Origin of the sequence: Shewanella psychropiezotolerans (assembly GCF_007197555.1) — a bacterium.
Taxonomy (GTDB): domain Bacteria; phylum Pseudomonadota; class Gammaproteobacteria; order Enterobacterales; family Shewanellaceae; genus Shewanella; species Shewanella psychropiezotolerans.
Genome location: NZ_CP041614.1, coordinates 173,015 through 403,700, shown reverse-complemented (window position 1 = coordinate 403,700; position 230,686 = coordinate 173,015). Strand labels below are relative to the sequence as shown.

General features: G+C 46.7%; 177 protein-coding genes, 6 rRNA genes, 1 other RNA gene and 10 pseudogenes (2 of these 194 cut by a window edge). 87 read left to right on the top strand and 107 right to left on the bottom strand.

Annotated features, from left to right (window positions below; genetic code table 11):
• From FM037_RS01755 to ampD, 7 genes are all read right to left on the bottom strand, one after another.
• Positions 1-4,269, bottom strand: partial view of a bifunctional diguanylate cyclase/phosphodiesterase gene (locus FM037_RS01755; protein WP_144044581.1) — the 5' portion only. Its footprint begins 210 nt before the window's first position; the window shows 4,269 of its 4,479 coding nt (coding positions 1-4,269); its start codon is at positions 4,267-4,269; its stop codon lies off the left edge, out of view.
• Positions 4,270-4,459: 190 nt separating this feature from the next.
• Positions 4,460-5,890 (bottom strand): dihydrolipoyl dehydrogenase, encoded by a 1,431-nt coding sequence (gene lpdA / locus FM037_RS01750; RefSeq protein ID WP_144044580.1) that lies wholly within the window; start codon positions 5,888-5,890, stop codon positions 4,460-4,462.
• A gap of 423 nt (positions 5,891-6,313) precedes the next feature.
• Positions 6,314-8,191 (bottom strand): pyruvate dehydrogenase complex dihydrolipoyllysine-residue acetyltransferase, encoded by a 1,878-nt coding sequence (gene aceF, locus FM037_RS01745; RefSeq protein ID WP_144044579.1) that lies wholly within the window; start codon positions 8,189-8,191, stop codon positions 6,314-6,316.
• Between the two features lie 13 nt (positions 8,192-8,204).
• A complete protein-coding gene (gene aceE, locus FM037_RS01740) occupies positions 8,205-10,865 on the bottom strand; it encodes a pyruvate dehydrogenase (acetyl-transferring), homodimeric type (protein ID WP_144044578.1) in 2,661 nt (886 codons plus the stop codon).
• A 111-nt stretch (positions 10,866-10,976) separates the two neighbouring features.
• Positions 10,977-11,729 carry a pyruvate dehydrogenase complex transcriptional repressor PdhR gene (gene pdhR / locus FM037_RS01735; RefSeq protein WP_144044577.1) on the bottom strand — a complete coding sequence of 251 codons (753 nt, stop codon included), beginning with the start codon at positions 11,727-11,729 and terminating at the stop codon, positions 10,977-10,979.
• A 216-nt stretch (positions 11,730-11,945) separates the two neighbouring features.
• Positions 11,946-12,797: a beta-lactamase regulator AmpE gene (gene ampE / locus FM037_RS01730; protein WP_144044576.1), complete on the bottom strand. Its 852-nt coding sequence runs from the start codon at positions 12,795-12,797 to the stop codon at positions 11,946-11,948.
• 96 nt (positions 12,798-12,893) lie between these two features.
• The gene (ampD, locus tag FM037_RS01725) at positions 12,894-13,469 is read right to left on the bottom strand and encodes a 1,6-anhydro-N-acetylmuramyl-L-alanine amidase AmpD (RefSeq protein ID WP_407695647.1); all 576 of its coding nucleotides are present in this window, start codon (positions 13,467-13,469) and stop codon (positions 12,894-12,896) included.
• Between the two features lie 328 nt (positions 13,470-13,797).
• Here ampD and nadC point away from each other — a divergent pair, with 328 nt between their 5' ends.
• From nadC to FM037_RS01665, 12 genes are all read left to right on the top strand, one after another.
• Positions 13,798-14,715: a carboxylating nicotinate-nucleotide diphosphorylase gene (nadC, locus tag FM037_RS01720; protein ID WP_144044574.1), complete on the top strand. Its 918-nt coding sequence runs from the start codon at positions 13,798-13,800 to the stop codon at positions 14,713-14,715.
• Between the two features lie 918 nt (positions 14,716-15,633).
• Positions 15,634-16,068: a prepilin-type N-terminal cleavage/methylation domain-containing protein gene (locus FM037_RS01715; RefSeq protein WP_144044573.1), complete on the top strand. Its 435-nt coding sequence runs from the start codon at positions 15,634-15,636 to the stop codon at positions 16,066-16,068.
• 111 nt (positions 16,069-16,179) lie between these two features.
• Positions 16,180-17,889, top strand: coding sequence for a type IV-A pilus assembly ATPase PilB (pilB, locus tag FM037_RS01710; protein ID WP_144044572.1), 1,710 nt, complete (start codon positions 16,180-16,182; stop codon positions 17,887-17,889).
• 79 nt (positions 17,890-17,968) lie between these two features.
• Complete coding sequence (locus FM037_RS01705) at positions 17,969-19,240, top strand: type II secretion system F family protein (protein ID WP_144044571.1); 1,272 nt, start codon at positions 17,969-17,971, stop codon at positions 19,238-19,240.
• 67 nt (positions 19,241-19,307) lie between these two features.
• A complete protein-coding gene (locus FM037_RS01700; RefSeq protein ID WP_144044570.1) occupies positions 19,308-20,219 on the top strand; it encodes a prepilin peptidase in 912 nt (303 codons plus the stop codon).
• Positions 20,220-20,263: 44 nt separating this feature from the next.
• The gene (gene coaE, locus FM037_RS01695; RefSeq protein WP_144044569.1) at positions 20,264-20,869 is read left to right on the top strand and encodes a dephospho-CoA kinase; all 606 of its coding nucleotides are present in this window, start codon (positions 20,264-20,266) and stop codon (positions 20,867-20,869) included.
• Positions 20,870-20,877: 8 nt separating this feature from the next.
• Positions 20,878-21,612 (top strand): cell division protein ZapD, encoded by a 735-nt coding sequence (gene zapD, locus FM037_RS01690; RefSeq protein WP_144044568.1) that lies wholly within the window; start codon positions 20,878-20,880, stop codon positions 21,610-21,612.
• 113 nt (positions 21,613-21,725) lie between these two features.
• Positions 21,726-21,938 (top strand): DNA gyrase inhibitor YacG, encoded by a 213-nt coding sequence (yacG, locus tag FM037_RS01685; RefSeq protein ID WP_144044567.1) that lies wholly within the window; start codon positions 21,726-21,728, stop codon positions 21,936-21,938.
• A 5-nt stretch (positions 21,939-21,943) separates the two neighbouring features.
• Complete coding sequence (gene mutT / locus FM037_RS01680; RefSeq protein WP_144044566.1) at positions 21,944-22,354, top strand: 8-oxo-dGTP diphosphatase MutT; 411 nt, start codon at positions 21,944-21,946, stop codon at positions 22,352-22,354.
• Between the two features lie 487 nt (positions 22,355-22,841).
• On the top strand, positions 22,842-23,846 hold the full coding sequence (locus FM037_RS01675; protein WP_144044565.1) for an ABC transporter substrate-binding protein: 1,005 nt from the start codon (positions 22,842-22,844) through the stop codon (positions 23,844-23,846).
• An 85-nt stretch (positions 23,847-23,931) separates the two neighbouring features.
• Positions 23,932-24,831, top strand: coding sequence for an ABC transporter permease (locus FM037_RS01670; RefSeq protein ID WP_144044564.1), 900 nt, complete (start codon positions 23,932-23,934; stop codon positions 24,829-24,831).
• Positions 24,824-26,086, top strand: coding sequence for a quaternary amine ABC transporter ATP-binding protein (locus FM037_RS01665; RefSeq protein WP_144044563.1), 1,263 nt, complete (start codon positions 24,824-24,826; stop codon positions 26,084-26,086). The genes FM037_RS01670 and FM037_RS01665 overlap by 8 nt, the downstream gene beginning before the upstream one ends.
• Positions 26,087-26,161: 75 nt before the next feature.
• On the opposite strand, the gene rnpB is transcribed toward FM037_RS01665, so the two are convergent.
• Both rnpB and rsmI read right to left on the bottom strand, forming a co-directional pair.
• Positions 26,162-26,521, bottom strand: an RNA gene (gene rnpB / locus FM037_RS01660) — RNase P RNA component class A.
• A gap of 189 nt (positions 26,522-26,710) precedes the next feature.
• Positions 26,711-27,556 carry a 16S rRNA (cytidine(1402)-2'-O)-methyltransferase gene (gene rsmI, locus FM037_RS01655; RefSeq protein ID WP_144044562.1) on the bottom strand — a complete coding sequence of 282 codons (846 nt, stop codon included), beginning with the start codon at positions 27,554-27,556 and terminating at the stop codon, positions 26,711-26,713.
• 87 nt (positions 27,557-27,643) lie between these two features.
• Between rsmI and FM037_RS01650 the strand changes: the two genes are divergently transcribed.
• The 4 genes from FM037_RS01650 (at position 27,644) to FM037_RS01635 (ending at position 31,434) form a co-directional block, all read left to right on the top strand.
• Entirely contained in the window at positions 27,644-29,533 is a 1,890-nt protein-coding gene (locus FM037_RS01650; protein ID WP_144044561.1) for a penicillin-binding protein activator, read from the top strand.
• Between the two features lie 12 nt (positions 29,534-29,545).
• Positions 29,546-29,896: a YraN family protein gene (locus tag FM037_RS01645; RefSeq protein ID WP_144044560.1), complete on the top strand. Its 351-nt coding sequence runs from the start codon at positions 29,546-29,548 to the stop codon at positions 29,894-29,896.
• A gap of 79 nt (positions 29,897-29,975) precedes the next feature.
• The gene (locus FM037_RS01640; protein WP_144044559.1) at positions 29,976-30,566 is read left to right on the top strand and encodes a phosphoheptose isomerase; all 591 of its coding nucleotides are present in this window, start codon (positions 29,976-29,978) and stop codon (positions 30,564-30,566) included.
• 298 nt (positions 30,567-30,864) lie between these two features.
• Entirely contained in the window at positions 30,865-31,434 is a 570-nt protein-coding gene (locus tag FM037_RS01635) for a BON domain-containing protein (protein ID WP_144044558.1), read from the top strand.
• Positions 31,435-31,583: 149 nt separating this feature from the next.
• On the opposite strand, the gene FM037_RS01630 is transcribed toward FM037_RS01635, so the two are convergent.
• A complete protein-coding gene (locus FM037_RS01630) occupies positions 31,584-32,495 on the bottom strand; it encodes a DMT family transporter (RefSeq protein WP_144044557.1) in 912 nt (303 codons plus the stop codon).
• Between the two features lie 125 nt (positions 32,496-32,620).
• Here FM037_RS01630 and FM037_RS01625 point away from each other — a divergent pair, with 125 nt between their 5' ends.
• Positions 32,621-33,502, top strand: a complete 882-nt coding sequence (locus FM037_RS01625) for a LysR substrate-binding domain-containing protein (protein ID WP_144044556.1) — start codon at positions 32,621-32,623, stop codon at positions 33,500-33,502.
• Between the two features lie 271 nt (positions 33,503-33,773).
• Here the strand turns inward: FM037_RS01625 and trpS are convergent, their stop codons facing one another.
• Genes trpS through rpe form a run of 3 tightly spaced genes read right to left on the bottom strand, consistent with a single transcriptional unit; the run spans position 33,774 to position 36,163 of the window.
• Positions 33,774-34,781 carry a tryptophan--tRNA ligase gene (trpS, locus tag FM037_RS01620; RefSeq protein ID WP_144044555.1) on the bottom strand — a complete coding sequence of 336 codons (1,008 nt, stop codon included), beginning with the start codon at positions 34,779-34,781 and terminating at the stop codon, positions 33,774-33,776.
• The gene (locus FM037_RS01615; protein WP_144044554.1) at positions 34,778-35,485 is read right to left on the bottom strand and encodes a phosphoglycolate phosphatase; all 708 of its coding nucleotides are present in this window, start codon (positions 35,483-35,485) and stop codon (positions 34,778-34,780) included. Before FM037_RS01615 ends, trpS begins: the two co-directional genes overlap by 4 nt.
• A 3-nt stretch (positions 35,486-35,488) precedes the next feature.
• A complete protein-coding gene (rpe, locus tag FM037_RS01610; RefSeq protein ID WP_144044553.1) occupies positions 35,489-36,163 on the bottom strand; it encodes a ribulose-phosphate 3-epimerase in 675 nt (224 codons plus the stop codon).
• A gap of 205 nt (positions 36,164-36,368) precedes the next feature.
• Between rpe and FM037_RS01605 the strand changes: the two genes are divergently transcribed.
• Positions 36,369-36,800, top strand: a complete 432-nt coding sequence (locus tag FM037_RS01605; RefSeq protein ID WP_407695623.1) for a hypothetical protein — start codon at positions 36,369-36,371, stop codon at positions 36,798-36,800.
• On the top strand, positions 36,763-36,921 hold the full coding sequence (locus tag FM037_RS01600) for a DUF2970 domain-containing protein (protein ID WP_144044552.1): 159 nt from the start codon (positions 36,763-36,765) through the stop codon (positions 36,919-36,921). The genes FM037_RS01605 and FM037_RS01600 overlap by 38 nt, the downstream gene beginning before the upstream one ends.
• Positions 36,922-36,961: 40 nt before the next feature.
• Here FM037_RS01600 and FM037_RS01595 read toward each other — a convergent pair whose 3' ends face one another.
• The 10 genes and pseudogenes from FM037_RS01595 to FM037_RS01555 form a co-directional block, all read right to left on the bottom strand.
• Complete coding sequence (locus FM037_RS01595) at positions 36,962-37,801, bottom strand: Dam family site-specific DNA-(adenine-N6)-methyltransferase (RefSeq protein WP_144044551.1); 840 nt, start codon at positions 37,799-37,801, stop codon at positions 36,962-36,964.
• 49 nt (positions 37,802-37,850) lie between these two features.
• Positions 37,851-38,225 carry an SPOR domain-containing protein gene (locus FM037_RS28955; RefSeq protein ID WP_229381046.1) on the bottom strand — a complete coding sequence of 125 codons (375 nt, stop codon included), beginning with the start codon at positions 38,223-38,225 and terminating at the stop codon, positions 37,851-37,853.
• Positions 38,204-39,283, bottom strand: coding sequence for an ATP-binding protein (locus tag FM037_RS01590; protein ID WP_229381045.1), 1,080 nt, complete (start codon positions 39,281-39,283; stop codon positions 38,204-38,206). Before FM037_RS01590 ends, FM037_RS28955 begins: the two co-directional genes overlap by 22 nt.
• A gap of 15 nt (positions 39,284-39,298) precedes the next feature.
• Positions 39,299-40,374: pseudogene (aroB, locus tag FM037_RS01585) on the bottom strand (3-dehydroquinate synthase).
• A gap of 8 nt (positions 40,375-40,382) precedes the next feature.
• A complete protein-coding gene (gene aroK / locus FM037_RS01580) occupies positions 40,383-40,898 on the bottom strand; it encodes a shikimate kinase AroK (protein WP_144044550.1) in 516 nt (171 codons plus the stop codon).
• Between the two features lie 218 nt (positions 40,899-41,116).
• Positions 41,117-43,162: a type IV pilus secretin PilQ gene (locus FM037_RS01575; protein ID WP_144044549.1), complete on the bottom strand. Its 2,046-nt coding sequence runs from the start codon at positions 43,160-43,162 to the stop codon at positions 41,117-41,119.
• A gap of 20 nt (positions 43,163-43,182) precedes the next feature.
• A complete protein-coding gene (locus FM037_RS01570; RefSeq protein ID WP_144044548.1) occupies positions 43,183-43,701 on the bottom strand; it encodes a pilus assembly protein PilP in 519 nt (172 codons plus the stop codon).
• Positions 43,702-44,319, bottom strand: coding sequence for a type IV pilus inner membrane component PilO (locus FM037_RS01565; RefSeq protein WP_144044547.1), 618 nt, complete (start codon positions 44,317-44,319; stop codon positions 43,702-43,704).
• Positions 44,316-44,891 carry a PilN domain-containing protein gene (locus FM037_RS01560; protein ID WP_144044546.1) on the bottom strand — a complete coding sequence of 192 codons (576 nt, stop codon included), beginning with the start codon at positions 44,889-44,891 and terminating at the stop codon, positions 44,316-44,318. The genes FM037_RS01565 and FM037_RS01560 overlap by 4 nt, the downstream gene beginning before the upstream one ends.
• Positions 44,879-45,958, bottom strand: a complete 1,080-nt coding sequence (locus FM037_RS01555) for a pilus assembly protein PilM (protein WP_144044545.1) — start codon at positions 45,956-45,958, stop codon at positions 44,879-44,881. Before FM037_RS01555 ends, FM037_RS01560 begins: the two co-directional genes overlap by 13 nt.
• 186 nt (positions 45,959-46,144) lie before the next feature.
• Here FM037_RS01555 and FM037_RS01550 point away from each other — a divergent pair, with 186 nt between their 5' ends.
• Positions 46,145-48,673, top strand: a complete 2,529-nt coding sequence (locus FM037_RS01550) for a penicillin-binding protein 1A (protein ID WP_144044544.1) — start codon at positions 46,145-46,147, stop codon at positions 48,671-48,673.
• 157 nt (positions 48,674-48,830) lie between these two features.
• On the opposite strand, the gene argH is transcribed toward FM037_RS01550, so the two are convergent.
• The 5 genes and pseudogenes from argH to argC form a co-directional block, all read right to left on the bottom strand.
• Positions 48,831-50,195 (bottom strand): argininosuccinate lyase, encoded by a 1,365-nt coding sequence (gene argH / locus FM037_RS01545; RefSeq protein WP_144044543.1) that lies wholly within the window; start codon positions 50,193-50,195, stop codon positions 48,831-48,833.
• A gap of 71 nt (positions 50,196-50,266) precedes the next feature.
• Positions 50,267-51,489: pseudogene (locus FM037_RS01540) on the bottom strand (argininosuccinate synthase).
• 76 nt (positions 51,490-51,565) lie between these two features.
• On the bottom strand, positions 51,566-52,474 hold the full coding sequence (locus FM037_RS01535) for an ornithine carbamoyltransferase (protein ID WP_144044542.1): 909 nt from the start codon (positions 52,472-52,474) through the stop codon (positions 51,566-51,568).
• A gap of 105 nt (positions 52,475-52,579) precedes the next feature.
• On the bottom strand, positions 52,580-53,365 hold the full coding sequence (argB, locus tag FM037_RS01530) for an acetylglutamate kinase (protein WP_144044541.1): 786 nt from the start codon (positions 53,363-53,365) through the stop codon (positions 52,580-52,582).
• 23 nt (positions 53,366-53,388) lie between these two features.
• Positions 53,389-54,369 (bottom strand): N-acetyl-gamma-glutamyl-phosphate reductase, encoded by a 981-nt coding sequence (gene argC / locus FM037_RS01525; RefSeq protein ID WP_144044540.1) that lies wholly within the window; start codon positions 54,367-54,369, stop codon positions 53,389-53,391.
• 264 nt (positions 54,370-54,633) lie between these two features.
• Here argC and argE point away from each other — a divergent pair, with 264 nt between their 5' ends.
• The 3 genes from argE to FM037_RS01510 all read left to right on the top strand — a co-directional run bounded on the left by argE (position 54,634) and on the right by FM037_RS01510 (position 59,117).
• Positions 54,634-55,785 (top strand): acetylornithine deacetylase, encoded by a 1,152-nt coding sequence (gene argE / locus FM037_RS01520; RefSeq protein WP_144044539.1) that lies wholly within the window; start codon positions 54,634-54,636, stop codon positions 55,783-55,785.
• Between the two features lie 156 nt (positions 55,786-55,941).
• A complete protein-coding gene (ppc, locus tag FM037_RS01515) occupies positions 55,942-58,575 on the top strand; it encodes a phosphoenolpyruvate carboxylase (protein WP_144044538.1) in 2,634 nt (877 codons plus the stop codon).
• On the top strand, positions 58,575-59,117 hold the full coding sequence (locus FM037_RS01510) for a DUF1439 domain-containing protein (protein WP_144044537.1): 543 nt from the start codon (positions 58,575-58,577) through the stop codon (positions 59,115-59,117). The genes ppc and FM037_RS01510 overlap by 1 nt, the downstream gene beginning before the upstream one ends.
• 80 nt (positions 59,118-59,197) lie before the next feature.
• Here FM037_RS01510 and FM037_RS01505 read toward each other — a convergent pair whose 3' ends face one another.
• The 9 genes from FM037_RS01505 to FM037_RS01465 all read right to left on the bottom strand — a co-directional run bounded on the left by FM037_RS01505 (position 59,198) and on the right by FM037_RS01465 (position 74,900).
• Complete coding sequence (locus tag FM037_RS01505) at positions 59,198-60,472, bottom strand: CinA family nicotinamide mononucleotide deamidase-related protein (RefSeq protein WP_144044536.1); 1,275 nt, start codon at positions 60,470-60,472, stop codon at positions 59,198-59,200.
• Positions 60,473-60,970: 498 nt separating this feature from the next.
• Positions 60,971-61,086, bottom strand: a 5S ribosomal RNA gene (rrf, locus tag FM037_RS01500).
• Between the two features lie 174 nt (positions 61,087-61,260).
• Positions 61,261-64,163: ribosomal RNA gene (locus FM037_RS01495) — 23S ribosomal RNA — on the bottom strand.
• 460 nt (positions 64,164-64,623) lie between these two features.
• A 16S ribosomal RNA gene (locus FM037_RS01490) occupies positions 64,624-66,168 on the bottom strand.
• A 1,471-nt stretch (positions 66,169-67,639) separates the two neighbouring features.
• Positions 67,640-67,755, bottom strand: a 5S ribosomal RNA gene (gene rrf, locus FM037_RS01485).
• Positions 67,756-67,929: 174 nt separating this feature from the next.
• A 23S ribosomal RNA gene (locus FM037_RS01480) occupies positions 67,930-70,834 on the bottom strand.
• A 478-nt stretch (positions 70,835-71,312) separates the two neighbouring features.
• A 16S ribosomal RNA gene (locus FM037_RS01475) occupies positions 71,313-72,857 on the bottom strand.
• Together the 16S, 23S and 5S rRNA genes form the textbook arrangement of a ribosomal RNA operon.
• A 582-nt stretch (positions 72,858-73,439) precedes the next feature.
• Positions 73,440-74,309, bottom strand: coding sequence for a cation efflux pump FieF (gene fieF, locus FM037_RS01470; RefSeq protein ID WP_144044535.1), 870 nt, complete (start codon positions 74,307-74,309; stop codon positions 73,440-73,442).
• 108 nt (positions 74,310-74,417) lie between these two features.
• Entirely contained in the window at positions 74,418-74,900 is a 483-nt protein-coding gene (locus FM037_RS01465; RefSeq protein ID WP_407695622.1) for a Spy/CpxP family protein refolding chaperone, read from the bottom strand.
• Positions 74,901-75,152: 252 nt separating this feature from the next.
• Between FM037_RS01465 and FM037_RS01460 the strand changes: the two genes are divergently transcribed.
• Both FM037_RS01460 and FM037_RS01455 read left to right on the top strand, forming a co-directional pair.
• On the top strand, positions 75,153-75,836 hold the full coding sequence (locus tag FM037_RS01460; protein WP_144044533.1) for a response regulator: 684 nt from the start codon (positions 75,153-75,155) through the stop codon (positions 75,834-75,836).
• Positions 75,836-77,215, top strand: coding sequence for an ATP-binding protein (locus FM037_RS01455; protein ID WP_144044532.1), 1,380 nt, complete (start codon positions 75,836-75,838; stop codon positions 77,213-77,215). Before FM037_RS01460 ends, FM037_RS01455 begins: the two co-directional genes overlap by 1 nt.
• Positions 77,216-77,317: 102 nt before the next feature.
• Here FM037_RS01455 and FM037_RS01450 read toward each other — a convergent pair whose 3' ends face one another.
• Complete coding sequence (locus tag FM037_RS01450; protein ID WP_144048775.1) at positions 77,318-77,986, bottom strand: TetR/AcrR family transcriptional regulator; 669 nt, start codon at positions 77,984-77,986, stop codon at positions 77,318-77,320.
• A gap of 132 nt (positions 77,987-78,118) precedes the next feature.
• Between FM037_RS01450 and FM037_RS01445 the strand changes: the two genes are divergently transcribed.
• The gene (locus tag FM037_RS01445) at positions 78,119-78,982 is read left to right on the top strand and encodes a LysR family transcriptional regulator (protein WP_144044531.1); all 864 of its coding nucleotides are present in this window, start codon (positions 78,119-78,121) and stop codon (positions 78,980-78,982) included.
• Between the two features lie 115 nt (positions 78,983-79,097).
• On the opposite strand, the gene FM037_RS01440 is transcribed toward FM037_RS01445, so the two are convergent.
• The 3 genes from FM037_RS01440 to FM037_RS01430 all read right to left on the bottom strand — a co-directional run bounded on the left by FM037_RS01440 (position 79,098) and on the right by FM037_RS01430 (position 82,491).
• Positions 79,098-80,273 (bottom strand): DcaP family trimeric outer membrane transporter, encoded by a 1,176-nt coding sequence (locus FM037_RS01440; protein WP_407695621.1) that lies wholly within the window; start codon positions 80,271-80,273, stop codon positions 79,098-79,100.
• A 316-nt stretch (positions 80,274-80,589) separates the two neighbouring features.
• Complete coding sequence (locus FM037_RS01435) at positions 80,590-80,943, bottom strand: cytochrome c3 family protein (RefSeq protein WP_144044530.1); 354 nt, start codon at positions 80,941-80,943, stop codon at positions 80,590-80,592.
• A gap of 27 nt (positions 80,944-80,970) precedes the next feature.
• Positions 80,971-82,491, bottom strand: a complete 1,521-nt coding sequence (locus FM037_RS01430) for a flavocytochrome c (protein ID WP_144044529.1) — start codon at positions 82,489-82,491, stop codon at positions 80,971-80,973.
• A 267-nt stretch (positions 82,492-82,758) separates the two neighbouring features.
• On the opposite strand from FM037_RS01430, the gene FM037_RS01425 reads away from it, so the two are divergent.
• The gene (locus tag FM037_RS01425; protein WP_144044528.1) at positions 82,759-83,676 is read left to right on the top strand and encodes a LysR family transcriptional regulator; all 918 of its coding nucleotides are present in this window, start codon (positions 82,759-82,761) and stop codon (positions 83,674-83,676) included.
• A gap of 62 nt (positions 83,677-83,738) precedes the next feature.
• On the opposite strand, the gene acuI is transcribed toward FM037_RS01425, so the two are convergent.
• From acuI to FM037_RS01395, 6 genes are all read right to left on the bottom strand, one after another.
• On the bottom strand, positions 83,739-84,719 hold the full coding sequence (gene acuI / locus FM037_RS01420; protein ID WP_144044527.1) for an acrylyl-CoA reductase (NADPH): 981 nt from the start codon (positions 84,717-84,719) through the stop codon (positions 83,739-83,741).
• Between the two features lie 208 nt (positions 84,720-84,927).
• Positions 84,928-85,410, bottom strand: a complete 483-nt coding sequence (locus FM037_RS01415) for an ankyrin repeat domain-containing protein (RefSeq protein WP_144044526.1) — start codon at positions 85,408-85,410, stop codon at positions 84,928-84,930.
• A gap of 11 nt (positions 85,411-85,421) precedes the next feature.
• Positions 85,422-86,387, bottom strand: coding sequence for a hypothetical protein (locus FM037_RS01410; protein ID WP_144044525.1), 966 nt, complete (start codon positions 86,385-86,387; stop codon positions 85,422-85,424).
• A gap of 14 nt (positions 86,388-86,401) precedes the next feature.
• Entirely contained in the window at positions 86,402-87,736 is a 1,335-nt protein-coding gene (locus FM037_RS01405; RefSeq protein WP_144044524.1) for a sphingomyelin phosphodiesterase, read from the bottom strand.
• A 405-nt stretch (positions 87,737-88,141) separates the two neighbouring features.
• Positions 88,142-89,650 (bottom strand): catalase, encoded by a 1,509-nt coding sequence (locus FM037_RS01400; RefSeq protein ID WP_144044523.1) that lies wholly within the window; start codon positions 89,648-89,650, stop codon positions 88,142-88,144.
• 123 nt (positions 89,651-89,773) lie between these two features.
• On the bottom strand, positions 89,774-91,564 hold the full coding sequence (locus tag FM037_RS01395) for a sigma-54-dependent Fis family transcriptional regulator (RefSeq protein ID WP_144044522.1): 1,791 nt from the start codon (positions 91,562-91,564) through the stop codon (positions 89,774-89,776).
• A 301-nt stretch (positions 91,565-91,865) separates the two neighbouring features.
• Here FM037_RS01395 and exaC point away from each other — a divergent pair, with 301 nt between their 5' ends.
• From exaC to FM037_RS01380, 3 genes are all read left to right on the top strand, one after another.
• A complete protein-coding gene (exaC, locus tag FM037_RS01390) occupies positions 91,866-93,386 on the top strand; it encodes an acetaldehyde dehydrogenase ExaC (protein ID WP_144044521.1) in 1,521 nt (506 codons plus the stop codon).
• A gap of 158 nt (positions 93,387-93,544) precedes the next feature.
• Positions 93,545-95,077 (top strand): YjjI family glycine radical enzyme, encoded by a 1,533-nt coding sequence (locus tag FM037_RS01385; protein WP_144044520.1) that lies wholly within the window; start codon positions 93,545-93,547, stop codon positions 95,075-95,077.
• Positions 95,078-95,106: 29 nt separating this feature from the next.
• Positions 95,107-95,988 carry a YjjW family glycine radical enzyme activase gene (locus FM037_RS01380; RefSeq protein ID WP_185977041.1) on the top strand — a complete coding sequence of 294 codons (882 nt, stop codon included), beginning with the start codon at positions 95,107-95,109 and terminating at the stop codon, positions 95,986-95,988.
• Between the two features lie 44 nt (positions 95,989-96,032).
• Here the strand turns inward: FM037_RS01380 and FM037_RS01375 are convergent, their stop codons facing one another.
• A complete protein-coding gene (locus tag FM037_RS01375) occupies positions 96,033-96,965 on the bottom strand; it encodes a LysR family transcriptional regulator (RefSeq protein WP_144044518.1) in 933 nt (310 codons plus the stop codon).
• Between the two features lie 184 nt (positions 96,966-97,149).
• Here FM037_RS01375 and FM037_RS01370 point away from each other — a divergent pair, with 184 nt between their 5' ends.
• Positions 97,150-97,614, top strand: coding sequence for a tRNA (cytidine(34)-2'-O)-methyltransferase (locus FM037_RS01370; protein ID WP_144044517.1), 465 nt, complete (start codon positions 97,150-97,152; stop codon positions 97,612-97,614).
• 61 nt (positions 97,615-97,675) lie between these two features.
• On the opposite strand, the gene FM037_RS01365 is transcribed toward FM037_RS01370, so the two are convergent.
• From FM037_RS01365 to FM037_RS01345, 5 genes and pseudogenes are all read right to left on the bottom strand, one after another.
• Positions 97,676-98,155 carry a hypothetical protein gene (locus tag FM037_RS01365; RefSeq protein ID WP_227993415.1) on the bottom strand — a complete coding sequence of 160 codons (480 nt, stop codon included), beginning with the start codon at positions 98,153-98,155 and terminating at the stop codon, positions 97,676-97,678.
• A 40-nt stretch (positions 98,156-98,195) separates the two neighbouring features.
• On the bottom strand, positions 98,196-98,762 hold the full coding sequence (locus FM037_RS01360; RefSeq protein WP_144044515.1) for a hypothetical protein: 567 nt from the start codon (positions 98,760-98,762) through the stop codon (positions 98,196-98,198).
• Between the two features lie 113 nt (positions 98,763-98,875).
• Positions 98,876-100,321 (bottom strand): M16 family metallopeptidase, encoded by a 1,446-nt coding sequence (locus FM037_RS01355; RefSeq protein WP_144044514.1) that lies wholly within the window; start codon positions 100,319-100,321, stop codon positions 98,876-98,878.
• The gene (locus FM037_RS01350; protein WP_144044513.1) at positions 100,318-101,646 is read right to left on the bottom strand and encodes a M16 family metallopeptidase; all 1,329 of its coding nucleotides are present in this window, start codon (positions 101,644-101,646) and stop codon (positions 100,318-100,320) included. Before FM037_RS01350 ends, FM037_RS01355 begins: the two co-directional genes overlap by 4 nt.
• A gap of 206 nt (positions 101,647-101,852) precedes the next feature.
• Positions 101,853-103,164 (bottom strand): annotated as a pseudogene (locus FM037_RS01345) (amidohydrolase).
• Between the two features lie 204 nt (positions 103,165-103,368).
• Between FM037_RS01345 and FM037_RS01340 the strand changes: the two are divergent.
• Complete coding sequence (locus FM037_RS01340; RefSeq protein ID WP_144044512.1) at positions 103,369-104,082, top strand: flagellar brake domain-containing protein; 714 nt, start codon at positions 103,369-103,371, stop codon at positions 104,080-104,082.
• 21 nt (positions 104,083-104,103) lie between these two features.
• Here the strand turns inward: FM037_RS01340 and FM037_RS01335 are convergent, their stop codons facing one another.
• Positions 104,104-104,385 (bottom strand): hypothetical protein, encoded by a 282-nt coding sequence (locus tag FM037_RS01335; RefSeq protein ID WP_227993422.1) that lies wholly within the window; start codon positions 104,383-104,385, stop codon positions 104,104-104,106.
• 634 nt (positions 104,386-105,019) lie between these two features.
• Between FM037_RS01335 and FM037_RS01330 the strand changes: the two genes are divergently transcribed.
• The gene (locus tag FM037_RS01330; protein ID WP_144044510.1) at positions 105,020-107,122 is read left to right on the top strand and encodes a putative bifunctional diguanylate cyclase/phosphodiesterase; all 2,103 of its coding nucleotides are present in this window, start codon (positions 105,020-105,022) and stop codon (positions 107,120-107,122) included.
• 67 nt (positions 107,123-107,189) lie between these two features.
• On the opposite strand, the gene FM037_RS01325 is transcribed toward FM037_RS01330, so the two are convergent.
• Positions 107,190-107,783, bottom strand: a complete 594-nt coding sequence (locus FM037_RS01325; protein ID WP_144044509.1) for a tRNA-uridine aminocarboxypropyltransferase — start codon at positions 107,781-107,783, stop codon at positions 107,190-107,192.
• Positions 107,784-108,021: 238 nt separating this feature from the next.
• Positions 108,022-109,223, bottom strand: a pseudogene (locus tag FM037_RS01320) (multidrug effflux MFS transporter).
• A gap of 107 nt (positions 109,224-109,330) precedes the next feature.
• Here FM037_RS01320 and FM037_RS01315 point away from each other — a divergent pair.
• Both FM037_RS01315 and FM037_RS01310 read left to right on the top strand, forming a co-directional pair.
• On the top strand, positions 109,331-110,305 hold the full coding sequence (locus FM037_RS01315) for a LysR family transcriptional regulator (RefSeq protein WP_144044508.1): 975 nt from the start codon (positions 109,331-109,333) through the stop codon (positions 110,303-110,305).
• 168 nt (positions 110,306-110,473) lie between these two features.
• Positions 110,474-110,842 (top strand): hypothetical protein, encoded by a 369-nt coding sequence (locus FM037_RS01310; RefSeq protein WP_144044507.1) that lies wholly within the window; start codon positions 110,474-110,476, stop codon positions 110,840-110,842.
• A gap of 43 nt (positions 110,843-110,885) precedes the next feature.
• Here FM037_RS01310 and FM037_RS01305 read toward each other — a convergent pair whose 3' ends face one another.
• The 3 genes from FM037_RS01305 to FM037_RS01295 form a co-directional block, all read right to left on the bottom strand.
• Positions 110,886-112,163 (bottom strand): hypothetical protein, encoded by a 1,278-nt coding sequence (locus FM037_RS01305; RefSeq protein WP_227993413.1) that lies wholly within the window; start codon positions 112,161-112,163, stop codon positions 110,886-110,888.
• Positions 112,164-112,314: 151 nt separating this feature from the next.
• A complete protein-coding gene (locus FM037_RS01300) occupies positions 112,315-113,733 on the bottom strand; it encodes a DUF4145 domain-containing protein (RefSeq protein ID WP_144044506.1) in 1,419 nt (472 codons plus the stop codon).
• 56 nt (positions 113,734-113,789) lie between these two features.
• Positions 113,790-114,506, bottom strand: a complete 717-nt coding sequence (locus FM037_RS01295) for a hypothetical protein (protein ID WP_144044505.1) — start codon at positions 114,504-114,506, stop codon at positions 113,790-113,792.
• Positions 114,507-114,687: 181 nt separating this feature from the next.
• Here FM037_RS01295 and FM037_RS01290 point away from each other — a divergent pair, with 181 nt between their 5' ends.
• Positions 114,688-115,206: a DUF2780 domain-containing protein gene (locus tag FM037_RS01290; RefSeq protein ID WP_144044504.1), complete on the top strand. Its 519-nt coding sequence runs from the start codon at positions 114,688-114,690 to the stop codon at positions 115,204-115,206.
• A 131-nt stretch (positions 115,207-115,337) separates the two neighbouring features.
• The gene (locus FM037_RS01285; protein ID WP_144044503.1) at positions 115,338-115,784 is read left to right on the top strand and encodes a tellurite resistance TerB family protein; all 447 of its coding nucleotides are present in this window, start codon (positions 115,338-115,340) and stop codon (positions 115,782-115,784) included.
• Between the two features lie 88 nt (positions 115,785-115,872).
• On the opposite strand, the gene FM037_RS01280 is transcribed toward FM037_RS01285, so the two are convergent.
• Both FM037_RS01280 and yjeH read right to left on the bottom strand, forming a co-directional pair.
• A complete protein-coding gene (locus tag FM037_RS01280) occupies positions 115,873-116,697 on the bottom strand; it encodes an HDOD domain-containing protein (RefSeq protein ID WP_144044502.1) in 825 nt (274 codons plus the stop codon).
• Between the two features lie 130 nt (positions 116,698-116,827).
• A pseudogene (gene yjeH, locus FM037_RS01275) lies at positions 116,828-118,098 on the bottom strand (L-methionine/branched-chain amino acid transporter).
• Positions 118,099-118,399: 301 nt separating this feature from the next.
• Here yjeH and FM037_RS01270 point away from each other — a divergent pair.
• Positions 118,400-118,837, top strand: coding sequence for an Lrp/AsnC family transcriptional regulator (locus tag FM037_RS01270; RefSeq protein WP_144044501.1), 438 nt, complete (start codon positions 118,400-118,402; stop codon positions 118,835-118,837).
• An 83-nt stretch (positions 118,838-118,920) separates the two neighbouring features.
• Here FM037_RS01270 and FM037_RS01265 read toward each other — a convergent pair whose 3' ends face one another.
• The 6 genes and pseudogenes from FM037_RS01265 to FM037_RS01240 form a co-directional block, all read right to left on the bottom strand.
• Positions 118,921-119,370 carry a hypothetical protein gene (locus tag FM037_RS01265; protein WP_144044500.1) on the bottom strand — a complete coding sequence of 150 codons (450 nt, stop codon included), beginning with the start codon at positions 119,368-119,370 and terminating at the stop codon, positions 118,921-118,923.
• 9 nt (positions 119,371-119,379) lie between these two features.
• Positions 119,380-120,039, bottom strand: coding sequence for a TorD/DmsD family molecular chaperone (locus tag FM037_RS01260; RefSeq protein ID WP_144044499.1), 660 nt, complete (start codon positions 120,037-120,039; stop codon positions 119,380-119,382).
• 45 nt (positions 120,040-120,084) lie between these two features.
• Positions 120,085-120,762: a DMSO/selenate family reductase complex B subunit gene (locus FM037_RS01255; RefSeq protein ID WP_144044498.1), complete on the bottom strand. Its 678-nt coding sequence runs from the start codon at positions 120,760-120,762 to the stop codon at positions 120,085-120,087.
• Positions 120,763-120,776: 14 nt separating this feature from the next.
• Complete coding sequence (locus tag FM037_RS01250) at positions 120,777-123,305, bottom strand: DMSO/selenate family reductase complex A subunit (protein ID WP_144044497.1); 2,529 nt, start codon at positions 123,303-123,305, stop codon at positions 120,777-120,779.
• Positions 123,306-123,339: 34 nt separating this feature from the next.
• Positions 123,340-125,349: an MtrB/PioB family decaheme-associated outer membrane protein gene (locus tag FM037_RS01245; protein ID WP_144044496.1), complete on the bottom strand. Its 2,010-nt coding sequence runs from the start codon at positions 125,347-125,349 to the stop codon at positions 123,340-123,342.
• Between the two features lie 14 nt (positions 125,350-125,363).
• Positions 125,364-126,264, bottom strand: a pseudogene (locus tag FM037_RS01240) (DmsE family decaheme c-type cytochrome).
• A gap of 687 nt (positions 126,265-126,951) precedes the next feature.
• Between FM037_RS01240 and menD the strand changes: the two are divergent.
• The 5 genes from menD (at position 126,952) to FM037_RS01215 (ending at position 132,339) form a co-directional block, all read left to right on the top strand.
• Positions 126,952-128,661 (top strand): 2-succinyl-5-enolpyruvyl-6-hydroxy-3-cyclohexene-1-carboxylic-acid synthase, encoded by a 1,710-nt coding sequence (gene menD / locus FM037_RS01235; protein WP_144044495.1) that lies wholly within the window; start codon positions 126,952-126,954, stop codon positions 128,659-128,661.
• On the top strand, positions 128,661-129,440 hold the full coding sequence (menH, locus tag FM037_RS01230; RefSeq protein WP_144044494.1) for a 2-succinyl-6-hydroxy-2,4-cyclohexadiene-1-carboxylate synthase: 780 nt from the start codon (positions 128,661-128,663) through the stop codon (positions 129,438-129,440). The genes menD and menH overlap by 1 nt, the downstream gene beginning before the upstream one ends.
• Positions 129,437-130,504 carry an o-succinylbenzoate synthase gene (gene menC / locus FM037_RS01225; protein ID WP_144044493.1) on the top strand — a complete coding sequence of 356 codons (1,068 nt, stop codon included), beginning with the start codon at positions 129,437-129,439 and terminating at the stop codon, positions 130,502-130,504. Before menH ends, menC begins: the two co-directional genes overlap by 4 nt.
• A 13-nt stretch (positions 130,505-130,517) precedes the next feature.
• Positions 130,518-131,978 (top strand): o-succinylbenzoate--CoA ligase, encoded by a 1,461-nt coding sequence (gene menE, locus FM037_RS01220; protein WP_144044492.1) that lies wholly within the window; start codon positions 130,518-130,520, stop codon positions 131,976-131,978.
• Positions 131,979-132,069: 91 nt separating this feature from the next.
• Positions 132,070-132,339, top strand: a complete 270-nt coding sequence (locus tag FM037_RS01215) for a hypothetical protein (protein ID WP_144044491.1) — start codon at positions 132,070-132,072, stop codon at positions 132,337-132,339.
• A 195-nt stretch (positions 132,340-132,534) separates the two neighbouring features.
• Here FM037_RS01215 and rpoH read toward each other — a convergent pair whose 3' ends face one another.
• The 4 genes from rpoH to ftsY all read right to left on the bottom strand — a co-directional run bounded on the left by rpoH (position 132,535) and on the right by ftsY (position 137,196).
• Positions 132,535-133,395: an RNA polymerase sigma factor RpoH gene (gene rpoH, locus FM037_RS01210; protein ID WP_144044490.1), complete on the bottom strand. Its 861-nt coding sequence runs from the start codon at positions 133,393-133,395 to the stop codon at positions 132,535-132,537.
• 435 nt (positions 133,396-133,830) lie between these two features.
• Positions 133,831-134,796, bottom strand: a complete 966-nt coding sequence (ftsX, locus tag FM037_RS01205; protein ID WP_144044489.1) for a permease-like cell division protein FtsX — start codon at positions 134,794-134,796, stop codon at positions 133,831-133,833.
• 35 nt (positions 134,797-134,831) lie between these two features.
• Positions 134,832-135,527 (bottom strand): cell division ATP-binding protein FtsE, encoded by a 696-nt coding sequence (gene ftsE, locus FM037_RS01200; protein WP_144044488.1) that lies wholly within the window; start codon positions 135,525-135,527, stop codon positions 134,832-134,834.
• Positions 135,528-135,576: 49 nt separating this feature from the next.
• The gene (gene ftsY, locus FM037_RS01195; protein WP_144044487.1) at positions 135,577-137,196 is read right to left on the bottom strand and encodes a signal recognition particle-docking protein FtsY; all 1,620 of its coding nucleotides are present in this window, start codon (positions 137,194-137,196) and stop codon (positions 135,577-135,579) included.
• A gap of 388 nt (positions 137,197-137,584) precedes the next feature.
• On the opposite strand from ftsY, the gene rsmD reads away from it, so the two are divergent.
• Together rsmD and FM037_RS01185 are read left to right on the top strand one after the other, a co-directional pair.
• Positions 137,585-138,166 (top strand): 16S rRNA (guanine(966)-N(2))-methyltransferase RsmD, encoded by a 582-nt coding sequence (gene rsmD / locus FM037_RS01190; RefSeq protein ID WP_185976935.1) that lies wholly within the window; start codon positions 137,585-137,587, stop codon positions 138,164-138,166.
• 112 nt (positions 138,167-138,278) lie between these two features.
• Positions 138,279-138,572 carry a DUF1145 domain-containing protein gene (locus FM037_RS01185; protein WP_144044485.1) on the top strand — a complete coding sequence of 98 codons (294 nt, stop codon included), beginning with the start codon at positions 138,279-138,281 and terminating at the stop codon, positions 138,570-138,572.
• A 59-nt stretch (positions 138,573-138,631) separates the two neighbouring features.
• Here the strand turns inward: FM037_RS01185 and fhuB are convergent, their stop codons facing one another.
• From fhuB to FM037_RS01150, 7 genes are all read right to left on the bottom strand, one after another.
• Positions 138,632-140,635 carry a Fe(3+)-hydroxamate ABC transporter permease FhuB gene (gene fhuB, locus FM037_RS01180; RefSeq protein ID WP_144044484.1) on the bottom strand — a complete coding sequence of 668 codons (2,004 nt, stop codon included), beginning with the start codon at positions 140,633-140,635 and terminating at the stop codon, positions 138,632-138,634.
• Positions 140,635-141,633 carry an ABC transporter substrate-binding protein gene (locus tag FM037_RS01175; protein WP_221937452.1) on the bottom strand — a complete coding sequence of 333 codons (999 nt, stop codon included), beginning with the start codon at positions 141,631-141,633 and terminating at the stop codon, positions 140,635-140,637. The genes fhuB and FM037_RS01175 overlap by 1 nt, the downstream gene beginning before the upstream one ends.
• A complete protein-coding gene (locus FM037_RS01170) occupies positions 141,627-142,394 on the bottom strand; it encodes an ABC transporter ATP-binding protein (RefSeq protein WP_144044483.1) in 768 nt (255 codons plus the stop codon). The genes FM037_RS01175 and FM037_RS01170 overlap by 7 nt, the downstream gene beginning before the upstream one ends.
• The gene (locus FM037_RS01165) at positions 142,387-143,103 is read right to left on the bottom strand and encodes a siderophore ferric iron reductase (protein ID WP_185976934.1); all 717 of its coding nucleotides are present in this window, start codon (positions 143,101-143,103) and stop codon (positions 142,387-142,389) included. Before FM037_RS01165 ends, FM037_RS01170 begins: the two co-directional genes overlap by 8 nt.
• 58 nt (positions 143,104-143,161) lie before the next feature.
• Positions 143,162-145,330: a TonB-dependent siderophore receptor gene (locus tag FM037_RS01160; protein ID WP_144044481.1), complete on the bottom strand. Its 2,169-nt coding sequence runs from the start codon at positions 145,328-145,330 to the stop codon at positions 143,162-143,164.
• 266 nt (positions 145,331-145,596) lie between these two features.
• Positions 145,597-146,499 carry an AraC family transcriptional regulator gene (locus FM037_RS01155; protein ID WP_144044480.1) on the bottom strand — a complete coding sequence of 301 codons (903 nt, stop codon included), beginning with the start codon at positions 146,497-146,499 and terminating at the stop codon, positions 145,597-145,599.
• Positions 146,500-146,741: 242 nt separating this feature from the next.
• Positions 146,742-147,305, bottom strand: coding sequence for a NapC/NirT family cytochrome c (locus FM037_RS01150; protein ID WP_144044479.1), 564 nt, complete (start codon positions 147,303-147,305; stop codon positions 146,742-146,744).
• Between the two features lie 416 nt (positions 147,306-147,721).
• On the opposite strand from FM037_RS01150, the gene FM037_RS01145 reads away from it, so the two are divergent.
• The 6 genes and pseudogenes from FM037_RS01145 (at position 147,722) to FM037_RS01120 (ending at position 154,956) form a co-directional block, all read left to right on the top strand.
• Positions 147,722-148,219, top strand: coding sequence for a hypothetical protein (locus FM037_RS01145; protein ID WP_229381044.1), 498 nt, complete (start codon positions 147,722-147,724; stop codon positions 148,217-148,219).
• Between the two features lie 202 nt (positions 148,220-148,421).
• Complete coding sequence (locus FM037_RS01140; RefSeq protein ID WP_144044478.1) at positions 148,422-148,853, top strand: DUF2057 family protein; 432 nt, start codon at positions 148,422-148,424, stop codon at positions 148,851-148,853.
• A 216-nt stretch (positions 148,854-149,069) separates the two neighbouring features.
• Positions 149,070-149,510, top strand: a complete 441-nt coding sequence (locus FM037_RS01135; RefSeq protein ID WP_144044477.1) for a hypothetical protein — start codon at positions 149,070-149,072, stop codon at positions 149,508-149,510.
• 261 nt (positions 149,511-149,771) lie between these two features.
• Positions 149,772-150,185, top strand: coding sequence for a heavy metal-binding domain-containing protein (locus tag FM037_RS01130; RefSeq protein WP_144044476.1), 414 nt, complete (start codon positions 149,772-149,774; stop codon positions 150,183-150,185).
• A gap of 22 nt (positions 150,186-150,207) precedes the next feature.
• A complete protein-coding gene (locus tag FM037_RS01125; RefSeq protein ID WP_144044475.1) occupies positions 150,208-151,731 on the top strand; it encodes an efflux RND transporter periplasmic adaptor subunit in 1,524 nt (507 codons plus the stop codon).
• Positions 151,732-151,825: 94 nt separating this feature from the next.
• Positions 151,826-154,956: pseudogene (locus FM037_RS01120) on the top strand (efflux RND transporter permease subunit).
• Between the two features lie 85 nt (positions 154,957-155,041).
• Here the strand turns inward: FM037_RS01120 and FM037_RS01115 are convergent.
• Positions 155,042-157,072, bottom strand: coding sequence for a methyl-accepting chemotaxis protein (locus FM037_RS01115; protein ID WP_144044474.1), 2,031 nt, complete (start codon positions 157,070-157,072; stop codon positions 155,042-155,044).
• Positions 157,073-157,243: 171 nt separating this feature from the next.
• Positions 157,244-158,053: a VOC family protein gene (locus FM037_RS01110; RefSeq protein WP_144044473.1), complete on the bottom strand. Its 810-nt coding sequence runs from the start codon at positions 158,051-158,053 to the stop codon at positions 157,244-157,246.
• A gap of 163 nt (positions 158,054-158,216) precedes the next feature.
• Between FM037_RS01110 and FM037_RS01105 the strand changes: the two genes are divergently transcribed.
• On the top strand, positions 158,217-158,630 hold the full coding sequence (locus FM037_RS01105) for a globin family protein (protein WP_144044472.1): 414 nt from the start codon (positions 158,217-158,219) through the stop codon (positions 158,628-158,630).
• 162 nt (positions 158,631-158,792) lie between these two features.
• A complete protein-coding gene (locus FM037_RS01100) occupies positions 158,793-159,998 on the top strand; it encodes a GGDEF domain-containing protein (protein WP_144044471.1) in 1,206 nt (401 codons plus the stop codon).
• 70 nt (positions 159,999-160,068) lie between these two features.
• On the opposite strand, the gene FM037_RS01095 is transcribed toward FM037_RS01100, so the two are convergent.
• Positions 160,069-161,292 (bottom strand): HlyD family secretion protein, encoded by a 1,224-nt coding sequence (locus FM037_RS01095; protein WP_144044470.1) that lies wholly within the window; start codon positions 161,290-161,292, stop codon positions 160,069-160,071.
• Entirely contained in the window at positions 161,285-161,638 is a 354-nt protein-coding gene (locus FM037_RS01090; protein WP_144044469.1) for an MFS transporter, read from the bottom strand. The genes FM037_RS01095 and FM037_RS01090 overlap by 8 nt, the downstream gene beginning before the upstream one ends.
• 214 nt (positions 161,639-161,852) lie before the next feature.
• On the opposite strand from FM037_RS01090, the gene FM037_RS01085 reads away from it, so the two are divergent.
• The gene (locus FM037_RS01085; protein ID WP_227993169.1) at positions 161,853-162,863 is read left to right on the top strand and encodes an AraC family transcriptional regulator; all 1,011 of its coding nucleotides are present in this window, start codon (positions 161,853-161,855) and stop codon (positions 162,861-162,863) included.
• Positions 162,864-162,866: 3 nt separating this feature from the next.
• Here FM037_RS01085 and bluB read toward each other — a convergent pair whose 3' ends face one another.
• The 3 genes from bluB to plsB all read right to left on the bottom strand — a co-directional run bounded on the left by bluB (position 162,867) and on the right by plsB (position 167,292).
• A complete protein-coding gene (bluB, locus tag FM037_RS01080; protein WP_144044468.1) occupies positions 162,867-163,517 on the bottom strand; it encodes a 5,6-dimethylbenzimidazole synthase in 651 nt (216 codons plus the stop codon).
• Between the two features lie 95 nt (positions 163,518-163,612).
• Complete coding sequence (gene mtr / locus FM037_RS01075) at positions 163,613-164,869, bottom strand: tryptophan permease (protein ID WP_144044467.1); 1,257 nt, start codon at positions 164,867-164,869, stop codon at positions 163,613-163,615.
• The gene (gene plsB / locus FM037_RS01070; RefSeq protein WP_144044466.1) at positions 164,869-167,292 is read right to left on the bottom strand and encodes a glycerol-3-phosphate 1-O-acyltransferase PlsB; all 2,424 of its coding nucleotides are present in this window, start codon (positions 167,290-167,292) and stop codon (positions 164,869-164,871) included. Before plsB ends, mtr begins: the two co-directional genes overlap by 1 nt.
• A gap of 481 nt (positions 167,293-167,773) precedes the next feature.
• On the opposite strand from plsB, the gene lexA reads away from it, so the two are divergent.
• The 6 genes and pseudogenes from lexA to FM037_RS01040 all read left to right on the top strand — a co-directional run bounded on the left by lexA (position 167,774) and on the right by FM037_RS01040 (position 173,573).
• Positions 167,774-168,391 (top strand): transcriptional repressor LexA, encoded by a 618-nt coding sequence (lexA, locus tag FM037_RS01065; protein WP_144044465.1) that lies wholly within the window; start codon positions 167,774-167,776, stop codon positions 168,389-168,391.
• A 32-nt stretch (positions 168,392-168,423) separates the two neighbouring features.
• Positions 168,424-168,936: a cell division inhibitor SulA gene (locus tag FM037_RS01060; protein ID WP_144044464.1), complete on the top strand. Its 513-nt coding sequence runs from the start codon at positions 168,424-168,426 to the stop codon at positions 168,934-168,936.
• Between the two features lie 433 nt (positions 168,937-169,369).
• Positions 169,370-170,482 (top strand): annotated as a pseudogene (gene coxB, locus FM037_RS01055) (cytochrome c oxidase subunit II); the annotation flags it as partial.
• A gap of 57 nt (positions 170,483-170,539) precedes the next feature.
• Positions 170,540-172,129 (top strand): cytochrome c oxidase subunit I, encoded by a 1,590-nt coding sequence (gene ctaD / locus FM037_RS01050; RefSeq protein WP_227993194.1) that lies wholly within the window; start codon positions 170,540-170,542, stop codon positions 172,127-172,129.
• A 2-nt stretch (positions 172,130-172,131) separates the two neighbouring features.
• Complete coding sequence (locus FM037_RS01045) at positions 172,132-172,701, top strand: cytochrome c oxidase assembly protein (RefSeq protein ID WP_144044461.1); 570 nt, start codon at positions 172,132-172,134, stop codon at positions 172,699-172,701.
• Positions 172,698-173,573 (top strand): cytochrome c oxidase subunit 3, encoded by an 876-nt coding sequence (locus FM037_RS01040; protein WP_144044460.1) that lies wholly within the window; start codon positions 172,698-172,700, stop codon positions 173,571-173,573. The genes FM037_RS01045 and FM037_RS01040 overlap by 4 nt, the downstream gene beginning before the upstream one ends.
• A 107-nt stretch (positions 173,574-173,680) precedes the next feature.
• Here FM037_RS01040 and FM037_RS01035 read toward each other — a convergent pair whose 3' ends face one another.
• Positions 173,681-173,899, bottom strand: coding sequence for a DUF2909 domain-containing protein (locus FM037_RS01035; RefSeq protein WP_144044459.1), 219 nt, complete (start codon positions 173,897-173,899; stop codon positions 173,681-173,683).
• Positions 173,900-174,031: 132 nt separating this feature from the next.
• Here FM037_RS01035 and FM037_RS29885 point away from each other — a divergent pair, with 132 nt between their 5' ends.
• The 13 genes and pseudogenes from FM037_RS29885 to FM037_RS00975 all read left to right on the top strand — a co-directional run bounded on the left by FM037_RS29885 (position 174,032) and on the right by FM037_RS00975 (position 187,736).
• Positions 174,032-174,346, top strand: a complete 315-nt coding sequence (locus tag FM037_RS29885; RefSeq protein WP_267874854.1) for an SURF1 family cytochrome oxidase biogenesis protein — start codon at positions 174,032-174,034, stop codon at positions 174,344-174,346.
• A complete protein-coding gene (locus FM037_RS01030) occupies positions 174,274-174,867 on the top strand; it encodes an SURF1 family protein (RefSeq protein ID WP_324617103.1) in 594 nt (197 codons plus the stop codon). Before FM037_RS29885 ends, FM037_RS01030 begins: the two co-directional genes overlap by 73 nt.
• A gap of 127 nt (positions 174,868-174,994) precedes the next feature.
• A complete protein-coding gene (locus tag FM037_RS01025; protein ID WP_144044458.1) occupies positions 174,995-175,561 on the top strand; it encodes a hypothetical protein in 567 nt (188 codons plus the stop codon).
• On the top strand, positions 175,561-176,544 hold the full coding sequence (locus tag FM037_RS01020) for a COX15/CtaA family protein (RefSeq protein ID WP_144044457.1): 984 nt from the start codon (positions 175,561-175,563) through the stop codon (positions 176,542-176,544). Before FM037_RS01025 ends, FM037_RS01020 begins: the two co-directional genes overlap by 1 nt.
• A 62-nt stretch (positions 176,545-176,606) precedes the next feature.
• Positions 176,607-177,521 (top strand): heme o synthase, encoded by a 915-nt coding sequence (cyoE, locus tag FM037_RS01015; protein ID WP_144044456.1) that lies wholly within the window; start codon positions 176,607-176,609, stop codon positions 177,519-177,521.
• A 69-nt stretch (positions 177,522-177,590) separates the two neighbouring features.
• Positions 177,591-178,282, top strand: a pseudogene (locus FM037_RS01010) (SCO family protein).
• A 343-nt stretch (positions 178,283-178,625) separates the two neighbouring features.
• Complete coding sequence (locus FM037_RS01005) at positions 178,626-178,991, top strand: STAS domain-containing protein (protein WP_144044455.1); 366 nt, start codon at positions 178,626-178,628, stop codon at positions 178,989-178,991.
• A gap of 2 nt (positions 178,992-178,993) precedes the next feature.
• A complete protein-coding gene (locus tag FM037_RS01000) occupies positions 178,994-179,356 on the top strand; it encodes a response regulator (protein ID WP_144044454.1) in 363 nt (120 codons plus the stop codon).
• Between the two features lie 40 nt (positions 179,357-179,396).
• Positions 179,397-181,496 carry a chemotaxis protein CheA gene (locus FM037_RS00995; RefSeq protein ID WP_144044453.1) on the top strand — a complete coding sequence of 700 codons (2,100 nt, stop codon included), beginning with the start codon at positions 179,397-179,399 and terminating at the stop codon, positions 181,494-181,496.
• Between the two features lie 68 nt (positions 181,497-181,564).
• Complete coding sequence (locus FM037_RS00990) at positions 181,565-182,140, top strand: chemotaxis protein CheW (protein WP_144044452.1); 576 nt, start codon at positions 181,565-181,567, stop codon at positions 182,138-182,140.
• 206 nt (positions 182,141-182,346) lie between these two features.
• A complete protein-coding gene (locus FM037_RS00985; RefSeq protein WP_144048770.1) occupies positions 182,347-185,535 on the top strand; it encodes a methyl-accepting chemotaxis protein in 3,189 nt (1,062 codons plus the stop codon).
• 250 nt (positions 185,536-185,785) lie between these two features.
• Entirely contained in the window at positions 185,786-186,622 is an 837-nt protein-coding gene (locus FM037_RS00980; protein WP_144044451.1) for a CheR family methyltransferase, read from the top strand.
• 73 nt (positions 186,623-186,695) lie between these two features.
• The gene (locus tag FM037_RS00975; RefSeq protein WP_144044450.1) at positions 186,696-187,736 is read left to right on the top strand and encodes a protein-glutamate methylesterase/protein-glutamine glutaminase; all 1,041 of its coding nucleotides are present in this window, start codon (positions 186,696-186,698) and stop codon (positions 187,734-187,736) included.
• A 48-nt stretch (positions 187,737-187,784) separates the two neighbouring features.
• Here FM037_RS00975 and FM037_RS00970 read toward each other — a convergent pair whose 3' ends face one another.
• The gene (locus FM037_RS00970; protein ID WP_144044449.1) at positions 187,785-188,846 is read right to left on the bottom strand and encodes a polysaccharide deacetylase family protein; all 1,062 of its coding nucleotides are present in this window, start codon (positions 188,844-188,846) and stop codon (positions 187,785-187,787) included.
• Between the two features lie 21 nt (positions 188,847-188,867).
• On the opposite strand from FM037_RS00970, the gene FM037_RS00965 reads away from it, so the two are divergent.
• Entirely contained in the window at positions 188,868-190,205 is a 1,338-nt protein-coding gene (locus tag FM037_RS00965; RefSeq protein ID WP_144044448.1) for an MATE family efflux transporter, read from the top strand.
• A 135-nt stretch (positions 190,206-190,340) separates the two neighbouring features.
• Here FM037_RS00965 and nfuA read toward each other — a convergent pair whose 3' ends face one another.
• Positions 190,341-190,919: a Fe-S biogenesis protein NfuA gene (gene nfuA / locus FM037_RS00960; RefSeq protein ID WP_144044447.1), complete on the bottom strand. Its 579-nt coding sequence runs from the start codon at positions 190,917-190,919 to the stop codon at positions 190,341-190,343.
• Positions 190,920-191,170: 251 nt separating this feature from the next.
• On the opposite strand from nfuA, the gene FM037_RS00955 reads away from it, so the two are divergent.
• Positions 191,171-193,717 carry a M14 family zinc carboxypeptidase gene (locus FM037_RS00955; protein ID WP_144044446.1) on the top strand — a complete coding sequence of 849 codons (2,547 nt, stop codon included), beginning with the start codon at positions 191,171-191,173 and terminating at the stop codon, positions 193,715-193,717.
• Between the two features lie 53 nt (positions 193,718-193,770).
• On the opposite strand, the gene FM037_RS00950 is transcribed toward FM037_RS00955, so the two are convergent.
• Positions 193,771-194,547, bottom strand: a complete 777-nt coding sequence (locus FM037_RS00950) for a ComF family protein (RefSeq protein WP_144044445.1) — start codon at positions 194,545-194,547, stop codon at positions 193,771-193,773.
• 85 nt (positions 194,548-194,632) lie between these two features.
• Between FM037_RS00950 and bioH the strand changes: the two genes are divergently transcribed.
• Positions 194,633-195,358 (top strand): pimeloyl-ACP methyl ester esterase BioH, encoded by a 726-nt coding sequence (gene bioH / locus FM037_RS00945; protein WP_185977039.1) that lies wholly within the window; start codon positions 194,633-194,635, stop codon positions 195,356-195,358.
• Between the two features lie 78 nt (positions 195,359-195,436).
• The gene (locus tag FM037_RS00940; protein WP_144044443.1) at positions 195,437-195,946 is read left to right on the top strand and encodes a hypothetical protein; all 510 of its coding nucleotides are present in this window, start codon (positions 195,437-195,439) and stop codon (positions 195,944-195,946) included.
• Here FM037_RS00940 and FM037_RS30070 read toward each other — a convergent pair.
• The 6 genes and pseudogenes from FM037_RS30070 to greB all read right to left on the bottom strand — a co-directional run bounded on the left by FM037_RS30070 (position 195,943) and on the right by greB (position 204,114).
• Positions 195,943-197,264 (bottom strand): annotated as a pseudogene (locus FM037_RS30070) (LTA synthase family protein). The gene FM037_RS00940 and the pseudogene FM037_RS30070 sit on opposite strands and share 4 nt — an antisense overlap.
• Before the next feature lie 299 nt (positions 197,265-197,563).
• Complete coding sequence (locus FM037_RS30065) at positions 197,564-197,995, bottom strand: hypothetical protein (protein WP_324617102.1); 432 nt, start codon at positions 197,993-197,995, stop codon at positions 197,564-197,566.
• 320 nt (positions 197,996-198,315) lie between these two features.
• Positions 198,316-200,700 (bottom strand): Tex family protein, encoded by a 2,385-nt coding sequence (locus FM037_RS00930; protein ID WP_229381043.1) that lies wholly within the window; start codon positions 200,698-200,700, stop codon positions 198,316-198,318.
• A 52-nt stretch (positions 200,701-200,752) separates the two neighbouring features.
• A complete protein-coding gene (locus FM037_RS00925; protein WP_144044442.1) occupies positions 200,753-202,561 on the bottom strand; it encodes a thiamine pyrophosphate-binding protein in 1,809 nt (602 codons plus the stop codon).
• 181 nt (positions 202,562-202,742) lie between these two features.
• Complete coding sequence (locus FM037_RS00920) at positions 202,743-203,636, bottom strand: class I SAM-dependent methyltransferase (RefSeq protein WP_144044441.1); 894 nt, start codon at positions 203,634-203,636, stop codon at positions 202,743-202,745.
• Positions 203,629-204,114, bottom strand: coding sequence for a transcription elongation factor GreB (gene greB / locus FM037_RS00915; protein WP_144044440.1), 486 nt, complete (start codon positions 204,112-204,114; stop codon positions 203,629-203,631). Before greB ends, FM037_RS00920 begins: the two co-directional genes overlap by 8 nt.
• A gap of 518 nt (positions 204,115-204,632) precedes the next feature.
• Between greB and ompR the strand changes: the two genes are divergently transcribed.
• The 4 genes from ompR (at position 204,633) to FM037_RS00895 (ending at position 209,790) form a co-directional block, all read left to right on the top strand.
• Positions 204,633-205,358, top strand: coding sequence for an osmolarity response regulator transcription factor OmpR (ompR, locus tag FM037_RS00910; protein ID WP_144044439.1), 726 nt, complete (start codon positions 204,633-204,635; stop codon positions 205,356-205,358).
• A gap of 64 nt (positions 205,359-205,422) precedes the next feature.
• Complete coding sequence (gene envZ, locus FM037_RS00905; RefSeq protein ID WP_144044438.1) at positions 205,423-206,733, top strand: two-component system sensor histidine kinase EnvZ; 1,311 nt, start codon at positions 205,423-205,425, stop codon at positions 206,731-206,733.
• A 135-nt stretch (positions 206,734-206,868) separates the two neighbouring features.
• On the top strand, positions 206,869-208,833 hold the full coding sequence (locus tag FM037_RS00900; protein WP_144044437.1) for a methyl-accepting chemotaxis protein: 1,965 nt from the start codon (positions 206,869-206,871) through the stop codon (positions 208,831-208,833).
• A gap of 282 nt (positions 208,834-209,115) precedes the next feature.
• Positions 209,116-209,790, top strand: coding sequence for a hypothetical protein (locus FM037_RS00895; RefSeq protein WP_185976933.1), 675 nt, complete (start codon positions 209,116-209,118; stop codon positions 209,788-209,790).
• 71 nt (positions 209,791-209,861) lie between these two features.
• On the opposite strand, the gene FM037_RS00890 is transcribed toward FM037_RS00895, so the two are convergent.
• Positions 209,862-210,338 (bottom strand): peroxiredoxin, encoded by a 477-nt coding sequence (locus FM037_RS00890; RefSeq protein WP_144044436.1) that lies wholly within the window; start codon positions 210,336-210,338, stop codon positions 209,862-209,864.
• A 469-nt stretch (positions 210,339-210,807) separates the two neighbouring features.
• Here FM037_RS00890 and FM037_RS00885 point away from each other — a divergent pair, with 469 nt between their 5' ends.
• Together FM037_RS00885 and FM037_RS00880 are read left to right on the top strand one after the other, a co-directional pair.
• The gene (locus FM037_RS00885) at positions 210,808-211,662 is read left to right on the top strand and encodes an efflux RND transporter periplasmic adaptor subunit (RefSeq protein ID WP_144044435.1); all 855 of its coding nucleotides are present in this window, start codon (positions 210,808-210,810) and stop codon (positions 211,660-211,662) included.
• Between the two features lie 2 nt (positions 211,663-211,664).
• The gene (locus tag FM037_RS00880; RefSeq protein WP_144044434.1) at positions 211,665-213,581 is read left to right on the top strand and encodes an FUSC family protein; all 1,917 of its coding nucleotides are present in this window, start codon (positions 211,665-211,667) and stop codon (positions 213,579-213,581) included.
• Positions 213,582-213,649: 68 nt separating this feature from the next.
• On the opposite strand, the gene FM037_RS00875 is transcribed toward FM037_RS00880, so the two are convergent.
• Positions 213,650-214,426, bottom strand: a complete 777-nt coding sequence (locus tag FM037_RS00875) for a class I SAM-dependent methyltransferase (protein WP_144044433.1) — start codon at positions 214,424-214,426, stop codon at positions 213,650-213,652.
• Between the two features lie 183 nt (positions 214,427-214,609).
• Between FM037_RS00875 and FM037_RS00870 the strand changes: the two genes are divergently transcribed.
• On the top strand, positions 214,610-215,452 hold the full coding sequence (locus tag FM037_RS00870) for a 23S rRNA (adenine(2030)-N(6))-methyltransferase RlmJ (RefSeq protein WP_144044432.1): 843 nt from the start codon (positions 214,610-214,612) through the stop codon (positions 215,450-215,452).
• A 98-nt stretch (positions 215,453-215,550) separates the two neighbouring features.
• Here FM037_RS00870 and FM037_RS00865 read toward each other — a convergent pair whose 3' ends face one another.
• Positions 215,551-215,928 (bottom strand): nuclear transport factor 2 family protein, encoded by a 378-nt coding sequence (locus tag FM037_RS00865; RefSeq protein ID WP_144044431.1) that lies wholly within the window; start codon positions 215,926-215,928, stop codon positions 215,551-215,553.
• A 44-nt stretch (positions 215,929-215,972) separates the two neighbouring features.
• Entirely contained in the window at positions 215,973-216,869 is an 897-nt protein-coding gene (locus FM037_RS00860; RefSeq protein WP_144044430.1) for a LysR family transcriptional regulator, read from the bottom strand.
• A gap of 147 nt (positions 216,870-217,016) precedes the next feature.
• On the opposite strand from FM037_RS00860, the gene FM037_RS00855 reads away from it, so the two are divergent.
• Positions 217,017-218,360, top strand: coding sequence for an MATE family efflux transporter (locus tag FM037_RS00855; protein WP_229381042.1), 1,344 nt, complete (start codon positions 217,017-217,019; stop codon positions 218,358-218,360).
• Between the two features lie 204 nt (positions 218,361-218,564).
• On the opposite strand, the gene FM037_RS00850 is transcribed toward FM037_RS00855, so the two are convergent.
• The 3 genes from FM037_RS00850 to FM037_RS00840 all read right to left on the bottom strand — a co-directional run bounded on the left by FM037_RS00850 (position 218,565) and on the right by FM037_RS00840 (position 221,198).
• Complete coding sequence (locus FM037_RS00850; protein ID WP_144048768.1) at positions 218,565-219,254, bottom strand: lytic transglycosylase domain-containing protein; 690 nt, start codon at positions 219,252-219,254, stop codon at positions 218,565-218,567.
• Positions 219,255-219,560: 306 nt separating this feature from the next.
• Positions 219,561-220,571 carry a DUF3137 domain-containing protein gene (locus tag FM037_RS00845; RefSeq protein WP_144044429.1) on the bottom strand — a complete coding sequence of 337 codons (1,011 nt, stop codon included), beginning with the start codon at positions 220,569-220,571 and terminating at the stop codon, positions 219,561-219,563.
• 57 nt (positions 220,572-220,628) lie between these two features.
• Complete coding sequence (locus tag FM037_RS00840) at positions 220,629-221,198, bottom strand: LemA family protein (RefSeq protein ID WP_144044428.1); 570 nt, start codon at positions 221,196-221,198, stop codon at positions 220,629-220,631.
• 1,084 nt (positions 221,199-222,282) lie between these two features.
• Between FM037_RS00840 and FM037_RS00835 the strand changes: the two genes are divergently transcribed.
• Entirely contained in the window at positions 222,283-223,869 is a 1,587-nt protein-coding gene (locus FM037_RS00835; RefSeq protein WP_185977036.1) for an AbgT family transporter, read from the top strand.
• Positions 223,870-223,954: 85 nt separating this feature from the next.
• On the opposite strand, the gene FM037_RS00830 is transcribed toward FM037_RS00835, so the two are convergent.
• The 5 genes from FM037_RS00830 to FM037_RS00810 form a co-directional block, all read right to left on the bottom strand.
• Positions 223,955-224,326 carry a hypothetical protein gene (locus tag FM037_RS00830; protein WP_144044426.1) on the bottom strand — a complete coding sequence of 124 codons (372 nt, stop codon included), beginning with the start codon at positions 224,324-224,326 and terminating at the stop codon, positions 223,955-223,957.
• 210 nt (positions 224,327-224,536) lie between these two features.
• Positions 224,537-224,935 (bottom strand): esterase/lipase family protein, encoded by a 399-nt coding sequence (locus tag FM037_RS00825; RefSeq protein ID WP_144044425.1) that lies wholly within the window; start codon positions 224,933-224,935, stop codon positions 224,537-224,539.
• Positions 224,936-224,942: 7 nt separating this feature from the next.
• Entirely contained in the window at positions 224,943-225,284 is a 342-nt protein-coding gene (locus tag FM037_RS00820; protein ID WP_229381041.1) for an RDD family protein, read from the bottom strand.
• Between the two features lie 278 nt (positions 225,285-225,562).
• A complete protein-coding gene (locus FM037_RS00815; RefSeq protein WP_144044424.1) occupies positions 225,563-228,706 on the bottom strand; it encodes an efflux RND transporter permease subunit in 3,144 nt (1,047 codons plus the stop codon).
• 15 nt (positions 228,707-228,721) lie between these two features.
• Complete coding sequence (locus FM037_RS00810) at positions 228,722-229,897, bottom strand: efflux RND transporter periplasmic adaptor subunit (RefSeq protein ID WP_144044423.1); 1,176 nt, start codon at positions 229,895-229,897, stop codon at positions 228,722-228,724.
• 443 nt (positions 229,898-230,340) lie between these two features.
• Between FM037_RS00810 and FM037_RS00805 the strand changes: the two genes are divergently transcribed.
• Positions 230,341-230,686, top strand: partial view of a TorF family putative porin gene (locus FM037_RS00805; RefSeq protein WP_185976932.1) — the 5' end (the start) only. 413 nt of this gene lie beyond the right edge of the window; 346 of the gene's 759 nt are visible here — the first part of the coding sequence; its start codon is at positions 230,341-230,343; its stop codon lies off the right edge, out of view.

Below are 230,686 nucleotides of genomic sequence, written 5' to 3'. Positions count from 1 at the left end.
TATGGCTTGGTCAGCTTCATTGGTCGCGATATCGATAAGGAATGAGCGATCAATTTTTAAGGTATCCACATCGAAATGGCGTAAATAGGCTAATGAGGAGTAACCTGTACCGAAATCATCGATAGCCACATCTATCCCAAGCGCTCTGAGCTCTAATAGATGCTCCTTAGCAATATCCAACTCCTTCATCAACACGCCTTCGGTAATTTCAAAACCTAGCAAGTGTGGATCTAGCCCGGTCTCTTCTAAGATTTTTTTAACACCTTCGATAAAATCAGGCTGACGAAAATGGACCGCCGAGATGTTCACAGATAATTTAAAGGGCTCATCATAGGACTGAGACCAGATTGCACCTTGTATGCAGGCCTGATGTAACACCCAACGATCGATATCGACAATCAAGCCACAAGACTCTGCCACCTTGATAAAGATATCGGTGCGGACCAGGCCATCTTTATGGTGACGCCATCTCAATAGCGCCTCCATACCGATCAACTTATCTCCCTTGAGAATATCGACCTGAGGCTGGTAATGAAGCTCAAACTCATCTCTCTCTATTGCCTTACGAAGCTCGGCTTCTAATCTAAGATGATACAAGGCCTCTAAATTACGTTCGGAAGAGAAGTACTGAAAGTTACCACGGCCTTCATCTTTGGCGTGATACATGGCCTGATCGGCATTTTTGATCAGCACCTCAGCTTGTCTGGCATCATCGGGCCATAAGCTCACCCCTATGCTGGTAGATATAAAAAACTCACGACCATAGAGCTCAAAAGGAGTCTCGATCTGCTCGAGTAATTGAGCACAGATATGATTTATCGTATCTAAATTTGAGGCATCTCTTAATAAGATAACAAATTCATCGCCGCCAAAACGACATAAGGTGTGCTCTTCAGTGATACACGACTGTAGACGATTGGCAGCCTCGACCAGCAAGGCATCTCCCATGCTATGACCATATGAGTCATTGACGTGTTTAAATCTATCCAGGTCGAGGAATATCAGTGCTAATTTTTCACCACTGTGCTCTGCACGATGTATCGACTGAGCCAACCGAGTTGAAAATAGAGAGCGGTTTGGAAGACCCGTTAGCACATCATAATTTGCCAGGCGCCTGAGATCTGCCTCGGTGCGTTTACGCTCGGTTATGTCGGAAAATACGGCAACATAGTGGGTGATGTTGCCCTTGCTTCCCAACATCGCCGAGACGTTAAGCCAGACCGGGCATGAGCCGCCTTGTTCACATAGAAACTCTCTCTCACCTGTCCAGGTGACGCCCTGCTGCAAAAGGTAAACAATTTCATCCGTTCTCCCCTCTTTAGCTAAGATTAGCTCAGAGAAAAACTTACCATTTAGCAGCTTATCCGATGCACCCACTATGGTTTGAGCGGCTTTATTAGACACCTTAATTCGCTCAGCCGCATCCATAATCAGCACCCCTTCGGAGGTGTTACCGAATGCCTGAGCCAGCAGTTTTACATCATCTTCGAGCTGACGCTGTAGGGTGATATCTGAATAAATACCCGCAACCCTTAATATCCGGCCCGACTCCGCATCCACTTCGACTGGTCGCCCCCTGACTCTGGTCCACCCCCAGCTCTTATCCTCACGGCGATAGCGATACTCAACATCGAAACGGTCATTCGAGCCTTTAAGCATACTCTCCCATGCATTCACGACCTTGTCTCTATCTTCCCTATGAATGGGAAAATCCTCTAACCTAAGTATTCTATTGCCTCTATCATCTTCTTTCTCTGCCCGCTGATTCTCCAGGCTAAACATCTGGGAATCCTGCCGCCACTCCCAGAGTTCAGAATCACTGCCCTTCAGAGACTGCCTGAGCCTCTCTTCGCTCTCGACCAATGCCGTGTTGATCAGTTTAAATGCCTTAACTTGCCTCTGACGATACAAGATAACTCCGACGCAGATACACAACAGGGTTATTAACAGCAGACTCTTAACCCAGGTCCTCTGCCACCAGTATTGCTTCACTGAAAAACTAAAACTATACGGTTTGGCAGACCAGATCCCATTCTCCTGGCTCAGGATCTCTAAGGTATATTTCCCAGACTCTAAGCCAGTGATATTGAGCTGAGACTGGCCATCGAGAAGTAAATATTTAGCTTGGGTAATGTCTCCTTTTCGTTTCAGGCGATACTGCAGAGTCATGGGCGTACCATCGAGATAATCCAGGCTGGTTATCTGAAAGCTGAGCATTCTTGCACCGGGTTTTATAATTGTTTCATCTTGTGGGATAAGATCAATTTGCACTCCCTCATCATAGAAAACAGATACCGCCTCCAGAAATACACCGTCGCGCTGAATTCGATTAGATAAACTGTCGACATCGAGCAGCATAGCGCCATCAGGCGTGCCGACATAAAGTCCCTCGCCGGGAGCATAGAAGAATGCACCATCATTGAGTTCACCCCCTAACAAGCCATCATCATGACCCAGGACCATGATATCCCGTGTCGATTTGGAATATCTCAGCAGCGACTTTGGGCAGCCAATTAACCTGTGATCGGCAGTATCCTGAATGAAATAGACGGATGAACAATCAATTTCCCATTCTTTATTTAATTCTCTGGCGTCATCCGAACTCAATGAGTATTCGATCAAACCTTTTGGTGATGTTCCCAACCAAAATGTATCCGAGTCAACTTGCTCGATATAGTTGATTTCCGTTTCACTGCTGCCATCACTAAACTTGTCGAGTTTGGAATGGAACTCGCCTTCATGATCCAGATAGCCAAATAGCTCGGTGCCACCTAGCCACAGCTTTCCTGCCTCATCCCTGATAACCGATTTGATATCTACCACTCTCGGGTTGAGACCCCCGATGAAAACTGGCATGGGTTGAGGATTAAAAAGCCCCGGCTCCCAGAAATATAGCCCTGTGGAGGTCATAAACCACCAACGGCCTTGAATTAAGGGGTCATCATAAGTGGCATAAACGATCTTATGTTCCAGTGAATTCTCGCCATGAGTCCACTGTGCAAACCTTTGGGCCGTAAAAGAGGCTTTGTTCACCACAAACAGACCATTGGTGGTCGCTAATAAAAGATGCGCTGCGTCCAGACTCTCAACGCTATAAATACTATCGTTTACCTCTAAACCCTGAGGGAATAAGGTGGAAGATGTTTGAGCTAGCTTATCTATCAATAGCAAGCCATTATCGGTACCAAACCAAACTCGACTCCCCTCCCCATAAGTCCCCCAAATCATCTCATTACTCATGGAGTATGGTGGCTTAGCGGTAAAGGTATCGAGTAAGAAATCAGGCTCGCTTGTGACTATGGCCAGGCCCTCTCCGGCGCCTCCGACCCAAATCAATCCAGACTCATCTATTTCAATATCATAGATATAATCCATGTCTGCATTTTGTTTAAGTTGCTCTTTATATAAAAGGTACTCAGTGTCTCCCGGCTTCCATTTGATCAATCCTACTCTTCCGGATATCCAAAAACTGCCCTCGTTATCTTCGGCAATATTGGTGGCATAAAAGGAGAGAGCCTCGACAGCTTCAATTTTGAGAGTGTCAGCATAGACTCTATATACTCCTTCACTCGAACTCAGCCAAATTCGCCCCTGAGAATCTTTAAATAACTGCTTCATCAAGCCGTTTTCCTCTCCCCAGGGAAAAACAGCAATTCTCAGACCTTGGCTATCTCTCAGCTGTAACTCGTATTCTGTGCCGACTATGATGCGGCCATCATCTAAGGCGACTAAATTACCCCAAGGTATATCTGCATTAGTCGGGAGAAAATTGATCCGTTCGAGTAAGGCCTTTTCGTAGGAATATTGGAGTAATTCACCATCTAAGGTCAGAAAAATAAAATGATCACCTTGCTTCACTTGAGCGATAATCCCACCGCCCTTATAGTCAGGAAAAAGTGACTCGCTACCGAAACGAACAAACGTATTCTGCAACATATCGTACAGGTAAGTATCTGAATAATTACTGACGAGCAGATGCTGCTCGCTCAGCGGCTCAACCATATTGATATATTCACCGGAAAGTCTGAGATCGAACGCCTCTTTATCAATGCGTCTTATCTTAGAGTTACTTAATCGAAATAGCCCTTGCTCTGTAGCCACCCATACGAAGCCATAGGAGTCGAAGCTAATATCGTTTATTGTGCCAGTTTCTAAACCTTCAGTTTCCCCAAAGACACGCATAACAAAATCACTTGCAGCAACGGGAGTCAGGCAAGTGCTGATGAGTAGAAGTAAGAAGGCTATTTTTATAATTTTAGTTAATAGCATTAGCGATTAGCACTATTCATACAAATTGGTATCGGGTCCACTTTATTATAATACTTACTTTGAATGTATCAGTTCATTAAAGCTAATACACCTGCTTAATAGCAATTTATTAACACTAAATTTTAGCTCCTTTTTCAAGGCATAAAAAAAGACGCTCAAATGAGCGCCTTTTCATGACTCGAATAAAATATTATTTTTTCTTCTTTTTTGCCTTAGGATTTGGCAAATCGGTGATCGAACCTTCATAGATCTCAGCCGCCAGACCTACAGACTCATGCAAGGTTGGGTGAGCATGAATCGTCAACGCTAGATCTTCTGCATCACAACCCATCTCGATTGCCAAGCCGATCTCACCTAGAAGCTCACCGCCGTTAACACCGACGATAGCACCACCTATGACTCTGTGAGTCTCTTTATCGAAAATCAGCTTAGTCATACCATCGCTACAATCTGAAGCGATTGCACGGCCACTAGCAGCCCAAGGGAAACTTGCAGTCTCGTAGGCGATACCTTGCTCTTTGGCTTCCTTCTCAGTTAGACCAACCCAAGCAACTTCAGGATCTGTATAGGCAATCGAAGGAATCACTTTAGGATCGAAGAAGTGCTTCAAGCCTGAGATAACTTCTGCAGCCACATGGCCTTCATGCACGCCTTTATGCGCAAGCATAGGCTGACCGACAATATCACCGATAGCATAGATGTTAGGTACATTGGTACGCATCTGCTTATCGACATTGATGAAGCCACGCTCATCGACATTAATTCCGGCTTTCTCGGCATCGAGCGACTTACCATTTGGTGCACGACCGATTGCAACTAGCACTGCATCGTAACGAATAGCTTCAGTCGGTGCCTTCTTGCCTTCCATAGTCACATAGATGCCATCATCTTTGGCTTCTACGGCTGTCACCTTAGTCTGCATCATAAGGTTAAACTTACTCTTAACCTTCTTGGTATAAACGCGAACGATATCTTTGTCTGCTGCCGGGATCAGTTGATCCAGCATCTCGACCACGTCGATTTGGCTACCCAGAGAAGCGTAAACAGTACCCATCTCAAGACCTATGATGCCACCGCCCATGATAAGTAGCTTACCCGGAACTTCTTTAAGCTCTAGCGCATCGGTAGAATCCCAAACACGTGGATCTGAATGTGGAATGAATGGCAATTCGATAGGACGAGAGCCTGCGGCGATAATTGCCTGCTCGAAATGAACCACTTTAACGCCATCTTCACCAACAACTTCGATAGTGTTAGGGCCGGTAAACTTACCGAAACCATTAACCACGTCGACTTTACGCATCTTGGACATTCCGCCCAATCCTGTTGTCAACTGGCTGATAACCGAATTTTTGAAACCACGTAGCTTCTCCAAATCGATCTGTGGCTCGCCAAAAACCACACCGTGATCGGCAACAGCTTTCGCCTCTTCGATCACTTTAGATACGTGTAGAAGTGCCTTCGATGGGATACAACCTACGTTCAGACAAACACCACCTAAGGTACTAAAACGTTCGATGATGACAGTCTCTAGTCCTAAGTCAGCCGCACGGAATGCCGCCGAATAGCCAGCAGGGCCAGAGCCTAATACCACTACCTGAGTTTTGATTTCGTTGCTCATGATTTCCTCTATTCTTTTCATTTTCTTGCACTAACGAGTAGCGCAAAAATAAAATGTTGCCAAATCTTGTAAGGTGGCCGCATTTTAACCTTTGTTTGATACCGATCACAATCATACATTTACTATATATACCCAACCTACCTCAAGGTGCTCGTTTCAGAGCCCCCGTAGGATAGCTGAACAAGGCAGTGATTGAGAGAATGGTTATTCCCTTGTCGATATCACTAACGCAGTGCAGCTATTCTACGGGAGCTCCCGCAGGGCAAGGCGAGAAGCAACATTTTTCTGCGTTATGAAAGTTCGGATTAGAATAACTAGTCCTACTCTTTCATGCCTTGAACTCTGTCACTTCTCGACATGCTGAATCCTGCATTTTGAAGTAGTTTGGGTATAAAAGGCTGCTTGTAATAAGCAGCCCATTTTTTAAAGCACTAAGGTTCGAATATCTGATAAGCAGCTGTTTAAATAGCTAATGAAACGTGCACCTTCGGCGCCATCTACGACCCTATGATCGTAAGACAGTGACAGAGGCAACATCAAGCGAGGCTCGAAATCTTTACCATTCCATACTGGCTTCATTTCAGACTTAGACACCCCGAGAATTGCCACTTCAGGTGCATTAACGATTGGTGTAAATGCCGTTCCACCTATGCCACCCAGACTAGAGATAGTGAAACAACCACCTTGCATGTCTGAAGCCGTTAGCTTACCGCCACGTGCCTTCTTAGATATCAGCTTTAGCTCATCCGATAACTCATGGATGCCCTTCTTGTTCACATCTTTGAAAACAGGGACAACCAGGCCATTTGGCGTGTCGACGGCAATACCGACATTGACGTACTTCTTCATGATCAAACTCTCACCGTCTTGCGACAGAGATGAGTTGAACGTAGGGAAAGCTTCGAGAGCCTTAGCAACCGCCTTCATGATAAACACCAATGGAGTGATCTTCATGCCAGAATCTTTCTTCGCTTCCGCCGCATTTTGTGCCTTACGGAATGATTCGAGTTCTGTGATATCCGCATTATCCCACTGAGTAACATGGGGGATCTTCACCCAGTTTCTGTGTAGGTTAGCACCAGAGATCTTCTGGATGCGAGATAAGGGCTTAACTTCGGTCTCACCAAACTTGCTGAAATCGATCTTTGGCCATGCCAATAAGTTAAGCTCGTTGCCACCAGCGGCAGCTTTAACACTACCCGATTCAACCTGCTTAATCGCAGCCTTTATGTAGCTCTGCACATCTTCTTTAATGACGCGGCTCTTGCGACCCGTACCTTTGACGTTAGCAAGGTTAACACCAAGTTCACGAGCCATGCGGCGGATAACGGGAGATGCATGGGCATAGGCTTCATTGTCAACAAAGTCTGTCTTAGCAGGCTTAGTCGAAGATGCCGATACAGGAGCTGCTGCTTGAGCTGGCGCCGTGGCTACAGGTGCTGCAGCAGGCGCTTGGCCAGCCACTTCGAAGATCATGATTAACGAGCCAGTAGACACCTTGTCACCAATAGCTACTTTGATCTCTTTAATGGTGCCAGCAAAGGGAGCTGGTACTTCCATGGCAGCCTTATCGCCTTCGACGCTGATAAGTGACTGTTCTTCGGTCACTGTATCGCCGACTTTCACCATTATCTCGGTGACTTCGACTTCATCATCACCGATATCAGGAACAGCTACTTCTAATACAGTTGCAACGGCGGCAACCGCAGCTGCTACAGGAATAGGAGTTGCTGGCGCTGCGGCTACAGGCACAGAAGATGAACCTGCAACGTCGAAGACCAGTACTAAACTGCCGGTAGAAACCTTGTCACCAATCTCAACTTTAATCTCTTTTAAGACGCCATTGAAAGGAGCCGGCACTTCCATCGACGCCTTGTCACCTTCGACACTTAAGATTGGCTGATCTTCTGTGATGCTGTCACCTAGGTTGACTAATATTGCAGTCACTTCGACTTCATCGTCACCGATATCAGGCAGATTCACTTCTTTTAGCTCAACAGATGCCGGAGCGACTGTTGCCGCGACTGGCGCAGGAGCGGCCGCAGCTTGGGCTACTGGAGCCGATGCTGCATCGTCTTCGAAGACCATGATCAACGAATCGGTAGCCACCTTATCTCCAACCGCAACTTTAATTTCTTTAACTACACCCGATTGAGATGCTGGTACTTCCATCGCGGCTTTATCGCCTTCGACAGCAATCAGCGATTGATCTTCTTCAACCCTGTCGCCTACGCTAACCAGAATCTCGGTGACTTCAACCTCATCCGCACCAATATCAGGTACATTAATTTCGATTGTCATATTGTATTGCCTCTTACGCGTATAGCGGGTTGATCTTGTCTGCGTCGATATTGAATTTAGCGATGGCCTGAGCCACGACAGATTTTTCAACATCACCACGTTTAGCTAATTCAGTCAGTGCTGCGACGACCACATAGCCAGCGTTCACTTCGAAGTGACGACGCAAGTTATCGCGGCTGTCAGAGCGACCGAAGCCATCGGTACCCAGTACTTTGAATGATTCTGATGGCATGAAGGCGCGAACTTGTTCGGCGTAGTTCTTCATGTAATCTGTAGCTGCAATTGCAGGGGCTGTACCCATTACCTGAGAAATATAGGCTTGCTTCTGCTCAGCTTCAGGATGCAGCATGTTGTAACGCTCGACATCCTGACCTTCACGAGTCAATTCATTGAAAGAAGTGACCGAATAAACATCAGACGCAACATCATATTCTTCACTGAGAATCTTCGCTGCCTTACGCACTTCATTCATGATAGTGCCTGAGCTCATCAGCTGAACCTGCTTACTGCCTTGGTATGACTCAAGCTTATAGATACCCTTACGAATACCGTCTTCAGCACCTTCAGGCATAGCTGGCATGGCGTAATTTTCATTCATCAGCGTCAGGTAATAGAACACATTTTCCTGATCGCCATACATGCGACGCATACCATCTTGGATGATGACTGCTACTTCGTAGGCATATGTAGGATCGTAAGAGATACAGTTTGGAATCGTGTTGGCCTGAACATGGCTATGACCATCTTCGTGTTGCAGACCTTCACCGTTCAAGGTTGTACGACCGGCTGTAGCACCTAACAAGAAGCCACGCGCCTGTTGATCGCCCGCCATCCATGCCATGTCGCCAACACGCTGGAAACCAAACATAGAGTAGTAGATGTAGAATGGGATCATAGGCAGATCGTTAGTGCTATATGATGTTGCCGCAGCAACCCATGAAGACATAGCACCTAGCTCGTTGATACCTTCCTGCAATACTTGACCCGAAGTTGCTTCTTTATAGTAAGAAACAATTTCACGATCTTGTGGGGTGTAGTTCTGCCCCTGAGGATTATAGATACCGATCTGACGGAACAGACCTTCCATACCAAATGTACGCGCCTCATCAGCGATGATAGGGACGATATTCTTGCTCACACCTTTGTGCTTAAGCAATATATTTAGCGAGCGAACAAATGCCATAGTGGTGGAGATGTCACGCTTCTGTTCTTCAAGCAAAGGCTTAAAATCTTCAACTTCAGGTAGCTCTAATGCTTTAGTGAAGTTAGGCAGACGTTGAGGCGTGTAACCATGCAAAGCATCACGACGCGCATGCAGGTACTTGTACTCTTCTGAACCTTCCTCTAAAGATAGGTAAGGCAACTCAGCAACATTCTCATCAGTAAGCAGGTCTTGAAGACCTAGACGGTCACGCAGTTGAAGCACATGGCTCATGTCCATCTTCTTCACTTGGTGCGCTATGTTCTTACCTTCGGCTGCGCCGCCCATGCCATAACCTTTAACGGTCTTAGCCAAGATCACTGTCGGTTTACCCTTAGTATCCTGAGCGTTCTTAAATGCAGCATAAAGCTTAGATGACTCATGACCACCACGCTTAAGTGCGAAGATATCGGCATCTGTCATATCTGAAACAAGCGCCGCTGTTTCAGGGTACTTACCGAAGAAGTGCTCACGTACATAGGCACCGTCTTTTGACTTAAATGTCTGGTAATCACCATCTACAGTCTCATTCATCAGCTGTAGCAACTTGCCAGTAGTATCTTTGGCTAACAGTGAATCCCAGTTGTTACCCCAGATCACCTTGACGACGTTCCAACCGGCACCTCTGAAGAGACCTTCAAGTTCCTGAATGATACTGCCGTTACCCATAACAGGACCATCGAGGCGCTGTAGGTTACAGTTAATCAGGAAGCATAAGTTATCTAGCTTTTCACGAGCCGCAAATGAAATCGCACCACGTGATTCAGGCTCATCCATCTCACCGTCACCCAGGAAGGCATAGACACGCTGAGCCGAGGTATCTTTAAGGCCGCGGCCATCGAGATACTTAAGGAAGCGAGCCTGATAGATAGAAGACATAGGAGCCAGACCCATAGAAACGGTCGGGAACTGCCAGAACTCAGGCATTAGCTTAGGGTGTGGATATGAAGGGATACCTTCACCATCAACTTCTTGGCGGAAGTTATCGAGTTGATCTGCAGTTAAGCGACCCTCAACGAATGCACGCGAATAGATACCCGGAGAGATATGACCTTGGTAATAGACTAGATCACCACCATCAACATCGTTTGGCGCACGGAAGAAGTGGTTAAAACACACTTCATAAAATGCAGCTGAAGACTGGAAAGAAGCCATATGGCCACCTAAGTCCAGATCTTTCTTAGAAGCTCGAAGCACGATCATGATCGCATTCCAGCGAATGATAGAACGAATACGGCGCTCTAGCGTAGTATTACCCGGATATGCAGGTTCTTGGCTGGTTGGTATGGTGTTGATATAGCTGGTATTGATACCAGTCGCCATATCGACGCCATCTAAACGGGCCTTATCGAGAACTTGTTCCAGTAGATATTGAGCACGCTCAACACCTTCTTCACGAACAACCGATTCTAGAGCAGATAACCATTCTTGAGTCTCTAATGGATCCAGATCTTGTAGCATATGTTCAGACATTTCGCAGTCCTTTCCTATATGTAATACCCAAGCACCGAATCTCAGCACTTAGTGATATTAAAAATATTAAAATATGGTTTGGTGCTTGGCTTGCTCTCTCATTGAGAACGCCTAGTCACCACTTTTTAAACGGCGCAGACTGCGCTGCAACCGACTATCTTCTTTCCTAACGGTCAACATCACTTCCTCGATATAGCTTAAATGCTCATTCGAGGCTTCACGAGCTGCGTCAGGATCACGGCGAACGATTGCGGCTAGCAATGCCAGCCTATGTTCGTTTGCCCTTGTGGATGCTTCCTCTCTTCGATTCAGCAGTTCCAGGTTCTGTGCCACATTCTTATGCAGCACAGGAGCTAAACTCAGTACCAGATGCAACATGGCCACGTTATGTGACGCCTCTGCTATGGCACGATAGAAATGTACGATGGCTTCCGCTTGCTGCTCAATCTCTTTAGCCGCTTCTACATCCATGATAGTGCGTTTGATATTCTGCATATCGGCATCGGTACCACGAAGTGCGGCAAAATAAGCCATCATGCCTTCTGTGGCATGACGAAATTCGAGTAGATCATACTGACTCTCAGAGTCACTATGCATCAATTCAACGATGGGATCGGCCAAGCTTCGCCAAAGCTGCTCTTTGACATAGGTACCACCGCCTTGACGACGCAACAGCAAGCCTTTAGCTTCTAATTTTTGAATGGCTTCACGTAACGAGGGACGGGAGACTTCAAATTGGAGTGCCAGCTCACGCTCAGGAGGCAGCTTCTGACCCGGTTGGAGGCTACCTTCCAAAATCATCTGCTCTAACTGACCCATAATGACGTCAGAAATTTTTGGCTGGTTTATTTTGTTATAAGCCATGTGGCCCTCAGCTCCTATTGTAAATTGGTCTTACCAATTTAGTTGACTGAGCGCACTTTAGCAAATCACATTTTGAAAGTCCAGTTTGTGACCTGAGTCAGGGATACTCACGATGTGTGAGCATAGCGGAAATTTAACCGAGAAAGGTCAGACCATTTAACTAACATAGAGTCACTAACAAGAGACTAAGAGAATATAACTCTGGCGAAGCTGTATTTACGCCACCACCCCAAAGATGGTCAAAAGAGAAAGCGTGGTTAACAGTAAAATGAAATTACGTTTACTCAGCTGCAGCAATGCCAATGTAGCCTGGACACAAATGGGTGTTGACGAGGCTTCAGGTCTTGGCTCTGCGGCTAAGGCCACTTGAGTCACTATCTCTCTGGCGCTATGATCCAGACTTAAGCCCAGCTTTCGCCAACTGCTAAAGGCTTGAGAGAATTGACCACTGAGTACATAACCGAACGAAAAAATACGGCTCGGTAACCAATCTAAAAGTGCCAGCACTTTATCCACCAGGGGTAACTCGAGCGACTCCTGATGACTTAGGTCACTGAAATAACGTACGGTACAGTATAAGACTGCCCCCGCAGGACCGAAGAATATGAGATAAAGGGCAACCGCTCCATAAAAACGATAATTGAGCCAAGTGACGCTTTGGCCCACCTTAGCGCCTAGATCACTCTCGCTTACGGCCTCAATAGAACGCTTACAATCTAGCTCTTCGGCAAAATGATAACAAGCTTGAGCATCGCCTCGACAAGCCGCCTGCATGTATCGCTTAAAGGCCGTTCTTTGTTTCTGGTGACTAAAGCACAGAATAGAGATCCCAACCCAAAGTAATAAACTCACCCCTCCCCATAGCATGCCGCTTACAGCCCAAGTGGTCACGAAAACGGTTATTGCCGGTAGAAGAAGCGCCAACGCCATCATGGCTTCTGAGTTGAGCTGCTTCTTACCAAACAAATTGGCAGAATACAGATCTAGAAATGATTCGAGTTGCCATGACTTAGGGAGCAGCTTTAATCGCTCAACCATTATCGCCACTAATAAAGAAAACAGTGCCATTTAGTCCATCCTTTTTACTCAAATTTAAACATCTAGCATTTGGGCTCATTTATCTCGCCAAGCCTAAGATATGCTCAACTATAAACTGTAGAGGTACTACCAGCTCAGACCCAAGGTTAGCTCGTGTTTATACCTGTTCCAATCGAAACAGTCGCCGGGATCGGTTTTCCGGCCCGGCGCTATGTCACAATGACCGACAATAGCATCCAAATTCAACATGGGATATTTTGTCATCAAACCAAGCGTCAGCCTAACCAACTCTTGATATTGTAGCTCGGTATAATCTTGGCTATCTGTGCCTTCGAGCTCAATGCCTACAGCAAAATCATTGCAACCTTGTCGCCCTTGAAAACTTGATACCCCGGCATGCCAGGCGCGTTCATCACAAGAGACATACTGAATGATTCCCCCATCTCTGCGAATAAGGAAATGTGCCGAAACTTCGAGACCTTTAAGAGCTTCAAAGCTAGGATCCGCAGCTATATCTAAGCAACCTTGAAACAGCTGATCTATATAAGGTGTACCAAAGCAGCCGGCTGGCAGGCTAATATTATGAATAACTAACAGACTAACCTCATTATCCGGCCTTGAGTTAAAATGAGGCGACACACACAGCTTCACCCCTTCAGCCCACCCCAGCTCAAAACTAGGAATTAGTTTAGCTTTTATCAACAAGAAGTTAACCTAGAATCCGCCATATCTTATTAGCACTCTATCAGTTAGACCTCTCACTGAAAAGACCCATCGAACTCATACTGGATAACAGGCGATCACATCTAAAACAAGTGTAGCAACTTGAAAAAGTTGTAGCTCAAATAATGAATCGACCACGACCTCTTTAGCTAATGAAACAACAAGCCATAGAGTATGATCGCTAGACTCTACCTTTATAGATCAAATTTGTTATTATTACTCTTACCAAGCATGACAGCCGATTTATAATCTAAATCATTCCCCTGTTGTACCAGCTTATAAATTAAGCTCATCAAGGATCCCGATAATGTTGGAAAATGATATTAGGCTTGCCGTAAAAGCCGCACTCGAAGAAGACTTAGGCTATCAAGCCCCGATTCAAGCTGCGACCAGCCATGATGTTAATAGCCTGGAGGATATCTGTAGCGCTGATAAGGCTAATGCAGATATCACGGCGCAACTCATCCCGGCAGACAAGCATGCACAAGCAAGCTTAATCACTCGTGAAGAGGGTGTATTTTGTGGCAAGGCTTGGGCTGAACAGGTCTTCAACCAACTCGGTGGAGAAGTCGCCCTCCACTGGCATGTAGATGATGGTGATCTGTTAGTCGCCAATCAAGTGCTGTGTGAACTCTCAGGCCCAGCGCGCGCCATACTCACTGGTGAGCGCACCGCGATGAACTTCATTCAGACCTTGTCCGGTGTCGCAACACTCACCAAGCATTATGTGGATAAGATAGCCGGTACCAATACTAAACTACTCGACACACGTAAAACCATTCCTGGCCTGCGTACCGCTCAAAAATATGCAGTTAGCTGCGGCGGCGGGAAAAACCATAGGATCGGCTTGTTCGATGCCTTCCTTATCAAGGAAAACCATATCATGGCCTGTGGCGGCATAGCCCAAGCGATCTCTAAGGCCAGAGAGCTAGACGCAGATAAACTTGTCGAGGTAGAAGTAGAGAGCATCTTAGAGCTACAACAAGCACTGGAAGCGGGATCGGATATCATCATGTTGGATAACTTCGACGTGACCATGATGCTAGAAGCCGTAGAAATCAATAAGCGTCTAGCCGACGATAAGCAAGCCAAACTCGAAGTGTCGGGCAACGTCACTATAGACACTATCGCCGACTTTTCAAAAACTGGCGTCGACTATATTTCTGTTGGCGCGCTAACTAAGCATATCCATGCACTCGACCTGTCTCTTCGCTTGAAACACTAATCGCAAGTCATAGATCTTGCCATCAGATTTTAAGGTGATTCGCAGACGCTGAGTCACCTTTTTTATAAGAACTAAATATAACAACTAAGCTCACCTTGCATTTGTTACCCCTTCGCTCATTCAAACAGAAAGTGCGCAACACCTGTATCCAGCAAGCTATCTATGATTAAAAAACAAACTGCACCTGCCGTTTCAAAAGCGCCCAAAAATTGACACCTCAAGCTAAAGTGACAGTTTTTCATGCACAGCCAAAAAAACGCTAGAACCCAATTAACATAAATTCAACCTTTTTAGACTAAATCATCGTCAAATTAGTACTTTGTTGTAATTTACAGTTCCATTTACATTAACTTTGTACTAACTTTGGACGTAGGCGAGATGGCCACTTCGGCCGACCTCACCTTAGGTTCACTTAGGTTCCTTAAAAAGAGCCACTTGAAAAAGCCGAACAAGCTTTCGAAGCCGCTATTAACGGGTTAAGAGTCGAGCAAAGAGTAGGAGGAGAACATAAGGTGCGGTTTGCCGGAATGCACATAGCTAGCGGTACATAACCAGCAGTAAATAAAAGCAGCAAGAGTAGAATTAACTTACGTTCGAGAATAATCGAAGCTTAAGCTTTCTATACACTAACTTTAATTATTTAGCAAAATGACACGAAAAGTAAGACCCCATTTCTGATCGCAAGATGAGAAATAGTAACAAACACTTAATTTTAACGTTTATCTTAGAGATGCTCTTAGAATTTGTTTTAGAGTTCTTAGAATTAGTCTTAATGGATTAGTAGGGAAAGTTTAGCTAGCGCAGGAGCAATACGGCTAAGACGTCTATAATTAAGTTACTTTGCTGATTCTAGGTTAGATGAGTCTAAGTTAGCATGAGTAAAGTGGGTCGAACGATTTAGGTCAACGGAGAGAGAAAATGAAAGGCATTAACTTGAAAAACAGACTAAACAAGAAGGCTCAGGGTTTCACTCTGATTGAATTAATGATCGTTGTTGCAATTATCGGTATTCTCGCCGCTATTGCTCTGCCAGCATATAAAGATTATGTTACCTCAGCCCAAGGTGGCGCGGCGATGAAAGGCATAACGGCTTTTTCTCAGAAAATTCAGACTTGTATTCAAACGGATATTGGTTGTGCCGACATCGTTGCAGAAGTAAATAAAAACACTAAATTTACTACTTTAACAGCTGGCTCTGTTGCGTTAAACACAGCTGTAGACTTGGTGTGGACAGAGAAAAATTGTGTACTTACGGCAGTGTTTATCGGTACAGGTGGAGTAACAATGACGATGACCGAAGGCGCAACAACTGGTGATTTAGCTTTATGTAAGAAAGGCGCAGGTATTCCTTAAGTCTATTTTACTTAATAACTTAACGTTATCGAGATTTAAGTTAAGTGTGAGTGAGGATACAACGTTGCTTGCTCACTCACACTTTTTACAATCAACTAACATGAGTAAAAAATGCCAACAACAGGCTTGCATTTAGGTCTATCCACGCTTTTCATTCGTAAAAATTTGCTCACCGAAGAGCAGATAGCCACAGCTATAGCCAAATCCCGCCAGAATAAGCAATCTCTCGTCTCTACTATAGTCTCCGAAAAGCTTATTTCTGCTCGTGAAATAGCCGAACTCTGTTACGAGGAATATGGCACGCCACTGCTGGACCTCGATGAATTTGATATTGCCAGCATTCCCGAAGATTTCCTCAACAAGAAGCTGATAGAGAAACATAAGTGCCTGCCGCTGTTTAAGCGCGGTAACCGCCTCTACATAGGCACTTCAGATCCTACCAATATTGCAGCACTGGAAGACTTTCAATTTAGCGCGGGTCTGCATGCCGAAGCCATACTGGTCGAAGATGACAAGCTCACCAAGGCCATAGAGAAGGTACTCGAGGAAGATATATCTGCACTTGATATCAGTGGCATAGATGAATCGGCCCTTGCCGATATCGAGGTCGATGATCCAAGTAGGCGCGAAGAAGAACAAAAAGGTGAGAGCGGCGACGATGCACCTATCGTCATCTATATCAATAAAATTTTGACCGATGCCATACGTAAAGGCGCATCGGATCTGCATTTTGAACCCTATGAGAAACGTTACCGTATACGTTTCCGTATCGATGGTATCTTGCATGAGGTTTCCGAACCTCCGGTAAATCTTTCTGCCCGAATTTCGGCTCGACTCAAGGTGATGTCCAAGCTAGATATCGCAGAACGAAGAGTCCCGCAAGATGGCCGTATCAAGATGAAGCTGTCTCGCACTAAGTCCATAGATTTTCGTGTCAGCACCCTGCCTACTATCTGGGGTGAAAAGATAGTGATGCGTATCCTCGATTCCTCCTCGGCGCAACTGGGCATCGAGAAATTGGGCTATGAAGACGATCAACGCGAGTTGTACGAGGAGATGTTAGAAAAGCCCCAGGGCATGATTCTGGTCACTGGCCCTACCGGCTCGGGCAAAACCGTTTCTCTCTATACTGGCCTTAACATACTCAATACCGAAGCTCGAAATATCTCTACCGCAGAGGATCCAGTGGAAATTAACCTCGAAGGGGTTAACCAGGTCCATATCAATCTCAAGGCGGGCCTGACATTTGCCTCTGCGTTACGCTCATTCCTGCGCCAAGATCCCGATGTAGTTATGGTCGGTGAGATTCGAGACTTAGAGACTGCCGAGATTGCCATCAAGGCGGCACAAACCGGCCACTTAGTACTGTCGACGCTACACACCAACTCTGCCGCCGAAACCTTGACCCGCCTAATCAACATGGGCGTAGCCGGCTATAACATAGCCAGCTCGGTAAATTTGATCATAGCTCAGCGTTTGGCACGTCGCCTCTGTCCGGAATGTAAGCAAGCAGAAGATGTTCCAGAACATGAGCTCCAGAAGCTTGGCTTTAAGCAAGCTAACATAGATGAAGGCATCACCACTTATAAACCTGTGGGCTGCGATCTCTGCTCCGGCGGTTACAAGGGCCGGGTCGGCATCTATGAGGTGATGAAGATATCAGATGAGATAGCGCGCATTATCATGGAAGGTGGTAACTCCTTAGAGATAGCCACTATGGCAAAAGAGCAGGGAATGCGAGACCTGAGAGATTCAGGGCTGCTCAAGATCATCCATGGCGTCACCAGCATCGCCGAAATCAATCGAGTCACCAGTTTTTAGGTTCTAGGTTCTAGGTTCTAGGTTCTAGGTTCTAGGTTCTAGGTTCTAGGTTCTACAAATTTTATCTTAAGGAACGGCCATGGCTACCGCAAGTATAATTAAAAAAAGACAGGCAAGAGCTAAAAAAGCCAATGTTAACAGCCAACCTAAGGTCTACACCTTCGAGTGGAAAGGTGTCAATAAAGCCGGTCAAAAAACCTCAGGTGAGCTTAAAGGTGCCACGGCAGCCGAGGTTCGCAGCCAACTAAAAACTCAGGGGGTCAGCCCTAAATCGGTCAAGAAACAATCGGCGAGTCTATTCCAACTGGGTGCTCCCAAGATAAATGCCATGGATATCGCCATGATCACTCGCCAGATAGCGACCATGCTCTCTGCTGGGGTGCCTCTGGTGACAACCATAGAGATGTTAGGCCGAGGCCATGAGAAAGCCAAGATGCGTGAGCTCTTAGGCACCATACTCAATGATGTCCAAGCTGGTATCCCACTTTCAGATGCCTTAAGGCCCCATAGGCAATATTTCGACGACCTGTATGTGGATTTGGTAGCCGCCGGTGAACACTCGGGCTCTCTAGATGCGGTGTTTGATCGCGTCGCAACCTACAGAGAGAAAGCGGAGGCACTTAAATCTAAAATCAAGAAGGCCATGTTCTACCCCGCTGCCGTGGTTGTAGTTGCCATAGGTGTCACAACGCTACTATTACTCTTCGTCGTGCCTCAATTTCAGGAAATTTTTTCCGGTTTTGGTGCCGAATTACCAGCCTTTACCCAGTTCGTCATAGCTATTTCTGAAGCCCTTCAAGCTTCCTGGTATATATTTGCCGTGATAATCATAGTTAGCGTTTTTCTATTTAGGCGTGCACATAGAAACTCCCAATTATTCAGAGATAAAGTCGATGTTTTAGTCCTTAAAATTCCGATTATTGGCCCCATACTCCATAAGGCCGCCATGGCGCGTTTCGCTCGCACACTAGCAACAACATTTGCTGCAGGTGTCCCCCTTATCGATGGTCTGGAGTCTGCTGCTGGTGCTTCGGGAAATGCAGTTTATCGAATAGCAGTACTAAAGGTCCGCTCCGAAGTCATGGCTGGAATGCAGATGAATGTTGCCATGCGTACCACCAAGCTGTTTCCCGATATGCTGATCCAGATGGTGATGATAGGTGAAGAGTCCGGTGGACTCGATGATATGCTCAACAAGGTCGCCAATATTTACGAGATGCAGGTCGATGACGCCGTAGATGGACTCTCTAGCCTGATTGAACCTATCATGATGGTGGTGATCGGTACCTTAGTCGGTGGTTTAATCGTCGCCATGTATCTTCCCATCTTCGAAATGGGTAAGATTATTTAGCAAGGGCTCCGTTTTTTGCAAAACGTTTCAAGATCAATAACAGACTCCTAATAGAAGAACAAAATAGATGTCAGAATTAATAACAATATTAAGCCACAATTTGTGGCTCTTCAGCGCTATCGCCTTTATCTTTGCTGCCGTCATAGGCAGCTTCCTCAATGTCGTCATTCATCGTTTCCCAGTGATGATGAAACGTGAGTGGCAGCAAGAATGTAATCAATATCTCAACGAGTATCATAAAGAGCTCATAGCTCCCATCTCAAAAAAGCTCGAGCGAGCCATAGATGGCTATCCAGAAAAATATAACCTGATCGTTCCGGGCTCAGCCTGCCCGAAATGCAAAAGCGATATCAAGCCCTGGCATAACCTGCCTGTTATTGGCTGGCTCATGCTAAGAGGTAAATGTGCCTCATGCAGCACAGCTATATCGGCGCGCTACCCAATAATAGAGTTATTGACAGGCTTAACCGTGGCTTTCCTCGCTCTTCATTTCGGCCCTACCTGGGAATTTGCCTTCGCAACATTACTCACCTTCGTGCTGATAGCGCTAACAGGCATAGATCTCGATGAGATGCTACTTCCCGACCAACTCACCCTACCTCTGCTATGGCTAGGCTTACTGATAAACCTAAACAGCACTTTTACCAGCCCAACCGACGCACTAATCGGAGCTGCCGCGGGTTATATGAGCCTCTGGAGTGTCTTCTGGGCATTTAAACTGTTAACGGGTAAGGAAGGTATGGGATATGGAGATTTTAAACTGTTAGCCGTATTTGGGGCCTGGTTTGGTTGGCAGCTACTGCCACTCATAATACTTCTATCATCTGTAGTCGGCGCGATAGTTGGCATCATGCTGATCATCAGTAAAAAACTTAATCAAGGTAATCCAATTCCTTTTGGCCCTTATATCGCGCTAGCGGGCTGGATAGCCATGATCTGGGGCAGTGATATCAATACTTGGTATCTATCCACCCTATAAGTATAAGCTAGTGTTCTTCATAGAATGGTGTAAGAAGTAGGATTATGTCTAAATATTTAATTGGCTTAACTGGCGGCATAGGTAGCGGTAAAACCACTGTCGCCAATCTATTTGCAGAATTAGGCATCGAATTAGTCGATGCCGATGTAGTCGCACGAGATGTAGTAGAAATAGGCACTAGCGGCTTAACTCAAATAGCGGCCCATTTCGGTAAACAGATATTGAACCAAGATGGCAGATTAGATCGAGTCGCTCTAAGAGAAATTATCTTCAGCGAGCCGAAAGAGCGAAGCTGGATCAACGGCTTACTACACCCTATGATACGAACCGAGATGCTAAATCAATTAGCATCCACGTCATCACCCTACACAATTCTCGTCGCTCCCTTGCTATTTGAGAATGAATTAGATAGGTTAGTGAACCGTACACTTTTGATTGATATTTCACCTGAACAACAACGAAAGCGTACCATTAACAGGGATTCGGTAACTAACGAGCAAGTTGAAAAAATTATAAGTAGCCAGGCCCCAAGAGTCGAGAAACTACTTAAAGCTGATGATGTCATAGACAATCATGGAAAGATATCGGCGCTAAAAAGCAAAGTAATTGCACTACATAATAATTATTTAAAATTGTCCAATAACGCTTAATAAACGCCATGACTGAATTGATCTATGAACAGCCTCTAAACGAGAAGACTCGAAGCTACCTTAGACTTGAGTATCTTGAACAACAACTGCAAATGAACTTGGATCAAGATCATCAACATCGTTGTTTCTACCCCCTTTTCTCATTATGTGAGCTAGCTGAGCGATGCGACTACCGCGGCGAGGTACTCAAAGACCTAGATAAGCAGATTTCATTACTGTCCAATTGGAAAAGCCTGCCCCACATAGATAAACAGCAAGTCGATAAATACTTATCCCTCCTATCTAACGCTCGAGACACACTTCAAATAAGCGAAAGACCCGGTAGCCAACTAAAACAGAATCGTTTCTTAATGGCTCTACGCCAAAGATTCAATATGCCTGGAGCATGTTGTAATTTTGACCTGCCACAACTTCATTATTGGTTAGCCAAGCCTTGGGATGTTCGAAGACAAGAGTACTCGCAGTGGCTAGATACATTTAGAGCGTTACTGACCCCCATCAGCCTGCTTCTTGAACTAACCAGATTAACGACTGAATATACTGCAGCCGTGGCGAAAGCTGGGTTCTATCAAGGTAATAGTAATCAGGCACTGTCATTAATTAGAGTGCAACTAGACTCACATCAAGGCTGTTACCCTACCATTAGTGGGCATAAAAATAGATACGCGATTCACTTCGTACAATTCGACCAACAAAAACACTCGGATAAAGCGATTGAGTTTAAGTTAGCAACCTGTATCTAAAGACAGTATTATAGGTTTCATATCAAACATCATGCTTAAACAGCTAAACTTAAGCTAGGCCCTGAGCCCAAAGTTAAGCCAAGTTTGCACGCGTACCTTGTAGAGACCGAACAATGACAACCCGAGTAAAGTGTCCCACCTGCCAAACAGAAGTGATCTGGAATTCAGAGTCCAAGTTTAAACCTTTCTGCAGTGATCGCTGTAAGCTAATCGACCTAGGCGACTGGGCATCTGAAAAACATGCAATCCCAGTCAAGCCAGAATTTGATCACGAGACTCTGGATGCCCAGGGATATGATGAATCAGGTTTCTTCAAAGAGGATTAATCCAATTGTCAGTCTCGATAGCTACAACTAAAAGAGTACATGTTGCTGTAGGCGTGATCATGAATGCTGATGAGCAGATCCTGCTGGCCAAACGCCTCACCCATCTACATCAAGGTGGAAAGTGGGAGTTCCCCGGCGGTAAAGTCGAAAAGGGCGAATCTGTGACTCAAGCATTAGCGCGAGAGCTGAAAGAGGAAGTTGATTTAACCATCACAGATACAAGCTCCCTAATGAGCATCAGTCACGACTACCCGGATAAGCAAGTGCTCTTGGATATCCATTGGGTAACTTGCTTCACAGGAGAGGCTCACGGGCTTGAAGGGCAAGAAGTTAAGTGGGTCGCTAAGTCAGATTTACAAAACTACGACTTCCCTGAAGCCAACAAGCCTATAATCGACAAGATTTTAGAGAGTTAATTGCAACTCTAGCAATAACTAAGATATAAGATTCAGTATTGAGGGGATATTTAATTTCACTAGAAATCGAATAGCTCCTGAATTTTAGTTTGCTATTTAAGCTCAAAAAACGATTTTCTACTTCTATTCCCCACGAATACCAATCCTTACATTTAGAATATTAATCATAATTTTTATTGATTAGACTGCAGATTAATTGACCCTTTGGCGAACAGGCATACTGAGCCAGATAGGGGACAAAAGTGTGGCTGGAATGATGCCAGCAAGATGATTAAACTCGATGGCCATACCCTACAAGACTGTTAACAATGCGTTTACCATGCTAACTTAACCACATCGAATTGTTTACCATCGGACTACTTTTGGTAAGGAGTTTGTAATCACGCCGTTGCCTGCAACACCTAAGTACGACCCCAAGTTTGAACTCTAACAATTGTTAGTGAAAGGCACGAGCACCAAAACTTCTAACCTCGAGCACTGAGTTCTTATGAAAAGTATAATTTTAATTGCTGGATTACTCCTAAGTAGCGCTACACATCAAGCCTTTGCCGAAGAACAATGCGGTAAGGTCACTATCGCAGATATGAATTGGAGCTCGGCTTCATTAATCGCTAATGTTGATCGCTTTATTCTAGAACATGGTTATGGCTGTGAAGCCGAGTTGATCCCTGGCGATACTATGCCGACCAGTACTTCAATGGTTGAAAAAGGTGAGCCAGACATCGCGCCGGAGATCTGGAGCAACAATGTCAAAGAGCTTATCCAACGTGGTGTCAGTGACAAGCGGCTGACTATCGCAGGTAATTCACTCTCCGATGGCGGTGAAGAAGGCTTTTGGGTTCCCCAATATATGGTCGACAAAGACCCCAGCCTAAAAACCATTGAAGGTATTATCGCCAAAGTAAAAAGCTTTAAACACCCGGAAGATCCCGAACGTGGCGCATTTTATGGCTGCCCTGCGGGTTGGGGCTGTCAAATCTCGGCCGAAAATCTATATCGAGCGCTAAAGCTCGATGCAGCAGGGTTTGATCTTATCGATCCCGGCTCAGGAGCGGGCCTGTCTGGATCCATCGCCCGTGCCTATGAACGCAAAAAGCCTTGGTTTGGTTACTACTGGGCACCCACAGCGATATTAGGTAAATACAAAATGGCCAAGGTGGATTTTGGTACCGGCATCGATGCAGAGCATTTTCGCGACTGTATTTCACAAGTTGAGTGCGCCGAGCCTAAGGTCACCATGTACCCATCGGCACTGGTACAAACTGTCACCACCACAGCTTTCGCTGAAAAATCACCCCAGGGATTTGAGTATCTTGGTAAACGCTCTCTGACCAATGCCCAAATGAACGGCTTGCTCGCTTGGATGGAAGATAATCAGGCAGACGGTAATATCGCAGCCGAGTACTTCCTAATGAATCATGAAGATATCTGGCTTAAATGGGTTCCCGCCGATGTCGCCGCAAAGGTGAAATCGGCAATAGAAGCACTATAACCCCAAACAAAAATGCGAAGCCTACAGAGCCTCGCATTTTTGCTCCCATCTAGATTATCCCGTGTAAAAAACGATAGAGGTAGTAATGGCTGACTTTTCTTGGTTCAGCAAGTTTCCGAAAATGGACCGTGCCACTTTGGTGGAAATACGTAAATATTTGGACAGCAGCTTTCGGGACTTTTCCCGAGAGTATGGCGATGTCATCGAGTCTTTCTTCGATCCACTGCTCGGCTTTCTTATCTGGTTTGAAAAGCTGTTGGTGCAATCCCCCTGGTGGGCAGTATTGCTCTCTATTACCGCTTTGGTTTACTTCACCAGTCGTTCATGGAAATTGTCCTTGGGCGTCGTCGTTTCATTTCTGCTTATCGGCTATTTCGGCATGTGGGAAGATACCATGCGCACCCTTAGTATCATTACCGTATGTACGCTAATGGCCATCGTACTGGGCGTCCCCATTGGTATCTTAATGGCCCGCAACAATCGCACCCAAGCGGTAGTGACACCAATTCTGGACGTGATGCAAACCATGCCCGCCTTCGTTTACCTGATCCCTGTGGTCATGTTACTTGGCATTGGCAAGGTGCCAGGGGTAATAGCCGTTGTCATCTATGCTATCCCGCCAGTCATTCGATTGACTAACTTGGGGATCCGTTTGGTAGACAAAGAAGTGTTGGAGGCAGCCACTGCCTATGGCGCCAATTCGATGCAACGTCTGATGGGGGTTCAGTTACCACTAGCCTCTCCCACTATCATGGCAGGTATCAACCAGACCATTATGATGGCACTGGGGATGGTCGTGATTGCGTCTATGATTGGCGTCAAGGGCCTGGGTCAGCCTGTCCTCAAGTCTATCACCAACCAGTATTTCACCTTGGGGCTCTTTAACGGTTTAGCCATCGTCGCTCTGGCCATTATTTTTGATCGCACCTCTCAAGCCTACGCAAAGCGATCTCAGCAACATATGCAGGGTGGACAGCATGACTAACGGATCACAAATTCAGCCACTTATTCAGATAAAGGATCTTTACAAAATCTTTGGTAAAAAACCAACCAAGGTCATGCCTATGGTTAGAGAAGGTTTATCCAAGGATGACATCCTGGCGAAAACTGGCCATACAGTGGGCCTTAAAGCCATCAACCTCGACATTCACAAGGGAGAGATCTTTGTGATTATGGGGTTATCAGGTTCGGGGAAATCGACCTTGATCCGTCACTTCAATCGGCTTATCGATCCTACTGAAGGGCAAATCCTAGTTGAAGGCGTGGATGTAATGAAGCTCAACACCAAGGAACTCGAGCAATTTCGTCGCAAGAAAATGGCAATGGTATTCCAACGCTTTGGTTTAATGCCCCACAGAAGCGTACTGGAAAATGTGGCCTATGGACTCAGCGTACAAGGGATAGATAAAGTCACGAGAAATGCCAAAGCTAAACAATGGCTTGAGACTGTCGGTCTGACCGGATATGAGCAGCAATTCCCCGCTCAGCTTTCCGGTGGTCAGCAGCAACGCGTCGGCTTGGCGAGGGCCCTGTGTACCGATGCTGAGATCCTCTTGATGGATGAAGCCTTCTCGGCACTGGATCCTTTGATACGCAGTGAAATGCAGGACCAACTGATTGAACTGCAAAAAGAACTGCATAAGACCATCATTTTCATTACCCACGATCTCGATGAAGCGCTGCGAATTGGCGACCGGATCGCGATCCTCAAAGATGGCAATCTGATCCAAGTAGGTGAGCCAGTGGACATCTTGCTCAACCCTGCCGACGACTATGTCGAAGCCTTCGTAAAGGATGTAAATCGACCACGAGCGCTAACAGTCGAAACAGTCATGAAGCCGCCTGCATATCGCCTAACCGCCGACACTATAGGTGAAGCGCTCAAACAGATGAAACGTATCCCGGCTAACTATGCCTATTACGTTACCGATGAGGGTTTTCAGGGCGTCGTGTGTCAGGTAGCACTGGAAGATGCCGTCAAGACAGATAAAGAAGCGCCGATGGATGAGTTTAAGGTAGAAGAGTTGGAGCCGATATCGCCGGATGCACTGCTCGAAAGCATCATACCAGCAACCATGGAATCAGACTTTCCTCTGCCTGTTGTCGATTCCGATGGAGACTTACAAGGTGAGCTTTCCCGTGCTCATCTGGCAGACGTGCTAGCGGATTTCTACACCGGAGATGATGCTGACGACAACGCAGACGCAAAAAAGCCAAGCTCAACCTCCAAGGATAAATGATTAAAAAGCGACACTAGAGCTTATAACCAAACAGCAAAAAGCCCGCTTATCTTTCGATAGGCGGGCTTTTCTAAAAGGTTGAGTTGGCCGATAAGCCGGGTCTTGTCGTGGACAGTTATTCATCTAGGCCTGCAATCGCTCACAGGCTCAAGCGACCTACCCGGTTCCAACGCGAGCCGCGCATTAACTATTAAAAGTACTGGAACCCTATTTGGTCTTGCTTCGGGTAGAGTTTACCTTGCCACAGACTATTACTAGCCGTGCGGTGCGCTCTTACCGCACCCTTTCACCCTTACCAATCCGAAGATTGGCGGTCTCCTCTCTGCTGCACTTGTCGTCGGTTCACACCGCCCAGGCGTTACCTGGTACCCTGCTCTATGAAGCCCGGACTTTCCTCCCCGCTCTTGCGAACGCGGCAACTGTCTGGCCAACTCGGCGCGGATTATAGCGAGTGTTGGCGATTACGGCAAGTTGTTAAATGCCCAGTGTTAATAACCTGGGCCGTCACAAGCTCACTTCGAAGGGACTTTTTGTCATATAAGAAAAAATAACAGCAACATTGTCTTTCTCTCGAAGCGACACAGTCGTGCCCTCGAAGGCCTTAGGCCGCGCTCGCAACCGCTTTTACAAACCTATCTCTAAACCATATTTGTAGAGTGCGTTTTTCTTTAGCCCGTAGATCTGTCCAGCGATTGCCGCCGCTTTTTTCAAGGGGAGCTCTTCTACAAGTAACTTAAGGGTATTAATCACTTCAGTTGGAATATCTGCATCATCTTTCGCGCTACGATGACCGTGACACATCAGCACTATTTCACCACGCTGCTGGTTAGAATCACTTTTAACAATCTCAAGCACTTCAGCCACTGTCCCCGAAAGAAAGGTTTCGAAGGTCTTAGTGATTTCACGGCCCATCACAATCTGTCGATCCTCACCCAGAGCCGCCAAAAATGACTCGAGACTCTGAACAATGCGATGAGGTGACTCATAGAAGATCAAAGTTCTTGGATCTTCTTTTAGGGCCGTCAACTTATCAAATCGACCTTTCTCTTTTGATGGTAGGAAGCCTTCGAAAGAGAAGCGATCCGATGGCAAGCCTGAAGCACTCAACGCGGTAATAGCGGCACATGGCCCTGGTAAAGGAGTGACATCGTATCCCGCCGCTCTCACTGCAGAAACCAGATGATAACCGGGATCTGAGATCAAGGGAGTGCCGGCATCTGAGATCAGCGCAACAGGCTCACCATTACTAAGCTTTTGAATGATCCAATCGGCTCTGTCTCGCTCATTATGATCATGCAGCGACGTTTTTCTGGTTTCTATGCCGAAGTGACTCAGAAGTTTACCGCTGTGACGCGTGTCTTCACAGGCGATTAATTTGACACTATTAAGCACATCTATGGCGCGAGAACTAATATCGGCAAGATTGCCGATTGGGGTTGGAACTATGTAAAGAGCGACCGCCAGATCCATATCTACCTCAGTTTGACTATTACAAGACTTTCGTCAAGCGTAAGAGAAGGTTAAACTATTGGCTGCATCTTACCAGAGTGAAGACCTGTGTTGAAAAGACTGAATACAACTAAATTTATTTCTATTGCGGTTTTAGCCACTATTTTGATCGGTTGTGGGTCAACGCCAAGTCAAATAAAACCAAAGGACACTCAGGTATCTTTGGTTAGTGCACCTCTGCAGCCCGCAGATTACCTGACAAAGGCCTCGAGTGCCGATAACGCAGAAATACAAAATCGATACGCACTCCTTGCCGCCCACGCCTTTATCAATCAAGGTGATGGAAATGCCGCGAATAAGACATTAGCCTCAATTAAATCGAATCTGGTACAAAAAACAGAGCTAGTTGCCGAGCATAAATATTTAACCGCAAGGGCACTCGAGCTCACATCGACCTATGATGATGCCCTGCGTGAACTGAATTATCCGACTAAATGGCAACTTGCCGATTGGCAGATGGTGGCCTACTACCAGTTTAAAGCCCGTTTATACCAGCTGACGAAACAGCCCATAGAGCAAGCCAGACAGTTGAGTCTCTTGAGCACTCTTTTGCCAACGGCTCAAGCTGGTGAAGTCAATAACAGTATCTGGCGCATCTTACAGCCATTGCATGAACAAACTTTACTGAGTTTTAGCCAGGATTCTTCAGATCCGGTTTTTTCTGGTTGGTTACAGCTGGCATATATAGCCAAACATTATGCTATCAACCCCAATGAACTAGTGAAGCACCTAGGTAATTGGCAACATACCAACCCAACACACCCAGCCTCGATCAAATTGCCAACGGATCTCGAGAAAGCCTTAACGACTAAACCTTATAATCCACATAACATCGCCGTATTGCTGCCATTGACAGGCCCTAGAGCCCGGGTCGCTAGCACAGTCAAGCATGGCATAATGTCACGTTACTTGGCCAACCCGGATGATAAGGTCTCGATTAATTTTTACGATACCGCCAATGGCGCTCAACTCGCCTATCAACAAGCCGTTGCTGCAGGCGCCGAATTTATCATAGGCCCCTTGCTACAATCTGAGGTCGAAGAGTTGCAACAGCCAATTCCTGCCGTCGTTGTCACGCCTGCCAGCGATAGCGAGCAGACAAGTAAATTAGCAACACCAGCGCCAGTCATGTTAAAGCGAGTACCCCAGCTATATTTAAACCATGTAGATGACTTTACGCCTGACGATGACCAGTTCTATTTCGCCTTATCCCCAGCCCATGAGGCAAGCGATGCAGCCGAGAAGTTATTTGCCGATGGCATCACCACCCCTCTGGTGTTAGCCAGTAACAATTCGGTTGGCCATAGAATGGCTGACAGCTTCAGCGAGGCATGGGCAGAGTTAACCCAGAAACCTGCCGAGGTCCATTATTACGATCCCGGCGATAAGATGAAAGTCACGGTACAAAAATCACTTGGCGTTATCGACAGCAAGGAGCGAATCGCACGGATCAAGGCATTATTGGGCAGCAAGGTCAAAGCCGATTTTCGGTCACGCCGTGATATAGATGCCATCTACATGATCTCCGGCAATAAAGATCTACCTCTGTTAAAGCCTTTTATCGACGTCAACTTCAGTGTGTTCGCCGAGCCGGTGCCACTTTACACCACCAGCCGCAGTCGGGTAGAAAATACTTCGAGAGAAGTATCTCAAGAACTCAACAACCTGATCATCAGCGATATTCCCTGGTTGATCAGCAGCAATAACGAGACTCAATTAGTGGAGCAGCTTTGGCCAACCTGGAGTTTTGGTCAGAAACGACTCTACATCATGGGTTATGATGCGCTGGAATTAGTTGGGAAACTTGCCCAGATGCGTGCACTACCCGGTTACCAATTCTCGGGTCGAAGCGGCATGCTATCTGTGGCTCCAGATGGCACGGTTAACCGCAAGCTCAGCTGGGGTCGTTACCAGAGAGGCAGTCTACGCCCGCAATAAAGGCTCTTTATCATGGACGATAAAAATCATATTCCACATGAGCATGGTCAGCTAGGCGAAAGCCAGGCGAGAAAATACTTAGAACAACAGGGGCTGACCTTCGTCGAACAAAATGTCAGATACAAATTTGGCGAAATCGATCTCGTTATGCGCCAAGGTAAAGCGTTAATTTTTGTCGAAGTAAAATATCGCACTAAGAGTCAATTTGGTGGTCCGTTACATGCGCTGAGCGCGAAGCAAATAAAGAGATTGAGGCGGGCAGCCGAGCATTATATGCAGCTCAAACATCTCGATGTGATCTGTCGATTCGATCTCATCGGGATAGAGCCAGCACAAATATATTGGCTCAAGAACGCTTTTTAAAAAAATTTAATCATTGATGTCAAAGCAGCTAATGACTTATGGCATGATAGCAAACAGATATATAGTTAAGGATTTCCCCATGTTAGAACGTATTAAAGATAGCTTCACTCATTCGATCCAAACCAAAATCGATGCTTCTGAGGCTCTGCCTGAGTCCATCGAGAAAGCGGCACAGATGATGGTTCAATGCCTGCTGGCTGGCAATAAGATCCTCGCCTGTGGTAATGGCGGTAGCGCTGGAGATGCACAACACTTCTCTGCCGAGCTATTAAATCGTTTCGAAGTGGAGCGTCCGCCACTACCTGCAATTGCACTGACAACCGATACGTCTACTATTACAGCCATAGCTAACGACTACAGCTATGACGAGATCTTCTCCAAGCAGATCTTAGCATTGGGACAATCTGGCGATATTTTGCTGGCGATCTCAACCAGTGGTAACTCAGGCAACGTAATAAAAGCGATAGAAGCCGCATTAAGCCGAGACATGACTATCGTAGCATTGACGGGTAAAGATGGCGGCCCTATGGCTGGCCTGCTTAGTATCAACGATGTAGAGATACGCGTACCTTCAAACAGCACGGCACGTATCCAAGAAGTTCACCTGCTTGTCATTCACTGCTTGTGTGACAACATAGATCGCACTCTTTTCCCACAGGATGAGCAGTAATGCAAAACCTGCCAATTCAAGGATTAATACCATTCCATATAAGTATCTGGTCAGTTCAGAGACTCTCATTTTTTTCAATTCAAGGCGCATTGATGAGGAAATGGTTATTCCCTTTTAAGTCAATGCAACACCGAAGTGGAAACACTGAGAGCCTCACGCAGTACGGGTTTCAAAGCCCTTTATGCTGCGTTACATGTTCTCGATATAGAATAACTATTAGCTTCAAACATCCGCCTTGCCTACAGCGCTTTGAACTCCCGCTGAATGATCAGATACTTACTCGGAATGGTATAATAGCATGAGACGATTACTACCGTTAATGGCAGTTATCCTCATGCTACAAGGCTGCGCCGGCGCCGTAATGCTCGGTGCGGTCGGCGGCGCTATGATGGTCAACGATGAACGGAGTTTTCAGACCCAGATCGATGATACCAATGCAGACTTCCAGATCTCCAGTGAATTGGCCAAGCTTGAAGATGTAAAAAACCAGGCCAACATTACTGGTGTAGTGATGAACGGTAACACATTGATGATCGGCCAGGCGCCAAATTCCATGTTGAGGGATAAGGCGATCCGTGCCGTACAGGAGTTAAAGCTAGGCGGTAAGATCCACAATCAGATCCGCATAGGCAATCCAACTTCCTTCACCACCAGAAGTAATGATACTTGGATAACTACTAAGGTCAAAAGCCGGATGTTAAATACCGACAATTTGGATGTGACACGCATCAAGGTGATCACGGAAAACGGCGAAGTCTTCCTGCTCGGTGTTGTAGCCAGAAATCAAGTTGACCTAGCGGTCGACGTGGCCAGAAATACCGCCGGTGTCCGCAAGGTCGTCAAGGTCTTTGAGTCTCCCGGCTCCTAACCACTCTCAGTAGCCGCTATCTTTTTGGTCATTCGATGGCTCGGATAAAACTAACCGATGCGAGCCGTCAGTTGACGCTTGCTGACGCCAGAAAACAGCAAACAGATTTGAATCTACAGGTTGCTAGCCATTCTTAACCCTCTACTTTTCTAGCTTCGCCTCTTAGTCATTCTCTGGCTCGGATAAAACTGACCGATGCGAGCCATCAGTTGACGCTTGCTGACGCCAGAAAATATCCAAGGCAACAACAGGGATGGCAAGACAATAAATCCCGCGCCAAGCCAGCTCAGCCCATCTAACCACTCACCAAACCACAACCAACCGAAGAAGACACAGAATACTAGACCCGTGTACTCGGCAATGGCGACTTCACTCGCCTTAGCCCGTCTATAGGCTAAAACACTCAGCCATTGGTACAGGAGTAAGAATAGATTACTAGCGACAGCAATACCCACCAGAGTCCAACTGAGTCCCGATATTCCTTGATAAAACACCAGAGCCAACACAGGGGGGACACTGAATAGGTTATACAAGATAAGCGTCACCACAGGCGACTCACTCCCCGATAGCTTTTTCAACAATAACTGATTTATCGCAAATGTTAGCGCCGCGGCCAGAACCAAGATGCCGAATAAGTTCATCTCACTCGGTCTTAGTATGATGAGTATACCGATAAACCCCAGTGCGCTAGAGATACTCGATATCGGCCCTATTCTCTCCTTTAAAAACAAGGCGCCCATCAAGACTATCATCAGCGGGGCCGTGTAAAATAGTGAGCTTACCGTAGCGAGTGGCAGCGACATAAGCCCCATAATCAGCAACAAAGCCCCAATAGCCCCAATATTCGCCCTAACCAGATGCAGCTTTATATGACTGGATTTAGGCTTACCCAGAATAAACCATAAGGGCAATAGCATCATGATCGATGTCACTTGTCTGACTAACAAAAAAGTCGCGGCACTTGCCTCATCGGGAAGCCATTTTATGGACACATCATAGAGTGCGCTAAACACATTGCCCCCGATGAGTAAGCCTAGTGCCAGCATGACAGTTGGTTTCATGTTAATTCTCAAATTATCTATGTGTAATGGGGGCATGTTAACCAGACAAAAACTTAAGCTGAAATGATGCTTTCTCATCTTATATGAATTAGATTCATACTAAGGCCAGTATACCGGACTCACATATGCGAAAAATCCCACCTTTACGTGCACTTCAAGTGTTCGAAGCCGCCGCCAGACAGGAACACTTTTCCCGTGCCGCCGATGAATTGTTTATCACTCAGAGCGCCGTATCACATCAGGTACGAGTCCTCGAAGAGCATTTTTCTGAGAAGCTATTTATCCGGAAGGGAAGGCAGCTGCAACTAACATCGAAAGGCAAGTTACTTTATCAGGAATTGAGCCATATTCTCGACAGCATAAGCAGATTAAATCAGAAAATATCCGGTGGTTACAGCCAAGATCTCAGGCTCGCAGTCTATAGCTCATTCGCCGTAAAGTGGTTAATCCCACGCCTTAGCGATTTTAGGCGACAGCACCCTGACATCAACATCAGACTCAATATGATCACCGATGATCCTGAGCTATCCGATAGCGTCGCCGATATGTTTATCAGCGGTCAGAGTGGCCACCCAGGTTTTTGGCATCAACGGCTTCACCAAGAACGGCTCATTCCTGTGTGTAGTCCTGAACTTTTCGAAAGAAGTGAATCAATTGAAGTCACATCTTTATTTAAACAGCCTCTACTTACCGTAGATGAGGGGCCGCTTGGACTCGACTGGCAACGCTGGGGATTGGAAAATAAGGTGTCGTTTCCAGACTCGCAGCAAGAACATATATTCAGCCACGTTCTGCTTGCTATAGAGGCTGCGATTGCTGGACAGGGAGTTGCGCTAGCCTCAGATTTTATGGTGATGAAAGATATTGCCGATGGCCGGCTTATCAGCCCAAAACTACCGGATATCTATACCGGGTTTGAATTTAACTTTAGCTGTAAAAAAAACAGGGTAAGAGAACCCGCTATTGCCGCTTTCATCAACTGGCTAAGCCAGCAGAGCCAGAATTAGAGTTAGATAAAGGTCACTTTGACAAGGGAAAAGGCTACACTAAAATTGTAATGGGTCACCATACACGCACGCTATCGTGACATGACTAACACAATAAATAAGATGAGCTTCATACTCGGTAAGCTGAAGTGATTACAGTAGTTAAAGCGTCGCTGAGACTGGATTAATCTAACTGTAAGTTTTGTATAAAAAACCAGTAGTGGTGACTACTGGTTTTACTCATTTGATAAAGTCAGGCTAGACAAGCTTAACTTCTCTGAAAATAGGCTGACTAAACAATAAGGCCTATTTTCTCGTAAACCTTCTTCACGGTAACTTCGGCGCGAGCCTGTGCCTTCTCAGCCCCTTCACGCATCACTTGATGCAAGAATGTAGTGTCTTCTCTAAATTCACGATAACGCACCTGAAGTGGCTCTAACATCTCCACTACCGCTTCGCCCGTTGCAGTTTTTAGATGGCCGTACATCTTGCCTTCAAATTCGGCTTCGAGACCGGCAATACTCTTACCCGTAACACCTGACATCAAACTGAGTAAGTTAGATACACCTGGCTTGTTCTCGATATCGAAACGAACCACAGGTGGCTCATCGCTATCTGTCATCGCCTTCTTAATCTTCTTCATGATCTTCTTAGGATCTTCCAGTAGGCCAATAACGTTATTACGGTTATCGTCAGACTTAGACATCTTCTTAAGCGGATCTTGCAGCGACATAACCTTAGCACCAAGCTCAGGAATGAATGGCTCAGGAATGGTAAAAGTCTCACCGTAGGCATTATTGAAACGAGTCGCGATATCACGTGTCAGTTCTAGGTGTTGCTTCTGATCTTGACCGACAGGGATCTCATTGGCTTGATACAGAAGAATATCGGCGGCCATCAGTACCGGATAGGCAAACAGACCCACATTGATATTGCTAGCATGCTTCTGCGACTTATCTTTAAACTGAGTCATGCGGTTCAGCTCGCCCATCTGGGTATAGCAATTCAGCGCCCAACCTAATTGAGTGTGCTGGGGAACCTGAGACTGGATGAATACCGTACTCTTCTTAGGATCGACGCCACAGGCAAGATATAAGGCCAAGGTGTCCAAGCAGGCTTCCCTGAGCGCTTTAGGATCTTGTCTCACTGTGATGGCATGCAGATCGACAACGCAGTAGAGACAGTCATGACTGTCTTGCAGAGCAACCCACTGTTTCAATGCACCCATGTAGTTACCTATGGTTAGCTCTCCAGACGGCTGTGCGCCGCTGAGTACTATGGGCTTTGCGGGGTTAGTCATAGGTTTTCTTGCTCCGTTACTTTGAGGCTACCGTTTACCAGCGCCATGATTTCACTAAATTGTTCACAGACCGCATCTGGGTCACTTAGCCCAATATCTTCACCGTAATTGTACCCATAGGTCAAGCCTATCGAGGCAATACCAGCGGCTTTTGCGGCTAAAATGTCATTTTTTGAATCCCCAACCATCAAGAGCTCATCGGGCTCGAGCTGCCAATGAGATAAAAGGTGAGTTAATGGCATGGGATCCGGCTTCATTCTTTCCAGAGAGTCACCACCTAGAACATGAGAGAAGTGTTGACTGATGTCGAACGCTTCCAGCAGTGGCAGGGTAAACCTATGGGGCTTATTGGTGACAATCGCCAGAGGAAAACCAAGAGCCGTTAATTGCGCTAAGATCTCTTTCACATAGGGGTAGAGCTGGCTATGCTGTTGCAAATTATCTTGATAATGATGCATAAACTTGGGCATGGAATTTTCTAACTCATCCAGCAGGACTTCTCGCTCCAGAGCATGAGTTAGCGCCCGGCTCATTAACATCTGAGCACCATTCCCCACCCAGCCGCGCACTTGGTCTTCAGTACAAGCTGGTAAGTCGAGCTCAGACAGAGTCGCCTGAGTGGCGGCGGCAAGATCCGGAACACTGTCGATGAGTGTACCATCGAGATCGAATGCGATCGCCTTAAGGTTTTTCCAACATGTCATAAATTAAGACTCAAGTTTAGCGAGTTCACTGCGCATCTCATCGATAACGGCTTTATAATCCGGCTTATTGAAAATAGCAGATCCAGCGACGAACATGTCTGCGCCCGCTGCGGCAATTTCGCCAATATTATCTACCTTGACGCCACCATCGACTTGAAGACGAATATCGAAGCCGCTAGCATCGATCAGCTTCTTCACTTGGCGTAATTTATCTAAAGTTGAGGGGATAAAAGATTGCCCACCGAAACCCGGATTAACCGACATCAATAGGATGACATCGAGTTTATCCATCACATGATCCAGATAATGTAATGGTGTACCTGGATTGAATACCAGACCAGCCTTACAGCCTGACTCTTTGATCAACTGCAGACTTCTGTCTAAATGCTCTGTCGCTTCTGGATGGAATGTGATGATCGATGCTCCTGCTCTGGCAAAATCGCCAATCATACGATCCACAGGCTTAACCATCAGATGCACGTCAATATCGGCGGTGACACCATAATCGCGCAATGCCTTACATACCATAGGACCAATTGTCAGGTTAGGAACATAATGATTATCCATAACATCAAAATGAACAACATCGGCACCGGCATTGAGAACAGCATCTACATCTTCGCCTAAACGGGCAAAATCGGCAGATAAAATAGAGGGAGCGATAAGAAAAGGGCGCATAGCAAACTCATACAGTGTCTAAGAAGTACGCTATTCTACCTTCTACGGACATAAGCCTCTAGAGCCGATGTCAAATTAAACAAGATCATGTACAAAAAAGTCATACCTTTATATGATATTATGAATCAGCTTAAAAATATGTTCAAAATACAATCTACTTTGTTATAATTACGCGACCTGCGAGGGCTGTTGAATAAAGGGAAATATGATGGAAAAGGGAAAGAAGCTCACAGCGAGTATAAAATCTGCTAGTGTTCTTGCCGTTACTGCATGTGCGATTGCAATCACAGCGATGAGTGTCCAGAGCCTATCGGCTTCCGAGTCGGCCTCAGCTTGCGTCTGCAGCAGCTCCACTTCCAGCTATAACTCCTCTTTACCAGCCAGCCATCCTAATAACCGCTGTGCACGTCAGACAGAAGATCTGAGCTGGACCACTTGGTTTGCGGGCAAGAGTCGTTCTAACCAGCTACATTTTGTCGATCTATTGGAACTGCTGTACGGTCATAGTGAGAGCCCACTCGACGATGTCCCCCGACAAACAATACACAACATAGCTTCTAGACTACTCGGTCGTGCTAACGAATCTCTTTCGACTTTTTATGAGTACCTTAGCGGCTTTTCTGGGTGTTCAGAGTGAGCAGAACAGACAAAGAGACTTTCAAAGCAGCTCCCCTTTGCCTTTCATTATTATGGGAATTATCTTAGCGATTGGGCTGGTACTATCACTTATCTTCATTGTTAAGCTAGTACTGAGCTAGTACTTCACAACCAGCTTCAGCACAAAGTATATAGCCCAAGCTAGTCATTCTCGCCGTGGTAGCGTTGGTCATACAAGGCCATCAACTCATCAACTTTCTTTCTGGCACTGCCTTTCTGGCTGATGTTTCTCTGTACCTTAATCGTATCTAAACTCGCTCCATGATATAGCTCTCTGGTTAGAGGTGTATCATGATTGCTGATCAATACGGGAATACCTCGGTCAATAGCAGTATGTCTCGACTTTCTGGCTAACAAGGCCTGATCATCCAGGGAAAAACCTGCACCGACATAGGTAGTAAAACTCGCTTTAGACGGCAATGGCGCATATGGGGGATCGCAGTACACCACGTCTCCTTGAACCGTGAGTTCGAATGCTTCCTCATAACCTACGCACTTAAACTCGGCAGCTTGTGCTTTCTCTGAAAAAGCCCGCAGCTCTTTCTCGGGAAAGTATGGCTTCTTATAGGAACCGAAAGGTACATTGAAACCGCCCTTTCGATTATAGCGACACAAGCCATTGAAACCGTGACGGTTCATATAGAGGAAGTAAACTGAGCGAATGAAAGGATCTTTGGTGAGATTAAACTCAGTCCTCACCTTGTAATAAGCTTCTTTATCATTCATCTCAGGTACAAACATGGCCTTAGCTGCGGCTATATATTTATCAGGTTCGGTCTGAACTATCTTATAAAGATTAATAAGATCTTGATTAATATCACATAGTAGATAAGTAGTATAATCAGTATTAAGAAATACCGATCCTGCACCTACGAAAGGCTCTACCAGACGATCTCCCTCGGGAAGATGCTTTGAGAGTGCTTCAATCAGTTTAAATTTTCCACCAGCCCATTTGAGAAAGGCTCTCTGTTTTTTACTCATCTAAATTGATTGATTGCTAAGAAAAAAGAAGGTGACGATTGTACTCTGTTTAGTGGGGAATATCATTAGCATCAAGCCCTTCTTCTAGCTGATATTCGACTAAATTTTTCCATTCTCGGGTCCAGAGAGAGTTCAAACGATACTTTTGCATTAACGCCCGGGATTTTTCATTCGCAGCAGCGAAAGTTTGAAAGTGACCAAGGAGTATTATCCAGCGTTCTCCATGACGTGCAAGCTGAATATCCTGCTCTCCTTCTATCTCGGCTAAAATATTGTTGAGGGATTTAATCTTTCTAACACTTGCAAGTTGAAGTGTATAGCCGGTAAGAGTACGCTTTTCATGGACCTCTTCGATGGGGAAATTATCTTCCTCTTTCTCAAGCTCTATTGCCTCAAACTCCTCTAACCCTTTAAAGGTTTCCATCTTGAAGCTTTCTGGGCCACCGCCACCAGTTGCTTGAATATCGGCCGCTGATTGCGATTGTTCTTCTGAGCTTTTAACTTGAGCCTCATGGCTATCCCCTCCAGTGATCCAGTAATAAGCTCGGTTAGCTCCTCAGGCTCAGGAACCTGAGAATCTTCTCTTCCCTCTGCTAGCCTGTGATGTAGAACAAAATAACCCGCTAAGACCCGCTCCCCGTATAGAGACAAAGGGGAAGACGCACTATCAGGTTCAATGACTGTTAGAGCGACGCTCGATGTGCCATTTACCTCGGAAGGGGAAAACAGATAATAACTCGCGAGTAACAAGGAAAAGAGTATTGATACTCCTGCTATCACAGGCTTAGACCATTTGTTTGCAACCACCTTCTCCGTAAGCCCATTGAGAGAAAGTTCTAATAAATTCACTACCTCTTGAGGCGTCCCTGTCTGTTTCTCCAGCTGATTTCTGACTATTTCTCGCGGAGTAAAAGGATCTTGTTCGCTACGACTCAGCAAAGTGTAGTACAGAGCTTCACGCTCCTGTATCAGGAGTGGATCGATATTTATCGACAGCAATGATTCTTTCAGGGTTTCAGGTAGCTGACTCTCCAACTCATCGAAAAAATCCAGCTCACAGGTTAACGTCAAGGAGATGGTTTTCCCTGGTAGCCTTAGTTGGCTCAACACGATGCATTCAGCAACGAGTTCCATCGGAAGGTAATGAGCATCGTCCAAGACAATAAAAGACGCCTGTGGCATAGATGATACGAGTCTGAGGATCGTTTCAGACAGAGAAATTTCATCATCAAAGACTGGCTCTGAAAATAATTGAATTAAAATTTTTCGACGAATTTCACTGCTATCACAGTGTTTGGGGCAAGTTACCAACGCGGAGCTAAACTCTTCCAGCTCATTAACCAGCGAGGTAATTAATCTTGTCTTACCTGAACCTCGCCCGCCAGTCACAACAATCAGCTGTTGACCATAGAGGCTAACATGTTGCAACCTCTGTACTAAGGTCTCTTGGCTAGGTAGTAAAATCGAGTCGTTTAAAATCACTCACACACCTAAAATCTAAGGGCGGCGAAGAACCTGTTCCAGTATCTCATCGGTCACGTCGCTGTATATTCCTGACTTACCGATAGCTTCAGGAAGAATGAGCCTCAGTTGACCTTTAAGTACCTTCTTATCACGCCGCATATGCTTGATGAATTGTTCAAAATCCATCGACTCCGGAGGGGCCACAGGTAGATCAAAAGCCTGGAACAATTTAATGATTCGACAAACAATTGACTCATCGATCAATCCCATCCGACTTGCAGTATTAGCAGCAAGTACTGTGCCAGCAGAGACTGCTTCACCGTGTAACCAGACACCGTAACCCATCTCAGCTTCGATGGCATGACCAAAGGTATGACCCAAATTAAGCAGTGCACGCACTCCTCTCTCAGTTTCATCTTGGGCAACCACATCAGCTTTTATGTCACAGCATCGACCTATGGCATACTCTAGTGACTCTTTATCCAATGACTTTAACTGAGAAACATTATTCTCTAGCCATTGAAAAAACTCACCATCCCAGATAATCCCATACTTGATGACCTCAGCCATACCAGCAGCAAATTCTCGGGGGGTAGTGTGTCTAAGCAGTTGGTATCGATCAACACGAGTTTAGGCTGATGGAAAGCACCTATCATATTCTTACCTAAAATATGATTCACCGCCGTCTTACCGCCAACAGATGAATCAACCTGGGCGAGAAGTGTGGTGGGTACTTGAATAAAATCTATGCCTCTTTGATAGCTCGCGGCGGCAAAGCCGGTCATATCACCGATCACACCACCACCTAAGGCAACAAGAACTGTGTCTCTGCCTAGGTTTTGCTGCAATAAAGAGGTAAAAATATCATCCATCTGAATTAATGTCTTGTATTGCTCGCCATCGGGTAAGATGACAGGTTCAACACAGTCAAAATCAGATAAGAGAGACTGTAGCGACTCTAAATAAAGAGGCGCTACAGTGTCATTCGTAACAATTAGAATCTTTCTATCTTGGAGGTAACGGGCAAGATGCTCGCCACCAGTCAGCAAATTCTGGCCAATAACGATAGAGTAACTTCTTACACCTAGTTCAACCTGAATCTGCTTCATTTTTCCGCCTAGAAACCTAACTGTTCGATGATTTGGTTTGCCACAACCTTCGCACTCTGTTCATCGGTTTTAACGATGACATCTGCAATCTCTTCATACAAAGGATTACGAGTAACAGCCAGATTTTCAAGGACTTCTCTTGGATCGTCAACCTGTAACAGTGGACGACGCTTATCTCGCTGTGTGCGAGCAACTTGCTTATCAATTGTGGTCTCTAGATAGACAACGATTCCACGAGCAGAGAGGTTATTACGTATCTCTTTACTCTGAATAGAACCACCGCCAGTCGCTAAAACAATACCCTGTTTCTCAGTTAAGTCAGCGACGACCTGTGTTTCACGAACGCGAAAACCTTCTTCACCTTCGACATCAAAAACCCACGCGATATCAGCACCAGTACGCTTCTCAATTTCGTGATCTGAATCGTGGAACTCTAAGTGCAGCATCTGTGCTAGATGACGGCCTATTGTGCTTTTACCAGCCCCCATAGGGCCTACTAGAAAAATATTACGTTTCTCAGCCATTGCTATTACGTCTGAATCTTATATGAAGTTTGCCGATGTCGATTCGAAAAATAAAATCGACCTAAAATGTTACCTTGCTCTAATGAGACTTGACCGCAGATTATCTCAGTTAAACACCACATAAGGCAAGTCATGTACGCACATATTGTAAAATTAGTCTTAACCCAACAAAATAGCCAGCACCAAAGTACTGACTAACCACTTGTTATAATTTAATATTATAGGTCTTCAGAGATAATTTTTGGCGTAACAAAAATTAAGAGCTCTTGCCTTTCATTCTTGTCTGTAGTGCTCCTGAAAAGAAAACCAAGGAAGGGAATATCACCCAGTATCGGTACTTTACTCACACGGCTGATCAAGTTTTGTTGATAAATACCACCTAAGACTATGGTTTCACCATGGTTCACCAGTACCTGAGTACCGATTCTCTGGGTATCGATAGAAACAGCTTCACCCAGAGGGGTAGAAACCACCTTGCCTTGAGAATCTTGAGTGATCTCTAAATCCAATATAACCCTATTATCAGGAGTGATTTGTGGTGTCACCCGCAGTGACAACACTGCTTTTTTAAAGCTAATCGTTGCAGCACCGCTGGAACTGGCCTCTAAATAGGGAATCTCAACACCCTGCTCGATATAAGCTGCTTTTTGATTAGAGGTCATGATGCGTGGACTCGCGATGATCTCTCCCTTATCTTCCTTCTCCAAGGCGCTCAACTCCATATCGAGTATGGTGCCATCGGCAAGCTTGGCGACATGAAACGCGATACTTGCAGACCCCGCTCCGGCGGGTAATGCTACGTTTAGCCGGTCAGCGAGAGCGGGGATGATGCCATTTGCTATACTCTGGGCCCCCTCCAGACTTCCCGAAGTACCTCTGTCACCTTGTTGATCTGTGATGCCCCACTGAATACCAAGCTCTTCCGAAACATCATCTTTCACCGTCACCATTCTAGCCTCGATGAGAACCTGACGAATAGGTATATCCAGTACCTCGATTAACCTGTGTACATTCTCTAACGTCTCTTCGGTGTCTCTAACTAAAAGAGTATTGGTACGTTCATCGACGGCAGCACTTCCCCGTGAAGTCAGCAGGCTCGAATCCTCACTCTTCAACAATTCAGCGATATCAGATGCTTTAGCATAATTTATCTGCAAGTATTCAGAATATAATGGCGCTAATTCTTTTACTTCAAGCTGATTCTTTAGCTGCTGACTCTCTCGAATTGCCAACTCTTCACTTGGCGCTATCATAAGAATATTACCTTCGATGCGCTTATCCAGTCCTTTAGTCTGCAAAATAAGGTCCAGAGCCTGATCCCAGGGAACATCATCCAGACGCAGGGTAATATCACCTTCGACGGTATCACTGGTGACTAAATTAAAGTCGTTATAATCCGCGATAATCTGTAGCACGGTTCTCACCGAGATACTTTGAAAATTTAGAGACAGTGAGCGTCCATCATATTTTTTCTCCTCTTTAACTACCGCCAGCTTATCAGCCTTCTTAACGCTGAGGCGAAACAGACTGCCTTCTTGTTTGTAGTTATATTCATATTGGCCTGAGATATCTATGAGTATTCGCGTCGTTAATTCTTCTTTAAAAGTTTCAAAGCTACGCACTGGAGTTGCAAAATCTTGTACATCCATCACATACAAGAGATCTGAACCAATATCGGTATTATAAAGCTGCAGCTCTAGCTTAGAACCAACCTGCTTCACGTTAGCCGCCACCGAACTATTATTTAACTTAACTAATAATTCTCCGCCGCCTTCAGAAGTTCGTCTGAAGTCGATATTTGTAATCCCGTTAATAAATGGATTTTCTGCCGTGGCATTACGATCGGCAACCTCATCATTTATCGTTAGATTATAGGTATTGCCCTTAAGCTTGCCTTTATAGGCTTTGACCTTATTCAGCGTAACTATCACCCGCATCATGCCATCGACTTGACGTACATTGATATTCTCAACTCCGACAGTATTTACTGGCATTGTCTGTTTCTCTAACCCAGAGATACTGCCGCTAAAACCTAAGATAATTTCAGCGGGTGATGCATTGAGATCGATTTCAGGTGCCATCACTTCATGTTCGAAGATTAATTGCAGCTCCAGTTGATGATCGACAACTGAGTGGAATTTAACATCCACCAGGCGGTTTTCGGCCGCAGCGTATGAGGCACTCACAATCAGCACAAAAGCGCCAAAAACTCTAAAAAGAGAAGATTTATTAAAAACGTTTTTTATCGCGGCAGAAGATTCCATTATTCCCTCATCCTTCGCTGTTATTCGCCAGTAAGTTCCATGTTGCTTAACCTTTCAGTCCAGCAACCAGAACCGTCTGGTATTAATTCAATTATTTCGACCATTTGCTGAGTAACTTTAGCAATACGACCATTATAGAGTCCTAAAAACTCACCAATACCTAAGCGGTAAACACTACCATCATTGGTCTCAACTAAGGCCCAAATGATGTCTGTTTCACTCAAGGTTCCACGCATCTTTAAGTTGTCCAGCGCATAGGTTTCCAGTCGCCCCTTTCGCCTCTTAAGATCCGGTTGAAGACAATCTTTAGTCGTATCTATCAGCTCTTCCGTCAACTCACGCGAAGGAGGAACAAATGGGCTACGCATCAGATTGGCGTGATACACAAAATGTTCAAACTTAGGCGTCTCTTTCAGTTGTGGGATATGAGCAACATGCTGTGCCTTAGTCGAAGTGACGAATAGTTCAAGATCACTGCGATCGCCAACACAACCAGATAAAAAAAGTATTAAAATACTTAAAGAAAGGAGTCTCATCATCTATTTAGCCCCCTTCTTATCTTCTGGTGGCAAATCAGCCCCCTCCTTGAAGCGGTATGTTTTGGCGAGTATCTCCATGCCTAAGGTGCCGTCGTCTGTTTTCTTGATAACAAAGTCATGTAAACTCACAATACGCGGCAATTTAGCCACACCACTGACAAACTGACCTAACTCATGATACTCGCCACTTACCGACATGCTGATAGGAAACTCAATATAGAAGTCTCTTTGTATCTCTTCACGCCAATCTAGGCTGTCGATCCTCAAACCTGAGTCTGTTGCCACAAAGGTAATATCATCGACCAATCCAGGCATCTCATTCTGAGAAGGTAACATTTTAAGAAGTTCTGCAAATTGCACTTCCATTTTGGCAAGCTGTTCTCGATAGAGTTTCAAGTTTGCTGCCAGCTGGTACTTAGATTTGAAGTCATTTTTTAAGGTCGTTTCAGCTCTCTGCTCTGTATCGAGTTGATCGATCGCATCCGAGATAAACAGAAAATAGCTCGCAACAAAAATACAGACGGCAAGTAAGGCTGCGAATACAAGTTTAACCAGTGACGGCCAGCCACCTATATTCTCAAAGTCAATATCATTAAACTGCTCCAGATCGAGGTTCATTTACTCGCTCCTTGTACCGCTTCAGCTTGATCACTTTCTTTGATAGTCACTTTCAGGCTAAAGCGTTGTAACTGCCTCAGTTCTATATTTTGAGCCACAATAGACTGCATATTTGGATTGTGTAGCCACATTGAAGTTTTTACTTTTCTCATCATATTGGCGACATTGTTATTCGATTCACTGCGCCCCTCAATCCACAACAAGCTTCCCTTCTTCTCGATACTGGAAAGATAGATCCCCGGCGGAATAATCCTGACTAACTCATCCAGAACATGGGTCGGCAAATTTCTTGATTGTTGCAAGTTCAAAATAATCTCGGTGCGCCGCTCAATATCTTTCTTTCGGGTTTTAATCTCTTTAATTTCGGCGATTTGTTTCTCTAGCAAGCTAATCTCAGATTGTAAGTAAGCATTCCTGGATTTTTGGTTATCTGTCATCATGTCGACGAAACCCAGTGCCAGATAAACCACTAGAGAAGACACCAAAAAAACCAAAGCTAAAATGCCAATATAATCTTTTTTCTGCTTCTCTCGCGCTTCTTCACGCCAAGGTAGTAAGTTTATGTTCGCCATTGAGAATAGCTCCTCAGTGCTAACCCACAAGCCACCATGTATTTACTGATATGGGGCTGTAATCTATTTTTCACATCATCCTCGGCATGCAAACACCCCTGAAACGGATCCGCTATGATGGTATGAACACCCAATTCATTGGTTAACAGGTTGGCCATCCCCTCAAGTTTAGAAGTACCGCCACATAACACTATGTGATCAACTTTATCTTTCCCGCTTGAAGTACAGTAAATCTGTAATGTCCGCTTTATCTGCTGCAATAATTGCGTTTGGAACGGGGATAAGACTTCGAACATGTAATTTCGGGGAAGATCTCCCTCTATCTTGGCTTTTTCGGCTTGCTCATGAGACATGCCATAAAAAGAGAGTATCGACTGAGTAAATAGTTCTCCACCGAATGCTTGCTCCCGAATAAAACTTGTCTCGCCATTTTCAACTACCGCGAAGGTCGTGATATTGGCGCCTATATCGACAAGTGCAACCACCTTATTCTCGGCCTTACCAGGCAGTTGAGCTGCAACAAGCTCAAATGATCGCCCTAACGCATAACCTTCGATGTCGACCACTTTAGTTTCTATATTGATATTATCTAGGGCATCGACACGAGCATCGATATTTTCCGTACGACACGCACTTAACAAGACATCAACTTTCGTAGGGTCCGTGCTATTCACACTCAAGGTCTCAAAATCGATACTCACTTCATCCAAAGAATATGGAATCAGGTTATCTGCCTCGATATCAATTTGAGCTTCCATCTCCTCTTCACTCAAGGTCGCATCCATATAAATGACTTTCGTCATTACTGCAGATCCAGATACCGCTACCGCAGCAAATTTAGCATTTTTAGGCAGGCTACGTTTTACTTGCCTCAATGACTCGGTAATTGCATCATTATCTCTGATCTCATGATCATTAACGGCACCCTTTTTAACAGGTACAGCTGCATGACTTACAATTTTATACCCGTCGGCCGTCTTGCTCAGCAGTATCGCCTTAATTTCGTGGGAACCAACATCGATCCCAACCATCTGCGGAGCCTGACGCTTCCATAATTTCGAAAGCATAATCAATTGTCACTTTTTTGTTATTGTTCAGGAATTAGATTAGCACAAAATCAACTCGTTATAGATATTTGTACAGAATGTTTCTTGATTTTACAATTGCCATTTTTTTGACAACTATTTTTAACTTCACCATTGGGCTATCCCCTTATATACTGTTGTCCCTGCTATAAATATTGGAATTATCTGGTGAAGTGGTTTAAACGTATTGTCATCGCTATTTTTAGTTTAATCCTATTAGGAATAGGCGCCATTGCTGCAGCATATTTCTATGTATTACCCGATCTACCTGACGTAAATACACTGAAAACAGTTAAGCTACAGACTCCTTTGCGCATCTATAGCAGTGACGGAAAACTGATCTCACAATTTGGTGAGAAAAGGCGTATCCCCGTTGCCTTTGAGGATGTTCCACCATTACTTATCGATGCAGTTTTAGACACAGAAGATGCCCGTTTCTTCCAACATCATGGCATAGACCCTATCGGTATAACTCGCGCAGCTATCATATTGATCACCACAGGAAAAAAGAGCCAGGGAGCCAGTACGATCACCCAACAGGTGGCACGCGGATTCTTCCTCTCTCGAGAAAAGACATACATACGCAAAGTTAAAGAGATTTTTCTAGCGATAAAAATTGAAAAAGCACTGTCGAAAGAGCAGATATTAGAGCTTTATCTAAACCGTTCTTTCTTAGGAAACCGTGCATATGGCGTAGGGGCTGCGGCACAAGTTTATTATGGTAAAGAGCTCGAAGAGCTCAACTTACCAGAGATGGCCATGATTGCCGGTCTTCCTCAAGCACCATCGGCAGCAAATCCAATCCGAAACCCTAGCAGGGCAACCAATCGGCGCAATTGGGTATTAAGCCGTATGTTGGAGAAAAAGAATATTACTCAGTCACAATATACTGAAGCTATTCAGGCTCCCATAACGGCAAAATACCATGGAGCAGAAATCAGCTTATATGCCCCCTATATTTCTGAGATGGCCAGAGATTATCTGGTTGATAAATTTGGTGAAGAGGAGGCCTATACCGGAGGTTATAATGTTTACACCAGCATAGACTCCAAGCTACAGCTAGACGCCCAACATGCACTTAGAAATAACGTTTATTCCTACGATCAAAGACACGGCTATCGTGGTGCTACCGCTGTTTTATGGACAGATACTCCACTCGAAACCTCTCATTTACTCACGCGACTCAAACAGACTCAGGCTTTCCAAGGCTTGGTGCCCGCCGCCGTAATGGGTATCGAAGAGCAGAGTGCATCCTTGCTCACCTCTTCAGGGGAAACAATCCAGATAGATTGGCAAGGTTTGAAATGGGCACGAAAATTCATTAGCAACAAACGACAAGGAAGAGCGCCTAAAACGGCAGGTCAAGTACTAAAAGTTGGCGAACAGGTCTGGTTACGCAATAATGGTGATTTCTGGCAGCTATCCCAGATCCCAGTCGTATCCAGTGCAATCGTGTCGCTCGACCCACAGAATGGTGCGATAGAGGCGTTAGTAGGTGGTTTTAGTTTTCACACCAGCCAATATAATCGTGTCACCCAAGCCAAGCGGCAGTTAGGCTCGAATATTAAGCCATTCATCTATACCGCTGCAATTGAGAAAGGTTATACCCTAGCGACGCTCATCAACAATGCACCCATCAATAATGCAGATACCAGACAAGGTACCGCATGGCGTCCTAAGAACTCCCCAGATCGCTACACGGGACCGACTCGATTACGTGTAGGACTCGCTCAATCCATCAACGTCATGTCGGTGAGGACCATGCGTTATGCTGGCCTGGATAAGGCTATCGATACCTTAGTCAAATTTGGTTTCACCCGTGACGATATCCCCAGAAACGAATCTATCGCGCTAGGTTCGAACTCTGTAACACCGCTGCAGGTCGTCACCGCTTTCTCCACCTTCGCTAACGGTGGCTACAAGGTCGAACCTTACTTTATCGAACTCATTGAAGACTCCTACGGCACTGTGATTGAGCAATCTAGCCCGACATTAGCCTGTACCCCTAATGCCGAGCCACTGCCTATCAGTGATGATCCCTTTGCCGCTATGGCTGAAGAATTTAAACAGGCTGAACAGGTTACAGATGCAGATAGTTGCGGTGGTCCCGATGCTCGCTATGCAAAAAGGATCATCTCGGAGCAAACCGCATTCTTGGTCACGGAAGCGTTAAAGAGTGTAATTTGGGGCGGCGGTAACTGGAGCAAGGGTACTGGCTGGAATGGTACAGCTTGGCGAGCCTCACGCGTGGTTAAACGCCGTGATATTGCGGGAAAAACAGGTACTACCAACGAATCTAGGGATACCTGGTTCAGTGGCTTCAACCCTAAGCTTGCCACAACCGTATGGGTTGGTTTTGATGATCACAGCAAGGAACTTGGCAGAACCAGCTGGGATGCCAATGGGGCTAAAGATCAGATCTCGGCTGCCGAAGCAGGAGCAAAAACCGCAGGACCGGGTTGGAATGAGTTTATGAAGGATGCACTCGCTGGCACGCCCGAGATCCCAACGACTCCTCCCAAGGGCATCATTTCTGTCAGAATAGATTTGGCCACGGGTAAATTAACCAGAAAAACGGATTACACTAGCTCATTCGAGTATTTTGTCTCCGGAACTGAGCCAAAAGAATTTGCCACAGGGACCAATGAGTCAAACGATATATTCATCGAAGATTCGGCCGATGAACTATTCCAATAAAGGTCTCTCGCTCACAAAACCAGTATAAAACACTAAATAAAAAGCACTATAGAGTGATTAACTCAATAGTGCTTTTTTAGTTATATATGTTTAAAATTAGTGACTTAATTTTGACATAGACTAAGAATATTTTTATTTTGGTCTATTTATTCAGTTTTCAAGTCAACTTACTGGTCAGTGCCGCTTTCACTTGAGGCAGCGAAGTACCTCCAAGGGCTTCTCTTTTTGCCAGACAAGACTCTATGGTCAGACAGGCATACACATCATCGGCTATAATATTTGAAAAGGCTTGTAGCTCCGCTAATTCAAAATCCTCTAGGGGTTTCTTCAGCGCTATGGCTTTAACCACCACTTCACCCACTACATGATGCGCTTCTCTGAAAGGCATCCCCTTAGCCACTAAGTAATCGGCTAGTTCGGTCGAATTTGCATAACCTTGTTGGGCGGCTCTTAAGGTATTCTCACGATTAACCTTGAGGCCACTCAAGACGAGTGCCGCCATCTCGAGACAGATAGCCCAGCTATCCATAACATCAAACAGTCCCTCCTTGTCTTCCTGCATATCCTTGTTATATGCCAGAGGAAGCGCCTTCATCGTCGTAAGAATGCCAATCAGACTACCGTACACTCGTCCTGTCTTGCCCCTAATAAGCTCCAGAGCATCGGGATTTTTCTTCTGTGGCATCAGAGATGAGCCCGAAGTCACTTCATCATCTAAGTCGATGAAGCCCGCTTCACCACTGTTGAAGAAGATGAGATCTTCTGCCATACGACTAAGGTGCATCATGCTGATTGAGGCATCGCTACAGATCTCAATCACATGATCTCTGTCGGATACCGAATCTAAACTGTTAAGGGTCGGAGAGGCAAATCCTAATGCTTCGGCTAACTTGTATCTATCCATGGGATAAGCCGTACCAGCAAGTGCCCCGGTCCCTAGAGGACAGGTATCGGCCCGCTTGAGGGCATCTTCTAAGCGGCTAATATCACGCTCAAACATCTCTACATAGGCTAGACACCAATGACCAAATGCAATGGGCTGAGCACGCTGCAGATGGGTATAACCTGGCATAACAGCATCGAGCTCTCTTTGGGCAAGTTCGAGAAGTGCTTGTTTCAAGCCCTTTAGCAATACGAGCTGCTGTTGACCCTCCTTCTTGCACCATAGCTTAAGATCGGTAGCCACCTGGTCGTTACGGGAGCGACCTGTATGTAGCTTCTTACCCAGATCACCTACTTTAGCGATAAGTGATTGCTCGACGAAGCTATGAATATCTTCGGCGCCCGATGCCAAGATCAACTCTGGCTTATCTTCAACCTCGGCTAATAGGTCTTTCAACGCCTGCTGTAACTGAGTGCACTCTTGCTCAGTCAAGACACCGACCTGAGTAATGGCTTCGGCCCAGGCTATCGAACCGACAATATCCTGCTCAATCAAACGGTAATCCACAGGCAGTGAATCATTGAATAATTTAAACAGTGCACTGCTTTCCTGACTAAATCTTCCGCCCCATAATGCCATGCTGGTATCCTCATTTTTTACAAAAAAGGACGCTTAGCGCCCTTTATTTAAATTAAATAATCTGCCGCGATTTACAGAGCTTTCAGTGCTCTGATGCGACTAGAGAGCGAGTAGAGACGAATAAAGCCTTCAGCATCTTTCTGGTTATACACATCATCTTCACCAAAAGTCGCAAATTCTTCAGAATACAGGCTGTTAGGTGAGCGCTTCTTAACCGCTTGAGCCTGACCCTTGTAGAGCTTAATAACGACTTCACCATTAACTAACTTAGCTAAGGGCCCGGAAGCTGCTAGTAAGGACTCACAAAGAGGAGTGAACCAACGTCCGTCATAGACCAGCTGAGCCATCTGCGCGCCAACTTGCTCACGCCACTCACGGCTCGTCTTGTCGAGTACCAACTCTTCGATGGCACGTAGCGCCGCAAACATCACAGTGCCACCTGGAGTCTCATAACAACCACGAGACTTCATGCCTACCAGCCTGTTCTCTGTGATATCTATTCTGCCTACACCATGGGCTCCTGCCACTTCGTTTAGCACCATGAGTGCCGCGTAAGGAGACAGGGCCTCACCGTTAACCTTAGTGATCTTGCCCTGCTCTAATTCCAGCGTCACATATTCCGGGGCATCCGGTGCATCTTCAGGTGCAACTGTCATGGTCCAAACACCTTTAGACGGTTCGTTCCACGGATCTTCCAACTCGCCACCTTCGTGTGAAATATGCCAGGCATTGGCATCACGACTGTAAATTTTGGTTATCGAAGAGCTTGTCTCGATATTACGCTCGGCCAAGTAGTCGAGCAGATCCTCACGACTCACCATCTCCCATTCACGCCATGGAGCGATCACTTTGAGCTCCGGAGCCAGTGCGGCGAAACAGCCTTCGAAACGAACCTGATCGTTGCCTTTACCGGTACAGCCATGACAGACGGCATCGGCGCCGACCTTACGTGCGATTTCTACCTGAGCCTTAGCAATAATAGGTCTGGCCATAGAAGTGCCGAGTAAGTAAGTACCTTCATAGATGGCGCCAGTGGCTATGGTTGGGTAGATATAATCGGCAACCAGTTCTTCTTTAAGGTCGACGATATAGCACTCGGAGGCACCCGAAGCAATCGCCTTGGCATGGAGGCCTTCGAGCTCGGCATCTCCCTGACCCACATCGGCACAGAAGGCAATAATTTCACAATTATCATAGGTCTCTTTTAGCCAGGGGATAATGGCCGACGTATCCAGTCCCCCGAATATGCCAGAACAACTTTTTTCACATCTGTTTTCTTTACTTGATTCGACATCTTTGTTTCCTAATTCCTGATACTTGCTCACCGAAACTTCGATGAGAGATAAATATGTTTACGTCTAGAGCTTGTCTTACTGACCCAGCAAGGTCACGAGTACGGCGTTTTGTGCATGCATTCGATTTTCAGCTTGCTGCAAGATAAGTGAACCCTCACCATCGACCACCTCAGCTGTAGCCTCGACTTCACGATATGCTGGCAAGCAGTGCATGAAAAAGTTAGCGCCCGCTTTTTCCATCAGAGCAGCATTGACCTGATATGGACCGAACTTAGTTTTGATATCGGCCATATCAGTCTCGTCACCCATAGAGATCCAGGTATCTGTGTAAATAGCATCTTGCTCACCCATCGCCTCAATATCTGAGGTCAGAAACAGGGAGCCACCATGCTTAGCCGCTAGCGCTTGCGCCTGTACCACAACTTCTCCATCGGGAAAGTGCCCAGGAGGGCAAACAACCGTCATCTTAGCGCCGAGAATTGCGGCGCCGAACATCAATGAGTGGGTCACATTATTACCATCACCGATATAAGCGAGTTTAACTTGACTAACATCGTCAAACTTCTCAGATAAAGTGAGGAAGTCTGCTAAGCCCTGGCAAGGGTGGTAGAGATCCGATAGCGCATTAATCACAGGCACACTGCCATGCTCAGCCAGGCCTTCTATGGTCGAATGTAGATAGGTTCTCGCCACGATAGCGTCGGCCCAACATGATATATTGGCAGCAAAATCGGATACCGGCTCACGTTTACCTAAGGCACCATTTTGCTGATCCAGGTAGAGACAATGGCCACCAAGTTTATTGATGCCGATATCGAAACTAACACGAGTTCTCAATGAAGGCTTCTCAAATAACATCACCACACTCTTACCGTCCAAGGCATGACGATACTCGGCTGGATTAGCCTTAATTTTTTTCGCCAGGGACAATAGGTCTTTCAGTTGCTCTTGAGTTAGATCTTTTATCGATAACAGGTGGTTCATAGTTACTCTCCTCTGATTGGCAGCATAATCCAACCCTTATTCTGGTATTCAGTTAGCTGCGTCGCGGCTAGCTCAAATTTAATGATAATGATTTTAAAGTGAAAACTAGTTAGGTTGAATCTGTGTTCCCACCGACTGACCATTTGACAGGGCTAACAATTGCTCTGCACTTCTCCACGAAGCCACTTGTACTGGCTGGCCCATAAGTTCGGCGACGTCCAGTGCAGCCTCGACCTTCACTTTCATACCTTTCTCTATAACGCCTATATGAGTGAGCTCTGCTACCTGCGCCCTATTGAGACTCTTAATTAATTGGCCCTTGCCATCGAGCACACCCGAGACATCGGATAACAGCACTAGCTGACCATCGACAAGTTTTGCCAACACGGTCGCGGCTTGATCGGCATTAACGTTGAGTTGCTGGCCACTTGCGTCGATTGCAATCGAGCTAACAATCGGTAACCAAGCCTGAGAGAGAATAAATTCAAGATAAGTCGCATTCTTAGGTGAAACTTCACCGACAAATCCTAGCCTTTCATCTTTAATCTGAGCCGTTACAATATCGCCATCACCCAAGCTCATGCCGATGGCCGAAATACCGGACTTTATCGCCGCGGCTTGCAACAATTTATTCGCGGTTCCGGCTAGTGCACCCACTATGACAGGCACTTGTGCCGCAGGAGTGACCCTTAGTCCGTCTAATTTCTCAGTTTCCATACCATTGGCAGTGAGCTGTTCATCGACGATGCAGCCGCCCCCATGTACCAAGATAATCTTCTGCCCCTTGGCAATCATCTTAGCCACAGTATCCATCAATCTGTTCATGCCCATCTCACACTGCAGTAAGGCACCACCAACTTTAATCACTAATGTTTTGTTACTCGTTGACATAGTTATCTACTCGCCTAATGAAATTAGTATTTAAAATGAATCTTTATGCACTGATGAGCCTGACTAGCTGCGCCTTTCATCAAATTATCAATTGCACTCGCAACCACCAGATAACCCGTCTGGAGATCGAACTTCCATCCCAGATGACAATTGGGTGTATTGACCACATCATCCACCTTAGGAAATTGGTTGTGCTTCACCGTAACAAGAGGCGCGTTATCATAAAATGAGTATGCCTTGGCAATATCAGCTTCAGTGGTTCCCGCAGCGAGCTGTGTGGTAATTGTCGCGAGTATGCCACGTTTAAAATTACCTAAGTGTGGAGTAAAAATCACTTCCTGACCTAGCTGAGTGGCAATTTCAGGCTGATGCCTGTGGCCCAATACTCCGTAGGGCGTTAAACTCACTTCACAAAAACTGGTTTGAAGTTGTGCCTTTCTACCGGCTCCTGTGACACCGCTCACGGCGTTGATCACAGGCAGCGTACTGGTTAACAAAGATGCTAATGGCTTTAATGCGGTGAGCGATGCAGTTGGATAACACCCTGGGACGGCGATCATCTTACTGTCGGCAATCTCGGCACTATTCCACTCGGCCAGGCCATAAACGGCATTAGATAATACTTCAGGATAGTCATGCTCGAAGCCATACCATTTGGGGTACAGAGCCTTATCGGCAAACCGATAGGCACCGCTTAAATCGAATACTGCCAGACCTTGTTCATAAAACCAGGCCGCCAGATGTAAACTGACATTATGATCGGTCGCTAATACTACTGCATCGGCTTGTTCAACAATTAAAGTCTTAGCTTCTTGCGATAATGGAGAGAGGCATAATGAGATATGACTATATACGGGATAGAGCTCAGATAATGGCTTACCTTTGTCTAAGCTATTCTCAGAAACATACAGACCTTGAATCTTCAAGTTTGCATCGGCATAAATAAGAGAGGTGATCTGTGCGCCCGTGTAACCACTAGCGCCGATAATGGCAATGCTTTTCATAATCTATGACTTCTTAATTTTTGAACGAGATAAAAGGAAAAAGAGGGGGCACAACTTAAGCCCTGGTAGAAACACCAATGTTGACAAGTTTATCGTCGCAGGAAGTCTGTTAATGTGACCTTTTTGTTAATTTTAGTGTATGAAATTATCATTTTTACTCTCAGTAATTAGCACTGTATTCTGGTACTCGCCTTAGCTGTTTGCTAGACTATCACAGCTAACTATTTATGCAATATATTTGAATATATATTTTAAAGGTGAAATATGACCCAAATTCCAGATCTGAAAACGAGTTTTACTCAGCTCATAGCGACACCTTCAATTAGCGCTCTCGAAGTCGAGCAAGATATGAGTAACCAAGGCGTGATAGATCTATTGCATACCTGGTTCAATGATCTAGGCTTTCAATGTAAGATTCAAGCCGTACCGAATTCCCGTAATAAACATAACTTCATCGCCTCCTTTGGCGCTGGTAGTGGTGGTCTTCTACTCGCCGGCCACACAGACACAGTACCATTCGATGAGGGTCGTTGGAGCCAAGACCCATTCACTCTAACGGAAAAAGATAACCGCTGGTACGGCCTTGGCACATGCGATATGAAGGGATTCTTTGCCCTCATATTAGAAGCGCTAAAAGATATGCCACTGAAGAATTTCAAACGTCCTCTACACATATTAGCCAGCGCCGATGAAGAAACCACCATGAATGGAGCTAAAGCCTTTGCCGAGGAAAAATCTATCTCACCCGATTACGCCATCATCGGCGAACCAACCAGCTTAAAACCCGTTTATATGCATAAAGGCCATCTGACTCAAGGCATAAGAGTCACGGGTCGAAGTGGCCACTCTTCTGACCCTGCAAAAGGGCTAAATGCCATCGAAATAATGCATCAAGTGATGGGACAACTGCTGAAACTCAAGCAACATCTAGCCGACAACTATCATGAAGACGCATTTAGCGTACCTTATCCAACGATGAATTTCGGTCATGTACATGGCGGCGATGCAGCCAACCGAATCTGTGGCTGCTGTGATCTGCATATCGATATTCGCCCACTACCTGGCCTGGCATTAGAAGAGCTCGAGCAGTTAGTCCTTAATTACCTTGCACCTATCAGTGCTCAGTTTCCCGGCAGTATTCAAGTTGCACCGCTTTATCCAGGATCCGAGCCTTTCGCCGGCAACGCACAAAGCAGCTGGAGTAAACTGGTGGCAGAGTTATCTTCGAGCAGACCAGAGGTCGTTAACTACGCGACCGAAGCCCCCTATATTGCTAAACTGGGTTGCCAAACCTTAGTATTAGGCCCAGGCAGTATCGAACAGGCTCATCAGCCCGATGAGTTTCTCGACACCGCCTATTTGAAACAAACCGTCGAGCTGCTCAAACAGCTCATCTATCACGCCTGTATTAAATAGGCTCTCTTGCACTAAATGCCACTCGAGACTAAATTGTTATTCCAGTCTAAAGTGATATGGCACGCATAAGCTCACAATATCTGGGTTGTCTATATTGACCTAAGCCGTTAACCCTAGGTATTGTGGTCGATTAGCGAAATTCTTTATGGAGTAAGTATGGCTGATATGTATGCGTCTTTAAGGTCTAACGTTGGTACCTTAGGACAGATTTTAGGTGACACAATACGCACCAATTTAGACGATGCTTTTCTCGATAAGATAGAGCAGATCCGTCAATTAGCGAAAAGCTCCAGACAAGGGGATGAGACCTCACGAGATGAGATGCTCAAGTTACTCACCGCACTACCGGATAAAGAATTAGTGCCCTTTGCGAAAGCATTCAACCAATTTCTAAACTTGGCCAATATCGCCGAGCAATTCCATACCATCAGCCGCAATTGCGACGAGTTAGTATGTGTTCCCGATCCAGTAGAGCAGTTATTGGGTAGAGTGTTGAGCAGCAATATCGATCAAGAGAAGATGCTCGATTGCCTGCAGAACCTAGATATCGATCTGGTATTGACCGCTCATCCGACAGAGATATCCCGCCGAACCCTGATCCAAAAATATTCATCGGTTATCGATAGTCTCGCCGCACTTGAAAACCCACAACTTAGCCAGCGAGAGAAGAAACAACAGCATCTTCGCCTAAGGCAACTCATCGCTCAGATCTGGCATACTAATGAGATACGCCACGAGCGACCAACTCCGGTAGATGAAGCCAGATGGGGCCTTAGCACCATAGAAGTCTCTCTCTGGCAAGCTATACCGGATTTTCTCAGACAGCTCAATGAGCAAGTAGAAGAACGTACCGGCAAGCAGCTACCTATCGACATTTCACCAGTGCGATTCTCCAGCTGGATGGGTGGAGATCGTGATGGCAACCCGTTTGTCACGGCCCTAGTCACACAAGAAGTACTAGACAGAAACCGTCACACCGCGGCGCGTTTATATCTGAAAGATATCGTTTTACTGGTCAATGACCTCTCTATGGAAGAGGCTAACGATGAACTATCCGCGTTAACTAACAATAGCCACGAGCCCTATAGAGATGTGCTCCGCGAACTCAGAGTTAAACTGCGTAACACCATAGATTACCTCAATGAGCGCCTCGAAGGCCATAATCCTGAAGTGGATCACAGCTCCATCATCTGGCATGAGAGTGATCTCAAAGAGCCACTGATGATGCTATACAAGAGCCTGTCCGATACGGGTATGAGCCTGATTGCCAACGGCCTCTTGTTAGATATGTTACGTCGCATAGCCTGTTTTGGCATACATATGCTCAGACTCGATATCCGCCAGGACGCCGAACGCCACAGTGATGTTATTGCCGAGTTGACCCGCTATCTGGGTATGGGAGACTTCAACCACTGGGATGAAAATGAGAAGCAAGCATTCCTCTTAAGGGAGCTCACCAGTAAACGTCCGTTAATCCCCACGAATTGGCAACCGAGTGCCGATGTCGCCGAAGTCATAAGCACCTGTCGACTGATAGCGACCCAACCTGCAAGGGCTCTTGGTTCCTATGTGATATCTATGGCAAGCAAGCCATCGGACGTGCTGACTGTATTACTTCTACTCAAAGAAACAGGCTGCCCTCATCCAATGCGAGTGGTGCCACTGTTTGAGACTCTGGACGACCTCAATAATGCTGCAACTTGTATGTCGGCACTCTTCGCCATCGATTGGTACCGTGGATATACCAAAGGCCATCAAGAGATAATGATCGGCTATTCAGATTCAGCCAAAGACGCCGGCGTTATGGCGGCGGCGTGGGCTCAATATCATGCTCAGGAGCAACTGGTTGAGATAAGCCGACAAGCCGATGTGAAGCTCACCCTGTTTCATGGACGAGGTGGTACCATTGGCCGTGGGGGCGGGCCCGCTCATGAAGCAATTCTGTCTCAACCTCCTGGATCTGTCGATGGGCGCATCCGCGTGACCGAGCAAGGTGAGATGATCCGTTTCAAGTTTGGTTTACCCAAATTAGCCGTTCAGAGCTTAGCCTTATATACCTCGGCAGTAATGGAAGCGACCTTACTTCCACCACCAGAGCCTAAGCCAGAATGGCGTGCCTGTATGCAACAGCTAGCCGAAGAATCGGTGAAGGCCTATCGTGCAATCGTCAGAGAAGAGCCAGATTTTGTGGCATATTTTCGCGCCGCGACTCCCGAAGTCGAGCTAGGGAAATTACCTCTGGGTAGTCGTCCGGCAAAACGTAAGGTCGACGGCGGTATTGAAAGCTTACGTGCTATTCCATGGATCTTTGCCTGGTCGCAAAATCGCTTGATGTTACCTGCCTGGCTAGGTGCTGGTGAGGCACTTCAGGCTGCAATAGACAGAGGTGATATGGCTTTACTACAAGAGATGGAGCAAGAATGGCCCTTCTTTAAGACCCGTATATCTATGCTAGAGATGGTTTATGCCAAGGCCGAACCTAATTTGGCTAAATACTACGAGACCTGTCTGGTACCGGAGAACCTTCATCACCTGGGCGAAGCATTACGTGAAAGATTGGCCACGGGTGTTAAGGCCGTATTAGAATTGACTCAATCTGACACCTTGATGTCCCATACTCCATGGAACAAGGAGTCGATTACCTTACGTAACCCGTATATCGATCCACTGAACTTCATGCAGGCCGAATTATTAGCCAGAACACGCAAGGAAGATTCATCGACTAATGTTGAACTCGCCTTAATGCTCACCATTGCCGGTGTTGCTGCTGGCATGAGAAACACAGGTTGATGAAAATACTCAGCCTTACAGTTGGCTTTATCTTGCTGCTTTTGACTGGCTGCGTCAGTCAATACAGCATCACAGAGAGCGAGTTAGAAGATTATCTATCGGATGAGATTCATTTCGAAATTAAAGAGGGTAATCAACTCTTTGGAATCGATATGCGCATCAATAATATCGAAGTCAAATTGGGACATAAAGCAGATATTATGGCGGTCTCGGCTTTGAGTATCATCAAGGTACGTAACCCCTTGATGCCATTCAAAGCCGAACTGGAAACGACCTTTGAGGCAAAGCCTTGGTATGACGCTGCGAACCATAGCGTCTATCTCAAAGATCTTAAGCTAGTCGAGATAAAATCTAGCCCAAAAGACTTCGATAAGGCCATCCAACAGTTTTCTCCCCAACTGATGCTCTTCTTAACTCAGTTTCTGGAAACTCAGCCTGTCTATGTGCTCGATACCAATGAATCTAATCAGGCACTCATTGCTGAGATGACTAAACGCATCCAGGTACAACCAGGAAAACTTCAGTTAATCTTTGACGAATGAGTTCAATTATCTAAGCAGATTGCAATCAAGACTCGCTTGATTGCAATCTGCTATCTTTTAGGCTATTTCCTGTTCCAACCTTACTTACTGAATCTGCTAAAAGACGAGTAATCCACGATAACAGCCTCACCTAAGAGCTCACGCCTTAGCATGTCATAAGCCACTGCAGTACTTAATGCTCTCACTAATGCACGGGAACGACTCGGCAGTTTCAGCATCTGACTATGTACACCATATTTAGTTGCCAATGCTATCGCTACAGTCCCAACTGGCTTATCTGCCGATCCGCCTTCCGGACCAGCAATGCCACTGGTCGCAAGTGCGTAATTACTACCTAATATATTACGGGCTCCCTTGGCCATCTCTTCCACAGTTGCAATAGATACTGCGCCGTAATCATCCAGAGTCTGAGGATTAACCCCGAGAACTTTGACCTTAGCTTCATTGCTATAAGTGACTAAACCATGATCTAAGTATGAGGAGCTACCAGGGAATGCAACCAAGCCACTGGTGATCATGCCACCAGTACATGACTCGGCAACGCTGAGACTAAGTCCTGAGTTTACTAATTTATTATGGATCTCTTGATCCAGTGTAGTGACATTTTCCGCCACAACCGCATTACCCAATAAAGCCTTGATCTCAGATTCAATTCTAGGCAAAGAAGTGATTGCAGTTGCACCTCGTGCAAACAGCTTAATCTCGATATAAGGCATATAAGAGCGATAACCTAAGATGATTCCTTCGGGTAAAGGAATAGCCTCCAATCGATCTGCGAGTGCAGACTCACCGTTACCCAGAGTGAGCAGCTTCTTCACAGCAACCGAAGTCGAAGCCGCAAACCTATCCTCAACGAAGGGAATAAACTGCTCAGTGACCATGCGCTTAAATTCAAATGGTACCCCAGGGGTAAAGAACAACCAGGCACGATTGAACTTTACGGCGAAGCCACAAGCTGTGCCAACCGGGTTATCAATCATCAGAGCTGACTCAGGTAGGAATGCCTGCTTAAGATTACTCTCGGCCATAACTCGGCCATTACGGGCGTACCAATCTTCAAGCTTAGTACGCCACTCGGTATTCTCGACTAAAGGAACCCCCATAGCCAAGGCCATAGCCTCAGTAGAAAGATCATCACTCGTCGGGCCTAAGCCACCATTAACCAGTATGATATCCGCTTCTAAGCTACGCTCTTTAAACACCGCAATCAGATCTTCCAGGCGATCACCGACAGTCACCCGTCGCTGACACTCAATTCCCTTGTCCATAAGCGTATTAGCAAACCAGGCGGCATTGGTATCCACTATCTGTCCCGCTAACACCTCTTCGCCCGTACATATCATCTCTAGCTTCATCGATACACCATAAACCAGCAATCCATTAATAGCAGCTAAAGTAACAAGCCCACTATCAATAGCAATACCTGCTAAGGATTTAATTGAGAATACGTTCATTTAAAATGACAGAGAGATTTAATAGATCAGCAAGGCTGGTCAAAAGTAAAAATGACGAACATACAGTCGTAGCGCGTAGCAGGTTTGCTGCAGCTGGGGAGCAAGCCACATGGGTGTCTGGAAATGGCCCGGCTTGGAATCGTCATGATACTTGCCGAAGGCCGAACCACATGGGGGCGGAGAAGTAGCGCTTTGGATGCGGAAACAAAGAGCGGAGGCGCCTTCCAATGGCCCGGCTTCGGGCAAGAGCTTCCCCCTACTAGCATATAAAAGGATGCATGCTGCGCATGCGCTATCTATATTCCCCATGTGAGAAGCTCATTTCAAAAGCTGTTAAACGAAAAAATCCCCAACACTAGGTGCTGGGGATTTATCGACTCTCTTTACGAGAAATTAGGCGCCTGGAAATGACCTACTCTCACATGGGGAGACCCCACACTACCATCGGCGCGATTGCGTTTCACTTCTGAGTTCGAGATGGATTCAGGTGGGGCCACAATGCTATGGTTTCCAGACTAATTTGACGATTACTTTCAGCTTTTTAAAAAAGCTAAAGGTAAAAGAATTTAGAAAGCTGTATCTAGATTTCTCTAAATAATAAATAATTAGGTTCGACTTAAATCAAGTTCGTATTCTTTTGTGCTTATGAAGTAACACACACACTAACTACACAAACCCATCTGGGTTGTATGGTTAAGCCTCACGAGTCATTAGTACAGGTTAGCTCAACGCCTCACAACGCTTACACACCCTGCCTATCAACGTCCTAGTCTCGAACGGCTCTTTAGAGGAATTAAATTCCTAGGGATGACTCATCTTAGGACTCGCTTCCCGCTTAGATGCTTTCAGCGGTTATCGATTCCGAACGTAGCTACCGGGCAATGCTATTGGCATAACAACCCGAACACCAGCGGTTCGTCCACTCCGGTCCTCTCGTACTAGGAGCAGCTTCCTTCAATCATCCAACGCCCACGGCAGATAGGGACCGAACTGTCTCACGACGTTCTGAACCCAGCTCGCGTACCACTTTAAATGGCGAACAGCCATACCCTTGGGACCGACTTCAGCCCCAGGATGTGATGAGCCGACATCGAGGTGCCAAACACCGCCGTCGATATGAACTCTTGGGCGGTATCAGCCTGTTATCCCCGGCGTACCTTTTATCCGTTGAGCGATGGCCCTTCCATACAGAACCACCGGATCACTATGACCTACTTTCGTACCTGCTCGACGTGTATGTCTCGCAGTTAAGCTGGCTTATGCCATTGCACTAACCGTACGATGTCCGACCGTACTTAGCCAACCTTCGTGCTCCTCCGTTACTCTTTGGGAGGAGACCGCCCCAGTCAAACTACCCACCAGGCACTGTCCTCAACCCCGATTCAGGGGCCTGAGTTAGAACATCAAAACTACAAGGGTGGTATTTCAAGGTTGACTCCATCAGAACTAGCGTCCCAACTTCAAAGTCTCCCACCTATCCTACACATGTAGGTTCAATGTTCAGTGCCAAGCTATAGTAAAGGTGCACGGGGTCTTTCCGTCTAGCCGCGGGTATACGGCATCTTCACCGCAATTTCAACTTCACTGAGTCTCGGCTGGAGACAGCGTGGCCATCATTACGCCATTCGTGCAGGTCGGAACTTACCCGACAAGGAATTTCGCTACCTTAGGACCGTTATAGTTACGGCCGCCGTTTACCGGGGCTTCGATCATGAGCTTCTCCGAAGATAACCCAATCAATTAACCTTCCGGCACCGGGCAGGCGTCATACCGTATACTTCCTCTTGCGAGTTTGCACAGTACTGTGTTTTTGATAAACAGTTGCAGCCACCTGGTATCTGCGACTGCCAGCAGCTTAAGGAGCAAGTCCATCACCGCCGGCAGCGTACCTTCTCCCGAAGTTACGGTACCATTTTGCCTAGTTCCTTCAGCCGAGTTCTCTCAAGCGCCTTGGTATTCTCTACCCAACCACCTGTGTCGGTTTGGGGTACGATTCCTACTAACCTGAAGCTTAGAAGATTTTCCTGGAAGCATGGCATCAACTACTTCAACCCCTTGGGTCTCGTCATCAGTCCTCAGTCTTGCAATTTAATGCGTATTCCCGGATTTGCCTAAGAATACAACCTACAACCTTAAACGCGGACAACCAACGCCGCGCTAGTCTAGCCTTCTCCGTCTCTCCATCGCAGTTAGCAGAAGTACAGGAATATTAACCTGTTTCCCATCGATTACGCCTTTCGGCCTCACCTTAGGGGTCGACTTACCCTGCCCTGATTAACATTGGACAGGAAACCTTGGTCTTTCGGCGAGGGAGTTTTTCACTCCCTTTATCGTTACTCATGTCAGCATTCGCACTTCTGATACCTCCAGGATGGGTTACCCCTTTCCCTTCAACGGCTTACAGAACGCTCCTCTACCGCACCAGTGCAAGCACTAGTACCCATAGCTTCGGTGTATTGCTTAGCCCCGTTAAATCTTCCGCGCAGGCCGACTCGACTAGTGAGCTATTACGCTTTCTTTAAAAGATGGCTGCTTCTAAGCCAACTTCCTAGCTGTCTAAGCCTTCCCACATCGTTTCCCACTTAGCAATAACTTTGGGACCTTAGCTGATGGTCTGGGTTGTTTCCCTTTCCACGACGGACGTTAGCACCCGCCGTGTGTCTCCCGAGTAGTACTCATTGGTATTCGGAGTTTGCAAAGGGTTGGTAAGTCGGGATGACCCCCTAGCCTTAACAGTGCTCTACCCCCAATGGTATTCGCTCGAGGCGCTACCTAAATAGCTTTCGAGGAGAACCAGATATCTCCCGGTTTGATTGGCCTTTCACCCCCATCCACAAGTCATCCGCTCATTTTTCAACATAAGTCGGTTCGGTCCTCCAGTTGATGTTACTCAACCTTCAACCTGCCCATGGATAGATCACCGGGTTTCGGGTCTACACCTTGCAACTAAACGCGCAGTTAACACTCGGTTTCCCTACGGCTCCGCTATTCGCTTAACCTCGCTACAAAATGTAAGTCGCTGACCCATTATACAAAAGGTACGCAGTCACGGTCTCAAGAACCGCTCCCACTGCTTGTACGTATACGGTTTCAGGTTCTATTTCACTCCCCTCACAGGGGTTCTTTTCGCCTTTCCCTCACGGTACTGGTTCACTATCGGTCAGTCAGGAGTATTTAGCCTTGGAGGATGGTCCCCCCATGTTCAGACAAGATGTCACGTGTCCCGTCCTACTCGTTTTCATCTATAGTTAGTTTTCATGTACGGGGCTATCACCCTGTGCCGCTGAGCTTTCCAACTCATTCCACTAACACCCCATAGACTTAAGGGCTAATCCCCGTTCGCTCGCCGCTACTAGGGGAATCTCGGTTGATTTCTGTTCCTCCGGGTACTTAGATGTTTCAGTTCCCCGGGTTTGCCTCACTACACTATGTATTCATGTAGTGATACTCACTTATGTGAGTGGGTTTCCCCATTCGGACATCGTTAGCTCAAATGCTTGTTACTAGCTCGCCAACGCTTTTCGCAAGTTACTACGTCCTTCATCGCCTCTGACTGCCAAGGCATCCACCGTATACGCTTAGTCACTTAACCATACAACCCACATGGGTCTTTATCCGCTTGCCACTGTACTGTTATGCAGCGTTACTCAAACTCACTTGTCGGTTATGTAGTGAACTACACGCCCTCCTCGTTCGCTTTCGCGTCTTGCCTAACAACACATTGACTGCGCTAACAGACTCAATATTCTCTACGGATAGTAGAAAACAAATTGTATCGCAACTAATGGTGTTTACTTTCGCCAAAAGAATACTCTTGAATTGCATCGCTGCAATTCGGCACTTGATTTAAGTGTTTGAGAACTCAATTATTTATTTTTCGCGCTAATGCTATTAATAACAACTTACAAGTAAGTCGCTATCCCTTTCACATTAACACTATCAGCTTTCCAAATTTTTAAAGAACGCTAACTCTCGCTTGGAGAATTAGTTTGCTCTAACAAGAACAAGTTATCTGTGTGAACACTCAGCAAATATTGAGTTAGTCGTATAGGTAAGGAGGTGATCCAGCCCCAGGTTCCCCTAGGGCTACCTTGTTACGACTTCACCCCAGTCATGAACCACACCGTGGTAAACGCCCTCCCCGAAGGGTTAAGCTATCTACTTCTGGTGCAGCCCACTCCCATGGTGTGACGGGCGGTGTGTACAAGGCCCGGGAACGTATTCACCGTGACATTCTGATTCACGATTACTAGCGATTCCGACTTCACGGAGTCGAGTTGCAGACTCCGATCCGGACTACGACCGGCTTTGTGGGATTAGCTTGACCTCGCGGCTTTGCGACCCTCTGTACCGACCATTGTAGCACGTGTGTAGCCCTACTCGTAAGGGCCATGATGACTTGACGTCGTCCCCACCTTCCTCCGGTTTATCACCGGCAGTCTCCCTAAAGTTCCCACCATTACGTGCTGGCAAATAAGGATAAGGGTTGCGCTCGTTGCGGGACTTAACCCAACATTTCACAACACGAGCTGACGACAGCCATGCAGCACCTGTCTCACGGTTCCCGAAGGCACTAATTCATCTCTGAAAAATTCCGTGGATGTCAAGAGTAGGTAAGGTTCTTCGCGTTGCATCGAATTAAACCACATGCTCCACCGCTTGTGCGGGCCCCCGTCAATTCATTTGAGTTTTAACCTTGCGGCCGTACTCCCCAGGCGGTCTACTTAATGCGTTAGCTTGGGAACCCAGTGTTCAAGACACCAAATTCCGAGTAGACATCGTTTACGGCGTGGACTACCAGGGTATCTAATCCTGTTTGCTCCCCACGCTTTCGTACCTGAGCGTCAGTCTTTGTCCAGGGGGCCGCCTTCGCCACCGGTATTCCTTCAGATCTCTACGCATTTCACCGCTACACCTGAAATTCTACCCCCCTCTACAAGACTCTAGTTTGCCAGTTCAAAATGCAATTCCCAGGTTGAGCCCGGGGCTTTCACATCTTGCTTAACAAACCGCCTGCGTACGCTTTACGCCCAGTAATTCCGATTAACGCTTGCACCCCTCGTATTACCGCGGCTGCTGGCACGAAGTTAGCCGGTGCTTCTTCTGCGAGTAACGTCACAGCTGTAGTTTATTAAACTACAACCTTTCCTCCTCGCTGAAAGTGCTTTACAACCCGAAGGCCTTCTTCACACACGCGGCATGGCTGCATCAGGCTTTCGCCCATTGTGCAATATTCCCCACTGCTGCCTCCCGTAGGAGTCTGGACCGTGTCTCAGTTCCAGTGTGGCTGATCATCCTCTCAGACCAGCTAGGGATCGTCGCCTTGGTAAGCCATTACCTTACCAACTAGCTAATCCCACCTAGGTACATCCAATCGCGAAAGGCCCGAAGGTCCCCTCCTTTCCCCCGTAGGGCGTATGCGGTATTAGCAGTCGTTTCCAACTGTTATCCCCCTCGACTGGGCAGTTCCCTAGGCATTACTCACCCGTCCGCCGCTCGACAGCAAAGGTGCAAGCACCTTTCTGTTTCCGCTCGACTTGCATGTGTTAGGCCTGCCGCCAGCGTTCAATCTGAGCCATGATCAAACTCTTCAATTAAAGTTCTTTTGATGCATCCTCTTTCGAAGATGACATCGGCTCAATGAATTATACTGTTTATATAAGTGATCCGAACTAGGTTCGAATCTATGAACACTCATTCATTGAGTAATATTTTGATTGCCGACATTCCGAAGAACAGAAGGCAATTTCGAATAACTCAATACCTGTGAGTGTCCACACAGATTTCTTGTTTTGAATTGTTAAAGAGCGTTGCTAACATGAAGAGCGAATCTTTCAGGTAGCAGCCTTAGACGCTAGGTCGTTGGCTTGAGGAGGCGTATTCTACACTCTCCGTGATTGGCGTCAAGGGCTTTTTTAAGAAGATTTTTAAGCGGTTAAATAACCACCAACAAAACATTCATAACCAAACTCATTTAACTCCCTGACTCGTCTCATTATCGCTATGGCTACTGCCTTAATGACGCTGTTTACCGTGTCAGTGGATGCGCATTATAGGGGTATCAGCCCAGAGCACAAGCGCTTTTTTAAAGAAAATGATGATATAAAGACTGAGTGAACACTTATCATTCAATACGTTTATATAAGATACAGAGCAGCCTTACAAACACAGGGATAAATCATGAAACAAAAGATGCAAGGCCCATTTAATCCCTTCTTCCCGGTTAAAGCCGGCCCTACACAATAGAACAATGCTCATCCCCAACGTAGGAGCGTGCTTTAGCCGCGAAGTTTGCATCATCCTTGGCAACTTTAGAGCAAGGCAGTTGGTAGTCCTAAACATCAGATGTATGGATCGCGTAATGAAGTAGTCATGAAACTGGGGACCAAGCCACATGTATGTGGTGAATGTCAGAAATGCATGAATGCATGAATGCAATTTCTGACCAAGCTCAGCGGCGGACCGTCATGGATGGCGGAAGTGTCGATATTGAACGACTATATGGATATAGGAGGTACGAGACCAAGGATGGACGAAGGTAGAATAATGCAGCAGCTGTTACCGAGGAGAATTTATCGACCAACATCGACTCTTTATAAACCAAAGTGGCATTGCACGTGCGTGCTTAAGTGGATAAGCCACCTGATATCTGTACCGGTAAGTTCGAGCTATTCAGCCAAACTTTATTAAATCCCAGACGCAAACCCTTTCCTACGCCACCCTTGGCGTTCAAGGATAAGTACTTCCTGTACAAAAAAGCCACCTTAATAAGGTGGCTTAGTCACTGTTAAGTCAGGAGTGCGCCTGGAAATGACAAATTGCAGACGCAAAAAGCGGAGGCGCCTTCCAATAGCCCAGCTTCGGATAAATCCTCCGCGTTCTACCGCAGCATCAAACTTCGTTTGCTGAACGCAGCGATATCACCCTACTATCACATAAAAGGATGCATGCTGCGCATGCGCTATCTATATTCCCCATGTGAGAAGCTCATTTCAAAAGCTGTTAAACGAAAAAATCCCCAACACTAGGTGCTGGGGATTTATCGACTCTCTTTACGAGAAATTAGGCGCCTGGAAATGACCTACTCTCACATGGGGAGACCCCACACTACCATCGGCGCGATTGCGTTTCACTTCTGAGTTCGAGATGGATTCAGGTGGGGCCACAATGCTATGGTTTCCAGACTAATTTGACGATTACTTTCAGCTTTTTAAAAAAGCTAAAGGTAAAAGAATTTAGAAAGCTGTATCTAGATTTCTCTAAATAATAAATAATTAGGTTCGACTTAAATCAAGTTCGTATTCTTTTGTGCTTATGAAGTAATACACACACTAACTACACAAACCCATCTGGGTTGTATGGTTAAGCCTCACGAGTCATTAGTACAGGTTAGCTCAACGCCTCACAACGCTTACACACCCTGCCTATCAACGTCCTAGTCTCGAACGGCTCTTTAGAGGAATTAAATTCCTAGGGATGACTCATCTTAGGACTCGCTTCCCGCTTAGATGCTTTCAGCGGTTATCGATTCCGAACGTAGCTACCGGGCAATGCTATTGGCATAACAACCCGAACACCAGCGGTTCGTCCACTCCGGTCCTCTCGTACTAGGAGCAGCTTCCTTCAATCATCCAACGCCCACGGCAGATAGGGACCGAACTGTCTCACGACGTTCTGAACCCAGCTCGCGTACCACTTTAAATGGCGAACAGCCATACCCTTGGGACCGACTTCAGCCCCAGGATGTGATGAGCCGACATCGAGGTGCCAAACACCGCCGTCGATATGAACTCTTGGGCGGTATCAGCCTGTTATCCCCGGCGTACCTTTTATCCGTTGAGCGATGGCCCTTCCATACAGAACCACCGGATCACTATGACCTACTTTCGTACCTGCTCGACGTGTATGTCTCGCAGTTAAGCTGGCTTATGCCATTGCACTAACCGTACGATGTCCGACCGTACTTAGCCAACCTTCGTGCTCCTCCGTTACTCTTTGGGAGGAGACCGCCCCAGTCAAACTACCCACCAGGCACTGTCCTCAACCCCGATTCAGGGGCCTGAGTTAGAACATCAAAACTACAAGGGTGGTATTTCAAGGTTGACTCCATCAGAACTAGCGTCCCAACTTCAAAGTCTCCCACCTATCCTACACATGTAGGTTCAATGTTCAGTGCCAAGCTATAGTAAAGGTGCACGGGGTCTTTCCGTCTAGCCGCGGGTATACGGCATCTTCACCGCAATTTCAACTTCACTGAGTCTCGGCTGGAGACAGCGTGGCCATCATTACGCCATTCGTGCAGGTCGGAACTTACCCGACAAGGAATTTCGCTACCTTAGGACCGTTATAGTTACGGCCGCCGTTTACCGGGGCTTCGATCATGAGCTTCTCCGAAGATAACCCAATCAATTAACCTTCCGGCACCGGGCAGGCGTCATACCGTATACTTCCTCTTGCGAGTTTGCACAGTACTGTGTTTTTGATAAACAGTTGCAGCCACCTGGTATCTGCGACTCCCAACAGCTTAGAGAGCAAGTCTCATCACCGTCGGGAGCGTACCTTCTCCCGAAGTTACGGTACCATTTTGCCTAGTTCCTTCAGCCGAGTTCTCTCAAGCGCCTTGGTATTCTCTACCCAACCACCTGTGTCGGTTTGGGGTACGATTCCTACTAACCTGAAGCTTAGAAGATTTTCCTGGAAGCATGGCATCAACTACTTCAACCCCTTAGGGTCTCGTCATCAGTCCTCAGTCTTGCAATTTAATGCGTATTCCCGGATTTGCCTAAGAATACAACCTACAACCTTAAACGCGGACAACCAACGCCGCGCTAGTCTAGCCTTCTCCGTCTCTCCATCGCAGTTAGCAGAAGTACAGGAATATTAACCTGTTTCCCATCGATTACGCCTTTCGGCCTCACCTTAGGGGTCGACTTACCCTGCCCTGATTAACATTGGACAGGAAACCTTGGTCTTTCGGCGAGGGAGTTTTTCACTCCCTTTATCGTTACTCATGTCAGCATTCGCACTTCTGATACCTCCAGGATGGGTTACCCCTTTCCCTTCAACGGCTTACAGAACGCTCCTCTACCGCACCAGTGCAAGCACTAGTACCCATAGCTTCGGTGTATTGCTTAGCCCCGTTAAATCTTCCGCGCAGGCCGACTCGACTAGTGAGCTATTACGCTTTCTTTAAAAGATGGCTGCTTCTAAGCCAACTTCCTAGCTGTCTAAGCCTTCCCACATCGTTTCCCACTTAGCAATAACTTTGGGACCTTAGCTGATGGTCTGGGTTGTTTCCCTTTCCACGACGGACGTTAGCACCCGCCGTGTGTCTCCCGAGTAGTACTCATTGGTATTCGGAGTTTGCAAAGGGTTGGTAAGTCGGGATGACCCCCTAGCCTTAACAGTGCTCTACCCCCAATGGTATTCGCTCGAGGCGCTACCTAAATAGCTTTCGAGGAGAACCAGATATCTCCCGGTTTGATTGGCCTTTCACCCCCATCCACAAGTCATCCGCTCATTTTTCAACATAAGTCGGTTCGGTCCTCCAGTTGATGTTACTCAACCTTCAACCTGCCCATGGATAGATCACCGGGTTTCGGGTCTACACCTTGCAACTAAACGCGCAGTTAACACTCGGTTTCCCTACGGCTCCGCTATTCGCTTAACCTCGCTACAAAATGTAAGTCGCTGACCCATTATACAAAAGGTACGCAGTCACGGTCTCAAGAACCGCTCCCACTGCTTGTACGTATACGGTTTCAGGTTCTATTTCACTCCCCTCACAGGGGTTCTTTTCGCCTTTCCCTCACGGTACTGGTTCACTATCGGTCAGTCAGGAGTATTTAGCCTTGGAGGATGGTCCCCCCATGTTCAGACAAGATGTCACGTGTCCCGTCCTACTCGTTTTCATCTATGGTTAGTTTTCATGTACGGGGCTATCACCCTGTGCCGCTGAGCTTTCCAACTCATTCCACTAACACCCCATAGACTTAAGGGCTAATCCCCGTTCGCTCGCCGCTACTAGGGGAATCTCGGTTGATTTCTGTTCCTCCGGGTACTTAGATGTTTCAGTTCCCCGGGTTTGCCTCACTACACTATGTATTCATGTAGTGATACTCACTTATGTGAGTGGGTTTCCCCATTCGGACATCGTTAGCTCAAATGCTTGTTACTAGCTCGCCAACGCTTTTCGCAAGTTACTACGTCCTTCATCGCCTCTGACTGCCAAGGCATCCACCGTATACGCTTAGTCACTTAACCATACAACCCACATGGGTCTTTATCCGCTTGCCACTGTACTGTTATGCAGCGTTACTCAAGCTCACTTGTCGGTTATGTAGTGAACTACACGCCCTCCTCGTTCGCTTTCGCGTCTTGCCTAACAACACATTGACTGCGCTAACAGACTCAATATTCTCTACGGATAGTAGAAAACAAATTGTATCGCAACTAATGGTGTTTACTTTCGCCAAAAGAATACTCTTGAATTGCATCGCTGCAATTCGGCACTTGATTTAAGTGTTTGAGAACTCAATTATTTATTTTTCGCGCTAATGCTATTAACCACTGTAATCCTTACCTCTTACGAAGTAGCTTTCACAATAGTCCCTTTCACATTAACACTATCAGCTTTCCAAATTTTTAAAGAACGCTAACTCTCGCTTGGAGAATTAGTTTGCTCTAACAAGAACAAGTTATCTGTGTGAACACTCAGCAAATATTGAGTTAGTCGTATAGGTAAGGAGGTGATCCAGCCCCAGGTTCCCCTAGGGCTACCTTGTTACGACTTCACCCCAGTCATGAACCACACCGTGGTAAACGCCCTCCCCGAAGGGTTAAGCTATCTACTTCTGGTGCAGCCCACTCCCATGGTGTGACGGGCGGTGTGTACAAGGCCCGGGAACGTATTCACCGTGACATTCTGATTCACGATTACTAGCGATTCCGACTTCACGGAGTCGAGTTGCAGACTCCGATCCGGACTACGACCGGCTTTGTGGGATTAGCTTGACCTCGCGGCTTTGCGACCCTCTGTACCGACCATTGTAGCACGTGTGTAGCCCTACTCGTAAGGGCCATGATGACTTGACGTCGTCCCCACCTTCCTCCGGTTTATCACCGGCAGTCTCCCTAAAGTTCCCACCATTACGTGCTGGCAAATAAGGATAAGGGTTGCGCTCGTTGCGGGACTTAACCCAACATTTCACAACACGAGCTGACGACAGCCATGCAGCACCTGTCTCACGGTTCCCGAAGGCACTAATTCATCTCTGAAAAATTCCGTGGATGTCAAGAGTAGGTAAGGTTCTTCGCGTTGCATCGAATTAAACCACATGCTCCACCGCTTGTGCGGGCCCCCGTCAATTCATTTGAGTTTTAACCTTGCGGCCGTACTCCCCAGGCGGTCTACTTAATGCGTTAGCTTGGGAACCCAGTGTTCAAGACACCAAATTCCGAGTAGACATCGTTTACGGCGTGGACTACCAGGGTATCTAATCCTGTTTGCTCCCCACGCTTTCGTACCTGAGCGTCAGTCTTTGTCCAGGGGGCCGCCTTCGCCACCGGTATTCCTTCAGATCTCTACGCATTTCACCGCTACACCTGAAATTCTACCCCCCTCTACAAGACTCTAGTTTGCCAGTTCAAAATGCAATTCCCAGGTTGAGCCCGGGGCTTTCACATCTTGCTTAACAAACCGCCTGCGTACGCTTTACGCCCAGTAATTCCGATTAACGCTTGCACCCCTCGTATTACCGCGGCTGCTGGCACGAAGTTAGCCGGTGCTTCTTCTGCGAGTAACGTCACAGCTGCAGTTTATTAAACTACAACCTTTCCTCCTCGCTGAAAGTGCTTTACAACCCGAAGGCCTTCTTCACACACGCGGCATGGCTGCATCAGGCTTTCGCCCATTGTGCAATATTCCCCACTGCTGCCTCCCGTAGGAGTCTGGACCGTGTCTCAGTTCCAGTGTGGCTGATCATCCTCTCAGACCAGCTAGGGATCGTCGCCTTGGTAAGCCATTACCTTACCAACTAGCTAATCCCACCTAGGTACATCCAATCGCGAAAGGCCCGAAGGTCCCCTCCTTTCCCCCGTAGGGCGTATGCGGTATTAGCAGTCGTTTCCAACTGTTATCCCCCTCGACTGGGCAGTTCCCTAGGCATTACTCACCCGTCCGCCGCTCGACAGCAAAGTAGCAAGCTACTTTCTGTTTCCGCTCGACTTGCATGTGTTAGGCCTGCCGCCAGCGTTCAATCTGAGCCATGATCAAACTCTTCAATTAAAGTTCTTTTGATGCATCCTCTTTCGAAGATGACATCGGCTCAATGAATTATACTGTTTATATAAGTGATCCGAACTAGGTTCGAATCTATGAACACTCATTCATTGAGTAATATTTTGATTGCCGACATTCCGAGGAACAGAAGGCAATTTCGAATAACTCAATACCTGTGAGTGTCCACACAGATTTCTTGTTTTGAATTGTTAAAGAGCTGGTGCTTGGTAGCACCGCCGTTAGACGCTAGGTCGCTGGCTTTTACTTACTTCCCAAGGCGTTCCGCCTTGGCTAGGGATGCGTATTCTACACTTCCCGTTGTTGGCGTCAAGGGCTTTTAAAAATTTAACTTTTAACCGCTTACTTATTGCCCTGACTGGGTTTCAGCTTCGTTTAAGAAGACTGGTTTGCCGTGTCAGTGGATGCGCATTATAGGGATGTCAGCCCAGAGCGCAAGGGCTATTTCGAGAAAAAGTGATGTTTTTGGAACCTTATAGCTTAGCCACACAATACCCACGAGTTACCCCCAGACTTACCCACAATTTAGAAGGGTTTTGTCCAAAATACAGGCTCAGCTCAAGTTATTAGCTATACAGGGTCTTGATGTATGATGACCTCAGCATCAGAAAATGCCTCTCTTATTCTCGCTTCGGTCTTATCAGCGATAACATGCGCCTCTCTTAAGCTAAGAGAACCATCCAGTTCTAAATGGCATTGAATAAATGTAGTCTTGCCTGATTCACGAGTTCTTAAATCATGGATGCCTTTAACTTGTGGGTCTTGTTGGGCCAACTTGACTATCTTTAACCGGGTGTCGTCGTCTAGCTCTCTATCGAGTAGGGACTGAATTGAGCGATAGCCTAAACCCAAAGCTTGTTGGCCAATGAAGATTGCAATAAGGATTGCAAACAAGCCATCAGCCCACCACCAGCCATATTGTGAGAGCACTAGCGCCACTAATACGGCTGCATTCAGAAATAGATCTGATTTATAGTGAAGTGCGTCGGCCTCTACAATAGTACTAGATGTAGCGGCTAACGCTTTCTTCTGCAGAACAACTAAAGCAAAGGTTAGGATAATAGCCACTATAGATACCACGACACCCAACATGGCATGATGAACTGGTGTAGGGTTAATTAAACGATCTCCACCATGAAATAATAGTAAGAAGGCGGAACCTAAAATAAATGCAGACTGAGCTAATGCCGCTAATGGCTCAGCTTTACCATGCCCATATCTATGATCTTGGTCTGCCGGGACTATGGCATATCGAATGGCGATGAAGTTAACTATAGATGCGAGCGCATCCGCAAAGGAGTCTGTCAATGACGCTAGCATGCTAGCAGATCCTGAGTACATCCAGGCTGCCATCTTAATAATAATAAGGGTCAAAGCTGTAGCCACTGCAGCGCGGCTAGCTAACTTGACCCAAAAGTCGTATTGGGAATCTTGATTCATGAGATCATATTTCTACTATATATAGCTATTAACTTTCTTGTTAAGAATAGCAAGCAGGGGAAGCCTATGACCTCAAGTGTATATCAATACACCTTTAAAAACTGATGACTAGTGCCAACCTTTACGTTCGCTTTTACGTGAATGGCCTTTTTCAAAGTTATCTTTGAACTGTTCTTGTTGCTCAGGCGTAAGAAGCTTATATATCTTATTCTGAACTTTCATCATCTCTAGCTTCTTATATTTAGCCTTATCTTGTCTCACTTGCATCAGCTCTTGCGCTTTTGTCTCATCGAAGCTATCGGCTGTGATCAAACTTAAGAACTCGGCTTTCTTGGCTTTACGCTCTTCCTTGGTAGGACGATTCTCTTTCATTGCCGACTTTTGCTCTTTCATTAGTGACTTAATTTCTGACTTCTGCTCGTCGGTCAAATCTAAACCTCTAAACATTTGACGCATACCACCATGGTGAGCCATACGATCGCTCTTCATATGATGCTGACCGTCATGTTGTCCATCTTCCGCGTATACAGCCGATGTCATAAGAGCCGTGCTTGCTACAATTGCGAGTAAACCTGCTTTAAATGTATTCATTTTCATTTCACTGACCTCTATCTGTGGGTGAGTTATCTCACGTCATTCAACACAACCTAGTTTAACGAGTTCAATGTAAGTCAGGGTTTATGCAAGGTAAATCACTGTAAATTTACTGAGTAATTATATTTCAATCTCGACTCAATCGACCTCTAATGCGATCTTTACTTAGACTTACATTGATAAACTGCAATTGACATCTAAAAAGGTATACTCCTCTTGTTAGCATATTGATTTAAGGTAAAGACACATATGAACCATCTGTTACTGATAGACGATGACTTGGGCTTGTCGGAGTTATTAGCACAACTTCTGGAATTGGAAGGCTTCGAGCTAACACTTGCCCATGATGGACAATCAGGCTTAGAACTTGCTCTGGATAAAGATTACGACCTGATTCTTCTCGATGTCATGTTGCCAAAGCTAAATGGTTTCGAGGTGTTGAAATCTCTCCGAGCTAACAAGCAGACACCTGTGCTAATGCTCACCGCTCGCGGTGACGAGATTGATAGAGTTGTTGGACTCGAGATAGGAGCCGACGACTATTTGCCTAAACCTTTCAATGATAGAGAGCTAGTCGCACGAATCAAGGCGATTATTCGTCGTAGCCATATTTTACCCAACGACAAGCAACCCAGTGTTTATGAATATGGCGATATCACGCTAGACCCGAGCCGTCAGGAAGTTTATTGTCAGGAGCAGCTACTCATACTTACCGGAACTGAGTTTGGTTTATTATTTGAAATGGTACAAAATGCAGGTGACTTGATAAGTAAAGATAGCTTGAGTGAGAAAGTACTCAATAAGAAGCTGATGCCATTCGACAGAAGCTTAGATATGCACCTTTCTAATCTACGTAAGAAGCTACCAGAACGTATGGATGGTAGACCCAGAGTCAAGACTATTCGCGGCAAAGGTTACATCTGGCTACCCTAATGACAGTGAGTAGACTCCCAAACCGCATATTTATTAAATTATTACTCGGCTTCTGGCTCTGCAGCTCCTTGATCATAGCCATTGTGGGTCTGCTACCTCTATTACAGCAAAACCATGACAGGGCACCGCTTCCCCCTCATCTTGCAAAGATGCTCGTCAGGGTTGCCGAACGGGTCAGTATACGTTTGGAAGACGGTCCCCAATCGATTAACAGCAGTCGATTTAAACGGCTCACTCATATCAGAGATAGAAACGACAAGCCTGTCCGTTTTTATATTGTCGATCATCAGGGCAGAGTCATTAACTCACACAAGGTATCTCGGGGTTTACGCCGCTTCATGCTGATGGCAGATGAGGCCGAACGGCCTATGACACATCAATTTAAGAGAGAATTGATTTTTGGCCCCTATGAGTTCGATGTCAAAGGAGAAAAATACTCAATTTATGGCAGACTAGCCGATCATCATCCACGCCCTTGGTTTTTCTTCTTCGCCGAAAATAAACTACTGACATTAAGTCTAGCCATCATACTCTCCGGCCTCTTATGTGGCCTGCTCGCCTGGCACCTGGGAAAACCGCTGCGAACATTGAGATTAAGCGCCGATGCACTTGCGGCCGGAGATTTAACCAGCCGTGTAGATAAGGCAACCACTAATCGCAAAGATGAGATTGGTCAGCTAGCTCTGGCATTTAACGGTATGGCAAATTCAGTTGAGAATATGGTTAAAAGCCAACAAAGGCTCATTAGTGATATCTCCCATGAGCTAAGAACACCACTGACCCGGTTACAATTAGCCTTAGCCTTGGCCCGTAAGAAGGGACAGGAATCAGCCGAAACGGAACGTATCGGCTATGAAGCAGAACAGCTAGAACAGATGATCGCTGAGTTGCTTGAGCTTTCTCGAGTAAAGCTCAACATTCACGATACTAAGCATCTAGTGTCGCTCAATGAAACCTTGAGTCAGGTACTCGATGATGCAGATTTTGAAGCTTCTCAGCAGGGCAAGCAACTCTTGATAGATATTGATGACGCTATCTCTATGCCAACAAGCCCTAGACCACTGGCTAGAGCAATTGAAAACTTGCTCAGAAATGCGATTCGCTATGCCGAGCAGCAGATCAATATCACGGCTCAAGCATCCGACACAGAAGTCACAATTATTATCTGCGACGACGGACCTGGCATCGAGAATGAACAAGATCTACATGCTATCTTCGACCCATTCTATCGACCTCAAACGGCTCGGGAGAGAGAGTCTGGCGGCTGGGGGCTAGGGCTGGCAATTACTAAGGCTGCTATTGATGCTCACCAGGGAGAAATAGTTGCAGATAACCTTACTCCCCATGGTCTTAGAGTCACTATCAAACTACCCAGCTAGCCATATTGAGTACATAAATAGTGAGACTAAGGATCATAATGGATGCTCACCAAGGAAAGGTAACCGCTGAGAACATTTTTCCCAGCGGCCTCAAAGTCAGCATTAAGCTACCGACATAAACATTTTTTGTTGATCATGCACTCGGTTATTGGCTGACAGCCAAGCTGAAAATTCAAGTTTAGTGGGGATACGTTTATCTGAGTGTCCCATCAGATGGGTTAGTGCGTAACTGAATTGATAGTACATCTGCACATCACCACTATGCTTATTAGCATCGTCGCTATTTATCATGGCGCCGCGTAAATAGTTGACCACGAGTTCAGCCCTGTCGAAACCGGCAACATCACCAACTTGGCTAATCAGGGCTTTATTCCACTGCTCATACTGAGAGTGAAGCTTCTCGAAGCGATGGCGGTAATACTCAGTCGCTTGCACTAAAATCTCAGCATTTGGCATCACACGCTCGATGACAAAACGTTGATTAAATAAAGTATCTCGCAGGCGCCAGCAGTGGTGAAATAAGATTCGCTTTAAAGGCTCGTTATAATTTAACTCATCTTCTTTAGCTTGAGTCAGCCAGCGGCTGTAATCGGCACACGCTACCGCGGCAATAAGATCGGCTTCTGAGGGGAAGTGGTTATAGATGGTTCCTTTAGAGATCTGGCTTGCCTTCACCAGATGTGAGCGACACAGATCGAATGTCTTATGCCCTTGCAGGCACCGTTGAGCGACCTCTATCAAGTAATTGCCACGCTGCTCCCAGTTACTCATCATCAACCTCATCACACTTCCAGTAAACAATCTAATTTCAACTTCACAATCATAAGGTAACAAGCTTCAATACAATTCGATATTGAGTAATACTGGTAGCACCATTTACTATTTCGATATCAACACACGGCCATGCTTAAGATTGAATTATTAGAAGGTTTTATCGCTGTCGCCGAGTGCGGAAATTTATCCAAGGCGGCGGAGAAGATCTGTCGGACTCAATCAACCCTGAGCCTGCAAATTAAAAAGCTGGAGGAGAGTGTGGGCCGGCCATTATTACTGAGGGATAATAAAGGTGTCACGCTGACAGAGTCAGGGGAAACCCTGCTTAACTACGCGTATAAGATGATGCAGCTAAATTCTCAAGCGCTCAATGAACTCAAAGATTGTCAAAACAAGGAAGTTATTCGCTTCGGTGTTCCTACCGATTACATTAATCGTTACCTCGATAGCTGCCTACTTGAGTTTATTCGCGAATTCACCTGCATCGAATTAGTCATAGATACCGATGTGAGTGGCAATCTCTATAACCGTCTGCATCAGGGCGAGTTCGATGTTATCGTCGCGACTCACTGGCAAGCGCCAGCAGCAGGACATGGTGAACTACTGTTTGAACGCCGCTTTCACTGGGCAGCGGCCAAAGGCGGCAATGCCCACAAGCGCGATACCGTACCTATGGCACTCTACCCTGAAAACTGCCCTATTCGAGCCCAGGTCTTTGCCAACCACCAGATATCGATGCGTCCAATTAATGTTCTGCTTTCCACTCCCTCGCCAACGGCTCTGTGCATGGCAGTTGAGAACGATTTAGCCATTGCACCTATCGCAGAGTTTCGCATCAACGATAAGATGGAGATCCTCGATCCTATCGAACACAACCTGCCACCTTTGCCGGTATTTAATGAGTCCCTGTATCTCAATCCAGATACACAAACTAAAGCGACTAACCAGTTAATCACCTTGATTAAGGCAAACACTGAAAAGTACCAGAAATAACTCGTTCTTCAATTCTCACCCACAAAAAAGGAGGCTTTAAGCCTCCTTGAGTTTCTCTTGAGAATCGTTGCTTCAGCAATAAATCACTTAACCCCAACATTCTAATTTTATATAGTTAAAGTGTATATTTAACCGAGAACGTCACTCGATTTAACTCACCGTCATCACCATTTTGCTTCGTGTTTTCAGCGTACATATACTCAACACCGACGGTCAAAGGCTTAACCGGTGAGTAGAGTAAATTCACATAACCAGAATACGATTCTTCATTCACTTCGCCACCCGTTAACGCGACATCATTATCGGCTTTAAAACCTGAAATAGTTAAACTTGAGCGCCACTTATCATTCCACCAATGACGATATGAAGCAAAACCACCGTAGGAACTAATGGCTTCAATATCACCCTCACTATTTAATACACCGGCATTGGCATAATTGAGCGCCATATAGCGGCCCATACCTTCACCCAGCGTAGCTGAAAGTTTGATATCGTCACTACCAACCGGAATGACACCGGTAAAACTGACACCGTAACCCATCTCCTGAGTATCCAGATCACCCAGCTCAATGTTTAGCTGTCTAGCTAAACCGGCAACGGTGAACTTAGCACCACCTTCCGTTTTAAAATTATAACGCGCAACGAAATCTGGCACCATGCCACTGCCGCTGGTAATACGAGGACCACCACCATATGGAGTCACAGTAGTCTCAGGATTCTCTAGTGCAAACTGGAAGCCTCCATTGGTATAACGAACCATAGATTGACGAACAAACGGCGTGCCTTCAGCCGCGCCGACAAAATCTAAGTTCTCAGGAAGCGCGCCAGGGTTTTGGAACGTACTCCAGGTCTGGCCCAGGGTCCAATTATCAAAACTGACGATGGCATGACGAATACGAGGAGAGTAACTATTTGAAATACGCTCATTACCATCTGCATGGGTCATGAAATCAAGTTCGATAAATCCACTTAACTTATGACCATCAAGATTTGTACTGGTTTTGAAGTTAAAACGTGACTCGCGAGCCTGAAAGTCGACAACTTGCTCGCCATTACCCTCTGCGCCATAAATAGCACCTGGCACATAAAACTGTCTGGAAATGGCCCCTGAACCCGGGGCACCATTGCTGTAATCACTGAACATGACGTCCGTTTTTACATACCCACCAAATTTGAATTCTGTATCTCCAGTTTGTGCAGTCGCACATGGAGTACTTAAGGCAACAACTACAGCTGTTCCAATTAAACTAAGTCTTCTTTTTTTTTGATTAATGAGAGTTTTCATCGACATATTTCTTCCTGAAAATATACTATTTTTCATCACATCACCGTTATATTCTTATTGTTAAAATGACCTTCCCTGAAAAGAAGTTAATTAAGGGAAGCTGTTTCACATGAGTGCCGCTCAACACTAATAACCGCATGAAGTCAGCTCTTAGGTTTATTGGCAAATCTAATTACCTAAGCCAAAGTCATTTCTTGCAAGGAACAAGCGACCAAGCGCTTGTCATTGTGAAAAAGCCAACCATATTCAGAAAACACAAACTAAATATGGCTGGTCGCTTCGGTTCAGACCGAAGGTGGGAAACTAACTAAACTTCAGCACACTACTCTTTATGCTTATCAAACTTAAAAGTATGACAATTGCTGCACATAGGCTTCTTAGGCTTATGTTCGCCATGACATTCCTGACAAGGAAGATCCTTACCATAGTGCAGATTATTATGTGGATTCTGCCACCGATCCTCTTCGCTACGTGCAGTCTGCTCGGCTAGGTCATCAATATCATGACACTGCAGGCAGGCTTGATCTGATGGAAATTGCTTGATGCCATTGTCATGACATGTCTTACAATCCTTACCAATCACCTCTTTATGATGGTCACGCATCTCTACCGCTTGAGCCGATAAACTCACTAAGCCAGTTAAGACCAGTGCGAGTACAATATTTAGTTTTTTCATTATTGATTCCTCTTATTACAGGTCTAATTAGGCTTTCATCATGCTGCGTGCAGCTGTCATACCCATCACCATACACTCTGGAATTGAGCAGCTACCGAGACGGCTTACCCCATGGATCCCGCCACAAACTTCACCCGCAGCATATAGACCTGAGATAGGTTTTCCCGTGAAGCTATCTTTAACCTCAGCTTCAGTATTCACCTGTACACCACCTTGGCAGTAATGCACTTTCGGCCATAAACGAACCACGGTAAATGGTGCTTGGATATACTTGTCCTTCGCCTTAGTCATGTTCTTACCGAACTGCGTATCTTCGCCGGACTTAACGTAGCTGTTGTACTCTTCGATCTGCGCCTTAAGCGGCTTCAGTGGTACTTCGAAGTGCTTGGCTAATTCTTCAATCGTGTCAAACTTCCAACCTACATTGTACTTAATCACTTTCTTGGTATTAGGATGCTTCTTTGAATCCTTATAGCTGGTGATCAAGATAGGAGGTAGCGCCTCACCTTTCTCATCTCGACAGCCCAACTCGGCATCGGCGCGAGTCTTACGGTCAGCAATTTCATTCATGAAACGCTTACCGGTCAGACGGTTGATCGCCATTGAATGAGGGAAATTATAGATAGAGTAGTTAGACACATAACCGAACCCACCTTCATCTGGTGATGCCCAAGGGCCTGATTGGATATGAGCCAAATGCACTGGGATTGCACCTAAACGGAACATCTCATACATACCTTCACCAGTCGCACCTGGTGCGTTAGTGCAACCCACTTCAGAAGTTAATGTCGGGTCTTGCGCCATACGCAGATCAATATTCTGAGCGAAACCACCAGTCGCCATGATCACACCGCGCTTTGCTCGGATCTTAATGACTTTACCTGGCTGATCTTCACCGAAATGGTAGTTTTCACGCATTTTAACGCCAAGAATTTCGCCTTTCTCCCCCACTAAGAAACCTTCGAACTTAGAGCGATTATGGGTCTTAACACCGATCTTTTTACACTCTTTATAGAGAGGTTGGGTGATACCGGCGCCACAGCTCACAGTAGTCTGGTAAGTACGGGCAACCGAATGACCACCTAACTGCTGTAAGTATGGATGAAACTCGGAGCCCGCATCCATAGTCATCTGTAGCGCTTCAACTGCATGCTCAGCCACATGTCTTAGTAGCGCCTCATCGGCAACACCACGGCCCGACTTCATCTGATCAGCAACCATTCTTTCTACTGAGTCCTGCACACCTTCTTTCTTCTGCATAGGCGTACCTGGAGCTGCAAAAAGGCCACCATTGATAGCTGAGTTACCACCGAAATATGACATCTTCTCGAAGATATGAACGTCTTTTGCACCTTTACGTGTGGCTTCGATTGCTGCAGCTAAGCCAGCAAAACCAGAACCAATAATTAGCACCTCAACTTCTTTATCCCATTTAACTCCGTCCGCTTTTTCAGAAATGGCCATTGCTGGTGCTGCTATTGCCACGCCGGCAGCAGCTCCCATTCCTTTTATGAAATTACGGCGTCCAAGCAGATTGTTATTGCTCATCTGTCATCACCCTTTATAGTTTTTTTCGACAAGATGATCATAAAGGTGGAATCAGTTCCAAAACGGGAGTTACAAAACAGTGTGCCAAAACATTTTGATAACATTGTGAAAGTTCAGACTAGGTTCAAATTCACGTAAAATTACAACTTTAGAGGTATTTTGGAATCGATTCCAAAGTCAGATAAAGAGCTCGAAAGGTAAGGAAAACCAAGCGTGGGTCACACCATGGTGTTAGTGTTATGAGAAGAAATACCTAAATAAGTGTGTATGGAACTAGAAGATATCTACCGGCAGGATCTAAGTTTGCTAATCGCATTACAGATCTTGGTTGAAGAGTGTAGTGTTACTCAAGCCGCTAAGCGCTTACATCTGAGCCAATCTGCCACCAGCAGAATTTTAGCTCGTCTGCGAGAAATGCTTAATGACCCTCTCTTTACCCGTGTAGGACAAAAATTAGTACCCACTCAATTCGCCCTAGATTGTTATTCACAGTTACAACAACCTACAGGGCAATTGATTGAGCTACTGACTCCCAAAGAATTTAACCCAAGTGAATGTCAGCAAAAATTCACCATCGCCGCCACAGACTATGCGATGCAGGCCCTAGTGCCTTTCGTACTACCAGAAATCTACAGTAAAGCCCCCAATATCAAACTCGAGGTCATACCGGTTCAACATAGGGAATTACAATCACAATTAAGCCAGCAAGGAGCTGACCTGGCTATCTGTCGGGCAATCGGTCAAACCCTCCAGCTCAGTCAAGAATTTCTCGGTAAAGTCGGCGTAAGCTGCCTATTATCGCCCGAGCATCCTTTGGCTGATTCAACCCTCACATTAGCAGATTACCTGCACTTCCCCCACGCGACCATAGCCATCAGCGATGGTGTGAAGGCCCTGGTTGATTCGGCTATTGTGGCACATCCCGATCGTAATGAGCTACTAAGAACCTCTCATCTAGACAGCGCGCTAGCTTTATTAAAATTTCATCCTTTGATCATCACCTTACCTGAGGGTATGGCTGAGCTTGCAGCATCGAAGCATAGACTCAGGCTTAAACCACTTCCTTTTGAGATCCCAGCATTAGACTACAACCTATTTTGGCATTCCAAATCTGAGCGGGATAAAGCCCACAAGTGGTTAAGGCAAGAGATAACGGTTTTAATTCGTCAGTTGCTTAAGCAATAATCCAGACAATAAAAAGCCCAGCAAAATCTGGGCTTAGATAGAAAAGCGACGGAGCAATAACGTTAAACTTTAACCAGTACTCGGCCAGTGACTTGGCCTTTAACTATCTTATCGGCATAGGTTGCGACCTCATCGAGTTCAATGGTCTGAGCCGCTTGCTGATAGTAACTTTCCGGTAATAGCTCTATGACTCGCTCCCAAGCTGCTTGGCGTTTTTCCAAGGGACATGAAACCGAATCGATACCGAGTAGGCTTACACCACGTAAAATAAACGGCATCACGGTTGTTGGCAGTGCAAAACCGCCTGCAAGACCACAAATAGCCGCGGCGCCGCCGTAGTTCATCTGGGCCAGCGCCGTTGCCAGCACTTTATTGCCTACGGTATCGACGATACCAGCCCAGCGCTGCTTCTCTAATGGCCTAGAATCTTGCTCTAGCTCGCTACGTTCGATCACTTCACTGGCTCCGAGTGAAATCAACAACTCGCTGTTTTGCTCGACTCGTCCAGAGCTCGCCACAACCTTATAGCCCAGTCTCGCAAGTAAAGATATAGCTACTGAGCCCACGCCACCGCTAGCACCTGTCACAAGAATCTCACCAGATTCAGGTGTGATCTTGGCATCTTGTAATGCCTGCACACATAACATGGCGGTTAAACCCGCCGTGCCGATCATCATGGCCTTCTTGGCATTACAAGCTTGTGGCATAGGGACTAACCAGTCGCCTTTAACACGAGCCTTTTCTGCCATGCCGCCCCAGTGATTCTCACCAACTCCCCAGCCAGTCAAGATAACCTCATCACCCTTTTTATAACGCGGATCGGCTGATTCACTCACCACACCGGCAAAGTCGATACCAGGGACCATAGGGAAATTACGAATAATACGGCCAATTCCAGTTACAGCCAGTCCATCTTTATAGTTCAACGATGAATAAGCGACATCGACTAACACCTCACCTTCGGGGAGATCAGACTCTTGGAGCTGAGTGATGTTTGCTAGAGTACTTTTGCCTTCCTGAGTTAAAACCAGTGCTTTGAACATGATGAACTCCTCTGAAATAATACTGCTAGCATAAAGCAAAAGTCATCATGCTTAAATTGCATTATTTGCATATGTTACATGCATGGAAGACATAGATATCAATTCCAAACCTTACCAAACAGAGTGCAACCGAGTGACAAACCAGAAGAGCGATTTGTCACTCTGATTCAAACTCCAACTTAGTTGTTTAAACTTATATTCAATAGCATTAAACAGAGTCTTTGATCGCTTTGAGTTTGTCGGCTTGGCCCCAGTAACGGGCAAACTCTTCCAGACTCATACCCGACTTATTGATTAGGCTCTCATCACATTCGTAAGAATAAAGCAGACTGACAATACGAAACTCAGCCTTAATCAAGGCCCCCATGATCGCTGTATTACCCCGTTTGTCTTGCACGCAAGCATTGGCCCCTCGCTGTAACAGCAAGTCGGTTACCGAATATTGTCCGGCATATGCGGCGACCATCAGAGCGGTGTAGCTCTTCTGATTAGCTTGATCTATGGGGAATCCAGCATCGATAAAGGTACTCAATACTTCAATATCTCCCACTCTGGCCGCGGCGAAGAAGTAGTCGCTCAGCTGCTCAGGACTCGCCAGAGTCTCGGCGCCAGTGCCGACAGGTTTAGCATATATAGGCGTAGAAATGACAGCCCACAGAAACACAGATGATATGAAGCTATAGATATTCATGACGGTCCTTATTAATTTTTAGCAAAGAAATTTAAACGGTATTCATACTGACGTTGAGCCAGATATCTCTCCCATTGTGCCGGGCTAAAATGTGCCCTATCGGTTTGCCTCGAGCTCATGAGCTCACGATTCAGCGCATCGAGTCCCTGCCTGTAGCTCTGTACTTCCATAACCTGATGAGCTACTTGTTCTTGCCTGTGCAGGATAGATGTCTGTTGAATCTGGGTCAGGAACTTATCTCCCAGAGCCCGGGTCACAGACTCTCTGTCATAGGCCGAATAAGAATCGGGGATCAGAGTCAAGCCATGCCCATACTTAGCCAGATCAGACTCAAGGGCCATGCTGGCTAAATCATCATGCTGTTCCCTTAATAACTGCTCGTATGCGTCGATGAAGCCGGATGCATCTTCCTGCTCGCTTAATTGCTGACTCTTTAAAGTGAATTGGTATTGTGCATATTCATCCTTAAACACCAGCTCGGCATCGTCACCCCAGACTTGCCGATCGATATATTTGACCTTGGCTATTTTTTGCTCCAAGGAGATATCCTGGGACACTAGCTCCAGCCCCAATAGCTCCTCTCTGGCCTGCTCATTCTGTAAAAAGTGCTCCAGCAGCACATAACGTTCTTGGCTCAGATATCGCTTCTGCTCAAGCAAGTCCTGATCACAGTTATCTTTTGCCACACAATCCCGCCAGAATCGGGCTAAAAGAGTCACTAGATCCCTGCCGGCACTTTTCTCGATCTCCCTGCTGCCCTGCTTGTCCAACTGCAGTCCACTCGCAGACAAGAACTCTGATCCCATGGCTGCAGGGAACTCCTGTACTTGAGTCGAGGTTAACTTTGTATCTGTAATGCTTGAGTCTGTGGCAACTGGAACGAGTGGCAGCCCAACCTCCCCTGCAACAATCAGATAAACCGCGCCGCCCCCCAGAGTGGCGATGAGTAAGATTCCGATATATTTAGTGTTCAACATATTCAGTTAGCCTGCTAATACAAGACTGTGGTCACAGGAAAATGGTCCGACAAGTTCCAATGCTTCCACAATCGGGGATCTGTGGTTCTCGGCACTAATACCCGATTAGTATTATTCGGCTTGGTTAGATATTCATTGCTGACCACTATGTAATCCAGATATTCGACATTTTCACCACCCGAAGCTGGCGCACCGGCGAATTTATTGACTCTTGGATCGAAGGTCGACTCAGTATATCCAGCATACTCCGGCGCCGAAGCGTCTAAGTTGGCCAGCATATTGGCGTAGTCATCCTCAAACTTCCGCTTATTGACATTAAAATCACCACCATAGACAACCATTTCATTGGCAGGAATATTCATCGAAGAAGCAAACTCGCGTATCTGCCTGAACTGACGTTGGCGATAATCACGGGCCGTATCTGTATCGAATGAGGCTGTATGAGTGGCGAACAAGTGATAGGCCTTACCTCCCTTTATCACCTCGGCGTAATTGACCCCCTTATCGGTAAAGCAATCAGTGCCGGTGCAATCGGGGAACACGTACTGACTCTGGTTGACTATGGGGAAGCGACTGACTAAGACCACTCCACCATCATAGATGTTAACCCCGGGCTTATTGAGCATCTCGGTCTGGAAGGGATATTCCTCGGCCAACTGACGCAAGAAGTCTCCCCGCCCAGATGCAAACACCTCCTGTAGCATCAAGACATCATAGCCTCGCATATACTCGGGTAATATGGCTAAGCGGTCTTGGATATGAGAAGCAATAACAGGTAAGGCCCAGATGTTATAGGTCATCACCTTGAGCAAGTCTTCATTGTCATCCTTTTGCTCGTCTATTTTCCCCGGGGTGAGAGCATAATAAATATCATCATATCGTGCGGTGTTGTCCGCCTTGAATGACAACTCTGAAAGTCCTGAATATGGACTGAATGTCTGATACCGATAAATATCGCGATTGTCTTGCCATTGCAGATCTAAATCGTCAGCGCTGGCACCATGCTTCATGGTCGAATTATACCAGTGACCCTCGACTCTCTGATGCAAGGAAACAGACTCCCCCAGCTGATTAGTGAGCCGGGTTTCAAAATTGTAGTCTTGCCCCGACTCAACCCCTTCCCAACGATTAAAACTCAGCACTACTTTGGTCTCCCAAGGGCCTAAACTGTCCGTGTGTTGTTGCCATTCATTGCCTTTCTCCAGTCTACCCGAGCCGGTATGGATAACATCCACTGAAATTATCTGATCTGAATTATTGGTAACATAAATGTCACTGTCGGCAAGCGCTGGTAAAACCCATAAAACGGATATGCCAAGGGCCAGAATGGATTTTTCTAATGGGTTCATATCATTTCCTTCGATTAGAATGCATTAAATCAAATTCCCCCGAAACAAGGCGATATCGCCTAACGCTAACTCCGAAGGCTTGATGCAGAGATCTCGATATTATGTTGCTATTTTCCGGCACTATTTCGCCATAAGATCATGACTGAATAATTACACTAATATGAAACCTCGCACGGTTTCCGCTAATTTACACCTACCCATTAGAGTTAAATAGCAAAAGCCACCACCTAAACAGATAAATAATCTAAGAGCGTGAGCTCGGTTATATCGAGTCCCCCACCAAATACATACGGGTAAAATTCGGGAAATGCCCGCAAGACGCACTCTCTAAACAGGGCAGAAAAGAGCTTAATATACGTCTTGCGGGACTTAATGGATCACAGCTTGGTACGAGTTAAGTCATGGCTACATCTTGGCGCTTTGCTTCACGTCACTAAGGTTACCGTCTACCGCTTTAGTTAACCTTTGACCAAAGTCTTTGTCGGCGCGATAAAAATGACTCAGCATCTGTGTCTTCACGTTAATGTCACTGACCTTACCTAAGTCACCAGCTAGGTTAGTGATCAAATCGGTTTTATCCTGCCTGCTTAAGCTACGGTAGAGCACCCCAGCCTGAGAGAAATTATCCTGTTTAGTGATGGCATTCTGCTGCACATACCCAGTAAGTTGAGTGTTTACCGCCTTATACTGTTTATCTTCGGCTAGATCTAAGTGTGCACTCGGTTGATAATTGATATCGGAACGAGTATTAGCGTAGTTTGCAGCGCCTTCCTGATTGTGATTTATCACCTTCACTTTTGCTCTGTTGATAGGCAGCATGGAATGATTCGCCCCTAGACGATACATCTGAGTATCGGCATAAGAGAATATTCGCCCCTGAAGCAGGCGATCTTCCGATGGCTCGATTCCGGCAATCAAGTTTGCAGGTGAAAATGCCGCTTGCTCAGTTTCCTGAAAGAAATTATCCGGCATTCTATTCAACGTCATGGTACCCACCTTAGTCTCGGGAATATCCAACCACATCTTAGTCGCATCTAATGGGTTATAATCAAAGTCACCTAACTGCTTTGACGATAGCACTTTCACATAGAGATCCCACTTAGGGAAATTGCCTTGACCTATCTCTCGATAGAGGTCATCAGTCATATGGTTAAAGTTTTTACCTTGTACTTCAGCGACTTCATTAGGACGAAGTCCTTTTACACCTTGCTGACTCTGCCAATGAAACTTGACGTAATTAACTTTATTGTCTTCAGTCACCCATTTATAGGCATGAACACCCCATCCATCCATTTCACGATAGCTTTTTGGCGTGCCTAAATTGGTATAAACCCAGGTCAACATGTGAGTCGAGCCCGCTTCGTGACTAAAGAAATCGAAGAATCGATTGGGATCTTGAATATTGGTCACTGGAGATGGCTTAAGAGAGTGCACCATATCTGGGAACTTAATCGCGTCTCGAATGAAGAACACAGGCAGATTATTCCCTACCAGATCCCAGTTGCCCTCATCGGTATAAAATTTTGTCGCAAAACCGCGAGGATCTCTTAAGGTTTCAGGAGACCCTTTCGAATGAATGACCGAAGAGAAACGCACGAAAACAGGCGTCACCTTGCCTTTCTCCGCGAAGGGAGTCGCACGAGTCAGTTCACTGAAATCGCCACTGGCAACAAATTCGCCATGTGCTCCGGCGCCACGTGGGTGTACCACACGCTCTGGGATTCGCTCTCGGGCAAACCTTTGTAGTTTCTGTATTAGCTGAACATCTTGCAACAACACACTGCCATTGCTACCGGCTGTAATAGAATTTTGATTATCACCAACACCTGCGCCGTTATCTCGAGTGATAGTCTCGGCCTGAACGCTTAGCGTCAAACCCATAGATATAAATAAAAGGCTTTTGGAAATATGCATATCAGTTCCTCCATATGCATTATCTAAAGCTCTTTTCTGCCTACAAACAGTATATTCAAAAAATGAATTAAAAGAAGAGATCTAAATCGATTAAGGTAATCACTAAATTCTATTAGCAATTATTTAACTCTTAATACCCAATAGTTTTAACTTGCGATAAAGAGTATTACGACTGATCCCCAGATGCTTAGCACACAGGCTGACATTGCCCTGAGACAGAGCATAGGAGGCAATAATGTTGCTATTAACCACGCTTGCTAATTCATTATTCTGGGGCACTGTGACCAGTCCTGTACTCACCTTTTCCTTAGCTAGAGTTTGCTGTAAGTTATCCGGCAGATGCCCCCAGTTAAGCTCCTGCTCGCCTTCTGACATCAGACACACGACCTGCATCAAGTTATCCAGCTCACGCAAATTTCCCGGCCAGTGATAGCCAAGCAACTTTGCCAATAGTGATACCTCTATTAGCTGAAGTGACACACGATATTTTCTGTGGAGTTTATGAATGATGCGCTCGATATCACTGCGCTGCCGCAGTGATGGTAAGGTCACCTGCAAACCATTGAGCCTGTAGAAGAGATCTTGCCTAAACCGACCATCTTTCACCAACTGTTCGAGATCTGTGTGGGTAGCCGCCACGACCTGAATATCCACCTTGTAGCTGCGGTTGCTACCGACTGGGGTGACCTCCCTCTCCTGTAATACCCGCAATAACCGGCTTTGGGTCGCCAGCGGCATCTCACCTATTTCGTCCAAAAATAGGAAACCACCATCGGCTTGACGAATTTTACCTAAGTATCCGCTCCTACTGGCGCCGGTAAAAGCCCCGGCTTGATAACCAAATAGCTCAGACTCGACTAAATCTGCGGGTAAGGAGGCGCAGTTGACTGCAACAAATGCATGGCCGCAACGCTTACTTTGGCTATGTAACTTAGTCACGAACTGCTCTTTTCCCACACCCGTTTCACCTAATACCAGCAGGGGAATGCACTTGCCTACGACCTTATTGGCTTGCTGCCAGGCACGCTCTAATTTAGGGTCTTTAAATCGCACCGCGACTTTATGACCTAGTACCTGAGTCTGATTGGGTTTTATGGCCTGAGTTTTAAGATGCAGGTCTCTATGTTGAGATATGGCTTCACTTTGGGGCCACTGGCTACCAATATAACGCTCGATGTCCTCACCTACACCCGGCGTATTCAACAATTTCTTCGCCATGGCATTAGTGCCTAAGATCTTACCTTCGCTATCGGCGATGACGATACCTTGCCAGCCCGAGTCGAGCAGCGTTGCTTGCTCGGCCAAGTCGATTCGATAGTGACTATGTGGCAGATGACAGAGTAAAGCCGTTTCAACTTGTTGAGCCAGACTGGACACTAATAGTAGGGTTTGCTGAGTATGTCGCTGCTGCTCCGTGGTGATATCTATGGCAGCGATCATCTCACCGGCAGGAGAAAATATCGGACTGGCGGTGCAGCTCATAAATCTATGCTGCTTAATAAAGTGCTGCTCACCAATGACAGATATGGTTTGTTTCGCCTTTAGTGCAGTACCAATTGCATTAGTGCCTTTATGCTGCTCCAGCCAATTAACCCCGACATCCAGTGCAATATTAGCTAGCTTATCTGAATACTTGCTCACTCCCCAATGACACAGCACATAGCCTTCGCAATCAGACAAAATCAGCCGGCTCGAAGTGTGTGACATGAGTTGACTAAATAACGGCAGCGCATGGTTTTCTACCAGCTCTATAAGCTGTTTATGATGAAAATTCCGATCTTCCAGTGCGCCTCTATCTAGTCTCATCTCCTCAGGAAGACAGGCTTCAGTAAGCCCTGCACCTTGGCTGCGTAGCCAGGAATCTGATAGCCAATGCTGCATGTTCTCTTGCTGAGCGCCGAGTTTTAGTGTCATAGCAGTGTTCCATTTTGGCACACTCATGGTGTGCACTTATGCCACAGTGCGGCCGCTATACCAGTGCAACTTCTTGCTGGTTTTCGCACATAAAGACATCAAAAATTAGTTTTTCATCATACTGTTACCTCACAGATATCACAACTCCGGCCAGCTTGGCCCAATGATTGCGATATCCCCCAGGAAAGTAGCACTTAGGTAGAGAAAACTCTTTGCACTTAAAAACAATAAGATACAACAGATGTATCGGCTAATGACTCAGTAAGAGTTAACTAACAAGACAAATTAAAGGACAAATAGCATGAACTACGCACAACCAGGAAGCGACGGCGCCAAGATCAATTTCAAAGACAAGTATGACAACTATATCGGCGGCCAATGGGTAGCCCCGGTCGGCGGCGAATACTTCCAGAACAGCTCACCCGTTAATGGCAAGGTGTTCTGTCAGGTCGCTCGCTCGGACGAGAGAGATATCGAACTCGCACTGGACGCTGCACACCAAGCCAGAGAGTCCTGGGGGAAGACCTCAGTCACAGACAGATCCAATCTGCTACTCAAGATTGCCGACCGTATCGAGCAGAACATCGAATATCTGGCTATCGCCGAAACCTGGGAAAATGGTAAGGCGGTGCGTGAGACTCTCGCCGCAGATCTCCCCTTAGTTGTCGATCACTTTCGTTATTTCGCTGGCTGCATCCGCGCCCAGGAGGGTAGTGCTGCCGATATCGATGCCAATACGGTCAGCTATCACTTCCCTGAGCCATTAGGTGTCGTCGGTCAGATCATCCCCTGGAATTTCCCCATGTTAATGGCGGCCTGGAAAGTCGCCCCGGCACTAGCGGCGGGTAACTGTATCGTCCTCAAGCCTGCGGAGCAGACGCCGGTATCTATCCTGGTACTGGTCGAGCTTATCGAAGATCTGCTACCTGCTGGCATACTCAATATCGTCAATGGTTTTGGCACAGAGGCTGGACAGGCATTGGCCACCAGCAAGCGTATTGCCAAGCTGGCCTTCACAGGTTCGACAAATATTGGTCAACATATTCTTAAGTGCGCCGCCGACTCACTGATCCCCTCGACGGTAGAGCTGGGCGGTAAGTCACCCAATGTCTTCTTCGCCGATGTGATGGATCATGAAGATGAGTATCTAGACAAGGCAATCGAAGGCATGTTGCTGGCCTTCTTCAATCAGGGCGAAGTCTGTACCTGCCCATCTAGGGTACTCATCGATGAGTCTATCTACGACAAGTTTATGACCAAGGTTATCGAACGCGCTAAGACCATCAAGCAAGGCGATCCTCTGGATACCGAGACTCAAGTCGGCGCACAGGCATCCCAAGAGCAATTCGATAAGATCTTGAGTTACTTAGCCATAGGTAAAGAGGAAGGGGCCGAGCTATTGTTAGGCGGCGATATCTGCAAACTCGAAGGCGGCCAGAGTGGCGGTTTTTACATCAAGCCGACTATCCTCAAGGGCACCAACGATATGCGCATCTTCCAGGAGGAGATATTCGGCCCGGTGATCTCAGTGACCACCTTTAAAGATGAAGCCGAGGCACTGGCCATCGCCAACGATACCGAATACGGTCTCGGCGCCGGAGTCTGGACTCGTGATATGAACAAGGCACAGCGTATGGGACGGGGGATCCAAGCGGGGCGCGTGTGGATTAACTGCTATCACGCCTATCCGGCACATGCCGCATTCGGGGGCTATAAACGCTCGGGGATCGGACGTGAGACCCATAAGATGATGTTAGATCATTATCAAAACACCAAGAACTTGCTTATCAGCTACGACATCAATCCTTTGGGATTCTTCTAAGGGGAGTCGACTCCCCTGAGGCAGACTGTCTCAGGGGAAAACTGTGACTTGAGGCATCGATTTTCCATTTTGGAAACAGACGCTGCAGGGTTTTTCACTGTTGGCCAATGAGCTTAGGGAGTAATTTAGTCAGTATCATTCATATATGGATAATGCAGATGACTTCCCAAGACACATTCAGTCGTATAGTGACCGACACCAGCCTAACGCCAAAACAGAAATCGAATTATCTGGCCCTGGAGGCCGAAGCCAGCCTGCCATATCCTCAAGTCTCGAGCGCCGTCAGACAGGCGATGGACTCGGGGATCATCTGCGACATGTTCGAGGGCCATGCCCCCTTTAAGCCTCGCTATGTACTGCCCGACTACGCTAAGTACCTGGCTCAAGGCTCAAAATACCTGGAGCTGGAGCCGGCACGTAATCTTGATGAGGCCATCAATGCCTTAACCATCATCTATCACCATGTGCCTTCGGTGACCAACATCCCAGTCTACTTGGGTCAATTAGATGAGTTGCTGATGCCCTATGTGGCCAAGCTGGATGATGAAACTATCTATAACAAGCTGAGGCTATTCTGGATCATGCTGGATCGCACCTTGCCCGATGCTTTTATGCATGTGAACATAGGCCCGTCAGATAACATCATCTGCCGCACTATCTTGCGTGTTGACGCCGAACTGAAGCAGGTCGCTCCCAACCTCACCTTTATGTACGATCCAGACACCACACCCGATAAGCTGCTGCAGCAGGCAACCGACAACATCTGCGAGTGCAGCAAGCCCCATATCGCCAATTACCCGATACATGCTCAGACTTTTGACGACTCAGGTTTCGGCATAGTCAGCTGCTACAACTCACTGCCGCTGACGGGTGGGGCCAACACTCTGGTTCGTCTCAACCTCAAGCAAGTGGCAATGCTCGCCATAGACACTCAGGACTTCTTCAGCAATACCTTGCCCTATTATAGCCAACTCATGTATGAATTGATCCAGGCCAGAAGTCGCTATCTCCATGAAGAGTCACACTTCTTCACCAGCTTCCTGGTCGAAGAGGGCCTGATCCTGGAGACGAGATTTGCTCCCATGTTCGGTATCTATGGCATGGCGGAGGCAGTGAACTGCCTGCTGGGTGAGACCAAGGCATCATCTAAATCATACGGTCACTGTGAGACCGCCAATGAACTTGGCTATCGCATATCTGCGGCACTGGACAAAATAGTAAAATCGACACCTGTAACCTACGGATACCGTGGCCGAGCGCTGCTGCACGCTCAGGGCGGTATCAGTCTGGATAAGGACGTCACCCCAGGAGTGCGCATACCCTATGGCACCGAGCCGGACCCTGTTACCCATATTCAGGCCTTGGCCGAGCATCACCAGTATTACTCATCCGGGATCAGCGAGATACTGACTATCGATGAGACGGTGAAATCGAATCCACAAGCCATGTACCAGCTATGCAAGGGAGCCTTGAGTCTGGGACTGCGTGAGTTCACCGCTAATGTGGCCTCTAATGATTTGGTCAGGGTAACAGGCTACATGATCAAGCTGTCAGATATCGCCGCCTTTAAGCAAGGAGGTTCGCGTACCAATACCACGGGCCTAGGTGCAGAAGCAGCGGCCAATACCGGCATCTTAGATCGTAAGCCCAGAGTCACCAGTCATGAGCAAGCGCCTTGCTACGAATCTTAGAGCAAGCCTGTGGGGATCCTGTCCAGCAGATGAAAAATGAGAGAAGCGCAACCGTCTCTAAGATATTGAACTTCTCCTGCGTCGACGGCCCCGGCAATAGACTGGTCATCTTCCTTCAGGGGTGTAATTTTGACTGCAAGTCCTGCCACAACCCTCACACCATAGGTCAGTGTGATAGTTGTGGCCTATGCATCCCCTCCTGTCCGGCTCAGGCCCTTTCACTAAGTGAGCCCTATGGATCTGGCGTCATTCATTGGGACACAGACCTGTGCATCAAATGCGATGCATGTCTGGAGGCCTGTCCGAAACAGGCAAGCCCTAAGACCCGGCAATATACAGTGACTCAGCTCTTGGCTGTTATTCGAAAAAATAGCCCCTTTATCACAGGAGTCACAGTCTCCGGCGGCGAAGCCAGTCTGCAACTCATGTTCATTGTAGACCTATTCTCTGCCTTAAAATCCAGCCCGGATCTTCAGCACCTTAGCTGTATGTTGGACACCAATGGCAGCCTGAGTGAGTCGGGTTGGCACAAGCTATTACCTTATTTGGATGGTGCCATGGTCGATCTTAAAGCCTGGCAGACAGAAACCCATAAATGGCTGACGGGCCGGGATAACCACAGGGTGTTTCGCTCTATTGAGCTTCTGGCCAGTCGGGGTAAGTTATATGAAGTCAGGCTACTACACATTCCGGGGAAATCTGACTTCGACTCAGAAATAACGGCCCTGGCTGGGTATCTGCAGCGCCTGCCGAGTTCGACTAAGATCAGACTCAATGCCTTTAGGCATCATGGTGTTAAGGGGGAGGCACTAGAATGGCAAACCTGCAGTGAAGCGGATATGACGGCTCTGGCCGAGGGACTCACTAAACTCGGGATAACCTCTTTAGTCTTACCTTCCGCCTATCTATGAGTTTTTTCTTTAGCTATCCCTAGTCATTCCTTAGTCTAAATTTGTTATGCCGTCTCGCTGCACGCCAATATCTGCTCATAGAGCCAACGTTGGGCAGGATCTTTCATGGCCGCACTATGCCACACCAGGCTATAGGCCACTTCGCCATAATCGAAGGGCAGGGCTCGGTTAACTAGCCCCTTGGCCTGTAGCGCCATCTCGGCCCAGCGACGGGAACAGGTGAAGAGCAGTGCTGAATGGTGACACATCAAGGCTGCGCTACCAAAGTCTGGCAGTGAGATACTGACTTTTCTGCGGCATTGCAGCTGTGCCAGCTGCATCTCAAAGAAGGGAATATTCAGATCGCCGTCGGTGATGCCGATATGACCGTAACTGAGATAGTCATCCAGACTCAACTCTCCTCGCCCCCTCTCTGCTAGGAAATGATCTGGATTCATCAGACATACCATCTCATCCTGAAACAAGGTTTTCCACACCAGCTCATGCCTTGGGACTGGCGGCTGACTGAGATCGTGGGGCAAGATGATAAAATCCAGCGAGCCTGCGATCAGACCATCGAAACCGACACTGTCCTTGGTACTGATATCCAGCCTGATATTGGGTGCCAAGGCAAGCACATGGGCACTCAATTTAGCCGCCAGCAGTTCGAAGGTACTCTCACGCATGGCCAGTGAAAAGCGCGTCTCACAGCTGGAAGGATCGAATTGGTCTTGGCTCAACAGCTGCTCCATATCATAGATCATCTGCTGTACACTCGGTCCCAACCTACGCGCCAGAGGTGTCGCCACCAGCTTGTTACCATGGCGATAGAAAAGATCGTCCCCCAAATTACCGCGCAGCTGACTTAAGGTTTTACTGACGGATGAAGGGCTTAGACAGAGTCGCTCCGCGGCAGCTGTGACACTCAAGGTATCTAACATCACATGTAAAGTAATCAGATGTTTCATGCTGATACGGGATAATTTGACCAGATCCATACACTTCCTCACACCCACGATGCATTGTTTTAATGCTGATTTTTCACTCCAGAATATAAACAGAAACCAAGCCTGGCGTATACTCTAGCGACCGAGAAACAAGACGGAGCTCACCCACTGCGGGTATTTTTTCTTGCCTGCTTTATGTCATAATCTCACTTCATTATTATTTAGGCAGATCAGCATGTTTCATATCGCACTCTATGAGCCCGAAATCGCTCCCAATACAGGTAACATCATACGCCTGTGCGCCAACAATGGTTGCCAGCTACATTTAATTGAACCATTAGGATTCGATCTCGAAGAGAAGAAACTACGCCGTGCGGGATTAGATTATGCCGATCTCACCTGCGTCACCCGCTATAAAGACTATGCAAGCTTCCTCGTAGCAATGAAAGGAAGGCGCATCATGGCCTGCACGACTAAAGGGAGTCGCCCTCATAGCGAACTCAGCTTCGAGAAGGAAGATGTACTCTTATTTGGGCCGGAAACACGCGGACTTCCCATAGAAATCATCGAATCTTTGCCAACGAGCCAGAGACTCAAGATCCCCATGGCGGGAACAAGCAGAAGCCTTAACCTCTCCAATGCCGTCGCCATCATCAGCTATGAAGCCTGGCGTCAAATCGGCTTCGAAGGGGCGTTATAAGCCTTGTGACAAAGTATGCGAGTTCCAGCTAATAGAAATTATCTAGCTCGTAACATAGAGTCTAATTTTCTTCTTGCAGGGATACTCGCACCATCTCGATGCCTCGATAGAAGAGATAACGATCGGTATCGTCATCCAGATATTGAACATTCTGCAACCAGAGCCAGCCATTATCTTTAGGCTCAAACCTGAGTTGGATCAATGCGGGGCGTTTATTCAACTCCCCCTCTCCCAACAAGGTATAGCTGCCATATTGGCGGTATAGGCTAAAGCTTTGAGACTTGTCCTCATTGACTCCATCGAAGTAAATGAGAAAAGTAGACTCACCTCTGCGCCTGAACCACCAGGTTTCACTGAAATTATGATTTGCATTACGACTGACTGAGACTAATAACTGTTGTTGATCTGCAGAACAGATAGCCTGAACTGAAGTCTGCATAGGCTGTTGCTTCAGTTTCGCTGCACTGCCCTGCCAATGACCCGCAAGTGCCGTACAAAAATCACCGAAATGAGCCTTCTCTGCCCAGGATGAAATAGGCATAAATACCCACAAGGCTATCGCACATGAAACGATACTCTTTCTAAAATAACTCGATATCATCTTTGAGGGTAACTTGATGCTGATCCTTATAAAGCTTCAAGGCTTCGTGTACCGGGACTCCTTGCAGTACAAGATTGAACATTTTTCTCTCACAATCAAGTGAATAACTCCCCTCTATCTCTTCTTGGAGCTTTTTCCACGACTCGGGGGAAATCCTTTGCTTCTGGCTGCTAAGCACCTCTTCCATCAATGCCAGCCCCATGATCACGTGTTGCAAACGTTGGGAAACACGATCGTAGAACTGGAACGCGACGACCCCTTCGTTAACGGCTGTTGCTAGGTTTTCACCATGAGATAATACTTCAAACGGCGTGCCTTCGACTTGAGTCAGGTAGCTATTCATCCCTTCCAGATGCATGGCCATATCGGTGAACAAGGCACCTAATGAGGTCACATTATGCTCGCCATCGCTCAAAGATAGTTCTATCTGCGCCATAGCCAACAACAGCACCTTGGTGGTCTCTTGAATATGACACCAATCGACATCGGCATCACTTAAAGGCAGTTCCATCTTAAGCTTGCTAGTCCCTGCATTACTTATTGCCATCTCGACCCTCCTGGTCTTAATACCTTATAAGCATCAAGTGTAGGACAGAGCAAACAAAGCTGCAGCAAGAAACGCTTTAGGACTCTAGCCCTAAAGCTTATTAGACTAACTTGCTATCCTCCAAAACCAACGGCTTTGATGTCTAAGCTGGTAACTTCGCCATACTCGGCCGCAATAAGCGCTATCTTCTCGGCATTACCTATGATGACAAACTGCAGATTCTGCTGCGGGAAGTAAGTGCTGACCAATCTCTGAGTCTCGGCCAAAGTTAAACCGTCCACTTTAGCTTGAAAATCATTGATAAAGCCATCATCGAAGCCATAGAGGTACATATCGGATAGCAAACCTGCAAGCTGGCCACTGGTTTCAAACTTAGGCGGAAATTGGCCTTTGACATAGGCCTTGGCAGAATCTAGCGTTAGTTGGTCTATGCCCGTTTCCCACAGCCTGGCATAAGTTTTCAATGCCAGATCGATAGTCTCTTTGGTCGTAGAAGTCTTGGTAAAGGTACTAATTCTAAATACACCGCCCTGAGAGTAAGCAACAAATCCAGAGCGAGCGCCATAGGTCAGTCCGGCATTAACCCTTAACTCATCATTGAGCCAAGAGGTAAAACGGCCACCTAAGATAGTATTGACCACTTTCAAGCCCACATAGTCTGGGTTATCCCGTGAGATACCCTTACCGCCAATCAGAAAGGTGGTTTCTATGGCATCACTCTTATCGACTAATAAGACGTTCGCAGACGAAAGCTCAGGCTGGTGCGCCTTCAGATTTAGTGCCACGACTTTTTCGCCATTCTGCCACTGACCGAACAGCTGACTAAGTTCGGCTTTCATCTGTTCAGCATCGAAGTCACCAACCACACTGATGGCCGTGTTCCTCGGCTGGTAATAGCTCTTATGAAATGCTCTCAGCTGTGAAATATTTAGCTCGGCTAAAGACTCGCTGGTGCCAGAGGTAGCATTACCGTATGGGTGTGCACCGAAGACGAGTTTGTCGAAATAGCGACTGATCACAGATCGGGGGCTCTCTTTAGCCTGAGACAATCCGGCAATCTCACGTTGACGCAATTTATCGAATTCGTTGGCATCAAAGTTTGGTGATAAAAGCAGACTCTTGATGAGAGGCAACATAGTATCGCTATCTTTAGCCATGAAGTCGGCACCGATATAGCTACCCTCTTTGCCCGCATCGGCATAGATAGAGGCACCAAGGAAATCTACCATCTGCTCTATCTCGGCCTTAGATTTTCCAGCGGCGCCCAGTAACAGGCTTTGAGCCGTCATTGCAGCCACACCTGAAGTCGTATCATTTACCGAACCAGCCCGCACCACAGCACTGACAGTCACCAAAGGCACTTCTCTTTGAGGCATCAGATATATAGTCAGACCATTATCCAGGACCAAGTATTCATAGGCTGGCATGCTGAAACTGCCAGTATCGACGCTGGTACTGGTCTGAGTTGAAGCACAAGCCGAAAGTGCTAATACACTGCCCAGAGTGATAGCTGTTATCAGCTTATTTGAACGCTTAGTGAGATGAGTTAACGTATTCATTCATCTGTCTCCTCTGTTGCTGCCAGCACGGCGACACTACGGTTTGCACGACGTAGATAAGTTTGTGCCACACGCTGAAGATCTGCAGGTGTAACCTTGTTGTAAGCTTCAGGAGCATTAAACAGTTTGTCGAAACTACCAAAATACAGCTCGTAGGTACCAACCGTGTTGGCCTTACCATTGATAGTCTCCATGGAGCGATAGAAATTCATCAACTTGATATTTTTGACCTTCTCCAACTCCTTCTCGGTCACACCTTCACGGGCAATGCGATTGATCTCGCTAATCATGCCTTTCTCAAGTTCGACGGCAGTGATTCCTGGGTTAGCGACACCCATCACATAAAAGAGATTTGGATCGATTGTCATCGGCAGGTAAGTTTCAACTTCGATGGCAACTTGCTTCTCCACCAAGGATTGATACAGACGAGAGCTATTACCCTCACTAAGCACTGAGGAGAGCAAGTCCAGCGCATAGTAGTCTTCATGTGATGTCGAAGGCACATGGTAGGCAAGCATGACATTAGGTGTGCTTACCGAAGCCTTTTGAATATAAGTTCGACGCTCACCTTTTTGCAGAGGCTCAACCGTTTTCACTTCTCTTGGAGACGCCTGCGCCGGAATAGGAGCGAAATATTTATTGGCTAACGCTTTTACTTCGTTGAACTTCACATCTCCAGCAATGACAACCACAGCATTATTGGGCGCATAATAGGTCTTGTGATACTGCACCAAATCGTCCAAGGTCCAGGCTGTAATGTCTGACTCATGACCAATCACAGACCAGCTGTATGGATGAGCCCTAAATGCAATGCCTTTTAGCTCTTCCTGCAGAGTACGCCAGTTTGAATTTTCCAAACCAGTTGTACGCTCAGAGGCCACAACACCACGCTCGCTCTCCACCATTTTGGCATCGATATCCAGATGCCCGATACGATCGGCTTCCAGATCGAAGATGGTCTCTAATGCATTGGCAGGAAACCAATCTGTGTAGACAGTCAGATTTTCTGTGGTATAGGCGTTGTTAGCTCCACCAGCCGCTTCCATTGTACGGTCAAACATCTTAGGGCCGTACTTCTTAGCACCATTAAACATCATATGCTCGAAGAAATGAGAGATCCCTGTGATACCCGGCACTTCATTACGAGACCCTACTTTCCAAAACAGATACATGTTGGCATTTGGAATCGATGAATCTTCCAACACCATAATTTTCATGCCGTTATCCAGAGTAAAACTCTTAATATCTTCGGCTTGGGTCGCTTGCACTGTTGTTGAGACCAAGGCCCCTAACATCAGTACCAGCCCTAAGATTTTGCGAATCATTTTTCGCTCCCTTTTTTTATGTTTAATCGAACAGTTCGACTCTCTGATGCATCCCATAAAGCCAGTTATTTATCCCGACTCGATATGAATGACACGTTTGGTCGAACATATAATGCTAAAAATCGTTAAAATTCAACTGTGACCGAGTAAATAAACAGAAACAAATTGTAAATAACATACTACAAAAAATAACAATGACCTGAATCTTATCTAAGTGATGTCACTGCTAACTGAGTCAATGCTTCCACACCTATGACAAACGCACTCTCGTCGACATAAAAACGCGGAGAATGATTACTTGGAGCAATCTTATAATCTGTCCCTGCAGGTGTTACCCGAGGAAAAAGAACATGCCAGGTGTTTCTAACGCATAATAGGAAAAGTCTTCAGCCCCAGTGATCAAACCCGGTTCTATCAACATTTTCTCCCCGACCACGCCAAGTAAAACAGGCTCCATCTTCTGCACTAGCTCAGGGTCATTGACTGTGACGGGATAGCCTTGCTGTATCACTGTCCTAGCGCTAGCCCCCATACTCTCGGCTATCAATGAGGCAGTATTTGCTAAACGCTTCTTTATATCGGCTCTCATATCTTGATCGAAGGTTCTTATGGTACCGATGAGCTCCACCTTATCGGGGATGATATTCGAACGAATGCCACCATTTATTGCACCAAAGCTCACGACAGCTGGTGCAGCTGTCACATCCACTTGTCGACTTATGATAGTCTGTACACCATTAATGATCTGCGCCGCTGCCACAATTGGATCTACTCCATTCCAGGGACGGGAGCCGTGAGTTTGCTTGCCGCTAACGGTGATAGTAAAAGAATCTTCACTAGCCATTGCTGGCCCGGATCGCAAACCTATCATGCCAGTAGGCATGCTGGAGGTGACATGTAGACCGAATATCTGTTCAGGCTTCCTCTCTGAAAATAATCCTTCTTTCAGCATAAGTTCGGCCCCCCCTCTTCACCGCTTGGTGCTCCTTCCTCAGCAGGCTGAAAGATGAACATCACATCACCATGTAAGTGCTCTTTGACCTTAACCAGACTCTGAGCCACCCCCATTAAGATAGCGACGTGAGTGTCATGGCCACAGGCATGCATCACCCCTACTTTCTGTCCGCGATAGGTATCTATCGCCTTAGATGCAAAAGAAAGATCTACCTCCTCTTTCACAGGCAGAGCATCCATATCTGCGCGAAGCGCAATCAGAGGACCTGAGTTACCTCCTTTAAGAATGCCAACAACGCCTGTATGAGCGATATCGGTTCTAACATCTAATCCTAAGGAGATTAAGTGCTTCTCAATTATCTTACTGGTTCGAAACTCCCGATTTGAGAGCTCTGGGTACTGATGAAGATCTCGTCGCCAAGATATCACTTCACTCTCAACCTCTTGAGCCAAACTCTTGGTATCTATCAGCTCCTTTGCATGAACAACTGATAAAACCGAGCACGTAAAAAATGCAGCTAATGAAAACCTAACGAACAAAATAAAATTTTTAATTCTTAGCATATTATTCCCCTATCTACGCCTTATTTTTCTTCCTGAAATCTCCCTGTATAAGAAACTAAAAACGCTGTAATTTCAAGCGAACAGGCGTGACCACACCCTTACACTTCTAATTTTTATTGGTTCTAAAAATGGTTTTATAGCCAAAAAAAAACATCAATTCAAAGTTATACGCTATGGTTTAAATAGAAAAATGGAGAGTAACAAGTGCCTCAATCACAAGCTTACGAATTTTCTTATCTAGATAATATTGCCTGTAATACTGAGGTGCATATTCAGATCCTAACCCCAACTCAGCCTATACGATTACGAACTAGGCTTGTCGGTGTAGATCCACATGTATCCATAATATTGGCCCTTGGCTCTGACAAGCTTTGGCAACAGGCTAGTGACTTTATTGTTCAAGATCAGGGAGTCATCATACGCATTGTCAAAACTGATGAACCCGATGCTAATGTGATTGCCTTTAAAACCTGTATCCAAAAACTCATCAACGGTTCAGGACGATGGTTGCTTGTAGACTATCCTAAGGAGATACAAAAAGTAGCGCTTAGACAACACTCTAGAATCTCTATAAATGTTGAATCGTTACTCAGGCCTGCATCTAGTGAAGCAAGCGGAAATAGCGCTGAGGCTAAGCCTCTGGCACATGGAAATTTAAGCGATATATCAATCAAGGGTGGGGCCTTTGTCTGCAAAAATAATGACACAATAGAAAAGGAAGGCAACTACCTGCTTCAGGTTAAAATCATGCCAGACATGGAAACTTTATCCATGTCGATCACAGTTAAGAATGCAATTGGAATCGAACATGACAAAGAACAGCTCCAATATGGGTTTATCATAAACAGCCCCCAGAGTGAGGCTGAGATTTTTGTACAAAAAGTGATTCTCAATCACTTGCTAAAACAGTCTGAATAAGTACATTTTACTCAGCTAGCTTTAAAAAGGTTTTGGTATTTTCCGTTCTTTTGAGGCCGCTTCCCTCGCCTCTCTAAGGTATTTTCCCTCGCGAGACTCGCGCTCAACAAATTGCTTTTTCGCCTTAACTCTCTGTTCGGCTTCCCAGTCATTTGGTTGCATTTTTTTGTAGATTTTTTTCTCTCGCGCTTGTGTTTCGCCCGCTGCATCCCTGGCTTTTTGTAACTGTTCGAGCTCCAATTTTTGGGACTGTTCACGTGCCGCATCGGCTTTTTGAGACAAACTTTGAGTGTCTGATGCCATGGAGAAAGTTGAGGGAAATAAACAAGCCGCCCCAAATACACAGGCTTTCAGACTGAAACGGTAACTTCTATTAGATATCATTCACTCCTCCTTGAGAGCATATAAATCAGGCATATCGGTATTATCATTTTGCTGAACATAAGCTTGATGGCTTTCATACCAAAACGCAATAAATTACCCCCTAGATAGAGGCTTGGAAAACAGATAGCCCGGTTGAAAGCGAACTCCTTATCAACATTTATTCTGGCTTGGCGCAGGTTTTTAAGGGGAAGTCTCTCGGTTACCTCTATTGTAGGCAGCTCACAACAGAGCAATGGATCTAGGGCGTCGAATCTTTATGCCGAATAAGAAATAAACTAGCCCCTAAATGATCGAAAATAAACTCCTCTAAGCTCTCCCCCAAGAGCAGAGTACGATTTAAACTGTATCTTAACCTTAAGTCCTAGCAAAAAATGCAGGGGGAAATCATCTAAATATCGGTTATATATTATAAAAATGCATTTCAAGTTTGAGTAACTGAGGAAATAAGGTTATTTTTAATCCTGCTGTAATCTTGTGCTAATAGATACAATGCATTTTTAACTGAATTAACACCTAAACGATAAACAGGGATATGGGACAAGGGAGTAAAGGAATGGACCAATGGCCTCATCTATTATCTAAGCTAACTTCAGATAGGCCAAGCTTATCCGTGAAGCTTGAGTCTTGGCTACAGCAAGCTGATTCATCTCCATTAGCCATAATCAAAGGTTATCGCTTTATCGCGGCTAATCTGGCCACGCTTAAGTATTTTCAAACTCAAGCTGACAACTTCGTCAATGCTACTCCTTATGACTTTTCGCCTCGAATTCAATCTTCCGGACGAAATAGTGTCGAATATTCTCAGGAGATGATCCGCCAAGCCATCGCAGGTGATGTCATCGAATTTGACTGGCTTCATCTGAGCCAACAAGGAACAGAGCTGCCAACCAGAGTCGCTCTCTTCCCATTTGACTTAGGGGGCGAAACAGTTGTCTTGGCACAGTTCATTGCAACCAACAGACGTAACAGAGCCAGGACAATTACAGGAAATGGCTTCGACGCCTTACCCAAAGAGCTGATGTCTATCACCTTGGAAGACAGCGCCGAAGCTGTTTATATCACCAATGAAAAACACCAAATCATTGCCGTTAATAAAGCCATGTGTCGCATCTGTGGCTATAGCGCAGATCAACTGCTACTGAAGAATACAGAACTCATCGTTATGCGGAAACATACGCCAGCCGAAGAGGAGAAATACAACAACACCTTAGAAGAGCGTGGCAGCTGGCAGGGGGAAGTCTGGAAACAAAGATCCGATGGTTCAGAGTTTCCGGCATGGAAGAGTTGCCGGAAAATATCCGCAGATGGAAACATCTATTATGTCACCATCTTCAGTGACATCAGTGCCAAGAAAAAATTGGAAGCTAAGCTAACCGAGCAAGCTATGTATGATGCACTCACAGGCTTACCCAATCGATTTCACTTAAAATTATTGCTCAATCAAGCCCTGCAAGAGATCAAAGACAATCCAAATGAAATCGGCGCCTTGATGTTTCTCGACCTCAACGGTTTCAAGAACATCAATGATTGTTTTGGTCATGCCACCGGAGACAAAGTATTACAACTGGTCTCGGCCAGGTTAGAGGCAAGCTGTATAGATAAGGCCGAAATAGCTCGTCTGGGCGGTGATGAATTCACCTTAGTCATACAGGGTTGTCAAGATAGAGGTGAGATTGAAGCATTTTCAAAGCAGATAATGACGCTGTTCGATGCCCCGTTCGAAATTAACGATCAGAAGTTTTATCTGGGCACCAGCATAGGCATAGCCCTGTTTCCAGAGCACAGCAATCAAGCCTCCAAGCTACTCAGTCTAGCCGATACAGCTATGTACAGTGCCAAGAAAAGCCCACAACACGTGCTGTTTTATGATGCTTGGATGCATGAAGAAGCAGAGAAAAAACTCATCCTACTCAGCGAACTACGGCATGCTCACAGCCTAAAACAGTTTAAGTTAGCCTATCAGGTGATCGTTAATTTAGAGTGCAATACCGTTATCGGTGCCGAAGCACTACTGCGCTGGCAAAAGAGTAATGGTGAAGTTATCAAAGCCTGCGACTTTGTGCCATTACTGGAAGAAACCGGCCTACTGGTCACCATAGGCCAATGGGTACTCAAGCAAGCTTGTCAGCAAATAGCAGAGTGGCGTAAACAGCACGCTCCCGACCTCAAGGTCTGTGTCAATGTCTCACCCATGCAACTGGAACACCCAGACTTTGTCGAGCACGTCAGCCAAGCCTTAACAATAAGCTCGCTGCCCGCAGAGGCTCTGGTACTAGAGATCACTGAATCGGCACTTTTGAGACAACCAGAGAGAGTTCAGAACACTCTCTGCCTATTAAAAAATCTAGGTGTTAGCATTGCAATCGATGACTTTGGTGCAGGTCTATCCTCCCTCAGCAAACTCGGCAGCCTACCGATCGACAGCTTGAAAATAGATGCAGGATTTGCACGTAGGCTCAGTGAACCACAAGGGAAACAGCTTTGTCAGGCGATGATCCAGCTAGCTCAAGCCCTAGATATCAGTTTTGTGGTGGAAGGCATAGAAACCAAGCAACAGAAAGAGATATTGGAACAGATGGGAAAAGGCTTCGGTCAGGGATATTTTTTTGGTCACCCTAAGACAGCTGATACCTTTACCTCTGATAATTTTTCATAGGCCAAGACTGTTATAAAAAGATGCTGTCGGCCCTAACAAATAAAGAAGCTTATTATATCAATCGGTATTACTCGTAACGCTTTCGCACACTCGCAGGCATAGAGTTAAGGCGTTGATTCACCATGGCACTCAATGCACGCGTTAAAGGAGTCACACTTAATTTGGGCTCTATGGCCTTGAGCACCATGGCCGTCGCCTCCAATGTCGAGAGGCTATCACTGCGGCTCGCCTTACGAATGGTATAATTCGATCCTGACTGCAGATCCAGATGCAAGGAAGGGTACTTAAGTAACCAAGGATTAAGCTGCAATAACTTATAGGCCTTCCTCCAAGTGCCATCGAGCAGCAGCAAGATAACCTCATCATCGAATCTCTCCTCCTCGGCATTCTTGCTCTTATCGGAGGGGTAAACAAGATAGACAGGCTTAGTACAGGCATCGAGATATTGGCGCAGTTGCGAAAAATCATCAGGCCCCTCACCAACTAAGACTTGCGTCTCCGGGATAACCAGAGATAACAAGCGCACGCTATTCTTGGCATGACCCACTTCACTTGGATCTTGCAACACAACCAACTCAGTCGAGGCATGCATCGGCTCGATACTCTCGCAGAGACAAGCCTTCAAGGGGTAATGACATTTAGGGCAAATAGGGCGGGCCACTGGGCTCTCTTATTTCAATTAATATATAGAAACACTAGTGTAACCGACATGAGATATAAACTGTATCTTGAACCCGATACAAATCCCCTCCTATGCCATCCATGGCATGCTTGGATAACAGTTTTAAAGAAAGGTCCATGTACAAAAAAAAGCCCGTCTCCTGTGGTTAGCAGTCGGCGGGCAAAGGGTGTTGCTTGATACAAGTTCGTTCCTAATTCCTAGAACCTAGACACTTCTCCTAGTGCGCATGCTGCTCCTGATGCCAATGATCTAAACGCGGTATGGCCAACATAACTAATAACATAATAGCTAACCCCCCATCACCAGCGCAACTGCATAGGGAGCCGTCAGATCCGTTTGTTGTACAAGTCCGGCCAATAGAGAGGCGCCACTCATCTGAATGAATCCAAGCATGGCCGTTGCTGTTCCGGCTCGCTCGCCGAATGCCGACAGAGCCATGCTCGTTGCAGGGCCAAGCAGTAGGGCAAAACCGATACAGAGCAGCATCATAGGCAGCATAAAGCTAAATGCCGCTGCCAGCCCTGCTTGTGGCCCCCAGATCTGAACCAGAACCTGCGACACTGCCGATAGCAACATGATTCTCAGTGCCAGGATAACAGTAGGACGATTGCCTAACTTATTTATCACCATAGGAGCCAGGAAACAGGCAGCTATATTGACGGCAGCATTGAGACCAAACAGCCCGCTGAAGGCCAGCTCTGACATGCCCAAGTGCTCGATTAACCAAACTGGCGCATAGGAAACATAACTCAAAATCGCCGCCATTCCAGCCATGCAACATAATGCATAGAACATGAAATGGGGCTCACTCAGTACAGGCTTGTAACGTGACCAACGGTAAAGAGGGCCTGTGGTAACAGTATTAGCTGGTCGGGTTTCCGGTAGACGGTATCCTACGACTAACATCATCACTATGGCGTAGAGCGTCATAAAGATGAAGGTCGAGCGCCAGCCAAACTGCAACGCCAACAAACCACCCAGAGTCGGAGCCAATGCAGGGATCACGCAGATAACACCATTGAGATAGCTATAATATCGCGCACCTTCTTTAGGGGTGAAGCAATCTCGCACCGCACTGAAGACCACGATCGATGTTGAACAGGCCGCTAGCCCCTGTAGTACTCTGGCCAACTGCAACCAATGAAACTCCATGGCCATGGCCGCAAATATGCTGCTAGCTATGTAGAGTAAAATACCGAAGATAGCTATAGGACGACGTCCATAACGATCCGCTAGTGGGCCAATGAGAATTTGCCCCACCCCCATAGCGAATAGGAACAGCACTAAGGTCGATTGAATTTCACTCGATGAAACAGAAAACTCGGCAGCCATCGCCGGCATAGAGGGTAGATAGATATCTATGGCTAATGGACTTAGTACCACCATAGACATGAGTATGGGTAACAGATTTCGACGCATTATTTTTCTCAAGATGTAGCATTATTCTATGGCCAAATTTTAGCTCAGTGATGTTATGAACAGAAATGGTATAATTTCAGAACTGAATTTCCTTTAAGGAATAACTAATGAATCTGGATAACCTGGCGAGAATCGATCTCAATCTGCTGGTCATATTGCAGGTACTGCTGGAAGAACAAAGTGTCACCCGCGCAGCCAGTCGTCTGCACTTGAGTCAATCGGCGCTCAGTAAGAGCCTTAATCGCCTACGCGATACTCTAGGAGATCCCCTGTTTCATCGCACCGCCCATGGATTAAAGCCCACGGCCCATGCCTTACAGTTGGGCCAGAAATTACCAGATATGCTTCAGGGTCTATACCAGCTGACACAACCTCCTAGTTTCACTCCAGCAAGCAGCAATCGTCAATTCTCTTTCGCTATGGTTGAGAGTGCCTATGAAACCTTATTACCCTATTTTATCGGCCCATTACTCAATAATGCGCCAAACCTGAAACTCGATACCTATGTATGGATGGAGCAATCCATGCAGGCCTTACAGAAGGGACAGATCGATTTCGGCATATCAGGCAGAGACCTACATCCACAATCAGATTTTCAAATTGACAGGCTTCCCCACGGAATATCTCACCAGACCCTGTTTACCGATAAGCAGATCTGTTTGGTCAGAGAAAATCATCCAATAATTTCTGCGGTAAAAACAGGCCAATGGGATATACACATCTATCTGGAAATGTCACATGTACAGGTGCGCTGTGAAGGCAATGACTGGTGGGCCCTTGACTATCATCTGGCAAACTTAGGCCATAGACGTAAACTTAGTACTACGGTACCGGACTTTTATGGTGCGGCAAGTGTGTGCGCTCATAGCGATCTGATATTCACCTTGCCATCTAGCTTTGCCCGCCATGCCGGAAAGCTGTATCCATTGGTCGAGCTGCCACTGCCATTCGAATTTATTCCATTGGCCTATGTTCTGCTTTGGAATTCTCGAAATAACGAGGAACCCGGTCATAAATGGATAAGGGAAACCATATGTAAGAGTGTCGCCGAAGCTTTCGATAACGAAACTTGTGATAATTAGCCCGCTATTCAGCTTAGATTAATCCAAACTGGTTTATCATTGTGACTCTTGAGGTGTTATCGCCTTTACAGACAATCTGTTACATATTCACAGCCAGATTAACTGAATTTAACGTGATCTTAGGTTATTAAATATGCAAACTGGACACAGTTAATTTTTGGAGTTTTTATGATCTATAGTCAATTTCAGCAATCACCTTTCCAGACAAGATTCTCCGGAGCCAAAGGTTGGATGGCGTTTGCTATCGGTATTGCAGTCATCACCCTAGCGCTCATCGCTCTGCCATTCCTGCTATTGTTCGGCGCTATTAGCTTTATCTTGTTAAGCCTGTTTGGTCGTCTATTTCTTAAGAGACAGCTAGCTAAGTTTAAACAGCAGCAAGCCCAGGGAGCTTATACAGATAAGCAGCAACAAAGTAATTTCTCTACCGCTAGCGAACAGCAGAACCAGCAAATATTTACCGATAAGGCCTTTGCGGATAAACGTCATCAAGCTGAGCCGCACCAAGGACGTACCTACGAGCACGACCCAAGCTAGCAGGCGTCACCTTTCAGGCGCTGACACAGGAAAGCGCTAAGCGTTATACTTTAAATTGTGAAGCTGTCAGAGGCCGCTTTAACAGCGCCTCGAAACGCTTCCAATGCTCATGTTTTCTCGTCTCGCCATCTTTTTCTACCCATCGGGCTACACTCTCCTCTCCATGATTATAATTAATCACATAGGCTCGATTAGAGAGATAGAACTTCACCCTTTGCTTAGCTCTTGACTGAGTATACAAACCATATTTTATCAAGAGGTTTTGAGCATCCTCTTCCAAGATATGACCATCGGTCAACTGCTCACAGACCAAATTATCCAAATAGGCGAGTTTCTTATAACACGCCAACACCTTGTGGTATTTCTCAATATCCCCCTCGATACCTGCTAATGGCATCAAGGTCTCATATTCAAAATCGATCACCTCTTGCTTAGACATGATAAGGCTCAGGCCATAATTAGCACTGCCTTCCGAAAGAAAAGAGATAGGACTATAGAGAGGATAAACTGCATATTCGATCCATTGCTCGGTTCTGACCAGATCTCTCTCCTGCAACAGGTTGAATACATGGTGACCAGGATAGCCTTCATGGCTGGCAAGCTCCAGACACCGCTCAATATAAAGAGGCTGATCTTGGTTAAGCTGAATGAGACTCTTATAGTTACCTTGATACCAGTTATAGGCGGTCCAGATCTTATCGGTGACAAACTCGATACTGAAATTTTCATCATGGGGCAGCTCTATATGCACCCCAGTGAGCGCTCTGGCTTTATCTACCGCAGCCTCGAATACCGCAGGGATCTTGCTCTGAGGCACTATAAATTCCGCTCTAAACTGCTCGAAACGCTCGGCTAACTCTCCTTCGCCCGGTAACAGCTTATCGATCTCATCTTGTATCGACTCGAATGAACATAAGCCAAATTTTTGCGACTGAGTATCGTATAAACCTTCAGACTCAACATCGAAGCTACCTCTATCCCCTTGCAGATGGCTCAAGTAGTAAACCACAGATGATACTTGCTTGTTTAAGAAGCTATGCCTGGAGATGAGTTTAGCGTCAATATCCGATAGACTGAGAGAGTTCAGGCACTTTAGCTGTGCTTTTGCCATTTTCTGCAGCTCTGTCAGATTGAGTTTTTTACACTCCAATCGCCAAATTTCTGGGCCGTAGAAGGCATCGACATAGAAGGGATCATGCAGGCCGATAGCGAGTACCAACTTGACATAACACTCGGCAATATCATTGAGCTTCCGGTTCAATTGTTGATCATCCATAAGATCACCTTCCCAGTCTTGTCTTTCGTCCGCACGTGTCAGCAATTAAGTATCCTCTCAGCCTGAATAACATAAATGTAACACATTGCATATTGTATGCAAATATTGAGTGCGCAGAATTTCAATTTTAGTTTTCTAAATAGTAGAATAAGAGGGGTTGACCAGATGGACTTATATCTACCGCTATAGATAGGTATTAATCAGAAAGCAGTTCTTTTGCTCTCTCTAGGGCAGCTAACTCTTCTGTCTTAGTTGCAACACAGAGCACATTTTCAACCTGCTGCAGCAGAGAGTGCCATAATGGCTCTATGACGGAGAGTTCCTCGTTACTTGCCCGCTCTTTGGCTAACTTGAGCAGAGCCGCAGAGCCTACTACATCAATTTTATCAAGCATGCCGTCGGCTAAGGCTATGCTGAGTTCAATCATGGCGGGGACACTATGACCGTACTTGATCACTTCTCTGAGATAAGACTCGGCCAAAGCCAGCTCAACACTTGTAGAACCATCATCATTGAGCAAGGCCTGGGCACGAGAGAACATGGCATCGAGCTGCCCTTGTTCTGCCGCCTCTTTCATCCAGTGCTCACTGGCCAATAGATCGATTTCTGTGCCTTCCCCTTTTGCCAACATCAAGGCAAGATTGTATTGAGCATGGGGAAAGCCAGCCTTAGCGGCTTGGGAGATAAAGTCATTAGCCTGGACAAGATCACCTTGCTGATAAAACAACACACCTAAGTTCGCCATCGCCTCCGCTTGCTCCAGCTCGGCAGCACCCTGCAGATGTTCTTGAGCTTTATCGAGATCGATAGTGACGGTTTCACTACCTACCAGATAGAAGTAACCTAACAAGGCCATAGCATTGGCAACACCAGCCTGGGCAGACAAAGCAATAGCCCTCTCCCCTGCAACGACGTCGGACTCACCTTTGTAACCGTGAATTAAGGCGACGCCATGCTCGTGCATAGCATTCATATTCCGATCGGCAGCCAGAGAAAACCAATATTGGGCCTTGGCTAAAGTGTCTCTGGAAAGGTTTGATTGGGCAGCCTCTTCATCATCGAGAGCCTCGAGTGCCAGCTCTTGTTCTTGCTGCATAAGAGCACGAGTTTTGAGTGACATTCCTACAAGATATTGGGCTTCTGCTTCGCCTTGCATCACGGCTCTATAACAGAGATCCCGCCCCACCAATAAATCGAATGGCTCAAATTTATACTTAGGCAGTGACTTACCCGTGACTTGCTTAAACAAAGATTCGATGAGTTTTAATAGCTTCTCTATCGATTTTTCACTGAGCTGCTGTAATTGTTCGGCAGTCAGGTGATATTTTTCCGGATGGGCTCCACGATTACCATCCCCTCGTAAACGATGCAGGGCTCTGGTAATACGTACATCGATGACACGCTGATTATTAAGAGTTTCTATTCTGTCGTATAGATTTGGACCCGCGAACTTGACTCCTTTGGACTCAGCCAGCAAATCCGTTAATTTATGGGTAAGACTACGAAGCAGCAGTAATGCCTGGGTAGGCACATCTTTTACATAGCTCTTAGCGATGCAGTAGTCATGACCTAATTCGGCAGAAAATTGAGTAACTAAGTCCACATCAGTAAGCACAACAGATACTCCGTATTTCCCATTCCTAAATGCTAAGCACTAAATTTTCCTATGACTTAAGCTTCTTCATCTACCTTGTTAGGGCGTGAAACCATGTACAAACGGAAAAGTGCCACATTGACGAATAAGCCGATAAACGCGACAAACACTTCGACGATCAGCTGGACTGGGAAACCTAATGATTGCACCAGAGCAGAAATTGAACCACCCACGAGAGACAAAGGAATGTACAACATGAGTACCATCAGAGTCTTGAATGCTATCGGGCTACTAAATTTAAAACTAGCCTTAATCGCTTCGAATGGCGTTAACCGCTCGACGACAACCATAAAGTTCACATAGGCGAGTCTGGCAAAGATATAAATACTCATGGTGAGTCCGATTAGCCATAAAGGGCCGAAGGCTGCAAAAATCATCACAGGAGCGAGAATCGCTAAGCCTGAAAATACACCGGCGAGTAACAGGCCTGGAACGAAGTTCAAACTGGTCTTCAATATCAGCGCAGTACTGGCTTCATGGCCTTGTGAGCGGATCTCTAAGAAGAGAGTCAAGGCCGCAATCAATAAAGAAAACACCAGTAACAGGGCCATCATGGCCGCCATGTGAGAGGCACCAAACTGAGGGTTCTCTAGATCGGCACCTCTGATCTCCATGCCCAGCCACAGCTGAATACCAACCTGAATAAATAAAATAGGCACAGTCAATGCGGCTAACTGGCTAATATGGTTACGAAAGAAGTTGTAGGCTTCAGTTAATATCGCAGACAATGACATGGGTGTTTCCAATAGATAATTAAAAAAGCAGAGTAAGGTCGCTAGGATACCGAAAATTGATAGTTATTGCACCGATGAAATATCACAATACAAAGCTGAAACAGTAAAATAGATGCAATAATATTGTTAAAAAAGATAGAATGGTCACAACAATCTAATTAATTCACCATTGGAATAAAAAATGAAACTATCAGCTGTGATCGGCCTAGTACTCGCTAGCACGACTTTAAGCGCACCAGCGGCTGCAGGTTGGTTTGATGACCTCTTTGCAGCAGAAGAAGCAAAACCACAGGTCGTACAAACGCAAAACAGCGACCTAGTGGGCAGTGTCATGTCTCAGCTCGGACTCAATCAGTCTCAGGCTGAAGGCGGATTAGGCAGCCTACTTTCTCTGGCAAAATCCACACTCGGTGGTGATGACTTTGGCTCTATTGCCAATGCTATTCCTGGTATAGAAAGCCTATTATCAGCGGCTCCAGCCCTAGATAACGAATCAGGTATGTCAGGTTTACTGGCAAAAGCGGGTGATCTGGGTAGCTCGCTTCAAGGCGGTGCTCAAGTTTACGATGCCTTCGAAAAACTTGGGATTTCAAAAGAACTCGCGGCCCCTATGGTCGATATCGTTAAAGGCTACCTAGATAGCAATGCCGGAGAGGGTACAACAGATATGCTTATGAAAGGCCTAGGTGCCATTCTTTAAGTTTACCTCTTAGAGCTGAAAAGATAGATGAAGTAATATTCATTATTGTATCTGGTTTACAAGTGAACTCTTATTTCATCTTCTACTCTAACCCTTTATGCTGAACTCACTTCAAATCGACAGGGTCTTTCATGTTAGCCAAATTAAAACAATTTCTAACGTCGCACTCACAAGCCGTCACACCGGAAGAGAAAGCCCGCCAATTAAATTTAGCCGCCGTGAGCTTACTGCTCGAAGTCATCTATGCCGATGAGACCTTGAGTGAAGAGGAAGCACAACTGCTGCCACAACTCATGACTAAGGCCCTATCTCTGACTCAGGCAGAGACTGAAGCGCTAATCGATGAAGCTAAGAAGATACAAGGCGACTCGATCTCCCTCTATGAGTTTACCAAGGAGATAAATGAGCAGTGCGACGTAGAGCAAAAACAAAAGTTGATATTGGCCATGTGGAAATTAGCCTATGCCGATGGTCAACTGTGCCAATACGAAGATCAGATAATTCGTAGGACAGCTGACCTGCTCTACCTTAAACACAGCGAACTTATACAGATGCGCAATTTAGCGATGGACAGTTAGGCTTTATCTTAGAAAAGCAAAGAAGCTCGCTCTTGGGGAGCTGAGCCCCAGAGCTGACAGTCAAATCGATTCATTACAGATGAGATTATTAGGTTAATTGCTTGGCAATATCGAAGCCCTTACCTCTCAAGCCAAGTATCTTATCCTGTAGCCCTCCCACCTCCATTTTCAAACCTACAGCCGTTGCTTGCTGAGATAACCAACTGGTTCTCTCATTTTCATCGACCCGATCCCACTCATCTAAGATTGTATGAGAAAGTGCTAATAACGCTGCCTGCTTAGAGAAGGGCTCGGCTTTATAGGGGTGATTTTGATACTTTATTCCTTCGACAAGTTCGGGAGAAAATTTCCAGTTCTTTGCCAATAATGCAGCCACTTCTGCCGACTCGTACCCCAAAATATCTTGCTCAATGAGTGATTTTTTGTCCCCATTAGTGGCAAGTTCACGAATTTTCGCCGATTTATCAGGCTCAATGGTGGCAATGAGCAGTTCGCCAATATCGTGTAATATGCCACAGGTAAATGCCATATCCGGGGCAGCACCACATCGCTTGGCCATCTCCTGTCCATACAGAGAAACTTCAAAGGTTTGCCCCCAAAACTCCCCCAGCTCGATACCGGCGATAGTGGGTACCGCGCCAATTACCGCCGAAGCTATCACTAAAGTTCTTAGGGTTTGCATCCCCAAACGAACCACAGCTTCATCGATCGAACCAACCTCCCTGCTACGACCATAGTGGGCCGAATTGACTAAACGTAAGATTCGGGCACTGACCAGAGGATCATGAGAGATTTTCTCTGTTATTTCCGCCACCGAAGCAGCATCATTATTAACCAGGTCGAGCAGTTCACTGACCGCCTTAGGTAAGCGTGGTAGCTCATCGATATGACTTAGTAATGCAGCTGAATCCATTCTGTTCCTCCACAAATTCTTTAACTTAGAGTTAAAAATATAGGACAGAAAATCCAAATATGCTCAGGTTTATCTCTCACCGAATCCCGTTTACTTATCGCTAGCCCGGAGCCTTATACAATAAGCTAGCCTAAGCAGTTTGCAGCAGTTGTTTACGTGAAAGATGTTTCTTCTGCCACCATAATATAGGTGCGACCACTAAGATCATGATCACCGCATATAACATGCTCGAGCCCAAGGCAAAAGCAAGCATGATACAGAACAGACTCCCTACCGCCACTAAGGGTAAGTAACGCTTGCTCAGAAGCTTAGCCGCAGCAAGCATAGACATCAGATAGATGATAACAAACACCCCATTGCTCCATGCGATCAGATGTTCAAGTTCCTGATCCAAAACATAAGTTAAGACAATGACCAACGCCATGGTGAGCAACACGGCGGACAGCGCCCTAACCGGAACCTGATGGCGGTTGATTGAAGCAAAATAACCAGGAAGTATCCCCTCCCGGCTAAAGCTCCACAACAAGCGCGAAACACTGGCGGTATACACATTTACAGTCGCTAAACCACCGGCGATTCCTAAGACACCAATCACTTGAGCACCATAACCACCAAGCAAGCTATCGAAACTTGTTACCATGGCTAAGCCTGCCCCTGCGCCGGTATCAACTTGAGTCATTAGCAAGAGTCCGGTACACGCGAGATAAACGACTCCCACTAAGACAGTGCCTATCATCATGGCTGGGATCATGTCTTTCTTGGGATCTTTAAAGTCATTGGCCAAATGAGTCATGGCCTCCACCCCTAAAAAGCTCCAGAAAGCGATACCCGCAGCCGCCATGATTAAGCCGGCATCACTCGATGTTCCAGCAGATATAGACTCCAGCTTATGCAGATTCAATCCCCCGCGCCAAACATCAAGACCACGACACTGACAATGGCGATTGTCAGTACAAATTGCAGCTTAGCAGAAACATGTATGCCTCTGAAATTAAGCAAAAACAGCACAACTAGCAAGCCCAACTGCATCGCGACCTCACTCCAGCCAGATACGGGCACCATGGTCTCGACAAATTGAAATGTCATTAAGATAGCTGCGGCGGCACCGAGTGGCACCACCAAGAGAAAAATAAGTCCTATGGTTCGACCCGCCGTTCGACCGAATGCCTTCTCGACAAAATATGCAGGTCCGGCTGCATGGGGAAAAGCCCCGGCTAATCGACCAAAAACCAGTGTGACGGGGATAATTGCAAGGGTTAGCAAAAGCCATGCGATTAAGGCGTCATTACCTGCCGTCGCTATCGTCATCTGAGGTAAGACAAATACTCCTGTCCCCAATAACGTGGTTGCCATCAAACCCGCCCCCTGCCAACGGCCAATTGTTCCCTTTATCTGATCCATCTACCCTGCCCTTATACTGCTATAGCCGCCCTATACCCAAGAATGTAATATCACTTAGATAACCATCAAAACGTTGGCATAGGGCTCATATTATTATGGAGTTAAATTTAGCTTAAATACCTTACAGGCTCCCATTAGTATGGGAATCTTCACCATTAGTATAAACTTAACTCTCGATACAAACTGTCGTATTCAATAAGCGGATCTGACTCATACACCGTCATAATGTCGGTAATAGTCAGGATTTCAGACAAATAGTTGGCAACAAGTAACATTGAACATAGGTAATCAGGAGTATTAGGTGGATCAATTAGACAAATTCGACAAAGCTATCATCGCCGCGCTAAGGTTAAACGCCAGACAGAGCATTTCCTACATCTCCGAGGCGGTGAATTTGTCTCGTTCGGCCGTCTCCGAGCGAATCAAGAAGCTCGAGAGCACAGGTATCATACGTGGCTATCAGGTGCTACTTAGCGAGTCTCAAAAAGAGGGAGTATCAGCTTACTTCGAGATCCAGCACAAATGTCCGCGTTGTGCCGATGTGGTTCATGTTTTCCAGGCTATTCCTGAGGTCGTTACCTGCCGAGGCATCACAGGAGATATGGATCTCTTGGTCTATGTTCAGGCTGCTTCGATGAAACGTCTCCATGAAATCAGAGAACATATCGATGCCCAGACCGATATCATCAAAATAAAAACCCATGTGGTCATGAGTGAATGGATCGATAACCGGAGGTAATGGATTTGTAGACCACAATATTGGCTCACTGTTTGATTGAGGTATAGCTATCCCAATAGCAAAGTAATATAGCCATGATTAACCTAAATTGTAGCCCCCATATTTCTTTGATCACCTCTTCTATCAAGATACAGAGAATCTAGCTGTTTAGCTGACAGCAACAATCTTTCCGCCATAATACAAACAATTGAATTACAAATGTTTTTTTTAGCTGATTCAGCATATCGTCTGCTTATCTGAGTAATAAGGTGCTCTGCCTGAGAAAGCCCACCGTGCTCCAGCTCCTTTATAAACAACAGCAAATAACAATCAAAGAGAATTAAGAAGACAGATTCAGCATTTAGGTTATTTTTTACTGCCTGAATTTTTTCTCTGTCATCAATCAGAGCAGCCATAACATGGGTCAGCGTCTCTATATTCGTCGCCCCGCTAAACATGTCTCTTAGCTGATTATCTTTAACAAAATACTCTCTAAGCTGTTTTGCAAACTCGGCCTTTTCCCATTGCGCACCTACTGCATATATAACCCCCATAAAGACTCCTTACTTAAATAAGCGAGCAGATACAGGGATAATATTTAGCTCTGTACTCAATACCGATTGAAAATCTAGCGCCAATAATGCAATGGCTTGGTAATAATCTGTTTCTGCGTGCTCAAGAGCTAACTCTAAACAGCGTCCGGACCAAAGCAACATATGTTGCTGCATCAAGATCACCATAGTTTCATACACAGCTTTATTATTTGAATCTGCGACTAGCTGACCTAACAGCTGATCAAGTACTGCATAAAACAGTCCAATATGATCCAGTGGCTGGTTTTGCGCTAGATCAAAGCTAATCCCATTGTGTTTATAAAACGCCATCAAGGCGACCGTTGATTTATCATTCAGTAACTGCTCTTCGCCCAGATATACTGAGCCCCATGGCATAGCTGTCGGCTCTCCTGGACCAAAAAACAGCTGACCATAATCAAGCTTTAACTCATTTATCTGTTCTGAGTTCCACTTTGCCAAAAAGCTATCAAGCAGCACTTTGCCTTGCTGATTTTCTGCCGAGTTAGTTAGGCTAGGCCAGGTGTCACCAAGTTCATTTTCAGCAAAACCGTCAATCGAAACTTCACAGGGGTAATCCAACAGAACATTATGCAGCACTCGTGCTATAGCCTGCAGATCTGAATAAGTATTTACGCTATCTGATATCACAATTACATCTCATTAAAAATGGCGCCACATGGGCGCCATAAACAATTAAACTTCCGATAAATTTAATATTTGCCCTTCACCGCTGCCAGCCGGGCGGCCATTGACGTTTGCCTTGATAATCAAGTTAGGTGAAGTGATTGAAGGTGAGGGTAGCGGTGCAATATGGCCGTCTCCATCGCCATACTTAGCCCGAAGGTTATCCATAGTATCGAAGTCCAAAGCTCGTAGCGGACAAGACTCGACACATACGGGCTTACGACCGTCGGCGATTCGCTCAAAGCAACCATCACACTTAGTCATCACCTTGCGATCGCGATCAATTTGCGGTGCATCGTACGGGCAAGCACGCGCACAGCTCTCACAACCGATACACAGCTCAGACGCCACGTGAACCAGACCATCTTCACGACGTTTATGCATAGCACCGGTAGGACAAGCTTTAACACATACTGGCTCGGAGCAGTGGTTACAGCCAATAGACATATAATAAGCAAATACATTTTGCTCAAAACAGCCATTGTTACCCTTAGTCCATTCTCCGCCACCGTACTCATACACGCGGCGCCAGGTTACGCCCTCGAGTGCAGGTAAGGTATTACCCTCTGGGTTACTATTATTACGAATTTCGTTACTTTGGCGGTCTTTGCAAGACACGTGACATGCCTTACAGCCAGTACACTTAGTGCTGTCTACATAAAAACCATATTGAGTTGGTTGAGTCATAATTAACGAGTCTCTTAAATCTTTCTAATTGCAACACGGTTAGTGTGCTGTGGATTGCCTTTAGCAACAGGGCTTGGCTGATAGCGGGTTAGCGTATTGATCGCACCGCCTTCATCTATGATGTGACCCGTGCTACCAACCGTATTACCAGGCTTAAACCAAGCACCTTGACCTAGCGCGAACACACCAGGTGCGACACGTGGAGTGATGCGAACCTTAACGGCAATCGAACCACGCTCGTTATACATCTCAATCTTGTCGCCAGCGCTTAAACCGTTCTCTGCTGCATCCATCGGGTTCACCCAAACCGCATCTTCAACCGCTTCACGTAACCAAGGCACGTTGTGGTAGCTAGAGTGGGTGCGGCCCTTAGTGTGGTAACCCGCTAACTGAATTGGGTAATCGATGTTAGTGTCTTCATCTTCATACCCATCCCAAGTCACCGTGTACTGAGGAATTGCTGTGATAGTGTCCCCCTTAACTTGGGTCGGGTTGTCGACACTATTTTCTTGATCCCAGTTAGCCGCCCGCCATGCGAGCTCGGCTGAGTAGATCTCAATCTTGCCACTTGGCGTCGACAGTGCTTTACCGCCCTTGATATAACCTTCCAAGGCAACATGCTTGTCGTTCATGTTTTTACGGAAGAAACCGACCTTTTGCGCGTCTTTATAAGTCGCCGGGAAGGCTGGCACGACGCCAAGGTTTTTACTGCTGTCTTTGGTCTTCTGATATAACTCTTCGAGCCATTGCTCTTCAGTTTTACCTTCGGTGAATTCAGCCTCACAACCCATGTACTTAGCGATGAGCGCTGCCGCTTCATACATAGACTTACAGTCCCACATAGGCTCAATCGCCGACTTCATCGCTGTGATGTAACCCAGCGCACCTGAGGCGTAGCTGTCGTTAACTAGGTCATTTGACTCTAACCAGCTGGTATCGGGCAGAATGATATCGGCAAACTTAGCCCCAGGAGTCATCCAACAATCACAGCTGACAATCAGCTCAACACCCGTTTCATCTTCTAAAATCTTAGCGGTGTTGTTGATCTCGGCGTGCTGGTTCAGCAGCGAGCTGTCTGAGGCTGAGATAATGACCTTGATATTGGTGCCAAGTGGCGTATCCAGGCCGTCAGTTCCGCGAACGCCGTGGCTGCGCGCAGTCATGGTTTCGCCGTTATGAATCGCTTCAGACCAGGTAAAGAATGAGATACTCTCTTTAACCGGGTTGCTACCCGTTGGAATACCGGCACGGTACATACCACTCATGTATGGCAGCTCACCGTTCGATGCGCCTAAGGTGCCCAACTTACCCGTTAATACAGACAGCATGTACAGAGCGCGCATGCTTTGCTCACCATTGGCCTGACGGTTAACACCGGCGCCCACGACTATGTATGGCGCCTTAGCGTTTTGTAGATCGGTGGCAATTTGCTCAAGCTGCGCAGCCGGAATACCAGTGATTTTTTCGGCCCACTCGGGCGTCTTCAACGGCTGTTCGGCGTAAATACCTTGGCTTAAGATATAATCACGGTAGTTTTCTTCAGGCTTCATCACCTTCGCGTATTCTTGCTTGGTGGCATCACCACTCGTAGCAAAAAGTTCTTGTTGCGCAGTGATAGAAGCAGCGTCGAAACCGACGGCATATTGGTTAATAAAGCTGAGTGAGTTCTGATCGACCCAACCCGAGCTAATCATTTGATAAGCAATGGCTTCAGCAAAAGCTGCGTCGGTACCCGGACGGATGGGCAACCACTTAGACTCCTTACCTAACATAGAGTCGGTGTAGCGAGGGTCAATCATCACCACTTTCAGACCGTTACTTTTTTGCAGCGCTTTTAAGTAGTCATAGCCTTCGCCACTGCCGCTTTGGCGGACCTCGCTTGGGTTATAAGCCACACCTAACAGAAGGTCACTGTTTGCCAGAGTCACCGTCGATGAACCTGAAGTACTACCGGTACCGAAGGTATGCTTAGCCGCTTCCATCTGCTGCGCCCAGGAGTAGTTACCATAGGCATTCAGGCAGCCACCGCTTAAGTTAAATAAACGGTTAAAACAGGCATTAGAAGCGAAGCCATAGTAAGCCCCCGAGCCATAGCTACGGAAGATGGCTTTATTGCCATGCTCAGCAATCACCGACGTTAGCTTAGTGCCTATGGTTTTTGCCGCTTCATCCCAGCTGATAGGCACAAATTTACCTTCACCACGCTTACCAACACGCTTCATCGGTGTTTTTAAGCGATCGACGGCATAGGTGCGCTGGCGCAGTGAACGACCACGGGCACAGGCGCGCACTTGATAAATATCATCGCCATCGACCACATCGTGATCGGTTTCAACGCGAGTAATAACACCATCACGGCTAAACACTTTAACCGGGCAGTTAGAGCCACAGTTAACCAGACAGGCTGACCAGGTAATTTGCTCGTCGCCTACTGGTGGCTTTGGCGGCACAACATTGGCATCGTCTGAACTGGTTTTACAACCCGTTACGCTTGCTGCACAGCCCATGGCTGCACTCATTTTTAAGAAACTTCTACGTTCCATTAATATTTCCTCTTGCGATTTTCCGCACTGCGCCTTAGCGCAACAAATAGCTAAACGACAACATCACTTGGTGTGCGTTATAGTCATGGTTAAGCTCACCTAACGTGGTTAGCCCCGGCACAGCATTCGTCGCGACTTGAGCCGCATCTGTGTCGTAATATCGTTCGTATTGATAACTCAGCTTCAATGCCATCTGTTTGCTCAAGGCATAATCGGCATACATGCGCACGCTGTGGTTATAAGAAAAGTAATCACCATATGGCTGGCTACTATTGGCCGTGACTAGGGTGCCCCCGACCGAGGTGTCACTGATTGAATTACTAAACAAGTAATCACCACCTAAGGTGAGCTTGTCCTGCATCAAGCCGCCATAGCTAAAACCGGCACCGATATTGATAAACTCATCTTCTATATCGGCGTTCCAGTCCGGGCTCGAAAAGCTCTGACTACCAGCTTGTTCCGAGTTGATCCACTGCTGACCGGCAAAACCGTAAGCCGACAGATGCTTGCTAAACTGCAGACTCAGATTGACGTCATAGCCAAAGTCTTCCGATTCAGTCAGACCGATCTCGGTAGCGTCATAATCGTCTTTAGCGTAACGCCCTGTAACCTCGATGCTCACCCAGGATAAAGGTGAGTGATTAATCTTAAGCTCAACGGCATTACGCTTTCGGTCTGCAAGATAGTACTTGCGCATCAAGGCGTTCTCTTCGGATGAGGTGATCTGGTTAACTTCATAATCCGAGCCACCGCGATTACCATGGCTGGCTTTCAGGTTGATGTTAAACTGGTCGAAGGCGCTGACATTAAATTTGGCCCACAGGCTATCTTCATTGGTCTGTTCACGCTCGCTATAGCTACGCTCGACCTCTTTTCTGTCATAACCCGCTTGTAGACGGTAACCACTGGCTAAACGATAGCTGGCATTGATCTTATAGGTGTTGCGTTCGATGTCCTGAGGCACATTTTGTTTAAACGCGCCGCTTAAGCCGTTGTAACTGTACTGAGTAAACTCCCACACTGAGCTCTTGTTATCGCGTTTGCTGTAATCGACGCGAGCGCCTAATCGCAAGCGATTGCTCAACATAGAGGTCACCGTAAAACGACCATCCAAGGTATCAATCTGCCCATCCCAACTTTGCAGTGGATTACCACTCACCTGGATAAGCGCATCATCCTGGATCATCCGTCCTGTCACCAAACGACCACTCATCACAGTGCGATTAAGCTGATACTGGCCTGAGAGTGAAACCTGATGAGCCTGATTATCCGGGGTTGTCGAATAGACATCATTCATATGAGGCAGACTGAGATCTGTGATGTTATTGCTGTAATAACTACCGAAATAGCTCAACTCAGTTAACCAGTTATCACCGGCTAACGATGCTCCTGCATCGAGCTGCTTAGTGGTGGCATCGACAGGCAAACCAAAATTGACCGGACTCGGGGCTACCAAGCTGCTCGATTGATGACCCGTTTTATCTTCCTGACTATAGCGGATGAAGGTGTTATAAATTCCCTCTCCATAATTGAAGCCTATCGTCGACTTCTCGCGCTTTAGCGCTAGATCAAATTCATTGGTATAGGCGCTGGGTGTTAACATCCCATCGTTATGCCAAAGCTGACTCTGTGCATCGCCCGCCTGATAACTCTTAAGCGATTGATAATCCAACTCCAGTTCATAGAGACCTGATTTACCCACCTTGATATTGACAAAGCCATTGTCCATGCCTAACTGATGCGCTTGCATTTGAGCCTGATACCCGGTCTCATTTTGGTAGCGAATGTCACCACTTACCGCAGCGATGGCACCATCTTCAGCGGTTCCCAGAGCATTGCCGGCATGGATATCGTCTACTGAGTTATAACCCGCAGAGACCGTGACTTCACCGCGGTAGCCATTGGTTGAGACGCAGCGTTTGCACTGGTACTTATCCATATTGATCGAGTCAATATTGGCGTTACCAACACCGAAGTTTGTGGCCATCGCCGAGCTTGAGACGGCCAAGAGCGACACAGTGATGATATTGAGTTTAAATCTCATAATATTGCTCCCTATTAGCGCTGCAGCAAGCTGCCTGACGGATGGTTAGAACCATGGATCTTGCTGTGACAATTCAAGCAACTCTTACCACCACCGAAGGCATCCATTCCTGGTTCCTGCACAACTCGACTGGCATGACCATCGGGGCATGACACTGTTGACAGAGTTGAGGCGCACGACTCTTCAGCATGCCTTCATTAACGCTGCCATGAGGGTTGTGACAGGTGACACAGTTCTCGGTAACCGGTGCGTGCTCCCACAACACAGGGCCACGCTTTTCACTGTGACATGAATAGCAGGTGTCATTAATCGTCGGTTTATTCAGGGCGCTTTCACTCATAGAACCATGAGGTGAATGGCAATCGATACAGGTCATCTGGTCCCATTTCATCGGGTGAGATGAGCGCTTATTCATATCGGCTTTCTCTTTGGTATGGCACGAAGTGCAAGTGTCATTAACACTGAGCTTATCTAAAGCAGGGTCTTTGGCGCTGTGCAGAGTATGGCAGTCGGAACATGCCACTTCTTCGAGGTTATGGGTACTGCTGTGCCAGGCCATCTGTTTAGGATCGTTATGGCACCCCTGACAAACACTGTTTTGAGCAGAGGCCGACAGTTTACTGTCTTTACCGAAGGCGATCATCGGCTCCTTGCCACCTTTGTTATGCTTTCCTTGAGGACCATGACAGGCTTCACATTGTAAGCCAGCCATTGGTGACTGCTTATTGTTCATCATGCCGTGGGTACCATCGAAAATCGCCATTACGGCTTCATTTTTTCGGTGACACATCAAGCAGGAATCGGCGCCTTTCGATGAATATTCACCAGCCGAGAATTTTTCTGCTAATTTGTGCTCAAGTTGTTCACTAGGGAGATGATTCCAGGGGTGGCATTTGCACTAAGAGATAAGCACATAAGTGTGACTATCCCAATTAATACCTTATTCAAGAGATGAGAGATCATTAATCGAACCTTACATAATTAACACAATGATTAACTCACCATTTGAACAGGAGTTAACCAGTTAAGATTGTCAATATTCTAAGGTAAACAAGTACTAATTCTTGATTGTTAAACAGGTCAGAAACAAATTTGAGATAGGCTCAATGAATAAACGAAAAATGTGAACTCGAACAAGATTCAATTAATAATGAATCTTATTCACCACATAGTACAATTATACGTAAACCAATGAATATTAAGGTTATGAATAAAATTCAAACGAGACAGTACCTAGCTAATGTTAATACTTGAGGTTCAAGATGTTAAACCTAAATTACCACTTAAGGGATACCAAATGATGAAGTTCAAATTTTTAATAATTAGTTATAAATTAAGATTTTTATAACTATACATGTGATTAGGCACCCGAGGTCTTAATAGCTTCATCAACTATGATAATAAGCACACCAGCAGGAAAACTTATTTTGACCTAGCTCTAAACCCCAAGAGTTTAGAGCTAATTAAATACATAATCTCAACATCTCTGACGTAGAAAAAATTGAGAGGGTAATGCACCTGTTAAGCTGTTATCAGGGCTAATTATTTTCCTTTAAAGTGAATAGGGGTACACTATGGGTACTAAATTCCAGGTAATTATCCATGCAGATCGAAAAGACAGCTGAACTGAACTTGTTATGGGGCACTCTTATACTTGAGGAGCTTGCGCGCCTTGGCGTGCAACATGTGTGCATGGCGCCGGGCTCACGCTCGACGCCGTTAACCTTGGCCGCCGCTAAACAGACAAAGTTGAAACAACATCTGCATTTTGACGAGCGCGGCCTGGGATTTTTGGCTTTAGGTTTAGCGAAAGCGAGTCTAGCCCCCGTCGCTATCATCACCACATCGGGCACGGCTGTTGCTAACCTTTACCCTGCGATAATTGAAGCCTGGTTGACCCATGTCCCTCTCATTGTTCTGTCCGGGGATAGGCCACCGGAACTCATCGACTGCGGCGCCAACCAAGCCATAGTACAGCTGGCTATTTTTTCTCAATACGCTAAACAGGTAAACCTACCCACACCGGGTCTCGCTATTCGCCCCGAATCCCTGCTGGCAACATTAGATGAAGCCATTAGTAATCAGACTCAACCTGTACACATCAACTGCATGTATCGAGAACCCTTGTACCCTTCCACCATGAGTGCCAACTTCACCGAATATCTGAGCACCTTAGGCACCTGGCAACATACCAGTCAGCCCTATGTTCAATATGGCAAGGCAAAACTGCAGAGCATACCAAGCCAGGACTCACTGGCACGCTTCGTTCATGGCAAGGGAGTGATCATTGCCGGAACCTTGTCTCCCAAAGAGTCCCCGGAAGCCTTGATCTTGTTATCACAAAAGCTCGGCTGGCCGTTACTCACTGATGCTCAATCTCAACTCAGACAACACCCAGGTGTTATTGGCAATATAGATCAACTCCTACATCAGCCCAAGGCCAGAGCACTCCTGCAACAGGCCGAGCGAGTCTTAGTCTTCGGTGGTCGTCTTATATCGAAGCGATTAATCAGTTATCTTGCCGAGCAAAAATGGAAGAGTTACTGGCAAGTGCTGCCGACACAAATAAGGCTAGATCCCAGCCATAGCGCAAAACAGGTTTGGCTGTGTGATCTGCAAACATTTGCCTCACTAGCCTGGCCCAGATCTTCACAGGTCAATTGGGCTCTGCAGCTGACTCAAGTCAATGACTACCTGGAAACCCTGTTCCAACACCAGATAGACAATGGTGAATTCGGCGAGGCCATGGTGGTTCGTACCATCGCCAGGTCGCAGAAACCATCACAGCAACTATTTATTGGCAACAGCTTACCCGTGCGCCTCTATGATATGTTTGCCCCTATGACCCCTGAGTACGGCTCTACTTACACTAACCGCGGTGCATCGGGCATAGATGGGCTATTAGCGACGGCTTGTGGTATTGCCAAGCATAGCAAGACACCAACCACCTTAGTCATTGGGGATATATCCCAGCTACACGATCTAAACTCCCTTGCCATAGCACGCACCATGAAAGCACCTTTTGTCGTGGTGATCTTAAACAACGATGGCGGCAACATCTTTAACTTATTACCCGTCCCTGACGAGAAGTTAAGAAACGATTATTACCGCCTCTCCCACGGGTTGGAGTTTGGTTATGCTGCCGCCATGTTTGGCATCGCCTACAACCAGGTGGATGATATAGAGGGCTTCAATGCAGCCTATCAGGATGCCATTGAATTCGATGGTCCCTCTGTTATCGAAGTGACCGTGGAACAAGAGCAGGCCAGCGAACAGATAACTACAATCGCTTCCTGGGTAAAGCAGAGCTAATGTTAACCTTAACGTGCAATGGTGATAACGTTAAACCGGCTCTGGTCATGATCCATGGCTTCTTGGGAAATAGAGTCGATTGGACACCTCTGCTACCTGAGCTGAGCAAACATTTTTATTGCATCTGCATCGACTTACCAGGACACGGAGACAGCCCAGAACTATCACTCGACACACCCGGATTGTATCAGGTGGCCACAGCAGTTCATCAATCTATTTCGGCTCTGCACATAGACAAATACCATCTACTGGGCTACTCACTCGGCGGCCGTATCTCCTTGCATATCGCCCGGCTATACAGAGATCAGGTCCTTAGCTTACATATCGAGTCCGCTCACCCGGGACTCAACAGCAGCGATAGAGAGGCCAGACTCACAAACGATAAAATGTGGAACTCCAGACTCGCCAGCCTGAATTTGAATGAGTTCCTTAATGCCTGGTACCAGCAGGGGGTGTTTTCCGAGCTGTCTGTGGTAGCACGACAAGCCTTGGTCAAAAAGCGCAGCAATAATAGTGCTCAGGCGCTGCAGTCGATCTACCTAGCGACATCACTCGCCGCTCAGGAAGATCTAACTCAGTTACCCAATCAGATTTCGGCTCCCTGCCATTACTACGTCGGCAAGGATGACAGTAAGTTTTTGGCCCTGGCACTGCACTGGCAAAGTCAGTCAAGGTTAACCGTGCATCAATTCGAGCGAGCCGGACACAATGTTCACTTGGCTGCTGCGGATAAATTTTGTCAGCAATTGATATTACAACTCATAGAGACCCCTCAATGATCATCTCCTCTGCTCAACTATATTCTTACCAAATCCCCCTGGATAAACTGCTTCCTGTCGGGAAACAACGTATCGAACTGCGCAGCGGACTGGTTCTCAGACTCCAAGTGAATGAGAACTCAGAAGCCGAGGGAACATCTGGAGTACGCACCGAATTGGTTGAGATAAGCCCTTTGTCGGGTCTGGATATCGATAGCCGTCCCTTAATGGGTTTCAGCCAGGAAAGCTCGCAAGAGGTCAGCCAACTGCTGGAAGAACGTCTCGAGTCGCTCATAGGTAAACCAGTCATCCAGCTGTTAGACCTCGCCGAAGAGACTCAATACCCATCAGTCGCGTTCGGCTTGAGCCTGCTCTATTGCAAGCTTATCGGCCAGCTCGATGACACTGAGCAGTCACTTCTGGAGACTAGAGTCGTTCCGCTTATCTATCGCGGGCAAGATGAGTCCGTTAGCACTTTACACGACCGAGTACGCGCCCTACCTAGGGACACGCATTCGGTTAAGATAAAAGTCGCCCAGACCTCACTGGAAGAGGAGATTCAATTAGTGCATCAGGTACTCGCCATAAGACCCGATCTAAAACTTAGACTCGATGCCAACCGAGGCTTCAGCTTAGAGCAGGCCATCGAGTTTGCCGCTTGTCTGCCTATCGACGCCGTCGAGTACATAGAAGAGCCTTGCATCGATCATAATGACAACCCAAACTTCTATCGAGCCGTCGCTATGCCCTGGGCATTAGATGAAACCCTTAACGATCCTAAATTCAAGTTTGTGATGCAAGCGGGCCTCACGGCCTTAGTCATCAAGCCTATGCTCATCGGCACCTTAGAGAAGATACAAAATTTACAACATGAAGCCGACCAGTATGGCGTGCGCACCATATTAAGCTCCAGTCTGGAGGCCAGCCTAGGTATTGAAGCTTTAGCGAGATTAAACCAGATAATGTCGCCGGATGAGATCCCCGGGCTAGATACCTTAGGTGCATTTAGCGCCGATCTGATCTTCGACTCGGGCAAGGCTAAATGCCTGAGCTGTGATGAACTCACCTTGATCAAATCAGTCTAGGAAAGGAGGTCCCTTGCAACGAGTCCCTGTTATCTCTCCCCTACATCAGACGGCGAAAACTCATCCACATTCGATAGCGATAAGCTGGCGCAGCAAGGGAGTCAACACGGCGCTCAGCTATTCAGATCTGAGCCTGAGGGTCATGGTCCTGGGAGAGCAACTGCTATCCTCAGGCTTAACAAGAGGAGACCGGCTCGCCTGCATTGACCGTAATTCCCCCGAATTAGTCATGCTCTATTGGGCCTGTATCGACCAAGGGATACTCTTCTGTCCACTCTCACCACGGTTTCCCCCGGCACAGATAACCGAGCTAGTCGAGAGGTTCGCATTGAGCCATATCTGGGCGGGAGAGCAGCACCGTGACTCGCTGACTCAGGCCTTAAGCCATAAAGCCATCTCCCTAAACTTTAGCCTGACAAGCCAATTCCATCCGATCCCATCTCAACCGGTCAGGGTCGATACCAAGCTAGCTGCCAACATCATTCTCACATCTGGCAGCAGTGGTACACCTAAGGCCGCGTTGCACAGTCTCAATAACCATATTGCAAACGCAGAGGGTTCCCGCAGCTTCATCCCTCTCGAGCCCGTCGATAGCTGGCTACTCACCTTGCCAGTGTTTCATATTGGTGGTCTGGCAATCATCAACCGCTGCGCCTTAGCCGGCGCGGCGGTCGTATTGCAAGATAGAGACTCCAGACTAGCGGAGCAATTAACCAGAGATAAGATCACTCACCTTTCATTGGTGGCGACTCAGCTGGTTAGGCTGTTGAATCAAGATGCCAGCAGCCTTCAACAAGTGAAGGTGCTGCTGCTCGGCGGCGGGGCAATATCTCCAGCTCTCTTAGCCCAATTGGAAACGCTAAAAATACGCAGCTTCACCAGTTATGGTATGACAGAGATGGGCTCGCAGATCACCACAGGTATTGCCAATGAAGACGGCAGTTGTGGCCGTCTATTACCGGGCCGAGAGCTTAAGATCCAAGACAACAAGATCTATGTCCGGGGCGAAACACTCTTCCTGGGCTATCTCAAGCCTCAATCTCTTACCCATTCTCTTACAGAAAGTGAGAAACAGATAACATTGACAGTGGACCCAGATGGCTGGTTCTTTACCAAGGACAGGGGCTATTGGAACGAGGACGGAAATCTGTGCATCTTAGGTCGCTGCGACAACATGTTTATCTGTGGTGGTGAGAATATCCAACCCGAAGAGATAGAGACGATACTCAAGCAACACCCAGAGATTGAAGAGGCTATCGTATTTCCCCTGTTTGATGACGAGTTTGGCAACTTGCCCGCAGCGATAATCAAGGGAGATATCCCACAGCAAAGTGAACTAGATGCCTTAGTCTGCAGCCAAGCCGCACGCTTTAAACGCCCTCGAAATTACTATCCTTGGCCTGAGGTAGAGCAGACCAGTTTAAAGGTATCGCGCAAGCAGATAATTGAGGCGGTTTTAGGAGCTAAAATCTAAGATGCTTCTAACAGCTAAGATGACGGCCTGTGGCCTATCGCTTCGCGGACGGCTGTGCCTCTCAGCCCTTTCCTGTAGGAGGGTCTTCATCATGATGTGTTCTCTCCCGGCTAAAGCCGGTCCTACAACGAACACAAGCGGCCCGATCCCTACAGCTCAGCCCTATCTGACCGCCATGAATGGCGGAAATGCCGGTTATGCAGGGAGCAATAACTGGCGCAGTCCCACCAGCGAAGCGTCATCTAAGCTCCACCAGCGCAGCGTCATCTCAGCTCCACCAGCGCAGCGTCATCTCAGCACCACCAGCGTAGCGTCATCTCAGCACCACCAGCGAAGCGTCATCTCAGCACCACCAGCGTAGCGTCATCTCAGCACCACCAGCGTAGCGTCATCTCAGCACCACCAGCGAAGCGTCATCTCAGCACCACCAGCGAAGCGTCATCTCAGCACCACCAGCGAAGCGTCATCTCGGCTATGGGCTATCGGCATAAATGTTCCAGACATAAAAAAACCTGCCGCGGCAGGTTTTCGTTGACTCTATTTAGGCTAGCAAGCTTTACACTTCCATTCGGCCCTTGAGCTTGTTCATGGCATTCTTCTCAAGTTGCCTGATACGTTCGGCAGAAACCTGATAAGTTGCGGCTAGCTCTTGCAACGTCGTCTTATCTTCATTCAACCAACGAGCCTGAAGAATATGTTGGCTACGCTCATCGAGGGTCTTGATGGCAGCCAGAAGGCGAGTTTGATTGCTGGCCTCTAAGTTATCAGTTTCGACTTGGCTCGCAAGATCTGAAGAGTGATCTTCAAGATACAGGGCAGGAGCATAGTCCTGAATGTCATCGTCGCTATCGCTGGCAAGGTCGAACGCAGGGTCTTGAGCGGCCATGCGTGACTCCATTTCGGTCACATCGGCCTTAGATACACCCAGGTTCTCGGCAACCATACCAACTTCTGCATCGCTAAACCAACCAAGACGCTTCTTCGCCTTACGAAGGTTAAAGAACAGCTTGCGCTGTGCCTTAGTGGTAGCAACTTTCACTATGCGCCAGTTTTTAAGCACATACTCATGAATTTCGGCTTTAATCCAATGAACGGCAAAAGAGACCAAGCGAACCCCAACATTAGGATCGAAACGCTTAACCGCCTTCATCAGACCAATATTGCCTTCCTGAATAAGATCAGCCTGAGGCAAGCCGTAACCGGCATAACCCTTAGCAACATGAACAACAAAACGAAGATGCGACATAATCAGCTGCTTCGCTGCCTGTATATCACCAGTTTCCTGTAAACGCTTAGCCAACTCGTATTCCTGCTCGGCTTCCAACATAGAAATGTTGTGTGCCGAATGGACATAAGCTTCCAGGCTACCGCTTCCATGAGGAACCACAAGTGCCATTAATTGCGTTTGATCAGTCATTCACGCTCCTATTCTTTCTCAACTTACTCGTCTAACAAATACTGCTAACAATACATTCATCGATATACAAGACAGAGTGTAGCACCGACTTATTTCAACAAGATGAAAGTATTTGTTGCGGTTTGCCCTCTGTTAAATACCGAGGTAAAAGGGCAGGGTGAAGAACTATCGGTGATCTGACAACTTATGTCAACACACCTAAGATGAAATAATTGCGACTAACTTATCTCTTTTTCCGGCTTTTTCCGAATTACTTTTTCAAACTAGCTTCAAAGTGAGTCTTCAGAATTTTTAAGGACCACTTTAAAAGAAGTTTTACTTCTCGATAGTGTCGCCTCTAGTGAATAGACAAGGCAAGTGAAGATTAGTTCATAAAGCTTCATTGTTCTTATAGGAAGCTATAATGCTGGAAGGTTACAAACCCTCCAGCATTATTTATGAAGGCTCGATCGCCCTCAGATGATGACGAACGGAGAGATATGACCCCAACCAACCTAAGAAAGAGGCAAGCCCCACAAGCTGGCCAAGCTCCGCCAGAGACAGAGATTGCATCTGCAGCTGGCTACCGTATAAGCCCAATAATTCAGCCAATGCACTGTCGAGATACCAGACCAGAAGATTGATGATAATCCAAGCTAAGATGCCACCTATGATGCCGTACCAGATCCCCGTATACAGGAAGGGTCTCTGAATAAAGGCCTCCGTCGCGCCTACTAGCTTCATGACTTCAATCTCGGTACGACGATTCATGATGGCTAAACGTATGGTATTACCTATCACGAGTACAACGGCTAACACTAATAAGGCGGCAATGGCTAACACAGTACGCTCGAGTAACTTCACCACGGCCTGTAGTCTTTCCAGCCACTCAATATCGAGTCGGCCAAAGCTCACTTCGGGCTCCAGTTCTAACTTCTTGAGCAACTCACGTGCGCCGGTAGGGCTCGAGTATCTGAGACTCGGCGTCACTGTTACTACTGCCGGCAGTGGGTTAGTATCTAAATAAGAAAGGGCTTCACCGAATCCTGACAGAGACTGGAACTCTTCGAGTGCCTGTTCACGATTGATATAATTCACTTCGCTGACTTCAGGGTAAACCTTAATCCGGGTAATTAAGCTTTGAATTGTTCTCTCGCTACGAGCATCGTCGACAAATAGCGATATCTCGGCGGCGCTGTTCCAGGATTGAGTTATCGTCTCGGCATTTTTAACTAAGACTTGTAGTGCGGCCGGCAGGCTTAGACTCACCCCCAACACAGCCATAGTCATGATAGAGGAGACAGGATTACGCCAGAGCTCGCCCATACTTCCCATGGCATGTTGTATATGGCGAATGAAGAACATCACAATACGACCTGAGATGGGTAACTTGCTTCTGGTTAGCTGAGGCTTCTTGCTCATGTCATTCCCTGTGTGCCATTAGACATCATATTGATTTAAAAGGTAAATTGGCTTGCCGGAGCAGAAGTAAGCTCCTCCCCTCCTAACACTCGCCCCTGCTTTAGGGTCAAGGTGCGATATTTCATTCTAGCGATAAGTCCTAAGTCGTGTGTAGCTATCAGTACCGTAGTGCCTGAGTCATTAAATGTCTCGAATAAGCGCAAAATATCCATAGATAATTTAGGATCTAAGTTCCCCGTTGGCTCATCGGCCAACAGCAGAGGTGGCTTATTTACAATCGCCCGGGCGATACCCACACGTTGTTGCTCGCCACCAGAGAGCATGATGGGGTGGTGGCGCTCTTTGCCATAGAGTCCAACCATATCCAGCGCCGCTAACACGCGCTTTTTTATCTCGCCATGGGAAAAGCCTTCGATCACTAGTGGCAGGGCGACATTATCGAAAACACTCTTCTCCATCAACAAGTGATGGTTCTGAAAAATCATGCCGATATCTCGTCGAAGAAACGGCACATCTTTTCGAGACAAGTTGGCAAGATTGTGTCCATTAATGGACACCCGGCCAGCATTAGCACGCTCAATCACAGTAATTAACTTAAGCAAGGTACTCTTACCGGCACCCGAATGACCGGTTAAGAATGCCATCTCACCTCGTTTAAGATGAAAGTTAACATCAGTTAAGGCTTTCTGCCCACCCGGATAAACTTTACTTACCTGCTCAAATTGAATCATCTGTTCTCATTTCCCTCTGAAAAGAGTCCTGGCCTAGGCGCTAAATAAATTACTTTTGTTCTTCGTTGTCTTGGGTAAAAAGCGCATCGATAAAGTCTTTTGCATCGAAGGTGCGTAGATCATCTATCTGCTCACCGACACCGATATGACGTATAGGGATACCGAACTTATCGGCAATGGCAAAGATCACTCCGCCTTTCGCCGTGCCATCCAGCTTACTGATCGTAATACCCGTCACACCAACGGCTTTCTTGAACAGATCAGCCTGACTAATTGCATTTTGCCCTGTGCCCGCATCTAAGGTCAACATCACCTCATGGGGAGCATTCTCATCCAACTTTTTCATCACCCGAACGATTTTCTTTAGCTCGTCCATCAGATGCGCTTTATTCTGTAAACGGCCTGCAGTATCGGCTATCAAGACATCGATATTTCGGGCGCGTGCCGCCTGAAGTGCATCGAACAGCACAGAAGCACTGTCGGCTCCAGTATGCTGCGCCACAACCGGAATATCATTCCTCTGTCCCCAGACCTGTAACTGCTCGACGGCCGCTGCACGGAAAGTATCACCCGCTGCTAACATAACCGATTTACCCTCGGCCTGGTATTGTTTGGCAAGCTTACCTATGGTCGTTGTCTTACCGACACCATTGACACCCACCATCAAGATCACGAAGGGACCATCGGCATTATCCGGAACCAAAGGAATAGATACAGGCTCTAAGGTCTTCTGCATCTCTTCTCGCAGTAGTTCATATAGGGCCTCACCATCTTTAAGCTGCTTACGGCTCGCTTGCTCGGTTAAACTCTCGATCAGGCGAGTGGTCGTCTCGACACCTACATCGGCGATAAGTAATTGTTCTTCGAGCTCTTCGAAAAGATCATCATCGATCTTCTTGCCCTTGAACAGCCCTATAAAACCACTACCAATATTCTCACTGGTACGCTTCAAGCCACGCTTCAACCGGGCAAAGAACCCCTCTTTAACCGGCTTTGCCTGTGGTTCAGGCTGCTTTTCCGCCTCTTGTGTCACCGAAGCATCTTCAAGATCTGCAGCTTCTTGTGCTGCAAGAGCTTCTGCTTCTTTTAAAGCAAGAGCCTCAGCTTCCTGTCTCGCTTGCGCTTCTATCTCAGCTTGAGCCTGTGCAGCAAGACGTTCTTGTTCTACCGCTTCTCTCTCTGCAAGCGCGGCGGCCTCTTTCTCTGCTAGAGCTTCTGCTTCTCTTAAAACTAGAGCCTCAGCCTCTTTTAAAGCAAGAGCTTCAGCAGCAAGACGCTCTTGTTCAACTGCTTCTCTCTCTGCAAGCGCTGCCGCCTCTTTCTCTGCTAGAGCTTCTGCTTCTCTTAAAACTAGAGCCTCAGCTTCCTGTCTCGCTTTCACGGCAAGAGCCTCCGCAGCAAGACGAGCCTGTTCAGCCGCTTCTATCTCAGCTTGAGCTTGTGCAGCAAGACGTTCTTGTTCAGCAGCTTCTCTCTCTGCAAGCGCTGCGGCCTCACCCTCTGTCAGAGCTTCAGCTTCTCTTAAAACTAGAGCTTCTTTTAAAACAAGAGCCTCGGCTTCTTTTGTCGCCAGCTCTGCAGCGTTATCCGCAACCTCTACCTCTGGAGCCTCAACTTCATCTTTTGACTTATCTTTGCGAAACCAGGAGAAAAAACCTTTCTTTGCCATGTGTAATACCAATGCTCAACTAACGGACTTAACTTTTAAACTGGATGAACTACTGATTCTGTTGCTATAAAAGCTCAATGAAACCATCCAATCATGTATTTGTTTATCTACTTTTATCTGATGTTATCTGCTACTTATCCATTGCTCGCCAGTAAATAATCATTCAAACAATTATTTTTGCGATGCAATACAAGTAAACTAATTTTGGGCCACATTATAACCACAAGAAAGGGGTAAATATGCAGAGAAACAAGCCTTTTCCAGCAATAACCTCAGGTTTTCACCATTTCCACTAGCTTTGGGGTAAAATAATCGACTTTCATTGGGCGAAATAGTCTATCACTTTCTCCCTTAAGACCAAAAATCAGCTAAACAGATGGGTAAAGAGATGGCAAAAAATAGACCTTCCAGTGGCCAAGTTAGAATCATCGCGGGCCAGTGGCGCTCGAGACGTCTACCTATTCACGATCTCGAAGGCTTAAGGCCCACAACCGATAGAGTCAGAGAGACACTGTTCAACTGGCTTGCTGGTGACCTCAGCGGCGCTCGAATATTGGATTGCTTCGGCGGTAGTGGCGCACTCTGTTTCGAGTCTCTCTCCCGCTACGCAAGCTATGCCAAGATTTTTGAGCTCCAAGCCAGTGCGGCAGAGCAACTCAAACTGAACCTAAAAACCCTCAAGTGTGACTCATCGATGGCCGATGTCATCAAAGGCGATACCCTTAAGTTATTAACGGTTGAGCCCTTGGAAGGCTTCGATATCGTCTATATTGACCCCCCATTTAGAAAAGATCTCGCTGAAAAAAGTATTCAATTAATCGCTGAACATAATTGGCTCAAAGAAAATGCTCAGATCTATGTGGAGACTGAAAGCGAGCTGGACCAACTAAGCGTACCGTCTGACTGGGTGCAGTTAAAAGAGAAGAAGGCGGGTCAAGTCATCTACCGTCTGTATCAATATCAGCCTTAAAGGCTCTTAGCTACGAGCTACGAGCTACGAGCTACGAGCTACGAGCTACGAGCTACGAGCTACGCAGATTAGCGCCGCTATTTGAAACTAAAAAAGCATTTTAAGAGAAAAAATGAAGTTTAATAACGTTTTTATAATGACGGGTAAGGCTATCACCCTGCTTGCCTGGTTGATGATGACCTACAATCTAGTTCAGCCCTTCGAAGGTAACACCACCGTTATCCTGAATATCTTATTTGCCGTGACCCTTTTTATGCACAGCTTTCAAGTCGTCATCTTACATACTCGATTCAAATCTCGGCTTACTCTGCACAAAAGTGATTACCTAAACGTGTTCGCCTTCGGCATATTTAGCCTATTAAGTTATCGACGCAAGGTGATACACAATATAGAGAAGAGCAGTTAAATTAAGAGTGTAGGCTAAGTTCCTAGGCTCTAGAACCTAGGAAGGTTTTTAATCACCTTCTAAGTCGCCCTTCTTCCTTGGATTAGCAAAGCAATAAAATAGAGTCCGCCAACGATCGCGACTAAAGTGCCAGCCGCTATCTGGGATGGGTATACCAAATTTTGGCCTAACCAGTCTGAAAACACCATCAAGCTGGCACCGAGCAAAGCAGCAGTCGGGATCTGTAACTCAGCCTTCTTCGCGCCTAAAATCACCGCCATGTGAGGTGCAAGCAGGCCGACGAAAGCCACCGGCCCCATGGTAGCTGTGACTATGGCGCACAGGAGTGCCACACAAGAGAGTAACGAGATAAAGGCTCCAGGTACGTTTAGGCCTCTGGCCTTGGCAAACTCTCGCCCCGCCGAGATCAGCGTCAACCAGCGCGACGTTAACAAAGCAAAGCAAATTAATAGCGCCACGGCAGCGGTGAGCACCAGTGCCGATACGGGGGTGACTCTATAAGTTGAGCCAGCGAGCCAACTTAAGATGGTATAAGAGGTCTCATCGCCTCGTGCAAGAGCGAACTGCACCATGGCCTCGATAAGCGCGGTCAAAGCTATGCCAGTTAACACCAGCATGGAGGGCGCGTATTGATGTCGTTTCCCCAAAATCAGCAGCAGACCCAAGACAGACATGCTTCCGATAAACGCAATGGCCGGAGTACCGTCGAAGATATTCAATCCCAGGAAGATAGTCCCACCCACTAAGGCCAATGTTGCCCCGGCCGAGATCCCCAATATGTCCGGGCTCGCTAACGGGTTGTAGATCAATCTCTGTAGCAAGACGCCCGCAACCGCAAGGCCTGCACCCGATGCTATCGAGGTCAACAATCTCGGCCAACGTATTTGCCAACCGAAGGCATCAGGGAAAGAGAACAGCCAGACAATCTCCTGCTCCACGGTTGCCTTAGAGATAAACAGCGAGATGACAGCCAGAGCCAGTAAGCATAATGCCATCAAGGGCAGGGCCTTGGGGCTCATCTGATAACGACTCTTAGGTAAAGAAAGAGACAGTTGATCTTGCGCTCCCATCTTGCGCCGGGTGAACCAGATAAGTGCCGGCGCACCAATCAGAGCGGCGGCCGTCCCCGACGGCACCAGATCGAAGGTATAGGTACTCAGCAACATGGCCAGGGCATCGGTAGCCACCAGCACCAGAGCACCGAGCAACATGCTGAAAAATAATTCATCTTTCGGAGTTCTGGCCCCGAGTTGCCTGGCGATATTTGGCGCAAGCAGGCCGATAAAACTGATCACCCCTACGGCAGTGATAGATGAAGCCACCAGCCACAACCCCAAGGCAAAGAGCCCAAGAAAAGCAGGAACAATATTAAGGCCTCTTGCTGCTGCGCCAATTTGCCCCATACGCAGTAATGATAAAATCCGTGGTGCAAAGATAAAAATAAGCACAGCAACAGAGAGCTTTGGCGCTAGCCACTGAACTTGCAGCCAGCCATTTTGCGCCAGATCTCCGGCACCCCAGATAAACAAGTTTTTTGCGTATTGATCATTGAGCAAAATAATCGCCGTCGCTATGGCCCCGAGTAAGATATTTACCGCCATGCCAGCAAGTACCACAGGCAATCCTGACATGTTACGAATACCTGTGATCAAGATCACCAGACCCAAGGTCAAGATGGCGCCAATCATGGCAGCCAGTGAAGCGTATTCACCGACAAAGCCGGGAAACCATACATTGAGTACAACTAAGGCTAGCCAGGCTCCCGAAGCGGTACCTAAGGTAAGTGGAGAAACCAGGGGGTTTTGGGTTAACTGCTGCATCAAACTACCCACTAAGCCTAAAGTAGCTCCCACCATGATGGCCATCACAATACGGGGCAATTGAGACTCGACAAACATGATCTCATCGAAGCTGTTCGCCAATAGGTGACGCTGGGAAAAATCCACCAGCAGATGCCATTGGCTAGATAGTGATATTTGAGTATCGACCTGGGCGGACATGGCAGTCATGAGCAGTAAAAATAACAGAGTCGTGCTATAGCGGAAAAATTGATATTTGTGCATTACTGGTTTAACTCACCCTGTTGTTTTGATATTGAGACTCGGGTCAATTCCGGTTTAACGGGCGCAATCTCAAGCAAGCTATTGGTCAGCGCCTGAGCCATATATTCGATAGAGATGGCACCGCCGTAGTTCCAGGCCGACTCGACACAGTTCATTCTCTTAGCCCGAACGAAAGGCATTGCATGCCACATCACGCTAGCATCCAGCTGAGACTCTTGAGCAAAGGGGCGAAAATATAAGGCGATACCATCATCCACATGACGCAACTCTTTCAATCTTTTCTGTCTCGCGCCCCATTGAGTTCGGCCCTGAGCAATCGCGGGCTCGATACCCAGTAAAGAGAGAGCATATTGCGAGGTAGAGTTATCACCATATTGGTAGATGGAGGTCATGCTGGCAAAACGGAAAGTGGTCACTTTAGGTAAGCTGTCTGGATATGCCGCCTCTAATCTGGCCTTCATCTGTTCTATATTGGCGTACATCTTCGCTAATCTCAGAGCAGCGATATCCTCTCGCCCTAGCGCCTTAGCGATCTGTTTGAAATTGTCGATGGCGGCCTTGGCATTATCGTGATGTTCACTGTAGGTTTGGAAAAACAGCACTGGCGCTATCAGCTCAAGCTTAGGTAAGAGGTCGAGCTGAGGCGATGCTATAATGATCACATCGGGCTTCAAGGCAGCCAAACGCTGAAAGTTAGGCTCGACTCGGGTGCCGATATCCAGCACGGATTCGGGGACTTGCGGTTCCATTACCCACTCACGATATCCGGCAATATCCGGCATGGCGATAGGAGTGATACCCAGCTCCAGCACTTGCTCGGCCACATCCCAATTCAATACGGCGACACGACTTGGCACCTGAGCTAACATCTGCAGTCCTCGACTATCCTGGACCTGAACAGGCACTTGAATCTCTGCCTGACTCCCCCAAGACACCAATATTATTGCTGTAATCAACATCGTTCTGGCTAATATTGCGCTTAACTGAGCCGCTAGCATACGACCGCGACCTTATGATTTAGCTCCGGATGATCGATAAGCCTGACGGGGGTCGAGTAGAGAGCTGATAGCAGCTGCTCATCGAGCAAAACATCCACCTCCCCTTTAAAGGCTATCTTGCCCGCTTTAAGCGCCACTATCTGAGTCGCGAAGCGCAAAGCTAGGTTGAGATCGTGCAGGATGACGATCACGCCCTTGCCTGTATTCTTGTTTAACTCACTCAATAGCTCCATCAATTGATATTGGTGATGAATGTCTAGGGCCGAAGTTGGCTCATCCAGTATCAACAAATCAGCCTGTTGTGCCAGCAACATGGCGACCCAAGTTCGTTGACGCTCACCACCGGAAAGTTGATCGGCTAAGGTATCTTTAAACGCCTCGACTCCGGTTTCCGCCATGGCCTGAGCGATGATCTCATCATCCTCTTTACGCCAGCGTCCTAAAGCACCGCGCCAAGGGAAGCGCCCCAAGCGTACTAATTCTGCCACATTCAGCCCTGCCACTTCAGGCAATTTTTGTGGCAAGTAAGCCACGATTTGTGCTAACCGCTTGGGGCTATAACTGATGAGTGGCTTACCCGCTAATGTTACCTCGCCTTCTTCTGGGGGAAACTGATTAGCGAGCAGGTTGACCAAGGTCGACTTGCCGGAACCATTGTGGCCCAGCACCACAGTGAGGGCATGGGGATCTATCTGTAGGGCATCTATATCCAAAATGGTACGTTCACCACGTATCACTTTGACATCGGTTAATTCATACATCTTTGTTTCTTCTTAAACGCGGGCAATTGTCACACAGGACACCCGATTTAGTCTTATATACGGAGCAACAGCTGGTGCGGCTTAATCTGAGCTTATTATCTAATTTAGACAGATACAGAGATGCCAAATGCTTGTCTGAGATATTAAATGCCGCTAACCAAAGTTTTGCGTGGTGCAAGATAAAGCCATCGGTCATCTCCCTATGTCGCTGCTGTACTTGGATTAGCTTAGCCAGCAAGGCGTCGGCTAGCAGATGCTGCACAAACCCTGGACGACAACGTATCCATAAATCGAGTTCGCTTCTGTAGTGCTCAAACATCTGCGACAATTGTTGACCCGCTCGGCTTATCAGCCCCTCATAATCACCTTGAATACACTCAGTGTTATCGAACCTGAATCCGGCGATGAGATCGCCTCTATGATACTGGGCCATATTACCCAGGTTTGGCAGCGACTTCATATTATAGATGGCGACAAATGCCAGATAGAGAGGCTGCCAGGTCAACAGATCCCAGCTGCGTGTCAGCCAATATACCTTTTCGGCCTCGGGAGTACTGATTTGTAACTCACGATAGAGAGATTTAATCTGCGGCAGGTTTGAGCCATGCTGGGAAATCATCCCCTTGAACGAACGACCAAGCTCCCCCTTCAGATAAGGCGTCACTCGCTTACATTGCTCAAAGAGCAGTTCAAAATCCGCTTGGCTCACATTTTTCTCCAAAATAGGGCTGACGGAGCTCCCTTTCTCCGCCAACCTAGATAGCAGGTTAGAAGTTATATTTAACGTTCAACTCGACGGTACGCTCTGCACCATACCAACAGTTCATCGAGTCGTAGCAGGTATAATACTCCTCATTGAATAGGTTATTAGCGATAAGCGTCATGCTGGCACCGGCTAAGTTGCTACTCAATGTACTCAAGTCATAGCCAAGGGAGAGATCAACTAAGGTGTATGAAGAGACCTTGTCTGTATTATTGGCATCCATCTGCATCTCACCAACATAACGTACACCACCACCGATACGCGTGCCGCTGAGGACGCCAGAATCTATGTAATAATTAGTCCATAATGTCGCCGTATGCTCGGGTACATAGATGGGCGTCTTCCCTTGAAGATCGTTACCACTGTCTTTAGTGATCTCCATATCTATATAGGTGTAGCTGGCTAAAATATCGAAACTGTCCGTCAGGTACCACTGCCCCTCGAGCTCAAGTCCTTGGGATTGCACCTCACCGACCTGGAGTTTATTTCCCCAGGGATCGCTCGGATCAGCCATCAGGGCGTCGCTCTTCACTATGTTGAAATAGGAGACGCTGGCCGTCATATCCTGAGCCGGCGAGATATACTTGAGCCCCGCTTCAAACTGCTCACCGAGTTCAGGCTTATAAGTGCTGCCATCGGACTTAGTGCCGGCCGCAGGCTCGAAACTCGTGGCGTAGCTCATAAAGGGAGAGACGCCATTATCGAACTCATACATGGCACCGACACGGTAAGAGAACTGATTATGATTGGCTTCAGTCTTGGCATCACTATCGGTGTACTGACTCGAAGCGCTAAAGTCATCAAAACGGCCACCGGCGATCAGGATAAGCTTGTCTATACGTAGCTGGTCCTGAAAGTAGAAGCCTAACTGCTCAAGTTTTACATTGTCTCTGGCTTCATAGGTAGAGGTCAGTTTGCTCGGATCTATCATGTCATTATTTGGATTAAAGATATTGAAATCACCAAACTGGCTAGTGGTACCAAACTCAGAGTATGCAGACGTTCCACTCATCCTCTGGTAATCGACCCCGATCAACACATTGTGTTCTAGATTACCGGTATAGAAGTTGCCCGATAGCTGGTTATCGACCGTATAACCGCTAGAGTCTTCATCGGTACTGTAGATATTTCTGTCTAAGTTGCCCGTGACCGGGTCGAAGTTATCCGCCACATGATAGGTATTTTCCTGATACAGCTGAGCATCCAGATAACGGAAACTCTGTAGGAAAGACCAATTATCGTTGAAGTCATGATTTAGCTTATAACCTGCCATCCAGAACTCACGCTCGAAGGTACTCCAATTCTTATCACCGGCGAAGGTAGACGGGCTGGTACTACCCGCAGCATTATCATAGATCATCCCAGAAGATGGTAATGAAGAGTTCATTCCCATGGCTGGATCGTTCTGATAATAGAGATTAAAGTTAATATAGGTGCTATCTGAGATATTCCAGTCCAAAGAAGGCGCAAAAACGTAGCGTTCCTCTTCGGTATGATCCACTTGGCCATCTTTCTTACGCGCTAACGCAACGATGCGATATGAGAAGTTACTGTCTCCAATCTGGCCCGTGGTATCGATCGAAGCTTCCATCAAATTATCTGAACCTGTGGCTGCCGTGATCTCTGTGCTAGGCATAGTTTGTGGCGTCTTAGCTATCATGTTGACCATGCCACCCGGCGGCATAGAACCATACAGCACAGAGGTCGGCCCCTTAAATACCTCCACCTGCTCGATAGCAATAGGATCGATCTGAGGTTGCAGGTTCCAGCCCGTCAGCGACTGCAGCACCAGGCCGTCATAGTAGCTCTGGTTAACATCGAAACCACGAATATTAAAGGTGTCATACATGGTCACCGCGCCACCTTTTTGCTCGGTAGTCACGCCAGGAACATATCTTAGGGCCTGATTTAAAGACTTAACACCGCGCTCTTTCAACAGCTCACTGTCGATAACTGTGATCCCCTGGGGGGTGTCCTCCGGGCGTAGCGAAGTCTTAGTCGCCGTGTTTCGATATGCTTGACCGAGTACGGTAATGGTCTCCATCTGAGGAGTTTCAACCACAGATTCATCAGACTCCTCCGCGTTGACGAACTGCGTGAATGACAGTGAAGCCATAATTGCTGTGGCCAGAACGGTGCGATGAAATACCAGATTACGCTTACTTGAGACCATGGAGCCCTCTACTAAATTCAGGTTAGCTTTCTCAACAGCACACCAAGTTGCTTATGAGAATATAAATGAGAATGATTATCAGAAATGAATGATATAGTCTTTAACGGAGATAAAATTAACAATTTGGTGCATGGGAATGTAAATATTAAACTTGTTGGTCATTTCGAGAGGAAAATCACAATATCTATAGGGACAGGGAGAAGCAGTCGAGCCAGCTAAACTTTAGTTACACAGTATTAAAGTTTTACTGTTCAGGCAAAGCAGGCTTAAGCTTTCTTATCTACAGGCAGCCAGTATTCCATCTCGGTACAGGCCTCATTACCACGATCTTCTATGGCACCATAGGTCTCGAGCTCGAAGCCTTCGACTCCCGAGTATCCGGACTCGGGTAACCAGGTACAGATCAACCACTCAACCACATGAGAAAAACCACTGATGGCACCGATATAGGAGACAACCGCATACTCTTGGGCTGGTATCTCTAACAAACCCAATGTCTGGTGATTTTTTTGACCACCAAGTTTGATAGCCTGACTTTCAACTCCAGCCCAATAGCTGATAAGCGGTTCGCCAATCATACGGGTATCGACGACACCTATTAGCCCGCTGGCAGGAATAGAGCCTGCATCCAGAGCACTATGTAACTTACACCAAGTTTCCGGGACTATAGTAGAGAAATCAGGAGAATCTGAGAGCACCCCCTTGATGGGCGAAGATACTCCAAGGATGCTGAATGCGGGTCTGTATTCGATACGGGTCTGCAGAAAAGCGCTGTCTACCACACTGCCTGAGGCCAAATCTGTTAGCTTGGTCAGTGGGTTTCTCAAGCCCACTCTCAAACCTCTGAGCTTATATTCCCGCGGGCTAGCACCGAAAAACTGTTTAAAAGCACGACTAAAACTCACCTCAGAGTTAAATCCCAACTCGTAGGCGATATCTAGCATACGCTCGCCGCCGGTGAGCATGCGCTCAGCCGCCAGGCTCAGCTTCAATTCTCTGACATATTGAGCAACACTCAAACCAGTTTGCCCCTGAAAAACCCTCTGCAGCTGCCATCTGGACCAGCAACTCTGCTCGGCTAGCTCCTCTAACGACAGGCTCTTATGCAAATTATCGTGAATATACGCCAATACTCCCTCGATACGAATGAGAGGTGAACGGTTTGACATAGACCTCCCCTGTAGAAGTAAGTTGAATACCTATCCATTTAACTGAAAAAAGCAGGAACATTAGAGATAAGTAATTACCTTCTGAGTATATTAACTCATAATGATACAAGCTGGTACAGACTCATACGGACCTAATAAAAGTCGCTTGTTTATGCCTATAGATGAACAAGCATAAAAAAAGTCCCATAGTGCTAACTATGGGACTTTCAAGGTTACTCTGTATCGGCACTAAGCTTTAAGGCTTATCCCTTAGGATAAACGTGTGCAACACCCTTGTGACAGTCTACACAAGTCTTGCGCTTATCGGCTTCTTTCTTGAAGTTGCGCTCATGCATTCTCTTCGCCATCTTCTTCATAGTATCTGGCTGGTTCTCGTAGATACGAGTATGACAATGCTGACAGTTAGCTGAATCGGTAGCACGGAAGTATTTAAGCGCGTGTTCGGCTTGTTCCTTGCGGTTTTCATCTAACCACTCTTGAGTGTTAAAGCCATCGATAGTCAGGAACCCATATAGATCTTTAGATACGATGATCTTCTTAATCATGTACTCAATAGGATTATGAGGTAAGTGACAATCCTGACACTGAACAGTCACGCCCGCACGACCTCCGCCATGTGCTGAAGCCAACACTTCATCTTTCAAAGAGTGATTGCTGTGACAAGACATACAAAATTCATCTGAGCTTGTCGCGTGTAAAGTTTGTTGTGTAGCAAAGTAGCCAACAACACCGACTACAACACCAACCACTAATAGGGCTAATATTGAGTATTTCACGCTTGGTTTAAATAGGGCACGCCAGTTCATCACTCTTCTCCGTAAAATATGATTTTTATTTAGTACTTAATACTTATGTTTAGTACTTATTTTTACTTCATCTCTATGGCAAAAATTATAAACCAGATCTTACCGTCTGATCTGAGAGAAATAGTACAAATGAGATCTAGCTCTAACTCTATATTGCGAAATGGAGAAAATAGCACTTAGCTCAATTTATATTCACTCTAGCTAAAGTTAAGCCAAACCCATGTATTTAGCAAGGTAATGACCTCAATCCACTGATAAAGCAGAGCTTTTACATTTCTTCAAATATCAAAACTTTATATTCCCCCCTTTATTGACCTCGATCAAAAAAATATTTTCAAAGTTTGAAACTTTTTATATAATTGCTGGGTCTATTAGAACGACACACTATTCATTTAACGAATTAAGAGCGAGAAATCTTGAAGCAAATTACACATCTTGTATTAATCATCTCTTTAGTGGGGCAATTTATGCTTACACCAGTGATGGCTATGCCAAGATTTTTGCACGCATTTACTCATGCTCATATGTCAGAGATGGACAGTTCAAATATACCGATGAAGATGTCCATGGGCCAAGCCCTACAGAGTTCAACGATCGAATCACAAGTTACATATTTCTCTGATTCAGACACAGGCTCGAAAGCTGAGATGGTTATGACCCATGGGGAGAAAGAATGTGACATGATGGTCGCTAGTATGTCGACGAGTGATAGCGACATTCTTATCGACTGTGATGCCCTATGCGAGATGATGGGCGCAGGAGGATGTATCTCTCACTGTGCCAGCGCTAGTGGCATCTTAATTCAAGCTCAATTTTCTCTGTCATCACCAGAATCCAGTGGTAAAGTTCAGACTCTATCATGGTCGACGCAGACCGCAGACCTCGCAACGTTTAACCCCCTCCAATTTGGATAAGCTTAACTTAACAGTTATCAGCTCGGCGCTCTGGCATATTGCTAGAGGCACACCCAAAACAATTTATTATATTTTTTGCCTCAAGACAGAGCCAAATTCCTGTGTCTATGAAGGTGCTCTTCACTATTATCTTAGAGCCCACATAGTCTACAGCCTTCTGGATCTTATTTCTGTCTCGGCATAGTTCCAATTGGAGTCTATTATGAAAACATTAATCACAATCGCAGCCCTGAGTTTTGCCAGTCTAGTTAGCTTCTCATCTTCAGCCGCTAGTGTCTCTTTCCCCGATTCGCTCTCGGTTACCGGCATCAATGGTGAAACCAAGTTTGGCACCCACGAGATTCAACTTGCCGAGGGTAAGAATCTCATCGAGCTTAAGTATCACGACATCTTCGAAGTCAATGCCGATGACTCGGGCGCCTGGGTAAAATCGGCGCCTCTCTACCTCATCTTGAGTTCGAACGAGCAGGTACAGTATCAGGCCATAACACCTGTGATATATACCGAAGAAGAAGCCCATGACTTTATCGATAATCCAGTGATCACCCTAAAAGAAACCCAAGGAGAGAGTAAAGATGTCACCTTGCTTACTCACCACCAACTGATGGCTCAGCTTCTACTGGCTAGAGAATAACTCTTGATAAAATCTAAGCCAATTCAATATCAAGACCTATTGAATTGGCTAGATGACGATTGTCCGAATACAGTTAATGAAGCAAAATTGAATGAGTAATATTCATCAGCAGATATATCGAAGAGTCCAACTAGCCAAAGTCGATAAATGTGAATTCTGTCAATGCACTATTACTTACTCATGTTAGACTAGCCACAACTCATTATTGGAAACTTTATGTTTACGTTTTTTCGTCGTCACACATTAATAGCCTTTACCCTGCTCGCGATGCTGAGCCAAGGGCTGCTATCTAATGGGTCTATGATGATAGGAAAAGCACAAGCACATGAAGCCATGATGTCTGGTTCACACCATTCACAAATGATGAGTATGAAAGATGGAGCTGCTTGCCACTCGGAACAGACAGATAACATCCCCCATTGCTGCGACTCAGAGCGACTCGACGATGTGCTTCCCGACGAAGCTCAGAGCTGCTGTGACGGCAACGGATACTGCCAGGGTGATTGTAATCATTGTCTCGTTATCTCGATGACAGGCACTCTTTTCGATACTAAATCTTGGCCAGGATTTAGTCCCTCAGAGTTAGCATTGGCCACTCAAATGCCTCATTTCCATTCAATCTCAATCTCTAAAGATATCAGACCTCCCATAGCTTAAATATAGGACTTAAGATGCTTTAATCTTAAATCCAGTAGTCCTATCGACTGCTTGCAAAGCTATATCTTTAAAACAATTATTTGTATCGATCCGATTGATAATTAAATTCTTAACAGCACGATTTGTTCTGTCTGTCAGACTATCGACTTATTATGCTTAATTAAGACTGTTATTCATTGTGATTAGTTTTATATTAGCCGTTACTTATTTTCGATCTATTAGATCAAATCTAGACGGCCGTCTATATGATGGAATTTATAAATGAAAACCCTTATTAGCCTTATTTTATCAGCCTTTATCTTGATTTCAGTTGCGCCAACCGTATCTGCACACGATCATTCTCAGCAGCAAGAACATGCTCAACACCATGAAATGAAAGCCGATCATGCCTGCCCTATGCATCCTGAGGTAACAGGAAAAAAAGGTGATACTTGTCCTAAATGCGGTATGAACTTAACTGCTGTCAAAAGCGCCTCTAATGGTCAAAGTTGTGATAATTGCCCGCACCATAAGACATCGGCTCATGAACACAGTGCATCTGCTGACACCCATGCCTGCCCTATGAACGCAGATATAACAGGGAAAGAGGGTGATACATGCCCGAAATGTGGAATGAACCTAGAGCCTATGCAAGCGAAGGCTGACACTAAACCAGCAGTTCACCACAAACACTAATTTTGAGTGGAGATGAGGCATCATGAGTCAATTTGAAATGAACAATAAACGTAAAAAACTAGCCTACCTGCTCAGCCTATTTATGGTTGTGACACCCCAGTTAGTCCATTCTCAGTCACTGATTGCCCAGAGTCCGGCGACAGAGCATGCTCAGCATAGCCAGACACAAGGTCATGAAGCGATAACCTATTCATGTCCTATGCATCCCGAAGAAACCAGCCATGAGCCGGGTAGCCGTTGCTCAATCTGTAACATGTTCCTCGTGGAAGAGGAGGAGGAAGAGAAAGGGAGTATGGATCACTCGGCCCATAATATGAGCGAATCAATCCCGGAAGACCAATCGGGGCACGAGCATACGGCTCAGTCGGCACTCACTCCTGCTGATACAGTATTTAACAGTGCTAAGCCTGCTTCACTCGATGAAGGTGCCACGATCAAGTTTGTCTGTCCGATGCACGCACACATTATCAGTGACGTTCCGGGCACCTGTCCTATCTGTGGCATGAACCTGGAGAAGGTCGAGGTAGGTGGCAGCGGTACAGAGATCCAGATAGATGTCTCTGGTGGCATGCAACAAGCCCTGGCCCTAAAAGTCGCTAAAGTAGAAAAAGATACCCTATGGAAGTTTGTTCAAACCGTAGGCCAGATAGATTATGACGAGAGTAAGATCAATCATATCCACGCTAGAGTTACCGGCTGGATCGAGAAGCTGACTATCAAATCTGTCGGCGACAAGATCACTAAGGGCCAACTCTTGTATGAAATCTACTCACCTGATCTGATCAATGCACAGGATGACTTCCTGCTCGCCCAAGACACCTTGAGACGTACTGGTAAGAATGCCAGTTACGAAGATTTACTCAGAAAAGCAGGCTTAAGATTAGAATTACTAGGCTTGAAAAAGAGCCAAATAAAAGCATTGGCAAAATCGAAACAGACTCAATATCGAGTCCCCTTCTATGCCGAAAGTGACGGCATAGTAAAAGAGCTTACTATCAGAGATGGTATGTATATTCAGCCTGCTACCGAGGTGATGTCCGTCGTCGACCTCTCTAATGTATGGGTGATCGCCGATGTATTTGAAAACGAGCAAAGCTGGCTCGCAGTGGGCCAAAAAGCCGAAGTTTCTGTACCTGCCATGGGGATCAAGGGCATCGAAGGTAAGATAGATTATATCTATCCGGAACTCGATCCTGTGACCCGTAGCTTACGGGTCAGAATTGTGGTTCAAAATCACAACACAAAGCTAAGACCAAACACTTTAGCCAAGATAGACATCTTCGGGGGCCCCAACGAAGATGTTCTGGTGATCCCTCAAGAGGCTTTGATCCAAACGGGCAAAGAAAACCGCGTCATAGTGAAGCTTGAAAATAACAGTTTTACTGCACGTAAGGTCACTGTAGGTATGCTAAGCCAAGGCAAGGCCGAGATTCTCGATGGGCTGAGCGAAGGCGAACTCGTGATCACTTCGGGTCAATTCTTACTCGATTCAGAAGCCAGTCTCAAGGGCAGTTTAATGCGCCTGAGTAGCGGTCATCAGCACTAGGAGGTTTTGCTCATGCTTAAAAATATTAATTACGAAGCCTCTATTAGTAACAGAACTATCCCTAACTACGGCTTGATACCGGGAGGCTCTACTCATGCTTAAAAAAATCATTGAAGCTTCTATAAGACAGAGATTAATGGTGTTGATTGTCACCATAATGATCACCGTCTGGGGTGTGCAGGAGCTAAGAAATACACCCTTGGATGCCTTACCGGATCTCTCGGATGTACAGGTAATTATTAAGACTCCTTTCCCGGGTCAGGCACCTAAATTGGTCGAGGATCAGATCACCTATCCGCTCTCTACGGCCATGTTGGCTGTTCCGGGAGCCAAGACGGTTCGCGGTTACTCCTTCTTCGGCGACTCATATGTCTATGTCATCTTCGAAGATGGCACAGATATCTACTGGGCCCGCTCTCGAGTGTTGGAGTATCTGAATCAAGTGGGTAGTAGCCTCCCCCAAGGGGTGCAGCCATCGCTGGGGCCAGATGCTTCCGGAGTCGGTTGGATCTTCGAATATGCTCTGGTGGACAGAACGGGGAATTTAGATCTTTCTCAGCTAAAGAGTTTGCAGGATTGGTATCTGAAACTTGAACTTCAGAGCGTTCCCGGTATTTCTGAAGTCGCCACTGTTGGCGGCATGGAACTTAGCTATCAGATAGTCATAGAACCCGATAAGTTGGCCATTTATAAGCTAGATATCGCTGCGATAAAAGATGCCATCTCTAAGTCGAATTCTGAAGCCGGCGGCTCGGTTATCGAGATGGCAGAAGCCGAATACATGGTGCGCGCCAAAGGATATCGTCAAACTTTGGATGACTTTAGGGAGATCCCTCTCGGAATAACCAGTCCTTCGGGAACCCCCTTGTTACTCAAAGACGTGGCCACCGTACGTAAAGGGCCCTCATCACGCCGTGGTATCGCCGAGCTAGATGGTGAAGGTGAAGTCGTCGGCGGCATCATAGTCATGCGTTACGGCGAAAATGCCTTAGCCACCATAGAAGCCGTTAAAGAGAAGCTAGAACAGCTCAAAGCTGGTCTGCCCGAAGGCGTAGAGATCATCCCTACCTATGACAGATCTCAATTGATCGAAAGCTCGGTGGAAAACCTGTTCCACAAGGTGATCGAAGAGATGTTTGTCGTTGGCTTGGTCTGCATGTTGTTCCTTATGCACGCACGTTCGACCTTAGTCGCCGTGATCACCCTGCCCTTGGCAATACTCATTGCATTCATCATCATGAATAAGATGGGCGTCAACGCGAACATCATGAGCTTAGGAGGCATCGCCATTGCCATCGGCGCAGTGGTCGATGGCGCGATCGTCATGATCGAAAATATGCATAAGCACTTGGAGCATTTCGAACAGGAAAATAATCGTCGACCGGATATGAAGGAGCACTGGAAGCTGGTCACAGAAGCCTCGGTCGAAGTCGGTCCTGCGCTTTTCTTCTCCTTGCTTATCATTACCCTGAGTTTCATGCCGGTATTTGCCTTGGAAGCGCAGGAGGGCAGACTATTTAGTCCACTGGCTTACACAAAGACCTTCGCTATGGCTGCGGCAGCCGTGCTGTCCATTACCCTAGTGCCTGTCCTTATGGGCTTCTTTATCCGAGGAAAAATCCCTAAGGAAACCAGCAACCCGATCAGTCGGTTCCTGATCGCCCTGTACAAGCCTTCTTTGACTCTGGTACTTAAGTTCCCAAAGATGACACTGGTAGTCGCATTAATCACCCTGATGAGCGCCTGGTACCCAATGAGCAACTTAGGCAGCGAGTTTATGCCCGAGCTGGATGAAGGCGATCTACTCTATATGCCTACAGCCTTGCCAGGTATCAGTGCCAGTAAGGCCGCCGAAATACTGCAACAGACCGACAGGTTGATTAAGACAGTCCCCGAGGTGAAGCGGGTATTCGGTAAGGTCGGCCGTGCAGAAACGGCGACGGATCCGGCGCCACTGACCATGCTGGAAACCACCATAATGCTCAAGCCCAGAGATGAGTGGCGTGAAGGATACACCCTAAAGGACGTCATAGATCAGCTGCAGAAAACCGTTAAAATACCTGGGCTGACGAATGCTTGGGTTCAACCCATTAAGACGCGTATCGACATGCTCTCCACCGGGATCAAGACTCCGGTGGGTATCAAGATCACCGGCGCCGACGTAAATGAACTGCAGCAGATAGGTACAGATATCGAAGCCATACTCAGTAAACTGCCTAACACTAAATCGGCCTATGCCGAGCGTGTAGGTGGTGGCCGCTATATCGATATCACACCTAAGCTAGATGTGGCCTCTCGCTATGACATGACCCTGACCGATATCCAAGATGTTGTCCGATACGCCATCGGCGGTATGGATATTGGTGAGTCTGTTCAAGGAGCGGAACGTTACCCTATCAATCTCAGATACCCGAGGGAACTCAGAGACAATATCGAGAAACTCAGAGAACTGCCGGTGATCACTAAGACGGGGCATTATCTGCCGCTGCGTAACTTAGCCGATATAGAGATAACCGACGGCCCCCTATGCTCAAGAGTGAGAATGGTCGTTTAATCTCTTGGGTGTTTGTCGATATAGAAGGAACCTCTATTGGTGAATATATCGATCAAGCTAAGTCAGCTTTAGAAAACGAGTTAGTAGTGCCGCCAAGATACAGCTACGACTTTGCAGGCCAGTATGAATATATGCAGCGTGTCGATGAAAAGCTGAAAAAAGTGATCCCTATGGCTTTGGGTGTCATCTTCATCTTGTTGATGATGACATTCGGTTCGACAATTCAAGCCAGCATGATCATGTTCAGCTTACCATTCGCACTCGTTGGCAGTACCTGGCTCTTATATGCTCTGGACTTCAATATGTCAGTTGCCGTTGCCGTGGGTATGATAGCCTTAGCAGGGGTAGCAGCAGAGTTTGGCGTGGTGATGTTGGTTTACCTCAACAACGCCATCAAGCATAGAAAAGAGAAAGGTAAATATGAAGCGGTAAGCGATCTGAAAGAGGCCTTGATAGAAGGTGCTGTGATGCGAATTCGACCCAAGGCGATGACGGTTGCTACCATCTTCTTCGGCCTACTGCCCATCATGTGGGGCGCCGGGGCCGGCAATGACGTGATGCAGAAGATCGCCGCACCTATGGTCGGTGGCATGGTAACTGCACCTCTGTTATCACTGTTCGTACTACCAGCCCTCTATCTCTTGGTTTATTCACGTAAGCTGAGCAAGTAGAAACTAAGCGCTCTGTAATACTAAACACCCAGCAATGCTGGGTGTTTTTTTATGCACGCTTTTCTGAAGGTATAAAGTGATAAAATTAAAGCTGGAATCGCTCCACTGAACTCGTCAAAGATTGAGCCAGCTCATTCATCTCTGTACTGCCTTTCGACATTTCGGTGGACTCATCAGCATTTTTCTCCGCGGCCTCGGCGGCTTCATTCATCCCAGAGACTATGCTCTCACTATCGGATAACTGTTCTTGCGCAACCTGGGCAATATTCTTGCTCATCTGCTCTATTACGCTCAAGGATCTATCCATCAGCTCTATTGCCCGAGTTAATTCCTGGCTTTGATCTACACACTCGGAGGCCTGCGACTGTGCCATACCTATCTCTTCCTCGGCGCTGGCCGTCTCCTGCTGCAAGGCGCTAATCGTTACCTGAATCTCCGCGGTAGATTCCTGAGTTCGCATGGCTAAGGTCCTGACTTCATCGGCCACCACGGCAAACCCACGCCCATGCTCACCGGCTCTGGCAGATTCTATGGCGGCATTGAGGGCTAACAAGTTAGTCTGCTCGGCGATCGACACTATGGTGTCTAAGATGCCACCAATATTTTTACTATGACTACTCAACCTGGTCATTATTTCAACGGCCCCGAGTAACCGCTGAGACAGCTGTGTAACCCTGGCATTATTAGCATCGGCTATGTCCTTAATTTCATGACTATGCTTGGTGGCTTCGGACACATTTGTTGCCGAGGTATCGGCTACATCCCTAACCGTATTTGAGCTAGCTGACATCTGTTCGGCGCTTCTCTTTACCTCATCTATTCGCTCAATTTGAACACTCGCCACAGCAGCGATCCTTTTACTCTGATCACTATAGGATATCGCCGACTCATCTAATCTATGTGCATTTTGCCCAATGTTATTGAGTAACTGAGTGAGATCTTCCGAAAGCTTATTGATGCTATCGATAAGAGTACCGAATTCATCATCATTCACCTTAGTGACTCTTCGACTCAAATCACCGCTAGCTATTCGCGCTAGCGCCCTGTTGACGGAATTCAGCGGCCGTAACATGGCACGAGTCGTCATCAGGGAGATCAGACTGGCCATGATGACAAAAATTACGGCTAGCACTATGGCTAATGTCTTTCCCGTCGCGATTTCATCTTTAGCCGTTTGCTGCAAAACCATAAATCTCTCATCTGCCAACGTCACTAACCGCTCTAGTTCGCTTAAACTCGAAGAAAAATATTGCTGCACTTGGCCATATGCAGCTTGCCCATCTCGATCTTGAGCTATCACCTCTCGCTGTAACCGATACAATTCCCCTGGTTGCTCGAGATAATAAAAGACAAGGTTAAGCTTTTCATTGGCTTCATCGAGCAGATATTGACTATCCAGAGGCTCAGCCTGTCTCTTAAGGTAATCGAAATTACTCTTAAGGTTACTAAGTAGAAATGCCATATCCTCTTGGTGAGCAAGCAATAAATCGAGTTCCTCGACACGCATTAAACTCGCCATGGTGTTGCCCATGGTAAATAGCATGTCATCAATGCGTGTTCCTGTACCAACGACCTCCTCTAACAGCCTTTGTTGCTCTTCTGGCGCAGAGACTAGTTCAAGATCTAACATGGCATTACTGGCACCAAGACGAGCATCATTAAACTTCTCGAAATCTTGCTTAAACGCCTCATTAGCGGCCAAACTTTCAAGATTCGCGCGAATCATTGCATCACTCGCTTCGATAAAACCATTGAAGAGATCACTTGAGTGTTCCAGAGCGCTCTGCATCTGTGTTTGATCTGAGATCTTACTTTCCAGTGCATTGGATGCTTGAGAATAACTAAGCTTGAGTTGATTGAATTCTTGCTGGCTGTTCAAGATCTTTGCCTTGGTCTTTTGAGTATTGGCCACGGCTACCAGCTTTACCATCTGTAGCAGCTTAAGCTGTAATGCATTGCTTTGCTTCTGCACGGGAACGGCTATTGTTTCGATGTCGAGATTAGCTCGGCTGATCAGTCTCAAAGACTGATAAAAAAAGCTACTCGCCGTAATCAGGAGTACACCTATGGCACCAAAGCCCAATATTATTTTTTGCCGAATAGAAAGCTGCTTCATAACAAGAAATCCATCTGTTGAGTACAGACTGGTTTAACTCATTAAAGTTTAGCAGGGAATTGTATTGGCACATTGGGGACAGGTAAGGCCAAGGGCTGCATCAGAATATGGTGGAAAGAAAATTTCCACCATATTCTTCCGGCAAACAACTTTACTTATTTCAGCCGATAACTAGTCGCTTTCATCTAGATTAAGGGTGATTACAGAGAAGAAACCACCCTGTGGATCATTGATCACGGCAAATCGGCCAACCTTGGCGATATCGGTCGGTGGCACACATATCTCGCCTCCCAATGCATTGGCCTTAGCTACCGTTTCATCACAGTTATCCACCGCGAAATAAAGCATCCAGTGTGGAGGTATCTCTCCCCACTCTTCATTCATCTGTAACATGCCTCCCATGGGTTTATCACCTACTAGCCATTCCGTATATTCGAACTCTGGCATATCCCCAGTCTGGCTAGTCCACTGTAGAACATTGGGGTAAAACCTCTTGGCGGACTCTGGATTTCTGCTGGCAAGCTCGACCCAGCATAGGGTGCCGTGCTCACCCTGGCGCCGAGCGCCGATATGATCCCCCGCCTGCCACACGGCAAATCTGGCACCTTCGGGATCACTGAACATGGCCATCCTACCCGCAGTACCGACATCACATGGACCCATAGACAAGCTGCCACCCTCAGCTTTCACCTTCTCTATTGTTTCATCGACACTATCGACGGAAAAATAAACTAACCAAGTCGTCGGCACTCCCTGGTCAGACATATCTTTTGGCATCTGATAGGCGGCACCAATATCATCTTGCCCCTCGCTATCAGGCTCAGGCGATAGACCGAACATGGTATATAGGCCATCCGGAATCGGCATATCTTGAGTCTTCCAGCCAAAAAGTTCCGCATAAAACTGCTTTCCAGCCAATGCATCATGACTCGCCAGCTCGACCCAGCAGGGTAAGCCCTGAATATATTGATTCACTCTCATAGACAACATCCTTGGTAAATAAAGAGAAAGACGCATTTAGTTAAGCTTGTTTTCTATTTTCTGTCTATGCTGAATGTGATAGAAATTTTTAACTCAGATCCCCTGAATGATATTTTGATGTCATAGAGATCAGGATGAACAGAGCCTAATTAAGGATGACACAATGGCATTGACACAGAAACAGATCCATCTAGTACAACACTCCTTTAGTCTGGTTGAACCCATCGCAGAGAAAGCCGCCGAAATATTCTATGATGCCCTGTTTAGCATAGATCCCTCACTGAAACCTCTATTTCGCAATGACATGAAAGTACAGGGGCGTAAGCTGATAACCATGCTAAAGGCGGCCGTAGATGGCCTAGACAATCTCGAGGCACTAGTCCCGGCTTTGCAACAGCTTGCTCAGCGACATAATGCCTATGGCACCAAGAGAAGCCATTTTACTCCGGTCGGAAATGCGCTGATTCACACATTAAAAACTGGCCTGGGCGATGCCTTTACCGAAGAAGTCAGACAGGCTTGGGTATCTGTCATACATATCATTGCCGATACCATGAAACCAGAGATTAAAGAGTGATCATTAAACAAGTGTTATTCACTAAATAAACTTCATATACTGCTTTACTAATAGAAGAAAAATGTCGACTTATATTGTTAAGCTCAATCTTCTGCACGTTTGAGTATTCGGGAACTCGTGTTCCTTGTTATCCCAGATATAAGATCACTGCTGAGGTTTGTTTTGTCATCTTTTTTACATGGATGTCGTTATTTCATCCTGCCACTACTTATTACTCTTATGGCGCTCACTGTTATTCAAGTGACAGAGGCCAGTTGGCAGATCTGGGATGAAATAATCAGACAACTGCCTTATTGGCTGCTATCTATAGCCGCGGCGATGGCATTACAATTTAATCGCAGTCGCTTGGCCTACCTAGCTCTTCTGCTACTGGTATTTTATGTGAGTAAACAGAGCTCGGCTCAAGTGTTTACCACGCTAAATAACTACTCAGATGAGCTATTTATCGGCGGGTCCATCCTTATCAGCTGGTTTGCCTTCATTAAAGACAGGGGGTTAGTCTCATCCCATGGGATCTTGAGAGCCTTAGGCATTATAATCGGCTTGGGGCTGGGATTTATCTGGCTCGAAGCTGTAGAGCACTTTCAAGCCGCAATTATCGCAAACTCTCCTGTCAGTATGACATATCAAGCCCTCACACTCGTTCCCATTATGTTCTGCTTCGTCTTCGTTCTTTTCCGCGCAATCTGGCGAGCAAACTTGGTCAATACCTCCATATTAACGACCTTAGGGATATGGATATTTTACTATTTGCAACCTGACACGTTTCCCCTAGCCGTCCTCCTGTCATCTCTGGCCGTGATCTACCTGTTTACCATCTTGATTGACTCCTATTTTCTGGCCTACCGAGACGAGCTGACTGGGCTCGCATCCCGACGCGCCCTCTACAATCTGGTACTCTCCCTAGGAAGGAAATACAGCGTGGCCATGCTGGATATCGATCATTTTAAGAAGTTCAATGACACTTATGGCCATGACGTTGGCGATCAGGTGCTTAGACTCGTAGCGGCAAAGATGGCCCGCGTTTCCGGAGGCGGTAAAGTATTCAGGTACGGAGGTGAGGAATTCACTATCGTCTTCCCTCGTAAAGATGCGCAAACGATTCTTGATGACTTAGAAGATGTCAGAGAGTCGATAGAAGATTATCGTATCGTCTTGAGGGAGGATAAACGTCAGAATAAGAGTAATACCCAGGCCAAGGCCAAACGAAGCAAGTCGAGAAATGCGAAAACGAAGACGGTCAGTGTAACTATATCTATCGGAGTTGCCGAACGCCTCGGCGGTGAAAGCTTCGATCAGGCCATGAAACGAGCCGACCTGGCCCTCTATCGAGCCAAGAAGAAAGGTCGTAACCAGATCTGCCTCTGACTCAGTCACTCTATCAGATAGAAAAGACTCCACCATGATTTAGAGGTGGAGTCGACTATTTCAATTTAGGCTACATAGAATAGAAGTAGTAAATTTGCGACTTCATGCGGATCACTATTCCCCTGATCACATCTAAGAAGGCAAGGAAAGCGATAGGTTTCTCACCCGATATCCAAGCCAGTCCAACCGCCCCTACAGGAATATCATAATCACCTGTTTCATAGAGTTTGAGACGCACGAAGTGGTGTTTATTATTCACATTCGCGCCCGTCAGTTGACGTACATTGTCATCTCTGGCGATAAGGCTGCCCTGGGACTCCCCAGTTGCCTCTATGATCCCCTCTACCTCAGCGTTGAACACCTTGCCGGGGTAAACCGCTGATGTAAATTCCGCCCTCTGACCGACTTTAACATTACGTATGGCCTGATGATTGACTCGCATCAACACATATTTCTCTTCCGTATACATCTGCATACGTGGAATCTGGCCGACAAATTGCCCCTCTCGCATGATGAAGTTAGTCACATAACCGTTAGCCGGAGCATAAACCTTAGTACTATCCAGATCCCACTGAGCCTTAGCAAGGTTTTCAACTTCGGCTTTCAGATCTGAACCTCGACTCTGAACGCTCAGCTTAGCCTTACCGATGTCCAACTCTGTCCTATTAGCCGCAAGGTTAGCCTTATCGACCTGAGAGGCATAGGCGTTCACCTTAGCTTGAGCGATATCCACATCATTATTCTGCTCATCGAGCTGACTCTTAGTGATGGTGTCCGGCACCACTCTATTTTGCTCCATAAAGCGCGCCAGAGTTTTCTGTTTCCACTTGAGATCTTTTATCCCCGCCTGCAACTGATTTTCACTTATTTCGATATCGGTCAGTGCAGCCTGGTGAGCCTTCTTAGCTAAGTTAACATCCTCTTTAGACAGGGCTAGATCGAGCTCGGCCGACTCCTGAGCCACCACAGACTTGTTCAAGGTTATTTGATAAGGCTTATCATCGAGTTCATAGATCAGCTGACCCGCTTCGACAGTCTGATTTGGCACCACATAGATATGCTTAACCAGCCCCTTTACCTGACTCGATGCTGGCCTGAGCTGAATATGAGGTGACTGGACTATGGAGCCCCCTGAGATATCCATAGGCGTATAGTTAATCAAGCCTATCCATACGAATAACAACCAAGCACCGCCGCCAAGATAGGCGAAGCTTTTACTGTATTTATTCCATGGCATCCCCACCATTCTAAGCAGATAGATAAACAGGGCCCAAACCGCTAAACCTTCAAGCATTGTTAGCCTCCTCGCCCTTAACCTGATACTGCTTGGATTCGGGCTCAGGCAGCTTATCCTCATGCCAAACGTCTCTGATCCTCCGCAGGGCCTTTTCGCCATCGACAAATGCCACCAATACGGCCAATACCCAAACCCAATGCCATAGGAAACCTATCCAGGTCAGTGCGGTGATCAAGCCAATCTGATGGTGATCCTCCTTATGCGCCTTGTTGATTGGCAGCTCATGGATTTTCCAGAAGCCGATAGCCATGGCGGCCACAGTCGTGATCATCACCACTGCCGCCACAACATGTAGCGTAATATCCAGACCCGAGTCCACAAACGGCATACTAATTAAACTCATAAATAAAGTGATCCCATGTAAGCAAAATGGATTAACGAGAAAATGATTCAAACGAGGTAAGTCATTGTTCTGCTACTCGAGCCGGAACTTACATTGAAGTGTTAAATCTTGTATCCAGTCTGCCTCTTATGAAATAAGGAGCAAGATAGTGAGTCTATTAGTATCAAAAAATCACCGTAAATGATTTAATTAGACCTAACTAAAGTCTTGAGCCATGACCATGAAATTCAATACCTCATTCATCCGAGCCTGCTACATAAGCACAGTTTTCACCGGGGTGGAGCGAGTGTATGGCATTAGCACGAAAGAGCTGAATATCCCCCAGGCCTTGATGGATGAACCCATGGCACTGATTCCTTTTGGTCAAATATGTCACTGGTTAGAGCGGCTAGAACAAGTCACTCAAGATTCGGCTTACATGTTGAGATTAGCTCAATACCTGGATTTTTCTCGTTTGAATATTCCCGGGATCAGTTTTCTGGCAACCACAGACTTAGCCATGAGTGTAAGGCGTATAAATTATGGCATCGCCAGTTTCCACTCGGGAGCCAGTTACTACATCATCCAGTCTGGGAAAATCATTAAGTGGTGTTACCGTAACCCCTATGCGTTTAATCAACACAAGACCCATGACTCGCTGCGAGTCGCCATCATGTTGTTCAATACATTGAAGCACTTTCTGGGTGGTGACTACCGACCGCTGCAGATCCACATCAGTGGACCGGCTGTCGGTAGACAGGAAGCTGAATCTCTGTTTAATTGTCCAGTCATCTGGAACGCCCCTCAGACAGAGATCTGGATAGGCACGGACGCCTTGGTACAACAAGCAAACTTGCTGACAGCGGAAAACAGTACGGTTTCTATGCCCCGTTCCCTATTCGAACAGTATCTGGATATGCCCCAACCCCATGATACTCCAAAGGTGTTGTTTGAGATGGTCAACTACGCCAGATACTATGGCCTACCCACGGTAGATAGTGTCGCAGCCCTGTTTAATATTTCCAGGCAGCAACTACAGCGCAGATTGCAGCTTCATGGTTTTAATTTTACTAGCATCTGTGGCTATATTCTCAGTAATCAAGCGATCAAATATATGCTAGATGATAGATCTATCGAGGAAATTACTCAGTTACTTGGCTATGCCAATAAGCAGAGTTTTAGTAAGGCATTCAAACGATTCAGAAACTGTACGCCACAACAATATCTGGAAAGGATAAAACCATAACTGCTATAACTTAGCTTGCCATTGTTCTTCATGGATGAGAGAGTCCAGGTTTTGACGTTTGAGCCAATCGCGTCTCTCCAGATCAGGCTGGTCATAGAACTGACTCACATAACCCAGACAGAGATAGGCAATGGGTACGATATGTTTCGGGATACCTAAGGTCTGATGCAATACATCATCATGTATGATACTCACCCAACCGACGCCTATGTTCTCGGCGCGAGCGGCAAGCCACAAATTCTGTACGGCACAAACGGAACTATAGAGGTCCATATCTAAATTAGTAGTGCGACCTAAGACCAGAGGGCCGCTTCTTGTCCTATCGCAGGTGACACAGATACCGATCGGCGCCTCCAGAATCCCCTCAAGCTTGAGGGTACTATACTGTTCTTTGCGATCCCCCTCAAAAAGCGCTTCAGCCTCTGCATTAGCCTGAGTAAAACCCTGTTTCAATTTCAGCTTAGTCTGATCGCTTCTGACAATCACAAAATCCCAGGGCTGCATGAAACCCACGCTAGGAGCGTGATGAGCCGCGGTAAGGATCCGCTTGAGTACATCATCCGGGATAGGATCTGACTTAAATTCGGCTCTGACATCACGACGATTGAAAATAGTTTTATAGACGGCATCTCGCTCAGCTTGGGTTATTTTCAATGCAGGGATCTTCTTTTAATTATTTTGATATACAGTAAAAAAACAGAGCCCATATAATACCGATTGGTATAAGGGCTCTGCTATTGCTGATCAGTTTAGCCAAACACGGGTAACAGATCTGCCATAGCCAGAAGATGGCAGGCTCCGGTGATGATGCCAAACAAGATCACTATGGCGATCACGGGTGTCCCACCTGGCACTCTGAAACCTTCATGTTGCGGATACATTTTTCTCACTCTATGGGCCATCATGGCAGGTACAATGGCCGCCCATATCGTAGCCGCAAGCGCAGCGAAGCCGATAGCAATCAGAAACCCATCAGGAAAGAGCAGACCCAATACGGTCGGCGGTAAAAAAGTAACCGTAGCTGTCTTCAAACGCCCCGAACGAGACTCGTCGAAACCAAACAGATCCGCAAGATAATCGAACAGACCCAGAGTCACCCCAAGAAAAGAAGAGGCAACGGCTAAGTTGGCAAACAGGGTCAACATGCTGGTTAGCCAATCGCTGGCAATCACCCCAGATAAGGCTCCGACTAAGACCCCCATGTTACCGCCCTGAGCTATGATGTCGACAAACTCGCTTCTTGCGATATTGCCCATGGTCGCGACTAACCAACAGACATAGATAACGAATGCTATCAGGGTACCTAAGACGATCGCCTTGATAATCGTGGCGGGATCTTTTCCGTAATATTTAACCAAGCTAGGTACATTACCGTGATAACCGAAGCTCACCAGACCGAAAGGTAGCGCGGCCAACAGATATGGCAGATATGTCTCCTCACCATCTGGCTTAAACAGCTTCACGGTATCGATATCTATCAGTAAGTTACCCACGGCGAGGAAGAAGGTGATGATCATGCCACCCAGCATGATAGTGGTGATCCTATCTACCGCTTTGGTGCTGATAAATACGACGAATGCCAAACCTAAGGCGAAAACCAGACCAGCCACGCTCTGAGGCAGCTCGATTCCGGCCGCCTCGAGACTATGATTAACGATAGACCCGCCACCACTGATATATGCGTAGGCTAAGATGTAGAGCACGAAGGCGATGGAGAGACCATTCACAATTCGCCAAAAGTTACCTAAGGTCTCACGAGTCAAGGTATCGAAACTGGCTCCAGGCTCAAAATGTAAGTTAGTTTCCAGCAGTAGAAGACCCGAAACTAACATACAGAACCAGACGCCGATCAGCATGGCTATCGAATAGCTAAACCACATTCCTGCACCGACGACTGGCAAAGAAAACATGCCAGCCCCGACTGCGGTTCCGGCAATGATCATGGCTCCACCCAGCAGGGAACGACGCTCAGTCCCACTCTTAGCCGCATTCATATGATTAGCCATTACGCTTTGTGCTCCGCAGCGACGCTATCTTCAATGGTTTGTCTGACAGATGAACGCAGCAGGCCATTGGCTCGCAGTCTAATCCGTTCGACTTCCCCTCTCTTGTCGCTATCTAATATATAACCTAGCTCTTTTAGCTTGACACTCAGGGTGCCGTAGAGCTTCTTATCATAAAATTCAGGCGCCGTGATGCCGTGGAGCGCACCCAGTCTCTGTGCCAATCTATGACTCTCGCGCTCAAGTTCAGAGCGCTCCATCTTAGGGCAGACTGCCAGCAGATTAAATATAATGGCATAGCGTTGCATAGTCTCACTCACGGTACCCGCAAGCAGTAACAGCTGGTTGATCTGACTCTCGACAGGTGAGAGACATCCGGATTCGGTCACTAAACCTTGAGCAATAAATAGATCCAAAACTTGGGTAACATGAGTTTCTATGTCCTCAATACCCATAAACAACTCCGCTTTCAGCAAGGGGTAGAAATCTTTTACCGTAGCGACAATCTCGTCTCTGGTGACATGATCATGCTGAGTCAAACAGCTTGCAATCAGCGAGGGAACAATCAATAGGTGAATGATATTGTTACGGTAATAGGTCATAGCTACAGCAAGGCTATCCTCTATTGAGATGATATCACCAAGCGGATCGCTATCTAGCTGAAACTTCTTTAGCTCTAAACCTTGCTGTACCAGTAACTTGCCATCACCTTCGGGTACCGAGGTGAACTCGGTATAGGGCAGATCTTTGAGCAATTTTAAATAGAGATCTAGCTGCTTCTCAAGCTGTGAACGCTCCAGAGCATGTTGCTCAGAGGCGAGTAAAACCAAGCTGGTCAGAGTCACCGAACTCACCGCCGCCGCATCGTTAATACTTGTCATAACCCGATTAGCTAAGGAATTCACCACAGGAGTCAGCCACTTCGGCTTCTGCTCAGGATCTTTGGCTATCTCCTGCTTCCAATCGGGTCTTTGCTCGTCCAGATAGATGTCTAAGGTGATGGGTTGACCAAAATTCACATAGCCTTGACCGAAGTTACCTAGCTTACGCAGCGCTCCAAACAGTTGCCAAACAGACTCTTTCTTTTTCTTCTTGCCGCTAAGTTCTTTATGATAGGTGGCGACCTCCATCACATGATCATAACCTAAGTACACAGGCACTAAAGTTACCGGTCTTTCCATGCCTCGCAGCACACTATTGAGCGTCATGGCAATCATGCCAGTCTTAGGTGCGAGCAGACGCCCGGTGCGTGAACGCCCACCTTCGGTGAAGTATTCTACCGCATAACCTTTGGTGAACAGCTGATCCAAATATTCACGAAAAACCGCTGTATAGAGCTTATTACCCCTGAAGCTACGGCGAATGAAAAAGGCTCCACCACGGCGGAACATAGGCCCAGCGGGCCAGAAATTGAGGTTGATACCCGCAGCGATGTGCGGTGGCACCATGCCTTCATAATAAAGAATATAAGACAGTAGTAGGTAGTCCATATGACTACGATGACAAGGTACATAGATGATCTCATGACCATCATGATGTAGCTGCCTTACCTGCTCGGCACCTTTAATATTGATACCCTTGTACAACTTGTTCCACAGCCAGGCCAAGAAACGCTCGGCGATGCGCACAAAGCTCTCGGAGTAATCCGCCGCAACTTCATCGAGATACTCCATCGCCTTTGCTCTGGCCTCGACTTCGGAGATCTTCTTGCTCGCCGCTTCCTCCAGAATCGCCTTCTTCAGGGACTCTGAATTTAACAGGTCTTGAAATAGCACCTGACGTTTAGGCAAAACAGGTCCGGTCATGACCTTACGTTGACGGCTGAAGTGGACTCGAGCAACACGAGCTAACTTATGAGCAATTCGCTTGTCGGTGCCGTGTTCGTCGGCCATATAACGAATTGAGACGGCATTAGAAAATTGAACGAAATTATGTCGACCCAGGAAGAGGATCATCAGGCATTTTCGCAGCCAGGTAGGATTTTGACGCTCAAATACCGCCGCCTTCATGGTATCGTCTTCTTTACCTGGAGTACGCCCCCAGTAAAGGCTAACCGGCACTAGCTGTATATCCAGTTCAGGCTTCTGCCTATGTACCTTGAGCAGATCCATAAAGCTATTTAAGAAAAACTCGTTACTTTCTCTTTGGCCAAATAGCGGCTTGGCACCTTCCAGACACACCACCCTCGGCGTGTGCTCACCATCGACAACCAACTCATCATAAGGGCTTGGAAGCCCATACTTATTAGTGATTTCACTTAAGGAAGCGATGTCGCTGAGAGATTCAGTCTTCATCACATAAACCATAGGCTTATCTGGATCTAAGTTGAGATCGGCGAAGGGGTCATGGGGTACAACTATTGTTTGTACCAGCTTTTTCTGAATCCAACGTAAGGATTTATACCAAAGAGAGTCTTTTTTTGACATTTTTCTTATACAATGTGAGTCTTCTTAATAACGGCATAGAATACCAGATAAAAGAGAGATCTCCCTAATAGTAGTCAGCAAAATCCCCCGCATGCCTGATTCGACACTCAAAGCACTTGAGATTGAATATAATTTTCAAAAAAATTAATATTAGATAGCTTTACGGGTGTTCACATTTATAAGGCAACATAAGTTAATAATATTAGGTATAGGTACAATTCATCTCGATAGCCTAGAACATAAAATAAGCCAGTTTAGAGAGATAACCACCAGCACAAAAGATATATAATTCAAGGAGGCCATGCCCACCACCTATTTTTAACGTTATATAAGCACCGAGTAGTCACACCAAAATAATAAATATAAACCATGGGCTTGCGATTGAGAGTTTTTTTGCATACTCACTAATCTTGGTTAATCCTTGCACTGACTAAAATACTGTATATACTAACAGTAACTGTATAGAAAGACAGGATTCATCATGAGACCTTTGACACCAAGACAAGCCGAGATTCTAGAACTCATTAAGCGTAATATTTCCGATACAGGAATGCCTCCGACTCGAGCCGAAATAGCTAAGCGACTAGGTTTCAAGAGCGCCAACGCTGCCGAAGAACATCTTAAGGCACTGGCTAAGAAAGGTCGCATAGAGATCATTCCCGGTACGTCCCGCGGCATCCGACTCACACAAGCTGCGGAGCCAGAAGATTTAGGCTTGCCATTGATCGGCCAGGTTGCCGCAGGCGAACCCATCCTTGCCCAGGAACATATAGAACAACATTATCAGGTCGACCCAAGCATGTTTCGTCCCTGTGCCGACTTTCTACTTAGGGTGCGCGGCGACAGCATGAAAGATATCGGCATTCTCGAGGGTGATCTGCTCGCAGTGCATAAGATTTCACAAGCCAAGAATGGCCAAATTGTCGTGGCTAGAGTGGAAGAGGATGTCACAGTAAAACGCTTCGAGAAAAAGGGCAGCATGGTTTATCTCCATGCTGAAAATGAAGACTATGCACCGATAGTGGTCGATCTCACCAGTCAGAGCCTGAGCATTGAGGGGCTGGCAGTCGGTGTGATCCGTAACGGCAACTGGCAATAGATGAAATCGCACATTGGCGAAGGAGCTTGGTAATGAAAAATTTAATCGGAAATAGCCCTAGACACCCAGGTTTATGGACGAATCCCCTTGACCAAGCGTCCATCACCCAAGAGTGTGGAAGTATCACTACAGTAAGTACCCACACTCAGGGCCGGGTGGAACTGAAAAAGGTGAGTAATCGGCTCGCCACATTGAGCCATCAGGGGCAATGGATCGTATTGATCAGTCCTCCCAACATAGGTTACAAGCAGATGTTAGCCGAAGCCGGTGTTAGGATGGACCGAGTATTGTTGGTTCATGCTAAAGACGAAATCGAAACCTTATGGGCCATGGAAAAAGCACTCATAAGTGGTACATCCAGTGCCGTCATCTGCTGGACTCAGGTCCTAGATTCCCGTGACAACCGACGACTCAGACTCGTAGAAAAGAGCGCTCGCGCCCTTGGCATTGTCATCGAAGATGCGAATAGTCACTTACATGCTAAAGCCCATGAACAAACAGATGCTCACTTCAATCAAGCCTGTTTATTTGGATCTCTGCACTAATCTCCAGTCAATGTAGCCAATAGAAAAATGATTATTTAAGTCCCGCAAGGGACTTTTTTGTATTTGATTTTTATTCGAAATTTTTAAAAAATTCATTAAAAGTGATCTTGATCAATAATTCAACACCAAGTAAGTTAGGGATATAACAACGATAATTTGTTATATCCAAACGATTTAGTAGTCGGCGTAGTAAAGCCCTGCCATCTGTGTAAGGCCAGATATTTACCTCGCTGAAGTCGGTACTGATATATTCAGCCGTAGGTGCGAGCGTGGTTAACTCTGGTAGTAAGTGACTGCCAAACTAAAATAACAAGTGAACCGCCACTGCACTTTGAAGTCATCGTTGCTTTTTTGGGAACTGAAGAGTTTGCATAGAGCAGAGACTTACTGTGTGACTCTTCTTTGTCTTAATTTTTGACAGAGGAGAAGTCTAGTGAAGCGAGTGTTGTATATTTTTCTGGCGTTGCTATTTACGCCATACGTTTTGGCATCAGAAATGCCCCTTAATATGACCAAGGGTGTCACGGATATCAGTGGACAGGTATACAACCTGCACATGATCATCCTGTATATCTGTTGCGCCATCGGTGTTGTGGTTTTCGGAGTAATGATCTATTCCATGATCAATCACCGAAAGTCTAAGGGTGCCGTAGCAGCCAATTTCCACGAAAGTACTAAGGTCGAGATAGCCTGGACCATTACACCTTTCATCATACTCATTATTATGGCAATTCCAGCGACTAAAACCTTAATCGCCATGGAAGATTCTAGTGATGCCGACATCACCATCAAGATCACAGGCTCTCAATGGAAATGGCATTACAGCTATTTCGATCAAGATATAGAATTCTATAGCTTACTCTCAACCCCGAGAGCACAAATAGAAGGAACCGAGGAGAAGGGAGAGAACTATCTCCTCGAGGTCGATAAGCCCTTAGTGCTGCCCATCAATAAAAAAGTTCGCTTCCTGATGACATCTGAAGATGTGATCCATTCCTGGTGGGTTCCCGCATTCGCCGTCAAGAAAGATGCTAACCCGGGTTTCATCAATGAAGCATGGACTCGTATCGATATCCCAGGTACCTATCGCGGCCAGTGTGCCGAGCTCTGTGGTAAAGATCATGGCTTCATGCCAATCGTGGTTGAAGCCCTGAGCCAAGCCGACTTCGACATCTGGGTAGCCGAACAAAAAAATCAGGCCAGCACTGCCGCAGCTGAGGCTGAGGCTTCCTTGAGTAAATCCCTCTCCATGAATGAGCTTATGGCCCAAGGTGAACAAGTATACATGTCCCGATGTGCAGCATGTCATCAGCCTAACGGCATGGGTCTACCCGGTGTATTCCCTCCAATGAAAGGCAGCCCAATCACCACAGGACCATTAACTGATCACTTAGAGATGGTTATCAATGGGAAGGCGGGCACTGCGATGCAGGCTTTTGGAAAGCAATTAACCGCGCAAGAAATTGCCGCTGTAATTACTTATGAACGTAACGCATGGGACAACAACACAGGCGATACGGTTCAGGCAGCTGATGTCAGTCAGCATGGCCAATAGGGAGTAAATATGAATACTTTAACCCGCGAAGCGGAACCTAATATGGAAATGGTCCAGGTTGAAGAAGCCAGCGACCACCATGATGAACATCAAGAACTGTACCCTTCGGGCATTAAACGTTGGCTGTTCACCACCAATCACAAAGACATAGGCACACTTTACCTCTGGTTCAGTTTTATCATGTTCCTCACCGGTGGCGCTATGGCTATGGTGATACGTGCAGAGCTATTTCAACCAGGGCTGCAGCTGATAGAGCCTAATTTCTTCAATCAGATGACCACAGTCCATGGACTTATCATGGTATTTGGTGCCGTCATGCCAGCCTTCACTGGCCTGGCAAACTGGTTGATACCTATGATGATAGGCGCGCCGGACATGGCGCTGCCAAGGATGAACAACTGGAGTTTTTGGATCTTACCCTTTGCCTTCGCCATCCTGCTGAGCTCTCTATTTATGGAAGGGGGCGGACCTAACTTTGGCTGGACCTTCTACGCACCACTGTCGACCACTTACAGTCCTGACAGCACGGCACTTTTTGTCTTCTCTATCCATATCATGGGAATCAGCTCCATCATGGGGGCGATTAATGTGGTCGTGACCATAGTGAATATGCGCGCCCCGGGTATGACCTGGATGAAGTTGCCACTTTTTGTCTGGACCTGGTTGATCACCGCCTTCCTCTTGATTGCCGTGATGCCAGTACTCGCTGGCACTGTGACCATGGTGCTAACGGACAAGTACTTCGGCACCAGCTTCTTCGATGCCGCAGGTGGTGGCGATCCTGTGATGTTCCAGCATATCTTCTGGTTCTTCGGCCATCCCGAAGTTTACATCATGATCTTACCCTCCTTCGGTATCATCTCGGCCATAGTGCCTACCTTCAGCCGTAAGAGGCTGTTTGGCTACTCCTCAATGGTTTACGCCACTTCGAGCATAGCAATACTCTCATTCCTTGTCTGGGCACACCACATGTTCACCACAGGTATGCCGGTATTCGCCGAGCTTTTCTTCATGTATTGCACCATGTTGATTGCGGTCCCCACCGGGGTGAAAGTGTTTAACTGGGTGGCGACCATGTGGCGAGGTTCTCTCACCTTCGAGACGCCCATGCTGTTCGCAGTCGCCTTCATCATACTCTTCACCATAGGGGGTTTCTCGGGCCTGATGCTGGCCATCACCCCGGCAGACTTCCAATACCATGATACTTATTTCGTGGTGGCACATTTCCACTATGTGCTGGTAACGGGTGCCATCTTCTCCATCATGGCCGCCGCTTATTACTGGCTGCCGAAGTGGACAGGTCACATGTATGACGAGAGGTTAGGCAAGATACATTTTTGGTGTTCAGTAATATCGGTCAATGTGCTCTTCTTCCCTATGCATTTCTTAGGCTTAGCGGGCATGCCAAGACGTATCCCCGATTATGCGGTGCAATTTGCCGATGTTAACCAGATAGTCTCCATAGGCGGCTTCGCCTTCGGACTGTCTCAGTTTATCTTCCTCGCGCTGGTCATCAAGTGTATACGCGGTGGCGAGAAGGCAGCGGCAAAACCTTGGGAAGGCGCTGAAGGCTTAGAGTGGACACTGCCTAGCCCGGCACCCTATCACTCATTCACTACACCACCCGAGATAAAGTAGATATGAGCAATAACCAGGGCAAGTCTAATCGAAGACTCATCGGCATGCTGATTGCTGGTGCCGTGGGCATGTTCGGCTTCGGCTTCGCCTTGGTGCCCTTATACGATGTGCTTTGCGAACAATTGGGCATCAATGGCAAAACCCAGAACAGTGCCAGCACTTACAAGCCGATCACAATCGATGAGAGTCGCACCATTACCATAGAATTTATGGCGCAGATCCAGAGTGATATGCCTTGGGAATTTAAGCCCGAGGTCAAACGTATGCAGGTGCATCCCGGAGAGCTGATTCGCACTAACTTCAATGCGAAAAATCTGTCTCTAAAGGATACCATTGGCCAGGCCATCCCCTCGGTCTCACCTGGGCAGGGAGCCGCTTACTTCAATAAAACCGAGTGTTTCTGCTTCAACCAGCAGAGACTAACGGCCAAAGAAAGCGCCGAACTGCCACTTATTTTCTTCGTGGATCCGGATCTTCCCGATTCCATAACCACATTAACTCTCTCTTATACCCTCTACAACATCACCGACCGTGGTTATGTCGGCTCAGTTGAGCAAGGAGCAGCAAGATGACAACTAAGCACGAACCCTATTACGTTCCCGCACAGAGTGCATGGCCCATCATAGGGGCAGTAGGATTATTCCTCATCGCATTTGGCGCCGGAAGTTATGTACAACAACTCAAATCCGATGGCGGCAGTGGCGGAATAATCTTACTCACTGGCATAGCCGTTATTATATTTATGATCTTTGGCTGGTTTAGAACCGTTATCGCCGAATCGATGAGCGGCCTATATTCCAAGCAGATGGACAGATCTTTTCGCCAAGGAATGAGCTGGTTTATCTTCTCCGAGGTGATGTTCTTCGGTGCATTTTTTGGTGCCTTACTTTACGCCAGAATGATTGCTGTGCCTTGGTTGGGTGGCGATTCCAATAACGCCATGACCAATGAGGTGCTCTGGCCTGGATTTGAAGCCGTTTGGCCATTATTAACCACACCCGATGGCACAAAAACTGAGGCAATGCCTTGGACTGGCTTGCCGCTGTATAACACCATCATCCTACTCACATCATCTGTGACTCTGCATATGGCTCACGTGAGTCTGGAGAAAGGTAAACGCTCGGCAATCACAGTCTGGCTGGGTATCACCATCTTGCTGGGCATGAGTTTCCTGACGTTACAAGTCGAAGAGTATATTCACGCCTATCAGGAGATGGGCTTAACCTTGGCCTCTGGCGTTTACGGTAATACCTTCTTCCTCTTGACCGGTTTCCACGGCATGCACGTCACCCTAGGAACGGTATTCCTTATAGTGTTGTTTTTGCGAGTCTTGAAGGGTCACTTTACCCCGGATAAGCATTTCGCCTTCCAGGCGGGCAGCTGGTATTGGCACTTTGTTGACGTAGTTTGGTTGTGTCTGTTTATCTTCGTCTACGTCCTCTAATAGAGCCGCTGCGCTTCTCTATGTATGTCACTACGTGAAGTTCAGTATAAAAAATTTCATCGAGTAAGTAGGAGCCATCACCATGGCTCCTTCACATTGTTCCTAGATTAATAAGGTCTTGGGTTCTGGGTGATAACACCTGTGCCTAGTGCCACTAGGATAAATAAGACCACCAGCACAGAGAAGATAACCCTACGCCCCAGGAAATGACTCACAGGCGTCTCACTCTCACCTTTAACCAAGATAAACAGGGCTCGGGCCAGATTAAACATAATGAATAGCAGTAGTAGTACTAAGACGATTTTAAAGATAATTAATAGATTCATCGGTTCTCCTCGCATTGAGTCATGGAGCGCTAGGGACTTGTTCGCTATAGCTACTCTGGAGCTGTTTATCCATTTGGTCAAGTTAGGTTTTTTGCAACTTAGGTGTCTTCTGAAAACACGGGAGAAAATATAATGACTAGCCTCTCTCGACACAGCAGTCAGTATTTATGGGCGACTAGAACAGCAGTGGCTATGTGCTCGATAACTATGTTTCTCATCTTAGTGAAACTAGGGTTTTGGCAACTCGATCGCGCCGAGATGAAGGAGCGCTGGCAAGCTGAATTGACCCATCGCCAATTATCTGCGCCACTGACATATGCACAGTTGGTTTCATTCCCCCCGCAGAGCAAGTCACAGGTTACCGTCTCTCGGTCTTGGCATCTCCTGCATCGAGTCAAATATTCCTATTGGATAACCAGGTCTTTAGAGGAAGGGTTGGCTATTTAGCACTACAGCCCATGCAAATAACCCCCGATGGACCTTGGATGCTAGTAGAACTCGGCTTCATTGCTGCTGGTTTAGATAGACGAATACTGCCCGGTGTTGATGTCATCGAGGAAGAGGTCAGCTTGAATGGTCGCTTGTATCAGAAACAAGCGAACCCTATGAGCTCGGCATTAATGCCTGAATCAGGCTGGCCCAAGCGTATCCAAAACCTTAACCTTGCTGAGATTAGCGAACTACTAGGTCAACCTTTAGCTCCTGCCGTGTTGCAGCCGGATCATCTCGATGGAATTAACTTACCCCATCCCTGGACACCGATACCGCTTTCTTCACAGAAACATAGAGGCTATGCCTTACAGTGGTTTTCCATGGCACTGGCTTTTGCCCTGCTTATTTTATATTTCATCTATAGCAGAAGAGTTAAAACTCCAAAAAAACAACAAGATGAATCTAGAAAGAATAATAATCCTGATCGGACCAATATCGATGAAATGACAGTTGCCAATGTAAACAAGACCAAGTAGGTTAGAGATTAAGCAGTAAAAACTTCGACCCATAAGAAGTGACTATCAAATATGCGTTTCCTAGCCGTCTCGGGAAACTGAATGAGTATGACTCATATGAATTTTATTAGCCTGCACAGGCGTTCATATGAGCTTTCTTAGGAGAGAGTATGAACTCCCCAAAAAGAGCGGCGCTAAACCTTTAATTTTACTTTTCTTAGTCTTCGTCCTACCTGTGGCCGCGGCCAAAATCGTGCTCAGCTTAGATCTCTATCAAGGCGGTGCAACTAATAAGGGAGTGCTACTCCCTATTGGCACTAGCTACCAGAGCCTTAAGATGGACAACCCTAAGCCTAGAGAGTGGCAACTCCTCTACCTGCTACCAAACAAGTGTGATCAGCAATGTCAGGATCATCTCTACATCCTACAACAGAGCCATATCGCCTTAGGCCGAGATCAAGACAGAGTTCACACCTTGATATTACTGAGCAAAGATAGCGATCTCCATGCCCTGGCTTCATACAAATTCGAAACGGCGAAGGCCAATGACGCCATCATAAAAATGCTGGATCGCCAGCAGATGATAGTGGTCGACCCACTGGGCAGTTTGGTCATGCGATATCCCGCGGTGAATGGCATCGACAAGCAGATCATGCAGGGGAAATCACTCATTGTTGACTTAAGAAAGATGCTAAAACTATCGAGAGTTGGCTAATGGGGATCCAAAATCTACTCAGAATCACCCTTGTCTTCACTCTTTGCGTCATTTTAATGGGAGCATATACCCGATTATCCGATGCAGGCTTGGGCTGTCCCGATTGGCCTGGTTGTTATGGCATGATGAAAGTCCCCAGCCAACACAGTGAGCTTATGCAGGCACAAGATGCCTTCCCTGGTCAGAAAATTGAGCCAAAGAAAGCCTGGCTAGAGATGATCCACAGATATATAGCCGGAGCTCTGGGATTACTCGTATTGGTAATCTTCATCCTCTGTTTAAAAAAACTAGATGCCCCTAAGAAGCTACCTACATTGATTGCCATCTTGATCCTGTTTCAAGCCGCGTTGGGAATGTGGACCGTTACCATGAAACTCATGCCCGTTGTGGTCATGTCTCACCTCATTGGCGGCTTCACCTTAATCTCTCTGCTACTCCTGCTCTATCTCAGGACTAAGCCACTGAGGATCCCTGGAGGGGATTTTGTCGCTAGAAAACTCGCTCCATTAGCCTTGGCTGGCATGGGAGTCTTAATCTTACAGATCATACTCGGTGGCTGGACCTCATCAAACTATGCAGCCCTAGCCTGCACTTCACTGCCTATCTGCGAAGGGGACTGGTATAAGAATTTACAGCTCACTCAGGCTTTTAATCCGTTTCAAGGCGAGCACGAAACCTACGAGTTTGGCGTACTCGACTACTCTTCACGTATGACCATACATGTCGCCCATAGATTTGGCGCAATATTAACCACAGGAATTTTGCTCTGGCTTGCCTATCAACTTTTTACTCGCTCCCAATCGGCACTGTTGAAGCGAGCATCACTGGTCTTGACCGGTTTAGTCATACTGCAAGTAGGCCTCGGGATCAGCAATGTTGTGTTGCACCTGCCCTTGGGCATAGCCGTTTCTCATAATGCCGGAGCGGCCATGTTGCTACTGACATTAGTCTTTATCAACTACGCCCTATGGCGAAAAGCTTGAGATAAGAAGCTATCGACAAGAATAATAATTTAAAGGGCGTAAAGCCTAGCGAGGGAAAAGCCATGGCAAAACCACTTTCAATATCAGTAACTGAGCCTAAGACCAACGGCGAACCACTTCAGTGGCGCGCATATTATGAGATGACCAAGCCTAAGGTGGTTGCACTTATGCTGCTCACGGTTTTAGTCGGTATGTGTCTGGCGGTACCTGGGTCTGTGCCTCTACAGCCCTTAATTATTGGCATGATGGGTATAGGTATGATGGCTGGTGCGGCCGCGGCCTTTAATCACATCATCGATCGACGCATAGATGGTCTGATGGCCCGCACCTATAATCGCCCTCTGCCTAAGGGGCGCATCTCTATCACTAAGGCTCTCATCTTCTCCGTTAGCCTGGCGCTATTGGGCTTCGCCTTACTCTACACCTTAGTCAATGAGCTTACCGCCTGGCTCACCTTTGCCAGTCTTGTGGGCTATGCCATCATCTATACCGCTTACCTCAAGCGGGCCACCCCACAAAATATCGTCGTCGGCGGACTCGCCGGAGCTATGCCGCCACTCCTTGGCTGGACGGCCATAACCGGAGAGTTTCATGGTCATGCGCTGCTATTAGTGATCATCATCTTCACCTGGACCCCACCACACTTCTGGGCTCTTGCCATTCACAGGAAAGCGGAATACGCCAAGGTAGATATTCCAATGCTGCCAGTGACACATGGCGTCGAGTTCACTAAGACCTGCATCTTGCTCTATACCTTGCTGCTTGCTATCGCCTGCTTGCTACCTGTTATCGTGGGAATGTGCGGCCCCATCTATCTGGTGGGTTCGACAATATTGAGTTGCGCTTTCATCTATAAGGCATGGGAACTTAAATATGATGACAAGCCAGGATTGGCAATGCAGGTGTTTCGCTTCTCCATCTATCATCTGATGATCTTATTTATCCTGCTCTTGGTCGATCATTACCTCTGGGTATAAACCTGAAGTTCTAAATGATTAGCTCATTAGTGCTATATAGATTCAAAGTAGAAAATGGAGCCTTCCAATATGGCAAAGAAGCTTAGGATAATCGCCGTGGCGCTATTAGGCTTAGTCTTACTCGGCCTCGGCGGTGTGACCGCTGTTCAGCTGCAGAAGAATAAGCAGACCAATGCCATCATCAATTCCCTACAGGACACAGAGCTGGATCTTGCCACCAGCTTCGTGTTTCCAATGGCTAAGCCATTGGCACCTTTCTCCCTCACGGATCAACATGGCAATGCGTTTACCAATAACCAGTTAAGCAATAAATGGAGCCTGTTCTTCATCGGCTACACCTCTTGCCCTGATGTCTGCCCTACGACTATGGGCAAACTCACCGCGGCTTACCCTAAATTGCTAGAAAATGCGGATCTACAAGTGGTTTTCCTCTCCGTAGATCCTCAGAGGGACACTCAAGCTAAACTTTTAAGCTATATGAACTTCTTCAACCCTGAATTTGTCGCCATCACAGGGGGCATGCCCAACTATTCCCGCTCACTCGAGACTTAGGCTTCGTCTATGCCATGGTCGGCGAAGGAGAAGACTATCAAGTCGACCACAGTGCATCTATGGCACTAATATCACCCGATGGAAATAAGGTGGCCATAATAAAACCTAAGTCTTTGGCTCCTGGAAAATTACCACAGATCTCCAATAAAAATCTGATTACTGATATTCAAACCATAATAGCCAATTATAAGGCGGCCCCTAGAAGCTAGAGAGCCAAGTTCCCAGGACCGATAACCTAGGAGCTATCAACTAACTGTGCCAATTTGTAACTAAAAATGTCGACCTTACAAGCATACTAATCTCGGTCACCCCACCTCGTAAAACCCTCGATATAAATATAAAAACCTTTTAATACAATGTGATGACAAAATAGTTGACAGGGCGTATACCTACGACTACCTAACCTGAATGGCATTTTATTTCCCCGTTACCCACTATTTTATTTCTCGGCTAAATAATCAAAAAAACACCAACAAAAGAGGAAATACTCAAGTTTGCCGACTATCTTTTGATCTTGCAGGGATGAAGTAAAGCTATCCAAAGGAAAATTAAATGTCGGAACAAACAATTAAATTGGACTCTGAATTAACTATTCGAAATATTCAGCCCATTTTCGCACAGCTTTCAGAGCTATTAACCCATGACGAAGAACTGCATATAGATGCAAGTCAATTGACCAGGGTCGATACTGCTGGGGCCCAGCTCCTCTACTTATTTTCCCAAACATGTGCTTCCCGCTCCCTAAGAGTCAACTGGTTAGACTGCCAGCCAGAGCTTCAAATCAATTTAGAAAACCTGGGTATTAACATTCCAGAAATAGCCATCCCAGAGTTACAAGCCGAACTGGAAAATCTGAGTATAAACATTTCAGAAATAACTATTCCAGAGTTACAAGCCGAACTGGATGAGGAAAAGTAACGATGAAAAAAATACTCGCTGTAGATGACTCGGCTTCCATGCGTCAGATGGTCTGTTTCACCCTAAAAACGGCTGGATTTGACGTCACAGAAGCCTGTAATGGAGACGAGGCCTTAAAAGTCGCCCAACAAGGCGAATACGACCTGGTCATTTCGGATGTGAATATGCCCATCATGGATGGTCTCACTTTAATTCGTAATCTACGCACCTTACCAAACTATAAATTTACCCCCTTGCTGATGCTGACAACTGAGTCAGGTACAGACAAGAAGCAAGAGGGTCGCTCCGCAGGTGCTACCGGCTGGATAGTGAAGCCCTTCAACCCAGATCAGCTATTAGCAACCGTGCGTAAGGTGCTTGGTTAAAAAACTCCAAATCATCAGATGGATCTAACGGACATTTAATATGGAAATCGATCTCAGTCAATTCAGTCAGGTATTCTTCGAGGAAAGTCTAGAAGGCTTAGACGCCATGGAGTCTGAACTGCTTAACCTCGACGTTAATAAACCCGACGAGGAAGCTATCAACACCATTTTCCGTGCAGCGCACTCCATCAAGGGAGGCAGTGCTACTTTCGGTTTCAGCCAGGTCGCTAATTACACTCATCTGCTGGAAACCCTACTCGATGAGATCCGTGATGGCCGCAGACAGATGACCAGCGAGCATCAAGACATGCTACTGCTCTCCGTCGATCTGCTGCGAAATATGTTCGATGCCTTGATGCGAAAAATCGACTTCGACGACCCCCTCCTCGCTCAGCTAGAGAAGCAATTTACTATCGAAATAGACAAAGGCACTAAGGGCTCAGTCTCTGAAGAGCTGGATTCTAGTAGCGATACATTGGCAGAACAAGAAACGCCCGGTCTCCTACGTTGGGTCATTGATTTTCAGGCGGGTATCGACATACTGCGATGTGGCAATGATCCTTACCTCATGTTCAACGAACTCAGGCAGTTGGGAGAACTCAGTGTCTGCTTGGCCGGACATTCGTCACCTGAATTTAATGATATAGATCCCGAGGCTTGTTATCTCAATTGGCAACTCGAACTCATTACAGACCAGCCCTTAGAGCGACTAAAAGAGGTATTCGAATGGGTCGAAGATGAGTGCACCATCAATTATTCCTCTAGCCCTGTCATTAATGATAATACCGAGCAAGATGATGAACTCTCAAATAGAGACCCCGCCGAAGCGGCTAGTTCTCAGGAACAGCAAGGAAGCGAAGCAGTCCAGAGAGAGTTAGAGAGTAATAAAGTCGATGAGGCCCAAGGGCCCAAACCTAAGGCGGTCTCTCAGGCTAAAACTCCTGAGACCAGCTCGATTCGAGTCAGCATAGACAAGATAGATCTGCTGATAAACATGGTAGGTGAACTGGTTATCACCCAAGCCATGCTTGGCCAGATAGGCCAGCAGGATAAGATAGACGAAGAGTCACTCATATCACTCAAACAGGGACTGGAGCAACTCGCCACCCATACCCGGGATCTGCAAGAGAGCGTCATGCAAATCCGAATGCTCCCCATCAGCTTCGCCTTCAACCGCTTCCCCAGGCTCGTCCGCGATATCGGTCAGCAATTAGGGAAGAAAGTGAATCTAGTGCTGAAAGGGGAAGATACCGAGCTAGACAAGACTGTGATGGAGAAAATCGTCGACCCTATGGTACACCTGGTGCGTAACTCATTGGATCATGGCCTGGAAACACCGGAAGAACGCCTCGCCAAGGGCAAATCAGAAGCTGGCACTATCACCCTCAACGCCTTTCATCAGGGCGGAAGTATCATCATAGAGATCATAGACGATGGAGCTGGCCTGGATACCGACAGAATTCTTCGCAAGGCCAGAGAGAAAGGGCTCGTCGGTCAGGAGGAAGAACTCAGCACAGAGGCAATCCACAAGTTAATTTTCAAGCCGGGGTTTTCCACCGCCGATGCGGTCTCAGATCTCTCGGGACGCGGTGTGGGCATGGATGTGGTCAGACGAAACATCAATGAACTCAATGGCAGCATAGAACTTAAATCCAGCCAAGATAAAGGCAGCCGTTTCACCATCAGGTTACCTCTGACACTCGCCATACTCGATGGCCAGCTAGTCAGGGTGGGCAAGCATATTTATGTGGTGCCTCTGGTTTCCATTCATGAATCATTACAGGTTGAACCTAGCAAAATAAACCGTCTCAGCGACGGCCATGAACTGATACAACTCAGAAACGAATACCTGCCGGTGATCAAGGTGTACCAAGAGTTTTGCCACACCTCTGATGCCAAAGAGATCAAAGACGGCCTGGTCATGGTAGTCGACTCCAATAACGAGAAGATAGGTCTACTGGTGGATGAACTCTTGTCACAGCAACAGGTGGTCATCAAGAGTCTGGAAGATAACTACAACCGGGTTCCAGGCGTATCGGGCGCCACGATTCTCGGTGATGGCACGGTCGCACTCATCATAGATGTTACCGGATTAGTGAGTATGGCCGGTATTGCCAGTATGAAAGAAGACGCAGCCTAACAAGGCTCAGAATTAACACGCTAGATAGCGCTAAAGATATCAAATTAAGGAAGATGGAGCCTGGAGCAATGACAGAGCAAACTCAAAGTATGCAGCCCCAATATGAGCAGGGGATAAAGCAAGATAACGATGAAGACAGCCAGCAGTACCTGACCTTCATCATGGCCAACGAAGAGTACGGAGTCGAAATACTATCGGTACAGGAGATCCGGGGCTGGGAGTCCACCACAGTGATCCCCAATGCACCCAGTCATGTGAAGGGGGTGATTAATCTGCGGGGCACCATAGTTCCCATCATAGACCTCCGCCAACGCTTCGGCATCGAGGTCTTAGATTATGGTGCTACTACTGTCGTTATCGTGGTCAAAGTTGCCATGGCTAACGAACATAAGGTCATAGGCATAGTCGTCGATGCGGTTTCCGATGTATTCAGCGTCAATAATGACGATGTACGTGACGCACCCAATTTCGGTGAAGACACAGATCTATCTTTCATCAAGGGCTTGACCAATGCCGGTGAGAAGATGGTTATTTTACTTGATATCAATAGATTACTCGGTAGTGAAATCTTACCCGAGGCAGAACAACTCTCTAACTTAATCAATACGCTTGATGCTCGCCAGCAGCAAGCGGTTAATGCGTAAACTGGTATAACGAGGATAAACGAATGGAAGCACAAAACTCCAACCTATCAAATGTAAACAGCTTACCAGTTGCCGGATTGGTGGTCAGCGTCGTTGCATTAGGGTTATCATTTGCAGGACAAGCAGGAAGCTGGGTTGCAGCAACCCAAATTATTGCAATCGTACTCATAGCCGCCGGCGTCATCAAGTTTAACCGCTGGCATAAGATGTTTGAACAGGCGTTAACCGAGGTCAGTAACGCCTTGATCAGCAATGAAGCACCTAAATTTTCAGACTTATCCCTGCCTGGTTGGGAACTTCTCACCAGCCGAATAGACGAGTTATATCAGAAACGTCAGCGGGACGAGACTAGTCTGAAGGCATTAGACATCTGTAACGCCAACGTCATGATGGCCGATGCAGATCACAACATCACCTACCTCAATGACGCGGTCAACGTCATGATGACCAAGAATGAGAAGACGCTACAGACCGAACTAGCTAGCTTCGATGTGAAAAAGTTAGTCGGACAGAATATCGATATTTTCCATAAGAACCCTGCTCACCAGAGACGCATGCTCGACAGTTTAACTACCACCTATGAAACCACCATCCAGGTCGCTGGACTTAACTTTAACCTGATCGCCAACCCTATCTTCAACGATGGTGTTCGCACTGGAACCGTGGTTGAGTGGCAGGACATCACGGCTAAACTCGCCCGTGAGGTCGAAGAGAAACAACAGGCCGCCGATACCAATCGCATCAAGCAGGCACTGGACGTATGTAAAGCCAACGTCATGATGGCCGATGCCGACTACAACATCATCTATTTCAACGAATCACTCAACGAGATGCTCAGCGACAATGAACGCACCCTGCAGCAGAGTCTTGCCAAGTTCGATATGAAGACCCTGATGGGCACTAATATAGATATATTCCATAAGAATCCGGCACATCAGAGAGGCATGCTAGACAGGCTCACCAGTACTTACGCCACCAGCATACAAGTTTCTGGACTCACCTTCGAGCTTATCGCCACCCCGGTATTCGATGATGGTGAAAGAACAGGAACCGTAGTCGAATGGCAAGATGTCACGGCTAAACTAGCCAAAGAGAAAGAGGAGGCGCAACAGGCCGCCGAGACAGGACGCATCAAGCAGGCACTGGACGTATGTAAAGCCAACGTCATGATGGCCGACGCAGACTACAACATCATCTACTTCAATGATTCCCTCAACGAGATGCTCGGCGAGAATGAGAAAACGTTACAACAGAGCCTGAAGAAGTTTGATATGAAAACCCTCATGGGCAGCAATATCGATATTTTCCATAAAAACCCGGCTCACCAGAGAGGCATGTTAGATAAACTCACGGAAACCTATGCAACCAGCATACAAGTCTCCGGACTCACCTTCGAGCTCATCGCCACCCCGGTATTCGATAACGGTGTCCGAACAGGTACTGTGGTGGAGTGGCAAGATGTCACCGCTAAGTTGGCGAAAGAGAAAGAGGAGCAGCTGCAGGCCGCAGAGACAGGCCGTATCAAGCAGGCACTGGATGTATGTAAGGCAAATGTCATGATGGCCGATGCGGACTACAACATCATCTACTTCAACGAATCACTCAACGAGATGCTCAGCGAGAATGAGAAGAACTTGAAGAAGAGCCTGAATCGCTTCGATATGCGCACTCTGATGGGCAGTAATATCGATATCTTCCATAAGAACCCGGCTCATCAACGCGGCATGTTAGATAGACTCACTGAAACCTTCGAGACTAATATAGAGGTATCAGGCCTCACCTTCGGTCTCATCGCCACCCCAGTGTTCGATAATGGCGAGCGCACCGGCACAGTTGTCGAATGGCAAGATTTGACCGTCAAGCTAGCCAGAGAAGCCGAAGAGCAGCAGCTCGCAGCAGAAAATGCCCGTATCAAGCAGGCACTGGACAATGTCTCCGCCAATACCATGGTGGCAGATGCCGATCTTAACATCATCTATATGAACAATGCCGTGGGTAACATGTTCAGAAATGCACAATCTGACATAGTCAAAGATCTGCCTAACTTCGATGCCAATAATCTTATGGGGGTCAATATCGATGACTTCCATAAAAACCCGGCCCATCAACGAGGCCTGCTAGGTGGACTCACATCCACCTACTCGAGCCAGCTATTAGTCGGAGGGCGTACCTTCAAGGTGGTGGCTAACCCCATCAAGGATGACAATGGCGAACGCATAGGCACAGTGGTCGAATGGACCGATCGCACCGCAGAAGTTGCCATCGAACATGAGATAGATACCATCATCTCATCGGCAGCGGCTGGTGACTTGAGTCATAGGGTCTCCACCGAAGGCAAGGACGGCTTCTTCCTCAACCTCTCTAACGGCCTAAACCGCTTAGTGGGTATCGCAGATAACGTCATCTCGGATGTGGTCAACATGTTCGACGGCTTAGCTAAGGGGGATCTTACCCGTCAGATAAACGGTGAATACGAAGGCCAGTTCGGTAAGCTACAAACAGATGCCAACGCGACCGTATCCAGACTCACCGAAGTCTTAGGCGGCATCAATGAGTCGGCCAACACAGTAACCTCAGGGGCCGAAGAGATAGCTCAGGGCAACGCAGACTTGAGTCAACGAACCGAGGAGCAGGCCGCATCTCTGGAAGAGACAGCGTCCAGCATGGAAGAGATGACGGCGACAGTCACCCAAAGCGCCCAGAATGCCACCCTGGCTAATGAGTTGGCCCAGGAAGCTAACTCTAAGGCCGAACATGGCGGCAAGGTGGTTGAACAAGCCGTCTCAGCCATGGAAGCCATTAACGACTCTAGTAAGCGGATATCCGATATTATCGGGGTTATCGACGAGATAGCCTTCCAGACCAACCTACTCGCGCTTAACGCCGCCGTCGAGGCTGCACGAGCGGGCGAGCAGGGACGCGGCTTTGCGGTAGTGGCTGGCGAGGTGCGTAATCTTGCTCAACGAAGTGCCGGCGCTGCCAAGGAGATCAAGGAGCTTATCCGTGACAGTGTGGGCAAGGTTACCGACGGTACCCAGTTAGTGAACCAGTCTGGTGAAACCCTGGAAGATATCGTGCAGGCGGTCACTAAAGTCGCCGACATGATAAGCCAAATAAGTATCGCCTCGGATCAGCAGTCTGCTGGTATTCAAGAAGTTAACAAGGCCATCTCCCAAATGGATGAGATGACCCAACAGAACGCCGCACTGGTGGAGCAGGTCTCGGCAGCGGGTGAAGCCATGGCCGACCAAGCCAGGAACATGAAAACCCAGCTTGGCTTCTTCCAGACTAGTGGCAATACGAGCTCAGGTATGGCATCTGCGCCACTGGCCCTGGTCTCTGGAGACACCCACGGCAACCTCAGCATCAGTAAAGAGGAGTGGAACGAGTTTTAACACTTAGTTCATAACAGGTAGGGTTTGATCCATAGACAGACCTTGTTTTCATGCAGGGTTTGTCTATCTTCTGTGACTGCAGGTGATTTATTTCAGATATCACAAAAAGTAGATATCGACATTAAACTGAAGACCATAGACGAAAAAAATCTTCTATTTATCAAGGTCTACCTATTCCCTGTAACGGCAGCAGGTTATTACAAAAAAGGAGGTATCGACATTGGAGATCATAGACGAAAAGGAATTTTCTATGACACAGCAAGACTTCGATTTTATTCAGAGTCTTGCTTACCAAGAGACTGGGATAGTTCTTCCTGAAAGAAAGAAACATATGGTCTATTCCAGACTCAGTAGACGCCTCCGCCATTTAGGTTTGAAAAATTTTAATCAATATTGTGACCATGTACAGAGCGAACCTGGCGAGTTAATGAATTTTGTTAATGCGCTGACCACGAACCTAACCGCTTTCTTCAGAGAGGAGCACCATTTCGACTACCTGGATAAAGAGATAGCACCATTATGGAGAAGACGACGCAACAAGCGTTTACGGGTCTGGTCTTCAGCCTGCTCAACCGGCGAAGAGCCTTATAGCATCGCCATGACACTGGCAGATCATTTTTCCGGAGCCGAATGGGATCTAAAAATACTGGCCACAGATCTCGATACTAATGTGCTAAGCAAGGCAGCTAAAGGCTGTTATGCCGAGGACAGTATCACAGGTCTACCAGAGCGATATCGTGAAAAGTATATAAAAACGACCCCAAATGGTATCCTGATGAAACAGAGTATCCAAAAGAAGATCCACTTCAAACAACTCAATCTGCTGCAAAAGTGGCCCATGACTGGTCCCTTCGATGTGATTTTTTGCCGTAATGTGCTCATCTACTTCGATAATGAAACCAAGGCCAAGATCATCGCTAAATTTAGAAAACTGCTCGCCCCGGACGGACTGCTCTTCATCGGACATTCAGAAACTCTGACAAATATATCAGATGAATTCGAGCTTATTGGCCAAACCATGTATCAGCCACTACGAGGCGGTCACGCCAAGATTCATGGAGAGAGAAAAAAAGCCCTTACGGGTTAAAAACAACAAGCAAGCTTATGACTATGACCGTTGGCCAAAGCCAGGATGCAGATTAGACCACAAGGATGAAACTATGATTAGCGTGTTAGTGATCGATGACTCTCCACTAGTAAGGCAATTGCTCAGTCATCTGTTAAACGATGCCGACGATATAAAGGTTGTCGCCACCGCAGAAGATCCCTATGAGGCGCGCAATTTGATCAAGAAGTTCAACCCAGATGTGCTGACCTTAGATATCGAGATGCCCAAAATGGACGGCATCGCCTTTTTAAGAAATATCATGAAACTCAGGCCTATGCCTGTGATCATGGTATCGACCCTAACGGCCAAGGGGGCAGCAGTTACCTTAGAGGCGCTCTCGATAGGTGCTGTCGACTTTATCTCAAAACCTAAGTCAGATCTCACCAATCAACTTATGGGTTATAAGCAAGAACTCATAGACAAGGTTCGCCTCGCCTATAAGAGTAACGCGCGCCCCAAGTCCCTATCTGCTCCAACGATTAAGCCGCTTAATGGTGAAATGTTCAGTAACAGACTCATAGCCATAGGTGCCTCCACTGGCGGCACCGAAGCGATCCAGAGTGTGCTCATGCGAATGCCATCGAACACACCACCTGTGGTGATAGCTCAACATATTCCGGCAGCATTTAGCACCTCGTTTGCCAAGCGTCTGAACAACAATTGCGCAATGAAAGTGATAGAGGCTCAGGGGGGAGAACAGCTCAAGCCTGGAACCGCCTACCTGGCCCCCGGCAGCAAGCACATGATAATCGAACGTAAAGGCGGCTTACTCTTCACCAAACTCGTCGACAGTGACCCCGTTAACCGCCATAAACCTTCCGTTGACGTGCTGTTTAATAGTGTCGCCGAGTCCGCCGCTAAATCCACCATAGGCATAATTCTGACCGGAATGGGCAAAGATGGTGCCAAAGGATTACTGAACCTGAAAAACAAGGGCTCTTACACTATCGCCCAAGATGAGGCTAGTTCGGTGGTATGGGGGATGCCTGGAGCAGCGGTAGATCTGGACGCTCATCACGAGCAGATGCATCTGGATAAGATCCCGCAAAAACTACTATTCCTGCTGAAAACGGAAAACAGTAAGGCGAGTTAAAACATGAGTTCCTAGGCTCTAGAATCTAGGAACTAGGACCTCTCTCCCCTATTCCTTTCTCCATGACCCATCGTCCTCGGGACGCACCCAAGCCTGAGAAAACCAGTAATACCCAGACTTGCTCTTGCTCGGCACAGTGCAATTATATCTGGATCTTCCCGGTGGCAGATCAAACTCAGCACGAATGGAAAATTCGTTTTCACTCAACCAGAGTGGCTTCTTAGCGCCTTGACCCTGAATGAAACACATCATCTGATGGGGATAGATATCACTCATATCCAAACTGATCTTGAGCTCAGGTCGCCAATTTCCATCTTTAAGTTCAGGGTCATTAGGTGTTATCGATAAGACAGGCATATTCAGGCTGTGCATCTTCACCTTGAGACTCGCGAGATCGGCATAGACACCTGCAACAGGGAAACGCGGCAGGGCCGTCAGAGACGAATACGCCCCGGCTGCACCAGACTGCTGACCTAAGCCAACAAAGCCATTGCGACTGAGCATATCCTCGAGAGCCTGATTATATTCACCATAGGGATAAGCCAACATCTTGTGATCTTGTCCTGTGGCCTTGCTAATTTCGGCTTCGGTCTCGAGAATATTAGTCTCGATACGCGACATCCACTGAGCTTCTGATTCTCCTGCCGACTTACGAATAAGATGCTCGTGCCCCCAGCTATGATTGGCTATCTCGGCCCCCTCTTTCGAGAGTTCAATCAACTCCTCCCAGCTCATCATCTCACTGTATTTAGCCTTGATAGGCTCAATCGAGACAAATAGCGTGTAGGGAAAACCGTATTCCTTTAAGATAGGATGCGCCGTCTCGGCAATGCTCTTATAGCCATCATCGAAGGTGATCACTACAGTGTTTTCCGCTATCGCCTTCTGGTTTCTAATCGCGTCCACAACCTGAGACAATGGCGTCACGATAAAACCATTATCGGCCAGGTACTGCATCTGCTCCTTGAACTGAGCTGGTGTCACGCTGGTGATGGCCGGAGTTTCCTCCGACACATGGTGATACTGTAAGATCACCGCAGCCTGAGCCGTGAAGGCCTGAAACGATAAACTGAATAACACCAGAAGCGTTATCATGACATTCTTAAACATAATTAAAACCTCTGAGATGATATGACCCCTGTCGAACTGATCCGTAACAAACAGAAAAATAGACAGCTACTGGCACTCGCCCTGCCCATGATATTGTCCAATATCACTGTGCCCCTGCTAGGCCTGGTAGACACGGCAGTCGTGGGCCACCTAAGCAATGCTTATTACCTGGGTGGGGTCGCTGTTGGGTCAACGATTATCACCTTAATTCTTTGGATGCTGGGCTTTCTTCGTATGGCAACCACAGGGCTAGTCGCCCAATCTTATGGCGCCGGAGACACACAAGCCCAATATAAATTACTGCTACAAGCTGGCAGTTTAGCGCTTATTCTAGGGCTAAGCGCCGTACTTCTGCAACTCCCCATTCTCAATACCGCCCTGATGCTCACCGATGCAAGTCTCGAAGTGCAGAGGTATACCCGGGAATATTTTGAGATAAGGATCTGGTCGACTCCCTTCGCCCTGCTCAATCTGGTGCTATTGGGCTGGCTACTTGGCAGGCAGCAACCTAAGGCCGCCATGTGGCAGTTAATCGTCGCCAATCTGGCCAATATAATCCTGGATTTGCTGTTTGTCCTCGGCCTGGGCTGGGGTGTTCAAGGGGCTGCACTGGCCTCTGTGTTTGCCGATATGTCCGGCTTCCTGGTTGCCTTAACCATGGTCTATAAACAAGTTCAGAAAACGGGTGGTTTCGACTTTTTCAAGCTGTGTAAGAGCCTCAGCTTAACCAGCTACCATAAACTACTCAGCCTCAATGCCGACATATTCGTTCGCAGTCTCTGCTTGCAGATCGCCTTTGCCTTTATGACATTTCATGGTGCCAGCTTAGGGGACAACACCGTCGCCGCTAATGCCGTACTGCTCAACCTCTTGCTGCTAATAAGCTATGCCCTGGACGGTATAGCTTATTACGCCGAGGCCGAGGTGGGTAAGGCCTATGGCCAGAGAAATAAGACGAAGATGCGAGAAGCTGTCACTCTGGCCTGGTTCTGGTCGGCCATTTCGGCAATCTTATTCACCTTAGTATTCGCCTTCGGCGGAGAAAGTATCATCAAGATGCTGACCAACATTGAAGAGGTGCGCTCGGTCGCCGATGAATATCTATTTTGGATTGTTTTACTCCCAATCCTCTCCTTCGGCTCTTATCTCTTCGACGGCGTCTACATAGGGGCAGCCAAGGGCAAGGTGATGCGAAATAGCATGATCATCTCGACATTTGGCGTATTTTTCCCGGTATGGTTTTTCCTGCAAGACAATGGTAATCATGCACTATGGGCCGCCATGAGCTGCTTTATGCTAGCCAGAAGCATAACCCTGACACTGCATTATCGATATAAATTGAGAGATGCAGAGTTTTAGGTTTTAGGTTTTAGGTTTTAGGTTTTAGGTTTTAGCAGACAATAAAAAAGCGAGTAGGCTAATAGCCGACTCGCTTTTTTGTTACTCTTTATAATCTGGAACAAGGGCTTATGCCCTCGAATCTAGAAGCTTCCTTTACTGATACGAGTGCTCGCCAGCCTGGTGCTCGGTAATGTCTTTAACGCCTGTTAGTTCGCCTGGGAACATATCGAGTAACTGCTTTTCGATACCATCCTTCAGGGTCACATCGACCATAGAACAACCGTTACAACCACCACCGAACTGCAGAATAGCCACGCCTTCTTCAGACACTTCCATTAGCATGATGTTGCCGCCATGGCTTGCGAGTTGTGGGTTGATCTCAGACTGGATCACATATTCGATGCGCTCGTTAAGTGAGGCATCGCTACTAACTTTACGCATCTTGGCATTAGGTGCCTTGAGGGTAAGTTGTGAACCCAATTGGTCGGTAACGAAATCTATGCTGGCATCTTCAAGGAAAGGTACACTCTTCTCGTCGACCATAGCATTGAAGCCTGTAAACTCTAGCTCAGTATCATCGGCTTCAACGGCATCTGGTGGGCAATATGAGACGCCACATTCAGCAGTAGCAGTACCAGGACTGATTACAAATACACGAATATGAGTTCCTTCGGGCTGATCTGCTAACAAGGTAACAAAATGAGCCTGAGCTGCATCGGAAATGGTGATCATTAAGACATGCTCCGTCTGGTAAAACTTGACTGTTTTAGTAAGATATAGAGGTATGATACTCCGACTCAGGGCAGCTTTGTAGTCCCTTTGTAAATTGCTTTGACCTTTTAAAAGAGACAATGGAAGAATTTTTCAGCTAGATGTCAGTTTTTATTCGGCATTATCTCAGATATAACCTAGCTTTAACTGTGGCAATAATCTACGCCAACTGATAATTTAACCTTATATTACAAGTATAAAGAACACCATATATGTTTAAAACTGGCCTTTTCCTGCTGACCTTACTCTGCTCACTGAGCCTGGCTTCTCCTGTCATAGCGGCAGATTTACAGAAGGTGATCCCGCTCTCAAATTCGAATTTAGATCCTGTGATCACCTCGCCGGACTCCTTTTTAGGCTACCCGCTGGGGCAATGGCACCTGCGTCATGACCAAGTCAACTATTACCTGAAGCAACTTGCCAGCGATAGTGACAAGGTATCCATAGAGCATACGGGTCAAAGCCATGAAGCCAGGCAACAACTCACGGCCGTTATCACTTCGAGTAAGAATCAGGCAAAGTTAGACGAGATTTTGACACAGCGTCGAGCCGTTAAATCCGGGGCGACACAGGATGGTCCCTTAGTCATCTGGCTGGCATATTCCATTCATGGGGATGAGGCCAGTGGTGCCCATGCCGCCTTGGCCCTCAGTTATTTTCTAGCCTCCAGCAGAGATGAATGGGTTGAAGACTTGCTCGATGAAGCCATTGTATTGATCACCCCGAGTCAGAACCCGGATGGCATGGACAGGTTTTCAACCTGGACCAATAACTACCGCGGCCAGACCGATGTCAGTGATAGCAACCATAAGGAACACAGACAAAATTGGCCCAATGGCAGAACCAACCACTACTTTGCCGATCTTAATCGTGATCTCTTGTTCCTCAGACACCCAGAAACCCGAGGTAGAGTCGCTCTATTCCATAAATGGCAACCTCACTATGTAGGAGATTTTCATGAGATGGGTCGGGATAGGAATTACTTCTTCCAACCCGGGGTTCCATCGCGCACCAACCCTGCGACCCCGAAGACTAATCAGGCTCTGACGGAGAAGCTGGCTCATTTCCATAGAGCAGCCCTAGATGAGTTAAAGCAGAGCTATTTCAGTCGTGAGGCGTTTGACGACTTTTACTATGGTAAGGGCTCAACTTATCCGGATATCAACGGCTCTGTTGGCATCTTATTCGAACAAGCTAGCCCCAGAGGACAGGTACAAATTACTCAAAACGGCGAGCTAAGACTCAGCCAAGCCATCAATAATCAAGTCGCCACCTCTATATCGAGTCTAAAAGGCAGTCTGGAATTAAAAGATGAGCTGATTGAATACCAGAGTGAGTTTTATCAGGGGCGAGACAAGGTCCTACAGCGAGGTCGTCAAACAGGCTTCCTTCTTGGTGCTCCCGCTAACCGAGAACGTATTGAAGATCTCACCCAAGTGTTGACCCAACACAAGATCAAATTTTACTATCTGACTGAAACAGTTCGCCAAGGAAGTCAGGACTTTGCAGCCAATAGCAGCGTGTTTATCCCTATCAATCAGCCCCAAAAGAGCCTACTTTTAGCCCTGTTTGATAACAGCACAGAGTTCGAAGACCCAACTTTTTACGATGTCTCAAGCTGGAATCTGGAACACGCCTATCATCTACAAATGGTACGCAACAGCAAATTAGATATAGATGTACTTTCCAGACAAGCTCCTGCTAAGTTCAATTTTCAGGTGAATGAACAAGCCGTAGCAGTACTCGTCAATTGGCAGCAAGATTTGGCAGCCCCCATGCTGCAGGCCTTGTTACAAGATAATGTGACCGTCAAATTTGCTAAGAAACCCTTTATTATAGAGGTAGCTGGAAAGGCTCATAAATTTCCTGCTGGCACCTTGCAAATACCACTAAAACAGCCCGGAATTTCTCTGGATGAGATCAATAACAAGCTAGTTAAGTTGAGCAAACAATATCCACTGACCTTGTATTCGGTTACGACTAGCGCCGCCATATCCGGCATCGACTTGGGCAGCCCTAACTTCAAGGTAATAAAACCCATAAAACCTTTGTTAATCACGGGTCGGGGCACAGATGCCTCCGAAGTGGGTGAACTGTGGTATTACTTGGACCGCAAACTTGCAGTCCCCGTGACCTTAATCGATGCGGGTCATATTTCCAAAATAAAGTTAAACCGATACACACATGTGATCATGGCAGGTGGAACCTACTCCTCTTTAGATGAGAAATTTTCCAGAAAATTAGGTCAGTTCACCTCAGATGGTGGCACAGTGATCGCTCAGAAAGGCGCGTTAACTTGGTTGAATAAAAATAACCTGCTCAAGAGTGCTATCAAAGGAAAACGTTTCTATAAACAATTATTCGACACCAGAGGTTTAAGCTATGGAGATAAGGAAAAACTCGCTGCACGGCAATCCATAGGCGGCGCCATAGTGGAACTCGCACTCGACCCCAGTAGTCCAATAAACTTTGGCATACGGGGCAATAGACTTCCCATATTAAAGAATAAGGCTATAGGATTAACCACCAGCTCGACCCCCTTCACTGTCGCGGCTAAATACGCCGATGAACCTCTGCTCAGCGGCTATCTTGCCAAAGAATATCAGGCCAGTTTCTCTAATAACCCAGCCATAGTCCTGGAGACTCGAGGCAAAGGTGCCATAGTCGGCCTCGCCGATAACCTGATGTTCCGCAACATCTGGCTAGGCTCAGAAAAAATATACGCCAATGCTCTCTATTTCGTCCCCGCATTGAATTAATAGCAGATCCTAGTTCCTAGAATCTAGAAACTGACCTATTTATAATTATTTACCTAATCTAAGAGTCCTGGTGCTTCTGCTCTCGCCAAACACCATACCTGCACATGAATATGCCGCCTCTCGAACAGGGAGGCAATCTCTTTTGCCGTGGTGCCCGTCGTCACCACATCATCTATTAAGGCGATGCGCTGATAGGGAAAATTATCATCAAGATGAAAGGCACTTTTAAGGTTTTTACGTCTCTGCTTACCGGTTAAACCAGCCTGAGACTGAGTATCTAACCTTCTCACTAGACCATGAGTCTCGATGGGAATATTGAGCTGCTTACTAAGAGTATCGGCAATTATCCAGGCCTGATTGAAACTACGGGCCTTTAGCCTCTTCTCATGTAGCGGCACAGGCACCAGAACCTGAGGACGTTGAATTAACCCTGCCGCTTCTAATTTATGAATACGCGCAATTAGTGCACCGGATAAAGCGGGCAGTCCCGCGAACTGGGCTCGATACTTGATTAGACCTACCCATCGGCCTAAACCTTGGTGATAACTACAAGGGGAGATAACCAGCAGGGGCTCAGTTGACAAGCACACACCACAATAGCGCGATTGGATCTGTAAACCACGTCCACAACCTAAGCACACTGGCTGTTGGTAGAGGCCAGAATTTAAACAGATAGTACAGATCCCGGTATCTGGAAGAGTCACACTTTGATGGCACATAAGACAACGATTGGGTAAACTTGCCGCCAGCCACTGCTTCACGCATTCTAGCCCCCTCTGTAGGGCTTTCTCTCCATAAGGCTTTAGTCTGGTGAGCTTAGCTGTTTTCATCAATTTCCCACTAAGAGGTAGATAAGTGAGTCAAGCACAACTGCATATAGAATCTATAGGCCCGGTATATGCTCCGCAAATTGTCATGCTTCATGGCTGGGGAATGAACAGCGCTGTCTTTACGCCACTTCACCTGTCTCTGTCTGAGTATAGGGTACACTATGTGGATCTGCCCGGCTTTGGCCATAGCTCAGCCATAGAAGGCGACATCTATGATTGGCTGGAGGCACTGATTACACACCTCCCAGATAAGGCTATCTGGGTAGGTTGGTCTCTGGGAGGACTCCTGGCTACATTAGCGGCACTAAACTACCCTGGCAGAGTCAGAGGACTCGTGACCATAGCTTCATCCCCCTGCTTTATGGCCCGGAAAGAGGAGAAATGGCCTGGGATCCCACCCCAAGTCCTGACTGAATTTGGAGAATCCTTGTATAAAGATCTTGGTAAGACAATCGAACGATTCCTGGCGATTCAGGCAATTGGCAGCGCAACGGCGAAAGAAGATATCAAGCAACTTAAAAACTTGGTGCTCTCAAGGCCACTTCCAGACTCCCGAGCCCTGGTTCAGGGATTAAAAATGCTGGAGTGTGTCGATCTCAGACCTAAGCTAGATCAGATTAATCAGCCTTGGCTGAGGATCTGGGGTCGGTTAGATGGACTAGTCCCCAGACGCGTACCTCCTCTCATGCCGGTGAATGACACGCTTTACCAAGATCTCATACTGCCGAAGGCTTCTCACGCGCCCTTTTTCTCTCACAAAGATGAATTTTTAGCCGGTTTTGTGACCTGGATAGAAGAAATTTCAAATTAAGCCCTCAACGAACTCACATAGCTTTATCTTTAACCTAATGAAGGTTATTATTTAACCACAAGAGTTAAGGGATTATCTATGTTAGTGGTCACAAACTATCCTCAGGTACCAATAGCGACAACAAACCCCGCTACCGATGCCGCGCGCGTGGATAGCCAGCAAAGACCGCCTATCGTTCCTACACCTGAACTAGTCAAGAGCCACGAAGAACGCCCCTTCACTCCGCAACACGAGCGCACAGCCGAACAGCCAGAGATTCAAGCTAGACTCAATGAACGAACACTGGGAAAACACCAAGGTGGTGGGCAGAAACAGGAAGAAAAGCAGCAGAAAGAAGCAGAAAAGCCGACTCAAGTAGCCAACATAGCCAGAGATCCCCTCAGAGGAAGACCCGCGCTAAACAGGCGTGATATTCGCATTGCCCAGCAGCCGAACTCTGCACGTGACCACAAACAAACCCAGCCTCAGAAGAGCGAGCTAGTAGCTCAGCCCAAAGATTTTTATCAGGCGGTTTCCCTGCATATAACTAACTTCTATCAAGAGCAGGCTCTTCCAAAAACAGAGCCTGCTATCTCATCTTTTGTTTAACGCAGTAACACTTCACTCGCTTGGCTATTCGTATTATCTTTCTCATCTTCCAAGGCCAGCTGCAGCTTAGCATCATCCTCAGCCTGCTTAAACGCTAGCCTTTCTTCTTGGGAAGCAGTCCTATACAGGCCTTGCTGATAAGCCATACTGCCCCACAATGCCCAAGATAGAGCTGCTTGCTTCATCTCATCGGATTGAGCTTGTGCATTGAGCGTCCCAGTATCGAAGTCGTACTTGAAGCCAGCGGCTTCACGCTCTGGCTGCAATATCACCACATCATCGCCTCGCATATATGCCATGTTCTTGTCATATTGCATCAAGGCGCGTCCAGGCCAATCATCCCTGACTCGAGTCAAGTCTTGTCCTAACATGGGATAGCTGTCGGATATGCCTATCATAGACAATAGAGTCGGTGCCATATCGATCTGACTCACCACTCGCTGGTCTTTCTTAGGCTCGATGCCATCACCTAGAATAATTCCAGGGATCCTGAAGCGAGAAATAGGGACTAAACTCGCACCCCCTACACGACTATCGTGATCGGCCACGACCAAAAATAGCGTATCTTTCCAGTAATCAGACTTCTTAGCTAATTTAAAAAACTCTCCTAGAGCGTAATCCGCATATTTAACCGCATTATTCACCGTCTGTTTAGGCTGCTCATAGAGTTCAATTTTACCATCGGGAAACTCGAAGGGATCGTGGTTGCTCGAGCTAAATACTAAGCTGAAAAACGGTTTACCCTCTTTGTGGAATTGCTTAAACTCCTGGTCAGCCCGGCGCAGAAGATCTTCATCCGATACCCCCAAGAAGCCACAAAAGAGGGATCTTCATAATCATCTTCATCGACAATATTACTGAAGCCATTTCCGAGGAAGAAGCTCTTCATGTTATCGAAATGACTCTCTCCACCATAAATAAACTGAGTCTCATAGCCATGACTTTTCAAGAGTTCGGCGATAGAGAAGAAACCTTGTTGGCTCTTACCTAACTTAACCACAGAGCGTGCCGGCGTAGGTGTAAAACCAGTAGTGATGGCTTCGATACCACGAACCGAACGCGTTCCTGTGGCGTAGAGATTCTCAAATGACCAGCCTTCCTTAGAGAGCACATCTATGTTTGGCGTCAAAGGAAGACCGCCCAGATTCCCCACGAAGCGAGCTCCCAGACTTTCTTGTAAGATGATCACTAAGTTCTTAGGTTTGCCCTGATAACTGGCAGGATTAAAAGAAACACTAGGCACTGCGGCTAACGGGAATTCACTGGGATCTCGACCACTTTCTCGCCTGATTGTGTCGATAATTTTCTGCTCATCCATGCGACCATAAATTTTAGCGGCATTAGCTTCATTGCCCATTTGATTGATGGCGAAAAAGAGGGAATATGCAGAGTTAACCACGAGAGAGTTAACCAGAGGATCATCGGCAAAAGCAACAAGTGCTGGGTTAAGCGGTCTATGGCCTAAACTCGAACGGGCACCGATCAAAGTCAGCACAATCACAGCAACAGCGATAACCGGACGCCAGTACCAGCGAGAATAGGTGAGATCTCGCAGCAAGTAACCACTGAGCTTCCAGCCACTAAAAAGAGTTGCACCGCTGATAAGGAAACCTAAGATCACCTCAAGCTTACGTCCCCCCAGAGCATGGACATCACCTCTTTAGGATAGATGAGGTATTCGATATAGAGACGATTTGGGCGAATGCCATATTCCTGGATAAACGAAGGAGATGAGACTTCCAAGAATAGAATCAACCAGAGTCCTAGAGTCAGCCAGATACGTAATATCTTGTTCCAACCACGGCCAATAGCGTGATCACCGGAAAAAATGGCTGTGCCAAGGGCTGCAATGCCCCACAACCAGCATAAGGTAGCCAGATCCACCCTTAGGCCCTGCAGCAAGAGATGTGACCAGCCATCCACGGCCGAAACACGCTCGATTTGCCAGAGTCCTAAGCCTATACGACTCAGGGTGACGATAATTAATGCAATTAAGCAGAAACTTAAAATGGATCTAAAGGGACCCAAAAAAGAAAGACGAGAGGCCATAGAGCACCCAAAATGTACTTAGTGTAAAAATCCAAAAGTTCTGCATCCAGAACTATGGAGTGGTCCTTGCGCGATTTACTCTAGATTAGAGTGTCCATGATGGTTTTCACCCTCTTCGGAGTAATAGCCAAATATTATGACAGAACTCAGCCACAAAAGTTCACCTTAAATTAATAATCATGAAACACTAAGGACACACAAAACGAACAAGCGTGCCAACCCAAACATAGATTGGCGGAAGGAGTGTAAAAAAAATGTCGAAAGAGAAAACTCTTCCGACATTGATGTCATAGCATTTGGTATAAGAACTCGCTTACATGTTATTTTTTCAGTTTAGCAAAAGCATCGGCAAACGCATTCCCCATGGCCGCATTAGCTTGCTTAGGCTGAGACTTGTTCTGTGACTTACCTTGTTGCTTCGGCTTATTACCAGTTGAATTCGGCCTTTGAGCGGCTCTCGGCGCTGGTTTATCACCGGCCTTTTCATCCAGACGCATGGTGAGAGCGATACGCTTACGCTCCACATCGATTTCCATCACTTTCACTTTCACCACATCCCCGGCCTTGACTACGCTATGGGGATCGCTGACAAACTTATCGGTCAAAGATGAGATGTGTACCAAGCCATCCTGATGAACACCGACATCGACAAAGGCACCGAAGTTAGTCACATTGGTCACCACACCTTCGAGGATCATATCAGGCTTAAGATCGTTAACTTTTTCCACGCCTTCCTTAAATATGGCCGTCTTAAACTCACCACGAGGATCCCGTCCCGGCTTATCCAGCTCGACTAAAATATCCGTCACAGTGGGCAGGCCAAATTTATCTGTAATGAACTCTGCCGCCGACAAGCTACGCAATAATTCAGTGTTACCGACTAGTGCCTCAACCCCTTGTCCCTTCGCCTTAGCTATCGTTTCAACCAGAGAATAGGCTTCAGGGTGAACCGAAGAGGCATCCAAGGGGTTATCACCGTCGAAAATACGCAGGAAGCCTGCGGCTTGCTCATAGGCTTTAGGCCCGAGCCTGGCCACCTTCAGTAGCTGCTTACGCTGAGTAAACTGACCATTTTCATCTCGATAGTTGACGATATTACGGGCTAATGTCTTATTAAGACCAGCCACCTGAGCCAATAGCGGCGCAGATGCCATATTCAGATCGACCCCAACACCATTCACACAATCTTCCACCACGCCTTCCAGTGACAAGGAAAGCTGACTCTGGCTCACATCATGCTGATACTGGCCTACACCGATAGACTTAGGTTCGATCTTGACTAATTCGGCGAGAGGGTCCTGCAGTCTACGAGCGATTGAAACGGCGCCACGAATAGACACATCGAGATCGGGGAATTCATTGGCCGCGAGCTCGGAAGCCGAATAGACAGATGCTCCGGCCTCACTCACCATGATTTTAGTCAGTCTTGGCAGCTCAGATTGGACACTGGCAATCAATTCAGCTGCCAGCTTATCCGTCTCTCTCGAAGCGGTTCCGTTGCCCACGGCAATCAGTTCCACCTTATGCATCTTGGCAAGGTTGGCTAAGGTGCGTACCGACTTATCCCATTGCTTCTGTGGCGCATGGGGGAAGATGGTCGTGTGTGCAACGAGTTTGCCTGTATTGTTAACGATAGCCACCTTAACGCCAGATCTCAGTCCAGGATCTAGTCCTAAGGTTGCCTTGGCTCCCGCCGGCGCTGCCATCAGGAGATCTCCAAGGTTGCGGGCAAATACATTTATCGCCTCAGACTCTGCATGCTCACGCATCTTAGCGATAAACTCAGTTTCCATCTGCAGCGAAATCTTGATTCGCCAGGTAGCCGTGACTACGGTTTTCAACCATGTGTCGACACCACCGATGCCCAAGTTTAGTTTAAAGTGCTCGGCGATAATCACCTCACAATAACTGCCTTGCTTAGACTCATTGCCTGGATCTGCGTTCATGCTGAGGCTCAGCATGCCTTCATTGCGCCCACGCAGCATGGCCAAGGCGCGATGAGAAGGTATCTTGCTTAATTTTTCCGTGTGTTCGAAATAATCGCGGAACTTAGCCCCTTCCTTCTCTTTCCCCTTAGCCATGCGGCTTTCGAGAACAGAGTTTTGGCTGAGGTGTTGTCTCACTTTCTGCAACAGGGCAGCATCTTCGGCGAAGCGCTCCATCAAGATGAAACGAGCGCCATCGAGCACGAGTTTACTGTCTGAAAAACCTGCTTCCGCCTTAATATATTTAGCGACTTCTAGTTCGATATCGGCATTGCGGTTATTCAGCAAGTGCTCGGCTAAGGGCTCGATACCTGCTTCTATGGCGATCTGGCCCTTAGTGCGACGTTTTGGCTTATAGGGCAGATATAGATCTTCCAGACGCGTCTTACTATCAGCCTCGAATAATGCGTGTTTTAGCTCAGGAGTCAGCTTACCTTGTGTATCGATACTCGAGATGATCACATCGCGTCTGTCATTCAAGTCACGCAGATAACTCAACCTGCTATTTAGTGTACGCAGCTGAGTGTCATCTAAGCCTCCGGTCGCCTCTTTACGATAACGAGCGACGAAAGGCACAGTGGCACCATCATCGAGTAGGGAGATTGTCGAACTGACTTGTTGCTCACGAACATTGAGTTCCTGAGCAATGATCTGGGCAATATTTTGCGTCATTTGCATAAAAGTATGGTCGTGCCTGGAGTAAAAGATTCTGATGAGCATCAAGATACCACAGGCTAAGGTGTGCTTGCATGTGAAAGCTACACACTTTGAATTAGTGACAGCTTTCTCTGCGACCACACAAGTTATTCCAGGCAGATATCGCCTCGGCGACACCATTTCTAAACCCTATGTAGGTATTGAGCTTCTTAGTGATCTCACTCTGATACTCGGAGTCGATTGAAGTCGGCACTTCGATCAGATGCAGCCCGCCTCTAACTGCACTTTGGGCAAGGCTATCCATCAGCTGCCCTGTGGTCACACATAAATGACCATAACCGCCATAGGCTTTTATCAACAACCTAGGATCGAACTCTTTATGATTACAGGCATACACAGGCGCATCTCCCGCCTTACCTAAATGAAAGATATTGTTACGCATATAGATAATCGTAACGTTTGCGCCCTGTTTCTGCAGACTGATCAACTCGTTAGCCTGAAAATTAAAGCCACCATCTCCTGTCAATACCAAGATAGGTTGTGAGCTACCAGTTTCGGCTAACTGATCGGCAATGGCTCTGACATAGGGCAAACTGGTTCCCATTGCAGCATACCAAGGGTTAGCCAGATAACTTCGCCCAATATCACAGCCAAGAGAATCCAACTCGAAGCTGGCAAACAGAGCGCTCCCCACCTCGGGCACGAAAATATAGGGCTTAGCGAGCTCTCTCTGAGCAAGATTAATCGTCGAGGCCAGATTATGATACCCGAGCATCTCACTCTTTGGCTTTGGTGACTCCACACCAGCTTTAGGCTCACTGAAAAGTTTGTGGGGCGTTAGCCTAGAAGACTGCAGTATATCCATAACCACAGAGATATCTTGCTCCCACCTCGAGGTTCCCTTCAGCATAGTCTTATTAGGGTGGCTATCCACGGCATGGGTTTGACTACCAAAGGCATTGTTGGTGTCACTCGGTGATATGGCAGTCCCAAGTTCAAGCACATAATCGGCCACAGACTCGATGTAACCCTGGCCATCTAGCTCACTGAATACCCCGTTATAACTTCCTAAACAGAGTGGATCGCTCTCATCCAACATGCCCTTACCAAACCAGCTGGTGGCATAAGGCAGACCTTGCTTACGGCAGAATGTGATTATTTTCGCGAGTAGGTCTGTGTTCAACCTGAGTTTCTCTCCCAGAAACACTAAAGGTGAATCAGCCTTATTGAGCTTAGTCACTATCTCTTGGGCTATCAGCTCTGCACCACTTAAATTCAGTTGCTGAACCTTAGCTAACTGAGTTAAATGACCCGGTAGGCACAAAGACTGAGTCGGCTGAAAGATCAAATCTCTGGGGATCTCAATAAACACAGGTTGGCGGTTTAAATAAGCATAAGTTAACAGCTTCAAACATTGCTCGGCGGCAATATTGGGCTGGCCACTCTGCCTTTGACCCTGAAGGCGTTCTGCGCGGATCCCAAGAGCCTGGAAAGCATTTAGTGCTGCGTCAAGATCGGTATTCCAAGCAGTATGCGGGTGAACGCTATGATGCAATACATGACTATTTACCTCATTCTCCCCAGGAGCACCAGAGATAAACACCACGGGTAATCCTTCGGTTCTCGCCAACGCCGCAGCGCTAACACAAGGTAAGCTGCCTACTGTATAAGTGGTCATGCAAACACCTAGTGGGTTTAACTCAGCCTGGGCGCAGGCACTGAAGCCTGCATGCATCTCATTGCTCGACGGTAATACATCGATATGGGGTTCTAGGGCATTAATCAAATTAGCAACGAAATCACCACCGACACCATAGGTGCGCTTGACCCCGAAAAATGTTAACAGTTCACCTAAGCTATCGCCAAACTGGGGTAATTGACGAAAATATTCATCGCCAAAATTTTTCTCAATTGATGTCGCCATGATCCGATCCTTCTTGATTGGTATTATCGGCAGGCTAGTAGTTATAGGAATGACGCGAGTTGATCGAGATCATATTAGAAAAAATGAGTGAAGATGACTAAGTGGCAAGCTAAGATTACAAACTAGCTTACTTCCCTCTGAGCATTGAGCTCTACTGGCAATTAAAGATGTAGACTAAGCTTTACAGCTTAGAAATGCACTTTCTCGCCAGCACGGTATGTTCAGGCATGCCTCTTCGGTTGATCAGTACCTCGAACCCATGGCGTTGCAATAGTTGTTCGATATCTTGCTTATGCCAGGCAGGCACAAAAGGCTCATACACATGACCGGCCAACCACTTAAAATAAAGTCCAGTAAAGCCAAACCCCTTAAACATCTTCCACCAACCAGACTTGAACTGAATCGATGAGGGCTCACAGATCGCCAGTAAGCCCCCCTCATCTAACACCCGGCGACACTCATCTAGTGCCAAATCGATATACTTAGGCGGCATCTCATGAAACAAAAAACTCGCAGTAATGCCATCGAAACGCTTATCGGAAAACTTAAGCTCTTCCGCTAGCCCTTGAACAAATTTCACTTCTGGATAGGCTTTGGCCGCATGTTTTAACAGATAAGGCGAAGGATCTAACCCCCAAACATCTGTGATATCTTCATCCTTGAGGGCCGCGGCCATCTGACCTCCGGCGCAGCCGAGATCTAAGACACGTTTGCAGCCGTTTAACCAAGTGGCTATATCTCGTCTCACCGGCTTCATCTTACCCAGCATACTTGCATCGAAAGCACTGATATAGCCGCGGGTAATGTTATTGGAATAGTTACCGTTAGGTATGCCGTGAAACTCCTGCTGTAGATATTTAGGCAGGCTCTGTTTACCCAATATTCCATCGGGGAAACTGTCCGGGATTTCCGCGCGACCATTGCCTTTCTTAAAAAGACTGCGAAATAGCCTGCCCACATTGGTCCGGGTCTTAAAATTGATCTCATCGGCCCAAGTGCGAGGCAACTCGATGTTCTGCCAATCTAAAATGACAGGATCGAGAATTGCATCACTTATACCGACCCGCTCATTCATCCTTAAATGCCTTATATTGGATCTTGTTCACGTACCACTCCTTGGCACCCGAAGGGGTTTGTACCACGATTTCATCATCGACCTGTTTGCCGATAAGCGCACGGGACATCGGCGAGTCTATGGTGATATAACCTAGCTTAGTATCCAGCTCATCCTTACCTACGATGCGATACTGCACCACATCACCGGCCTCATTTTCCAGCTCTACCCAGGCACCGAAGAACACCTTACCTTCCTGTTGAGGCGAATAATCGACGATTTTCAGCTCTTCGACCCGCTTCACCAGATAGCGAACACGACCGTCTATCTGCCGCAGCAGACGTTTGTTATAGGTGTAATCTGCATTCTCGGATCTATCCCCTTGAGCCGCAGCTTCCTGTACCTTCTTAGTGATCTCCGGACGATATTCTTTCCAAAGGTACTTAAGCTCCCTGTCCAGAGCCTGCCAGCCTTTACGGGTGATTAACAACGCTTTCATTTTCGATCTCTTTTAAATCTATCGGACAACATCATGGGATGTTGCAGCGCCCAATTATCACTTATTCGATGGAAAAAGACTACTCGGGCCACGAACCCAAATAAGATAGTTTTTCCATCAAATTATAACTTCCCATTTATATACATCTAGCGCCATATCGCGACAAGTTAATCCCTCATTGACCGACACACACCATCAGCTCCTCTAGGCTAAACACGTCCTTGGTTACCAATCGAATACTGTCAAGAATACCTCATCATGATCGAGAAAATCCCTAAACTCCAATTGTTACAATTTTACAGCTATACTGAAAAAGTATTAATAGCCATTTATTTTCAATGGATTACGCCATTTCTTTCGCCACTAGAACAAGATAATATCTGTATCCGTGTAAAGAGTCGCTGGTAAGAGGGATTAAAAAGCGGCTATATTAGCGGCTAAATGTACGTTTAATTATATTCAATATCAGCCAGTTGGCTACCGATCACCATCGGGTTCCAAGAAAAAGGATAATAAGCATGGGACAGGAAACCTCTAAAATTCTCGTCGTCGATGATGATATGAGACTAAGAGCCTTACTCGAGCGTTATCTTATGGAGCAAGGTTACCAGGTTCGCAGCGCTGCCAATTCCGAGCAGATGGATAGGTTACTCGAGCGTGAGAATTTCCACCTACTCGTGCTGGATTTAATGCTACCCGGCGAAGATGGCCTCTCCATCTGCCGCAGACTTCGTCAGCAAGGCAATACTATTCCTATCGTCATGTTGACGGCTAAGGGTGATGAAGTAGACCGTATCATAGGCTTGGAGCTCGGTGCCGATGACTATCTGCCTAAGCCATTTAATCCTCGTGAATTACTCGCCAGAATCAAGGCCGTGATGCGTAGACAGAGCCAGGATGTCCCAGGGGCACCGACTCAACAGGAGGAGGAGATCACCTTCGGCGAGTTTACACTCAATCTTGCAACACGTGAGATGTATCATGGTGAAGAAGCTATCTCCCTCACAAGTGGCGAGTTTGCAGTACTTAAGGTGCTTGTGAGCCACCCACGCGAGCCTCTGTCTCGCGATAAGTTGATGAATCTAGCCCGAGGGCGAGATTACTCGGCCCTCGAACGCTCTATCGATGTACAGGTATCTCGCTTGAGACGTTTAATTGAAAAAGATCCTGCCAACCCCAGATATATCCAGACGGTTTGGGGACTCGGTTATGTCTTCGTGCCCGATGGCACCTCGCGTCGTTAAGATAGCGTGATATCTAATGTCACCAGTCTCACTTATTTGCTTATCTAAGGGGTAAACCAGTTACATGAAGTGGCTGAAAAAACTTTTACCCCGTAGTGCATTTAGCCAAACAGTAGTTCTGATTGGCAGTCTCTTGCTGATCAATCAACTGGTTTCCTATCTCTCGGTCGCGGCCTATTTCATCCAGCCCACCTATCAGCAGATCAACCAGTTGATTGCGCGTCAGGTAAAATTACTGTTTGTCGATGGTGTCGATGTGGGTCGCGAACACCTCACTATGGTCGACGCCCTCAATGCTAAGGTTCCCGACGATGGTATGCATATCTATAATCAGAAACAAGCTCGTGAAGCTGGTATAGAACAAGCCACTTATTATGCTCTGCTCTCATCGCAGATGTCGGAACACTTAGGCGGTAAAGCCGAAGTAAGAATCGCTCAAGGTGAGTTTTTTGAGATCTGGATCCGCCCTCCTCAGGCCCCTTCGGTCTGGATCAAGATCCCCCTCACCGGATTCAACGAATACGATCTATCGCCCCTCACCCTCTACCTGATGGTGATTGGCGCCTTGAGTGTCGCTGGCGGTTGGTGGTTTGCCAGACAGCAGAACAGGCCGCTCAGACGACTGCAAAAGGCGGCAATCTCTGTCTCTATGGGTGAATATCCTGAGCCCTTACCCCTGAGCGGCTCAACCGAGATTGTCGAAGTAACTAACGCATTCAACCAGATGTCCTACAGCATGAAACAGTTAGAACAAGATAGAGCGCTGTTGATGGCGGGCATCTCCCATGACCTACGTACCCCTCTGACCCGCATTCGGCTAGCCTCAGAGATGATGGTTGCCGATGATGAATATCTAAAGGATGGTATCGTCCACGACATAGAAGATATGGATGCCATCATCAGTCAGTTCATTTCCTATATCAGACAAGATCAGGAAAGCATTCGTGAGCAGGAACAGATCAATTATCTCATCCAAGATGTCGCCCAGGCCGAATCCAATCGGGAAGGCGAGATCCAAGTGGTACTCAACGAGTGTCCGGAGATCCCGATTCAGAGCATTGCCATTAAACGTATCTTGAGTAATCTGGTAGAAAATGCCTTCCGTTATGGCAATGGCTGGGTCAGGCTAAGCTCTCACTTCGACGGACGGCGTGTAGGATTTAGCGTAGAAGACGATGGCCCGGGTATTCCGGAATCTGAGATCCCTAAGTTATTTCAACCTTTCACTCAAGGCGATACAGCCAGAGGAAGTGTAGGTTCGGGCCTGGGACTGGCCATCATCAAGCGTATCGTCGATCGCCATCAAGGCGAAATTGTACTGACTAACAGAGTCGCCGGCGGTTTACATGCTCAGGTCTGGTTACCCCTCGAATAAATCACTCATCCAAGATCAATATGTACTCAGCTGATTATAAAAATAATCAGCTGAGTAAGTGTCACACTAGTGACATGAATCTGTAACGCTAATCCCCTAGTCTTGCGGAAAATATCCTTGCCTGGCGTGATACCGATGAAAATATCCACCCTATCACTTTCAGCTTCTGCCATCTTACTCTTACTTGCTGCTCTGCTAGCCACAGTGGTGGTTTGGAGTAATGAGCAACGCCAAATTATTGAAACACAATCAAATGAACTGCAACAGTTACAACAGATGTTTTTAGTTGAAGTGAGACGAGAGCTTGACGGCTACTTACATAGTGGGGATGCCAGCCAATTAGAACGCGCCAAAACTCAACTGGAGCAGATAGAATCATCGTTAGCACAAAATAAGGATCCAGATGTGGATTCCCTTAGAGTGTTACTACAAGAGTTTATTCAAAGTCTGGACACTGACTATCGAGCTGCAGGTAAACTTGCTGGTAACCCGAGACAACTTCTGGCTTTTGCAGAAGCTGAGATGCTGGACAACAATCGCCAGCTGGCCGACTATACCTATATTGGTCAGGGAGAGAATGACTCGCTCTCTGATGAATATCTGCGCTTGACTCGCCAGCTGCCTCCTCTGGTTTATCAACTTTCACAATTGACTCAAGACTATCTCATCGGCAAAGATCTTCGACTACAAGCCATTCTGCAAAGCACAATCGATGAACTTAATCTTTGGCATGACCAGCTAGACTCGCTGCCATTGTTCGGCATCTTCGACACCTTGGAGGTCGATGAGTTTGCCTTAGGCGGTGCCGATGAGGAAGTGGTCGAAATCGGTGAGAACTATAGATCTGAGTTACTGAGCCTGAGTAACAGATACAATAGAGAGATCAGCAACACCTATAACCTGCTGCAGGATAACCAGCAAATTCAGGAGCAACTCAGGAGCTCTATCGCCGAAGTAGAGCTGGCTATGTTCACTCTTAGCGCCACTCAAGCGGAGCAAAATCAAAGGCTGAAGCAGGAACTGCAATTCGCTCTCTATGCCGTCGTTTCACTATTGGCCCTGTTCGCTGTCATCTACTTAATGTTGCAACAGAGCCGAGTTGTATCCCCCTTGAAACGCCTTAACCACGCCTTCCAAACACTTAGCGAGTCCAATAGCCGTGAACGACTCGAGATCAATAGACGATGTGAGACGGGGCAGATAGCAGGCCACTTCAATCAACTGCTACAAAGATTCGAAGATGAAGATGAATCCCAGCGTCAACAGATGTCACTGGTATCTCAATCCCTATCCAGGTTAGTCCAACGGATCTCTCTGATAACCCATAGCGCAGATGAGACCCAGAACGTGGTTAGTCAGGCACAAACTCAGACCGATGAGATACGCAACCTGGCACATGAGGTAAGCACCACATCAGCCCTAGTGGAGAGTAGCGCCGAACAAACCATGTTACAGATGGAAACCAGTCAGACAGAGGCCGAAGCTATGCTGCAGGCAACCGAAGAAACACAAATAGCCGTAATTCAATCCCATCAATCATTGTCTAGTCTGACCACATCTGTGGAAGATGTGTCCAAGATCATCGACGTGATAGGTAATATCGCCGAGCAAACTAACTTGCTCGCGCTCAATGCCGCCATCGAAGCCGCAAGAGCCGGAGAACAAGGCCGAGGATTTGCTGTGGTCGCCGGTGAGGTCAGGAATCTTTCCCATAGGACTCAGGACTCATTGAAAGAGATCATGACGATTCTAAATCAACTCAATCAGGCCAATAGCGAACTCGAGGTCAGTATGACTGGCATAGAGCAGGCCACACAAAGGCAGAGGGAACGAGCTCAAGGCTTATCCACTGTAGCTTTATCTGTGCAGGCTCAGGCGAGCGAGATGGCGATGACGGCAAAGCAAGGCTCCATCAATGCGCAACAGCAGGTCAATTATCTGGATGAATTTGTACACGCCATGAGCTTACTCAAAATTCAAGCCCAGTCAGCGTCGAAGCAGAGCCAAGTGATTGGCGGTGAAGTGCAACAGAGCGTGCAAGATATCGAGGCTAATTTAGGGATCTCAGCCCCTAAAACAGGACTAGCACAAGCCGCATAGCTTCTTTTGTAGACTCTAGTGTTAATTTTAATGTTAATATCTCGATAATATTAAGTCGCATTTAACATTTTTCAGGATGAAGATGAAGCATACTCACTTGCTAGCCGGACTTGCCATCACGGCGAGCATGACCACAGCTCTAACAATAAAATCAGCTCAAGCAGCTGAAGAGACGACACAAAATCCGTACGCTGTCTCTATTTTAGCTGGGCTAGAATCTTATCCCGACTCTGAATCCAGCTCCATGTCTCGGGGGGAGGATTATCATTTATTTGGGATGACTTGCGCTACAATAATACCTATCAACTAGACACCAATTACTTCAGAGTTCGTGGCACTTATTATTACGAACTTGATTCAGAAAAATATGATGAAGACAGATTCAGAAACTCCGCAGATCTGAAGTTCAACTATCAACGTCCTTTTGCCAGCTTCGGTGAAGAACAAGAATACCTGCTCAGTTTTCATGGACGCTATGAAGGCCACTACAACAGTCAACAACTAGAAGAGTTTGAACAGCTTGTTGTTGCAGGGCTTGCCCTTAACACCCACTTCACCGACGTCAATCACTATGATCTTGGGCTGACATTAGGCTTAGCTTATAGCGAAGAAGAAAAAGATGATGATTGGCCCCGCGAAGAGATGGGCCATGGTGAAGATGTGCTTAATCGGGCCGGGTTTGGTTACTTCTTCGAGTGGAGCAACGCTTACACTTTCGCCCATACCGGTGTTCAGCTGATTGCAAAACTCAGCCGCTATGACGGCAACTGGTCCTATGATAAAGGTCAGTTCTATACTGTCGACCGACTCACATTTGGCGCCGTTATACCACTTGCCGATGAAAACAACCTGCTGCATTTCACCAGCCAATACATAGATCGTGACTATGAGTTAGACCTTCTCGGCTTCAAAGACACCCTGTACCGTGTGGCAGTCGAATACGTTCACTATTTTTAATCACCGAACATATGTCTATAAATAACCAAGGAAACATCAGGCTCCTTGGTTATTTCGTCCTTTAAACGCTATTACAGAGCCGCCAATACCGCTTCAGCCTTGCTCACTTCAAAGGTCTTAGGCGCTTCGACATTCAACTGAGTCACAACACCATTTTCGACAACCATGGCATAGCGTTGCGAACGTACGCCACCAAAACCTGCCGTGTCCATCTCTAAACCTAGCGCCTTAGTGAAACTGGCATCACCATCGGCCAACATCATCAACTCAGATGCATTTTGAGCTTGGCCCCATGCTTTCATAACAAACGCATCGTTGACAGAAACACAGGCGATGATATCGACGCCCTTAGCCTGAAACTGATCGGCTAATACCACATAGCCCGGCAGATGAGACTCTGAGCATGTGGGTGTGAATGCACCCGGAACGGCAAATAACACCACTTTCTTGCCAGAGAATAGCTCGGCCACGTTATGAGTCACCATGCCTTCATTGGTCAACTCGCCTAACATAACGTCTGTGGGTAACACTTGTCCTTGCTCGATCATCTTATGTTTCCTTTTCATTAAATGGTTAGGTTCAATGCTAGTGCTATTCTGACAAAAAATATACAGAGAAAATTGAACCTGGTTCGGCTCAATATCCACCTAGAGAACGCCAAACTTATGCTCACAGAAAATGACCCCAGGCGATTAATGACTTTAAATCACATCATCAGGCCTAAAACTCACTAAATTTAACGATTTACTATTGTGATTCAACTTGTTGTCGGCTAGTTTAAGAAGTTAGCTTATCTCTGTTGGTATGACTGACTCATGAAAGATGTGATTTTCTTCGACTCCTACTACTTACCGGCCTTTCTCAACGTTTTTATATTATCTGTCGGTATATGGTTGTTATCGAGAAACTTCTATTCACCTATACTCACCAAGTTAAAAGTATGGCATCCATCCCTATGTGATTGTTGTTTTTTTACTATTACCTTATACCTAGTCCTAACTTTCTATATGGTGTGATATGCCCCTAACAAGATTTGTGATCCCCTTAATATTAATCATTACTGCAAGCTTTATGGGCAGCAGCATATGGAATATGTACATGAATGCCCCTTGGACGAGAGACGCCAAGATCAGGGCAGAGATAATCCAGATAGCCCCTAAGGTATCGGGACAAATCATCGCGATACATGTGCAGGATAATGATTATGTTGACAAGGGGACCTTAATTTTCGAGATTGAGATGACCGACTATGACAATAAGATCAAGCAAGCTGAAGCCAGATTAGCAGCATCACAGGCGACACTGAATCAAGCGAAGAATGACTACAATCGCGATAAAGACTTACTCCCCAATAATTTAGTCTCTGAAAAACAAGTGACTAATGAGCAGCTTAACGTCAAGGCTCAACAGGCCGTTTATGACCAGGCTCAAATAGATCTCGAAGTCGCTAGGCTGAACCTAACACGCACAAAAATATTCGCCCCAGAGAGTGGCTACATCACCAACCTAAAACAGCGGGTAGGCAACTACATCAACACGGGCCAAACCTTTGTTGCCCTGGTCGAAGCCAACTCTTACTATGTTCTCGGTTACTTTTCTGAAGCCAAGATAAAATTTATACAAGCGGGTCAAAGCGTCGATATTTTGCCTTACACCAGTGAAGAAGTGATTTCAGGTAAGGTTCAGAGTATTGGCAGAGCCATAGTAGACCAGAGTGCCGATCAGTCAGGTCTACTGCCTGATGTGCAATCAACGATTCCTTGGGTCAGATTAGGCCAGAGAGTACCCGTCAAAATCACCATCGACAGATCAATACTCAAAGAACACAGACTCATTGCCGGCACCACAGTTACAGTCACAGTAAAAGACTAGTCATGAATTATTGGGGGAATAAAGAGGCGACTCAGTTCGCCTTAAGAGTCTCAATAAGTGTCATTGTCACTTGGTTGATCTGTTTAAGGCTCAACTCAGAAGCCACCAGTGCGGCCATGATCTCAATCATCATAATCTTGATGGCTGGCAGTCATGGTGCCAACCTAATCAAGTCCTTCTACCGTGCTGTCGGTACCATTTTGGCCAGTGCATTCGTCCTTTTCGTCTCTTCGACGGCATTGATAGATGCATGGCTATTCAATGGATTTATGATTCTGTGGATCGTGACTTGTGTAGGGCTAGCCGCGTACCTGCAAAATAGTGTCTCCTATGTTTTTGGCATGGCCGGTATGACAGCGGCAGTGATCGGCTTTCCCCTGGCATATTCACCTGAGATAATCTCAGTGTTTGACAATGTACAGGCCAGGTGTTTTGGTATTCTGATCGGTATAGCCGTTTCAATCATAGTAACTGCAGTGATTCCCTATGAGGATGACATAAAACGCATACTTCCCATAAAGAAGGCCACACTCAAGTTTATTGCCAAGGTATTCTCTGGCTCGACACCTCAAAAGTCACAGCAAGCCTTCTCTCAGTATCTGGGCTTAATAAGCAATAATAAACAAATACCGATTAATAGCTTAGTCGGTAGCAAGGCTTCTCTGGAACTCATAAAATCACAAAGAGATGCGTTATTCCACTGTGTCTCACTCGCCATTGCCGCCGTCAAGATCAGACATATGCTCAGAGCCGCCGATGATACCAAACTCGAGCATTTAATCGCCGAGATCATCGAAGAGATTCATGGAGGTGAACTTGATACTCAGTTGCTGTTCGACAAGATAAAGATAATTGTTGATGGCAAAGACAAAATACAGATTGAGAAAGGTATTCAGGCTGACATTATCAATAAGCATCTCGCGGTACTGATCGAAAATTTAATCTGGCTTAATTCAGACAGGATCGCAGTTGAGTCCCAGCGGTTCAAAAGGCAGGTAAGCCGTTTTTTCACCCATACGGATCTGCAAGATGTGCTTCGTAGCATGCTCAGGGCTGCTCTACTTCTATCTGGTATCTCTTTTATCTGGATTGAAGGACAATGGGAGCACGGCATGAATGCCATGCTGATGGCGGGGATGTTGTGCTCGATGAACGCAACACTGCCTAACGCTAAAATAGGTAATACCAAAGTATTGCTGGCTCAGCTGATCATGGTTGCCTTCGGATTCTTGATCACGTTTGCCATAGCTCCTTTGCTTGAACCCAAAATCATGTTCCCTGTTATGTTCGTCTATCTGCTCATCACCTCCTATCAGTTTGTAGTATGCACCAGCGCTAACAAGTCAGTCTGGAGGTATATGCTTATTTTTTGGTCCAGCTACATACCCTTAAGCAATATCCCGACGCTGGATTTCGGCGGTTTTCTTAACACCGCCATGGCCAATGTATTTGCGGTAATGATGATCTTGGCGGTTTATATGATAATCCCCAGTCGCAAAGATACTGAGATTGTGATCCACTCAATCAAACGAACCCTCAAAAAACTCAAACCTAATAGCGGAAATTCAGACCTATCATCCGACTTGATCCTGTCCGCCTACCCGGTATTGGTACGGCAAGACCACACCAAGGTATACATAGATCGACTTATTTCCATCGGTGAATGTTTTAAGTTGAGCGAACTCGATCTATTAACCGATGACAATCGAGTCCTCATCCGCCAGTTACTCTCTAGCATCTTAGAGAACAGGCATAATGAAGATAAGATAAGACAACTACAGCGAATAGCCGAAACTAATATGCAGCGACATAATCAAGCTAGCGACCACCAAGCGTACAGTGCCTGGTGGCAACTCAACATAGCCTTGAAACGATTATGTGTGAGCCAAAGTATGATAACTGAGCCAAATGAGCCTTGAATTTACACGCATGGCAGTCGCCGCCAGAGCGACAAAAGAGGTGACATTTAGACGCTGCCAATGACTGCTCAGCCTGTCATAGCGGCTTTGACGTAAACATCGAAGCGATTTTTCTTGGTAGCTATCACCATAGAGGGTTTCACCCCATCTAAGTCTTCCGCATAGTCAGGTCGCTTGACTACCACTCGCTTACTCGCGAGTGCCATAGCAGGGGCAAGTAAACCATCGGCATCCATGTCGGCACCGACCAGAGATTGAAACACCCGCATCTCTTTTTTTACCAGAGCCGACTTTTCTCTATGGGGATACATGGGATCCAGATAAACCACATCGACCTCGTTACCTAGCTCGCTAACAGATTCCAGGCTAGAGCCATGAACCAGGATCATCCGCTCACGCATCCAGTCACCAATATCAGCATCCTCGTAGGCACGACGCAAACCATCTTCGAGAAGCGCAGCAACAACAGGGTGACGCTCAACCATAGTCACGATGCAGCCCAGGCCTGCCAACACGAATGCATCACGTCCAAGACCCGCTGTGCCATCAACAACCTTAGGGTTAACTCCTTGCTTCAAGCCTACAGCCTTAGCAATAGATTGACCGCGTCCTCCACCAAATTTGCGCCGGTGAGCTACGGCGCCGGAAACAAAATCGACACTTATCCCTTTGAGTTTGGGCTCGTCACGCTTATTGAGGATCAAGGTATTATGTTCAAAAACCAGCTCAAACTCAGCATCTTTATCGAAAGTGAGCCCCCAGCGCTGACAGATAGCTTCTAGCGATGGATATTGAGCATTGAAGAAAATGCCTAGAGTGGGATTGGCCGGCTTGTCTTTGATCACGTTAACTCGAATGTGGACGATTATCTCTCCATTATGCCAAAAGCGCTGCCCAGTGAATACAAGAGCTTCTCGGCAAGCTGATTTACCTGCGGAGGTTAAGCCACTATAATGCGCACAATCACTCGAATGAATCTAATCTTTCAAGTCTCTCACCTTAGGTTCAAGCTAAATTTTGGAACTCTCATGCTCAGTTATCGCCACGGCTATCATGCCGGAAATTATGCCGACGTATTAAAGCACGCGCTCTTACTACAAGTGCTGAAATCACTGCATAAGAAAAATAAGCCACTGGCCTATATCGATAGCCATGCAGGTGCAGGTGGTTATGCCCTTACCGATGAGTTTGCCCAAAAAACCGGAGAATACTTGGACGGTGTGGCTAAGCTTTGGGACAAGGAGGATCTACCAGAATCACTACAGCAATATATGGATGATGTTAGGCACTTCAACCAAGGTAAGTCAGAATTAAGCTTCTACCCCGGCTCACCAGCTTTTGTCGATATGAACATGCGCCAGAAAGATCGCATGGTATTACATGAGCTACACGGTGCCGATCATGCCCTGCTTGACGAGCAACTCGGCGCAGATAAGCAAGTGCGCGTCATCAAAGGCGATGGTTTAGCTGGGCTGATAAGCGCTGTTCCACCGCAGGAGCGCCGCGGTGTTGTGCTGATCGATCCTAGTTATGAGATGAAAACCGACTACCAGGATGTTCCCAACGCGTTAATCAAAGCCTATAAACGCTTTTCAACTGGCGTTTACATGCTCTGGTATCCTGTAGTAAAACGAGCTCAGACCGAAGAGATGCTTAAGATGCTCATCGGCAGTGGTATCAAACGTCAGCTTAGAATCGAACAAGCGGTGAAAGCCGACAGTGATGAATTTGGCATGACAGCTGCGGGCCTTTGGATCATCAACCCTCCCTGGCAGTTAGATGAGACAGCCACAGAGATGCTCGACTATCTCGCTCCCTTGCTTAATCAAGGCGGCGGCAAAGTCTCAGTAAAATGGGAAGTCGGCGAATAACCAGCTAACTCAAACACTTTAAAACAAAGAAGCCGCTATTATGCGGCTTTATTTTGGTTAAACATAAACTTGCGCTGAACATCGGCAGAAGATTGACACTAAAACTGCTCACAGTATGTCCCTTGATGGAAGATCATCTGCCATTCGCCGATATCCTCATTGAGTTTCCACAGCGAGCTTCTCAGTGAGTAACGGACAGTAAATTCATCCTGCTTCTTCATCGTGGCCCGATACCGCAGCTGAGCGAGATCCTCTGATAACATTATCAGCTCGAAACTAGTGGCACAGAAGTTTGGGCACTTCTCTTTAGGTAAACATTCGAGTACTTCCCGCTTACCAAAACTGGCACCGGACGCACCAAACTCATGAAAATCTTCATGAATGAGCAGATCTAACTCCGCGGGTGATGAGCGGACATCGGACTTAAGCAAGTAGAGTTCTAACTCGACGAGTTTTTGCTTTAAACTAGTTAACATGCAATCCCTCCTTCTCTCAGTACTTAAACTTAAGTTAGCACAAATCAATAATTTTGAAGGCTATTTGACTTAAACATGGACTCTATTTCGATAAAAAACCACTCCATTACTGGGCCATAGGCTTTATCTCGGCGATTAACCACACCCATTTCAACTAATAAAGGATCAGGAATATATTCCGTCGACAGTTCGACAACATCGCCTGAATACCATTCGGCATTGACCACATGCTCGGGCACGAGTGCCCAGCCAACGCCACGTATAACGAGTGCCGTCATATAATAGTAACTATCGATATACCAATGGTTCGGCGATAGCGCTTTGGCCAGGCTATCGCCGACACGATCACGGATCACTAGCTGACGATATTGATTGAGATCGGCGATGCTTGGAGACGAAATTTTTGCTAATGCGTGTTTAGGTGACACTATCAGTGACTGCCTGAATTGGCCGATAGACATAAACTCTAATGAACCCGGTAACTCCCTCACATGAAAAACGATGCCCATATCGGCCTTACCTTCATCGACCCATGAGGCGATATCATCTCTTGAGCCATTGATAATCGTCAACTTCAACAGAGGAAATTGTATTGCGACTTGCTCGAACAAGAGCTCGAAAGCGTTAACTGGAACCGCTTCATCCATCGCCACAGTTAACGCGATTTCCTGACCGGTACTGAGAGTCATGGCACGAGATTGTAATCGCTGGCACTGTTCGAGTACGGCTTGAGCCTGAATAAACATATCTTCTCCATGCTTAGTAAGCACAGGTAACTTGGCACTGCGATCGAATAGCTCAAAGCCCAGATCGACCTCCAGATTAGCAATCGCCGTACTGATCCTGGATTGTGCCCTACCCAGCTTTCTTGCTGCCGCAGAGAACGAACCATGGTTCACCGCAAGCACAAAGGCTTCCAGCTGATAAAGCGTCCAGTTCATATCATTTCCCTTTTTCTCTCATCCTAGTATCGTCTCTAAATAAGCAATATATCCGATTATCGGATACAAACTAACTTAATCAATCCGAAAATTAAGGATAACCTAATATCACATCCAGATTCCATACTTAACATTCAGAAGTGATCTATGCAGGCCAACGCGACCCATCCAATATCCGACTCTTCGAAACAGAGCATTAACCGCACCTTCTGGCGTTATGCTATTCCGTCGGTAGCAGCCATGCTGGTTAACGGCTTCTATCAGATTGTCGATGGCATTTTTATCGGTCAATACGTGGGTTATGAAGGCTTGGCCGGCATCAATATGGCCTGGCCAATCATCTATATCTTTGCCGGCATTGGCCTGATGATCGGCATGGGTTCCGGTAGTCTGTTATCAATTAACCGAGGGCAAGAACAAGCCTCATCCAGCACTAACAAGGGAACACTCGCCCAATCACTCAAGACAAACCATACCTTAGCCACCGCGGCAGTCCTGATTTTAGGTTTCGGCCTGTTAGGCTCGCTGGTGTTGTTTATGAGCGGAACCAGCCTGTTACTGGCACAAGGCGGAACCGGTAACACCTTGATACTGGCCCAACAATACCTAGCTCCCTTTAGCTGGAGTGTCACTTTTACCATCCTGGCCTCGGCGATTCCGATCTTAATTCGCAACGATGAGAGCCCAAACCTAGCCACAGGCCTGATGGTGATGGGAGCTTGTCTCAATATTCTGCTGGATTATATTTTTATCGTGCAGCTGGACATGGCGCTTCACGGCGCAGCAATTGCGACGGTAGCAGCCCAGATAGCGGTGGCAAGTTGCGGAGTCATCTATTTCCTATCTTCTTTTACCAAGATGAAAGTCAGCAACTTAACGCTTAATTTCGCAAACATGCGCTTTGATATAAAATTAGCCAGGCAGATATTGCTCTTAGGCTCATCGAGTTTTGTCATGTACCTCTACACCAGCTTCGTATTCGCACTGCATAACCGCCTATTTATGGAATATGGCTCACCAGTCACCGTAGGCGCTTTTGCCATTGTCGGCTACCTGATGGTGCTCTATTATTTTGTTGCTGAGGGATTAGGGGAAGGGATGCAACCGCCAGTGAGTTATTTCTTCGGGGCCAAGCAGACGGAGAACATCAAGAAGGTGCTGGTCCTAGCGACTAAGGTCACCATCACAGCGGGAATAGCCTGGTTACTCATCTTGAATCTGTTCCCGAGTACCATCATTGGACTCTTTAACGCAGAGGATACCAGCCTGATACAGGAGGCCACATCTGGCATACGGCTACACTTGTTTGCCATGTTTCTCGATGGCTACCTGGTGTTAGCTATCATGTTCTTCATGGCCGTTAATCAGGGAAAGAAGGCGTTAGGAATATCCATAGGTAATATGTTAATCCAACTTCCCTTCCTCTACTTCTTGCCCCCTGGCTCGGTGTCGAAGGCGTATGGCTCGCCATGCCGATCTCTAATGTGCTGATGTTTATGATAGTGGCGCCTATGGTTTGGCATCATCTGAGAGCAGATAAGAATCGCGAGGTTAATCAGTTCCTAGACTCTAGAACCTAGGAACTAGGATTTACGATACCTTTGTAGAAGGATCTTAACTCGTTTTACATAGGCTTGGGTCTCGGCTGGGTAGAGTGTGCAATACCCTTCTTAGCTTGCTTTGACTCGGCTCAAACTAGGATTTACGATACCTCTGTAGAAGGATCTTAACTCGTTTTACATAGGCTTGGGTCTCTGGGTACGGTGGAATGCCATTATACTGAGTGACCGTGGTGGGGCCAGCATTGTAGGCGGCGCAGGCAAGCTCTATGTCACCATCGAAGCGCTTTAGCATCTGAGCTAAATATTTTGCGCCACCATCTATGTTTTGATCCGGTTTAAAGGCATTAATCACACCTAACTCTTTGGCGGTTTCCGGCATCAACTGCATCAAGCCCATGGCTCCCGTCCGGGAAAGTGCAAACACATTGAAGGCAGACTCTGCGTGGATCACCGCGCGAATAAGCGCCGGATCTAGCTTGTGTCTCTTAGCCGCTTGGCCAATCAACTCATCATAGTCATGGGAAAACAGTGGCATCCTACGCCAATCCAGATCTGAATCCGGACGGCAGGCATAGCAGTCATAGAGCAGCACCTGATAATCATTACCACCCGGAGCATGATCAGCAAAAACCATCACGCCATTGGCTTGTTTATACTGATAGACTTTAAGTTGCTCGCTGCCATTCTCGGTTATGCCAGTCGATACCCCTCGAGCCTTAGAGGTGCTTGACTGTAAATAGCTGGGTATGGGAGTACTTGGTGCTTGAATTAGGCTGTTATTATCCAACATATGGGGCTGACTTCTTTTAGCAGTTGTCGACATTACAGTACGGGTCGAATGAACGCTTTTTATCCACGTTCCCGAATTCTGAGTACCCGTTGCTTCATTAAAGCGAGTTTCTTCACTGGCTTGCTGAGTCACGACCAGCCCGGTTTCTGAGTAACTAGCCTTATAGTGAGGTTTATGCTGTGGTTGTAACTGTGGTTGTAGTTCTAGTTCGGCTTCATCCCCCGCCTGAACTGGGCCCACGGTGAGCAAGATACCTATTATAAAACTCAAGATTGAAAATGTTATCAAACACTCTTGCCTCTGTAGGCTTTCAATCGAGTCTCCATGCCTTTTTATCATCTAGAGTCCTGTGTACTCATCGAGTTTAAGTACTTCAATCATAGCAAATAGCTGTTGCATCTCTTTGTTTATTTGGCTGAACTCATACTCGAAGGTAGCACCATTGAAAATTGAGCCTAACTCGAATCGATTATCACGACTGGCAAGCATGATTAGTAGCTTATCATCATAGAAGGCGCACTGTATCTTACCAGTGAAACAGCTAGCCAATTCCTGCAGGCGCTCCATAAAACTCACAGTGAGCAAGTATCTCGCTTCGATCTGATCCGAGGAAAATACATCGAACCGCTTCTCGAACCTCGGATCTTCCAGCTTGACTCGAGACAGGCTGTTACATGAATCAGACAGGAAATTGATCAGTCCTCCACGGGCTTTCACCACAAGGGTATGGCCATTAAACTTCTTATGACTGCTGAGTTGAACCATCACACCTCTGAATACTGTCTCAGTGTCGCGGCTTTTATTCCGCCTCACCTCTTTGGTCAGCTGCAGCTCATTGATCACTATCTCCACTCCCTTATGGGTGCCCTGAACATAATCTTCGAACTTAGCATCGTCATAATGCGGAAGTAGTTTTGAACGCTTGAGTACCGACAAGCTCATGCTATGGGTCGGACTAAAGATGAAGTCATCACCAAAATAACTGAATATTTTAGGGAATACCCGCTGTTTAACATCACTCTTATAGCGCTTAACGGGCCTGCTTGACCACCAGAAAAGTGGTAACACAGGTAAGAGGTAGAGAAACCAGGGGATATCCAGCCGCTGGCGAGTATCGAATAGATAGACCACAAAAACAATAGCCGCGAAAAGGCCAATACTCATATAAATACGTTGTCTAAGCGTTTTCAGACAAGCCACTCGGCGGTTCTCAAATTTACGGGTGAGTGGCTCGATATGCTCATTATAATGGGCTCTTAGCGATTCAATCTCACCACGGACAGCCACAAGCCGTTGTGATTGCCTTTTAGGCTTAATGGGAGCACCCAAAATAAAACTGACTATATTCATTTGCTATCAAACTAGTTTACAGGGGAGGAATGCGGTCCATGAGACCGCGACATCAAATTATTTAAGGAAGTCGGCCGCATCTATGGACGCTTTCGAGGCCTCATCGGCTTCATAGAAAGGCATAACCTTGATATTTGCCATGGAAGCTATGATAGAACCAGGAAATATCTCTACCGCATTATTCAGCTCAGTCACAGCCGCATTATAAAAACGACGCGCAGCCGAGATATGGGCCTCTACTTCGTTATAAGTTTGCATAGCCTGTAGCATGGTGTTGTCAGACTTAAGCTCAGGGTATGCTTCAACGTTGATCATAAGCTGGCCCATCTTGCTATTAAGCTGCTCGGCAGCAGCAAGATGCTCCCTAATCTCGGCCACATCATTGGTGTCATATGACTTAGTTGCTTGCGCTCTCAATTCTGTGATGTCCGTGAGCAGAGCTTTCTCATGCTCCATGAATTTTTGAGCTATTTTCAAAATATTCGGCACCAGATTCGAACGTTTCTTGATCTGCACATCGATACCTGACAAGGCTTCACGACCCGTATTGCGTTTTTTCACCAGGCTGACATACCAAAGGTAGGCAATAATCACGACTAATCCCACAGCTAACAGCAATCCTTCCATCTCATGTCCTTATTATTCTTTTTCGCGACAATTTACTTAGCTTTTTTTGATTAAGCTTTAACCCTTTACTCTTACCTATTTTCCCCTCTATTTCCATACATTTATGTCGAAGGCCAATGAATAATTAGAGGGTGCTTATTGAACTATTTTAAGAAACCCTAGCTATTTATAGTGCTTTAAATCGACTAAACCTAGTAAATACCTTAGGTTCTCACTCAAATAGAGAGTAAAGCTAAAAAATAGACTATAAATTAAATAAATTTCGTTAATTAAATTTAAAGATCTAATTTAATTAATAAATATATAAATCACCATGTGATAAAGAATAACCAAGTGGTCAGAAAACAAGTAGAAAATCGTGGATATATGAGTAATTAACTCTAATTAATGCTCACTAAGAGAAGTATTCAATACTGACTGACATATTTTGAGGCTTTTAATAAGAAAATCCGTTTAGAACGTTTGAAGTTACCTTTATCAAAGGGGAGAGGTTTATAAATTGAAATAAGGATTTTGTACTCTCTACATCATGATTCAGCATTCATACAGACAAGATGGAGTAGATTAGTTGTTAAGCAAACGGTGTTAATAATTCTCCCTGGATTTAAACTCTCTTTGCCGGAAAGAATCCTAACAACTAGTTCTTAAGCACCAAACTAGTCGTTAAGTAAACATAGAACCCTTTTGCCTCTTAGAATAGAGGCTTTTTTTTGCCTGAAATTTAATGAAGCTACTGAGTCTAATAACTTTATCATTCAGTTTCTGTACAGCAGCACCTTGCTACATTAGCAATCAAGCAAGCAGCGAGAGCATGACCCCATTTGTTCGAACTACTTGCTTGTACTTCTCTAATTTTGTAATTGTTAGTGCAAATCAAATATCCTTTTTGGACCCATACTTGGGTCCATTTTTTTGCCTGAAATTAAGCTTCAGTTAAACCTACTAAGACACTATTACCGGTCGACTCGGAAATCCCGAGTCTAAAAACCAAAAAAGCCAGCTACAAAGTGGCGTCAAAAAGGCCCAAAGAGGCCAACATTGAAGGAAGCAGGGTATGGGTTTAAATAAAGATGAGAGCATAGATATGCCTCTCAAATCATCGGGACCATCTGGGGGGCAAAGCGGCGCTTTCGTGCGTTTTCTCAATATTGTCGAGCGATTAGGTAATCTACTTCCTCATCCCATCACACTTTTCGCCATGCTCTGTATGGCCGTTATCGTCATAAGCGGCATCGCAGGTTACTTCGAACTCTCGATTACCGACCCTCGCCCAGTTGGCTCATCGGGACGCAGTGAAGACGGCCTCATTCATGTTGTCAGCTTGATGAACGCCGAAGGTCTGAGAATGATCGTCTCGAATCTGGTGACAAACTTCACCGGTTTCACCCCGCTAGGCACAGTACTGGTAGCCCTGCTAGGTGTGGGAATTGCCGAGCGCTCTGGCATGCTTTCGGCAGCGATGCGCTCTCTGGTAATGGGCACCTCTAAGCGTCTGGTTACCTTGACCATAGTATTCGCCGGTATCATATCGAATACGGCAGCCGAACTAGGTTACGTGGTACTCATTCCTATGGCGGCGATGATCTTCCATTCCCTGGGACGCCACCCGCTTGCGGGCCTTGCGGCGGCTTTCGCTGGGGTATCCGGTGGTTATAGTGCCAACTTACTCTTAGGCACAGTCGATCCGCTACTATCTGGTATCACAGAGGCTGCGGCTCAGATGATCGATCCGGTATACACGGTAGGGCCGGAATCCAACTGGTACTTCATGTTCGTCTCTACCTTTCTAATTACTATCTTAGGTGCACTTGTCACCGAGAAGATTGTCGAGCCTAAACTAGGTAAATATGATGCCAGTGAAGCCGCAGTCGACTTAAGCCATCAGAAGATGGACTCAGTCAGTGCTCTGGAGAAGCGTGGCCTTAAAGCCGCGGGAATTGCCATACTGTTGCTTTCTGCATTGCTGGCACTCACTATTGTCCCGGAAGGTGCACCACTGAGAAATCCAGAAACAGGCTTAGTGGCCGACTCCCCCTTCCTTAAAGGGATCGTCGCCTTTATCTTTATCTGTTTCGCCATTCCGGGTCTGGTCTACGGTAAAGTCGTCGGCACCATGAAACGTGATAAAGATGTCATCGACGCCATGTCCCACAGCATGAGCTCCATGGGTATGTATATCGTACTGGTCTTCTTCGCCTCGCAGTTTGTCGCCTTCTTCAAGTGGACTAACCTAGGCGCAGTGCTGGCCGTTTCCGGCGCAGACGCGCTCAGCGCCATCGGCCTGACCGGCCCCTTGGTGTTTCTGCTCTTCATCATGATGTGTGGTGTCATCAACCTGATGTTAGGTAGCGCCTCGGCTCAATGGGCAGTAACAGCACCCATCTTCGTGCCCATGCTGATGCTGATTGGATATGCCCCGGAAACCATTCAGGCAGCCTATAGGATCGGTGATTCTGTGACTAACTTGATCACCCCCATGATGAGCTACTTTGGTCTGATCCTTGCGGTTGCTTCCCAGTATAAAAAGAACTTAGGCATAGGTACGCTTATCGCCACCATGTTGCCATATTCCATCGTGTTCTTTATCGGTTGGACACTGTTCTTCTTCCTTTGGGTGTTCGTATTAGAGATGCCAGTGGGACCAGGCGCAGCGACGTATTATACGCCTTAGAAGAGACTAGGAATTAGAAACGGTAGACGAGGTCGAAAGCCCTGCGAGGGCGCGACTTCGTCGCTTTAGGGAAGGCGAGATTTTGTTACTGTTGACCTTGATTAAACCTGCCGTGGAGTAGAAAATTTACAACTTCATTGATCACAGCATCATTTTTCATCATATGTGAGTGTATCGTTGGCAATGCAAAAAAATCATTCATTCCCTCCACTTTAGTCGCCGCCACAGACACCTTTCCGTCGTCAGGATTAGGTAATATGCTAGACATAATCAAGTTAATCGATTGAGTAACTGCAATCACACCTAAATCAAAATTTACCGCTCCAAGCTGGCTAGGAATACTGTAAGGGTCGGTACCAAGTTGAGTCCCAGCCTCGCCAGTGATCAGCTCATAGCCAGGTATTGAACCCAGCTTATCTACAATCTCACTACCTTGATTGGGCGGGCCTAATATCACGACTCGATTAACAGCACTTGCGCTATGTTGGCTATAATACCATTCCGAGTAAGTATCTGATCATTCAGCGGGAGTTCAAAGCACTGTAGGCAAGGCGAATGTTTGAAGCTAATAGTTATTCTATATCGAAAACATTCAACGTAGCATAAAGGGCTTTGAAACCCGCACTGCGTGAGGCTCTCAGTGTTTCCACTTCTGTGTTGCATTGACTTAAAAGGGAATAACCATTTCCTCATCAATGTGCCTTGAATTGAAAAAGCTGAGAGTCTCTGAACTGACCTGATACTTATATGGAATGGTATAATACTGCCTGACTAAAATGCCCCCCAATGAGTGAGTCACAAAGTTAATTTGGCTCGCTGTTGCTTTGGTGCATGTTTCCAATCCCTCCACCACTGCAATCTTAGCCAGAGATTCAATTGACATCTTTCGGGATGGATAATCGATGTTGGCCACCACATAGCCATGATCTTTTAACCTGTCTTCCAGCTTTTCCATTGAGGCGGCGCTGCGACCTAAGCCATGAAGCAACACGACGCATTCGTCAGCAAACGAATGAGTAGAAGCTGCACTTAACAGGAATATTGAGAGTAGTAGTGCGAGCTTCATCTGAACCTCATGCCCTTTCTGTGTTTCGGATCACCACAGTTTTAGCTAACTTATCGTGCCAACCCTGCTTCCTTTCATCTACCCCAATCCAGATTAGGCCAATAAAGCAAGGAAGTGCTGCAAGGATATACCCAAAGTATCGCCCTAGTGCTTGAATAACGGTGAGTTTGTTACCTGTTTCTGCATCGACCACTTTTAACTTAGTGATCATCTTTCCGGGCGTGCCTAGGTATTTCAACCAGAAGAAAATCGTGGCAATAAAAGGTAGGACATAGCCTAAAAAGAGATCCCAGAAGCCATATAAGACTTGCTCGCCCTCCCAATATTCGCCGCCATAGATCAGGCTCAAAGGAATATAGACTAGGGGATCATGATAACAAGATCAATGAGTGCAGCAAAAAACCTTACCCTAAGTCCTGCATAGTTTTGATTATCCATAAAGTACTTCTCTCCTTAATTAATCGATATCCTTTTTTAAGCCAGCATTGATAAGGTATATCACCCACAGGAACAAAAACAGTTAACTAATGTTTATCCTGAGGTGTAGCTAAGTTTGCTCCCAATAAAAAACCCGGCAATGTTATTGCCGGGTTTTTTATGACATTATCAAATCGAGATCATCTTATGCTACAGCGTAGCACTGGTCTCGGCTTCGACTGCCTTCTTCTTCTCTCGTTTGCTGAAGATACGCTCGACAACCACGAAGAAGATTGGGATGAAGAAGATCCCCATGAAGGTAGAACTCATCATGCCGCCCAATACACCTGTACCTATGGCGTTCTGACTACCTGAACCTACACCGGTACTTATGGCAAGAGGTACCACACCAAGACCGAAGGCCATAGAGGTCATCAGAATAGGACGCAAGCGCACCCGTACCGCATGCAAGGTAGCATCAACAAGAGTCGCCCCTTTGTCGTAATATTCCTTGGCAAACTCTACGATCAGAATGGCGTTCTTCGTCGCCAGTCCCACCGTCGTTAATAGCGCCACCTGGAAGAATACGTCATTAGGCAAACCGCGGGCATTCATGGCTATAAGCGCACCGATAATGCCCAGAGGCACCACCAAGATCACCGCGAAAGGCACAGACCAACTCTCATAGAGCGCCGCCAGTACCAAAAATACCACTACGATAGACAGGGCATACAGAGCCGGAGCCTGGTTACCTGATAGGCGTTCCTCATAGGATAGACCATTCCACTCGACACCGAATCCCGGTGGTAACTTCTTCACCATCTCTTCGATATCGACCATGGCAGCACCCGTGCTATAGCCAGGTGCCGTTCCACCCTGGATGTTCATCGCAGGCAGACCGTTGAATCGCTCCAGTCGAGGCGATGCATATTCCCAAGTTCCCGTGGCAAAAGCCGAGAAAGGTACCATCTCCCCTTTGGTATTACGTACATACCAGGAATCAAGATCTTCAGGCTGCATCCGGTACTCGGCTTCACCTTGTACATACACTTTCTTAACTCGACCACGATCGATGAAGTCATTCACATATGAACCACCCCAGGCCGTACCCAGCACGCTGTTCACCGAGTTGATATCGACACTCAAGGCACGGATCTTAGCCTGATCTATATGTATTTGGTACATAGGCGCATCTTCCTGACCGTTCGGGCGTACGCCTGTCAAGTTAGGGTTCTGTGATGCCAAGCCGAGCAACATATTTCTCGCTTCCACAAGTTTGTCATGGCCTTGGCCATTTCTGTCCTGGAGATAGAAGTCGAAACCGTTTGCCGTACCTAGTTCGATAACCGCAGGAGGTACGAATGCAAATACGAAGGCTTCCTTCATCTGCATAAACTTACCCATGGCACGAGCTGCGACTGATTGAATATCTTGTCCGGCACCTTCACGCTCAGCCCAGTCCTTCATACTGACGAAGGCGATACCCATGTTCTGACCGTTACCCGCGAAGCTGAAGCCAGATACAGTAAATACAGACTTCACATTTTCACTTTCTTCGTTGAGGTAGAAGTCGGTGACATCTTCCATCACCTTCTGAGTACTTTGCAGAGTCGAGTTCACAGGCAAGATAGCCTGAGTAAACATGATGCCCTGATCTTCATCGGGAAGGAAAGCAGTGGGCATACGCATGAAGATCCAACCCACGGCGACGACGAGTGCCAGATAGATCAACATGACACGGCCTGTACGCTTAATCATGGCTGCGACGCTGTCGGTGTAACGCGATGTCATCTTGTCGAAGCTGCGGTTAAACCAACCGAAGAAGCCAGTGTCAATATGCGTCTGACCTTTCTTCATTGGCTTAAGCATGGTGGCACACAGAGCGGGAGTCAGAATCAAGGCAACCATCACCGAGAGCCCCATGGCCGACACTATCGTCACCGAAAACTGGCGATAGATGACACCGGTCGAGCCAGACATAAATGCCATAGGCACGAATACTGCCGATAGGGTCAAACCGATACCCACCAGGGCGCCGGTGATTTGATCCATGGATTTCTTGGTGGCCTCGACGGGGCTTAGCCCTTCCTCCTGCATCACACGTTCGACGTTTTCCACCACCACGATGGCATCATCCACCAGCAAGCCGATGGCCAATACCATGGCAAACATGGTCAAGGTGTTGATGGAGAAACCGACCGCCGACAGAATAGCGAAGGTCCCCAATAGCACCACAGGCACGGCTATGGTCGGAATGAGTGTCGCCCTGAAGTTTTGCAGAAACAGGAACATGATTAGGAAGACGAGGACAATGGCTTCGAGCAAGGTATGCACAACACCTTCGATAGATTGCTCTACGAATGGCGTTGTATCATAGGGATAAACCACTTCAAGCCCCTGAGGGAAGAAGGCCTTCATCTCGTCAATCTTAGCCCGTACTGCGTTAGCCGTTGCCAATGCATTAGCACCGGTCGCTAATTGAATGCCAATACCCGCCGCAGGCTTACCGTTATAAAACGACTCCGACGAATAGTCCTCTGCACCGAGTTCAACCCGAGCCACATCCTTGAGATACACATTCGCACCGCTGGAATCTGACTTGATGATGATCTGTTCGAACTGATCTACTGTCTGCAAACGACTCTGAGCGGATACAGTCGCATTAAGCTCCTGTCCACCAACTGATGGAGCACCACCTAACTGACCCGCAGATACCTGAGCATTCTGCTCACGTATAGAGGCCATGATGTCTATGCTAGTCAGATTAAATTGAGTCAGCTTGAAGGGATCTAACCAGATACGCATCGCATACTGAGCACCAAATAGCTGAATAGTACCCACACCAGCTACACGACTCATGGGATCTTGTATGTTAGAAGCCACATAATCCGAGATATCGTTCTTATCCAAAGAACCATCTTGGGAAACGAAGCCCAATACCATCAAGAAACCAGCGCTCGACTTACTGACGTTGACACCTTGAGCCTGTACTTCCTGAGGTAACAACGGCATAGCAAGTTGTAACTTGTTCTGCACTTGTACCTGAGCAATATCAGGATCGGCCTCCGCATTGAAGGTCAAGGTGATCTGCGCATTACCGAAACTATCACTGGTTGATGATATATAACGCAGGTTATCCAGACCCGTCATTCGCTGCTCGATGACCTGAGTCACCGAATCTTCCATGGTTTTAGCTGATGCACCAGGATAAACGGCGCTGATCACAACCGATGGCGGTGCGATACTCGGATACTGAGATACGGGTAGCCCGAAGATCGACAAGACCCCAGCCAGCATCACAATGATGGCGATCACCCAAGCAAAAATAGGGCGATCGATAAAGAAACGTGCCATAACTCTACCTTACTCTTATTTCTGGTTAGCCGACTGACTGGCAGGTGTACTCGCCGAATCATCTGAACTAATAGCTACAGATTTAACTGAAGCGCCAGGGCGAATTTTTTGTAATCCTTCGACAATGAGAACATCACCGACGGCAAGACCATCTGTGATACGCCATTGATGATCGATCACTTCTGCAGTCATCACGACTCGAGATTCAACCTTGTTTTCGCTATTGACTAACATAGCAACGGCCTGTCCCTTGGTATTACGGGTGATCGCTTTCTGTGGCACTAGAATCGCTTGCGGATCTGTACCTGCATTGAGCACTGCACGCACATACATACCAGGCAATAGCAGGCCATCCGGATTAGGGAACTCGGCTCTTAAAGTTACCGAACCAGTATTCTCATCGACGCTCACCTCAGCAAAGCGCAATACACCCGCATGGGCATAAGTCGTGCCGTCTTCGAGAATAAGCTGCACATCGGCATTATCGGTTGCCTGCAACTTACCTTGCCTAAGCTTGGCTTTTAAGCGCAATAATTGAGCGCTGGACTGAGCAATATCCACATTGATGGGATCCAACTGTTGAATCTTTGCCAGCGTTTGTGACTGATTCGCTGTCACTAACGCACCTGCAGTGACGCTGGACTTACTGATCCTGCCTGAGATAGGCGCCTTAACTTCCGTGTAGACTAAGTTAATCTTGGCGGTATTAATGGCCGCCTTAGCAACTATCACATTGGCTAGCGCTTCTTTATACAAGGCATCAGCTTCATCGAAGTCTTGCTGGCTGATGGCATTGGTCTTGATCAACTCTTTAAAGCGTGCTGCTTTCGCTTTTGCTGACACCAGACTGGCATTAGCACTGGCCAAGTCGGCTTCGGCGCTGATCACGGCCGCCTTATAGGTTGCCGAGTCAATCTGATAGAGAGACTGGCCTTTCTTAACATCACTGCCTTCCACAAACGTACGTTCGGTGATGATGCCTGAGGCCTGGGGTCTAACTTCGGCCTCGAGGAATGCCTTACTCCGTCCTGGCAGCTCGACTTGAATATCCTGAGACTGGGCTTTAACCTTAATGACGCCGACTTCAGCAATTCCAGGTCCATGACCTTGCTTAGCATCTCCATTCTGCCCACAAGCAGTTATCCATAACGCCACACTTAAAAAAGAGGCAATTTTCACTATTTGCCGCATGAGAACTCCTATCAAAGCAACCGACCAGACATGGTATTCCGAACAATAGAAACGACTATTACAGGTATAATTGGAAGCATAAATTATTGTGTAAGATTTGAACGTGCCTTTATCTCATAACTAAACAAGGTCAACAAGGAGAACTAACTGTAAATTTGTAAGCTAATGCAAATTTTGGCTGATAATCATGAACTTATGTTACGAGCAGGTTAAAACACCCTAATTGTGTGACTCAGGTCACACTCGACTTGTGACATCTCTCAATCCAAGCAGAAAAAACAATTAGCGATATCACCATTATTACCAGCAAGATAAATCGGCTAACTCATTCATATTTGTTCATATCTTTTCGCTTTTGATTCATCCAAGTAGTCAATTCTATTCACATCTCCCCCTTATGATGTAACTGCGCTAACAAATTCTATTTATGTGAGATTACGAACATGACAGTCAAGATGAAACTAGGTCACACCTTGCTTCTAAGCGGATTATTACTTTCAGCCTCCTCCTTTGCACAAGCAGCAGAGTCGGACTCAAGTTCAGAAGTCTTGGGTGGCACCATCACAGGTAACCTGACTTTTGCCTCCGACTACGTATTTCGTGGCGAATCTGAGACTATGGACGGTGACGTTCCTGTGGTACAGGGCACCTTAGGTTGGGGGAATGATGATGGTTGGTATGGCGGTATATTCGCATCAAACATCAAATTTGCCGATCCTAACCTAGAAATTGTCACAGCGCCTTTCATCGGGAAAGCTGGCGAATTCGGCGATAGCGGATTCACCTATG

Coding starts and splice junctions, on each gene's coding strand:
- lpdA (WP_144044580.1), bottom strand. CDS start 5,890: ATGAGCAACGAAATCAAAACTCAGGTAGTGGTATTAGGCTCTGGCCCT.
- aceF (WP_144044579.1), bottom strand. CDS start 8,191: ATGACAATCGAAATTAATGTACCTGATATTGGTGCGGATGAGGTTGAA.
- aceE (WP_144044578.1), bottom strand. CDS start 10,865: ATGTCTGAACATATGCTACAAGATCTGGATCCATTAGAGACTCAAGAA.
- pdhR (WP_144044577.1), bottom strand. CDS start 11,729: ATGGCTTATAACAAAATAAACCAGCCAAAAATTTCTGACGTCATTATG.
- ampE (WP_144044576.1), bottom strand. CDS start 12,797: ATGGCACTGTTTTCTTTATTAGTGGCGATAATGGTTGAGCGATTAAAG.
- nadC (WP_144044574.1), top strand. CDS start 13,798: ATGTTGGAAAATGATATTAGGCTTGCCGTAAAAGCCGCACTCGAAGAA.
- FM037_RS01715 (WP_144044573.1), top strand. CDS start 15,634: ATGAAAGGCATTAACTTGAAAAACAGACTAAACAAGAAGGCTCAGGGT.
- pilB (WP_144044572.1), top strand. CDS start 16,180: ATGCCAACAACAGGCTTGCATTTAGGTCTATCCACGCTTTTCATTCGT.
- FM037_RS01705 (WP_144044571.1), top strand. CDS start 17,969: ATGGCTACCGCAAGTATAATTAAAAAAAGACAGGCAAGAGCTAAAAAA.
- FM037_RS01700 (WP_144044570.1), top strand. CDS start 19,308: ATGTCAGAATTAATAACAATATTAAGCCACAATTTGTGGCTCTTCAGC.
- coaE (WP_144044569.1), top strand. CDS start 20,264: ATGTCTAAATATTTAATTGGCTTAACTGGCGGCATAGGTAGCGGTAAA.
- zapD (WP_144044568.1), top strand. CDS start 20,878: ATGACTGAATTGATCTATGAACAGCCTCTAAACGAGAAGACTCGAAGC.
- yacG (WP_144044567.1), top strand. CDS start 21,726: ATGACAACCCGAGTAAAGTGTCCCACCTGCCAAACAGAAGTGATCTGG.
- FM037_RS01675 (WP_144044565.1), top strand. CDS start 22,842: ATGAAAAGTATAATTTTAATTGCTGGATTACTCCTAAGTAGCGCTACA.
- FM037_RS01670 (WP_144044564.1), top strand. CDS start 23,932: ATGGCTGACTTTTCTTGGTTCAGCAAGTTTCCGAAAATGGACCGTGCC.
- FM037_RS01665 (WP_144044563.1), top strand. CDS start 24,824: ATGACTAACGGATCACAAATTCAGCCACTTATTCAGATAAAGGATCTT.
- rsmI (WP_144044562.1), bottom strand. CDS start 27,556: ATGGATCTGGCGGTCGCTCTTTACATAGTTCCAACCCCAATCGGCAAT.
- FM037_RS01645 (WP_144044560.1), top strand. CDS start 29,546: ATGGACGATAAAAATCATATTCCACATGAGCATGGTCAGCTAGGCGAA.
- FM037_RS01640 (WP_144044559.1), top strand. CDS start 29,976: ATGTTAGAACGTATTAAAGATAGCTTCACTCATTCGATCCAAACCAAA.
- FM037_RS01635 (WP_144044558.1), top strand. CDS start 30,865: ATGAGACGATTACTACCGTTAATGGCAGTTATCCTCATGCTACAAGGC.
- FM037_RS01630 (WP_144044557.1), bottom strand. CDS start 32,495: ATGAAACCAACTGTCATGCTGGCACTAGGCTTACTCATCGGGGGCAAT.
- FM037_RS01625 (WP_144044556.1), top strand. CDS start 32,621: ATGCGAAAAATCCCACCTTTACGTGCACTTCAAGTGTTCGAAGCCGCC.
- trpS (WP_144044555.1), bottom strand. CDS start 34,781: ATGACTAACCCCGCAAAGCCCATAGTACTCAGCGGCGCACAGCCGTCT.
- FM037_RS01615 (WP_144044554.1), bottom strand. CDS start 35,485: ATGACATGTTGGAAAAACCTTAAGGCGATCGCATTCGATCTCGATGGT.
- rpe (WP_144044553.1), bottom strand. CDS start 36,163: ATGCGCCCTTTTCTTATCGCTCCCTCTATTTTATCTGCCGATTTTGCC.
- FM037_RS01605 (WP_407695623.1), top strand. CDS start 36,369: ATGATGGAAAAGGGAAAGAAGCTCACAGCGAGTATAAAATCTGCTAGT.
- FM037_RS01600 (WP_144044552.1), top strand. CDS start 36,763: ATGAGTACCTTAGCGGCTTTTCTGGGTGTTCAGAGTGAGCAGAACAGA.
- FM037_RS01595 (WP_144044551.1), bottom strand. CDS start 37,801: ATGAGTAAAAAACAGAGAGCCTTTCTCAAATGGGCTGGTGGAAAATTT.
- FM037_RS28955 (WP_229381046.1), bottom strand. CDS start 38,225: ATGGAAACCTTTAAAGGGTTAGAGGAGTTTGAGGCAATAGAGCTTGAG.
- aroK (WP_144044550.1), bottom strand. CDS start 40,898: ATGGCTGAGAAACGTAATATTTTTCTAGTAGGCCCTATGGGGGCTGGT.
- FM037_RS01575 (WP_144044549.1), bottom strand. CDS start 43,162: ATGGAATCTTCTGCCGCGATAAAAAACGTTTTTAATAAATCTTCTCTT.
- FM037_RS01570 (WP_144044548.1), bottom strand. CDS start 43,701: ATGATGAGACTCCTTTCTTTAAGTATTTTAATACTTTTTTTATCTGGT.
- FM037_RS01565 (WP_144044547.1), bottom strand. CDS start 44,319: ATGAACCTCGATCTGGAGCAGTTTAATGATATTGACTTTGAGAATATA.
- FM037_RS01560 (WP_144044546.1), bottom strand. CDS start 44,891: ATGGCGAACATAAACTTACTACCTTGGCGTGAAGAAGCGCGAGAGAAG.
- FM037_RS01555 (WP_144044545.1), bottom strand. CDS start 45,958: ATGCTTTCGAAATTATGGAAGCGTCAGGCTCCGCAGATGGTTGGGATC.
- argH (WP_144044543.1), bottom strand. CDS start 50,195: ATGGCATTATGGGGCGGAAGATTTAGTCAGGAAAGCAGTGCACTGTTT.
- FM037_RS01535 (WP_144044542.1), bottom strand. CDS start 52,474: ATGAACCACCTGTTATCGATAAAAGATCTAACTCAAGAGCAACTGAAA.
- argB (WP_144044541.1), bottom strand. CDS start 53,365: ATGTCAACGAGTAACAAAACATTAGTGATTAAAGTTGGTGGTGCCTTA.
- argC (WP_144044540.1), bottom strand. CDS start 54,369: ATGAAAAGCATTGCCATTATCGGCGCTAGTGGTTACACGGGCGCACAG.
- argE (WP_144044539.1), top strand. CDS start 54,634: ATGACCCAAATTCCAGATCTGAAAACGAGTTTTACTCAGCTCATAGCG.
- ppc (WP_144044538.1), top strand. CDS start 55,942: ATGGCTGATATGTATGCGTCTTTAAGGTCTAACGTTGGTACCTTAGGA.
- FM037_RS01510 (WP_144044537.1), top strand. CDS start 58,575: ATGAAAATACTCAGCCTTACAGTTGGCTTTATCTTGCTGCTTTTGACT.
- FM037_RS01505 (WP_144044536.1), bottom strand. CDS start 60,472: ATGAAGCTAGAGATGATATGTACGGGCGAAGAGGTGTTAGCGGGACAG.
- fieF (WP_144044535.1), bottom strand. CDS start 74,309: ATGAATCAAGATTCCCAATACGACTTTTGGGTCAAGTTAGCTAGCCGC.
- FM037_RS01465 (WP_407695622.1), bottom strand. CDS start 74,900: ATGAATACATTTAAAGCAGGTTTACTCGCAATTGTAGCAAGCACGGCT.
- FM037_RS01460 (WP_144044533.1), top strand. CDS start 75,153: ATGAACCATCTGTTACTGATAGACGATGACTTGGGCTTGTCGGAGTTA.
- FM037_RS01455 (WP_144044532.1), top strand. CDS start 75,836: ATGACAGTGAGTAGACTCCCAAACCGCATATTTATTAAATTATTACTC.
- FM037_RS01450 (WP_144048775.1), bottom strand. CDS start 77,986: ATGAGTAACTGGGAGCAGCGTGGCAATTACTTGATAGAGGTCGCTCAA.
- FM037_RS01445 (WP_144044531.1), top strand. CDS start 78,119: ATGCTTAAGATTGAATTATTAGAAGGTTTTATCGCTGTCGCCGAGTGC.
- FM037_RS01440 (WP_407695621.1), bottom strand. CDS start 80,273: ATGTCGATGAAAACTCTCATTAATCAAAAAAAAAGAAGACTTAGTTTA.
- FM037_RS01435 (WP_144044530.1), bottom strand. CDS start 80,943: ATGAAAAAACTAAATATTGTACTCGCACTGGTCTTAACTGGCTTAGTG.
- FM037_RS01430 (WP_144044529.1), bottom strand. CDS start 82,491: ATGAGCAATAACAATCTGCTTGGACGCCGTAATTTCATAAAAGGAATG.
- FM037_RS01425 (WP_144044528.1), top strand. CDS start 82,759: ATGGAACTAGAAGATATCTACCGGCAGGATCTAAGTTTGCTAATCGCA.
- acuI (WP_144044527.1), bottom strand. CDS start 84,719: ATGTTCAAAGCACTGGTTTTAACTCAGGAAGGCAAAAGTACTCTAGCA.
- FM037_RS01415 (WP_144044526.1), bottom strand. CDS start 85,410: ATGAATATCTATAGCTTCATATCATCTGTGTTTCTGTGGGCTGTCATT.
- FM037_RS01410 (WP_144044525.1), bottom strand. CDS start 86,387: ATGTTGAACACTAAATATATCGGAATCTTACTCATCGCCACTCTGGGG.
- FM037_RS01405 (WP_144044524.1), bottom strand. CDS start 87,736: ATGAACCCATTAGAAAAATCCATTCTGGCCCTTGGCATATCCGTTTTA.
- FM037_RS01400 (WP_144044523.1), bottom strand. CDS start 89,650: ATGCATATTTCCAAAAGCCTTTTATTTATATCTATGGGTTTGACGCTA.
- FM037_RS01395 (WP_144044522.1), bottom strand. CDS start 91,564: ATGACACTAAAACTCGGCGCTCAGCAAGAGAACATGCAGCATTGGCTA.
- exaC (WP_144044521.1), top strand. CDS start 91,866: ATGAACTACGCACAACCAGGAAGCGACGGCGCCAAGATCAATTTCAAA.
- FM037_RS01385 (WP_144044520.1), top strand. CDS start 93,545: ATGACTTCCCAAGACACATTCAGTCGTATAGTGACCGACACCAGCCTA.
- FM037_RS01380 (WP_185977041.1), top strand. CDS start 95,107: ATGAAAAATGAGAGAAGCGCAACCGTCTCTAAGATATTGAACTTCTCC.
- FM037_RS01375 (WP_144044518.1), bottom strand. CDS start 96,965: ATGGATCTGGTCAAATTATCCCGTATCAGCATGAAACATCTGATTACT.
- FM037_RS01370 (WP_144044517.1), top strand. CDS start 97,150: ATGTTTCATATCGCACTCTATGAGCCCGAAATCGCTCCCAATACAGGT.
- FM037_RS01365 (WP_227993415.1), bottom strand. CDS start 98,155: ATGCCTATTTCATCCTGGGCAGAGAAGGCTCATTTCGGTGATTTTTGT.
- FM037_RS01360 (WP_144044515.1), bottom strand. CDS start 98,762: ATGGCAATAAGTAATGCAGGGACTAGCAAGCTTAAGATGGAACTGCCT.
- FM037_RS01355 (WP_144044514.1), bottom strand. CDS start 100,321: ATGAATACGTTAACTCATCTCACTAAGCGTTCAAATAAGCTGATAACA.
- FM037_RS01350 (WP_144044513.1), bottom strand. CDS start 101,646: ATGATTCGCAAAATCTTAGGGCTGGTACTGATGTTAGGGGCCTTGGTC.
- FM037_RS01335 (WP_227993422.1), bottom strand. CDS start 104,385: ATGGCATCAGACACTCAAAGTTTGTCTCAAAAAGCCGATGCGGCACGT.
- FM037_RS01330 (WP_144044510.1), top strand. CDS start 105,020: ATGGACCAATGGCCTCATCTATTATCTAAGCTAACTTCAGATAGGCCA.
- FM037_RS01315 (WP_144044508.1), top strand. CDS start 109,331: ATGAATCTGGATAACCTGGCGAGAATCGATCTCAATCTGCTGGTCATA.
- FM037_RS01310 (WP_144044507.1), top strand. CDS start 110,474: ATGATCTATAGTCAATTTCAGCAATCACCTTTCCAGACAAGATTCTCC.
- FM037_RS01295 (WP_144044505.1), bottom strand. CDS start 114,506: ATGTCATTGTCTGCGATATTAACTGAAGCCTACAACTTCTTTCGTAAC.
- FM037_RS01290 (WP_144044504.1), top strand. CDS start 114,688: ATGAAACTATCAGCTGTGATCGGCCTAGTACTCGCTAGCACGACTTTA.
- FM037_RS01285 (WP_144044503.1), top strand. CDS start 115,338: ATGTTAGCCAAATTAAAACAATTTCTAACGTCGCACTCACAAGCCGTC.
- FM037_RS01280 (WP_144044502.1), bottom strand. CDS start 116,697: ATGGATTCAGCTGCATTACTAAGTCATATCGATGAGCTACCACGCTTA.
- FM037_RS01265 (WP_144044500.1), bottom strand. CDS start 119,370: ATGGGGGTTATATATGCAGTAGGTGCGCAATGGGAAAAGGCCGAGTTT.
- FM037_RS01255 (WP_144044498.1), bottom strand. CDS start 120,762: ATGACTCAACCAACTCAATATGGTTTTTATGTAGACAGCACTAAGTGT.
- FM037_RS01250 (WP_144044497.1), bottom strand. CDS start 123,305: ATGGAACGTAGAAGTTTCTTAAAAATGAGTGCAGCCATGGGCTGTGCA.
- FM037_RS01245 (WP_144044496.1), bottom strand. CDS start 125,349: ATGAGATTTAAACTCAATATCATCACTGTGTCGCTCTTGGCCGTCTCA.
- menD (WP_144044495.1), top strand. CDS start 126,952: ATGCAGATCGAAAAGACAGCTGAACTGAACTTGTTATGGGGCACTCTT.
- menH (WP_144044494.1), top strand. CDS start 128,661: ATGTTAACCTTAACGTGCAATGGTGATAACGTTAAACCGGCTCTGGTC.
- menC (WP_144044493.1), top strand. CDS start 129,437: ATGATCATCTCCTCTGCTCAACTATATTCTTACCAAATCCCCCTGGAT.
- FM037_RS01215 (WP_144044491.1), top strand. CDS start 132,070: ATGATGTGTTCTCTCCCGGCTAAAGCCGGTCCTACAACGAACACAAGC.
- rpoH (WP_144044490.1), bottom strand. CDS start 133,395: ATGACTGATCAAACGCAATTAATGGCACTTGTGGTTCCTCATGGAAGC.
- ftsX (WP_144044489.1), bottom strand. CDS start 134,796: ATGAGCAAGAAGCCTCAGCTAACCAGAAGCAAGTTACCCATCTCAGGT.
- ftsE (WP_144044488.1), bottom strand. CDS start 135,527: ATGATTCAATTTGAGCAGGTAAGTAAAGTTTATCCGGGTGGGCAGAAA.
- ftsY (WP_144044487.1), bottom strand. CDS start 137,196: ATGGCAAAGAAAGGTTTTTTCTCCTGGTTTCGCAAAGATAAGTCAAAA.
- rsmD (WP_185976935.1), top strand. CDS start 137,585: ATGGCAAAAAATAGACCTTCCAGTGGCCAAGTTAGAATCATCGCGGGC.
- FM037_RS01185 (WP_144044485.1), top strand. CDS start 138,279: ATGAAGTTTAATAACGTTTTTATAATGACGGGTAAGGCTATCACCCTG.
- fhuB (WP_144044484.1), bottom strand. CDS start 140,635: ATGCACAAATATCAATTTTTCCGCTATAGCACGACTCTGTTATTTTTA.
- FM037_RS01175 (WP_221937452.1), bottom strand. CDS start 141,633: ATGCTAGCGGCTCAGTTAAGCGCAATATTAGCCAGAACGATGTTGATT.
- FM037_RS01170 (WP_144044483.1), bottom strand. CDS start 142,394: ATGTATGAATTAACCGATGTCAAAGTGATACGTGGTGAACGTACCATT.
- FM037_RS01160 (WP_144044481.1), bottom strand. CDS start 145,330: ATGGTCTCAAGTAAGCGTAATCTGGTATTTCATCGCACCGTTCTGGCC.
- FM037_RS01155 (WP_144044480.1), bottom strand. CDS start 146,499: ATGTCAAACCGTTCACCTCTCATTCGTATCGAGGGAGTATTGGCGTAT.
- FM037_RS01150 (WP_144044479.1), bottom strand. CDS start 147,305: ATGAACTGGCGTGCCCTATTTAAACCAAGCGTGAAATACTCAATATTA.
- FM037_RS01140 (WP_144044478.1), top strand. CDS start 148,422: ATGAAAACATTAATCACAATCGCAGCCCTGAGTTTTGCCAGTCTAGTT.
- FM037_RS01135 (WP_144044477.1), top strand. CDS start 149,070: ATGTTTACGTTTTTTCGTCGTCACACATTAATAGCCTTTACCCTGCTC.
- FM037_RS01130 (WP_144044476.1), top strand. CDS start 149,772: ATGAAAACCCTTATTAGCCTTATTTTATCAGCCTTTATCTTGATTTCA.
- FM037_RS01125 (WP_144044475.1), top strand. CDS start 150,208: ATGAGTCAATTTGAAATGAACAATAAACGTAAAAAACTAGCCTACCTG.
- FM037_RS01115 (WP_144044474.1), bottom strand. CDS start 157,072: ATGAAGCAGCTTTCTATTCGGCAAAAAATAATATTGGGCTTTGGTGCC.
- FM037_RS01110 (WP_144044473.1), bottom strand. CDS start 158,053: ATGAGAGTGAATCAATATATTCAGGGCTTACCCTGCTGGGTCGAGCTG.
- FM037_RS01105 (WP_144044472.1), top strand. CDS start 158,217: ATGGCATTGACACAGAAACAGATCCATCTAGTACAACACTCCTTTAGT.
- FM037_RS01095 (WP_144044470.1), bottom strand. CDS start 161,292: ATGCTTGAAGGTTTAGCGGTTTGGGCCCTGTTTATCTATCTGCTTAGA.
- FM037_RS01090 (WP_144044469.1), bottom strand. CDS start 161,638: ATGAGTTTAATTAGTATGCCGTTTGTGGACTCGGGTCTGGATATTACG.
- FM037_RS01085 (WP_227993169.1), top strand. CDS start 161,853: ATGACCATGAAATTCAATACCTCATTCATCCGAGCCTGCTACATAAGC.
- mtr (WP_144044467.1), bottom strand. CDS start 164,869: ATGGCTAATCATATGAATGCGGCTAAGAGTGGGACTGAGCGTCGTTCC.
- plsB (WP_144044466.1), bottom strand. CDS start 167,292: ATGTCAAAAAAAGACTCTCTTTGGTATAAATCCTTACGTTGGATTCAG.
- lexA (WP_144044465.1), top strand. CDS start 167,774: ATGAGACCTTTGACACCAAGACAAGCCGAGATTCTAGAACTCATTAAG.
- FM037_RS01060 (WP_144044464.1), top strand. CDS start 168,424: ATGAAAAATTTAATCGGAAATAGCCCTAGACACCCAGGTTTATGGACG.
- ctaD (WP_227993194.1), top strand. CDS start 170,540: ATGGTCCAGGTTGAAGAAGCCAGCGACCACCATGATGAACATCAAGAA.
- FM037_RS01045 (WP_144044461.1), top strand. CDS start 172,132: ATGAGCAATAACCAGGGCAAGTCTAATCGAAGACTCATCGGCATGCTG.
- FM037_RS01040 (WP_144044460.1), top strand. CDS start 172,698: ATGACAACTAAGCACGAACCCTATTACGTTCCCGCACAGAGTGCATGG.
- FM037_RS01035 (WP_144044459.1), bottom strand. CDS start 173,899: ATGAATCTATTAATTATCTTTAAAATCGTCTTAGTACTACTACTGCTA.
- FM037_RS29885 (WP_267874854.1), top strand. CDS start 174,032: ATGACTAGCCTCTCTCGACACAGCAGTCAGTATTTATGGGCGACTAGA.
- FM037_RS01025 (WP_144044458.1), top strand. CDS start 174,995: ATGAGCTTTCTTAGGAGAGAGTATGAACTCCCCAAAAAGAGCGGCGCT.
- FM037_RS01020 (WP_144044457.1), top strand. CDS start 175,561: ATGGGGATCCAAAATCTACTCAGAATCACCCTTGTCTTCACTCTTTGC.
- cyoE (WP_144044456.1), top strand. CDS start 176,607: ATGGCAAAACCACTTTCAATATCAGTAACTGAGCCTAAGACCAACGGC.
- FM037_RS01005 (WP_144044455.1), top strand. CDS start 178,626: ATGTCGGAACAAACAATTAAATTGGACTCTGAATTAACTATTCGAAAT.
- FM037_RS01000 (WP_144044454.1), top strand. CDS start 178,994: ATGAAAAAAATACTCGCTGTAGATGACTCGGCTTCCATGCGTCAGATG.
- FM037_RS00995 (WP_144044453.1), top strand. CDS start 179,397: ATGGAAATCGATCTCAGTCAATTCAGTCAGGTATTCTTCGAGGAAAGT.
- FM037_RS00990 (WP_144044452.1), top strand. CDS start 181,565: ATGACAGAGCAAACTCAAAGTATGCAGCCCCAATATGAGCAGGGGATA.
- FM037_RS00985 (WP_144048770.1), top strand. CDS start 182,347: ATGTTTGAACAGGCGTTAACCGAGGTCAGTAACGCCTTGATCAGCAAT.
- FM037_RS00980 (WP_144044451.1), top strand. CDS start 185,786: ATGACACAGCAAGACTTCGATTTTATTCAGAGTCTTGCTTACCAAGAG.
- FM037_RS00975 (WP_144044450.1), top strand. CDS start 186,696: ATGATTAGCGTGTTAGTGATCGATGACTCTCCACTAGTAAGGCAATTG.
- FM037_RS00970 (WP_144044449.1), bottom strand. CDS start 188,846: ATGTTTAAGAATGTCATGATAACGCTTCTGGTGTTATTCAGTTTATCG.
- FM037_RS00965 (WP_144044448.1), top strand. CDS start 188,868: ATGACCCCTGTCGAACTGATCCGTAACAAACAGAAAAATAGACAGCTA.
- nfuA (WP_144044447.1), bottom strand. CDS start 190,919: ATGATCACCATTTCCGATGCAGCTCAGGCTCATTTTGTTACCTTGTTA.
- FM037_RS00955 (WP_144044446.1), top strand. CDS start 191,171: ATGTTTAAAACTGGCCTTTTCCTGCTGACCTTACTCTGCTCACTGAGC.
- FM037_RS00950 (WP_144044445.1), bottom strand. CDS start 194,547: ATGAAAACAGCTAAGCTCACCAGACTAAAGCCTTATGGAGAGAAAGCC.
- bioH (WP_185977039.1), top strand. CDS start 194,633: ATGCTTCATGGCTGGGGAATGAACAGCGCTGTCTTTACGCCACTTCAC.
- FM037_RS00940 (WP_144044443.1), top strand. CDS start 195,437: ATGTTAGTGGTCACAAACTATCCTCAGGTACCAATAGCGACAACAAAC.
- FM037_RS30065 (WP_324617102.1), bottom strand. CDS start 197,995: ATGGCCTCTCGTCTTTCTTTTTTGGGTCCCTTTAGATCCATTTTAAGT.
- FM037_RS00930 (WP_229381043.1), bottom strand. CDS start 200,700: ATGCTCATCAGAATCTTTTACTCCAGGCACGACCATACTTTTATGCAA.
- FM037_RS00925 (WP_144044442.1), bottom strand. CDS start 202,561: ATGGCGACATCAATTGAGAAAAATTTTGGCGATGAATATTTTCGTCAA.
- FM037_RS00920 (WP_144044441.1), bottom strand. CDS start 203,636: ATGAATGAGCGGGTCGGTATAAGTGATGCAATTCTCGATCCTGTCATT.
- greB (WP_144044440.1), bottom strand. CDS start 204,114: ATGAAAGCGTTGTTAATCACCCGTAAAGGCTGGCAGGCTCTGGACAGG.
- ompR (WP_144044439.1), top strand. CDS start 204,633: ATGGGACAGGAAACCTCTAAAATTCTCGTCGTCGATGATGATATGAGA.
- envZ (WP_144044438.1), top strand. CDS start 205,423: ATGAAGTGGCTGAAAAAACTTTTACCCCGTAGTGCATTTAGCCAAACA.
- FM037_RS00900 (WP_144044437.1), top strand. CDS start 206,869: ATGAAAATATCCACCCTATCACTTTCAGCTTCTGCCATCTTACTCTTA.
- FM037_RS00890 (WP_144044436.1), bottom strand. CDS start 210,338: ATGATCGAGCAAGGACAAGTGTTACCCACAGACGTTATGTTAGGCGAG.
- FM037_RS00885 (WP_144044435.1), top strand. CDS start 210,808: ATGCCCCTAACAAGATTTGTGATCCCCTTAATATTAATCATTACTGCA.
- FM037_RS00880 (WP_144044434.1), top strand. CDS start 211,665: ATGAATTATTGGGGGAATAAAGAGGCGACTCAGTTCGCCTTAAGAGTC.
- FM037_RS00870 (WP_144044432.1), top strand. CDS start 214,610: ATGCTCAGTTATCGCCACGGCTATCATGCCGGAAATTATGCCGACGTA.
- FM037_RS00865 (WP_144044431.1), bottom strand. CDS start 215,928: ATGTTAACTAGTTTAAAGCAAAAACTCGTCGAGTTAGAACTCTACTTG.
- FM037_RS00860 (WP_144044430.1), bottom strand. CDS start 216,869: ATGAACTGGACGCTTTATCAGCTGGAAGCCTTTGTGCTTGCGGTGAAC.
- FM037_RS00855 (WP_229381042.1), top strand. CDS start 217,017: ATGCAGGCCAACGCGACCCATCCAATATCCGACTCTTCGAAACAGAGC.
- FM037_RS00850 (WP_144048768.1), bottom strand. CDS start 219,254: ATGTCGACAACTGCTAAAAGAAGTCAGCCCCATATGTTGGATAATAAC.
- FM037_RS00845 (WP_144044429.1), bottom strand. CDS start 220,571: ATGAATATAGTCAGTTTTATTTTGGGTGCTCCCATTAAGCCTAAAAGG.
- FM037_RS00840 (WP_144044428.1), bottom strand. CDS start 221,198: ATGGAAGGATTGCTGTTAGCTGTGGGATTAGTCGTGATTATTGCCTAC.
- FM037_RS00835 (WP_185977036.1), top strand. CDS start 222,283: ATGCCTCTCAAATCATCGGGACCATCTGGGGGGCAAAGCGGCGCTTTC.
- FM037_RS00825 (WP_144044425.1), bottom strand. CDS start 224,935: ATGAAGCTCGCACTACTACTCTCAATATTCCTGTTAAGTGCAGCTTCT.
- FM037_RS00815 (WP_144044424.1), bottom strand. CDS start 228,706: ATGGCACGTTTCTTTATCGATCGCCCTATTTTTGCTTGGGTGATCGCC.
- FM037_RS00810 (WP_144044423.1), bottom strand. CDS start 229,897: ATGCGGCAAATAGTGAAAATTGCCTCTTTTTTAAGTGTGGCGTTATGG.